Source organism: Streptomyces sp. NPDC102274, assembly GCF_044766385.1.
Taxonomy (GTDB): Bacteria; Actinomycetota; Actinomycetes; order Streptomycetales; family Streptomycetaceae; genus Streptomyces.
The window spans coordinates 1-187437 of record NZ_JBIWLW010000017.1 but is presented as its reverse complement, the minus strand read 5'-3'; the positions used below and the strand labels follow the sequence as shown (position 1 = coordinate 187437).

General features: G+C 70.4%; 164 protein-coding genes, 1 tRNA gene and 1 pseudogene. 95 read left to right on the top strand and 71 right to left on the bottom strand.

Features of this window, described 5'->3' with window-relative positions; translation table 11 throughout:
- Positions 1-239: 239 nt before the first annotated feature.
- The 3 genes from ACIRQP_RS23400 to ACIRQP_RS23390 are packed head-to-tail and all read left to right on the top strand — an operon-like array spanning position 240 to position 3347.
- Positions 240-1463, top strand: coding sequence for a sensor histidine kinase (locus ACIRQP_RS23400; protein ID WP_403893064.1), 1224 nt, complete (start codon positions 240-242; stop codon positions 1461-1463).
- Positions 1460-2149 (top strand): response regulator, encoded by a 690-nt coding sequence (locus ACIRQP_RS23395; protein WP_403893063.1) that lies wholly within the window; start codon positions 1460-1462, stop codon positions 2147-2149. Before ACIRQP_RS23400 ends, ACIRQP_RS23395 begins: the two co-directional genes overlap by 4 nt.
- A gap of 4 nt (positions 2150-2153) precedes the next feature.
- Positions 2154-3347, top strand: a complete 1194-nt coding sequence (locus ACIRQP_RS23390; protein WP_403893062.1) for a cytochrome P450 — start codon at positions 2154-2156, stop codon at positions 3345-3347.
- 204 nt (positions 3348-3551) lie between these two features.
- On the opposite strand, the gene ACIRQP_RS23385 is transcribed toward ACIRQP_RS23390, so the two are convergent.
- Positions 3552-4562 (bottom strand): Gfo/Idh/MocA family oxidoreductase, encoded by a 1011-nt coding sequence (locus ACIRQP_RS23385; RefSeq protein WP_403893061.1) that lies wholly within the window; start codon positions 4560-4562, stop codon positions 3552-3554.
- Positions 4563-4744: 182 nt separating this feature from the next.
- Between ACIRQP_RS23385 and ACIRQP_RS23380 the strand changes: the two genes are divergently transcribed.
- The 6 genes from ACIRQP_RS23380 to ACIRQP_RS23355 all read left to right on the top strand — a co-directional run bounded on the left by ACIRQP_RS23380 (position 4745) and on the right by ACIRQP_RS23355 (position 10862).
- Positions 4745-5482, top strand: coding sequence for a GntR family transcriptional regulator (locus tag ACIRQP_RS23380; protein ID WP_403893078.1), 738 nt, complete (start codon positions 4745-4747; stop codon positions 5480-5482).
- 346 nt (positions 5483-5828) lie between these two features.
- Positions 5829-6845 (top strand): sugar ABC transporter substrate-binding protein, encoded by a 1017-nt coding sequence (locus tag ACIRQP_RS23375; RefSeq protein ID WP_403893060.1) that lies wholly within the window; start codon positions 5829-5831, stop codon positions 6843-6845.
- On the top strand, positions 6842-7909 hold the full coding sequence (locus ACIRQP_RS23370) for an ABC transporter permease (RefSeq protein ID WP_403893059.1): 1068 nt from the start codon (positions 6842-6844) through the stop codon (positions 7907-7909). Before ACIRQP_RS23375 ends, ACIRQP_RS23370 begins: the two co-directional genes overlap by 4 nt.
- Positions 7910-7965: 56 nt before the next feature.
- Positions 7966-8877, top strand: coding sequence for an ATP-binding cassette domain-containing protein (locus ACIRQP_RS23365; protein ID WP_403893077.1), 912 nt, complete (start codon positions 7966-7968; stop codon positions 8875-8877).
- 231 nt (positions 8878-9108) lie between these two features.
- Positions 9109-10284: an ROK family glucokinase gene (locus ACIRQP_RS23360; RefSeq protein ID WP_403893058.1), complete on the top strand. Its 1176-nt coding sequence runs from the start codon at positions 9109-9111 to the stop codon at positions 10282-10284.
- A 2-nt stretch (positions 10285-10286) separates the two neighbouring features.
- A complete protein-coding gene (locus tag ACIRQP_RS23355) occupies positions 10287-10862 on the top strand; it encodes a hypothetical protein (protein WP_403893076.1) in 576 nt (191 codons plus the stop codon).
- A 138-nt stretch (positions 10863-11000) separates the two neighbouring features.
- On the opposite strand, the gene ACIRQP_RS23350 is transcribed toward ACIRQP_RS23355, so the two are convergent.
- From ACIRQP_RS23350 to ACIRQP_RS23335, 4 genes are all read right to left on the bottom strand, one after another.
- Positions 11001-11846, bottom strand: coding sequence for an IS5 family transposase (locus ACIRQP_RS23350; RefSeq protein WP_403893057.1), 846 nt, complete (start codon positions 11844-11846; stop codon positions 11001-11003).
- 235 nt (positions 11847-12081) lie between these two features.
- Positions 12082-12819, bottom strand: coding sequence for a 2OG-Fe(II) oxygenase (locus ACIRQP_RS23345; RefSeq protein WP_403893056.1), 738 nt, complete (start codon positions 12817-12819; stop codon positions 12082-12084).
- Positions 12820-12949: 130 nt separating this feature from the next.
- Positions 12950-13369: a tail fiber domain-containing protein gene (locus tag ACIRQP_RS23340; protein ID WP_403893055.1), complete on the bottom strand. Its 420-nt coding sequence runs from the start codon at positions 13367-13369 to the stop codon at positions 12950-12952.
- Positions 13370-13371: 2 nt separating this feature from the next.
- A complete protein-coding gene (locus ACIRQP_RS23335; protein WP_403893054.1) occupies positions 13372-13911 on the bottom strand; it encodes a hypothetical protein in 540 nt (179 codons plus the stop codon).
- 569 nt (positions 13912-14480) lie between these two features.
- Between ACIRQP_RS23335 and pcaC the strand changes: the two genes are divergently transcribed.
- The 8 genes from pcaC (at position 14481) to ACIRQP_RS23295 (ending at position 21198) form a co-directional block, all read left to right on the top strand.
- Positions 14481-15773, top strand: coding sequence for a 4-carboxymuconolactone decarboxylase (gene pcaC, locus ACIRQP_RS23330; RefSeq protein ID WP_403893053.1), 1293 nt, complete (start codon positions 14481-14483; stop codon positions 15771-15773).
- Between the two features lie 68 nt (positions 15774-15841).
- Positions 15842-16474, top strand: a complete 633-nt coding sequence (locus ACIRQP_RS23325; RefSeq protein WP_403893052.1) for an MBL fold metallo-hydrolase — start codon at positions 15842-15844, stop codon at positions 16472-16474.
- A 30-nt stretch (positions 16475-16504) separates the two neighbouring features.
- On the top strand, positions 16505-17290 hold the full coding sequence (locus tag ACIRQP_RS23320; RefSeq protein ID WP_403893051.1) for an exodeoxyribonuclease III: 786 nt from the start codon (positions 16505-16507) through the stop codon (positions 17288-17290).
- Positions 17291-17371: 81 nt separating this feature from the next.
- Positions 17372-17812: a DUF6278 family protein gene (locus tag ACIRQP_RS23315; protein WP_403893050.1), complete on the top strand. Its 441-nt coding sequence runs from the start codon at positions 17372-17374 to the stop codon at positions 17810-17812.
- 123 nt (positions 17813-17935) lie between these two features.
- Positions 17936-18679, top strand: a complete 744-nt coding sequence (locus ACIRQP_RS23310; protein ID WP_403893049.1) for an amino acid ABC transporter ATP-binding protein — start codon at positions 17936-17938, stop codon at positions 18677-18679.
- A gap of 14 nt (positions 18680-18693) precedes the next feature.
- On the top strand, positions 18694-19635 hold the full coding sequence (locus ACIRQP_RS23305) for a glutamate ABC transporter substrate-binding protein (RefSeq protein ID WP_403893048.1): 942 nt from the start codon (positions 18694-18696) through the stop codon (positions 19633-19635).
- 10 nt (positions 19636-19645) lie between these two features.
- Positions 19646-20290, top strand: a complete 645-nt coding sequence (locus tag ACIRQP_RS23300) for an amino acid ABC transporter permease (RefSeq protein ID WP_403893047.1) — start codon at positions 19646-19648, stop codon at positions 20288-20290.
- Positions 20287-21198: an amino acid ABC transporter permease gene (locus tag ACIRQP_RS23295; RefSeq protein WP_403893046.1), complete on the top strand. Its 912-nt coding sequence runs from the start codon at positions 20287-20289 to the stop codon at positions 21196-21198. Before ACIRQP_RS23300 ends, ACIRQP_RS23295 begins: the two co-directional genes overlap by 4 nt.
- Positions 21199-21347: 149 nt before the next feature.
- Here ACIRQP_RS23295 and ACIRQP_RS23290 read toward each other — a convergent pair whose 3' ends face one another.
- Positions 21348-22070: a hypothetical protein gene (locus tag ACIRQP_RS23290; protein WP_403893045.1), complete on the bottom strand. Its 723-nt coding sequence runs from the start codon at positions 22068-22070 to the stop codon at positions 21348-21350.
- Positions 22071-22175: 105 nt separating this feature from the next.
- On the opposite strand from ACIRQP_RS23290, the gene ggt reads away from it, so the two are divergent.
- Positions 22176-23993 carry a gamma-glutamyltransferase gene (gene ggt / locus ACIRQP_RS23285; RefSeq protein WP_403893044.1) on the top strand — a complete coding sequence of 606 codons (1818 nt, stop codon included), beginning with the start codon at positions 22176-22178 and terminating at the stop codon, positions 23991-23993.
- Positions 23994-24114: 121 nt separating this feature from the next.
- Here ggt and map read toward each other — a convergent pair whose 3' ends face one another.
- Positions 24115-24882 (bottom strand): type I methionyl aminopeptidase, encoded by a 768-nt coding sequence (map, locus tag ACIRQP_RS23280; RefSeq protein WP_403893043.1) that lies wholly within the window; start codon positions 24880-24882, stop codon positions 24115-24117.
- Positions 24883-24947: 65 nt separating this feature from the next.
- Here map and ACIRQP_RS23275 point away from each other — a divergent pair, with 65 nt between their 5' ends.
- The 9 genes from ACIRQP_RS23275 to ACIRQP_RS23235 all read left to right on the top strand — a co-directional run bounded on the left by ACIRQP_RS23275 (position 24948) and on the right by ACIRQP_RS23235 (position 34634).
- The gene (locus ACIRQP_RS23275; RefSeq protein WP_403893042.1) at positions 24948-25199 is read left to right on the top strand and encodes a helix-turn-helix domain-containing protein; all 252 of its coding nucleotides are present in this window, start codon (positions 24948-24950) and stop codon (positions 25197-25199) included.
- A 66-nt stretch (positions 25200-25265) separates the two neighbouring features.
- Entirely contained in the window at positions 25266-25652 is a 387-nt protein-coding gene (locus ACIRQP_RS23270) for a PPOX class F420-dependent oxidoreductase (protein WP_403893041.1), read from the top strand.
- A gap of 201 nt (positions 25653-25853) precedes the next feature.
- Positions 25854-27284, top strand: coding sequence for a hypothetical protein (locus tag ACIRQP_RS23265; protein ID WP_403893040.1), 1431 nt, complete (start codon positions 25854-25856; stop codon positions 27282-27284).
- Between the two features lie 275 nt (positions 27285-27559).
- Positions 27560-28402: a nitrilase-related carbon-nitrogen hydrolase gene (locus tag ACIRQP_RS23260; protein ID WP_403893039.1), complete on the top strand. Its 843-nt coding sequence runs from the start codon at positions 27560-27562 to the stop codon at positions 28400-28402.
- Positions 28399-29694 carry an aspartate aminotransferase family protein gene (locus ACIRQP_RS23255; protein WP_403893038.1) on the top strand — a complete coding sequence of 432 codons (1296 nt, stop codon included), beginning with the start codon at positions 28399-28401 and terminating at the stop codon, positions 29692-29694. Before ACIRQP_RS23260 ends, ACIRQP_RS23255 begins: the two co-directional genes overlap by 4 nt.
- A 178-nt stretch (positions 29695-29872) precedes the next feature.
- A complete protein-coding gene (gene hydA, locus ACIRQP_RS23250) occupies positions 29873-31276 on the top strand; it encodes a dihydropyrimidinase (protein WP_403893037.1) in 1404 nt (467 codons plus the stop codon).
- Between the two features lie 20 nt (positions 31277-31296).
- A complete protein-coding gene (locus ACIRQP_RS23245) occupies positions 31297-32298 on the top strand; it encodes a TIGR03842 family LLM class F420-dependent oxidoreductase (RefSeq protein ID WP_403893036.1) in 1002 nt (333 codons plus the stop codon).
- 92 nt (positions 32299-32390) lie between these two features.
- Positions 32391-33953 (top strand): NCS1 family nucleobase:cation symporter-1, encoded by a 1563-nt coding sequence (locus ACIRQP_RS23240; protein ID WP_403893035.1) that lies wholly within the window; start codon positions 32391-32393, stop codon positions 33951-33953.
- Positions 33954-34106: 153 nt separating this feature from the next.
- A complete protein-coding gene (locus ACIRQP_RS23235) occupies positions 34107-34634 on the top strand; it encodes a hypothetical protein (RefSeq protein ID WP_403893034.1) in 528 nt (175 codons plus the stop codon).
- A gap of 76 nt (positions 34635-34710) precedes the next feature.
- Here the strand turns inward: ACIRQP_RS23235 and ACIRQP_RS23230 are convergent.
- The 3 genes and pseudogenes from ACIRQP_RS23230 to ACIRQP_RS23220 form a co-directional block, all read right to left on the bottom strand.
- Positions 34711-35025, bottom strand: a pseudogene (locus ACIRQP_RS23230) (SRPBCC family protein); the annotation flags it as partial.
- Positions 35026-35049: 24 nt separating this feature from the next.
- Complete coding sequence (locus ACIRQP_RS23225) at positions 35050-35769, bottom strand: ABC transporter permease (RefSeq protein WP_403893033.1); 720 nt, start codon at positions 35767-35769, stop codon at positions 35050-35052.
- Between the two features lie 57 nt (positions 35770-35826).
- Entirely contained in the window at positions 35827-36720 is an 894-nt protein-coding gene (locus ACIRQP_RS23220) for an ABC transporter ATP-binding protein (RefSeq protein ID WP_403893032.1), read from the bottom strand.
- Positions 36721-36884: 164 nt separating this feature from the next.
- Between ACIRQP_RS23220 and ACIRQP_RS23215 the strand changes: the two genes are divergently transcribed.
- Both ACIRQP_RS23215 and ACIRQP_RS23210 read left to right on the top strand, forming a co-directional pair.
- Positions 36885-38165, top strand: coding sequence for a histidine kinase (locus ACIRQP_RS23215; RefSeq protein WP_403893031.1), 1281 nt, complete (start codon positions 36885-36887; stop codon positions 38163-38165).
- Positions 38162-38767 (top strand): DNA-binding response regulator, encoded by a 606-nt coding sequence (locus ACIRQP_RS23210; RefSeq protein WP_403893030.1) that lies wholly within the window; start codon positions 38162-38164, stop codon positions 38765-38767. The genes ACIRQP_RS23215 and ACIRQP_RS23210 overlap by 4 nt, the downstream gene beginning before the upstream one ends.
- Before the next feature lie 57 nt (positions 38768-38824).
- Here ACIRQP_RS23210 and ACIRQP_RS23205 read toward each other — a convergent pair whose 3' ends face one another.
- A complete protein-coding gene (locus ACIRQP_RS23205; RefSeq protein WP_403893029.1) occupies positions 38825-39718 on the bottom strand; it encodes a helix-turn-helix transcriptional regulator in 894 nt (297 codons plus the stop codon).
- A 165-nt stretch (positions 39719-39883) separates the two neighbouring features.
- Here ACIRQP_RS23205 and ACIRQP_RS23200 point away from each other — a divergent pair, with 165 nt between their 5' ends.
- The gene (locus ACIRQP_RS23200; RefSeq protein ID WP_403893075.1) at positions 39884-40495 is read left to right on the top strand and encodes an MFS transporter; all 612 of its coding nucleotides are present in this window, start codon (positions 39884-39886) and stop codon (positions 40493-40495) included.
- The gene (locus tag ACIRQP_RS23195; RefSeq protein WP_403893028.1) at positions 40492-40677 is read left to right on the top strand and encodes a hypothetical protein; all 186 of its coding nucleotides are present in this window, start codon (positions 40492-40494) and stop codon (positions 40675-40677) included. Before ACIRQP_RS23200 ends, ACIRQP_RS23195 begins: the two co-directional genes overlap by 4 nt.
- Before the next feature lie 8 nt (positions 40678-40685).
- On the opposite strand, the gene ACIRQP_RS23190 is transcribed toward ACIRQP_RS23195, so the two are convergent.
- Positions 40686-41513 carry a M55 family metallopeptidase gene (locus ACIRQP_RS23190; protein WP_403893027.1) on the bottom strand — a complete coding sequence of 276 codons (828 nt, stop codon included), beginning with the start codon at positions 41511-41513 and terminating at the stop codon, positions 40686-40688.
- 141 nt (positions 41514-41654) lie between these two features.
- Here ACIRQP_RS23190 and ACIRQP_RS23185 point away from each other — a divergent pair, with 141 nt between their 5' ends.
- Positions 41655-42026, top strand: a complete 372-nt coding sequence (locus ACIRQP_RS23185) for a hypothetical protein (protein ID WP_403893026.1) — start codon at positions 41655-41657, stop codon at positions 42024-42026.
- 23 nt (positions 42027-42049) lie between these two features.
- On the opposite strand, the gene ACIRQP_RS23180 is transcribed toward ACIRQP_RS23185, so the two are convergent.
- Positions 42050-43105, bottom strand: coding sequence for a lipoyl protein ligase domain-containing protein (locus tag ACIRQP_RS23180; RefSeq protein WP_403893074.1), 1056 nt, complete (start codon positions 43103-43105; stop codon positions 42050-42052).
- 171 nt (positions 43106-43276) lie between these two features.
- The gene (locus tag ACIRQP_RS23175; RefSeq protein WP_403893025.1) at positions 43277-44146 is read right to left on the bottom strand and encodes a winged helix-turn-helix transcriptional regulator; all 870 of its coding nucleotides are present in this window, start codon (positions 44144-44146) and stop codon (positions 43277-43279) included.
- Between the two features lie 82 nt (positions 44147-44228).
- On the opposite strand from ACIRQP_RS23175, the gene eno reads away from it, so the two are divergent.
- The 3 genes from eno to ACIRQP_RS23160 all read left to right on the top strand — a co-directional run bounded on the left by eno (position 44229) and on the right by ACIRQP_RS23160 (position 48640).
- Positions 44229-45512 carry a phosphopyruvate hydratase gene (gene eno / locus ACIRQP_RS23170; RefSeq protein WP_403893024.1) on the top strand — a complete coding sequence of 428 codons (1284 nt, stop codon included), beginning with the start codon at positions 44229-44231 and terminating at the stop codon, positions 45510-45512.
- Positions 45513-45825: 313 nt separating this feature from the next.
- Positions 45826-47640: a gamma-glutamyltransferase family protein gene (locus ACIRQP_RS23165; protein ID WP_403893023.1), complete on the top strand. Its 1815-nt coding sequence runs from the start codon at positions 45826-45828 to the stop codon at positions 47638-47640.
- Positions 47641-47779: 139 nt separating this feature from the next.
- Positions 47780-48640, top strand: a complete 861-nt coding sequence (locus ACIRQP_RS23160) for an inositol monophosphatase family protein (protein WP_403893022.1) — start codon at positions 47780-47782, stop codon at positions 48638-48640.
- A gap of 23 nt (positions 48641-48663) precedes the next feature.
- Here ACIRQP_RS23160 and ACIRQP_RS23155 read toward each other — a convergent pair whose 3' ends face one another.
- The gene (locus ACIRQP_RS23155) at positions 48664-49566 is read right to left on the bottom strand and encodes a nucleotidyltransferase family protein (protein ID WP_403893021.1); all 903 of its coding nucleotides are present in this window, start codon (positions 49564-49566) and stop codon (positions 48664-48666) included.
- An 86-nt stretch (positions 49567-49652) separates the two neighbouring features.
- Between ACIRQP_RS23155 and ACIRQP_RS23150 the strand changes: the two genes are divergently transcribed.
- The 4 genes from ACIRQP_RS23150 (at position 49653) to ACIRQP_RS23135 (ending at position 53890) form a co-directional block, all read left to right on the top strand.
- The gene (locus ACIRQP_RS23150) at positions 49653-51068 is read left to right on the top strand and encodes a phytoene desaturase family protein (protein ID WP_403893020.1); all 1416 of its coding nucleotides are present in this window, start codon (positions 49653-49655) and stop codon (positions 51066-51068) included.
- A gap of 115 nt (positions 51069-51183) precedes the next feature.
- A complete protein-coding gene (locus ACIRQP_RS23145; RefSeq protein WP_403893019.1) occupies positions 51184-51756 on the top strand; it encodes an O-acetyl-ADP-ribose deacetylase in 573 nt (190 codons plus the stop codon).
- Positions 51757-51821: 65 nt separating this feature from the next.
- Entirely contained in the window at positions 51822-53354 is a 1533-nt protein-coding gene (locus tag ACIRQP_RS23140) for an AlkA N-terminal domain-containing protein (RefSeq protein WP_403893018.1), read from the top strand.
- A gap of 11 nt (positions 53355-53365) precedes the next feature.
- The gene (locus tag ACIRQP_RS23135; protein ID WP_403893017.1) at positions 53366-53890 is read left to right on the top strand and encodes a methylated-DNA--[protein]-cysteine S-methyltransferase; all 525 of its coding nucleotides are present in this window, start codon (positions 53366-53368) and stop codon (positions 53888-53890) included.
- Positions 53891-53939: 49 nt separating this feature from the next.
- On the opposite strand, the gene ACIRQP_RS23130 is transcribed toward ACIRQP_RS23135, so the two are convergent.
- The 5 genes from ACIRQP_RS23130 to ACIRQP_RS23110 all read right to left on the bottom strand — a co-directional run bounded on the left by ACIRQP_RS23130 (position 53940) and on the right by ACIRQP_RS23110 (position 58713).
- Positions 53940-54662, bottom strand: a complete 723-nt coding sequence (locus tag ACIRQP_RS23130) for an SIR2 family NAD-dependent protein deacylase (protein ID WP_403893016.1) — start codon at positions 54660-54662, stop codon at positions 53940-53942.
- A 138-nt stretch (positions 54663-54800) separates the two neighbouring features.
- Positions 54801-56027, bottom strand: coding sequence for a hypothetical protein (locus ACIRQP_RS23125; protein WP_403893015.1), 1227 nt, complete (start codon positions 56025-56027; stop codon positions 54801-54803).
- A gap of 152 nt (positions 56028-56179) precedes the next feature.
- Positions 56180-56512, bottom strand: coding sequence for a hypothetical protein (locus ACIRQP_RS23120; RefSeq protein ID WP_403893014.1), 333 nt, complete (start codon positions 56510-56512; stop codon positions 56180-56182).
- 356 nt (positions 56513-56868) lie between these two features.
- A complete protein-coding gene (locus ACIRQP_RS23115) occupies positions 56869-58038 on the bottom strand; it encodes a MerR family transcriptional regulator (RefSeq protein ID WP_403893013.1) in 1170 nt (389 codons plus the stop codon).
- Positions 58039-58188: 150 nt separating this feature from the next.
- Entirely contained in the window at positions 58189-58713 is a 525-nt protein-coding gene (locus ACIRQP_RS23110) for an NUDIX domain-containing protein (protein ID WP_403893012.1), read from the bottom strand.
- Positions 58714-58866: 153 nt separating this feature from the next.
- On the opposite strand from ACIRQP_RS23110, the gene ACIRQP_RS23105 reads away from it, so the two are divergent.
- Positions 58867-60021, top strand: coding sequence for a glycerate kinase (locus ACIRQP_RS23105; RefSeq protein WP_403893011.1), 1155 nt, complete (start codon positions 58867-58869; stop codon positions 60019-60021).
- Positions 60022-60077: 56 nt separating this feature from the next.
- Positions 60078-62021, top strand: a complete 1944-nt coding sequence (locus ACIRQP_RS23100; protein WP_403893010.1) for a GNAT family N-acetyltransferase — start codon at positions 60078-60080, stop codon at positions 62019-62021.
- On the opposite strand, the gene ACIRQP_RS23095 is transcribed toward ACIRQP_RS23100, so the two are convergent.
- The 10 genes from ACIRQP_RS23095 to ACIRQP_RS23050 form a co-directional block, all read right to left on the bottom strand.
- Positions 62002-63912: an AMP-binding protein gene (locus ACIRQP_RS23095; protein ID WP_403893009.1), complete on the bottom strand. Its 1911-nt coding sequence runs from the start codon at positions 63910-63912 to the stop codon at positions 62002-62004. The two genes, ACIRQP_RS23100 and ACIRQP_RS23095, sit on opposite strands and share 20 nt — an antisense overlap.
- Positions 63913-64030: 118 nt before the next feature.
- Positions 64031-64906: a CDP-diacylglycerol--serine O-phosphatidyltransferase gene (gene pssA / locus ACIRQP_RS23090; RefSeq protein ID WP_403893073.1), complete on the bottom strand. Its 876-nt coding sequence runs from the start codon at positions 64904-64906 to the stop codon at positions 64031-64033.
- Positions 64899-65555 carry a phosphatidylserine decarboxylase gene (locus ACIRQP_RS23085; protein ID WP_403893008.1) on the bottom strand — a complete coding sequence of 219 codons (657 nt, stop codon included), beginning with the start codon at positions 65553-65555 and terminating at the stop codon, positions 64899-64901. The genes pssA and ACIRQP_RS23085 overlap by 8 nt, the downstream gene beginning before the upstream one ends.
- 184 nt (positions 65556-65739) lie before the next feature.
- Positions 65740-66945: an acyl-CoA dehydrogenase family protein gene (locus ACIRQP_RS23080; protein WP_403893007.1), complete on the bottom strand. Its 1206-nt coding sequence runs from the start codon at positions 66943-66945 to the stop codon at positions 65740-65742.
- Between the two features lie 7 nt (positions 66946-66952).
- Complete coding sequence (locus ACIRQP_RS23075; RefSeq protein ID WP_403893006.1) at positions 66953-67459, bottom strand: MaoC family dehydratase; 507 nt, start codon at positions 67457-67459, stop codon at positions 66953-66955.
- 2 nt (positions 67460-67461) lie between these two features.
- Positions 67462-68454, bottom strand: coding sequence for an HpcH/HpaI aldolase/citrate lyase family protein (locus ACIRQP_RS23070; protein ID WP_403893005.1), 993 nt, complete (start codon positions 68452-68454; stop codon positions 67462-67464).
- Positions 68451-70487 carry a protein meaA gene (locus tag ACIRQP_RS23065; protein WP_403893004.1) on the bottom strand — a complete coding sequence of 679 codons (2037 nt, stop codon included), beginning with the start codon at positions 70485-70487 and terminating at the stop codon, positions 68451-68453. Before ACIRQP_RS23065 ends, ACIRQP_RS23070 begins: the two co-directional genes overlap by 4 nt.
- Positions 70488-70499: 12 nt before the next feature.
- Complete coding sequence (ccrA, locus tag ACIRQP_RS23060; protein ID WP_403893003.1) at positions 70500-71873, bottom strand: crotonyl-CoA carboxylase/reductase; 1374 nt, start codon at positions 71871-71873, stop codon at positions 70500-70502.
- A gap of 447 nt (positions 71874-72320) precedes the next feature.
- Complete coding sequence (locus tag ACIRQP_RS23055) at positions 72321-73133, bottom strand: TetR family transcriptional regulator (RefSeq protein WP_403893072.1); 813 nt, start codon at positions 73131-73133, stop codon at positions 72321-72323.
- A 178-nt stretch (positions 73134-73311) separates the two neighbouring features.
- Positions 73312-75093: a 3-hydroxyacyl-CoA dehydrogenase family protein gene (locus ACIRQP_RS23050; protein ID WP_403893002.1), complete on the bottom strand. Its 1782-nt coding sequence runs from the start codon at positions 75091-75093 to the stop codon at positions 73312-73314.
- A gap of 408 nt (positions 75094-75501) precedes the next feature.
- On the opposite strand from ACIRQP_RS23050, the gene ACIRQP_RS23045 reads away from it, so the two are divergent.
- Positions 75502-76068, top strand: a complete 567-nt coding sequence (locus tag ACIRQP_RS23045) for an adenylosuccinate lyase (RefSeq protein ID WP_403893001.1) — start codon at positions 75502-75504, stop codon at positions 76066-76068.
- 24 nt (positions 76069-76092) lie between these two features.
- On the opposite strand, the gene ACIRQP_RS23040 is transcribed toward ACIRQP_RS23045, so the two are convergent.
- Positions 76093-77178, bottom strand: a complete 1086-nt coding sequence (locus tag ACIRQP_RS23040; RefSeq protein ID WP_403893000.1) for an Rv2578c family radical SAM protein — start codon at positions 77176-77178, stop codon at positions 76093-76095.
- Positions 77179-77315: 137 nt separating this feature from the next.
- Here ACIRQP_RS23040 and ACIRQP_RS23035 point away from each other — a divergent pair, with 137 nt between their 5' ends.
- The 9 genes from ACIRQP_RS23035 (at position 77316) to ACIRQP_RS22995 (ending at position 91514) form a co-directional block, all read left to right on the top strand.
- A complete protein-coding gene (locus ACIRQP_RS23035; protein ID WP_403892999.1) occupies positions 77316-77771 on the top strand; it encodes an SRPBCC family protein in 456 nt (151 codons plus the stop codon).
- Positions 77772-78087: 316 nt separating this feature from the next.
- Complete coding sequence (locus ACIRQP_RS23030) at positions 78088-80577, top strand: MFS transporter (RefSeq protein WP_403892998.1); 2490 nt, start codon at positions 78088-78090, stop codon at positions 80575-80577.
- Between the two features lie 157 nt (positions 80578-80734).
- A complete protein-coding gene (locus tag ACIRQP_RS23025) occupies positions 80735-83221 on the top strand; it encodes a SpoIIE family protein phosphatase (RefSeq protein ID WP_403892997.1) in 2487 nt (828 codons plus the stop codon).
- A 95-nt stretch (positions 83222-83316) separates the two neighbouring features.
- Positions 83317-84036, top strand: a complete 720-nt coding sequence (locus ACIRQP_RS23020) for a class I SAM-dependent methyltransferase (RefSeq protein ID WP_403892996.1) — start codon at positions 83317-83319, stop codon at positions 84034-84036.
- Between the two features lie 222 nt (positions 84037-84258).
- The gene (locus ACIRQP_RS23015; RefSeq protein WP_403892994.1) at positions 84259-86313 is read left to right on the top strand and encodes a GTP-binding protein; all 2055 of its coding nucleotides are present in this window, start codon (positions 84259-84261) and stop codon (positions 86311-86313) included.
- Positions 86314-86358: 45 nt separating this feature from the next.
- Positions 86359-87192 (top strand): M55 family metallopeptidase, encoded by an 834-nt coding sequence (locus ACIRQP_RS23010; protein ID WP_403892992.1) that lies wholly within the window; start codon positions 86359-86361, stop codon positions 87190-87192.
- Positions 87185-88534 (top strand): M20/M25/M40 family metallo-hydrolase, encoded by a 1350-nt coding sequence (locus ACIRQP_RS23005; RefSeq protein ID WP_403892990.1) that lies wholly within the window; start codon positions 87185-87187, stop codon positions 88532-88534. The genes ACIRQP_RS23010 and ACIRQP_RS23005 overlap by 8 nt, the downstream gene beginning before the upstream one ends.
- An 11-nt stretch (positions 88535-88545) precedes the next feature.
- On the top strand, positions 88546-90570 hold the full coding sequence (locus tag ACIRQP_RS23000) for a prolyl oligopeptidase family serine peptidase (protein WP_403892988.1): 2025 nt from the start codon (positions 88546-88548) through the stop codon (positions 90568-90570).
- Positions 90567-91514, top strand: a complete 948-nt coding sequence (locus ACIRQP_RS22995) for an LD-carboxypeptidase (RefSeq protein WP_403892986.1) — start codon at positions 90567-90569, stop codon at positions 91512-91514. Before ACIRQP_RS23000 ends, ACIRQP_RS22995 begins: the two co-directional genes overlap by 4 nt.
- 40 nt (positions 91515-91554) lie before the next feature.
- Here ACIRQP_RS22995 and ACIRQP_RS22990 read toward each other — a convergent pair whose 3' ends face one another.
- A complete protein-coding gene (locus ACIRQP_RS22990; protein WP_403893071.1) occupies positions 91555-93384 on the bottom strand; it encodes an acyl-CoA dehydrogenase in 1830 nt (609 codons plus the stop codon).
- 143 nt (positions 93385-93527) lie between these two features.
- On the opposite strand from ACIRQP_RS22990, the gene ACIRQP_RS22985 reads away from it, so the two are divergent.
- Positions 93528-94079: a GNAT family N-acetyltransferase gene (locus tag ACIRQP_RS22985; RefSeq protein WP_403892984.1), complete on the top strand. Its 552-nt coding sequence runs from the start codon at positions 93528-93530 to the stop codon at positions 94077-94079.
- 30 nt (positions 94080-94109) lie between these two features.
- Here ACIRQP_RS22985 and ACIRQP_RS22980 read toward each other — a convergent pair whose 3' ends face one another.
- On the bottom strand, positions 94110-94445 hold the full coding sequence (locus ACIRQP_RS22980) for a DUF6204 family protein (protein WP_403892982.1): 336 nt from the start codon (positions 94443-94445) through the stop codon (positions 94110-94112).
- 81 nt (positions 94446-94526) lie between these two features.
- On the opposite strand from ACIRQP_RS22980, the gene ACIRQP_RS22975 reads away from it, so the two are divergent.
- Positions 94527-95453, top strand: a complete 927-nt coding sequence (locus tag ACIRQP_RS22975) for an arginase family protein (protein WP_403892980.1) — start codon at positions 94527-94529, stop codon at positions 95451-95453.
- Positions 95454-95491: 38 nt separating this feature from the next.
- Here ACIRQP_RS22975 and ACIRQP_RS22970 read toward each other — a convergent pair whose 3' ends face one another.
- The 5 genes from ACIRQP_RS22970 to ACIRQP_RS22950 all read right to left on the bottom strand — a co-directional run bounded on the left by ACIRQP_RS22970 (position 95492) and on the right by ACIRQP_RS22950 (position 99809).
- Complete coding sequence (locus ACIRQP_RS22970; RefSeq protein WP_403892978.1) at positions 95492-95854, bottom strand: VOC family protein; 363 nt, start codon at positions 95852-95854, stop codon at positions 95492-95494.
- A 72-nt stretch (positions 95855-95926) separates the two neighbouring features.
- Positions 95927-96736, bottom strand: coding sequence for a methyltransferase domain-containing protein (locus ACIRQP_RS22965; protein WP_403892976.1), 810 nt, complete (start codon positions 96734-96736; stop codon positions 95927-95929).
- An 85-nt stretch (positions 96737-96821) separates the two neighbouring features.
- Positions 96822-97652 (bottom strand): VOC family protein, encoded by an 831-nt coding sequence (locus ACIRQP_RS22960; RefSeq protein WP_403892974.1) that lies wholly within the window; start codon positions 97650-97652, stop codon positions 96822-96824.
- A 27-nt stretch (positions 97653-97679) separates the two neighbouring features.
- A complete protein-coding gene (locus ACIRQP_RS22955) occupies positions 97680-98219 on the bottom strand; it encodes a GNAT family N-acetyltransferase (RefSeq protein WP_403892972.1) in 540 nt (179 codons plus the stop codon).
- Positions 98220-98300: 81 nt separating this feature from the next.
- Positions 98301-99809, bottom strand: coding sequence for a bifunctional phosphatase PAP2/diacylglycerol kinase family protein (locus ACIRQP_RS22950; RefSeq protein WP_403892970.1), 1509 nt, complete (start codon positions 99807-99809; stop codon positions 98301-98303).
- Positions 99810-99980: 171 nt separating this feature from the next.
- Here ACIRQP_RS22950 and ACIRQP_RS22945 point away from each other — a divergent pair, with 171 nt between their 5' ends.
- Positions 99981-101198 carry an aminotransferase class I/II-fold pyridoxal phosphate-dependent enzyme gene (locus ACIRQP_RS22945; protein ID WP_403892968.1) on the top strand — a complete coding sequence of 406 codons (1218 nt, stop codon included), beginning with the start codon at positions 99981-99983 and terminating at the stop codon, positions 101196-101198.
- 96 nt (positions 101199-101294) lie between these two features.
- On the opposite strand, the gene ACIRQP_RS22940 is transcribed toward ACIRQP_RS22945, so the two are convergent.
- Both ACIRQP_RS22940 and ACIRQP_RS22935 read right to left on the bottom strand, forming a co-directional pair.
- Positions 101295-101939 carry a DedA family protein gene (locus ACIRQP_RS22940; protein WP_403893070.1) on the bottom strand — a complete coding sequence of 215 codons (645 nt, stop codon included), beginning with the start codon at positions 101937-101939 and terminating at the stop codon, positions 101295-101297.
- Positions 101940-101950: 11 nt separating this feature from the next.
- On the bottom strand, positions 101951-102742 hold the full coding sequence (locus ACIRQP_RS22935) for an MBL fold metallo-hydrolase (RefSeq protein WP_403892966.1): 792 nt from the start codon (positions 102740-102742) through the stop codon (positions 101951-101953).
- A gap of 203 nt (positions 102743-102945) precedes the next feature.
- Here ACIRQP_RS22935 and ACIRQP_RS22930 point away from each other — a divergent pair, with 203 nt between their 5' ends.
- From ACIRQP_RS22930 to ACIRQP_RS22915, 4 genes are all read left to right on the top strand, one after another.
- Positions 102946-103350, top strand: a complete 405-nt coding sequence (locus tag ACIRQP_RS22930) for a hypothetical protein (protein WP_403892964.1) — start codon at positions 102946-102948, stop codon at positions 103348-103350.
- Positions 103351-103475: 125 nt separating this feature from the next.
- Positions 103476-105692 carry a phage holin family protein gene (locus ACIRQP_RS22925; RefSeq protein ID WP_403892962.1) on the top strand — a complete coding sequence of 739 codons (2217 nt, stop codon included), beginning with the start codon at positions 103476-103478 and terminating at the stop codon, positions 105690-105692.
- 91 nt (positions 105693-105783) lie between these two features.
- A complete protein-coding gene (locus tag ACIRQP_RS22920; RefSeq protein WP_403892960.1) occupies positions 105784-106164 on the top strand; it encodes a hypothetical protein in 381 nt (126 codons plus the stop codon).
- A 96-nt stretch (positions 106165-106260) separates the two neighbouring features.
- Positions 106261-106503 (top strand): hypothetical protein, encoded by a 243-nt coding sequence (locus tag ACIRQP_RS22915; RefSeq protein WP_403892958.1) that lies wholly within the window; start codon positions 106261-106263, stop codon positions 106501-106503.
- A 73-nt stretch (positions 106504-106576) separates the two neighbouring features.
- Here ACIRQP_RS22915 and ACIRQP_RS22910 read toward each other — a convergent pair whose 3' ends face one another.
- Positions 106577-107953 carry a sulfite oxidase gene (locus ACIRQP_RS22910; protein ID WP_403892956.1) on the bottom strand — a complete coding sequence of 459 codons (1377 nt, stop codon included), beginning with the start codon at positions 107951-107953 and terminating at the stop codon, positions 106577-106579.
- A gap of 197 nt (positions 107954-108150) precedes the next feature.
- On the opposite strand from ACIRQP_RS22910, the gene ACIRQP_RS22905 reads away from it, so the two are divergent.
- Entirely contained in the window at positions 108151-108351 is a 201-nt protein-coding gene (locus tag ACIRQP_RS22905; protein ID WP_403893069.1) for a hypothetical protein, read from the top strand.
- 117 nt (positions 108352-108468) lie between these two features.
- Here the strand turns inward: ACIRQP_RS22905 and ACIRQP_RS22900 are convergent, their stop codons facing one another.
- The 5 genes from ACIRQP_RS22900 to ACIRQP_RS22880 all read right to left on the bottom strand — a co-directional run bounded on the left by ACIRQP_RS22900 (position 108469) and on the right by ACIRQP_RS22880 (position 113982).
- Positions 108469-110046 (bottom strand): AbgT family transporter, encoded by a 1578-nt coding sequence (locus ACIRQP_RS22900; protein ID WP_403892954.1) that lies wholly within the window; start codon positions 110044-110046, stop codon positions 108469-108471.
- 50 nt (positions 110047-110096) lie between these two features.
- Positions 110097-111068: an alpha/beta hydrolase family esterase gene (locus ACIRQP_RS22895; protein ID WP_403892952.1), complete on the bottom strand. Its 972-nt coding sequence runs from the start codon at positions 111066-111068 to the stop codon at positions 110097-110099.
- A gap of 288 nt (positions 111069-111356) precedes the next feature.
- A complete protein-coding gene (locus tag ACIRQP_RS22890; protein ID WP_403892950.1) occupies positions 111357-112130 on the bottom strand; it encodes a creatininase family protein in 774 nt (257 codons plus the stop codon).
- Positions 112127-112900: a FadR/GntR family transcriptional regulator gene (locus ACIRQP_RS22885; RefSeq protein ID WP_403892948.1), complete on the bottom strand. Its 774-nt coding sequence runs from the start codon at positions 112898-112900 to the stop codon at positions 112127-112129. Before ACIRQP_RS22885 ends, ACIRQP_RS22890 begins: the two co-directional genes overlap by 4 nt.
- 65 nt (positions 112901-112965) lie before the next feature.
- Positions 112966-113982, bottom strand: coding sequence for a LacI family DNA-binding transcriptional regulator (locus ACIRQP_RS22880; protein WP_403892946.1), 1017 nt, complete (start codon positions 113980-113982; stop codon positions 112966-112968).
- Positions 113983-114391: 409 nt separating this feature from the next.
- Between ACIRQP_RS22880 and ACIRQP_RS22875 the strand changes: the two genes are divergently transcribed.
- The 5 genes from ACIRQP_RS22875 to ACIRQP_RS22855 all read left to right on the top strand — a co-directional run bounded on the left by ACIRQP_RS22875 (position 114392) and on the right by ACIRQP_RS22855 (position 122123).
- Positions 114392-115684: an ABC transporter substrate-binding protein gene (locus ACIRQP_RS22875; protein ID WP_403892944.1), complete on the top strand. Its 1293-nt coding sequence runs from the start codon at positions 114392-114394 to the stop codon at positions 115682-115684.
- 17 nt (positions 115685-115701) lie between these two features.
- Positions 115702-116679 (top strand): carbohydrate ABC transporter permease, encoded by a 978-nt coding sequence (locus ACIRQP_RS22870; protein WP_403892942.1) that lies wholly within the window; start codon positions 115702-115704, stop codon positions 116677-116679.
- Entirely contained in the window at positions 116676-117536 is an 861-nt protein-coding gene (locus tag ACIRQP_RS22865; RefSeq protein ID WP_403892940.1) for a carbohydrate ABC transporter permease, read from the top strand. Before ACIRQP_RS22870 ends, ACIRQP_RS22865 begins: the two co-directional genes overlap by 4 nt.
- Positions 117537-117633: 97 nt before the next feature.
- The gene (locus tag ACIRQP_RS22860; RefSeq protein ID WP_403892938.1) at positions 117634-118920 is read left to right on the top strand and encodes a glycosyl hydrolase; all 1287 of its coding nucleotides are present in this window, start codon (positions 117634-117636) and stop codon (positions 118918-118920) included.
- A gap of 146 nt (positions 118921-119066) precedes the next feature.
- On the top strand, positions 119067-122123 hold the full coding sequence (locus ACIRQP_RS22855; RefSeq protein ID WP_403892936.1) for an alpha-mannosidase: 3057 nt from the start codon (positions 119067-119069) through the stop codon (positions 122121-122123).
- A 53-nt stretch (positions 122124-122176) separates the two neighbouring features.
- Here the strand turns inward: ACIRQP_RS22855 and ACIRQP_RS22850 are convergent, their stop codons facing one another.
- Genes ACIRQP_RS22850 through ACIRQP_RS22840 form a run of 3 tightly spaced genes read right to left on the bottom strand, consistent with a single transcriptional unit; the run spans position 122177 to position 124303 of the window.
- Positions 122177-122428 carry a hypothetical protein gene (locus tag ACIRQP_RS22850; RefSeq protein ID WP_403892934.1) on the bottom strand — a complete coding sequence of 84 codons (252 nt, stop codon included), beginning with the start codon at positions 122426-122428 and terminating at the stop codon, positions 122177-122179.
- 43 nt (positions 122429-122471) lie between these two features.
- Positions 122472-123029, bottom strand: coding sequence for a hypothetical protein (locus ACIRQP_RS22845; RefSeq protein ID WP_403893068.1), 558 nt, complete (start codon positions 123027-123029; stop codon positions 122472-122474).
- The gene (locus ACIRQP_RS22840) at positions 123026-124303 is read right to left on the bottom strand and encodes a molybdopterin-dependent oxidoreductase (RefSeq protein WP_403892932.1); all 1278 of its coding nucleotides are present in this window, start codon (positions 124301-124303) and stop codon (positions 123026-123028) included. The genes ACIRQP_RS22845 and ACIRQP_RS22840 overlap by 4 nt, the downstream gene beginning before the upstream one ends.
- Before the next feature lie 375 nt (positions 124304-124678).
- Between ACIRQP_RS22840 and ACIRQP_RS22835 the strand changes: the two genes are divergently transcribed.
- A complete protein-coding gene (locus ACIRQP_RS22835) occupies positions 124679-126016 on the top strand; it encodes a hypothetical protein (protein ID WP_403892930.1) in 1338 nt (445 codons plus the stop codon).
- Positions 126017-126054: 38 nt separating this feature from the next.
- On the opposite strand, the gene ACIRQP_RS22830 is transcribed toward ACIRQP_RS22835, so the two are convergent.
- Positions 126055-127230 carry a serine hydrolase domain-containing protein gene (locus ACIRQP_RS22830; RefSeq protein WP_403892928.1) on the bottom strand — a complete coding sequence of 392 codons (1176 nt, stop codon included), beginning with the start codon at positions 127228-127230 and terminating at the stop codon, positions 126055-126057.
- A gap of 124 nt (positions 127231-127354) precedes the next feature.
- Entirely contained in the window at positions 127355-128227 is an 873-nt protein-coding gene (locus ACIRQP_RS22825) for a helix-turn-helix domain-containing protein (RefSeq protein WP_403892926.1), read from the bottom strand.
- Between the two features lie 129 nt (positions 128228-128356).
- Here ACIRQP_RS22825 and ACIRQP_RS22820 point away from each other — a divergent pair, with 129 nt between their 5' ends.
- Both ACIRQP_RS22820 and ACIRQP_RS22815 read left to right on the top strand, forming a co-directional pair.
- A complete protein-coding gene (locus ACIRQP_RS22820) occupies positions 128357-128662 on the top strand; it encodes a 4a-hydroxytetrahydrobiopterin dehydratase (RefSeq protein ID WP_403892924.1) in 306 nt (101 codons plus the stop codon).
- A 53-nt stretch (positions 128663-128715) separates the two neighbouring features.
- A complete protein-coding gene (locus ACIRQP_RS22815) occupies positions 128716-129666 on the top strand; it encodes a cupin domain-containing protein (protein ID WP_403892922.1) in 951 nt (316 codons plus the stop codon).
- Positions 129667-129730: 64 nt separating this feature from the next.
- Here ACIRQP_RS22815 and ACIRQP_RS22810 read toward each other — a convergent pair whose 3' ends face one another.
- From ACIRQP_RS22810 to ACIRQP_RS22800, 3 genes are all read right to left on the bottom strand, one after another.
- Positions 129731-130561 carry an aldo/keto reductase gene (locus tag ACIRQP_RS22810; protein WP_403892920.1) on the bottom strand — a complete coding sequence of 277 codons (831 nt, stop codon included), beginning with the start codon at positions 130559-130561 and terminating at the stop codon, positions 129731-129733.
- Between the two features lie 94 nt (positions 130562-130655).
- Entirely contained in the window at positions 130656-132455 is a 1800-nt protein-coding gene (locus ACIRQP_RS22805; protein ID WP_403893067.1) for an AMP-dependent synthetase/ligase, read from the bottom strand.
- A 381-nt stretch (positions 132456-132836) separates the two neighbouring features.
- Positions 132837-133718, bottom strand: a complete 882-nt coding sequence (locus ACIRQP_RS22800; RefSeq protein WP_403892918.1) for a LysR substrate-binding domain-containing protein — start codon at positions 133716-133718, stop codon at positions 132837-132839.
- A gap of 126 nt (positions 133719-133844) precedes the next feature.
- Here ACIRQP_RS22800 and ACIRQP_RS22795 point away from each other — a divergent pair, with 126 nt between their 5' ends.
- The gene (locus ACIRQP_RS22795) at positions 133845-134912 is read left to right on the top strand and encodes a bile acid:sodium symporter family protein (protein WP_403892916.1); all 1068 of its coding nucleotides are present in this window, start codon (positions 133845-133847) and stop codon (positions 134910-134912) included.
- Positions 134913-135115: 203 nt separating this feature from the next.
- Here ACIRQP_RS22795 and fdhD read toward each other — a convergent pair whose 3' ends face one another.
- The 5 genes from fdhD to ACIRQP_RS22770 all read right to left on the bottom strand — a co-directional run bounded on the left by fdhD (position 135116) and on the right by ACIRQP_RS22770 (position 141757).
- Positions 135116-135955 carry a formate dehydrogenase accessory sulfurtransferase FdhD gene (fdhD, locus tag ACIRQP_RS22790; RefSeq protein WP_403892914.1) on the bottom strand — a complete coding sequence of 280 codons (840 nt, stop codon included), beginning with the start codon at positions 135953-135955 and terminating at the stop codon, positions 135116-135118.
- 18 nt (positions 135956-135973) lie between these two features.
- On the bottom strand, positions 135974-136831 hold the full coding sequence (locus ACIRQP_RS22785; RefSeq protein ID WP_403892912.1) for a 2Fe-2S iron-sulfur cluster-binding protein: 858 nt from the start codon (positions 136829-136831) through the stop codon (positions 135974-135976).
- Complete coding sequence (locus tag ACIRQP_RS22780) at positions 136828-138717, bottom strand: NAD(P)H-dependent oxidoreductase subunit E (RefSeq protein WP_403892910.1); 1890 nt, start codon at positions 138715-138717, stop codon at positions 136828-136830. The genes ACIRQP_RS22785 and ACIRQP_RS22780 overlap by 4 nt, the downstream gene beginning before the upstream one ends.
- A 6-nt stretch (positions 138718-138723) precedes the next feature.
- Entirely contained in the window at positions 138724-140649 is a 1926-nt protein-coding gene (locus ACIRQP_RS22775) for a molybdopterin oxidoreductase family protein (protein ID WP_403892908.1), read from the bottom strand.
- A gap of 130 nt (positions 140650-140779) precedes the next feature.
- On the bottom strand, positions 140780-141757 hold the full coding sequence (locus tag ACIRQP_RS22770; RefSeq protein ID WP_403892906.1) for a 2-dehydropantoate 2-reductase: 978 nt from the start codon (positions 141755-141757) through the stop codon (positions 140780-140782).
- Between the two features lie 207 nt (positions 141758-141964).
- On the opposite strand from ACIRQP_RS22770, the gene ACIRQP_RS22765 reads away from it, so the two are divergent.
- The 19 genes from ACIRQP_RS22765 to ACIRQP_RS22675 all read left to right on the top strand — a co-directional run bounded on the left by ACIRQP_RS22765 (position 141965) and on the right by ACIRQP_RS22675 (position 165381).
- Complete coding sequence (locus ACIRQP_RS22765; protein ID WP_403892904.1) at positions 141965-143344, top strand: OFA family MFS transporter; 1380 nt, start codon at positions 141965-141967, stop codon at positions 143342-143344.
- Complete coding sequence (locus ACIRQP_RS22760; RefSeq protein ID WP_403892902.1) at positions 143307-143453, top strand: hypothetical protein; 147 nt, start codon at positions 143307-143309, stop codon at positions 143451-143453. The genes ACIRQP_RS22765 and ACIRQP_RS22760 overlap by 38 nt, the downstream gene beginning before the upstream one ends.
- Before the next feature lie 113 nt (positions 143454-143566).
- Positions 143567-144514 carry a beta-ketoacyl-ACP synthase III gene (locus tag ACIRQP_RS22755; RefSeq protein ID WP_403892900.1) on the top strand — a complete coding sequence of 316 codons (948 nt, stop codon included), beginning with the start codon at positions 143567-143569 and terminating at the stop codon, positions 144512-144514.
- A gap of 115 nt (positions 144515-144629) precedes the next feature.
- The gene (locus tag ACIRQP_RS22750; protein ID WP_030350461.1) at positions 144630-145307 is read left to right on the top strand and encodes a GntR family transcriptional regulator; all 678 of its coding nucleotides are present in this window, start codon (positions 144630-144632) and stop codon (positions 145305-145307) included.
- A gap of 207 nt (positions 145308-145514) precedes the next feature.
- Positions 145515-146696, top strand: a complete 1182-nt coding sequence (locus tag ACIRQP_RS22745; RefSeq protein WP_403892898.1) for an ROK family protein — start codon at positions 145515-145517, stop codon at positions 146694-146696.
- A 419-nt stretch (positions 146697-147115) separates the two neighbouring features.
- Positions 147116-148615, top strand: coding sequence for a sugar ABC transporter ATP-binding protein (locus ACIRQP_RS22740; protein WP_403893066.1), 1500 nt, complete (start codon positions 147116-147118; stop codon positions 148613-148615).
- Positions 148612-149688 carry an ABC transporter permease gene (locus ACIRQP_RS22735; protein WP_403892896.1) on the top strand — a complete coding sequence of 359 codons (1077 nt, stop codon included), beginning with the start codon at positions 148612-148614 and terminating at the stop codon, positions 149686-149688. The genes ACIRQP_RS22740 and ACIRQP_RS22735 overlap by 4 nt, the downstream gene beginning before the upstream one ends.
- Before the next feature lie 58 nt (positions 149689-149746).
- Positions 149747-150784: a substrate-binding domain-containing protein gene (locus tag ACIRQP_RS22730; RefSeq protein WP_403892894.1), complete on the top strand. Its 1038-nt coding sequence runs from the start codon at positions 149747-149749 to the stop codon at positions 150782-150784.
- A gap of 50 nt (positions 150785-150834) precedes the next feature.
- The gene (locus ACIRQP_RS22725; RefSeq protein ID WP_403892892.1) at positions 150835-152046 is read left to right on the top strand and encodes a Gfo/Idh/MocA family protein; all 1212 of its coding nucleotides are present in this window, start codon (positions 150835-150837) and stop codon (positions 152044-152046) included.
- A gap of 30 nt (positions 152047-152076) precedes the next feature.
- Entirely contained in the window at positions 152077-153081 is a 1005-nt protein-coding gene (locus ACIRQP_RS22720; RefSeq protein WP_365972047.1) for a sugar phosphate isomerase/epimerase family protein, read from the top strand.
- 366 nt (positions 153082-153447) lie between these two features.
- On the top strand, positions 153448-157128 hold the full coding sequence (locus ACIRQP_RS22715; protein WP_403892889.1) for a ThuA domain-containing protein: 3681 nt from the start codon (positions 153448-153450) through the stop codon (positions 157126-157128).
- A 123-nt stretch (positions 157129-157251) separates the two neighbouring features.
- Positions 157252-158403, top strand: a complete 1152-nt coding sequence (locus tag ACIRQP_RS22710; RefSeq protein ID WP_403892888.1) for an inositol-3-phosphate synthase — start codon at positions 157252-157254, stop codon at positions 158401-158403.
- The gene (locus tag ACIRQP_RS22705) at positions 158400-159452 is read left to right on the top strand and encodes an SCO3242 family prenyltransferase (protein WP_403892886.1); all 1053 of its coding nucleotides are present in this window, start codon (positions 158400-158402) and stop codon (positions 159450-159452) included. Before ACIRQP_RS22710 ends, ACIRQP_RS22705 begins: the two co-directional genes overlap by 4 nt.
- Positions 159449-160291 (top strand): sugar phosphate isomerase/epimerase family protein, encoded by an 843-nt coding sequence (locus tag ACIRQP_RS22700; protein WP_403892884.1) that lies wholly within the window; start codon positions 159449-159451, stop codon positions 160289-160291. The genes ACIRQP_RS22705 and ACIRQP_RS22700 overlap by 4 nt, the downstream gene beginning before the upstream one ends.
- Positions 160291-160896 (top strand): EboA domain-containing protein, encoded by a 606-nt coding sequence (locus tag ACIRQP_RS22695; RefSeq protein ID WP_403892882.1) that lies wholly within the window; start codon positions 160291-160293, stop codon positions 160894-160896. The genes ACIRQP_RS22700 and ACIRQP_RS22695 overlap by 1 nt, the downstream gene beginning before the upstream one ends.
- Entirely contained in the window at positions 160896-161744 is an 849-nt protein-coding gene (locus tag ACIRQP_RS22690; RefSeq protein ID WP_403892880.1) for a TatD family hydrolase, read from the top strand. The genes ACIRQP_RS22695 and ACIRQP_RS22690 overlap by 1 nt, the downstream gene beginning before the upstream one ends.
- A 4-nt stretch (positions 161745-161748) precedes the next feature.
- A complete protein-coding gene (gene eboE, locus ACIRQP_RS22685; protein WP_403893065.1) occupies positions 161749-162918 on the top strand; it encodes a metabolite traffic protein EboE in 1170 nt (389 codons plus the stop codon).
- Positions 162915-164315 (top strand): nucleotide pyrophosphatase/phosphodiesterase family protein, encoded by a 1401-nt coding sequence (locus tag ACIRQP_RS22680; protein WP_403892878.1) that lies wholly within the window; start codon positions 162915-162917, stop codon positions 164313-164315. Before eboE ends, ACIRQP_RS22680 begins: the two co-directional genes overlap by 4 nt.
- 16 nt (positions 164316-164331) lie before the next feature.
- The gene (locus ACIRQP_RS22675; protein ID WP_403892876.1) at positions 164332-165381 is read left to right on the top strand and encodes a sugar phosphate isomerase/epimerase family protein; all 1050 of its coding nucleotides are present in this window, start codon (positions 164332-164334) and stop codon (positions 165379-165381) included.
- Between the two features lie 164 nt (positions 165382-165545).
- On the opposite strand, the gene ACIRQP_RS22670 is transcribed toward ACIRQP_RS22675, so the two are convergent.
- From ACIRQP_RS22670 to frc, 4 genes are all read right to left on the bottom strand, one after another.
- Positions 165546-166946 (bottom strand): OFA family MFS transporter, encoded by a 1401-nt coding sequence (locus tag ACIRQP_RS22670; RefSeq protein WP_403892874.1) that lies wholly within the window; start codon positions 166944-166946, stop codon positions 165546-165548.
- A complete protein-coding gene (locus ACIRQP_RS22665) occupies positions 166946-168334 on the bottom strand; it encodes an OFA family MFS transporter (RefSeq protein WP_403892872.1) in 1389 nt (462 codons plus the stop codon). The genes ACIRQP_RS22670 and ACIRQP_RS22665 overlap by 1 nt, the downstream gene beginning before the upstream one ends.
- A 241-nt stretch (positions 168335-168575) precedes the next feature.
- Positions 168576-170714, bottom strand: coding sequence for an acetate--CoA ligase family protein (locus ACIRQP_RS22660; protein WP_403892870.1), 2139 nt, complete (start codon positions 170712-170714; stop codon positions 168576-168578).
- 2 nt (positions 170715-170716) lie between these two features.
- Positions 170717-171982 carry a formyl-CoA transferase gene (frc, locus tag ACIRQP_RS22655; protein ID WP_403892868.1) on the bottom strand — a complete coding sequence of 422 codons (1266 nt, stop codon included), beginning with the start codon at positions 171980-171982 and terminating at the stop codon, positions 170717-170719.
- Between the two features lie 218 nt (positions 171983-172200).
- Between frc and sucC the strand changes: the two genes are divergently transcribed.
- The 4 genes from sucC to ACIRQP_RS22635 all read left to right on the top strand — a co-directional run bounded on the left by sucC (position 172201) and on the right by ACIRQP_RS22635 (position 176271).
- Positions 172201-173334 carry an ADP-forming succinate--CoA ligase subunit beta gene (gene sucC / locus ACIRQP_RS22650; RefSeq protein ID WP_403892866.1) on the top strand — a complete coding sequence of 378 codons (1134 nt, stop codon included), beginning with the start codon at positions 172201-172203 and terminating at the stop codon, positions 173332-173334.
- A gap of 25 nt (positions 173335-173359) precedes the next feature.
- Positions 173360-174262, top strand: a complete 903-nt coding sequence (gene sucD / locus ACIRQP_RS22645; protein ID WP_403892864.1) for a succinate--CoA ligase subunit alpha — start codon at positions 173360-173362, stop codon at positions 174260-174262.
- A gap of 94 nt (positions 174263-174356) precedes the next feature.
- Entirely contained in the window at positions 174357-175913 is a 1557-nt protein-coding gene (locus ACIRQP_RS22640) for an aldehyde dehydrogenase family protein (RefSeq protein ID WP_403892863.1), read from the top strand.
- Positions 175914-176183: 270 nt separating this feature from the next.
- A tRNA-Leu gene (locus ACIRQP_RS22635) sits at positions 176184-176271 on the top strand.
- Positions 176272-176419: 148 nt separating this feature from the next.
- Here ACIRQP_RS22635 and ACIRQP_RS22630 read toward each other — a convergent pair.
- From ACIRQP_RS22630 to ACIRQP_RS22605, 6 genes are all read right to left on the bottom strand, one after another.
- Positions 176420-177121: a CDP-diacylglycerol diphosphatase gene (locus tag ACIRQP_RS22630; RefSeq protein ID WP_403892861.1), complete on the bottom strand. Its 702-nt coding sequence runs from the start codon at positions 177119-177121 to the stop codon at positions 176420-176422.
- Between the two features lie 799 nt (positions 177122-177920).
- Positions 177921-178838: an NPP1 family protein gene (locus ACIRQP_RS22625; protein ID WP_403892859.1), complete on the bottom strand. Its 918-nt coding sequence runs from the start codon at positions 178836-178838 to the stop codon at positions 177921-177923.
- 75 nt (positions 178839-178913) lie between these two features.
- On the bottom strand, positions 178914-179486 hold the full coding sequence (locus ACIRQP_RS22620; RefSeq protein WP_403892857.1) for an HD domain-containing protein: 573 nt from the start codon (positions 179484-179486) through the stop codon (positions 178914-178916).
- Between the two features lie 67 nt (positions 179487-179553).
- Positions 179554-180765 carry an alpha-D-ribose 1-methylphosphonate 5-triphosphate diphosphatase gene (locus ACIRQP_RS22615; protein WP_403892855.1) on the bottom strand — a complete coding sequence of 404 codons (1212 nt, stop codon included), beginning with the start codon at positions 180763-180765 and terminating at the stop codon, positions 179554-179556.
- A 109-nt stretch (positions 180766-180874) separates the two neighbouring features.
- Positions 180875-181024 (bottom strand): hypothetical protein, encoded by a 150-nt coding sequence (locus ACIRQP_RS22610; RefSeq protein ID WP_403892853.1) that lies wholly within the window; start codon positions 181022-181024, stop codon positions 180875-180877.
- Between the two features lie 404 nt (positions 181025-181428).
- Complete coding sequence (locus ACIRQP_RS22605; protein WP_403892851.1) at positions 181429-181908, bottom strand: SAV_915 family protein; 480 nt, start codon at positions 181906-181908, stop codon at positions 181429-181431.
- A gap of 361 nt (positions 181909-182269) precedes the next feature.
- Between ACIRQP_RS22605 and ACIRQP_RS22600 the strand changes: the two genes are divergently transcribed.
- The gene (locus ACIRQP_RS22600; protein WP_403892849.1) at positions 182270-182800 is read left to right on the top strand and encodes a universal stress protein; all 531 of its coding nucleotides are present in this window, start codon (positions 182270-182272) and stop codon (positions 182798-182800) included.
- A 114-nt stretch (positions 182801-182914) separates the two neighbouring features.
- On the opposite strand, the gene ACIRQP_RS22595 is transcribed toward ACIRQP_RS22600, so the two are convergent.
- Positions 182915-185467, bottom strand: a complete 2553-nt coding sequence (locus tag ACIRQP_RS22595; RefSeq protein ID WP_403892847.1) for an ATP-binding protein — start codon at positions 185465-185467, stop codon at positions 182915-182917.
- A 49-nt stretch (positions 185468-185516) separates the two neighbouring features.
- Positions 185517-186200: a response regulator transcription factor gene (locus ACIRQP_RS22590; protein ID WP_403892845.1), complete on the bottom strand. Its 684-nt coding sequence runs from the start codon at positions 186198-186200 to the stop codon at positions 185517-185519.
- A gap of 500 nt (positions 186201-186700) precedes the next feature.
- Here ACIRQP_RS22590 and ACIRQP_RS22585 point away from each other — a divergent pair, with 500 nt between their 5' ends.
- The 3 genes from ACIRQP_RS22585 to ACIRQP_RS22575 all read left to right on the top strand — a co-directional run.
- Positions 186701-186874, top strand: a complete 174-nt coding sequence (locus tag ACIRQP_RS22585; protein WP_403892843.1) for a hypothetical protein — start codon at positions 186701-186703, stop codon at positions 186872-186874.
- Positions 186871-186960, top strand: a complete 90-nt coding sequence (gene kdpF / locus ACIRQP_RS22580; RefSeq protein ID WP_078075662.1) for a K(+)-transporting ATPase subunit F — start codon at positions 186871-186873, stop codon at positions 186958-186960. The genes ACIRQP_RS22585 and kdpF overlap by 4 nt, the downstream gene beginning before the upstream one ends.
- Before the next feature lie 8 nt (positions 186961-186968).
- The coding region (locus tag ACIRQP_RS22575; RefSeq protein WP_403892840.1) for a potassium-transporting ATPase subunit KdpA at positions 186969-187437 on the top strand (469 nt) is incomplete at its 3' end.

Here is a 187437-nt window from a genome sequence, read left to right as displayed (position 1 = left end):
GTCAGCCCGAGGAAGCAGCGGCTCTATCCGCTCCCACGCCCCATCCGTCAACTCACCACGACCCGTCACAAGATCGATTATCAGACACGACCTAGGGCCTGTCTTCAAGGTCCCGCCTGCCCGACGCCCCCCGCCGGAAGGCGCACCGTCCGGAACCATCGTCGGCTCTCGCGTGACTTTGGTAGCTTCCGGCCCCTCCGGCCCGGTCGGCCCCGCCTCACCTGCGTAAATTGGTCAATATGACACGCACGGAATACCCCTGGCTGCTCCCCTCGGAGATGATGGACCCGCGAGGCCCCGAGCTGCCCGGTGACCGTGGCCGGGCCCGGCCACGGCGGACCGTGCGGGACTGGGTCATCGACACCCTGATGTTTCTCGCCGCCGCCGGCGTCGGACTGCTCGCCCTGTCGGCCAGCGAGAACGTCGGCAACGCGGACCACGTCGTCGTCATCGACACGATCGTGGGCGTGCTGGCCTGCTGCGCGCTGTGGACGCGGCGCCGCTGGCCCGTGGGGCTCACGCTCGTGCTCGTCGTGGTCAGCGCGGTGTCGCCGGTCTCCAGCGGGGCCGTGCTCGTGGCGCTCTTCTGCGTGGCCGTGCACCGGCCGTTCCGGATTGTCGCGGCCGTCGGCGGGCTCTCCCTCGTGGCCGGGTGCCTCTCGTCCGTGATCCGGCCCGATCCGTCGACGTCCCTGACGACCGGGCTCATCGCGACGGTCGTGGTGATCCTGCTGGTCACCGGCTGGGGCATGCTCGTACGGGCCAGGCGCCAGCTCGTCGTCGCGCTGCGCGAGCGGGCGACGCGCGCGGAGGCCGAGGCCGAGCTGCGGGCCGAGCAGGCGCAGCGCCTCGCGCGCGAGGCCATCGCGCGGGAGATGCACGATGTGCTCGCGCACCGGCTGACGCTGCTCAGCGTCCACGCGGGCGCTCTGGAGTTCCGGCCGGACGCCCCGGCGCCCGAGGTCGCCAGGGCCGCCGGGGTGATCCGGGACAGCGCGCACGAGGCGCTCCAGGATCTGCGCATGATCATCGGGGTACTGCGGGCGCCCGGTGACGAGGGCGACCGGCCGCAGCCCACGCTGGTCACCCTCGACGCACTGGTCGCCGAATCGCGCGAGGCCGGGATGAAGGTGACGCTGGACAGCCGGATCGACGATCCGGCGGCGGTGCCGGCCGCCACGGGCCGTACCGCCTACCGCGTCGCCCAGGAGGGCCTGACCAACGCCCGTAAGCACGCGCCGGGCACCGAGACCACCGTCGAGGTGAGCGGGGGGCCGGGAGACGGTCTCACCCTCGAAGTGCGCAACGCCGCGCCACTGGGCGAGGTCCCGAATGTGCCGGGTTCCGGCCAGGGGCTGATCGGGCTGACCGAGCGCGCGCTGCTGGCCGGCGGCCGGTTCGAGCACGGAGCCACCGGCGAGGGCGGATTCGCCGTCCGCGCTTGGCTACCGTGGGCCTCATGAGTATCCGGCTGATCATCGTCGACGACGACCCCCTTGTCCGCACCGGACTGACCTTCATGCTCGGCGGCGCCGACGACATCGAGATCGTGGGGGAGGCCGCCGACGGCGCCGAGGTTCCGGCGCTGATCGAGCGGACCGCACCCGATGTGGTGCTGATGGACATCCGGATGCCCGCGGTGGACGGTCTGACGGCCACGGAGGCGCTGCGCCGCCGCCCGGACGCCCCGGAGGTACTCGTTCTGACCACCTTCCACGCGGATGAACAGGTGCTGCGGGCACTGCGTGCCGGGGCGGCCGGATTCGTTCTCAAGGACACCCCGCCCGCCGAGATCGTCACGGCGGTACGGCGGGTGGCGGCAGGGGATCCGGTGCTCTCACCGGCCGTTACCCGCCAACTCATGACTCACGTGGCGGGGGCGCCCACCGAGGCCCGGAGGGACACCGCGGCGGACCGGCTCGGCTCCCTCGCCGAGCGCGAGCGGGAGGTCGCGCTCGCCGTGGGCCGCGGCCAGTCGAACGCCGAGATCGCCGCCGGGCTCTATATGAGCGTCCCCACCGTCAAGGCCCATGTCTCCCGCATTCTGGCCAAACTCGGCCTCAACAACCGTGTCCAGATCGCTCTGGTCGTGCATGACGCCGATCCGGCCAGGGGAGGGGACGCCGCCCGCGGCGGCGACGTACGCTGATCCAATGGCGGCTATCGAACTTGCGGACTACGGACCGGACTTCAACGTCAATCCCTATCCGTACTACGAGAAGATGCGCGAGACCGGCCCCGTCCACGAGATACGGACCCCGGACGGCAATCGCTTCTGGCTGGTCGTCGGATACGAGGAGGGGCGCCTCGCCCTCGCCGATCCACGGCTGTCGAAGTCGCTCGCCGTCATGGGCTACGAGTCGACCGACGAGGCGATCATGGGCCCGCACGTACTGACCCTCGACCCGCCGGACCACACCCGGCTGCGGAAGCTGGTCGCTCCCGAATTCACCCCGCGCCGAGTGGAGAAGCTGCGCCCGCGCGTCCAGCAGATCACCGATGACCTGCTGGACGCCATGGTCCCGGCCGGACAGGCCGATCTGGTCGACGCGTTCGCCTTCCCGCTGCCCATCACCGTCATCTCCGAACTGCTCGGTGTGCCGCACGCGGACCGTGACACCTTCCGGGCCTGGACGAACGAGATCGTCGCGCCGACCACATCCACCGGCGCGCGCGACAACACCATCGAACTCTGCGGGTATCTCGACGCGCTCATCGAGGACAAGCGCGCCTCCGCGCCCCGTGACGATCTGCTCTCCACCCTGCTGCGCACCCGCGCGGAGGACGGCGACCGGCTGTCCGCGGCCGAGCTGCGCGCCTGGGCCTACATCCTGCTGATCGCCGGTCATGAGACGACCGTCAACCTGATCGCGAACGCGGTGCGGACGCTGCTCGGCAACCCCGGCCAACTGGCCGCTCTGCGGGCCGACTTCGGTCTGCTCGACGGGGCGATCGAGGAGACGCTGCGGTTCGAGGGGCCGGTGGAGACCAGCACCGTACGGTTCAGCAGCGAGCCGGTCACCTACGGCGACACGGTGATTCCGGCCCGTGAGACGGTTCTGGTCTCCCTGGCCTCCGCCGACCGCGACCAGGCCCGCTTCCCCGATCCGGACACCTTCGACATCCGCCGCTCCAGCACTCCTGGCCGCGGCTCCGGCCATCTCGCCTTCGGCCATGGCATCCACTTCTGCCTGGGCGCACCGCTCGCCCGGCTGGAGGGCAGGATCGCCATCCGTACGCTGCTGGAGCGCTGCCCGGATCTGGCGTTCGACCCGGCGGCGGGCCCGTACGAGTGGCTGCCCGGAATGCTGATCCGCGGGGTGCGCGGGCTGCCGGTGCGCTGGTAGCGACGGAAGGGACAGCCGGCTCCCCGCCAGGGCGTGTTGCGAAAGTCCCGCCTGGCCCGCGACGCCCGGCACGCGCGCTCGCCGCGTTGTTGGGATCGCCCCAGTACGTCCAGCACTGGGGCGACCCTCCGCCTTGCGATCGCACGCACCGGACGCCGCGGGCCCCGCCCTGCGGGCGGACGGCGCTACTTTCACAACACGCCCTTAGCCGTCCTGGGCGGGGATCTCCGACAGCCGCACCGGGCGTCGCTCGCGCCGTGACCGCTCGCACGCCTCCGCGATCCGCAGCGCGTGCAGCGCCTCCCGGCCGTCGCACGGATTCTCCAGCTCGCCGGAGACGACCTTGAGGAAGGCGTCCAGCTCGGCCTCGTACGCCGGGGCGAACCGCTCCAGGAAGCCCGGCCACGGGTCGTTGGAGGGCGGCGGGCCCTTCGGCTCGGTCGAGGTGATCGGCGTACGGTCGTCCAGTCCGACCGCCACCTGGTCCAGTTCGCCCGCCAGTTCCATCCGTACGTCGTAGCCCGCGCCGTTGCAGCGCGTGGCCGTGGCGGTCGCGAGCGTCCCGTCGTCCAGGGTGAGGACCACGGCGGCGGTGTCCACGTCGCCGGCCTCCCGGAACATCGCGGGCCCCGCGTCCGAACCTGTCGCGTACACCTCCACCACCTCGCGTCCGGTCACCCAGCGCATGATGTCGAAGTCATGAACCAGACAGTCGCGGTACAGGCCGCCGGAGAGCGGCAGATACGCGGCCGGCGGCGGCGCCGGGTCGGAGGTGATCGCCCGTACGGTGTGCAGCCGGCCGAGCCGGCCCGACCGTACGAGCTCGCGCGCCGCGCCGTACCCCGCGTCGAAGCGGCGCATGAAGCCCAGCTGGAGCAGGGTGCCTGCCGACTCGACCTCGCGCAGCGCGCGGAGCGTCCCCGGCAGGTCCAGGGCGATCGGCTTCTCGCAGAAGGCGGGGAGCCCGGCCCGTGCGGCCCGGCTGATCAGATCGGCGTGGGAGGAGGTGGCCGAGGCGATCACCACGGCGTCCACACCCCCGGAGAAGATCTCGTCGACGGAGGGGGCGGCGGTCGATCCCGTACGGTGGGCGACCTGCGCCGCCCGGTCCGAGTCGGTGTCCGCGACCACCAGCGAGCCGACGTCGTGATGGCGGCTGAGCACGTCCGCGTGAAATGTGCCGATACGGCCGGTGCCGATAAGTCCGATGCGCATGGCCCCAAGGTGGCCCCAGGCCGCTCGTCATGTCAAGAGTTTGTCCTGACAATCGAACGTACCGACTTCCCGTCAACATGCCGTGCGGTTACGCTCGCCCCGTGCCCCATCAGCCGAGATCAGCCGCGCCCGGACCGGAGACGCCTGGACCGGAGAGGCCCGGACCGGAGACGGATCACGCCATACCGCTCCAGCTCGGCGTCGACCGCACCAGCCCGGTCCCGCTCTACTTCCAGCTCGCGCAGCAGCTGGAGGCGGCCATCGAGCGGGGCAGACTGGCGCCGGGCAGCCTGCTCGGCAATGAGATCGAACTGGCGGGCCGGCTCGGGCTGTCCCGTCCCACCGTCCGGCAGGCCATCCAGTCCCTGGTCGACAAGGGCCTGCTGGTGCGCCGCCGGGGCGTCGGCACCCAGGTCGTGCACAGCCAGGTCAAGCGCCCGCTGGAGCTGAGCAGCCTCTACGACGATCTGGAGGCGGCCGGTCAGCGCCCGGCCACCCGCGTACTGCGCAACATCGTCGAGCCGGCCGCGGCCGAGGTCGCCGCCGCGCTCGGGGTGGCGGAGGGCGCGGAGGTGCGGCTCGTCGAACGGCTGCGGTACGCGCACGAGGAGCCGATGGCGTATCTGCGCAACCATCTGCCGATCGGGCTGTTCGACTGCGACACCCCGCGGCTGGAGACGACCGGTCTCTACCGGATGATGCGCTCCGCCGGGATCACCCTGCACAGCGCCCGGCAGACGGTCGGGGCGCGGGCCGCCACCGCCGAGGAGGCCCAACGGCTCACCGAGCCCACCGGGGCCCCGCTGCTCACGATGGAGCGGACCACGTTCGACGACACCGGCCGGGCCGTGGAGTTCGGCTCGCACATCTACCGGGCCTCGCGCTACTCCTTCGAGTTCCAGCTGCTGGTGCGCCCGTAAGGGCCGCGGCGCCGCCCTCTCTTCGTCAGCATGTACGGACAAAGTATTGACGCGTCCGTGCGAGCCCGGCCAGTGCCGCGACGGGCAAACGTTGCCGGAAGGGGCACTAGACTCCCCCAGCCGCAACGGGGCGGCCGGGAGAGAAGGCGGATCCATGGCGCGAACCCCTCGCAGCACGCGAACCACCGGAAACGGAGGGCGGGAAGCGGGCCAGGCCCGCCCAGGCGTCCACCCGCGCCGGTACCCGCCGACCGGCCGCCGAACGGGCATGACCGATACTTGGGCGGCGCCGGGACCGAACGGGCCCCGGCCGCACCGAGGAGTACGGCAAGAAGGGCGCGGCGTCGTGGCAAAAGTTCGGACAGGGGTACGCGCGACGAGCGCCGTGCTGGCGGCGGTACTCGCGGCCTCGGTGCTCGCGGGGTGCAGCAGCACCGGCGGCAAGCGTGCGGAGGAGCGGGCCCAGCAGGCGGCGGCCCAGGGGCGGGCCGCGGTGGACACCCCCGAGTGGACCGTGGCCATGGTCACCCACTCGGGCAGCGGCGACACCTTCTGGGACATCGTCCAGAGCGGCGCCAAGCAGGCGGCCGTCAAGGACAACATCAAGTTCCTCTACGCCAACAGCGACGAGGGCCAGCAGCAGGCTCAGCTCGTGCAGTCCTACATCGACAAGAAGGTCGACGGACTGATCGTCACGCTCGCCAAGCCCGACGCCATGAAGGCCGTCGTGGAGAAGGCGGTCAAGGCCGGTATCCCGGTGATCACCGTCAACTCCGGCGCCGCGGAATCGGCGTCCTTCGGCGCGCTCAGCCATATCGGCCAGGACGAGACCATAGCGGGCGAGGCCGTCGGCGACGAACTGGACAAGCGCGGCAAGAAGAAGGCCCTCTGCGTCATCCACGAGCAGGGCAACGTCGGCCACGAGCAGCGCTGCGCCGGAGCGAAGAAGACCTTCGACGGGCAGATCCAGAACCTCTATGTCGACGGTACGAACATGCCGGACGTCCAGGCGTCCATCGAGGCCAAGCTCCAGACCGACAAGAGCATCGACGCCGTCGTCACCCTCGGCGCCCCCTTCGCGGACACCGCCGTCAAGGCCAAGGAGTCCGCGGGCAGCAAGGCCGAGATCGACACCTTCGACCTCAACGCCAAGGTCGCCTCCTCGCTCACCTCCGGCGCGCTCGGCTTCGCCGTCGACCAGCAGCCCTATCTCCAGGGGTACGAGGCCGTGGACCTGCTCTGGCTCTACCGGTACAACGCCGATGTCCTCGGCGGCGGACGTCCCGTCCTGACCGGGCCGCAGATCATCACGGAGAAGGACGCCGGCGCGCTCGCCGCGTACACGAAGCGGGGCACCCGATGACCACGACCGCCCCACCGGTCAAGGACCGCCCCGGCCTGCCGGTGGGCGTCGACGAGCGGCTGCTGCGGGCCTCCCCGCTGCGCAAACTGCTCGGCCGGCCCGAGCTGGGCTCGGTCGTCGGCGCGCTCGCCGTCTTCGTCTTCTTCTCGTTCGTGGCGGACTCGGTCCTCCAGCTGTCCAGCTTCGGCACCGTCCTCTACGCGGCCTCCACGATCGGGATCATGGCCGTCCCCGTGGCGCTGCTGATGATAGGCGGCGAGTTCGACCTCTCCGCCGGTGTGATGGTGACCAGCTCCGCGCTGGTCTCGTCGATGTTCAGCTTCCAGATGACCGCGAACGTCTGGGTCGGCGTCCTGGTGTCGCTGCTGGTCACGCTGGCCCTCGGGGCCTTCAACGGCGTCATGCTCACCCGTACGAAACTGCCGAGCTTCATCATCACGCTGGGCACGTTCCTGATGCTCACCGGGCTCAACCTCGGGCTGACGAAGCTGATCAGCGACACGGTCTCGACCAAGAGCATCGGCGACATGGAGGGCTTCCCCTCCGCCCAGAAGCTCTTCGCCTCCCAGCTCACCCTCGGCGGCGTCGAGCTGAAGGTCACCATTCTGTGGTGGGCCGGGCTGGTCGCGGTCGCCACCTGGATCCTGCTGCGCACCCGCTTCGGCAACTGGATCTTCGCGGTGGGCGGCAACAACGACGCCGCCCGCGCGGTCGGTGTCCCGGTTCTGAAGACTAAGATCGCGCTGTACATGGGCGTGGCCTTCTGTGCCTGGGTCTCGGGCCAGCATCTGCTGTTCTCGTTCGATGTCGTGCAGTCCGGCGAGGGCGTCGGCAACGAGCTGATCTACATCATCGCGGCCGTCATCGGCGGCTGTCTGATCACCGGCGGCTACGGCTCCGCGATCGGCTCCGCGGTCGGCGCGTTCATCTTCGGCATGACCAGCAAGGGCATCGTCTACGCCGAGTGGAACCCGGACTGGTTCAAGTTCTTCCTCGGAGCGATGCTCCTTCTGGCCACCCTGCTCAACGCGTGGGTGCGCAAGCGTGCGGAGGCGACACGATGACGGGCGACACGACGGCGGACGGTGCTATGACGGACGGTGCTATGACGGGCGGCGCCATGACGGACGGCGCTATGGCGGGCACCACGAGCGGCGCGCTGGTCGAACTCGACAACGTCAGTAAGTACTACGGCAATATCCGCGCCCTGGAAGGCGTCTCGCTGGAGGTCCACGCGGGCGGGATCAGCTGTGTGCTGGGCGACAACGGCGCGGGCAAGTCCACCCTGATCAAGATCATCGCCGGACTGCACCGGCATGACGCGGGCGACTTCCTGATCGAGGGCGAGAAGACCACCCTCGCCTCCCCGCGCGAGGCCCTGGACCGCGGGATCGCCACCGTCTATCAGGACCTCGCCGTCGTACCGCTGATGCCGGTCTGGCGGAACTTCTTCCTCGGCTCCGAGCCCACCCGGGGCAGCGGCCCCTTCAAACGGCTCGATGTCGCCCTGATGCGTGAGACGACCCGTGCCGAACTGCTGCGGATGGGCATCGATCTGCGCGATGTCGACCAGCCGATCGGCACGCTGTCCGGCGGTGAGCGCCAATGTGTGGCGATCGCCCGTGCCGTCTACTTCGGCGCGAAGGTCCTCGTCCTGGACGAGCCGACCGCGGCGCTCGGGGTGAAGCAGTCCGGTGTGGTGCTCAAGTACGTGGCCGCCGCACGTGACGCGGGACTTGGAGTGGTGCTCATCACCCACAACCCGCACCACGCGTATCTGGTCGGTGACCGTTTCGTCCTCCTCAAGCGGGGCGTCATGTCGGGCAGCCACACCAAGGACTCGATCACCCTGGATGAGCTGACGCGGCAGATGGCGGGCGGTTCCGAGCTGGAGGAGCTGAGCCATGAACTGGAGCGGGCCCCCGCGCCCACCCATCTCGGCGGACTCCCCGGCGTACGCCCCGAACACCCCGGCGTACCCTCCGGACGCCCCGGCGTACGCTCCGGTGACAGCCCGGCCGACAGGGACTGACCCGGGACGCGGCCGTCGCCGTACGGCCCCCGCCGGGCCGTGCGGCGACCACACCCGCCCCGGATGGCAGAATCTGGCACGGCGGACACCGTCCGCCGCCGCCACCCGTCCGGGCCAGGCGGCCCCCGACCCCGCAGGGACGACACGACTCGTGCGCGTACGCAGCCGCCCACTCACCCGGCACGGCGAACCGGAACCGCTCGCGCCGACGGACGAGACCGGGGCGGGCCGATGAGCACCTACCGCGACTTCGCACACCGCGGCACCGCCCGCGCCACCGTCCTGCGGACCGTCGGCACCCGTGAGCGCCGCTCCCTGCTCACCGCGCCCCGCGTCCCGACCGTCGGTATCGACATCGGCGGTACGAAGGTGATGGCCGGCGTCGTCGATCCCGACGGCAACATCCTGGAGAAGCTCAGGACCGAGACGCCGGACAAGTCCAAGAGCCCCCGGGTCGTCGAGGACACCATCGTCGAGCTGGTCCTCGACCTCTCCGACCGCCACGATGTCCACGCCGTCGGCATCGGCGCGGCCGGCTGGGTCGACGCCGACCGTTCCAAGGTGCTCTTCGCGCCGCACCTCGCCTGGCGCGACGAACCCCTCAGGGACGCGATCTCCTCACGGCTCGCCGTGCCGGTGATGGTCGACAACGACGCCAACACCGCGGCCTGGGCGGAGTGGCGCTTCGGCGCCGGACGCGGCGAGGACCATCTCGTCATGATCACGCTCGGCACCGGCATCGGCGGTGCCATCCTGGAGGACGGCCGGGTCAAGCGCGGCAAGTTCGGCGTCGCCGGCGAGTTCGGCCATATGCAGGTCGTGCCCGGTGGCCACCGCTGCCCGTGCGGCAACCGGGGCTGCTGGGAGCAGTACAGCTCGGGCAACGCCCTCGTACGGGAGGCCAGGGAGCTGGCCGCCGCCGACTCCCCGGTCGCGTACAACATCATCGACCGCGTCAAGGGCAACGTCCACGACATCACGGGACCGCTGATCACCGAACTCGCCCGCGAGGGCGACGCCATGTGCATCGAGCTGTTCCAGGACATCGGCCAGTGGCTCGGCGTCGGCATCGCCAATCTGGCCGCCGCGCTCGACCCGTCCTGCTTCGTCATCGGCGGCGGGGTCAGCGCCGCCGACGATCTGCTGATCGGCCCCGCCCGCGACGCCTTCCGCCGCCATCTCACCGGCCGTGGCTACCGCCCCGAGGCGCGGATCACCAAGGCGCAGCTCGGCCCCGAGGCGGGCATGGTCGGCGCCGCCGATCTCGCCCGGCTGGTGGCCAGGCGCTTCCGCCGCGCCAACCGCCGCAGGGTGGAGCGCCACGAGCGGTACGAGAGATACGCCCAGGCCATCCGCACCGCCCGCCCGACGCAGGAACCCCGTACGACCCAGGAGCCGCCCTCATGACCATGGAGCTCCCCGTGCCGGTGCGCGACGAGGACGGCATGCCGCCGCCCGAGGACCGCAGGCACCGCATCCGCCGCCGCTGGCTGACGGCCGTCGTCATCGTGCTGCTCATCGGCATCCCGGCCGGCTATCTGGTCATCTCGGCCGGACAGAGCCGCGAGAGCGGCCGGAACAAGGAGGCCGAGTCCGCGGCCACAGGCCTCCAGCCGCTGCGCCCCTCCAAGATGAAGCGCCGCATCTTCGAGGTGCCGATACCGCTGGGCGCCACCGGGGTGCGCTACTTCGAGACGAGCAACTGGAAGACCAGTCGGCTGTACGTCCAGTTCGACGTCACCTCGGGACGGCTCGACACCTTCCTGACCGAGATGGGCACCAACCGCTCCGCGCTCGAGGACGACGCGATCACGATCACGCCGCGCGACCGCCGTACCGTCGGCTGGAACTTCGACCTCCCCGGCCACGACTGGGTGGGCACCCGCCACCACCAGAAGGGCCCGCGCCCCAGCCAGGACGTGGTGGTGGACCTGACAGACCCCGGCTTCCCCCGGGTGTACGTCGTCTCCACCACGACCCCGTAACGGCCTCGAAGGCCCATGGCTTCTGCCGTACGGGCCGCCCGCGTCGCGGACGGGGCAGCGGCTCGTAGCCGCCCCCGGACGCGTGTGCCGGCGGGGACGACGAGTCTCAGAGGACGTCCTGCTTGATTGGGGGATAGTTCATGGATTGTGCCAGGTTATGGGCGTTTCGCCGGTTGCTCGCTTCGCGAGGTTCGAGATCACCGCGAGACGGATCATGCTCTCGGAGTGGGCAGGTTTGGCCTCATAGTCGCGAGCGAGGCGCCGGTGCATCATGATCCAACCGAAACTTCGCTCTACCACCCAGCGTCGCGGTACCACTGAGAAGCCCTTGACCTGGGTGTTTCGCGGGACGACGTCGACGTCGATGCCAAGGGTGGCACCGTGTTCGATGGCCTGGGTCTTGTAGCCGGTATCGCCCCACGCCTTGGTGATCGTGGGGTGGTCGGCGGCGATCTGACTGAGCAGCTGCTTGCCGGCCTCGTTGTCGGAGACGCTGGCCGCGGTCACCATGACCAGCAGTAATAAGCCGAGGGTGTCGACGACGATGCTGCGTTTACGGCCCACGATCTTCTTGCCGGCGTCGGTGCCCTGAGTGTCGGTGGGCACGCTGGGAGCGGTCTTGACGCTCTGCGCGTCGATGACGCAAGCCGTGGGCTCGGCAGCGCGTCCTTCCTGCTCACGGACCATTCGGTGCAGGCGGACGCCGAGCTTCTGGATGGTGCCGTCGGCGGTCCAGTCGCTGAAGTAGCTGAACACGGTGGTGTGTGGCGGGAAGTCGTGCGGAAGGTAGCGCCACGGGATCCCGGTCCGGTTGAGGAAGAGGATCGCGTCCATGATTTCCCGCAGGTCAGTGACCTTGCCGCCGAGGTTGAGCGAGGTCTTCTGCCGCTCGGCCCGCCAGGCCGTCAAGGTCGGCTCCATCAACGCCCAGCGGGCATCGGACAGGTCGCTCAGGTAGGGCTTGCGTTGCTTCGAAGAGGCCATGAGGATACTGACGCACGAGGTATCCAACCGGGCATATCGCTCGATCGGGTGAGGCAAAAGCGGCGTTCACTCCCATATTCGAACCGGACAGGAGCTCTTGGCGAGAATCGACGCAAACCGCAAGGTCACGGCCGTCTCGACTGGGGCGACATACTGCTCGTTCTGCCTTTATGCAGCTAATCCAGACTGGTGTTGAACCCTCCTAAACAGCCACAAAAGCAATGCGAACGTCCTCTCAGAGGCCTACATGATTCACGTGGTTCGCGTGGTTCGCGGGGTCGGGGCTGCACAGCCAGCCGTTGATGGCGAAGCGGCTGTCCGCGTGTCGCTTGCTCGGGCAGCCGACCGGCCGCACCTCGTGCCAGGCGGTGGGCCGGAAGAACACGATGCTGTCGTGCTCGGGCTCCCAGTCCCGCCAGGTGCGCTCCTGCCACTTTCCGGCTGTCTCGGTGTGCAGCGGCAGGGCGACGTCGAACACCCGCAGCTCGCCCCCTTCGAAAGGCCGGGGTGTGCGATGCAGGTAGTACACGAACGTGAGCAGACGCCGCGGGGCGAACGCGGCGCTGGTGTCCTGGTGCGGCCGGTAGAAGTCGCCGTCGTTGTGCGCGTTGAGGCTGTAGCTGGGTTCGGTGTGCCGGCAGGAGACTCCCAGCGTGTGTTCGACCGCGCCCAGTACCTCTTCGATGGCCGCAATCAACTCGGGCGCGGCGAAGTCCTGGCAGGACCGGGACCGGCGAAGGTCGGGGACCACCTCCCGGTCTCGGATCATGGAGGGCTTCAACGCGTCGCCGGTGGAGGCGATGGCGCGGTCCAGTAAGGCGCCGGACGTCTGCTCACCCAGGAACTGGGTGATGCGACAGACCGTCACCGGAAGCCGCCAGATCGCGTCCTTGCACACCGGCGACCGCTGATCCGTCGCCTCGGACGGTCCCGTCACGGTGTGGTGTCCCGCCGAGGCGTGGTGCCTTGTCATGGTGTCCTGCCTTCTGGATCGCGATGGGTGTGCCGCGAGGGCCGACTCCCCCGGGCCCTCCTGGGGGAGTCGGCGGTCGCTGGAGCGTCACAGCGGGCCGTGTGGCGTCGTCACGCGGCCTCGGGCGTGTTCACCCCGCGGCCTCTCGCAGACGTTCCACTTCGGCCGTGAGTTCCTCCACGCGGCGGTGCAGCGCCTGGACGCACACCAGGGCGACGCCGAGGCCGTCGACGACGGGGATGGTGGTGTCGTCCTGGTTGAAGCCGAAGGCGGCCTGCCAGTCCTGGGCCATCGGCCCGAGGTGACGCACGTCTTCGGGCTCCCAGAGGTAGCGCCAGGTACTGACGGGCAGCGCGGCCACCGTCTCCAGGACCGCGTAGCCGTTGACCGCACCGGCCGGGGCCACAGCGCCGGTCTCCCGCGCTCCGTGGCCCCGTTCACCGCGCTCCCGTTCACCGGTCTCCCGTTCACCGTGCTCCCACGCGCGGGCCGAACGGCGGGCCGGGACACCGTGGTCGGCCGCCCGGGACCGCCGGCGGAAGATCCGCATCCCTACCGGCTCCAGTCGACCGGGACCACGGCCTGCTTGAGCCCGCGGTCACTGCAGACGGCGCACGGGCCGTTCGGCACACCGGGGCCCTGGTCGATGCCGATCGTGATCGCTCCGTGGGCTCCGGCCGGGGCGTGGACGCCGTCGCCGATCATCGCGGCTTCGTAGCCGCCCAGCAGCTCCTGGAGGGTTCCGGGGCCCAGGTTCTCCGGGGCGGAGATCGCGGCGATGCCGTCGTAGTCGGTGTAGGACGCCCCCAGCGTCCGGCCGCCGATGGTGGCGAACACGATCTTCGCTCCGCGGATGGGCTCTCCGGTCACCGCGTCGACCGCCATCGCGTGGATGTTCTCCAGTTGCATCTGGGTGACATTCAGGGTGGCCTGGCTGGTCGTGAGCCTGGTCGGCTTCAGGCTGGGGCATTCCGCCCCGCTGCACGACGTGGCCGACGGGGTGGCCGCGGACGCGGTGACACCGCTCCCCGCGCCCAGCGACGCCAGAGCCGCGGCCATTACCGCGACGGTCTTACGGCCTACAGAACTCATGTCCACTCCCGTGGGAACTGGCCGAGCGTGATCCCTACCAGCGCATGACGGCCGTGACGGCCTGGGCGCGAGCGGCACGCGACGGGTGCCGCCCCCTTCGGACGACGCAGCCGAACGTATCCACGCCCATCCGGCCCGACCAGCTGACAACCGTGAGTTCGCGCGATCTGATGAACGGCAGGCAGGACGGTGACGAACGCGAGCGACGCGTACAAACCCCTGAGCGATGGCGTTGGTGGGATGGAGGGCGGTGGCCCTCACCCCGCGCCGCGGCGGCGTCGGACCGAGCGTGCTCGACGCCCTCCGACTCGGCGGAGCGCCATCGCGAGGTGATCGCCGAATCCCGTGAGGCGTACGACCGGGAGCACGGCAGGCCGGCCGGAACGGACACCGACCGCTGAACACCGCGCGCGGGCGGGGGCCCGCCCAAGACGCGTATAGACGTGGGCGAGGTCCGGCGCGCCAGCCTTGAGGGTTCCGGCACCGCGGGACCTGTCGTGGCGGGAGAGACGGGCCCTGGGTTCGCCCCGGCTATGTGAGATTTCGTGATACATGAGAGGGTCGGGCGGGTGAGCGAGACACCACCGAAGAGCCTGCAATACCGCATGGACGGGCCGGAAGACGCACCCATCCTGATCTTGGGCCCCTCTCTCGGTACCACATGGCACATGTGGGACCGCCAGGTGCCCGAGCTGACCCGCCACTGGCGGGTGCTCCGCTTCGATCTGCCCGGCCACGGCGGCGCCCCCGCGCACCCCGCGACCAGCGTGCCCGAGCTCGCGGAACGGCTGCTGGCCACGCTCGACGGGCTCGGGGTGCAGCGGTTCGGCTACGTGGGCTGCTCCATCTCCGGTGCCATCGGCGCCGAGCTGGCGCTGCGCCGCCCCGACCGGATCGCCTCCCTCGCGCTGGTGGCCGCCTCGCCCCGGTTCGGCACGGCCGACGAGTTCCGGCAGCGCGGGGTGATCGTCCGCGCGAACGGGCTGGACCCGATGGCCCGCAGCGCGCCCGAGCGCTGGTTCACCCAGGGCTTCGCCGCCGCCCAGCCGGCCATCGTCGAGTGGGCCGTCCAGATGGTCCGTACGACCGACCCCGGCTGCTACATCGCCTCCTGCGAGGCGCTGGCCGCCTTCGACATCCGGGCGGAGCTGGGCCGTATCGCCGTACCGACCCTCGTGCTGGTCGGCGCCGAGGACCATGTCACCGGGCCCGCCGAGGCGCGCACTTTGGTCGCGGGGATACCGGACGCCCGGCTCGCGCTGGTGCCCGGAGCCTCCCATCTGGCGCCCGTCGAACAGCCCGCGGCCGTCACGGATCTTCTCGTCCACCACTTCTCCACCGCCTGGTACAACCCGTCCGACACCTCCACCGGCCTCACCGTGCTGCCCGACCGCGGCCCCGTGCCCGCGCTCTCGGCGACGATCGGCCCGGTCGCCGAGATTGCCCCCGCGGAGCAGCCCGCGGCCGTGACCTCCGGGCGGCCCGACCCGTTCGAGGCGGGCATGCGAGTGCGCAGACAGGTCCTGGGCGACGCCCATGTGGACCGCGCCATGGCCGCCGCCGACGACTTCACCGGCGACTTCCAGGAACTGATCACCCGCTATGCCTGGGGCGAGGTATGGACCAGGGAGGGTCTGGACCGCCGCACGCGCAGCGCAGTCACCCTGACGGCCCTGGTCGCGGGCGGCCATCTGGAGGAGCTGGCCTTCCACACGAGAGCCGCGCTGCGCAATGGCCTCACGCCCGCCGAGATCAAGGAAGTGCTGATCCAGACGGCCGTGTACTGCGGCGTCCCGGCGGCGAACACGGCGTTCCGGGTGGCGCGGACCGTGATCCAGGAGGAGACCACGCCCGATGCGTAGCAGGATGGCAGTAGGCGCGTACGTGTACACACGGCACGCGACGCCGACAGCGAGGGAGGCGGTCCTCGATGAAGCTCACCAAGAAGACTCACGCCTGTGTCCGGCTGGAGAAGGACGGCCGTACGCTCGTCATCGACCCCGGCGGCTACACCGAGGACGATGCCACGAACGGCGCGGACGCCATCCTCGTCACCCACGAGCACCCCGACCACTTCGACGAGGCCCATCTGCGGGCCGGTCTTGAGGCCAACCCGGCGGCCGAGCTGTGGACGCTGCGCAGCGTCGCCGAGCAGATCTCCGCGGCCTTCCCGGGCCGTGTCCACACGGTCGGCCACGGCGACACGTTCTCCGCGGCCGGTTTCGACATCCGGGTCTACGGCGAGCTGCACGCGGTGATCCACCCGGACATTCCGCAGATCACCAATGTCGGCTATCTCGTGGACGGCTCGCTCTTCCACCCCGGCGACGCGCTGACCCTCCCCGACCATCGGGTCGAGACACTGCTGCTGCCCGTACAGGCGCCCTGGAGCAAGGTCTCCGAGGTGATCGAGTACGTACGCGAGGTCAAGCCGCAGCGCTCCTTCGACGTCCACGACGCCATGCTCACCGAGCTGGCCCGGCCCTTCTACGACAACCTGATCGGTGGCCTGGGCGGCGCGGAACACGGCCGGCTCGCCCCGGGCCGCTCGGTCGAGCTGTGACTGTCGGACCCCGCCGATAGGCTGTCGCGCATGCGCATCGCCACCTGGAACGTCAATTCGATCACTGCCCGGCTGCCCCGGCTGCTGGCCTGGCTGGAGAGCACCGGTACGGACGTGCTGTGCGTCCAGGAGACCAAGTGCACGGAGGAGCAGTTCCCCGCCGCGCAACTCCGTGAGCTGGGCTACGAGTCGGCGGTCAACGCCACCGGCCGGTGGAACGGAGTGGCGCTGATCTCCCGGGCCGGCCTGACGGACATCGTCAAGGGGCTTCCCGGCGGACCGGAGTACGAGGGCGTGACGGAGCCGCGCGCCATCGCCGCGACCTGCGGTCCGGTGCGGCTCTGGTCGGTCTATGTGCCCAATGGCCGCGAGGTCGGCCATGACCACTACGCGTACAAGCTGCGCTGGCTGGAGGCGCTGCGCAAGACGGTGGCCGACGACGCGACGGGCGCGCGGCCGTTCGCGGTCCTCGGTGACTTCAATGTGGCCCCGGCCGACGAGGACGTGTGGGACCTGTCCCGCTTCGAGGGTGCCACGCATGTCACCCCCGCCGAGCGCGCGGCGCTCGCGGCGCTGCGTGAGGAGGGGCTCTCCGATGTGGTGCCCCGCCCGCTCAAGTACGACCGCCCGTACACCTACTGGGACTACCGCGAGCTGGGCTTCCCGAAGAACAAGGGCATGCGTATCGACCTGGTCTACGGGAACGCGCCGTTCGAGGGCGCGGTCAAGGACGGCTATGTCGACCGCGAGGAGCGCAAGGGCAAGGGCGCGTCCGACCACGCCCCTGTCGTCGTAGATGTCGATGTCTCTTTTTAGGGCTCGGTTCGCCTCCGGGAGGGCTTGGCCGGTCCGCGCGTCCTATGGTGCCCCGGCGGGGCGAATGGCAGGCTGAGTGGTATGAACATCCCTTTCTTGGACAACTGGCGCAAGCGGCACGGTGGCGAGGACGGGACCTCGCTCGCCTCCGCCGTCGACGGCGACCCGGAGGGCGTGGCCGAGTTGCTCTCCGAGTGCGAGCTGCTGCGCGTCCGGGCAGGGCAGAACGGTCTTGAACTGGACGACTCCCCGGCCTCGTTGGAGGCACTCGACCAGCTGCCGCCGCGCTGGCGCGACGACCCCGAGGAGCTGCCCTGGCTGGGCAACGACGCGGGGCTGTATCTGGGCACGGTGATCGTCCGTACGGTGCCCGGCGCGGTCTGGCACATCTGGCCCGGCGGGCACCCCGTGGTGCGCCTGGTCTCCGGGCGCGAGATCCAGGTCGTCGAGTCCGGTCTCGACTGGGCGGCGACCGGAGCGCCCGAGCTGTACCAGGTCTACGCGGAGGCCGCCGAGGCCTGAGCCCGGCCTCTTGTGCAGTAAATACGGCTTATGCCCCATGTGTGCGTGTCGAACGCGAAGTCCCTTGTCCGGCTGGATAGTTTGCGCTGACTTCGACACAGCCGGGAGTGGGTGGGGCAGGGTATGGCCGTCGATTCATTGATCGAACTGCGGGGCGTCAACAAGTACTACGGACCGTTGCATGTCCTCCAGAACATCGATCTGACGGTCGCCCGCGGGGAAGTGGTCGTGGTCATCGGCCCTTCCGGCTCCGGGAAGTCCACGCTCTGCCGGACCATGAACCGGCTGGAGACGATCGAGTCGGGCCGGATCACCATCGAGGGAACGCCCCTGCCGGCCGAGGGCCGTGGACTCGCCCGGCTCCGCGCGGAAGTGGGCATGGTCTTCCAGTCGTTCAACCTCTTCGCGCACCGGACCGTGCTGGACAATGTCTCGCTCGCGCAGGTCAAGGTCCGCAAGCGCAAGAAGGGGGACGCCGACCGGCGTTCCCGGGAACTGCTCGACCGGGTGGGACTTCTCCCGCAGGCGGACAAGCTGCCCGCGCAGCTCTCTGGCGGCCAGCAGCAGCGCGTCGCCATCGCCCGCGCGCTCGCCATGGACCCCAAGGTCCTGCTCTTCGACGAACCCACCTCGGCGCTCGACCCGGAGATGATCAACGAGGTCCTCGAAGTCATGCGGCAGCTCGCCCGCGAGGGCATGACGATGGTCGTCGTCACCCATGAGATGGGCTTCGCGCGCTCCGCCGCCAACCGCGTGGTCTTCATGTCCGACGGCCGCATCGTCGAGGACCGCACCCCGGAGGACTTCTTCACCGCACCGGCGAGCGACCGGGCGAAGGACTTCCTCTCCAAGATCCTCAAGCACTGATGGGGGTGCGGTCGATGATCTCCGGTCGCGCACCGCTTACGAGGAGAGTCCTGACGGCACCACTCCTGCCCCTCCTGCTCGCCCTGCTGGCGGCGCTCGCCGCCGGCTGCGGAAAGCCGGGCAGCCCGCCCGTGAAGGGCCCGCGGGCCGACGCGCTGCCCCAGTACCGGGTGGACACGGCCTTCCGGCTGCCCGACTCACCGACCTGGACCAAGGCGAAGCGGCGCGGCTATCTGACCGTCGGCGCCAAGGAGGACCAGCCGTACATGGGGGAGAAGGACCCGGCCACCGGCGTCTACTCCGGCTTCGACATCGAGATCGCCAAGATGATGTCGGCGTCCCTGGGCTTCGATCCGAAGACCATCCGCTTCCGTACGATCGCCTCCGCGAACCGGGAAACCGCCCTGCAGAACGGGCAGATCGACTACTACGTCGGCACGTACACCATCAATGAGAACCGCAAGAAGCTCGTCGGATTCGCGGGCCCGTACTACATGGCCGGCCAGTCGCTGCTGGTGAGAACCGACGAGAACGACATCCACGGGCCGCAGGACCTCGACGGCAAGCGCGTCTGCTCGGCCGCCGGATCGACCCCGTACCAACGGATCCAGCTGGACTATCCGCGCATCCAACTCGTCGGCTACGACACGTACTCCGTCTGTGTGGACAATCTGCTGACCTACCAGGTCGACGCCGTCACCACCGATGACACGATCCTCCAGGGCTACGCGGCCAAGGTGCCCGACGAACTCAAGGTGGTCGGCGAACCCTTCTCGAAGGAGCCCTACGGCATCGGCGTCCCGCGCGGCGACACCGCGCTGCGTCTCGCCCTCGACGACGCCCTCGCGGTCAACGAACGGAACGGCAACTGGCAGAAGGCATACGACGCGACCCTCGGCCTCTCCGGGCGCCGGGCCACCCCGCCCCCGCCGATCGACCGCTACCCGGCGAGCTGAGGCAGGAGCCATGGACGTACTCACCAACAACCTCTCGCTCTACGGCAGGGGCTTCCTCGGTACGGTCGAGCTGACGGTCTACGCCTCACTGCTCGCGCTGGCCCTCGGGTTCGTGATGGCCTCCTTCCGGGTCGCGCCGGTCCGCGCCCTGCGGGCGCTGGGCACCGTATGGGTCACCGTCCTGCGCAACACCCCGCTGACGCTGCTCTTCTTCGCGGTCGTCCTCGGGCTGCCGCGCTTCGGTCTGGTCCTCCCCTTCCAGCTCTTCGCGGTCCTGGCGCTCGGCTGCTACACCTCCGCGTTCATCTGCGAGGCGCTGCGCTCCGGCATCAACACCGTGCCCAAGGGACAGGGCGAGGCGGCCCGCAGCCTCGGGATGACCTTCGGGCAGACGCTGAGCGGTGTCGTGCTGCCGCAGGCGTTCCGTTCGGTCATCCCGCCCATCGGGTCCACCCTGATCGCCCTCGCCAAGAACTCGGCGATCGCGGGGGCGTTCAGCGTCACCGAGCTGCTCGGCACGTACAAGAGCCTCAGCGAGATGGGCTACAGCATCATCTGGACCTTCGTCTGGATCGCCGTGGGCTATCTGATCATCACCCTGTCCATCAGTGCGCTGTTCCACGTCATGGAGAAGCGCTGGGGAGTCGCCCGATGACCTCGACGGCCTCGAAGACACCGAAGCCTCCGCGGACCACGAGGACGTCCCGGAGCGATTCGACCGCGCTGTACGACTTTCCCGGGCCCCGGACGGAGCGGCGGCACCGCTGGTACGGCATGCTGGCGACGGCCGCGGTCGCCGCGCTCTTCGGCTGGCTGCTCCATCTCCTCTTCGCCAGCGACCAGTTCACCGCCACCAAGTGGACACCCTTCGAGTACCAGGGCATCCAGGATCTGCTGCTGCGCGGCCTCGGCAACACCCTCAAGGCCTTCGCGTTCGCCGCGGTGTTCTCGCTCGTACTCGGCGCGGTCCTCGCCTGTGGCCGGCTCTCCGAGCACCGGCCGGTGCGCGGGCTGGCCACCGCGCTGGTCGAGTTCTTCCGCGCCATGCCCGTACTGGTGATGATCTTCTTCATCTTCGTGGCGCTGAAGGTGCAGGCGCTGCCCGCGCTGGTGGCAGGACTGACGCTCTACAACGGCTCCGTGCTCGCCGAGGTGTTCCGTACCGGAGTCAACTCGGTGGAGCGCGGTCAGCGGGAGGCGGCGTACGCGCTCGGCATGCGCAAGACGCAGGTCATGACGTACGTGCTGGTGCCGCAGGCGGTCCGCGCCATGCTGCCCACGATCATCAGCCAGCTGGTGGTCGCTCTCAAGGACACATCACTCGGCTATCTGATCACCTATGAGGAGTTCCTCCATGCCGGAAAGTTCATCGCCTCGAATCTCGACTACGATTTGCCGTTCATCCCTGTGGTGATGGTGATCTCACCGATCTACATCGGGATGTGCATGCTGCTCTCCTGGTTCGCCCACTGGCTGGCCGGGCGGCAGCGGCGCAACCCGAGAACAGAGGCCGTGGGCGTCGCCCCCGCCTCCCCAGGGACGCTGCTGCCGGGCGGGCAGTAGCTCAGGGGCAGTGGCCCGTCCGGCGGCAGCCGGAGATCACTTCTCGTACGGATCTCGTACGGACGGGAAGAAGGTCAGCTGCGCGCCGGTCGGGTTGTGCTCCACCGGGAGCGCGCCCGGCGGCCGGGCCACTTGGCACGCGGCGTCGCTCACGCGGCGGCAGGGACCGGCTCGTGGGCCGCCCGGGTCACATCCGCGACCAGCTCCACCACATCGGGGCCGTACGCCAGCGAGTTGACCACCTTCAGCAGCAGACAGAACGAGTTGCCGCCGTGCTTGCGCGCCAGCTTCTCGTGGTGGCGGAACAGATAGCGCGTGGCCGCCTGGTTGGTGATGGCCCGCTGGCCGCAGAAGAGGAAGACGGGCCGCGCCCCCTCCCCGACGGTGAGCCGCGCCAGCAGGACGTACTCGGTGACGCCCCCCTCCGCGCGGTAGCGCTCGGAGCCGATCTGGAACGAGCCCCGGTCCGGCCCGGGTTCGGTGCTTGTGTCGACTTTCACACCGGGCAGCAGCGAACTGAGATGGGCCGCCATCCGGCGATTCGAGTACGGACCACCCAGGCAGAACTCCGTACGCTCCCCGAAGCCCTGGCGCGCGGCGTCGTGCTGGACTATCTCGGCGTGCGCGCCGCAGTCCTTGATGAGCGCGGCCAGCTCCAGCAGCGCGGAGACGTCGTGGCGGTGGACCGCACCGTCGCCGCCCGCCTCGCGACTGACGACCAGCAGGCATTCGGAGTTCCCCGGCAGACCGAAGAACGCCTGCTTACGGCGGAGCCTGCGGCGCCAGAGATGGGTACGGGCCAGCCAGCCCAGGGAAGCGCTGATACCGGCGGCGACTACGCCGAGCACGATTATGCGTATCTCGTCAGTCATGGGCGCGCATCGTAGCGGCACGAGGCGAACACAGTTCGAGACGGTCCTGACGGAGCGGGGGCCTCGGCGCTACGCTGCGCGAACGGTTCTCGACTGGAGGTACGGATGCGTCGCTCCGCTGCGCGGAATGTGTCGTTGGCGGCCGTTACCACGGCCCTGCTCTCGGTGGGCGCCTGCGCGCCCCCCTCGGTCGCCGACGCGAGCACACAGACCCGTCCGCCGGCCAAGACGCCGGTGGCGACGGGGTACGGGGGAGCGGTGGCGAGCGTCGACGCCGACGCCTCGGCCGCCGGTATCGAGGTGCTCAGGAACGGCGGCAACGCCGTGGACGCGGCCGTGGCCACGGCCGCCGCGCTCGGCGTCACCGAGCCGTACTCCGCCGGTATCGGCGGTGGCGGCTACTTCGTCCACTACGACGCCAAGTCCCGTACGGTACAGACCATCGACGGCCGCGAGAGCGCGCCGAAGTCCGCCGACAGCTCGCTCTTCCTGGAGGACGGCAAGCCGCTCCCGTTCGCGGACGCCGTCACCAGCGGTCTGAGCGTCGGTACCCCCGGGACCGCCGCCACCTGGAACACCGCGCTCGACGCCTGGGGCAGCCGCTCGCTCTCCCAACTGCTCAAGCCGGCCGAACGGCTGGCGAAGGACGGCTTCGTCGTCGACGACACCTTCCGCGCGCAGACGCAGTCGAACCAGGCGCGGTTCGCGGACTTCCCGGCCAGCGCCGAACTCTTCCTGCCGGGGGGACAGCTCCCGGTCGTCGGCTCCACCTTCAAGAACGCCGATCTCGCCCGTACGTACAGCGAGTTGGGGCGCACCGGCGTCCGCTCGCTCTACGAGGGCGAGCTGGGCCGTGACATCGTCCGTACCGTACGCAAGCCTCCCGTGGCCCCGGACTCCGGCCGCAACGCGCGCCCCGGCGACCTGACCGAGCGTGATCTCTCCGCCTACCGCACGAAGAAGCAGGCGCCGACCAAGGTCTCCTACCGTGGACTCGATGTGTACGGCATGGCGCCGTCGTCCTCGGGCGGTACGTCCGTCGGTGAGGCACTCAACATCCTTGAACGCACGGACCTTTCGAAGGCGACACAGGCGCAGTATCTGCACCGGTTCATCGAGGCGAGCCGGATCGCCTTCGCGGACCGGGGCCGCTGGGTCGGTGACCCGGTCTTCGAGGACGTACCGACCAAGGGGCTGCTGTCCCAGCGCTTCGCGGACGCGCGCGGCTGCCTGATCAAGGACAACGCGGTCCTCAAGAGCCCGCTGGCGCCCGGTGATCCGAGCGATCCCACGCCGTGCGCGCCCGGCGGGACAGCGGCGCCGACCACCTTCGAGGGCGAGAACACCACGCATCTCACGGCGGCGGACAAGTGGGGCAATGTCGTCGCCTACACGCTGACCATCGAGTCGACGGGCGGCAGCGGGATCACCGTGCCCGGACGCGGTTTCCTGCTCAACAACGAGCTGACGGACTTCTCGTTCGTCCCGGCGAACCCGGCCGTCCACGACCCGAACCTGCCAGGACCGGGCAAGCGGCCGCGTTCGTCCATTTCCCCGACGATCGTGCTGGACTCCCAGGACCGGCCGGTCCTGGCGGTCGGCTCGCCGGGCGGCGCGACCATCATCACCACGGTGCTCCAGACGCTGACCGGCCGGCTGGACCGCGGTCTGCCACTGGTCGACGCGATCGCGGCGCCCCGGGCCAGCCAGCGCAACGGGGCGGCCACGGAACTGGAGCCCGGCCTCTGGAACAGCCCCGTGCGCCGGCAGCTGGAGGCGCTGGGACATGTGTTCAGCCAGAACCCGGAGATCGGCGCGGCGACCGGGGTGCAGCGGCTGCCGGACGGCCGCTGGCTGGCCGCGGCCGAGAAGGTCCGCAGGGGCGGCGGCTCGGCGATGGTGGTGCGCCCGGACGGCAAGTAGCAGGGCGTACGGAACGGCTTCTGGCGCCCGGGTCCCGTCCCGCCGGTCTTCCGGCCGGGACGGGACCCGGGCACCACGCGACGCGTGGGTGACCTGCCCGCACGAGGGAACCGGGCAACCGTCAGAGCGCCGTCAGGATCCGCGGCCCGTCGTCGGTGATCGCGACGGTGTGTTCCGCGTGGGACGCGCGGCTGGAGTCCAGGGTGCGGATCGTCCAGCCGTCATGCGCCGTGAAGTGCCGGTCGGTGCCGCTCCCGATCAGCATCGGCTCGATCGCCAGCACCATGCCGTGCCGCAGCGGCATCCCGCGCCCCCGGCGCCCCTCGTTGGGCACACCCGGGTCCTCGTGCATCGTCCGGCCCACCCCGTGGCCGCCGAAGCCGTCGGGGATGCCGTAGCCCGCACCGCGGCAGACGCGGCCGATCGCATGGGCGATGTCGCCTATGCGATTGCCGACGACGGCCGCCGCGATACCGGCCTCCAGCGCCTCGTTGGCCGTGTCTATCAGCCGTATGTCGTCCGGGCGAGCGCGGCCGACCGTGAAACTGATCGCCGCGTCGCCGACCCATCCGCCGAGCACCGCACCGCAGTCGACGCTGACGAGATCGCCGTCGTTCAGCCGGTAGCCGTCGGGGATGCCGTGCACGATCGCGTCGTTGACGGAGGCGCAGATGACGGCGGGGAACGGCGTGGGCGCCCAGTCGGGGTGATAGTCGAGGAAGGGCGAACCGGCCCCCGCCTCGCGCAGGACGGCGCGGGCGGTCTCGTCGAGGGCGCGCAGGGTGCTGCCCACGGCCGCCACTTCCCGTACCGCTGTCAGTGCCTGCGCGACAACCCGGCCCGCGGCGCGCATGGCGTCCAGGGACGCATCGGTTTTGATCTCCACCATTCCAATAACTATACCGGTCGCCGGAGACCCCGGGCACCCTTGTGCGGCGGTATTAGAATGACGGGATGGTACGTAGCCCTCTCACTCCCCAGGAACGCGAGCGCGGCGAGCGGCTCGGCAGGCTGCTCCGTGAGGCGCGCGGCGCGCGCAGCATGGTGGAGGTCGCCGCCGTCGCCGGGCTCTCCGCCGAGACCTTGCGCAAGATCGAGACCGGCCGGGCGCCGACGCCCGCCTTCTTCACCGTGGCGGCGCTGGCCGGGGCGCTGGGGCTGTCGATGGACGAGATCGCCACGAGCTGCGTGCTGGTGCCTGTCTGATCCCGGTCCGGATCGGACAGGGTCGCGGGCTGTCGGGGAGGGTGGGGACCGCGTAGTCTCCCGCCCGTGACCACCCTCGACTCACTCGGCCGAAGCCGCTATGTCAGCATCACCAGCTATCGCAAGGACGGCACGGCGGTCGCCACCCCCGTCTGGCACGCGGTGGCGGACGGTGAACTGTTCGTCTGGACCAGGTCCGACGCCTGGAAGGTCAAGCGGATCCGCGAGAACAGCCGGGTCGTGGTGACGGCGTGTGATGTGCGCGGGCGGATCGCACCGGGCGCGCCGAGCGCCGAGGGTACGGCGCGGCTTGTCGAGGAGCCGGCGGGGCTGGACCGGATCCGTAAGCTGCTCACCCGCAAGTACACCTGGCAGTTCTGGCTGGTCGACCGACCGGCCAGGGTCGTACGGCGCGGCAAGCGCGTGCACACCGGTATCGCCGTCACCTTCTGACCCCACCGTCACCCGCCGGCCCCGCCCTCACCCTCTGACTCCGTCATGCTCCGCCGACTCCGCCCTCCGGTGCGCCCGGCGAGACACCGAACCGTGCCGGAAAACTGTCCGTAGCCGCGCTGTAACACGGCTGAGGTCGAATGCCTGCGGACCGGAGGGCTCCCTTCGGCGGAGCACGGCGGGGCAGGAACGGGGCCGGCGATGGCGGTGCGTCAACTTCCAGCGGAGATCGGGGCGTTCGCGCGGTATTTAAGGGACTTGACGTTCCTCCTCGATCCGGAACGCGGCTGGTACGGAGTCTTCCGCCACCGCGACCCCGATGGTCTGCGCGCCTGCTTCGACGGCATCGAGGTGCCGCCCTGGGATGTGGTGGAATCGCTGCTCCAGGACTTCGCCGCCGGACGTGAGGACCGGGTGGTGGCGGCCGAGACCGAGCGGGCCGGTCGGCTCCACGCGGCGTCGGCCGCCGCGCACGACCGGCGCCCCGGCGGTTCGGAGGCGCTGTCCGACCGGCTGCGGCTGATGGGGCGCGAGCAGGCGCACGCGGCTGGCCGGGCCGAGGAGTTGGTCCGGCTGCTCAGTACCACCCCGGAGCGTTCGCCCCGGGCCGAACAACTCGCCCATGATCTCGCCTGGATCCGCGACGACCACGCCCGCGCCTCCGCGCGCTGCGCCGAACTCCGCTCCCGGCTGGCGTCTTTGGCGCCCCCGGCCCGCGCCGCCAGGCCCGCGAGCCCGCCGGCCCCGGAAGGCTGGTTCCGTGCGGAGGAGCCCTCGGTCTTCGACCGGCCGGGCGCGGAGCCGCCGGGCGAGATGTCCGACGAGGTGTCCGACGGGATGTCCGACGCTACGTCAACTGATCGCGGAGAGCCGCCCGGCCAGGAACCGGCGCCCGAGGAGAAGAAGAAACGCGCCCCAGCGCCCCGGCGCAAGCCCCGTGGCGCCCGCTTCGCCGGGCTCGAAGTCGACGACCTCGACGAGGCGGAGCCCGCGCCCGCGCTGTCCGTACCGCCGCCGTCCGCCCCCGCTTCCCCGCGCGGCGCCCGTTTCGGCGGCGCGCCCGCCGCGCCCGTCGAGCCGGCGGCGCCCCGGCACTCGGCCGAGGATCTGCGGGCGGTCGCCGAGATGGTCGCCACGCTGATGAGGCTGCGCGCCGACGGCCGGACCGGCGAGGCGCATGTCGTACTCTGCGAAGCCGCCGGCCGGCCCCCCGAGCAGTTCCCGTTGCTCGCCGCCGAACTGCACCGCGCCGGGCTCGGCGCCGACTGGGCCGAGCTGCTGTGGGAAGCGGCCTTCCTGCCGCCCGCACGGCTCGCCGCCGCGGCCGGGGCGCTCGCCGCCGCGGGCCGGGACGGCGACTGCGGCCAACTGCTGCGCCAGGGCGTCTCCCGTCCCGCCGAGGAGATCAGCGACGCCGTACTCGCCCTCGGCGAAGCGGGCCGCGCGCACGAGGGGCGCGCGCTGCTCAGCGCCTTCGTCCAGGCCCGTACGCCCGAGGACGCGGTGCTCATCGCCGCGGCCGATCCGCGCCGGCTGGTCCCGCAGCTGATCGACGCCGCCCGCGCGGTCTCGGTGGCCCGTGAGCGCGATCTCGTACACGCCCTGCGGGTGGCGGGGATCGTCAGCACCTGACCGGCCCCGGACGCGATCAGGACCAGCCCCGGACCTGATCAGGACCGGCCGCGGACGTGATCAGGACCGGCCCCCGGGCTTGATTGAGACCCGCCCCCGGCGTGATCGATTGATGCATCTTGCCCAATGTCGACCGCTCGGGTGTGAAACTTGATCGACTCTGCGGGTTAACGGCGATGGTCTTGCCCCAGTGTGAGACGGGGCTTACGTTCTCCTCCTACGCATCGAATCTACGTGCGTAGAGCTCATCGACGCACCCGCCGAAGGAGCAGCTCGTGGCCAGAGTCGTACGCGCCGCACTCGTCCAGGCGACCTGGACGGGCGACACCGAATCCATGATCGCCAAACATGAGGAGCACGCTCGCGAGGCGGCCCTGCAGGGCGCGCGGGTCATCGGGTTCCAGGAAGTCTTCAACGCGCCCTATTTCTGCCAGGTGCAGGAGCCTGAGCACTACCGGTGGGCCGAGCCCGTCCCCGACGGCCCGACCGTCACCAGGATGCGGGAGCTCGCCCGCGAGACCGGCATGGTGGTCGTCGTCCCGGTCTTCGAAGTCGAGCAGTCCGGTTTCTACTACAACACGGCGGCGGTCATCGACGCCGACGGCTCGTACCTCGGCAAGTACCGCAAGCACCACATCCCGCAGGTCAAGGGGTTCTGGGAGAAGTACTACTTCAAGCCCGGGAACGCCGGCTGGCCCGTCTTCGACACGGCCGTCGGCAAGGTCGGTGTCTATATCTGCTACGACCGCCACTTCCCCGAGGGCTGGCGCCAGCTCGGGCTGAACGGCGCGCAGCTGGTCTACAACCCCTCCGCCACCTCCCGTGGTCTCTCCAGCTACCTCTGGCAGCTGGAGCAGCCGGCCGCCGCCGTCGCCAACGAGTACTTCGTCGCCGCGATCAACCGCGTCGGACAGGAGGAGTACGGCGACAACGACTTCTACGGAACGAGCTACTTCGTCGACCCGCGCGGTCAGTTCGTCGGTGAGCCCGCCAGTGACAAGGCGGACGAACTGGTCGTACGGGACCTGGACTTCGGCCTGATCGACGAGGTGCGGCAGCAATGGGCGTTCTACCGGGATCGCCGCCCCGACGCCTACGAGGGGCTGGTGCAGCCGTGACACGTCCGCTCGCGAACGATCTGTACGGCCGCCACCGCGCCGTACTCCCCGACTGGCTCGCGCTCTACTACGACAAGCCCATCGAGATCACCCATGGCGAGGGCCGCCATGTCTGGGACGCGGCGGGCAACCGCTATCTCGACTTCTTCGGCGGCATCCTCACCACGATGACCGCCCACGCGCTCCCCGAGGTCACCAAGGCGGTGAGCGAGCAGGCCGGGCGCATCATCCACTCCTCCACGCTCTATCTCAACCGTCCGATGGTCGAACTCGCCGAACGGATCGCCGCCCTCTCCGGTATCCCGGACGCCCGGGTCTTCTTCACCACCTCGGGCACCGAGGCCAATGACACGGCGCTGATGCTGGCGACCGCGTACCGCGGGTCGAACCAGATCCTGGCGATGCGCAACAGCTACCACGGCCGGTCCTTCTCCACCGTCTCCGTCACCGGCAACCGCGGCTGGTCGCCGACCGGCCTCTCGCCGCTCCAGACGCTGTACGTGCACGGCGGCGTCCGCAACCGGGGTCCGTACGCCGGGCTCACCGACGAGCGGTTCATCGAGGCGTGCGTCGCCGATCTGGAGGATCTGCTCGGCCACACCCGCACGCCCGCCGCGCTGATCGCCGAACCGGTGCAGGGCGTCGGCGGGTTCACCGCCCCGCCGGACGGGCTGTACGCCGCGTTCCGCCAAGTCCTCGACCGGCACGGCATTCTGTGGATCAGCGACGAGGTGCAGACCGGCTGGGGCCGTACTGGCGAGCACTTCTGGGGCTGGCAGGCGCACGGGGAGAACGGCCCGCCGGACATCCTCACCTTCGCCAAGGGCATCGGCAACGGCATGTCCGTCGGTGGTGTCGTCGCCCGCGCCGACATCATGAACTGCCTTGACGCCAACTCGATTTCGACCTTCGGCGGCAGCCCCGTCACCATGGCCGCCGGTCTCGCCAATCTCTCGTATCTGCTGGAGCACGACCTCCAGGGCAACGCCCGCCGCGTCGGCGGACTGCTCATCGAGCGGCTGCGGGCCATCGGCGCCGGGGTCGACTCCGTACGCGAGGTACGCGGGCGCGGACTGATGATCGGCATCGAGCTGATCAAGCCGAGCACTGGCCAGGCGGCCCCCGAGATGGCGTCGGCCGTGCTCGAGGCGGCCCGCGAGGGCGGTCTGCTGGTCGGCAAGGGCGGTGGCCACAACACCAGCGTGCTGCGGATCGCCCCGCCGCTCTCGCTGACCGTCGCCGAGGCGGAAGAGGGCGCCGCGATCCTCGAACAGGCCCTGCTCGGGGCGTAGGGCCTGTCTTCGAAGTCCCGCCCGCCCGGCGACGGCCGGTACGCACGCTCGCCGGCCGTGTTGTCGGGCTCTCCGGGACCCGTAGCCGCGGCCTTCCACGGGTCCCGTGGCCGGGTCCGCGGCCGCCCGCCTTCCCGGACCGTAGCAAGCCGACCGTACGAAAGGGAGCGCCACCAGCATGAGCAGTACCCGCACCCTGATCCGCGGCGGACTCGTCATCACCGCCGCCGACGAGATCCACGCCGATGTCCTGATCGAGGACGGCAGGATCGTCGCCCTCGCCGCGCACGAGTCCGACGTGGCCGAGGGCTGGACCGGCCGGACGATCGACGCCACCGGCAAGTACGTCATCCCGGGCGGGGTCGACGCCCATACGCACATGGAGATGCCGTTCGGCGGCACCTTCGCCGCCGACACCTTCGGGACCGGTACCCGAGCGGCGGCCTGGGGCGGTACCACCACCATCGTGGACTTCGCCATCCAGGCCCCGGGACAGGCGCTGCGTGCCGGACTCGACGCCTGGTACGCCAAGGCCGACGGCAACTGCGCCATCGACTACGCGTTCCACATGATCATGGCCGACGTCAACGAGAGCTCCCTGAAGGAGATGGACCTCCTCGTCCAGGAGGGCATCACCTCCTTCAAGCTCTTCATGGCCTATCCCGGCGTCTTCTACAGCGACGACGGCCAGATCCTGCGGGCCATGCAGCGCGCCGCGCACAACGGCGGGCTGATCATGATGCACGCCGAGAACGGCATCGCGATCGACGTCCTCGTCGAACAGGCCCTGGCCGCCGGACACACCGACCCGCGCTACCACGGCGAGGTACGGAAGGTCCTGCTGGAGGCCGAGGCCACCCACCGGGCGATCCAGCTCGCGCGGGTCGCCGAGGCGCCTCTGTATGTCGTTCACGTCTCGGCCGAGGAGGCCGTCGCCGAACTCGCCGCCGCCCGGGACAAGGGACTGCCCGTCTTCGGAGAGACCTGTCCGCAGTACCTCTTCCTGTCCACCGACAATCTCGCCGAGCCGGACTTCGAGGGCTCCAAGTACGTCTGCTCCACCCCGCTACGGCCCAAGGAGCACCAGGCCGCGCTCTGGCGCGGACTGCGTACCAACGATCTCCAGGTGGTCTCCACCGACCACTGCCCGTTCTGCTTCGTGGGCCAGAAGGAGATGGGCCGCGGCGACTTCTCGAAGATCCCCAACGGGCTGCCGGGGGTGGAGAACCGGATGGATCTGCTCCATCAGGCGGTCGTCGAGGGGAAGTTGACCCGCCGCCGCTGGATCGAGATCGCCTGCGCCTCCCCGGCCAGGATGTTCGGTCTCTATCCGCGCAAGGGCACCATCGCGCCGGGCGCCGACGCCGATGTCGTCATCTACGACCCGCACACCGAGCAGACCGTCTCCGCCGAGACCCATCACATGGACGTGGACTACTCCGCCTACGAGGGCAAGCGGATCACCGGACAGGTGGAGACGGTCCTCTCGCGCGGTGAACTCGTCATCGACAAGCGGCAGTTCACCGGGCGGGCGGGACGCGGACAGTACACCCCCCGCTCCCTCTGCCAGTACCTCACCTGAGACCTAGGAGTGACCAGGCCATGGACTTCGGACTCGTCCTCCAGACCGACCCGCCCGCGTCGGCGGTCGTCGGCCTCATGCGGCGCGCGGAACGCAACGGCTTCACGTACGGCTGGACCTTCGACTCCGCCGTGCTCTGGCAGGAGCCCTTCGTCATCTACAGCCGCATTCTGGAGCACACCACCACACTGACCGTCGGCCCGATGGTGACCAACCCGGGCACCAGGACCTGGGAGGTGACCGCCTCCACGTTCGCCACGCTCAACGAGATGTACGGCAACCGCACCGTGTGCGGCATCGGGCGCGGCGACTCCGCCATGCGGGTCGTGGGCCGTAAACCCAACACGCTGGCCCGGCTCGGCGAGGCCATCGACGTCATCCGCGACCTGGGGGAGGGGCGCGAGGCCGTGGTCGACGGCCGGCCGCTGCGCCTGCCCTGGGTGCGCGACGGGAAACTGCCGGTGTGGATGGCCGCGTACGGGCCCAAGGCGCTGGCCATGGCGGGGGAGAAGGCGGACGGCTTCATCCTCCAGCTCGCCGATCCGTTCCTCACCGAGTGGATGGTCAAGGCGGTCCGTACGGCGGCGTCCGACGCCGGACGCGACCCGGACTCCGTCACCATCTGTGTGGCCGCGCCCGCGTATGTGAGTGACGACGTCGCGCACGCGCGCGAGCAGTGCCGGTGGTTCGGCGGGATGGTCGGCAATCATGTGGCCGATCTGGTGACCCGGTACGGAGACCACTCCGGGCTCGTACCGGACGCGCTGACCGACTACATCAAGCAGCGTGAGGGATACGACTACAGCCACCACGGCCGGGCCGGGAACCCGTCCACGGATTTCGTCCCCGACGAGATCGTGGACCGGTTCTGCCTGCTGGGGCCGGCCGGGGCACATATCGAGAAGCTGAGGGCGCTGCGCGACCTGGGCGTCGACCAGTTCGCCGTGTACGACATGCACGACGCGAAGGAAGCGACGATCGACGCGTACGGCGCCGAGATCATCCCCGCGCTCCGGAACTGACCCGCACGACCGCGCTCTTCCGTTCCACCACCGCCCGCACGGCCTCGTTCGACATCCCCGACACCCGCTCTCGAACGAAGGGTCCCACCGCCATGACCGCGACCGTACCGCCCGCCTCCCCCGGCCCCGGAGAACCGATAACCGCCGCGCCGACCGACGCCCAGGGCCGCGTCGAGCTGCCGCCCGGCGTGGTCCCCGACGACAGCCGCTTCGCCAACGCGGATCTGCTGCCCGTTCCGGTGGCCCGCCGCAGCTGGACGACGTACAACTTCGCTGCCCTCTGGGTCGGGATGGCGCACAACATCCCGTCCTGGCTGCTCGCCTCCGGTCTGGTCACCCTCGGCATGGACTGGAAGCAGGCGGTCTTCACGATCGCCCTGGCCAATGTGATCGTGCTCTTCCCGATGCTGCTGACCGGGCACGCGGGGCCGAAGTACGGCATCCCCTTCCCGGTGCTCGCGCGCGCCTCGTTCGGGCTGCGCGGTGCGAATCTGCCCGCGCTGATCAGGGCGGCGGTCGCCTGCGCGTGGTTCGGGATCCAGACCTGGATCGGCGGCCAGGGCATCTTCGTCCTGCTCGGCAAGATCTTCGGCGGCTGGGCGGAGGCGTCGAAGGTCGGCGGCCAGCCGTGGACCCTCTGGCTCTGCTTCGTTCTCTTCTGGGCGCTCGAACTCACCATCATCTACCGGGGGATGGACACCCTGCGGCGCTTCGAGAACTGGGCGGCGCCCTTCGTGATCGTCGGCGCGCTGGTGCTGCTGGGCTGGATCACCGTCAAGGCGGGCGGCCTCGGACCGCTGCTCGACCAGCCGTCCGAGCTGGGCTGGGGCGCGGACTTCTGGCCGGTCTTCTTCCCGTCCCTGATGGGGATGATCGCCTTCTGGTCGACGCTGTCCCTGAACATCCCCGACTTCACCCGCTTCGGCGCGGGCCAACGCGCCCAGATCCGGGGCCAGTCGCTCGGCCTGCCCACGACCATGACGCTCTTCGCGCTGCTGTCGGTCTTCGTCACCTCAGGCTCGCAGGCGGTGTACGGGGCGGCCGTCTGGGACCCGGTCGAACTCGCCGCGAAGACCGACAATGTCTTCGGCCTGCTCTTCGCGCTGGTGACCGTCCTGATCGCGACGATCTCCGTGAACATCGCCGCCAACGTCGTCTCGCCCGCCTACGACCTCGCCAATCTCGCGCCGAAGCTGATCAACTTCCGTACGGGCGCGCTGATCACGGGTGTGGTCGGGGTCGTCATCATGCCGTGGAAGCTCACCACCACCCCCGAGCTCTACATCTTCACCTGGCTCGGTCTGGTGGGCGGTCTGCTCGGTACCGTCGCCGGCATCCTGATCGCGGACTACTGGATCATCCGCCGCACCGTCCTCGACCTGGCGGACCTGTACCGCCCCGGCGGCCGCTACTGGTACCGCAACGGCTGGAACCCACGGGCGGTCCTCGCCTTCGCCGTCGGCGGCGTACTGGCCGTGGGAGGCTCCCACTCGGCCCCCGGCAAGGGCCCGTTCCCCGAGGACGGACTGATCCCCTTCCTCAAGCCGCTCGCGGACTACGGCTGGGCGGTGGGACTTGTGGCGTCACTGGCGCTGTACGTGGCGCTGACACTGCCACGCTCGGCTGGCCGGGCCCGCCCCGCCGGGAGTACGTGATCGCTGGGCCCGTATGCGGACATCTCGGACAGCGCTGTCGGTCGGCGTATGTAAGCATGTCAATGCAAATATGCTGAATATGCTGATACCAGTGCACCTGCGGTCCGCGGTGTCGGCCGACCCCTGTGCCTCGACGAACAGGAGCGACCCAGGATGCGCGACGCAAAGAGGATGAGCCCGCTCGGCGCGATCGCGACAGGCCTCGTGGCGGGCGCGGTCGGTACCGGCTGCATGGACACCGTCCGCTTTCTTCGGCAGCGTCGTACCGGCGGTGAGCACAACGTGTGGAAATGGGAGTTCGCGCCGGTGCGCGGCTGGCAGGACGCACCCTCCCCCGGACAGGTCGGCAAGCGCGTGATCGAGGGCTTCACGCGCCGTGAGCTGCCGGACAGCAGCGCCTGGCTGGTCAGTACGCTCATGCACTGGTCGTACGGATCCGCCTGGGGGGCGATGTACGGCGTACTGGTCGGGTCGTTGCGCACTTCCCGCGCCGACTACGGCGCGCCGTTCGGCGCAGTGGTATGGATCAGCGGCTACGCGCTCCTGTCCGAAGCAGGGCTCTACAAGCCGATCTGGGAGTACGACCGCAAGACCCTGGCCGAAGATCTGACCGGGCACCTCGCCTACGGCGTCGGAACCGGCGCCGCCTTCTGGGTGCTTCGCAATTTCGTGCATGAGTAAGCCGGCCGCCGGCGGCGTGCTCGGCGAGTCCGGTCGCCATGGCCCGCATGAAGCGCCGGAGGTGCCACTGGAAGACCCAGCGCATCCCGGGGCGAGCAAGGTACGTGCCGTGCCAGCGAATTCTTGTTCCGCCGCCGCGCAGCTCATGCAGTTCGACAGTGGCGTGATAGTCGGCCATTTGAGGGTTTTCCACACCCTCGTACCCGAACCGGCGTCCGGGTTCGAGGGCGGTGATCCGCTCCTTGGTGACGACCTTCCCCGTACGGAAGGCGCGGGTCGCTCCGACGCCGTCTCGTCCATCGGGTGAGAGGCCGTGCGACTGACCGGTTTCCAGCGCGTCGATACGTGACCATTCGGGCCAGCTCAGCGGATTGAGCAGCAGTGCCCACACCACCGTCGGCGGCGCCGCCGATTGTCACCGGCGCGGTTCCCAGCGGAAGAGCCGGGAGGCCAGCGCGACGGCGACGACGACCCAGCTCAGCGTGGGGACCAGCAGGATCAGGGAGTCCGTGACGGCAACGCCGCCGTTCCAGGCGTTGACGACGAGTTCGGTGGCTGAGCCGCCGGGAAGCAGCCGTTTGAGCAGGGTGAGATCCTCGGTACCGGAGATCCCCACCCAGCTGGCCACGGCGACGGTGCCGATGCTGATGGGCAGCGTGGTCACCTGGGCGTGTTCGGGGGAGTTGGTCAGTCCCGCCGTGGCCAGACCCAGCCCGAGCATCATGATCATCGTCGCGAGGACCGCCGCCGCCAGGAGGACGATGCTGGCCGGTTCGCCGGTGACCGTGCCCAGCACAGCCAGGATCGCGACCACTTGGATCAGCGTGATGACGGTGACCGGGAGCAGCAGTCCGGAGAGAATGCTGGTGTCGTCGGCCGCGGTGGAGCGCAGCCGCTTGAGGAAGAGGGTCTGCCGGCGGGCGGCCAGAGTGGTCACCGTGGTGGCGTAGAGCCCGAACGCCCCCACGGTGAACACCACGACCGCCGCGATGTATCCGAGGCTGCCCAAAGCCGCGAAGGTCTCGTGCTGGCGGATGAAGAATGCGCTGACTGCCACGGGCATGATGAAACTGCTGACCAGAACCAGCCGGTTCCGGAAGATTTGGATCAGCTCGCTGAGAGCGATCGAGAGCATGGCGGAGGTCCTTGTCTGGGAAAGTTCCTGGAGTGGGCTGCGGGGGCCGGACAGGCCCTAGTCGCTGCCGATGGAGCGGAAGACGTCGTCGAGCCGGGTCGGTCCGGCCTGGAGTTCTCCCAGCTGCACCGCGTGGCTCTCCGCCCAGCGGAGCAAGGTGGACAGGTCCTTCTGCAGGCTGAAGGTCTCAATGAGGAACGTCCCGTCACTCTCGCGCGTGGCCCGCAGCGGTAGTTCCGGTGCTGCGGCCGGGAAGGATGGAAGGGAGAAGCGGACGGCGGCCGGCAGGGTCCGCGTCAGTTCGGAGACGGTCCCCTCCCGGCTGAAGGTGCCCTTGTGCATGATCCCGATACGGTCGGCGCGCTGCTGCGCCTCTTCCAGGTAGTGCGTGGTGAGCACGATGGTGGAGCCGTCTTCGCGCAGCTTGTCCACGGTGTCCCACAAGTCGTCCCGGGACTGGATGTCCAAGCCGGTGGTGGGCTCGTCCAGGAAGATCAGCTCCGGCCCTCCGTACACAGCGGTGGCGAAGTCCAGGCGTCGTTTCTCGCCGCCGGAGAGCTGGGACACCTTGGTGCGGGCCTTGTGCGTGAGGCCGACGATGCCGAGAACGCGTTCGACCCGGTCCGCACGCTGGGTGAGTTTCCCGATCAGGCGGACCGATTCCTGCACTGTCAGATCCGCGGAGAACCCGCTCTCCTGCAGCATGATGCCCATCCTGGGCCGCACGGCGCGCCGGTCGCGCGGGCTCCGCCCGAAGACCCGCACGGTGCCCGAAGTAGGCGCACGGTGACCTCCGACAACCTCCAGGGTCGAGGTTTTTCCTGCCCCGTTCGTGCCGAGCAGGGCGTAGAACTCCCCCTGCTCGACCTGAAAAGACAGGTGCTTCACGGCGTGGAAGTCGCCGTATGTGACATTCAGACGTTCGACGTCGATGACTGGTGTCGAGGACATGGTGTCGATCTCAGCAGCCGCCGCGCTCGCCGGGCAGTGCGGCCATGTCATGACCTCACCATGACGTTCTTCGCGTGAAGACATGACGCGGTGTCACTGGCGGTGGCACGGCGCCGGAAGAATACTGGGGGCAGACTCTGCTGTTCGACCCCGGAGAGCCGCACATGGACACCAGCGCGCATCTGGCTGATGCGGACGGCCGCGGCCATCACCACGGTGAGCGCTCGGGCCGCCCCGCTGCCCGGCCGGACGGCTCGGCCGCCCGGCGCGGAGGGGCGAGGCCGTACCGGGCAGCGGCACACCCAGTGTCCGAGGACGCCGAACCGACGCAGGGTCGGCTGCGCAGACTGAACCTCACCTTGCTGCTCCCGCCGATCGCCCTCGGCGGGGTGGTGGTAGTGGCGATCGATTCCCGGACCTGGTGGGACGTCGCCGTCCTGGGCCTGGGTGTGGTGGCGGCCCTCATCGCCTTCGTACGGTGGGCAGCGGGCGACGTCTCCCGCGTCGCACTTCCCTGCCTGGTCGTCACCGCTGCGGTGTGGCTCTTCGGAGCACTGGTGGCCGGCACCGGGTCGGCGTTCTACGGCATCGGCGTCGTGGGCCCCCTCGCCATATCCCGGCTGCCGCGCCACCGGAGCGTGGCAGCCCTGGCACTGATCGTCTTCGTCGCCACGGCCGGAGCGGCACGAGTGCTGGTGACACAGGAAAGCGTCCCCAGCGTTCTGATCGGATACGTCATCATCCCCGCGGGCATCACAGCGGTGCTGACCGGACTCATGTTCCCCAACAAGCGCTTCTACGACCTCGTCGCGGAACTGGAGGAGTCACGGGACCGCGAGGCGGAACTGGCCGTCATCCGTGAGCGGATGCGGTTCGCCAGCGATCTGCACGACATCCAGGGCCACACCCTCCATGTGGTGAAGCTGAAGGCGGCCCTGGCCCAGAAACTGGTACACAGCGACACTCGGCGAGCGGAGGAAGAACTGCGCGAGATCCACGCCCTGGTCGCCGACACCATCACCCAGACCAAGGAGCTCGCCTACGCACAGCGACGGCTCAACCTCTCCGCGGAGCTGGAGAACGCGAAGAACCTCTTCGAAGCCGCGGGCATCCGCGTACGCGTCGACCGTGAGGCCGAGGTCGACGCCCGCGCGGGCGAGCTCCTCGGCCAGGTCCTCCGCGAGACGACGACCAACATCCTGCGACACGCACAGGCCGAACAGGTACGGATCACTCTCTCGCAAACGGGCATCACCATCGTCAACGACGGCGCGCAGGAGGCCCCGCTTCCCCAGCTCAGAGGACTCGCCACCCTTAAGGAACGAGTGGCCGACGGCGGAGGCGAACTCACCGTGGAACAGAAACAGGGCCGGTTCCTGACAGCCGCGACACTCCCGCACCCGCGTTCTGACACCCTCCCGAAAACGCGGAAGGACCGCCGATGACCACCGTCGTGCTGGCCGACGACGAGGCCCTCCTCCGCAAAGCACTGGCGTCGTTGCTCCCCCTCGAAGGCGAGATCACCGTGCTCGCCGAAGCGGCCGACGGCGAAACGGCCGTACAGGCCACACTGCGACATCAACCCGATGTCCTCGTCATCGACCTCGAAATGCCCCATCTGGACGGACTCGGCGCCATCACGGCGATCCGTCGGGCTCTGCCGCACCAGATCATCCTCATGCTGACCCGCCACGCCCGTCCGGGAGTACTCCGCAAGGCCCTCAAACTCGGAGTCCAGGGCTTCGTCAGCAAATCCGCCGAACCCGCCCACATCACGGCGGTCATCAAAACCCTGCACGAAGGCAAACGATGGATCGACCCCGACGTCTCCGCCCTCGCCGTCGTCGACGACTGTCCCCTCACCGACCGTGAGATCGATGTCCTACGGGCCACCAGCGAGGGATACTCGGCCGCCGACATCGCCACCCAACTCCACCTGGCGGAGGGCACGGTACGCAACTACCTCTCCCACGCGATGCGAAAAACCCAAACCCGTACCCGCCACGAAGCCGCACGATACGCACGCAACCACGACTGGCTCAGCTAGGGCCTGTCTTCGAGGCCCCGCGACGCCTGGCACGGCACCTGCACCGGCGCCGGTGGCTCACCGCTTCCGGGCCGGGAGGCCGTCGCGCCCGCCGACGCGCCCGGCCGCCCACCGCAGGAGAAAGTCCAGAGCCTCGCGGGAGGGCGAGTCGGGTGGCGCGGTGTAGGCGATGAGGAACTGGTCGGGGTGGGTGTCGACGGTGAACTGCTGGACGTCGAGGGTGATTCTGCCGACGACCGGATGCGCATAGGTCTTGGTGAGCTGTCGCGGCCCCCGCACCTGGTGGCCGGCCCACCAGGTGCGGAAATCCGGGTCCCGGACACTGAGTTCGCCGACCAGGGCGGCCAGCGCCGGGTCGTGCGGGGTACGGCCGGCTTCCATCCTCAGGACGGCGACGCACTCGCGGGCGGCAAGGGGCCAGTCCGCGTACAGAGCGCGGAAGGGGGCGTCGAGGAAGGTCAGCCGGATCAGGTTGCGCTCGGTCGGCGGCAGCGCGCCGAAGTCGGTCAGGAGCGCCGCGGCCGCCCGGTTCCAGGCCAGTACGTCTATGCCGCGGTGGAGCACCATGGCGGGAACGTCATGCATGGTCTCCAGCAACTGCCTCAGTCGGGGTGCGACGTCGCAGCGGCCGGAGCGCCGCTCCGGAGCGGCAGGGGCGACATCGGCCAGTGTGAAGAGGTAGGCGCGCTCGTCCGGAGCGAGGTGGAGGGCGTCGGCCAGGGCGTCCAGGACGGGACGGGAGACCCGGCGGGTGCGCCCCTGCTCCAGGCGGACGATGTAGTCGACGCTCACGTGCGCGAGCTGGGCCAGCTCCTCCCTGCGGAGACCCGGAACGCGCCGCAGCCGGCCGTCGTCCGGGAAACCCGCCTGATGCGGGTCGGAGTCCGCGCGGCGGGCGCGCAGGAAGTCGCCCAGCTCGTTGCCGGCGGAGGAAGCGCCACGGTCTGCCATGTCTCCAGTGTCGTCACGTTCGGGGCGGTGTGCCTGGTACTGGCCCGCATAGGCAGCGCGGTGACGGCGGCCGGCGGCCCACCGGTCGCGTGAAAGCCGCGGAAGACCGCGCCGTTCTTCGACTTCCGCGGGCTCGCCGCCAACGGCGCCCTCTCCCGCACCTACCTGCGGCAGGCACTCACCCTGCTCGGCGTCTACTCCGTGATGTACGGAGTGACCCAGTGGATGGAGGCCGCATACGGGTTGTCCACCGTGGCGGCGGGACTCCTGCTGCTGCCGATGGGGGCTGTCTCCGCACTGCTCTCACGCCCGCTCGCCAGCCGCAACCTGGTGCGCGGACCGCTGATCGTCTCGGCGGTGACCATGCTGCTCGGCTCGGTCGGCATCATGCTGCTCACCTCCGACAGTCCCGCGATCGCGATCGTGCTGTTGACCCTGGTCTTCGGTGTCACGTCCGCCACCACCACGGTCGGGAACCAGACAGCGCTCTATCTCGCGGCGCCGCCCGATCAGATCGGCACCGCCTCCGGGCTGTTCCGGACCTTCGGATACCTCGGAACCATCACCTCCGCCGTGATCGGCAGCCTCGTCTTCCACGACGGGGCGAGCGACCACGGCCTGCACACCCTCGGCCTCGTGCTGGTCGTGGCGGGCCTCGCGGCCCTGTCGCTGACCGTCCTCGACCGCCGGCTGATGGGCCGCGGGACGAGTCGGCACACCGACACCCCCAACACCCAGGGCGCCACCGAGAACCCCACCAAGGAGAACCCCGCATGAGCTCCCCCGCCCTGCCCACGACCGCCCCCGAGCGGACCGCCCTGCTGGCGATGGACTTCCAGAACTGGATCCTCTCCCTCGCGTCCGATGCCGACGCGCTCGTCGAGCGGGTCAAGGGCGCCATCGCCGACGTCCGCGCCGCCGGCGGCACCATTCGCTGCGGTATGCCCCGGGACTTCTGAAACAGGCCCTAGCCGGGTTTGACGCTGGAGAGTTGTACGAGCAGCAGGACCAGCCTGTACGCCTCGGCGTAGTCGGCGGCGGTGAAGGCGATCGTGCGGCCGCCCTCGGCGCGTGAGACACCCGGCACGAGTGTCGCCAGATCAACCATGTACGGGCCGCTCAGGTCGACCTCGACATCCAGCGGCCCGTCAAGGGCCAGCGGCGGAACCAGTTCACGTCGCGTCATGGCTTCGGCGGCCGCCCGGCGCAGGCGCTCCCGGGCTTCCTCGGGGTGCAGAGCGACAGCGGCGGCCTGACCGAGGGCATGTTTGACCGCGACGGTGCCGGCGGAGGGGACCAGATCGAGCAGTTCGGCGCAGGCGGCGTCGTCACCACTGAGCAGTACGACCGGCACGCCCAAGTGCCCCGCCATGGCCGCGTTGAGACCGACCTCGCCCATGGAACGCCCGGCCACGCGCACGTCGAGGATGCCGTCGCTCATGGTGTGCGCCAGCACGGCGGGCCCGCTGCCGGCACGGGCGTGGTAGCCGACGAACACGGCGGCGTCGGTGTGTTCGTCCAGCCCGCCGAGCATGCCCAGCGGGCGCGGCTTGCCCCGTACCAGACGCGCCCGCCGGTCGAGCTCCTCCGGCAGCAGGTTGCGGTAGGGCCCGTGCGAGTCGGCGACGAGAACCACTGCGGTGGGTTCGGCCTCCAGGACGCCGGCGATCGCGGCGTTCGCCTCGGCCGTCATCAATACCCGGCCACGCTCGTAGTCGTAGCGGTCCGGATTCGTCTCGGCGGGATGCACGACCCCCGAGATGCCCTCCATGTCAACTGAGATCAGCACCTTCATGACCGAGGGAGTCTACGCGCCGCGCTCACCGCGCCGGCCCGCCTTCGGACTTTCGAAGTGCGTGAACATCCGGGCGACCCTCATGGGCCGGTAGTCTCTCGCGAACAGGCCCTGAGCAGACTGCAGACTGCGAGCGACACGGTGATACGAGACCTCTACAACGTCCGGCCGCGGCGTGAGGAAGGCCTCACCACACCGCTGACCGACGAGGAAGAGCAGCGCTTCCGGGCTGTGCTGTTCAGCGAGCTGGGCAACAAGATCTCCGACCAGGGCTGGGCGCGTTTCCCGGCGTATACGCCGGAAGACCGCCGCCGGCTGGTCGAAGTCGCCCATCGCCTCAGCTCCTACTGGGGTCGGCGGGTGTTCGTGGAAGCCGAGGACCAGTGCGCTCTGAGGCTCTGCCTCGCCGGATACGAGACGCAGCCGCAGCCGTTGCCGTCCGGTTTCCAGCGCGTGCGGGTTCCTGGCGCATCGACGTGCGTGGACGGGCCGGGTCGGCAGACACCGCGGTAGGCGGGGCGGTGCCTCCTACGGCACTACGGCACGCGGGCCGTCCATTCCGGGGTGGAGAACTTCGTCGCGGCCAGCTTCCTGGCTCGCGCCATCTCCTCGTCGGTGACCTTGCCCGTGGTCAGTCCGTACCGGCCGCGGAAGGAGCCGATCATCCGCTCGATGACGGCCTCGCGCGACAGTCCGGTCTGGCGGCGCAGGGGGTCGACGCGCTTCTTCGCGCTCCGGGTGCCCTTGTCGGAGAGCTTCTCCCGGCCGACGCGGAGCACATCGAGCATCTTGTCGGCGTCGATGTCGTACGCCATGGTCACGTGGTGCAGCACAGCGCCCGTACCGCTCACGATCCGCTTCTGGGCGGCGCCCGCGATCTTGCCGGCGTCGGTGGCGATGTCGTTGAGGGGCTGGTACCAGGCGGTGATGCCCATGTCGCCGAGCGCGCCGAGCACCCAGTCGTCCAGATAGGCGTAACTGTCGGCGAAGGTGAGGCCCTTGACGAGGGAGTCGGGGACGGAGAGGGAGTACGTGATGGTGTTTCCCGGTTCGATGAACATCGCGCCGCCACCGGAGATCCGGCGGACCACGGTGATGCCATGACGTTCCGCGCCCTCGGGGTCGACCTCGTTGCGCAGTGACTGGAAGCTGCCGATCACCACGGCGGGCGCCGCCCACTCCCAGACCCGCAGGGTGGGCGGGCGCAGCCCGGCGGCGACCTCGGTGGTGATGACCTCGTCGAGCGCCATATGGAGGGCGGGGGACTCCGGGGCCGAGTGGATCAGCTGCCAGTCGTAGTCCGTCCAGTCCGTGGCGTGCGCCAGCGCGCGGCGTACGGCGATGGCGACGCCCTCGGGGCTGAGCCCGTACATCACGGTGCCCGGCGGCAGCGCCGCCTCGATACGGGCGGCGAGACCGGCGGCGTCGGTGTCGGCGGGGGCGCCCTTCAGCGCGTGGTCGATCGACTCGATCGCGTCGTCGGGCTCCAGGAAGAAGTCCCCGGCGACCCGGACATGGCGCAGCAGTCCGTCCTCCGTGTCGAGATCGACCACGACGAGCTTGCCGCCGGGGACCTTGTACTCACCGTGCACCGTCATGCCTCCAGATCCGGCCGGCCCGTCCATGAACCGGGGCCTGTTCCGCTCAGCGCAACGCTCGTGCCGAGGTCGTTCATTCCACGCCGTCCGGGGTACGCGCGCCGTCGGTCGCGCGTGCACGCGCCGACGGTCGCGAGGGAGCGGAGGAAGCCCCGGACGCGGTGCTCAGCCGTGACCGGCGGCGAGTGCTGTCGCGAGCCGCCGGGCCTCTTCCACCGCGTGAGGAATGTCGCCGACGGGGAAGAGCACGTGCCGTACGGTCCGCCGCGGATCGACGACGAGGACGCTGCGTTTGAGCCGTACCTGGCCGGCGCCGCGGAAGGTGGGCAGGCGCAGGGCGGCGGCCAGGCGCAGATGGGTGTCCGACAGAAGGGGGTACGGCACCGACTCGGCTCGGGCGAAAGCCGCCTGTTCGTGGGGCAGTTGGGTGCTGACGCCATGGACGGCGGCGCCCACGTCGCGGAAGGCGGGCCAGGAGTCGCGGAACAGCCGGTTCTCCAGAGTGCAGCCGGCCGCGCCGGGAAGCGGCTCCTCCCACTGGATTCCGGTGGCGGGGTAGGTGAACAGGACGGTGGCGGCGGCGTCCGGGGCGACGGCGTCGCGCGAGATCCCGTCAGTGCCGGGCAGCTCCAGATCCACGGGCAGCCTGGTGCCCGTCAGTGAGTGCATACGGGCGTGCTCCGCGCCGTCCTCCGTCGCGGTGGCGGTGACGCTGCCGTCGCCCAGTACCCAGCGGTCGCCCCAGTCCTGCATGGCCACCAGCAGCGGGAGCAGGCCGGCGCCCGCCTCCGTGAGCAGGTACTCGTAACGCACCGGGCGGCGCTGGTAGAGGCCGCGGTGCAGCACGCCGGCGGCGACGAGCCGTCCCAGCCGCTCGGTGAGGACCTTGCGGGACAGGCCCAGTTCGGCGGCGAGGGCGTCGAAGCGGACGTGGCCGCGGGCGATCTCGCGCAGGACCAGGACGTTCCACCAGTCACCCACGATCACGGCGGCCTGGGCGATACCGCAGGCCGCGTCGGCGTTGTGCATTCTCATCCCCCCATAGTAGGTTCCCTTTCGGAACTCACTTTGTTTCAAGAGGGAACTTACTGCGCGATGGAACGTGAGGAGCTGCACCATGACCGCCATCACCCGGGTCCTCGGCCGCGAGATCATCGACAGCCGGGGCAACCCCACCGTCGAGGTGGACGTCGAACTGTCGGACGGCTCGATCGGCCGTGCCGCCGTACCGTCCGGGGCGTCGACCGGCGCGCGGGAGGCGGTGGAGCTGCGCGATGAGGACCCCGACCGGTTCCACGGCAAGGGAGTCCGCCGTGCCGTCGACGCCGTCAACGAGAGCATCGCGGACACCGTGACGGGTCTCGACGCCGAGAACCAGGCCGCCGTCGACGCGGCGCTGATCGAGCTGGACGGCACCCCCAACAAGGCCCGGCTCGGCGCGAACGCCGCCCTCGGCGTCTCGCTCGCCGTGGCCAAGGCCGCCGCGGCCTCGCACCGGCTGCCGCTGTACCGGTACGTCGGCGGGGTCGACGCGCGGCTGCTGCCCGTACCGATGATGAACATCATCAACGGCGGCGCGCACGCGGACAACCCGCTGGACTTCCAGGAGTTCATGATCGCCCCGATCGGCGCGGCCACCTTCGCCGAAGCCGTACGCATGGGCTCAGAGGTCTTTCACACCCTGCGCCGGGACCTCATCGCCGGCGGTCACAGCACCGGTGTCGGTGACGAAGGAGGCTTCGCGCCCGACCTGCGCACGGCCGACGAGGCACTGGAATTCGTCGTACGGGCCGTCGAGCGCACCGGCTACAAGCCCGGCGAGGACATCACCGTCGTCATGGACCCCGCCACGTCGGAGTTCTTCCGGGACGGGGTCTACGACTACGCGGGCGAGGGCCGTCGCCGCACGCCCGAGGAGCACGTCGACTACCTCGCGGGACTCGTTGATCGCTACCCGGTGGCCTCGATCGAGGACCCGATGGCCGAGGACGATCTCGACGGCTGGCGGCTGCTCATGGCACGGCTCGGGGACCGGTGTCAGCTGACCGGCGACGACGTGTTCTGCACGAACGAGACGTTGCTGCGCGAGGGCATCGGCAACGGCGTGGCCAACTCCGTCCTCGTGAAGGTCAACCAGATCGGCACCCTCACCGAGACCCTGGCCACCGTCGGCACCGCCCACCGGGCGGGCTACACGGTGGTGATGTCGCACCGCTCCGGGGAGACCGAGGACACCACGATCGCCGACCTCGCCGTGGCCACCGGCTGCGGGCAGATCAAGACCGGGTCGATGTCACGCTCCGACCGGACCGCCAAGTACAACCAACTCATCCGCATCGAGGAGGAACTGGGCGCCCAGGCCCGGTACGCGGGCAGGGACGCCCTCGGTCTGCGCCGCTGAGCATCCGGCGTCACGCATCGGGTCGTACGACTCCGTAGGGGGAGGACATCCCCGTTGCCACGGGGACACGTGGCAAGCCCTGCCGCCGCGGGCCGGCAGGGCGGGCACCGAAGCGAGGGCGCATCCGATCGATAGCCTGTCCCCGATCAGGTCAACCAGAGCAGGGCTGGAACTCCCAGACTCTCCCCAGAGCGGACAGACTCTCCCCGGAGCGGACAGACTCTCCGGACAGATTCTCCCCGGAGCGGATCCGGAGTGCTGGCGGGGTCGTACTGGCGGGACCGGCCGACGCACGCGAACACCGAGGTGAGACATGCAGTTCACCACCCGACCGACGCTCCAAGGAACCTTCGGCATGGTCTCCTCCACCCACTGGCTCGCCTCGCAGTCCGCGATGGCTGTCCTGGAGGACGGCGGCAACGCCTACGACGCCGCCGTAGCCGCCGGCTTCGTCCTGCATGTCGTCGAACCCCATCTCAACGGGCCCGGCGGCGAGGTGCCGATCATCCTCGCGCCCGCCGGTGGTGACATACAGGTCCTCTGCGGCCAGGGCCCGGCACCCGCGGGCGCGACCATCGGCCACTACCGCTCGCTCGGCCTCGAACTCGTCCCCGGCACCGGACCGCTGGCCGCCGCCGTACCGGGCGCGTTCGACGCCTGGATGCTCCTGCTGCGCGACCACGGCACCAAGTCCCTCGCCCAGGTGCTGCGCTACGCCATCGGCTACGCGGAGGACGGCCACGCCCCCGTCGAACGGGTCGGCGAGACCGTCGAGACCGTCCGTGAACTCTTCGAGACGGAGTGGACCTCGTCCATGGACGTCTACCTTCCCGGCGGGAAGGCACCCGCGCCCGGCGAGCTGTTCCGCAACCCCGTGCTCGCCGCGACCTGGCGCCGGCTGATCGCGGAGGCCGAGGAGGCCGGCGGCGCGGACCGGGTGGCCCAGATCGAGGCCGCCAGAGCGGTCTGGCGTACGGGCTTCATCGCCGAGGCCCTGGTCGCGCACTCCGCCCGTCCCACCATGGACACCAGCGGCGAGCGCCACACCGGCACCCTCACCGCCGCCGATCTGGCGGGCTGGTCCGCGACGTACGAGGCGCCGGCCACCTACGACTGGAACGGCTGGACCCTGTGCAAGGCGGGCGGCTGGAGCCAGGGCCCCGCCTTTCTCCAGCAGCTCGCCCTGCTGCCCTCCCACGCGGCCGAACTGCCCCGGTACGGCTCAGCGGAGTATGTCCATCTCCTCATCGAGGGCTGCAAGCTCGCCATGGCGGACCGGGAGGCCTGGTACGGCGACGCCGCCGAGGGGGCCCCGCTCGCCGCGCTGCTGTCGGAGCCGTACAACACCGCGCGCCGCGCCCTCATCGGCGAGCGCGCCTCGTACGAGCTGCGCCCCGGCAGCCCGGAGGGACGCGCACCCGCGCTCAGCGGCCACGCCACCGCCGTCGCTTCGGGCGAGCCCGGCTTCGACGCGCTCGGGATCCCCGGCGCCGGGGAGCCGACCGTGGCCAAGGACGGCGCCACCCGGGGCGACACCTGCCACCTCGACATCGTCGACCGGTGGGGCAACATGATCGCCGCCACCCCCAGCGGCGGCTGGCTCCAGTCCAATCCGGTCGTGCCGGAGCTGGGCTTCCCGCTCGGTACGCGGCTCCAGATGGCCTGGCTCGACCCCGGTCTGCCGAACTCCCTGACCCCGGGCCGCAGGCCGCGTACCACCCTCACCCCGTCCCTCGCGCTGCGCGACGGCGTACCGGTCCTGGCCTTCGGCACGCCGGGCGGTGACCAGCAGGACCAGTGGCAGCTCCACTTCTTCCTGGCTCTCGCCCTGCGCCCGCCCGTGCGGGGCGGACTCGATCTCCAGGGCGCCGTCGACGCGCCCAACTGGCACAACGACAGCTTCCCCGGTTCCTTCTTCCCGCGCGGTATGCGCCCCGGCAGCGTGACCGTGGAGTCCCGGATGGACCCGGAGGTCATCGGGGAACTGCGCCGCCGGGGCCACGAGGTCACCGTCGGCGATCCCTGGTCGGAGGGGCGGCTCTGCGCGGTCGCCAGGGACCCGGAGACCGGCATCCTCTCGGCCGCGGCCAACCCCCGTGGCATGCAGGGGTACGCCGTGGGCCGCTGAGCGTCGCCCCCCGACCGTCGTCGGCCCCGCCCCCCATCGTCTCCCGATCATCGGCGCCCGACCATCGGCCCCGACCGTCCGCCGTCCCGTCATATGACCTGGCACGCGCCCGGCCCCCCGGGCGTGGTTGGCTGGGGGAATGATCGATGACTCGGTGTACGGAACGGTTCCCCTGCCGGGGGCGGCCCGCGGACCCCGCGTGTCCGCCGTCGAGGAGGCACTGCGGGCAGCCGCCGCCGCGGAGATCATGCCGCGTTTCCGTCAGCTCGCCGCGCACGAGATCGTCGAGAAGCACGGCCCGCACGATCTGGTGACGGTCGCGGACCGGGGCGCGGAGGAACATCTCACCGCCGCCCTCACCGCGCTGCTCCCGGGCTCCGTCGTGGTCGGTGAGGAGGCGGTGCACGCGGACCCGTCGGTGTACGAGGCGCTGCGCGGCGACGCGCCCGTATGGATCGTCGACCCGGTCGACGGCACCCGCCCGTTCGTCCGCGGCGAGCGGGGCTTCTGCACGCTCGTCGCCCTCGCGCAGGGTGGCGAGGTGCTGGCGTCCTGGACGTACGCGGCGGCGCTGGACGAGATGGCGATCGCCGTACGCGGCCGGGGCGCCACCCTCGACGGCGTCCCCCTGCACGCGGGAGCGCCCGCGCCCGGCGCGGTGCTCCATGTCGCGATGTCCCATCCCGACTACACCACGGACGAGCAGAAGCACGCGCTCCTGGGGCTGCGCACCGAGGGCGTCGAAACCCGCCCGTGCGGCTCGGCGGGGCTCGAATACCTGGGTGTGGCGCGCGGCGCGCTCGACGCCGTGGCCTTCAACTGGGAGCTGGCCTGGGACCACGCGGCGGGTCTCCTGCTGGTGGAGGAGGCGGGCGGCACCCAGATGACGCTCACGGGCGAGCGGTTCCGTATCACGGGCGACAACGCGCTTCCCTTCACGGCGGCCAGGGACACGGCGACGGCCCAGCGGGTACGGGAGCGGCTGCTCGCCGGAGGCTGAGCGTCGTCACGTCCGTACGCCCGTCAGGCGCGGCCGTCCAGCACCGCGCGTACGTCCCGCACCAGCGCGTCCGCGGCCTCCATCGCCGGCGCGTCCAGCCCCTGGAGCGCCGCCGCGACCCGGTGCGCGAAGTCCGGCGGCGTGTGCGGCAGGGCGGCGGCCGTCGCGAGCGCGCCCTTCTCGTTGAGGCACCAGACCCGGTGGTGGGCGAGGAGAGCCTGTACGAGGATCCCGAAGGCCCGGGACAGACAGAGCGACACATACAGCGCGTCGCCCCCGCCTCTAACTGCACCGCCGCCCCCGCCCCCGCTCCCGCTTCCGGTTCTGTTCCCCGCCACGCCCCCAGCAACAGCACCGGCCCCGGCCGCCCCGGTACCGCCCGTCGCCTTGCGGGCCGCCGCCACCGAGAAGTCCGCCTCCCAGACCGCCTCGGCAAGCGCGGTTCGCAGCGGCTCCGGATAGCCGCGCGCCGCCGCCCGCAGCGCCGTCAACTCGCCCTCCGTGTCCGCCAGTACGCGGCAGAGCGCGACCTCCCCCGCGTACGCGGGGGACCAGAAGCCGAGCGGATGGCCCGGCTGCGTGCCGATCTCGAACCGGCCTTCCCGGCACTCCGCCCAGACGCGTTCCACCCGGTCCAGATCCCGCAGGATCCAGTCCACCGCGACCCCGTCGACGGAGAGCCAGGCGCCACCGTTCACCCACGGACCCCAGCCGCCGGGGCCCGCGACCTCCACCGGGGAGCCGGTCATCTCGGCGGCCAGTGCCGCCAGCGCCCCGACGTCCGGCTCGCCGCGGTAGTAGACGCCCAGGTCCCAGTCGGAATCCGGGCGGTGCGTGCCCCGGGCGCGGCTGCCGCCGAGGGCCACGGCGCGTACGCCGCGTACGGCCATCAGGCGCGTCGCCATCGCTTCGATCGTCGTGTTCATCGTCGCGGACAGTACCGGGGTTCGGGCTGTCAGTGCTCGGGAATATCCTGGGGCTCCTTGCCATCGGCTGACGAAGGAGTCCGAAGGTGACCTCGATGCTCGATGCCGTCGTCGTGGGGGCGGGACCCAATGGGCTGACCGCCGCGGTCGAGCTGGCCAGGCGTGGATTCTCCGTGGCCGTGTTCGAGGCCAAGGACACCGTGGGGGGCGGCGCCAGGACGGAAGCGCTGACGCTCCCCGGATTCCGCCACGACCCCTGTTCCGCCGTCCATCCGCTGGGCGTGGGATCGCCGGTCTTCAAGACGATGCCGCTCGCCCGGTACGGCCTCGACTGGCTCCACCCCGAGCTGCCGATGGCGCATCCCTTCGACGACGGGACGGCGGCCGTGCTGTCGCGCTCCGTCGCCGAGACGGCCGCGTCGTTCGGGCCGCGCGACGCGGGTGCGTACCGCCGGCTCGTGGCTCCGTTCCTCGGCAAATGGGACAGCCTCGTCCAGGACTTCATGTCCCTGCCGCTGACCGCGCTGCCGCGCGACCCCGTCACCCTGGCGCGGTTCGGTCTCACCGGACTGCCGCCGTCGACCTGGCTGACCCGCCGGTTCCGCGACGAGAAGGCGAAGAGCCTGTTCGCCGGGCTCGTCGCGCATGTCATCGCCCCGCTGAACGGCTTCGCGACCGGCGCCGTAGGTCTGATCTTCGCGCTCGCCGCCCACGCGGTCGGCTGGCCGATGCCCCGCGGCGGTTCCCAGTCGATAGCCGACGCCCTCGCCGCGTACCTCCGCGACCTGGGGGGCACGGTCCACACCGGATACGAGGTCAAGCGGCTGGACGATCTGCCGCCGGCCCGCGCGTATGTCTTCGACACCTCACCGACCGCCCTGGCCAGGATCGCCGGCCTCGGCAGGGCGTACGACGGCTACCGGTACGGGGCGAGCGTCTTCAAGATCGACTACGCGCTGGACGGCCCCGTGCCCTGGACGGCCGAGGCGCCCAGACGGGCCGGCACGGTCCAGATCGGACCCACCAGCGGGGAGATCGGCACCGCGCTGCGCCAGGCCGCGGGCGGACAGGCGCCGCCGACACCGTTCCTGATCACCGCGCAGCCCAGCCTTGTCGACCCGTCCCGCGCGCCCGAGGGCAAGCATGTCTTCTGGACATACGGCCATGTCCCGAACGGCTGGCAGGGCGACCTCACGGACGCGGTCGAACGGCAGCTGGAACGCTTCGCGCCCGGCTTCCGCGACCTCGTCCTGGCCCGCGCCACCGCGGGCCCGCCCGAACTGGCCGTCCGTAACGTCAACTACGTGGGCGGGGACATCGCGTGCGGCGCCGCCTCGGGACTCCAGCTGCTGCTGCGGCCGAAGATCTCCTTCTTCCCGTACGCCACCCCGCACCCCGCGGTCTTCCTCTGCTCCTCCGCGACGCCGCCGGGGCCCGGGGTGCACGGGATGTCCGGGCACAACGCGGCGAAGGCGGTGTGGCGAAAGCTGCGCGCCGTCTGAGCCGCCCCGAACCGTCGGCCGCGCGCCGACATCCCCCGAACCGTCGGCCGACGCGCCGACATCCCCCGAGCCGCCGCTGAGCAGGGCCCGCGCCGGGCCCGAGGAGGCCATGCGCATGACGAACCTGACTCTCGTCCTCGGAGACCTCACCGACCAGCGCGCCGACGCGCTCGTCAACCCCGCGAACTCCGGACTGGTGGGCGGCAGCCCCGGCAGCGTCGACGGCACGATCCACGCCCGCGCCGGGCGGGCCCTCACGAAGGCCTGCCGTGAGCTGCGCGAAACCCGGTACAGCCACGGGCTGGCCACCGGACAGTCCGCCGCCACCACCGCGGGCCGCCTCCAGGCACTCTGGGTGATCCACACCGTAGGGCCGCACTGGGACAGATACGACGACCGGTCGAGCCTGCTCGCCTCCTGCTATCGCACCTCGCTGGAGGTCGCGGCCGAGCTGGGGGCGCGCACGGTCGCGCTGCCCGCGATCTCCACCGGCATCCACCAGTGGCCGCTGGACCACGCCGCCCGGATCGCCGTGCGTACGGTCAGGGAGACACTCGCGGCCTGGGAGACCGCGGAGAAACCGGAGAGACGGGCCGCGGCGGGGACCATCGAGGAAGTACGCTTCGTGCTCTTCAACAGGCGCACGTATACGGCGTTCCAGACGGCGACGGCGGCCCGGGAGCGGTAGGTCACCCGAAGGCTGATGTCGGATTCCCGCCAGCGGAGAGCCTCCGCCTCACGGATGCTGGAGCCATGTACTCCGATACCGAGCGCTGCGTGCGGGCCGTGCGGTCCAAGGACGCGCGGTTCGACGGCTGGTTCTTCACCGCGGTGCTGACCACGCGGATCTACTGCCGGCCCAGCTGTCCCGTCGTACCGCCCAAGGCCGAGAACATGACCTTCTACCCCAGCGCCGCCGCCTGCCAGCAGGCCGGGTTCCGCGCCTGCAAGCGGTGCCGGCCCGACACCAGCCCCGGTTCGCCGGAGTGGAACGCCCGCGCCGACACCGTCGCCCGCGCGGTACGGCTCATCCAGCACGGTGTCGTCGACCGCGAGGGTGTCCCCGGACTGGCCGGGCGGCTGGGCTACTCGGCGCGCCAGATCGAGCGGCAGCTCCTCGCCGAACTGGGCGCGGGGCCGCTCGCCCTGGCCCGCGCCCAGCGCGCGCAGACCGCCCGGCTGCTGATCGAGACGACCGGCCTCCCCATGGCGGACGTCGCCTTCGCGGCCGGCTTCTCCTCGATCCGGGCCTTCAACGACACCGTCCGCGAGGTGTTCGCGCTGTCACCGAGCGAACTGCGCGCACGCGGCGCGCGCGGTACACGCGGCATGGATCCGGCCGGTACGCGTGGTACGAGCGGTGCGAGCGCTACGGGTGGTACGGAGCCGGCCGGTACGCCCGGGGTGATCTCGCTGCGGCTGCCGTTCCGGGCACCCCTCACCCCGGACAACCTCTTCGGACATCTCGCCGCGACCGCCGTACCGGGTGTCGAGGAGTGGCGGGACGGTGCGTACCGACGCACACTCTCCCTGCCGTACGGACACGGCATCGTCGCCCTCACCCCGCGCCCCGACCACATCGCGTGCCGGCTCTCGCTCACCGATCCGCGCGATCTCACGCTCGCCATCAGCAGCTGCCGCCGGATGCTCGACCTGGACGCCGATCCGGTGGCCGTGGACGAACAACTGCGCGCCGACCCGCTGTTGACCCCGTTGGTCGACAAGGCGCCGGGGCGGCGTGTGCCCCGTACCGTGGACGCCGCCGAGTTCGCCGTGCGCGCCGTGCTCGGCCAGCAGGTCTCCACCGCCGCGGCCCGCACCCACGCGGCCCGGCTGGTCACGGCGCACGGCGTGCCGGTCGACGACCCCGAGGGCGGGCTCACCCATCTCTTCCCGGCCCCGGAGGCGCTGGCCGCGCTCGACCCCGAGGCGCTGGCCCTGCCGCGCAGCAGACGTACCACCCTCACCACGCTGGTCGCGGCCCTCGCCGACGGCTCGCTCCGGCTCGGCCCCGACAGCGACTGGGACCGGGCGCGGGAACAGCTCATCGCCCTGCCCGGATTCGGACCGTGGACGGTCGAGGTGATCGCCATGCGCGCGCTCGGCGACCCCGACGCGTTCCTGCCGACGGATCTCGGTATGCGGCGGGCCGCGGCGGGCCTCGGCCTGCCGTCCACACCCGCCGCGCTCACCGCGCGCGCCGCCGCGTGGCGGCCCTGGCGGGCGTATGCCGTGCAGTATCTGTGGGCCACCGAGGACCACGCCATCAACCACCTTCCCGCGTAAGGAAGTTCACCATGACTACAGAACGTGGACAGCACATCGTCCACACCGTGATCGACAGCCCCTACGGACCACTGACCCTGGTCGCCACCGACGGCGCGCTGAGCGGCCTCTATATGGTCGGGCAGCGGCATCGCCCGCCCGAGGAGACCTTCGGGGAGCCGGACCCGAGGCCCTTCCCCGAGGTGGTGCGCCAGCTCGGCGCGTACTTCGACGGTGAGCTGACCGAGTTCGATCTGCCTCTGCGGCTGAACGGCACCCCGTTCCAGCGCGAGGTCTGGGGCCGGCTCCAGCGGATCCCCTACGGCGAGACACGTTCGTACGGCGAACTGGCCGAGTTCCTCGGCAAGCCGGGCGCCTCGCGCGCGGTGGGGTTGGCCAACGGCAAGAACCCGGTCGGCATCATCGTGCCCTGCCACCGGGTGATCGGCTCGACCGGCGGACTCACCGGCTACGGCGGCGGTCTGGACCGCAAGCAGCGGCTGCTGGTCTTCGAAGGAGCGGCGGCCGAGACCCCGGCCACCGCCACGCTCTTCTGAGGGCGCGCACCCTGGTCGTCCGGTTGCCCCTGTCGGTCAGCCGGGTCGGTCAGCCGGGGTGGTACCTCTTCAGCAGCGCGGGCAGCGCCGTACCGATCGGCTCGCGGACGATCTCGTCGGCCCGGTCGTCGTACGGCGTCTGCTCGGCGTTGACCACGATCAGCCGGGCTCCATGGTCGGCGGCGATCCCCGCGAGCGAGGCGGCCGGCTGCACCTGAAGGGTCGTACCGACCGCGAGGAACACCTCGCACGCCTTGGCGATCGCCATCGACCGGGCCAGTACCTCGGGGTCGAGCCGCTCGCCGAACATCACCGTCGCCGACTTGAGGATCCCGCCGCACTCCCGGCAGGGCGGGTCCGTCTCACCCGCCGCCACGCGCGCGAGCGCCTCCTCCATCGACGAGCGCGCCCCGCACTCCGTACAGCTCACCGACCGTGCCGTGCCGTGGAGTTCGAGCACCTTGCGGGCGGGGAGACCGGCCAGCTGATGGAGCCCGTCCACATTCTGGGTGATCACCCGGACCGCCGTCCCCGCCCGCGCCAGCTCGGCCACCGCCCGGTGCGCGGCATTGGGCTCGGCGCGCGGCGTGGTGCTCTCGCTCCGCATCCGCCAGGAGCGGCGGCGGATGTCCGGGTCCGTCATGTACGAGTCGTATGTGACGAGCTTCTCGGCGCCGGGATCGCGCCGCCACAGGCCGTTGGGCCCGCGGTAGTCGGGGATGCCGGAGTCCGTGGAGATCCCGGCGCCGCTGAGGATCGCGACGAGAGTCATGCCGCGAGGGTACGCAGCGACGCCGGGGAGCGGCGAACGGATTCCCCCGCCGGTCAGGGGAGCCTCACCGGCCGCTCGGTCGTCCCGGCGTCTCCGGCGGCACCGGCGTCACCGGTCGCTGGGCCGGAGTCACGGTCGTCACGGCGTCACGGGCCGCACCCGCGGCGCCGGTGTCACGGGCGCGAAGGGGTTCGGGGTCAGCCCCGTCCAGCGGTGCAGGACCGCGCGGCCGGTCTGCCGGGTGACGCCGTCGACCTGGACCGTACCGGCCTCGGCGACGTAGTAGCGGCCACCGCCCAGCGAGATCAGCCCGTACTGTCCGGCCGACTCCCAGCCGTACACCCCGGACGCCGTGTCATGCAGCCCGCGCGGCAGGAGCGTCAGCAACTGCCCGCGCTCGGAAGGCAGCTGGCCCGGGACGGTGCCCCACACGGGTCGCTTCGAGCCGTCCAGGACGAAGAGCGAGTAGTTCGGGTACCCCGGCTTGGTGCCCTTGTACACGGCCATCAGCCAATCGCCGCTCTCCGCGTCGTACTCCAGGTTCTGCACGCCGTACGTGGTGTTCCCGGTGTATGCGAAGTACTTGCCGTCGGGGGAGGACGGGCCGCTCGTGTGCGGGGCGTCCTCCGTCAGCGGGCGCTCGTACCGCTCCCACCGCCGGACGTCGTACTGGAGCAGGACCTGATTGTCGTTGTCCTGGCGGCCGGTGTGGGCGTAGACCCCGTACGCGACGGTCAGTTTCGTACCGCCCTCGTGGTCGAAGGAGGGCCCGAACGCGACGCCGTCGATGCCACTGCACCCGTACCGGTGGTCGAGGGTGTTGGCGGTGTCTCCGTCGAAGACACCGTCGCCGTTCATGTCGGCCGTGTAGTCCTTCACGACCTCCTGGAGATGGACGGTGGAGACCACGCCGGTGGACGCGGCGTCCATGTTCATCCGGGTGATGCGGTCCCCGTCGAAGATCGCGATGTAGAAGGCCTTCGCGGCCTTGTACTCCAGCGAGCCGTAGACCCGTCCGTCCTCCTCGTTGAAGTCCAGGTCACCGAGGTGTCCGGTGAAGCCGGTGACGGAACCGAGGGGCTTGCCGGCCAGATCCGTCTTCACCAGGAGGTTGGTGAAGGAGAAGTACATGTGGCCCTCGCGGCGGTCGATGGCCATGCCCTGGAGATGGCCGGACTGCCATGTACCGCCGTCGACTCGGGCGGGCAGCGCGGCGGGACGGCTGGGCAGGGTGGCGGGCCGGGCGGGCGGCGCGGCCTCGGCGGGGGCCAGGGCCTGCGCCGCTCCGGCGCCGGCGACGACGGCCGACACGACGACCACGGACATGAACAGGGCCGCGAACCGGCCGCGCGGGTGCCTTCGCATGGTGCCTCCGAGTCCTGGGATGCCAGGATGATGCCGGGCCGCCGTGCACGCAGGACCAACGTGGAATGAACGTGGGGGAACCGGCCCTGACGGCCCCTCACCCCCCCCAGGGGGCCCTCACCCGGCCGGCGGTCACCCATCCGGGGCCGGTGTCAGGCGGAGCGCAGTGCGATGGCCTCGCTCAGCGAGGACTGCTCCGGGGCGGGCAGCCGCTTCTCGGCGTGGAGCATCCGCAGGGCGGTGGTGAGACGCTCCTCGTCCTCGGGCGCGCCCAGACCGCCCATGTAGGCGGGGAGGAGCAGGCTCAGCGCTTCGAGATCGGCGCGTGCGCACAGCCCGGTCAGCAGGGAACGGACGGGATCGTCCGCCGCGGGCGCGTCGTCGGTGGCCCGCAGCCCCCTGGCGACGCAGAGCCGGACCCACTCCCGGTACGGGGCCGGGCGGTACGCCGTCGAGACGCTCGGCCGCCGATCGGAAGTGCGCACGGGCCGTTTCCGGCCGGCCGAGCGCGAGCTGGGCCCGGCCCATGTTGCCGTGCAGCGAGGCGTAGAAGCCGCGGACGCGGTCGTCGCCGACCCGGTCGGTGCGGGTCAGACACTCCTGGTTCCAGCGCAGTGTCTCTTCCGGGGTCGGCTGATGGCGGGCGAGGTAGTGCGCGGCGACGCACGCCTCGTAGTCGTCCCCGGCCGCCTCCCAGGCCCGGAGGAACAGCCCGCGCGCGTCGGTCTCCCGGCCTTCGGTTCTCGGCCGTCATGCCCTGCGCGCAGAGCTGTACGACGGGGTTCTCGGGGTCCATGTAACTCCTCATTTCCTCATCGGAGCGGGGCGTCGGACGGCGGTGTCAGACGGCGTCGCCGCCGAGGGCGACGGGCATCACCAGGGTGGTGAAGCTGCCCTGGTCGGCCGAGCGCACCACCACCGGCTCGCTGACGGAGGCGATCTCCAGCAGCACGTCGGGGCCGACACTCGCTTCCAGGGCCGGGGCCAGTACGGCGGGGTCGAAGCCGATACACGGGGGCTGTTCGCCGGGGCAGACGGCCGGCAGAGCCGTGGCCCGGGAGTGATCGGGCAGGGAGACGGCCACCTCGTCCTCGCCCAGCCGCAGCACGACCGCCGGTGTCTCCCCGCAGTTGTTGACGGCGTCGAGCAGGGCCGGCCGGTCCACGATCAGCCGGTGCCGGGCCGGTGTCAGGGCCGACAGCATGTCCCGGTACGCGGGGAACAGGGCGGTCGAGACGGGGAGTTCACGGGACGCCGTGCCCGCCGTCTCCCGGAGCGTGGCCCCGTCCGGGCCCGCCTCGATCGTCACGGCGGCGCACCGCGACGCCCAGGCCCCGATCCCGGGGAGGGAGCCGGCCGCCACCAGCAGCCCGCGGGCGGGCCCCTCCACCGCCGCCACCGGCCTCAGGACCCGCATCGACAGCCGGTAGCGGTCGGTGGCCACCACCCGGACCTCGCCGTCGTCGATCTCGACGAGCACGCAGCCGAGTTCCGGGTGGACCGGGTCATGCCCGGCGGCCGGCACGACCTGGCGGAACGCGCTCGCCAGCTCCACGCCCCCGAGCCGTACGCGGGTGACGGCCCCGGTCTCGGCCCCTGCCCCGGAATCCGCGCGCGCTCCGTCGCCGGACAGGGACCGCAGCACCGCCTCGATCGTGGCGTCGGCCGTCCGCGTCCGGTCCCGTACGGTGTTCCGGTGCCGCTCCAGCACGGCGCGGGCCTCGTCCTCGTCGCCGTCGAGCACGACGGTGACCTCGGCCAGCGGCAGCCCCGCCGCCCGCAGGCTCCGCAGCATCCGGGCCCGGATGTCCTGGTCGGGGCGGTAGAAGCGGTAGCCCGTCGTCGTATCGACCCGGGCGGGCGGCAGCACACCGCAGTCGTTGTAGAAACGCAGTGCGCTCGGCGCGAGACCGACGCGCCGGGCGAAGGCGCTGATACCCAGCAGGTGAGCGGTGCCCCGCGAGATGCCTTCGGTGGTGCCGTCGGTGGTGCCGTCCGTGGTGAGGTCCATGGCGGTGATTGTCGACGTTCAGGCAACCTGAAGGTCAACTCTCCGCCCCAACCCCTCCCGGCCCCCCTCCCGCAACCCCTTCCCGGACCCCCTCCCGCAACCCCTTCCCGGAACCCCTCCCGGGCCGTCCTCGGGCCGTCCTCGGGCCGGTTACGACGAGCCGGGCCGGTGCCCGTTCTCCAGCTCCACCGCGCCCGCGCCGGAATCCAGCACATCGAGCGCGGCCAGTACCCGCGGTCCGAGCGTGCCCGGCAGAAACGCCGGGACCTCGGCACGGTCCACCAGCCGCCACGAGAGCAGCTCCTCCTCCTGGAGCCGGATCGCCGCCAGCCGCTCCTCGTCCAGCACCCCGCCGTCGTACAGATACGCGGCGATCGGCGGCCGGGCCCGCCCCTGCACCCAGTCGATCGCCAGCAGCCGCCCCGGCTCGATGTCGAGGCCGATCTCCTCCAGGGTCTCCCGCCGGGCGCCCTGGCGAGGAGTCTCGCCGTCGTCGGACTCGATGGTCCCGCCGGGCAGCGCCCAGCCGTCCCGGTAGTTCGGCTCGACGATCAGCACGCGCCCCGCGTCGTCCCTGAACAGCACGGCCGCGCCGGCGAGGACGCGGGGGAGGCCCGCGATGTACGTGGCGTAGTCGGTATCGGTACCGGTGTCTGCATCAGTGTGTGTTTTCACACGGGAAAGCCTAGGCGGTGTGTCGTCGGGCGAAGCCGGGCGTCGCAGGTGGGTGGACCTGGGCGCACAAGGGCGGCCTATGGGCACGGAGCTGCCGTCCGGATAGGGTCGGGGACGGCGCGACTGCCTGTTCGAAGAGCAAAGGGATGCATAGTGACGGACGGAGCAGCAACGGAGGCCGCGCGCGTGCTCATCGCGGCGGACAAGTTCAAGGGTTCGCTCACAGCCGTGCAGGTCGCGGAGCGGGTGACGGCGGGACTGCGTCGGATCGTCCCCGGGGTGACGGTGGAAACCCTGCCCGTCGCGGACGGCGGCGACGGTACGGTCGCGGCGGCCGTGGCCGCCGGATTCGAACGACGCGAGGTACGGGTCACCGGTCCGCTCGGTGACGAGCTGACCGCCGCCTTCGCGCTGCGCGACGGTACGGCCGTCGTCGAGATGGCGGAGGCCTCGGGCCTTCAGTGTCTGCCCGACGGGGTTTTCGCGCCGCTGACGGCGACCACCTTCGGCTCCGGCGAGCTGCTGCGCGCCGCGCTGGACGCGGGAGCGCGCGGCATCGTCTTCGGCGTCGGCGGCAGCGCCACGACCGACGGCGGCGCGGGGATGCTCGCGGCGCTGGGCGCCCGCTTCCTGGACGCGGCGGGGCAGCCGGTCGGACCCGGCGGCGGCGGGCTGCGCGACCTGGCCACCGCGGACCTCTCCGGTCTGGACGAACGTCTCGCCCGGACGGAGATCATTCTCGCCAGCGATGTCGACAATCCGCTGACCGGCCCCAAGGGCGCCCCCGCTGTCTACGGGCCGCAGAAGGGCGCGAGCCCCGAGGATGTCGCCATCCTCGACGCGGCCCTCGCCCGCTACGCCGCGGTCCTGGAGACGGCCATCGGCCCCCGTGCCGCCGATCTCGCGCTCTCGCCGGGCGCGGGCGCGGCCGGCGGTATCGGGTACGGCGCGCTGGTCGGACTCGGCGCGGGCTTCCGCCCCGGGATCGAGGTCATGCTCGACGTACTGGGCTTCGCCCACGCCCTGTCCCGGGCGACCCTCGTGATCACGGGCGAAGGTTCCCTGGACGAGCAGACCCTGCACGGCAAGGCCCCCGCGGGCGTCGCGGCGGCTGCCCGCGCGCGGGGCATCGAGGTCATCGCGGTCTGCGGCCGGCTGACGCTCCCGCCGGAGGCCCTGGGCAGGGCGGGCATCCGCCGCGCCTACGCCCTCAGCCGGCTGGAACCGGACCCGGCCGTCTCCATGGCGCAGGCGGGCCCGCTGCTGGAACGCCTCGCGGCGGAAATCGCGCGGGATTTCCTGCTCTGACCCCGGCCGGAAAGCCCAGGCCCCAGGCCGTGCCGGACACCGCCTAAAGTCGGGGCGTGCGAATACGGGAAGCGCGCCCCGAAGAGGCGCCGGTGCTGAGCGCGCTGGTGCTGCGCTCCAAGGCCCACTGGGGTTACGACGAAGCGTTCCTGGCCGCCTGCCGTGACGAACTGACCATCTCCAGCTGTGAGGTGACGGCCCGTCGGCTGACGGTCGCCGAGGACGAGACGTCCGGGGAGGCCCTGGGCGTCGCCTCGCTGGAGGGCCGGGCCCCGGACGGCACGCTCGGCCTGCTCTTCGTCGAACCCCGGGTGATCGGCCGGGGCATCGGTCGTGCCCTGTACGCCAATGTTCTGGACACGGCACGCGAGTTGGGCTTCGAGCGGCTGACCATCGACTCCGATCCGCACGCGGTTGACTTCTACCGGGCACTGGGCGCGCGGCCCGTCCCCGGTGGGGGCGCGCTGCCCCGTCTCCTGGTGGAACCGCCTCCGCGCAGGGCCTGGGTACGGGCCTGGACACGCGGTCTGCGCACCGTACAGCTCGGCAATGTCGCGGAGTTCCAGGCGCAGTTCGGTGAACTGACCCCGCTCGCGCGCCGGGCGAGCGGCCACTACTCCTGCCTGGCCGCGCTGGGCAGTCCGCACCCGGCCGCGGTCGTGCTGCCGGTGACCGTGCCGCCGGGCTGGGCCGAGCTGCTGTGCCGCCAACTGGCCTGGGATTCGCTGGAGGTGTACGACGGCCTTGGTGTTGCCCAGGCCGATGAGGCCGGCCAAGCCGTCCACACCCCCCAGGGGCTCCAGGCCGCCGAGGCCCTCCACACTCCCGATGCCGCCCGCTCCGGGCTCGCCGCCGCGATCCTCGCCCGCCCCGCCCTCACCCGCCGACTGCGCGGGCTCGGACTGCCCTTCGTACCGTGGGGCCACACCGGACCGTCCGGTGAGCTGTCGGGGGAGCCCCTCACGTCCGGGGCGCTGCGCTACGAGTCCAAGAGCGCGGCCAACGGCCTGTTCCAGCGGCTGGCCCCCGCGCATCCCGCCATCACCGTGCCCGTGCAGCGGACGGCGGCCAACCGTCGCGAGGCGGCCCGGCTGCTCCTCGCGCTGGTCCGCCCCGGCGCGGGCGGTGTCGTCAAGACCGAGCACGGTGTGGGGGGTTCGGGCACCCATGTGGTCAGATCCGTACGCGGTCTGCTGCCGGTCCTGCGCGCGCTGCCCCGGGGCCCGCTCCTCGTGGAGGAATACCTGACGGACGGGACGGACGCGGCGGACGTGACGGAAGGCTCCGAGCCCGGCCCGCCGCACGACGTCCCGCACGACGTTCCGCGCGACCTCACCTACGACGGCCTCGTGGACACGGCCGGCACGGTGCACGACGTCGGCGCCGCGCGGATGGACGTGGCGGGCACGGCGTACCGGGGAGCGACCGTCGGCCCCGGCGCCGTCCCGGACCGGGCCGCCTCGGTCGCCCTGCGGTTCGGTCACGCCGTCGGCCTCGAACTCGCCGCGAGCGGCTACCGTGGCTGGTACGACGTCGATTTCGTGACCGCCACGGCCGGCCGGCTCGCGCCGACGGAGATCAATCTGCGGCTGACGGGACCGTCCGTCGCCTTCATGGTGAAGGCACGCCTCGACGAGACCAGAGGCGGCGACCATCTCGTCCGCACCCTGGACCACATCCCGCTCGGCGCCCGGCTTCCGGACGGCGAACTTTTGGTGTGGCTGAGGGAACTGACGGGGCGTTGTGCGGAGATCGGGGCGGTGCTCGTGCCCTCGATCCCCTCGGCCGCCTTCGACCCGGCCCCGTTCCTGGGCGTCCTGCTCGCCGCCCGCACGCCGGACTGTCTCGACATGGCCGAGGCACTGGTCCGCGGCGCCGCTCGGGACCTCGGCCGGATCTTCGCCATCGTCGGCCGGACCAGCGGTCCCGCCGCTTCTACCGGATCCGCCGCTCCTGCCGATTCCGCCGCTCCCGCCGCTCCTACCGGTCCCGCTGCTTGACGTCGGGCAGTGACGCCACCACCCAGATCATCACGATCAGCGCCGCGATCATCAAGGGCACATTGAAGGTGTAGATGAGAGCCGCCTGCCGCGGCCAGTCGGTTTTGTCGGCCAGCCGGTAGAGGTTGTCCTGCGGCCACCAGGCCACCAGCAGATAGACGATCGCCAGATGGGCCGCGGTCGTCAGTCCACGCGACTCGCTCCGCTGCAGCATCAACCCCCGGCCCACCGCCAGGAACCCCATCCCGATGGCGAAGGCGAGCCACTCGGCCATGTAGAGCAGCACGAACAGCACGTTCCACGGCCCCGGCACCCCGGTCACATCCGTGGCGCCGGGGAAGATCACGGAGGTGAACACGGCGGCGAAGAAGCCGGCGCAGACCCCGACCAGGGCGGCGATCGCGCCCTCTTTCGTGTCGTCGCCCGCCCCGCTCTTGCCGCTCGCCCGCGCGGCGCCCGGGATCGGTGGCAGCGGCAGCTCCTCCCGGTCCACCTTCCCGGCCGCGTTCACCGGCAGCTTCCTGAGGCGCACCACAGCCTCGGGGATGTCGCCCGCCGGAACCACCCCGGTGAGCCTGGCCCGCAGGGAGGCGGCCTCCGGCGCGGCACCGAACGGAGCCCCGGCGCTCGGCACCACGAACGCGATCAGACGGCTCCCGGTGCGGCCCCGGTCTCCGGTGATGACCACGTCCTGGATGTGGGGGTGGTCGGCCAGCGCCGTCTCCACCCGGTAGGTGTCGACCGTCCTGCCGTCGATCGTGACCCGGTCGGCCATCCTGCCGCGGAACTCGATCGGCCCTTCGCCCTGCCGCCGCCCCGCGTCACCGGTGGGGACCGCGTCGCCGCCCTCCGGAGGGGTGAGCCAGATCTGCCCCTTGCGGATCTCGGCCGCGCCCCCCGGGAACGGCAGCCCCAGATACGCGGCCCGCTTCGGATGTGCCACGGGGCCGGGCAGTTGCTCGGGCTCGAACCAGGTACCGCAGCCGGCGACCTCCGTCGTCCCGTACACACTCAGCACGCGCGCCCCGATGGCCGGCAGCAGCGCCTGGAGCCGCAGCTGCTCATCGAGGCGCAGCGGTGCGCCGCCCACCGTGAGCAGTCGCAGGGACGGCAGCTCCTCGTCCAGCAGCTCGGCGGCGGTCGCGGGGCTCATCTCGGCGACCGTGACCTGCTCCGCCGCGATCCGGTCGGCCGTGATCGGCCGTTCGGAGAGCACCAGCGTCGCGCCCGAGCACAGGGCGCGTATCCAGCCGCCGGTGAACTCGGTGGTCGCGGGCGGCGCGGTCACCAGCAGCCGGTCCTCCGGCGACAGCCCGTAGACCTCGGACCAGGCGGCGTACGAGGCGACCAGCCGGTCGTGCCCGGTGCGGACGGCCGTGCGCCTGCCCGTCGTCCCCGCCGTGAACAGCACGGCGGCCGGTCCGCCAAGCGTATGTCCGCCAGGCGTATGGCCCGCCGAATCCCGGGGGGCGGGTCCCGCGTGGGCGATGTGCGCCGCGTCGGTGTCCAGACAGATGGCCGTCCTGCCGCGGCCGTCGTCGACCCGGGGCAGCAGCGATTCGTTCGTGATGACGGCCTTGGCGCGGGCGAGCCCCAGTAACCGGTGCAACTCCTGGGCCGGCGTTTTCGGGTCCACGACGGCGTACGCGTGGCCCGCCTTCAGTACGGCGAGGATCGACACCAGCACCTCGGCCGGGCGCTGCGTACAGATGGCGACGGTGGATCCGGCATCCGGCAGTCCGTCGGTCGCGGCGAGATACGCGGCCAGTCGTCCGGCGTCGGTGTTCAGCTGCTCGTAGCCGATCTGTTCACTGTCGGTGACGACGGCGACATGGTCGGGCGTCCGCTGCGCCCGTTCTTCGAAGAGCTGATGTATCGATCCCCCGGTCATGGCGGTCGATCATTCCAGAGGGGCAGGGCGCGGGGAAGAGGGAGTGCACGGGAAAGGGCCCGGACGCGTGCGCGCGTCCGGGCCCTTCACGTTCATTCGCCGTACGGCGACAGCCCGGCTATGGCAGCTGCGCCGCCCGTGCCTCGCGATGCGCCGCCCGTGCCTCGCGGCGATTGCCGCGGAACGTGTTCACGCGCCGGGCCGTGGCGAAGAGCGGGATCACCGCTGCCGCCACCACCTGGAGCGCACAGCCGGTCTGGAGCAGCAGCTGACCACCCGGCGCGTCGAACGCCCAGGCCGCCAGCAGCCCCATCGCGGCCACGATCCAGCTGAGCATCACCACCGCGAGAACGCCCCGCGGCTTGGGGTACTCGACCCGGCTCACCATCAGCCAGGCCACCCCGACGATCGCGAGCAGCGTCGGTACGAAGCGCAGCTCCAGCAGGACGATCGAGACGACCGTGAGGGCACCGAAGGGGCTCGGCATCCCCTGGAACATGCCGTCCTTCAGGGTCACACAGGAGAATCTCGCCAGCCGTAGCACGACGGCCAGCAGGACGACGATCGCCGCCAGTGCGGAGACCCGTTGATGCGCGTCGTCCGCGACCATTCCGTACACCAGTACGAAATATGCCGGGGCGAGGCCGAAGCTGATCAGATCGGAGAGGTTGTCCAGCTCCGCGCCCATCGGTGAGCTGCGCAGCTTGCGCGCGACGAGCCCGTCGAAGAGATCGAAGATCGCCGCCGCCAGCATCAGGATCACGGCCGTCGCGGCGGAGTGCCGCGCCATGCCGCTCTCGTCGCTGCCCGTGAGATGCGGGATCAGGATGCCGGTGGTGGTGAAGTAGACGGCCATGAAGCCGCAGGTGGCGTTACCGAGCGTGAGGGTGTCCGCTATCGACAGCCGCAGTGAGAGCGGCATGTCTTCCGCGTCGTCCTCCTCCTCGGCCTCGGCCTCCGCCGCCCAGCCGGCTTGCGTATCGGGATCAATCACGGTCAATTCGAGTCACCCCTGCGGTCGTGGTCTGACCGACCTCGACAGCGACATCGACACCTTCCGGAAGGTAGATGTCGACACGCGAGCCGAAACGGATCAGGCCGATGCGCTCGCCCTGTTCCACCTTGGTCCCCTGGGGCAGATACGGGACGATGCGGCGGGCTACCGCGCCGGCGATCTGCACCATCTCGATGTCGCCCAGTTCGGTGTCGAAGTGCCAGACAACGCGCTCGTTGTTCTCGCTCTCCTTGTTGAACGCCGGAACGAATCCGCCGGGAATATGCTCCACGGATGTCACGGTTCCCGCGAGGGGGGCGCGGTTGACATGGACGTTGAGCGGGCTCATGAAGATGGCGACACGAGTGCGCCCGTCCTTCCACGGCATGATGCTCTGCACCACACCGTCCGCCGGGGAGATGACCCGGCCCTGCGTGATCTCGCGCTCGGGGTCGCGGAAGAACCACAGCATGCCCGCCGCGAGCGCGGTGGCGGGCACAGCGAGGACCGCCGCGCGCTTGGAGTGACGTGCGCGGACAAGACCGATCGCCGCTGTGGCGACGGTGGGCAGGAGCCACGGCGATGCTCCGCGCGCGAGGCGTCCACCGAGCAAGCTGACGCGTGGTGCAGAGGTTTGGCTGTGGGGCATGGATGACCTTCGTAGCGGATGATGCCGCGCTGGCAACGGGGGGACGGCGGCGGCTTTCCAGCGATGGTACTGGTTTCGAGCTGCAACTGAGCAAGCCAGGACCCGAGTCGAGCGGCTTGAAGAAGGCGTCAGAGGGCGACAGGATGTGATCTTCTTCGCCATTAAATCCGAGCAAAAGCGACAATTATCCCTGGAACCGATACTCCTCCAGCAGTCGGCGGCCGATGATCATTTTCTGGATCTCGGCGGTACCCTCGCCGATCAGCAGCATCGGGGCCTCGCGGTAGAGGCGCTCGATCTCGTACTCCTTGGAGAAGCCGTAGCCGCCGTGGATACGGAAGGCGTCCTCGACGACTTCCTTGCAGTACTCGGAGGCGAGGTACTTCGCCATCCCTGCCTCCAGGTCGTTTCGTTCCCCGGAGTCCTTTTTGCGTGCCGCGTTGACCATCATGGCATGGGCGGCCTCGACTTTGGTGGCCATCTCCGCCAGCTTGAACTGGATCGCCTGGTGCTGGGCGATGGGTTTGCCGAAAGTGTGACGCTGCTGGGCATACGAGACACCGAGCTCGAAGGCGCGCTGTGCGACCCCGCAGCCACGCGCCGCGACATTCACCCGGCCGACCTCGACGCCGTCCATCATTTGGTAAAACCCTCGGCCGGTGGCCCCGCCGAGCACCCGATTGGCCGGAATGCGTAGTCCGTCCATGATCAGTTCGGTGGTGTCGACCCCCTTGTAGCCCATCTTGTCGATCTTCCCCGGGATGGTCAGGCCGGGCCGCACCTCGCCGAAGCCGGGCTCCTTCTCGACCAGGAACGTGGTCATCGACTTGTGCGGAGCCGTGCCTTCCGGATGCCCCTCGTCGCTGCGGCACAACACGGCGACGAGGTGGGACGTGCCGCCGTTGGTCAGCCACATCTTCTGGCCGTTCAGTACATATGAGTCGCCGTCCCTGATCCCCTTGGACGTGATCGCCGCGACGTCCGAACCGAGACCGGGCTCCGACATCGAGAACGCGCCACGCACCTCGCCGCCCGCCATCCGCGGCAGGAAGGCGGCCCGCTGCTCCTCGGTGCCGTGCTGCTTGAGCATGTACGCCACGATGAAGTGGGTGTTGATGATGCCGGAGACGGACATCCAGCCCCGGGCGATCTCCTCCACGCAGAGCGCGTAGGTGAGCAGGGACTCGCCCAGACCGCCGTACTCCTCGGGGATCATCAGCCCGAACAGGCCGAGCTCCTTGAGCCCCTCGACGATCTGGACCGGATACTCGTCGCGGTGCTCCAGCTCGGTGGCGACCGGGATGATCTCCTTGTCGACAAAGTCCCTGACGGTCGCCAGGATCTCGCGCTGGATGTCGGTCAGCCCGGCTGTCCGGGCGAGTCGGCTCATATCTCTGTCACTTCTCCCGCAGCTCGGGGCGGCCGGGCTGTTCGCCGCCGCGTTCCTTGATGTACGCCTCGGTGGGGACCATCACCTTGCGTCTGAACACGCAGACCAGCGTGCCGTCCTGTGTGTAGCCCCGGGTCTCCACGTACACGATTCCGCGGTCGCTCTTCGAGCGCGACGGCGTCTTCTCCAGCACGAGCGTCTCGCCGTAGAGCGTGTCCCCGTGGAAGGTCGGCGCGACGTGCTTGAGCGACTCCACCTCCAGATTGGCGATGGCCTTCCCGGAGACATCCGGCACCGACATACCCAGCAGCAGTGAGTAGATGTAGTTGCCCACGACGACGTTCTTCCCGAAGTCCGTCGTCTTCTCCGCGTAGTTGCTGTCCAGGTGCAGCGGGTGGTGGTTCATGGTGAGCAGACAGAACAGATGGTCGTCGTACTCCGTGACCGTCTTGCCCGGCCAGTGTTTGTAGACCGCGCCGACCTCGAACTCCTCGAAGGTGCGTCCGAACCGCATCGTCACGCCTCCGGGGCTTCGAACGAGGTGGTACGCCGCATCCCGGCGGCCCGGCCCTTGCCCGAGACGACCAGCGCCATCTTGCGGCTCGCCTCGTCGATCATCTCGTCGCCGAGCATCGCGGAGCCCTTCTTGCCGCCCGCCTCCGACGTGTAGTACTCGTACGCGTCGAGAATCAGCTCGGCGTGGTCGTAGTCCTCCTGGGAGGGCGAGAAGATCTCGTTCGACGCCTCGATCTGGCCCGGGTGGAGCACCCACTTGCCGTCGTAGCCCAGCGCCGCCGCCCGGCGTGCCACCTCGCGATAGCCGTCCACATCGCGGATCTGGAGGTAGGGGCCGTCGATCGCCTGGAGATCGTGGGTACGGGCCGCCATCAGAATGCGCATCAGAATGTAGTGGTACGCGTCCGCGCCATAGCCGGGCGGCTGCTGCCCGACGACGAGGGACTTCATATTGATGGACGCCATGAAGTCGGCGGGACCGAAGACGATCGTCTCAAGACGGGGCGAGGCGGCGGCGATCTTGTCGACGTTCACCAGGCCCTTCGCGTTCTCGATCTGCGCCTCGATCCCGATCCTGCCGACCTCGAAGCCCATCGTCTTCTCGATCTGGGTGAGCAGCAGATCGAGGGCGATGATCTGCTGGGCGTCCTGGACCTTCGGCAGCATGACGCAGTCGAGATTGTGTCCCGCGCCCTCCACCACCGTGATCACATCGCGGTAGGTCCAGTGCGTCGTCCAGTCATTGACCCGTACGACCCGGGTCTTGCCCGTCCAGTCGCCCTTGTTGAGCGCGTCGACGATGGTGTGCCGGGCGCCCTCCTTGGCGAGCGGCGCGCAGGCGTCCTCCAGATCCAGGAAGACCTGGTCGGCCGGCAGCCCCTGGGCCTTCTCCAGGAAGCGCGGGTTCGACCCCGGTACGGCGAGACACGAGCGGCGCGGACGCAGCCGGCGCGCGGCGGTTGCGGCTGTCTCGGTGGTAGCAGGCGCGGTCATGCGGGGACCTCCCATGGGTCGAGCTTGTTCGCTGTGCGGATCTCGTCGACGATACGGCCGATGATCTCCGTGATCCCGAAGTCCTTCGGGGTGAAGACGGCGGCCACTCCGGCCGCCCGCAGCTCCTCGGCGTCGGCGTTCGGGATGATCCCGCCGACGATCACCGGGATGTCGCCCGCGCCCGCCTCGCGCAGCCGCGCCAGGACCTCGGGCACCAGCGCGGCGTGCGAGCCCGAGAGGATCGACAGGCCCACGCAGTGCACGTCCTCGGCGAGCGCGGCACCGACGATCTGTTCGGGCGTCAGCCTGATGCCCTGGTAGACCACCTCGAAGCCGGCGTCGCGGGCGCGGACCGCGATCTGTTCGGCGCCGTTGGAGTGCCCGTCCAGACCGGGCTTGCCGACCAGCAGCCGCAGCCGCCCGGTGCCGCCCCGGGCGCCGGGCGCCGAGGTCAGCTCCTCGGCGGTACGGGCCACCTTCTCTCGTACGTCCGCGAGCGCGGTGCCCGCCTCCGCGGACACCGCGATCGGGGCGCCGCTGACGCCCGTGGGCGCGCGGAACTCGCCGAAGACGTCCCGCAGCGCCCAGGACCACTCGCCGGTCGTCACCCCGGCCCGCGCGCACTCCAGCGTGGCGGCCATCAGATTGTCGGTGCCCGCGGCGGCCTTCTTCAGGGCGGTCAGCGCGTCGGTGGCCCGCGCCTCCTCACGGTTGACCCGCCAGCTCTGGAGAGCGGCCACCACCCCGGCCTCGTTCGCCGGATCGACCGTCATGATGGCGGTGTCGAGATCGGCGGTGAGCGGGTTGGGCTCGGTGGACTCGAAACAGTTGACGCCGACGACCTTCTCCTCGCCCGACTCGATCCGCGCCCGCCGCTCGGCGTGCGAGGCGACGAGCCGCGACTTGAGATAGCCGGACTCGACGGCGGTCATCACCCCGCCCATCGCCTCGATCCGGTCGATCTCGGCGAAGGACTCGGTGACCAGGTCCGCCACCTTCGCCTCGACGACCCGCGAGCCCTCGAAGATGTCCGGGTACTCCAGCAGATCGCTCTCGTGCGCCAGTACCTGCTGGATACGGAGCGACCACTGCTGGTCCCAGGGGCGGGGCAGCCCCAGCGCCTCGTTCCAGGCGGGCAGCTGTACGGCGCGGGCGCGGGCGTCCTTGGAGAGTGTCACGGCGAGCATTTCGAGAACGATCCGCTGGACGTTGTTCTCCGGCTGCGCCTCGGTCAGCCCGAGGGAGTTGACCTGGACGCCATAGCGGAAGCGGCGCTGCCTGGCGTCCTCGACGCCGTACCGCTCCTGGGTGATCCGGTCCCAGATACGGGAGAAGGCCCGCATCTTGCACATCTCCTCGATGAACCGGACACCCGCGTTGACGAAGAACGAGATCCGGCCGACCACATCCCCCTTGCGCTCCTGGGGGATCCGGCCGGACGCGAACACCGCGTCCAGTACGGCGATCGCGGTGGACATCGCGTACGCGATCTCCTGGACCGGAGTGGCCCCCGCCTCCTGGAGGTGGTAGCTGCAGATGTTGATCGGATTCCACTTGGGGATGTGGTTCACCGTGTAGGTGATCATGTCCGTGGTCAGCCGCAGGCTCGGCCCCGGCGGGAAGACATGCGTCCCGCGCGAGAGGTACTCCTTGACGATGTCGTTCTGTGTCGTCCCCTGGAGCCGGCCGATGTCCGCGCCCTGCTCCTCCGCGACCACCTGATAGAGCGCCAGCAGCCACATGGCGGTGGCGTTGATGGTCATCGAGGTGTTCATACGCTCCAGCGGGATGTCCTGGAACAGCCGGCGCATGTCGCCGAGGTGCGAGACCGGCACCCCGACCCGGCCGACCTCGCCGCGGGCGAGGATGTGGTCGGGGTCGTAGCCGGTCTGCGTCGGGAGATCGAACGCGATGGACAGGCCCGTCTGCCCCTTGGCGAGATTGCGCCGGAACAGCTCGTTGGACGCCTCGGCGGTCGAGTGACCGGCGTACGTCCGCATGAGCCAGGGCCGGTCCTTCTGGCGGTCAGGCATATCAGGGAACCCTCAGCTGTCATGAGTGTGGGAAGCGGTCCGCTCCGCCGAAGCGTCGCGGAACAGATTGATGGCGTCGAGATGGCGTGCGCGCAGCTCCTCGTCGCGCACACCGAGGCCCTCGCGCGGCGCCAGCGCCAGCACGCCGACCTTGCCCTGGTGGCGGTTGCCGTGCACGTCGTACGCGGCCTGGCCGGTGTCCTCCAGCGCGTACACCTTCGACAGGGTGGGATGGATCTTCCCCTTGGCGACCAGCCGGTTGGCCTCCCATGCCTCACGGTAGTTGGCGAAGTGCGAGCCGACGATCCGCTTCAGCGACATCCACAGATAGCGGTTGTCGTACTCATGGGTGTAGCCGGAGGTGGAGGCGCAGGTCACGACCGTGCCACCCTTGCGGGTCACATAGACGCTCGCGCCGAAGGTCTCGCGCCCCGGGTGCTCGAAGACGATGTCGACGTCCTCGCCGCCGGTCAGCTCACGGATGTGCTTGCCGAACCGCTTCCACTCGCGCGGATCCTGGTGGTGCTCGTCCTTCCAGAACCGGTAGTCCTCGGCGCCGCGGTCGATGATCGCCTCGGCGCCCATCCGCCGGCACAGCTCCGCCTTCCGGTCGCTGGAGACCACACAGACCGGGTTCGCGCCGCCGACCAGCGCGAACTGTGTGGCGTACGAGCCCAGTCCGCCGGTCGCGCCCCAGATCAGCACGTTGTCGCCCTGCTTCATGTCGGCGCCGTTGCGGGACACCAGCTGGCGGTACGCGGTGGAGTTGACCAGCCCCGGGGCCGCGGCCTCCTCCCAGCTGAGGTGCCCGGCCTTGGGCATCAGCTGATTGGACTTCACCAGGGCCAGCTCCGCCAGACCGCCGAAGTTGGTCTCGAAGCCCCAGATCCGCTGCTCGGGGTCGAGCATCGTGTCGTTGTGGCCGTCGGACGACTCCAGTTCGACGGAGAGACAGTGCGCGACGACCTCGTCGCCCGGCCGCCAGGCGTTGACCCCGGGCCCGGTACGCAGCACTACGCCGGACAGGTCCGAGCCGATGACGTGGTACGGCAGATCGTGCCGCCTGGCGAGCTCGCTGAGCTTGCCGTACCGCTCCAGGAAGCCGAAGGTCGGCAGCGGCTCGAAGATCGAGGTCCAGACGGAGTTGTAATTCACCGAGCTGGCCATGACGGCCACCAGGGCCTCGCCGGGGCCGAGTTCGGGCACCGGCACCTCATCGAGATGGAGTGACTTGCGGGGGTCCTTCTCCCGGGCGGGGAGATCGGCGAACATCTCCGTCTCGTCCTTGTGGACGGTCACCGCGCGGTACGAACCGGGCAGCGGCAGTGCGGCGAAGTCGGCGGACGTAGTGTCCGGCGAAAGGATCGCGTCCAGGATTTCCTTCACGGTGTTGCCTCCGGCGAAGCTGAGGGTGCGAGATGCAAGGGGGCTGCTTGCTGGTGCGGTGGAGGTGTGCCGTCGGTTCGGCGGGTGCGGGTGCTGATCGAGCCGCTTCGTGCTGATCGGCGGCGCCGGGTGGGCGCGGAGGTGCCTGTGACGCAGGCGTCCTGGCGCACAAGCGAGACGGCTTGCGGGAACAGCCGGACAACTTCACGATATGGCACCCTGTGACAGCTGACAAGGCACTGGGTGCCAACAATTTCCCTCGTTTGTCACCTGCGGGGCACGCATGAGCAATGTCTACCGCTCATGCGGCGACAAATATCACCAAGCGCGGTCAAGCGAGCGCATGGCGTAGGCGAAGGCTTGCGTACGGAAGCGCATACCGACGCGCAGACGAAAACGCACCGGACCTCGCGGGGTCCGGTGCGCCGGGCGGTTACCGGGGGTCGCTCACGCGTTCCTGAGCGCCTGCCTGATGGTGCGCATGACCTCGTCCAGCGGGGCGTCGGTGTGGGCCACCGCCACCAGGACGTCCCCGGTGGTGCGCGCCGAGGCCGCCACATGCTCCGGCTTGCCGCCGATGGTCCGGCCCGCGCCGATGCCCGTACCGAACGTGTCGCGCACGATCGCGAAGGCGTGGTCGAGCTGCGCCTCCACATCGCCCTGGCCGCCGGCCCGCAGCCAGCGGCGCAGCACATGGTTGTGCGCGGTGACGACGGCGGACGCGGCCACCTCGGCCAGCAGTGGGTCGTCGTTGCCGTCGGTGTGGTCGCGCTCGTCGAAGTGGCCCAACAGATAACGGGTGAACAGCCGCTCGTAGCGGGCCACCGAGGCGATCTCGCGCTCCCGGAGCGTGGGGACCTCGCGGGTCAGCCGGTAGCGCTCCACGGAGACCGCGGGGGAGGCTGCGTACATCCGCATGACCTCCTTGATGCCCCGGCACACCGTGTCGAGCGGATGCTCATGGGCGGGGGCGGCGTTGAGGACCGCCTCCGCCCGTACGAGCGTGTCGTCGTGGTCGGGGAAGATCGCCTCTTCCTTGGAGCGGAAGTGCCGGAAGAAGGTACGGCGGGCCACCCCCGCCGCCGCGGCGATCTCGTCGACGGTCGTCGCCTCGTACCCCTTGGTCGCGAACAGCTCCATGGCCGCGGCCGCCAGCTCGCGGCGCATCTTGAGCCGCTGGGCGGCGGCGCGGGTACCGGCGGCACTTTCCGGAACGTCGGTCCTGGAGTGCGTACGGGAGGACTTGGCGGGCTGGGACATGAGGTGAACGTACTGCATCGGTGCAGGAGAGCGCGCCTGCGGGGCCGGGCCGCCCGCCGCACCGCCGGTCGCGCCGTACGCCGTACCGGACGCCGTCGTACCGGACGCCGGCGAGTCCGGCGTGCGGTCCGCCGGATCGAGCGGCCCGCCCCGGCCCGCGCCCCGGCCCGCGCCCGGGTCAGCGCCGGGCATACTCGCGGAAGCCGCGGCCCGTCTTGCGGCCGAGGCAGCCCGCGGCCACCAGATGTTCGAGCAGCGGCGCCGGGGCCAGCCCCGGGTCCCGGAACGCGCGGTGCAGGACGCGTTCGATGGCCAGGGAGACATCGAGGCCGACCACATCGAGAAGCTCGAAGGGCCCCATCGGATAGCCGCCGCCCAGCCGCATCGCGGCGTCGATGTCGTCCAGCGTCGCGTAGTGCTCCTCGACCATCTTGATCGCGTTGTTCAGATACGGGAAGAGCAGCGCGTTGACGATGAAACCGGCGCGGTCGCCGCAGTCCACCGGGTGCTTGCGGACGGCCGTGGACACGGCGTGGACGGTGGCCACGGTCTCGTCGGAGGTCAGCACCGTACGGACCACCTCGACGAGCTTCATCGCCGGGGCCGGATTGAAGAAGTGCATCCCGACGACATCCCACGGGCGCGAGGTCGCGCGGGCGCAGGCGATCACCGGGAGCGACGAGGTGGTGGTGGCCAGCACCGCGCCCGGCCGGCAGACCTTGTCGAGCGTGGCGAACAGCCGCTGCTTGACCTCCAGGTCCTCGGCCACCGCCTCGATGGCGAGGTCCACCTCGGACAGCGCGTCGAGCGAACCGGCCGGGGTGATCCGCGCCAGCGTGGCGGCACAGGCCTCGGCCGTCATCCGCCCCTTGCCGACCGAGCGGGCCAGGGACTTCGCGATACGGGACGTGGCGCCCTCGGCCTTCTCCGGCGTACGGGCGGCGAGCACGACGTCGTATCCCGCCTTGGCGAAGACCTCCGCGATACCGCTCGCCATCGTGCCGGAGCCCGCCACCCCCACCGAGCGGACGGGCCGTCCGGCGCCGCCTTCCCGGCCGGCCCCCGGGGTGAACGCGTCCGGCACGACCGTGCCGCTGCCGACCGCCTCGTACGTATAGAAACCGCGCCCGGACTTACGGCCGGTCAGCCCGGCCTCGCTGAGCTGGCCGAGGACCGGCGCGGGGGCGTGCAGCCGGTCGTGCGACGCCGCGTACATCGCCTCCAGCACGGTACGGGCGGTGTCGACCCCGATCAGATCGAGCAGGGCGAGCGGCCCCATCGGCAGCCCGCAGCCCAGCCGCATCGCGGCGTCGATGTCCTCACGGGAGGCGTATTTCGCCTCGAACATGGCGGCGGCCTGATTGAGATAGCCGAAGAGCAGCCCGTCCGCCACGAAACCGGGCCGGTCGCCCACCGGGACCGGCTCCTTGCCGAGCTCCCGGGCGAGCGCCGTGACGGCCGCGACCGCCTGCGGCGAGGTGAGGACCGACGAGACCACCTCGACCAGCTTCATCGCCGGCGCGGGGTTGAAGAAGTGCAGGCCGAGCACGCGCTCGGGGTGCGCGGAGTCGGCGGCCAGCCGGGTCACCGACAGCGCGTTGGTGCCGGTCGCCAGGATCGTGGTGGGGCTGACGATGGTGTCCAGCGCGCGGAAGACCCGCTGCTTCGTCTCGTACGACTCCGGCACGACCTCGATCACCAGCTCGGCGTCGGCGGCGGCGCGCAGATCGGAGAAGGTGCGGAAGCGCGCGAGCACGGTCCGCCGCTCCTCCTCGCCGATCCGCCCCCGACGCACGGCCCGCGCGGTGGACGCGTCGAGCGCCTCGGCGGCCCGGACGGCGGCGGCGTCGCTGATGTCGATACCGATGACCTCGTGCCCGGCCCGGGTGAGGATCTCGGCGATACCGGTGCCCATCGTGCCGAGACCGACGACGGCGATGGTGGAGAGAGGGATGTCCATCACGGGACTCCAGGGGATGAGAGTGACGACTGAGGGCGCGCGGCGAGCGCCGGGCGCGCGAGAACGTGCGGGTCGCGAAGGAGCGGCGGCGATGCGGTGGCGGCCTCTGTTCCGGAGTCGCGCCGTACATCGCCGTTGAAGGCCGTACACGGCACGAAAGCCCTACATGGCCGTACACAGCCGTGCTGAACCGACAGCACCACCCACGACGGCTGCGTCACCAGGCCGTCGAAAGCCGCGGAGGTTATCCGCTCATCTGAGGCTAACCGACGAGTAACGAGCGCGCCATAGCGGGGGCGCTGTGCGCCGTGTCACGGACGGCCGGAATTGCTCGTCCAGGCGTGAAGTGGCCGGTGGGGCACGCTACTTGGTGCCGACAGCGATCCGCCGGATCGATACGCTGGGCGGATGGACGAGGACTTCCGCTCGCTCGCGGACCGGGTGCGGGACGAGTCCCGGGGCTCCGACGCCTGCGAGCGGCTGATCGCCACCGAGGATCCCGAGATGCTGGCCGACGTTCTCGTCGCGCCGGGACAGCCCCTGTGGGCACGGGAGATCGCGGCGTTCCGGCTCGGCTGCGCGGGGGACCGGCGGGCCTTCGAGGCGCTGGTGCTGCTCCTCAACCACCGGGATCCGGAGCGCTGTGTCTCCGCCTCGTACGCCCTGGCACGGCTCGGCGACCCGCGCACTCCCAGAGCCGCCGCCGCGCTCGCCACCAACGGGCTGCGCACGGCCTACGCGCTCCACCCCGTACGGCTGCTCACCGAACTGCGCGCGCCCGAGTCCGTACCGGCGCTGATCAGCACGCTGGAACGGCTGCTGGCGCCCGACGAACCGTACTGGCGGGTGGCGCTCGCCTGCGTCGAGGGGCTGGGCCGGCTCGCCGACGACCGGGCGCGCCCCGCCCTGGAGGCCGCCCGGCGTCACCCGAGGCTGGGCGCCGCCGCGGCCGAGGCGCTCAGCCGTCTCGCGTAGGCGCACCTCCGGCACGGAGACGCGCTACAGCAGCGTGAGCTGGGTGGCGCCCGGCGCCGGGTCCGCCGCCACCGGCCTGACCGGCAGGCCCGGGAGGTCCGGATCCCGTGGCACGGCGATCCGCCGGGCCCCGCCCCGGCTCGCCGGACCGATGCCGAACTCGTCGGCCAGTTCATGCACCTGCCGGGTGATCCGCCGCTGGTACCACTTGGGCGCGTACGCCCCCTCCGCGTACAGCCGCTCGTACCGCGCCACCAGATGGGGATGGTGCCGCGTCAGCCAGGCCATGAACCACTCGCGCGCGCCCGGCCGCAGATGCAGGACGAGCGGGGTCACGGAGGTGGCGCCGGCCGCGGCGATCGCGCGTACCGTCGCCCGCAGCTGGTCGGGGCCGTCGCCCAGGAAGGGGATCACGGGCGCCATCAGCACCCCGCAGCCGATGCCGTTGTCACTCATCGCGCGTACGACGTCGAGGCGGCGCTCGGGCGAGGGCGTGCCCGGTTCGACCGTGCGCCACAGTTCCTTGTCGACAAAGCCGACGGAGACGGAGACACCCACGTCCGTGACGGCCGCGGCCTCCCGCAGCAGTTCGAGGTCGCGCAGGATCAGGGTGCCCTTGGTGAGGATGGAGAAGGGGTTCGCGTGGTCGCGCAGGGCCGTGATGATGCCCGGCATCAACCGGTAGCGGCCCTCAGCCCGCTGGTAGCAGTCGACATTCGTACCCATCGCGATATGGGCCCCCTGCCACTGCCGGGAGCCCAGCTGGCGGCGTACCAGCTCCGGCGCGTTGATCTTGACCACGATCTGGGAGTCGAAGCCGAGCCCCGTGTCGAGGTCCAGATAGCTGTGGGTCTTGCGGGCGAAGCAGTAGACGCAGGCGTGCGTACAGCCGCGGTACGGGTTCACCGTCCATTCGAACGGCATACGGGACGCGCCCGGCACCCGGTTCACGATCGAACGGGCACGGATCTCATGGAAGGTGATGCCGCGGAATTCGGGCGTGTCGAAGGTACGGGTGGTCACGGCGTCCGTGCCGAAGAGCGCGATGTCCCCGGTAGGCCCGGTAGGCCCGGTCGTCGAGGCGTTCTCGACCAGATTGTCCCAGCGCATGGGTGCCTCCTCGGTAGCACTGACCACAGAATAGAACACTTGTTCCCTTGATCGCCGCAACCACGATTTGGGCGGGCGTACCGGAGGGTGGTTGGCTGGCCGCACCCCACCGGAAAACGAGTGCTGGAGGAAGAGCCATGGCGCAGGTCGAGGCCACGACGGAGCGAATCATCGCGGCGGACCCGGAGACGGTGTTCGATGCTCTGGCCGACTACGAGAACACCCGCGCGAAGCTTCTGCCCGGACACTTCAGCGAGTACGAGGTGCGGGAGGGCGGCGACGGCGAGGGCACCCTCGTCCACTGGAGGCTCCAGGCCACCAGCAAGCGCGTCCGCGACTGTCTGCTGGAGGTGACCGAGCCCAGCGACGGCCTGCTCGTGGAGAAGGACCGCAACTCCTCCATGGTCACGACCTGGACCGTCACCCCGGCCGGTGAGGGCAGCTCGAAGGCCGTCGTCACCACCGTCTGGGACGGCGCGGGCGGCATCGGCGGCTTCTTCGAGCGGACCTTCGCCCCCAAGGGCCTGAGCCGCATCTACGACGAGCTGCTCGAGCGGCTCGCCAAGGAGACCGAGAAGGGCAGCACGGACTGACACCCGTCCGGTCGGACAGGATCGGACAGGAACCGACCGAGTCCCCCTGCCTTCCGGCAGGTTGAGGGCGCCTCCCGGCGGATAGCCGCCGGGGTCACCGTTTCGAGTGGTTTTCCCCGCGGCGCCGTAGCGTGCCCCCGCACGACGCGTCGCGGGAAAGCCCCTGATGAGCGCCTCGGCGTCAGCTCCACCGGTCAACCCGCCCTCGTCGCAACCCCGTTCAGGGGAGAGCGGCCCGCTTGCTCCTGCTTGGCGCGCAATGCGAACAATGACGCCGCGCAGGTGTGCCGCGCAGGTGTGACGAGGGGAGCAGTACGTGGGCGGGACCACTCTGGTGAACGACGTCGGGAACGGCCTGGGGAAAGGCGCCGACGGCGTCGGGAACGATGCCGAGGAGGCCGCACAGGCCCCGTCAGCGCCCGTACCCGCCGCGGCCGGTTCTCCGCCGCCCCCGCCCGCCGGCGGCGCGGCCCCCGCCGAGGCCCTCAGCCCCCGCCGGGTGCGGCTGGTCTTCGTCGGGCTGATGCTCGCCCTGCTGCTGGCCGCGCTGGAACAGATGATCGTGGCCACCGCGCTGCCGAAGATCGTCGGTGAACTCCAGGGCCTGGACCGGATGTCGTGGGCGATCACCGCGTATCTGCTCACCGCCACGGTCGGACTGCCGATCTACGGCAAGCTCGGCGACCTCTTCGGCCGCAAGGGCGTCTTCCAGTTCGCCATCGTCGTCTTCGTCATCGGCTCCGCGCTGGCCGGCTGGTCGCGCACCATGGACGAACTCATCGCCTTCCGCGCCATCCAGGGCATCGGCGCGGGCGGGCTCATGATCGGCGTCCAGGCGATCATCGCGGACATCGTGCCGCCCCGGGAGCGCGGGCGCTTCATGGGGCTGATCGGCGCGGCCTTCGGTCTCGCGTCCGTGGCCGGCCCGCTGCTCGGCGGATTCTTCACCGACCATGTCTCCTGGCGCTGGTGCTTCTACATCAATGTGCCCTTCGGTCTGGTCACGCTCGCCGTCGTCGCCGTCGTCCTCAAGCTCCCCAAACCGACCGCCCGCGCCCGGCTCGACGTCCTGGGCGCGCTGCTGCTCGCCGCCTCGTCCACCTGCCTGGTGCTGCTGACCAGTTGGGGCGGTACGGAGTACGCCTGGGGCTCACGCGTCATCCTCGGGCTGACCGCGGGCGCCGTCGGAACGGCCCTGCTCTTCCTGGTCGTTGAGCACTTCGCCGCCGAACCGATCATCCCGCTGCGGCTGTTCCGCGACTCCGTCTTCAATGTCACCGGTCTGATCGGGGCGGTGGTCGGCGTGGCGCTGTTCGGCGCCGCCAGCTATCTGCCGACCTATCTCCAGATGGTCGACGGGGTCAGCGCCACCGAGTCCGGTCTGCTGATGCTGCCCATGATGGGCGGCGTCGTCATCGCCTCCATCGTCTCCGGCCATCTCATCAGCCGTACCGGCCGCTACAAGATCTATCCGGTGCTCGGCGGGGCGCTCTCGGCGGCCGGGATGTTGCTGCTGTCCCGGCTGGACACGGGCACGTCCCCACTGGAGTACGGCATCGCTCAGGCGATCCTCGGTCTCGGGATGGGGCTGGTGATGCCCGTACTGATCCTCGCCGTGCAGAACTCCGTACCGCCCGCCGACCTCGGCACCGCCACCAGCGCCAACAACTACTTCCGGCAGATCGGCGGCAGTGTCGGCGCCGCCATCTTCGGCACGCTCTTCGCCAACCGGCTCGCCGACGCACTCGCCGACCGCGTCCCCGCGGGCACCGGCCTCCCCGACGTCGAGTCCATCACCCCGCAGGCGGTCCACGCGCTGCCGCCCGCGCTGCGCGACGGCTATATCCAGGCGTACGCGGACGCCATGCCGCGGATCTTCCTCTATCTCGTGCCGGTGCTCGTCCTCGGCCTGTTGATCGCCTTCTTCCTCAAGGAGAAACCGCTGGTGTCCCAGAACGTCTCGGCCGCCGAGTCCGGCATCGTCCCCGCCGCGCGCAGCGCCTCCACCCCTGGCATCCCCGCCGCGCCGGCCCCGGCCCCGTACATCTCGGGCGTCGCGGTCTGCGGCACGGTGCAGCACTACGACGGCTCCACCGTCCCCCGCGCCGCCCTCACCCTCATCGACGTCCACGGCACGCAGATCGGGCGCGGTGCGAGCGGCGAGGACGGGCGGTACGCGCTGAGCGTGCCCGGCTCCGGCTCGTATGTGATGATCGCGGCGGCCGGCGGGCATCAGCCCCAGGCCGTCACGGTCACCGTCGGCGAACGCCCCGTCGAGCTGGACGTGGTCCTCGGCGGCGCCGGGCGGCTCGCCGGGGCCGTACTCACCGCGGACGGCACGCCGGTGCGGGACGCCGCCGTGACCCTCACGGATGTGCGGGGCGAGGTGGTGGCGAGTACCCGCAGCGGACGCGAGGGCGCGTATGTGATCTCGGAGCTGGTGGCGGGCGAGTACACCCTGGCCGCCAGTGCCCCCGCCTTCCGGCCCGCCGCGCTGCCGGTGAGTGTCCAGGCGTCCCGGGAGACCCGGCAGGACATCGAACTGGCCGGCGGGGCGGTGCTGCGCGGCACCGTACGCGCCGGGGGCGGCCGTCCCGTCGAGGACGCGCGGGTCACCCTGCTCGACGCGGCGGGCAATGTGGTGGACACCCTCACCACCAACGCCGACGGCACCTTCCGGTTCGTGGATCTCTCCTCCGGTGAGTACACGGTGATCGCCGCGGGCTATCCGCCGGTCGCCACGGTGCTCCAGGTGGCGGGCGGCGGACGCACCGAACGCGATCTCCAACTCGGCCACGAGGACTGACCGACACGGCCATGAGAACTGACTGAATTTCAGTCAATAGGGGGTTGTGCGCGGGCGCGCTACTGATTGGTTCATTGCCCGGCGCATCCCCCGCGCCGGGCCGTACCGTGGAGGGCGGAGCCGCGGATCCTGGCGGCAGGGAAGGAGCCTCCCACCCATGGACAGTGGTGTTCCGCCGGGAGTGTCGCGGCAGCGGCTCGCCGCGGCCGGCCGGATTCCGCTCGCCGTGGCCGTTGTGGACGGGGACGGCCTGGTTTCGCACTGGTCGGCCGGAGCACGGAGACTTTTCGGCCATGCGAAGGACGAGGCGCTGGGTCGGCCGGCCACCGATCTGATGCCGGTCGCCGGTGCCCTCGCCGCGGAGGAACGCGGCGTGGCGCACGGCCCGTACGACACCGACACCGCCACCGGCGTCGAGGGCGGACCGGAGCTGCACAGCCGCGGCTCCTATCCGACCGCGGGGTACGCGACGCTCTCCGAGCGGGGCGCCCGGCTCGATGTCGTGTGGTGGGCGTATCCGCTGATCGGCCCGGGACCCGGGCGCCATCTCGTACTCGCCGCGGAAGCGACCCCGTTCAAGCGGGACAGTGTGGACGGCCAGGACGGCGCGGACGACCGGGACGGCGCGGACCGACGGGCCGACAACCGGCGGATCTCCCCGGCCTTCGCCCTGCACACCGAGTTCCCCGACGCCGAGGCGCTGGCCGGGCGGCTGCCGGACATCCTGCCGAACATGAGTCCGGCCGAGTCCGGTCGCATCGTCGCGCAGGTCCTCGAACTCGGCTATCCGGTCCTGGAGTTCAGCTACCACGACCGGGTGCCCGTCACCCCCGACTGGGGTGTGCCGAGGCGGCCCGCGGGCCGGAGCGGCGTGACGGAACCGGTGGACGGGGACGAGGATCCCCGGCGGCGGGCGGCGCCCCGTCCCGAGCTGGACCTCGAATACGCGGCGGTGCGCGAGCGGCTGGAGTTCCTGAACGAGGTCAGCGGCCGGATCGGTTCGTCCCTCGATCTGGCGCATACCATCCGCGAGGTCACCAGCGCGGCCGTGCCCCGCTTCACCGACTTCGCGGGCACGCATCTGCGCGCCGCCGTACTCGCCGGGGAAGGGTTCCCCGACGGACCGCCCGATGTGACCACCATCTGGCACCGGGTCTGGGTCGAGCACAACGACGAACCGGGCCGCTGGGACGACACCGTGCCCATCGGTGAGGCCATGGCCTTCCCCGAACACACCCCGTTCTTCCAGTGCATGAGCTCCGGAGAGCCGGTGCTCATCCCGCGCCTCGGCGAGGAGGCCGGCGACCGGATCTCGGGCGAGTTCGAGAAGCGCGATCTGCGCCCCCTCATCAACCACCGGTCGATGCTCCTCGTCCCACTGAAGGCACGTGACGTGGTGCTCGGATTCATGGTGCTGATGCGGCGGCCCGACCGGCAGCCGTTCGACGACATGGACCGTACGACCGGCGCGGAACTCGCCGCCCGCGCCGGGCTCGTACTCGACAACGCCCGGATGTACACGTACCAGGAGAATGTCGCCGAGACCCTCCAGGACAGCATGCTGCCGCGGGTCCCGCCGCGCATGGCGGGGTGTGACATCGCCACCCGCTATCTGCCCGGCGCCCGGCTCGGCAGGGTCGGCGGCGACTGGTTCGACGCCGTCAAACTGCCCGGTTCGCGCACCGCGCTGGTCGTCGGCGATGTGATGGGTCACGGGCTCAACTCGGCGGCGATGATGGGCCAGTTGCGCACCGCCGTACAGACCATGGCGACCATGGAGCTGCCGCCCGCCCAACTGCTCCGCAATCTTGACGACTTGGCGCAGCGGCTCGGCGAACTGTATCTGGCGACCTGTCTGTACGTGGTGTACGACCCGATCAGGTCCGAGCTCCAGATCGCCAACGCCGGGCACATCCCGCCGGTGCTCGTCCGCGCGGAGGACGGCAGGGCCGAGGTACTCGATCTGCCGACCGGCGCCCCCATAGGGGTGGGCGGAGTGGCCTTCGAGACCGCGACCGTGAAGGTGGGGCCCGGCGACCGGCTGGTGCTCTGCACCGACGGTCTCGTCGAGGTGCGCGGGGCGGACATCGGGGACGGTCTGGCCGCGCTCTGCGCCTCCGCCGCGCACCCCGCCGCCTCGATGGACGACGCCTGCGACACCATCATCCGCGCCCTCAACACCCGTGAGGGGCGCAAGGACGATGTGGCGTTGCTGATGGCCAGGCTGAACGGCATCCCGGACAGGGACGTGGCGGAGTTCCATCTCGCCCCGGACCCGCGCGAGGTGGCCAGGGCCAGACGACTGGTGCGCGGGCAGCTGCTCCACTGGGAGCTGCCGGCCGCGGTCGAGACGGCCCAGCTGATGGTCAGCGAACTGGTCACCAACGCCATGAAGCACGCACGGTCCGGGCAGGTCGGGTTGCGGCTGGTCCGTACGGACGCGCTGCTGTGCGAGGTCATCGACGACGAACCGGCCCCCGCCGCCCTGCTGGACGCGGGCCGGGACGACGAGTTCGGCCGCGGACTGCGGGTGGTGAGCACCCTGGCCCGGGAGTGGGGCACCAGCAGCTCGGCGCGCGGCAAGACGGTCTGGTTCGAACAGGCTCTGGCGCGAAAGGTACGCGCGCGTTCGAACGGAAGCTGAAAGAAGCATCCTTCCCCTTGCCCGCCGACCTGCGCGGACGGTAGTCCGGTCCTCTACCGCCCGCCTTCGGCGGGCCGGAACAGGGGAGGCCGTAAATGGACGTGTCGCAGCGTTACCGCGAGGCATGGGAAGGATTCTGGGCGAAGACCTCCGACACGCCGGGCGAGGCGATCTGGGACTCGGACCCGTCGTTCACCTCCGTACCGGACACCGAACTACTGCTGCCGTACGCCGACACCACCCTGCCCGTGGTCGACCTCGGCTGCGGCAACGGCACCCAGACCCGCTATCTGGCCACCCGCTTCGCACGGGCGATCGGGGTGGACCTCTCGTACGTGGCGATCGAACACGCGCGGCGCGCCGACAGCGCGGGGGCCGCGGAGTTCGAGCAGCTCGATCTGGTCGATCACGACGCGGTGCGTGCGCTGCGGGAGCGTACGGGCGACGCCAATGTCTATATGCGCGCGGTCATCCACCAGAGCGAGCCCCAGGACCGGCCGGCGGTGGCGGGCGCGGTCGCGGAGCTGCTGGGGGAGCGCGGCCGGGCGTTCGTCGCCGAGCTGACCACCGCTTCCAGGGCGGTGCTCCAGCGCGCCGCGGCGGGACCGGACGGCCCGCCCGCCAAGCTGCGGCGGGTCTTCGACCACGGGCTCAAGCCGGCCGGCGCCGGGGACGAGGAAGTGCCCGATCTGCTGCGCGCGGCGGGGCTGCGGATCATGGCGGACGGGGACACCGCGCTGGTCCAGACGGAGCGGTTGCCGGACGGCACCCGTATCGATCTGCCGGCCCGGTGGTACGTCCTCGCTCGCGAGTGAAGCGCCGCGGTCCCTGAGCCCCGATCCCCGAGCCGCGGTCCCCGAGCCGCGGTCCCGCCGAGTCACCCGAGTCAGCCGAGCCGCCCCGGAAATGAGTTGCTCTCCGGGGCGGCTTTTGCTGTACTCCCCGCGACAGCCGATCGATCAAGGAGAAGATTATGTGCCGAGCGTCTATGCCCATCCAGAAGGTCACCACCACCTATCTAGAGGACATGACGCTCCATGAGTACGTTGAACCTGGGAATTCTGGCGCATGTCGACGCCGGTAAGACAAGTCTGACCGAGCGGCTGCTCTTCACCGCCGGTGTCATCGACGAGATCGGAAGTGTCGATGACGGCAGCACCCAGACGGATTCCCTGACGCTGGAACGACAGCGCGGCATCACCATCAAATCCGCGGTGGTCTCCTTCGTCGTCGGAGACACCACGGTCAATCTGATCGATACCCCCGGCCACCCGGATTTCATCGCCGAAGTGGAACGGGTCCTCGGTGTGCTCGACGGCGCCGTGCTGGTCGTCTCCGCCGTCGAAGGCGTTCAGGCGCAGACCCGGGTGCTCATGCGGACGCTGCGGCGGCTGCGCATTCCCACCCTGATCTTCGTCAATAAGATCGACCGCGCCGGCGCGCGATACGAGGAGGTACTGCGTGTCGTTTCGGAGAAGCTCTCCCCGTCGGTGATCGCGATGGGGGCGGCCACCGGCCTGGGCACACGCGACGCCCTGCCCGTGCCGTACGGCGCCGGTGACGCCGCGTTCACCTCCGGCCTCGCCGAACTGCTCGCCGACCACGACGACGGGCTGCTGGCCGCGTACGTGGACGACGCGACGGAGCTCCCCTACCACCGGCTCCGCGATGAGCTGGCCAGCCAGACCGGACGGGCGCTCGTCCACCCGGTCTACTTCGGATCGGCGATCACCGGCGCGGGCGTGGACGCGCTCATCGCCGGGATCGGAGAGCTGCTGCCCAGGGCCGGGGACGATCACGAAGGGCCCGTCTCCGGCACGGTCTTCAAGATGGAACGGGGGCCGGCCGGGGAGAAGATCGCATACGTACGGATGTTCTCGGGCACGGTAAGAACGCGAGATCTCGTGCGATTCCACCGTGATACGGAGAGCGACACGGCGAGCGATACGGCCGGCAAGGCGAGCGATACCGTGAACGAGGTACGGGACGAGGAGGACAAGGTCACCGCGATCAGCGTGTTCGACCGCGGATCCGCTGTCCGCCGCGCGTCGCTCTCCGCCGGGCGGATCGGAAAACTCCGGGGCCTCGGCGGCATCCGCGTCGGCGACGAGATCGGAATTCCGCGCGCCACTCCTTCGGAGCGCCGGTTCTTCTCCCCGCCGACACTGGAAACAGTCGTCGTACCCCGCCGTGCCGCCGACAAGGGCGCCCTGCACTCCGCGCTCACCCAACTCGCCGAACAGGACCCCCTGATCAATCTGCGGCAGGACCGGATCCGGCGGGAAATCTCCGTCTCGCTCTACGGCGAGGTGCAGAAAGAGGTCATTCAGGCGACGCTGCTGGACGAATTCGGGGTCGACGTCACATTCCGTGAGACCACGACGATCTGCGTGGAACGGCCCGCCGGAAGCGGAGCGGCCGTCGAGATCATGGGAAAGGACCCCAATCCCTTTCTCGCGACCGTCGGGCTGCGCGTCGATCCCGCCCCCGTCGGCGCGGGCGTGGAATTCCGGCTGGAGGTCGAGCTGGGGTCGATGCCGTACGCGTTCATGAAAGCCGTGGAGGACACCGTGCGGGAGTCGCTGCGGCAGGGGATCCACGGCTGGCAGGTCATCGACTGCGTGGTCACCATGACGCACTCCGGCTACGCGCCCCGGCAGAGCCACTCCCACGGCGTCTTCGACAAGAGCATGTCGAGCACCGGCGGCGACTTCCGCCATCTCACCCCGCTGGTGCTGATGAGCGCGCTGGAGCGGGCGGGCACCACGGTGTACGAGCCGATGCACCGCTTCCGGCTCGACCTCCCGGCGGACGCGCTCGGCGCCGTACTGCCCGTCCTGGCACGGCTGCGCGCCGTGCCGCGCACCTCGGCGGCGAACGACCACTCGTATCTGCTGGAAGGGGAGATTCCGGCGGCCCGGGTACATGAACTGGAACAGCGGCTGCCTACGCTGACCAGTGGCGAAGGTGTGCTCGAAGCATCCTTCGACCACTATGAGGCTGTCCGCGACACCATCCCGGTCCGGCCCAGAACGGACCACAATCCGCGCAACCGCAAGGAGTATCTGCTGCATGTCGTGCGCCGGGTGTAACGTCCCGCCGACGACCGCCCCCTCCCCATGGAGAACGGAGTACCTGTGAAGATCCTGATCAGCGCCGACATGGAGGGCGCCACGGGGGTGACCTGGCCGGGCGATGTCCTGCCCGGCACACCGCAGTGGGAACGCTGCCGCTCCCTGTTCACCTCCGATGTCAACGCCGCCGTGCTCGGCTTCCTCGACGGCGGGGCCGATGAGGTGCTGATCAACGAGGCGCACTGGTCCATGCGCAATCTGCTGCTGGAACGGCTCGACGAGCGCGCCGAGATGCTGACCGGCCGCCATAAGTCGCTGTCCATGGTCGAGGGGATCCAGCACGGGGACGTCGACGGAATCGCCTTCGTCGGCTACCACACCGGCGCAGGTACGGAAGGGGTGCTCGCGCACACCTATCTCGCCAACTCCCTCACCGGCGTATGGCTGAACGGCACCCGGGCCAGCGAGGGGCTGCTGAACGCGCGGGTGGTCGCGGAGTACGGGGTCCCGGTGGTGCTGGTCACCGGTGACGACCTGACCTGCGTGGACGCGGAGGGCTACGCGCCGGACGCGCGCAAGGTCGCCGTCAAGGACCATGTGTCGCGGTACGCGGCGGTCTGCCGGACCCCGGCCCGTACCGCCGCCGACATCCGCGCGGCCGCCCAGGAGGCCGTGGCCCTCGCCGGACGGTACGAACCGGCCGTCCGCGGGCCGTTCACCGTGGAGATGGAGTTCGACGCCGCGCATCTCTCCGACGTCGCCACGGTCGTACCGGGCGTGGCCCCCAGCGGGGAGCGTCGGGCCGCCTACACCAGCGGGACGATGTATGAGGCCATTCGTACCTTCAAAGCGGTCACGACGATCGTTTCGGCCGCCGTGGAGGAGCAATATGGCTGACATGACACCCAGCGACACGAGTGGTGCCCCTGACGCGGCCGCGCTCGACGAGGTGGTCGCGTTCACCTCGGACCTCATCCGTATCGACACCACCAACCGGGGGAGCGGGGACTGCCGCGAGCGGCCGGCGGCCGAATATGTCGCGGAGCGGCTCGCGGACGCGGGGATCGAACCCACGCTGCTGGAGCGGACCCCCGGGCGCACCAATGTGGTGGCCAGGATCGAGGGGACCGACCCCTCGGCCGACGCGCTCCTCGTCCACGGCCATCTGGACGTGGTGCCCGCCGAGCCCGCCGACTGGACCGTGCCCCCCTTCTCCGGCGAGGTCCGCGACGGCGTGGTGTGGGGCCGGGGCGCGGTCGACATGAAGAACATGGACGCGATGGTGCTGTCGGTCGTCCGCGCCTGGGCCAGGAACGGCATCCGGCCACGCCGGGACATCGTGCTCGCCTACACCGCCGACGAGGAGGCCAGCGCCGAGGACGGCTCGGGATTCCTCGCCGACCGGCACCCGGAGCTGTTCGCGGGGTGCACGGAAGGCATCAGCGAATCCGGGGCCTTCACCTTCCACGCCGGGCACGGCATGGCGCTCTACCCGATCGCCGCCGGAGAGCGCGGCACCGGCTGGCTGAAGCTCACCGCCCACGGCAGGGCCGGGCACGGCTCCAAGGTGAACCGCGCCAACGCGGTCAGCCGGCTCGCCGAAGCCGTCGCCAGGATCGGCAGCCACCCCTGGCCGGTCCGGCTCACCCCGACCGTACGGGCCGCCCTCGCCGAACTCGCCGCGCTCCACGGCATCGACACGGATCCCTACGCCGAGGACTTCGACACGGACGGACTGCTCGGCAAGCTCGGCCCGGCCGCCGCGCTGGTCGAGCCGACCATAAGGAACAGCGCCAACCCGACCGTCCTGGAGGCCGGTTACAAGGTCAATGTCATCCCGGGCCAGGCCACCGCCTATGTCGACGGGCGCATGGTGCCCGGCGGCGAGGAGGAGTTCCGTACCACCCTGGACCAGCTCACCGGACCGGATGTGGAGTGGGAGTTCCACCACCGGGAGGTGGCCCTCCAAGCGCCGGTCGACTCGCCGACGTTCGCCAAGCTGCGCGCCGCCGTCGAGCGCTTCGACCCGGCCGGGCATGTCGTGCCGTACTGCATGTCGGGCGGGACGGACGCCAAGCAGTTCTCCCGGCTCGGCATCACCGGCTACGGCTTCTCGCCGCTCAAGCTGCCCCCCGGCTTCGACTACCAGGCGCTCTTCCACGGCGTGGACGAGCGGGTGCCCGTCTCGGCGCTGCGCTTCGGCGTCCGTGTCCTCGACCACTATCTGAAGTCCGCTTAGGAGCGTGGCTCATGCTGTCCATGGGGGCCTACGGAACGTGGGCGTCACCGATCGACGCCCCGCTGGCCGCCTCGCACGACGGGCGCCCCGAGTATGTGGGGGTGGTCGGCGACGAGGTGTGGTGGACGGAGCCGCGTCCCGCCGAGGCCGGCCGGCGCGCGCTCGTACGGCGCCGGGCGGACGGCCGCGAGGAGTCGCCGCTGCCGGCCCCGTGGAACGTCCGCAGCCGGGTCATCGAGTACGGCGGGGTGCCCTGGGCCGGCGCCACCCGCCCCGACGGCGGCCCGCTCGTCGTCTTCGTCCACTTCCCCGACCAGCGGCTGTACGCGTACGAGCCGGACGGCGGCGGTGAACCCCGGCCGCTCACCCCGGTGTCCGCGACCGGCGGCGGACTGCGCTGGGCCGATCCGGGGCTCCTCCTCGACCGCGGCGAAGTCTGGTGCGTGCTGGAGGAGTTCACCGGCGAGGCGCCCACCGACGTACGGCGGGTGATCGCGGCCGTCCCGCTCGACGGCTCGGCCGCCGAGGACCGTACGGCCGTACGGGAGCTCTCCGACGACCGGCATCGCTTCGTCACCGGGCCCCGGCTCTCGCCCGACGGGCGCCGGGCCGCCTGGATCGCCTGGGACCACCCCCGGATGCCCTGGGACGGCACGGTCGTGATGCTCGGTGAGGTGGCGGAGAGCGGTCCCTTCACCGATGTCGGGGCCGTCGTCGGGGACACCGGCGAATCGGTCGCGCAGGTCGACTGGGCGCCGGACGGCTCGCTGCTCTTCGTCTCCGACCCCAACGGCTGGTGGGAGATCCAGCGCGTCCGCCCCCACGCTCTGGAAGAGGCCATAGGCCCGGACCGGGCCCCCGGCCCCATCCGGAGCACCGGGCTCTGCCCCGGCCGCGGGGAGGAGTTCGGCGGACCGCTCTGGAAGGTCGGCCTCCAGTGGTTCCACCCCATGGACAACGGGCTGATCGCCGTCATCCACGGCAAGGGCTCCACCGCGCTCGGCGTACTCGACCCGGCGACCGGTGAAGTCGTGGACGCCGCCGGGCCCTGGACCGAATGGGCCGCCACCCTCGCCGTCCAGGGCGACCGCGTGATCGGCGTCGCGGCCAGTCCGCGCAGCGCGTACGAGATCGTGGAGCTGGACACCGTCACCGGACACGCCCGGGTGATCGGCGCGGCGCACCGGGATCCGGTGGACCCCGCCTACTACCCCGAGCCCCGGATCCGTACCTTCACCGGGCCCGACAACCGCGAGATCCACGCCCATATCTATCCCCCGCACAGCCCTGATCACAGCGCGCCCCACGAAGAACTACCGCCCTATGTGGTGTGGGCCCATGGCGGACCCACCAGCCATGCCCCGCTCGTACTCGACCTGGAGATCGCCTACTTCACCTCGCGCGGCATCGGCGTCGCCGAGGTCAACTACGGCGGTTCCACCGGCTACGGCCGGGCCTACCGCGACCGGCTGCGCGGGCAGTGGGGCGTGGTCGATGTGGAGGACTGCGCGGCCGTCGCCTCCGCGCTCGCCGCCGAGGGCACCGCCGACCCGGCCAGACTCGCCGTACGCGGCGGCAGCGCGGGCGGCTGGACCACCGCCGCCTCCCTCACCACCACCGATGTCTACGCCTGCGGCACCATCAGCTATCCGATCCTCGATCTGCTGGGCTGGGCCACCGACGAGACCCATGACTTCGAGTCCCAGTACCTCGAATCGCTCGTCGGCCCGCTCGTCGAGGTCCCCGGCCGCTACCGGGACCGCTCGCCGCTGCACCACACCGACCGTGTCAGCGCGCCGTTCCTGCTGTTGCAGGGGCTCGACGATGTGGTCTGTCCGCCCGCGCAGTGCGAACGGTTCCTGGAGCGGATGGCCGGAAGAGGCGTGCCGCACGCGTACCTCGCCTTCGAGGGTGAGGGCCATGGCTTCCGCATGGCCGACACGATGGTCCGCGCGCTGGAGGCCGAACTGTCCCTGTACGCACAGACCTTCGGCATCGACCGCACCGACATCCCCCGGCTGGAGTTCCGCGGATGACGCTCACCCCACTGACCCGGCCCGCGCGACTGCGGCCCGGGGCCCGCGTCGCCGTCGTGGCGCCCAGCGGGCCCGTGCCCGCCGATCGGCTCGAAGCCGGTCTGGACATCCTGCGCGGCTGGGACCTCGATCCCGTCGTCGCGCCCCATGTCCTGGACGTCCATCCCCGGCTCGGCCATCTCGCGGGAACGGACGAGAACCGCGCCCGCGACCTCCAGGACGCCTGGTGCGACCCGGCCGTCTCGGCGGTGCTCTGCGCCCGGGGTGGTTATGGCGCTCAGCGCATGGCCGACCTGCTCGACTGGACCGCGATGCGGGCCGCGCGCCCCAAGGTCCTCGTCGGCTACAGCGACATCACGGCGCTGCACGAGGCGTTCGCCCGGCGTCTCGGCCTGGTCACCCTGCACGGTCCGATGACCGCCGCGATGACCTTCCTCAAGGACACCGGGACACAGGAGTCGCTGCGCGCCACGCTCTTCGAACCCGAGTCGGTGCGCACCCTCGGCCAGGACACCGCCCAGGGCCTTTCGCGACGCGCCCTGGTCCCCGGGCGGGCCGCGGGCGTCACGCTCGGCGGCTGCGTCAGCCTGCTCGCCGCCGAACTCGGCACCCCGTACGCGCGCCCCTCGGCGGCGGGTGGGCTGCTGCTGATCGAGGACGTCGGCGAGGAGTTGTACCGTCTCGACCGTATCCTCACCCAACTGCTCCGCTCCGGCTGGCTGGACGGCGTCGCGGGGATCGGCCTCGGCTCCTGGGCGGAGTGCGGACCGTACGAGGAGGTCAGGACGCTGCTGCTGGACCGGCTCGGCGGCCTGGGCGTACCGGTGGTGGAGGAACTGGGCTTCGGCCACGGCGAGTCGAACCTGACCGTGCCGCTGGGCGTGTCCGCCGTACTGGACGCGGAGAGCGCCACCCTCACCCTGGACGTGCCCGCCCTCGTGTGACGTGGAAGGGCCGGCCGGTCCGGGGTGAGGGTGGCGGCGCTCAGTCCGTGTGGTCTTCGGGACCGTGGCCCATGGCCTCCGGATGGCTGATGGGGTGGTCGAGAAGGATCTCGTCGGAGATGGCGAAACCATGTGTGAGGGCCTGGGCATGGGGAGCCAGCGCGATGACGGTGTCCTCCGCCGCGTCCGGGAGCAGCCTCACCTGATTGGCGGTCAGCCGGCCTTCGGCGAGCAGATCCCCGCTGTGGGCGGCGATACGGCGCAGCGCGAAGAGCCGGTGCAGGGTGTGCAGGAGATGTCGCGCCCCGGGCGCCGCGGCCTTGTCGGCGGCGGTCAGCAGGGCCTCGGCGGCCCGGCGGTGGGCGTACGCGTCGACCAGTTCGAGTGCGGGCGTGACCGTCGCGTTCCACCGGTTGAGCGGGTTGCCGGCCTTGCCGGCGCGCAGCCGGGTCCGGGCCCGCTGGTGCCAGACGCCTTCGATGTCCGCCAGAAGGTCCTGGAGGAAGGCCGGATCGGTGAGATCCCGGTCCCCGGGCGCGGTCGCGCTCGGCTGCCTCGGCGTGAAGTGTCCGAGAAGCATCTCCCCGGCCGCCTTGACCCAGATGACAAGGTTGTCGCCCTCCGCGGTGATGGTGCCCTCATTGGCCGTCAGCTGGCCGGCGATGCCGTTGGCGAGGAACAGCCCCTGGGCGCCGCACCGTTCGCGGCACTCCGTCATGACGGCGCGGGCCCGCCAGGTGATCCAGCCCTTGGCGACCGCTGCCAGACGCTCGCCGTCCTCGCGCTCCGCCTCCGTCGCCTCGGCCCACTGCCGCACGGCGGTGCGGTGCAGCAGGGTCGCGGCATAGGTGGTGGCGAGGGCGTCGAGGAGCGGGGTGTGGTGGCTGCGATGCGCGAACAGCGGCACGCTCCCCCCGGCGGTGACGCCGGAGGTGTGCCGGGTGTGGGCGTGGCGTACGGCGACCGCCAGGGCGTGGCGGGTGACCCCGAGGCTGTAGGCGCTCATGCAGAGCTTGCCGGCGGTGACCCGGCCTATGGAGTGCAGGAAACGCTTGCGGGAGCTGCCGATCGTGCTGGTGAAGACGCCGTCCGGGGTGAGCCGTCCATGGTCGGACTGGAGGAGCGCCTCATGGGGCAGCCGGACGTTCTCGAAGGACGTGACGCAGTGGTCCACCGGGCTGGTGGCCGTCTGCGGCAGCCTGCGTATCTCCACCCCCGGCAGCGGGCCTCCGGTGTCGTCGCTGAGCGGGGTGAGGAACAGGAAGACGCCCCGGTCCGTGCCGTCCGTGATCAGCCGGGCCGCCACGACACCGGTCTTGGGGCCGCCGGTGGAGCTGGTGTTGGGCATGAACTTGCCCGCGGCCGGTGACGGCGTGTGCAGGACGAAGCCGCCGGTCGCCGGGTCGAAGGTGGCGGTCGTCTCCAACTGGGAGGCGCTGTTGCCGTGTCCGGCCTCGGTACACAGGAACGTACCCGTACGCCGCAGTTCGGTGAAGGCGCGGAGGTCCCGTTCCCCATCGGGTCTGTGATCCAGGAGGCTGCCGAGGAAGAGGTTGTAGTGAATGCTCGCGACTGTCGCTAATCCCGCGTCCACCGGCCCGGCCCACTCGTGGAGCGCGCTGAGGCGTTCCACATCGACCACGAGGTCCTCGGGGCTGTCGAGCGCGTCATTGACCAGTCGCAGCCGCTCGTAGGACAGCGCGGCACGTTCCTGCGGTGTCAGCCCCTCGCGATAGCGGAACGGCCCGGTACTGAACAGTTTCCGCCAGGGCTGATGGATCTCTTCGAACCGTTCGCCGAAGAGGGCCCTGGTCAGCGCGGCGGCCGGGGAGTCCTGGACAGGAGGAAGCGGAGAAGGGGAAGTCACCATAGTCACAGGGCGGAACGCTAACCCAACGAACAGTCACGCTAAGTGTGATGATCGACACCCCTCATGAGGGCGCCGGGAACGTTTGACGGAACCGATCCCGAGACACCATGACCGGTCGGCTCAAGATCACGTAGGCTGGCGCGATGCCCGACCTTCCCGAACGGCTCGCCGAAGGCTCTCGCACGTTCGTACGCGCCTACCGCCACGAGGACGCCGACGAGTTCACGGCGCGTGTCCGTGAGAGCGAGGCGCTGCACAGGCCCTGGCTGTTCGCGCCCGCCGACGCGGAGGCGTACGCCGGCTACGCGGGCCGGTTCGGCGAGGACCCCACCAGGGAGGGCTATCTCGTCTGTGCCCGCGAGGACGGCGGGATCGAGGGCTTCGTCAATATCAACAACATCGTCCACGGCGCCTTCCGGTGCGGCGCGATCGGATACGGCGCCTTCGCGCACGCCGCGGGCCGGGGCCTGATGACGGAGGGGCTCGGGCTGGTCGTACGGCACGCGTTCGGCCCGCTGGGGCTGCACCGGCTGGAGGCCAATGTGCGGCCCACGAACACCGCGTCCCTCGCGCTCGTCCGGCGCGTGGGCTTCCGGCTGGAGGGGTACTCGCCGGACTTCCTCCATATCGACGGCGCGTGGCGTGACCACGAACGCTGGGCGATCACCGCGGAGATGGTGGACCGGGACAGCTGAGTGCCTCGGTCCTTCGCGACGGCGCGCCGCTCAGCGGCCCTTGCGGTTGATCTTCATGGTGTCCATGTCGGTCACCGTGGAGCGCAGCTCGCCATGGCCGCGGCCCAGCGCCTTCAGCGCCATCTCCGCGCGGTCCTCGGCGAGCGCGCCCGCCATCTCCTCGCCGTCCGCCGCGTCGGAGACCACCACGAAGCGGTAGCTGAAGTGCTTCAGCGTCGCGTCATAGGTGAGCGAGCCTTCCGGGGTGAACCGCATCTGTGCCAGACCGTGCTGGTCGACCTCCGCGAGCAGCCGGGCGCGGTCGTCGTCCGTCAGCCCGTCCCATGTGCCGCGCACGATCACCCGGTAGGTGTGCTGAGTGGTCATCCCACTGCCCGTCCATTTCCGTGCTCGCTGTCCGCGAACCCATGTTGAGGGTCACACCCTACGGCGGTGAGGATGGCTCACATGCGGAATATTGTGGTGATCGACGCACCCTCCAACCTGGGGCTCCGGCCCCCCGCCCCCGGTGTCGTGCCGGGGTGCTACAAACTCGCCGGCGCTCTGCGCGAGCAGCGGATCGTCCAGCGGCTCGGCGCGTTCGAGGGCGGGGTGGTCGTCCCGCCGCGCTACGACCGCGGCGACTGGAAAGAGGGCGACGGGGTCTTCAACGCGGCGGCGATCGCCGCGTACACGCCCCGGCTCGCCGACCGGATCGAACACCATGTCAGGGCCGGGGACTTCCCGCTCGTGCTGGGCGGTGACTGTTCCATCCAGCTCGGCGCCTCGCTCGCGCTGCGCCGCATGGGACGGTACGGGCTGGCCGCCATCGACGGCTCGGCCGACTTCCGGCACGCGGGCAACTCCGAGAACATCGGCGCGGCCGGCGGTGAGGAACTGGCGATCGGTACCGGCCGGGGCCAGCGGGATCTGAGTGACCTGGAGGGACTGCGTCCGTATCTGCGGGACGAGGACCTACGGCTCTTCGGGATCCGGGACCACGACGAGGACCGCGAGGAGCTCGCCCGGCTGAGAATCCCCACCGCGACAGTCGGCGAGTTGCGCGAATGGGGCGTGGCGGAGCTGGCGGGAGCCGTGCTCCAGACGCTGGAGGTGCCGGTCACCAACGGGTTCTGGGTCCATCTGGACGCGGATGTGCTCGACCCGGAGGTGATGCCCGCGGTCGACAGCCCGGACGCGGGCGGCCTGCTGCCGGACGAACTCGCCGTACTGCTGCGGACCTTGGTGCGCTCCGAGCGCTGCATCGGTCTCAACGTGACCATCTACGACCCGGACCTCGACCCGGACGGGACGGCCGGGGCGCTGCTCGCCGATCTGGTGGTGGGGGCCTTCACCGACGAAGGGCCCCCGGCCACCGGCCGACCGGTCCGGTGATCAGCACCGGCCGACCGGTCCGGTGACCGGTCCGGTGATCAGCCCGGTGTCGGGGCGGCTTTGCGGTCCACGTACTCGAAGACCGAACCGTCGGGGTGCAGGGCGATCACATTGCGCCCTACCGGCGTCGGCACCGGGCCCGCGACGATATGCGCCCCGACACCGGTGAGGACGGTGACCGCCTCGTCGACGTCCTTGACGGCGATCGTCGCCGTGACCTTGCGCAGGACATCGATTTCCGACGCGGGGCCGCTCATGAGGAGGAAGCAGCCGACGGCGGCGACGGAGACCCCACCGCGCTCGAAGCGGAGCGCGGGGCTTCCGGTGAGGCGTTCGTAGAACACCACCGAGGTCTCCAGGTCGTCGACGCAGATGCGCAACGTGGTTCCCAGGATTTCCATGCGCACCAGGTTAGTTGGCCGCGCCGGGACGCGTGATCGATTCGGGCGGCCGGGGCCGGGTACGAGCCCGGTTCATACCCGGCAGAGGATCTCCCCGTGCGGGACCATGAACCAGCCGTCCTCGGCGCCGCCCCACTCCCGCCACGCCCCGGCGATCTCGTCCAGCCGTTCCGGTGTCGTATGACCGCCGCCGACCGCCAGACCGGCGTAGTCCGACGCGGTCGTGCGGTCCGCCCACAGACCGCTCCACCAGGCGCGCTCGTCGGGGGTGGCGAAGCACCAGGTGGTGGCGGTCGAGGTGATGTCGGTGAAGCCGGCCCGCCGTGCCCAGGACAGCAGCCGCCGGCCGGCGTCCGGCTCCCCGCCGTTGGCGCGCGCCACCCGGCGGTACAGCTCCTGCCAGCTGTCCAGCACCGGTACGTCGGGGAACCAGGCGAACGAGCCGTAGTCCGCGTCGCGCGCCGCCACGACCCCGCCGGGCCGGCAGACCCGGCGCAGCTCGCTCAGGGCCTGTACCGGATCGCCCACGTGCTGGAGGACCTGATGGGCGTGGACGATGTCGAAGGAGTCGTCGGGGAAGTCCAGTGCGTGGACATCGGCGACCGCGAAGCGGACATTGTCCGCACCGGCGGCGGCCACCGCCTCCCGCGCCTTGTCCAGGACGTCCTCGGCGGCGTCGACGGCCGTGACCGTGCCCGGGGCGACGGGCGCGGCCAGGTCGGCGGTGATGGTCCCGGGGCCACAGCCGACGTCCAGCAGGTCCTGGCCCGGCCGCAGTTCGGCGAGGAGGTACGCCGCGGAGTTGGCGGCGGTGCGCCAGCGGTGTGAGCGCAGCACCGACTCGTGGTGTCCGTGGGTGTAGACCGCGGTCTCCTTCGGCATGGCGGGACTCCCTCTCGTGACGTGGTCCGGCCACGGTACGCCGCCATGTCGCATCATGAGACCTGCGTCTTGCTATGTGGAGATCTCAGGTCTGTGCGGGTCCGGTGACCGACTCCACCGGCCGCACCGCGAGTCCGTTGATCACCGTCGTCGGCGGGCCGCCCCCGGAGAGCAGCAGAGCGGTGATCGCGTCGGCGGGTCCCTCGGTGAAGTGCACCTGTCCGAGCGGCAGCGGCACCACCGTGGGCGACGCCCCGAGCGGGATGCCGAGCAGCTCGCCCAGCCAGTCCGCCGAGGCGCGCGGATCGGGGGTCTCGATCAGGATCCCGGCGAGGTCGTGCGGGCCCCGGTTGACCCGGCCCGCGCTGTACTTGGCCAGAATCGTCTGCCGGTCGGGCTCGTAGGTCACGAAGAACGGTGCCCACGGCGGGCCGTCCGTCAGTATCGCCTCGCGGAACGAGACGGGGGAGCCCTCGCGGGCGAAGGTCAGCAGCTCCACCCCGTGCCCCCGTGCGCGCAGCCGCTCCGCCGTGGCGCCCGCGTCGGTGACATGGACGCAGAAGACGAGCGCTCCGCCGCCTCGCGCGACGAGTTCGTCGGCCCGGGGCTGCCAGTCCCTCATGGCCCTGCCGTAGGGCGAGTCGAGGAAGACCAGGCGGTTGACGATGCTCGACAGCTCGATATACCGGGCGTCCAGCCGCCAGGCGCCATTGCGGTACCCCAGATACTCCGGGTTGGCGTGGGCGGGCAGGCCCGCTTCGGTGTAGCCGCGTACGGCTGACTCGACGTCCGGTACGCAGTGCACCAGGTGGTCGAACTCCGGTTGCCCGAATTCCTGTTGTCCCAAATCCGGTTGTTCGAACTTTGGTTGTTCGATCTCGAACTCCGGTGATTCCGTGGCGGGTTGTGCGCTCAAGGTGCCTCCCAGGTCGGTAAGGCGAGCCTAACCTTTCCATGCCTCCCGGGTGAGCTCATAGGCCACATCGCCCTGTTCCGACCCCTTGATCGTCTCGGGCCACTCCTCGAAGAAGGTACGGACGTATGTCAGCCCCGCCTTCTCCAGTACGCGCCGCGAGGCCGTGTTGACTGTCATGGTCTGCGCGGTCACCCGCTCCGCGCCGAGTTCGGTGAACGCCGCGCGGACCAGGGCGCGGGCGCCCTCGGTGGCGTACCCCCTGCCCCAGGCCGCCCGACGCAGCCGGTACCCCAACTCGACGACCCGCCAGCCCTGTTCGCTCTCCGGCTCCAGACAGAACCAACCCAGCCACGCGCCCGTGGCGCTCTCCTCGGCGGCCCAGAAGCCCCGCCCGAGCAGTCGCGGCAGCGTCTCGGTCCGTACCGTGTCACGGGAGACCGGCCGGCCGCCGTCGATGAACCGCCGTACGCCGGGGTCGTTGTCGAGGGCGACCACCCGGTCGAGGTCGCTCTCGGTGAACGAACGCAGCCGCAGCCGCGCGGTCTCCAGGAAGTAGCGCGTGTCCATGGCGTGATCCTCGGCCGCGCCGTTCCCGTCCGTCCACCGGGATTCCGGGGGAGTCGCCGGCGGCAGCGCCCGGAGCACTGCCTAGACAAGCGCCTTCGGCCGGTAGACCGTCAGCGCCTCCTCCGCCTTGTCCAGTACCAATTCCCCGGGGGCCTCGGCCACTTCACCGTCGAACGCGAGCGGCGTACCCGGCGCGATCCGGGAGATCCGCACCCGCCGCATCCGCTCCGCCGCGTGCACCGGCGAACGGCTCAGCGGCCCGGCGAGCGCGGCAGCGAGCAGCCGCAGCCCCGGAGCCCGGCCGCCGTGCACGATCCGTACGTCCAGCAGGCCGTCGGCCAGATCGAGCCGGTGGCCCGGGGTGGGCCCCATCGGCTGGTAGATGCCGTTCCCCGCGAACAGCAGCCACAGCGCCCGGTGCCGGCCCTTGAACTCGGCTTGCAGCTGGTGTCCGTCGCGCAGCACCTGCAGTGCGGCCAGTACCCCGGCGGGCCAGTCGCCGATGCGCGGCGCCCAGTGCTCACGCACCCGTACCAGCTCCGGATAGACGCCCAGGCTGAAGGTGTTGAGGAAATGTCCCGTCGCCGCCCCGCCGGGCCCGGGGGTGAAGCGCCCCAGGTCGACCCGTACGGCGTCACCCGCCGTCAGCGCCCGGCAGGTGTCGTGGACGCTCTCGATGCCCAGGTCGTACGCGAAGTGGTTGAGGGTGCCGCCGGGGAAGACGGCCAGCGGCAGACCGTGCCGTATGGCGACGGTCGCCGCCCGGTTGACCGTTCCGTCGCCGCCGAGGACACCGAGGGCCACACATCGGCCCGCCGCCTTCGCCAGCTCGGCGTCCACCTCCTCCGGCGCGCACTCCACGACATCGACGGCCGGCAGCGCGTCCCGTACCAGCGCGGCGGTGTCCGACGATCCGGAGGCCAGGTTGACGACGACCACCAGCCCGTGGCCGCCGGGCAGCGCGGGGGCCTCGGCGTACGGCCGTCCCGGTGAGGGAAGTTGGGAACGGGTCGGTACGATCCCGCGTACCGCGAAGGCGGCCCCCACCCCCAGCGCGGCGCCCACCAGCACATCGCTCGGATAGTGCACCCCCGTATAGACCCGGGAGAGGGCCACGGCGGCGGCCACCGGCGCCACGACGGCGCCCCAGCCCTTCGACTCCAGCGCGACCCCGGTCGCGAAGGCGGCGGCCGAGGCCGCGTGCCCGGACGGGAACGACGTCGTGACCGGCTGGTGCTTCAGCCGCCGTATCACCGGTACGGCGTCGAGCAGGGGCCGCTGCCGGCGTATCGCCCGCTTGCCCACGGTGTTGATGGCGGCCGAGGCGAGTCCCAGCGATACCGCGCCCCGCAGGGCGGCCCGGCGCGAGCGCGCCCCGCGTCCCAGCACGGCGATGCCCGCGGCGGCGCCGAACCAGAGCAGTCCATGGTTGGCGGACCGGCTCAGCCGGGGCAGTACGGGCCCCGCGCCCGGCCAGCGCCGAACGGCTACGGAGCGGAAGGCCCGCTCGTCCCAGCCGTCGAGCAATGCCGCGATCCGGGCGCGGGTGCCCGGGGCCGCCTGACGATACGGAGCAAAGGTGTCCGACATGGAACGCGGGTACCCCGCGTGGGGTCGCCCCAAGCGGGCCGTCCGGGGGAGCGGGCCGAACGGACCCCGAGCGTGTGGCCGGACAGAGCCCGGGGGGCGATGTGTGTCAAACCTCCGTATAAATGGTCCAAACGAGAGACCGGGCGGACGGCGGCCGGGGGAGGTGACGGTATGCGGCGGACGGTTCCCGAGGGCCGGGGCCCCGTGCGGTTCGGCCCGGCCGCCCCCGACGCCGGGCTGCCCGCGCTGCCCGAGCTGGTCGGCGAGTGCGCGGGTGCGGCCGGGCACACCTCGCCGCAGCCGCCCGGCGGTGACGCGGTCCTGCGGGAGGCGGCCGCCGGCTACTGGTCGCGGCGCGGCCTGCGCACCGGTCCCGACGGTGTGGCCGCCGCGCCCGGCGCGCAGCCGCTGCTGTTCGCGCTGCTCGCCGCGTACGACGGGGACGTTCTGATGCCCCGGCCGTGCCCCGCCTCCTGGACCCCGCAGGCCCGGCTGCTCGGCCGGCCCGCCTACCATGTGCCGGCCCCGGCGGACGCGGGCGGCGTGCCCGATCCGTTCGCCCTGCTGGAGACGGTACGGCGGATACGGGCCGAGGGCGGCCGGCCGCGGGTGCTGCTGCTCTCCGTCGCCGACGACCCGACCGCCGCGGTCGCCCCGCCGGAACTGGTCCGCGAGGCCTGCGAGGCCGCGGTCGGCGAAGGACTGCACATCGTCAGCGACGAGACCTGGCGCGACACCCTGCACCGGCCGCACGAGACGGTGCTGCTCAGCCCGGCCGAGATGTGGCCCGACGAGGTCGTCGTCCTCTCCGACCTGGCGGGCGCGCTGCTTCCGGCCGCCTGGCCGATGGCCGTCGCCCGCTACCCGGCCACCGACGCCGGAAGAGCGCTGCGGGCCACGACGCTCGACATCCTCACCGCGCTGGGCGCGATGGTCGCGGGACCGGTCGCCGCTGCCGCCGCCCACGCGCTCGACGAGCCGGACGCCGTCATCGCCAGGGCGCGGGCCACCGCCGCGCTGCACGGGCAACTGGCCACAGCCGCCCACCACGTGGTGCTCGCCGCCGGCGCCCTCGCGGTCGTGCCGCTGGCCGGCCGCCATCTCTACGCCGACCTCGGGCCGCTGCGCGGACAACTGGCCCGGCTGGGCGTCACCGACTCCATGGAGCTGGAGAACCATCTGAGCCGACGCCTGGAGGTGCCCGTACCGGGCGGTCACCGGTTCGGGGACGAACTGGGCGCGCTGCGTGTACGGCTGTCGACGGGACCGCTGCTCGGGGCGACCCCGGAGCAGCGGCTGAAGTCCCTCACCGCGACGGCGCCGCTGGAACTGCCGCATGTCGCGCGGGCGCTGGGCCGTTTCGGAGCGGTCTTCGACGAACTGCGATGAGCGGACCCGGCCGGAACGGATCCCGAACAGACGGATCCCGGCCCGAACGGACGGCGGCCGGAGCGGAACCCGGCGGCCGGAGCGGAAACGCGGACACTACGTCGGCCGGCCCTCCGAGCCCGGACTCTCCGGGCGGCCCGGCCGGCGCAGTCTGCGCCAGAGCGCCGGGGCGCCGCTGACCACCAGCGTCAGCACCACCGCGGCGAGCACCCCCTCCCAGGCCTCGTCGAAGAGCGAGCCGCCGAGCACGCCGATCAGCTGGTACGTCGCCGCCCAGGCCAGACAGGCAGGCACATCGCCCCGGGCGAACCGGCGCAGCGGCCAGTCGCCGAGCAGACAGGCCAGCATCACCGGTATCCGCCCGGCGGGCACCAGGCGGGAGAGCACCAGCACCGACACCCTGTGCTCGCGCAGCTTCGTCTGCGCCTGCTCAAGCCGGTCCGGCGGGGCGTGCCTGCGTATCGCCGCCAGCCAGCGCGAGCCGTTTTTGGAGCCGACACCGCGCCGCCCCAGCCAGTAGAGGGATATGTCACCGAGGAAGGCCGCGAACGACGCCACCAGGAAGACATAGAGCATGGAGAGCGGCGCGGTCTGGTGGAAGGCCACCACCGCCGCCGAGCTCACCACCGCCCCCGTCGGCACCACCGGCACCAGCGAGCCCAGAGTCACCAGCAGGAAGACGGACGGATAGCCGACGGCCTGCTGCGTCGACTCGGGTGGCAGCTCCGCGAGCTGCGCCATGAGCCGGTCGATCACAGGCCGGCCTCCGGCCGCACGCTCTCGCCGTGCCGCAGCAGATGGACGGTCACCTTCGGCGCGAGCCGCGCCGCGTGCCGTACGAACTCGTCGCCCGGGGCGTAGAACTCGTGGGGGCGGACCCCGTCCAGACCGATCGGCCAGTAGGTGCCGAAATGCACCGGTACCGCCGCGCTCGGTGCCAGCTCGGCCAGCGCCCGCGCCGCCCGCCCGGCGTCCAGATGCTCGGGCCCCAGATGAGGCCCCCAGCCGCCCACCGGCAGCAGCGCCACATCGACCGGGCCCACGGCGTCCGCCATCCCGTCGAAGAGTCCGGTGTCCCCGGCGAAGTAGGTCCGCGACGCACCGCTGATCACAAAGCCCAGGGCGGGGGAGCGGTGCGGTCCGACCGGCAGCCGCCGTCCGTCGTGGCGCGCGGGCACGGCCCGTACCCGCAGAGCCCCGATCTCCACCTCGTCGCCCGGCTCGACCTCGGTGATCCGCAGGCCCGAGGGGTTTCTGCGGGCGTCCAGCCTGCGCAGCCCCGGCACCGACCGCTCGGCGGCGCGCGGCACGATCAGCAGGGTGCCGGGCGCGAGCCGGGTCAGCGACCGCAGATGGAGGTGGTCGGAGTGCAGATGCGAGACGAGCACGGCATCGGCGACGGACGCCTCGGGCGGCGGCACCTGACCGCGCCGGCGGCGCAGATGCGCCAGTCGGCGGACGAAGACCGGGTCCGTCAGCACCCGTACCCCGGAGTCCTCGACCGTGCAGGTGGCATGGCCCCACCACGTGATGACAGTTCCCAACCCGACCTCAGCTCCGTCCGCCCGTGGACCGCGCTCCCGCCCCGGGACCCTCTCCGCACTCAGCGTACGGCGGATGCCCGCGCGGGCGGAGCCGGATGCGCTGGTCGCGCGCCGTTGACCGCCCGGCACGCGCCTGCCTCGCGGGGGCGTGCGCCGAGTAGGGTCTGCGGACGGAGACGAGAGCCGGGGGAGCGGGGGCAGGGATGCGTGAGGTACGAGTGGCCGTGATCGCCAGCCTGACACCGCTGGAGGAGCTGGACCGCGATCCCTTCCTCGTGGACACCCGCGGCCAGCACACGATGTGCGCGCGCTGGGCCGAGGACAAGGGGTATCTCGTGACCCGGCAGCTGCTCCTCTACGGGCTGCGCCCCGATCACTGCGGACTGTGGGGGGATGTCGAGGCGGGGCTGGTGGATCTCTTCGTCGCGGCGAACGAGCGCGTTCTCGAACGGGCGTTCAGTTCGGTGTCCGTCTTCTCCGCGGAGTGCGCGCGCAGAGGCGTACCGCTGGAGACCGTCGGACTGGACGAACCGCTGTACGACGCCGCCATGAAGGCCGACGTGCACCGCAGGCTCTCGATGCCCACGGCCGGGTACGACGGCTGCTGACCCGCCTGTGTCCCCGGACCCCGGGGGACTCGACGTCGCTCTGTGCGAGGCTGGGCCGAGCCCGTGAGTGCGTACGGGCCAGGACGTGAGTGCGTACGGGCCAGGACGTGAGGTGACGGAGCGACGTGTTCAAGGGGCGGTGGCGTACGACAGGCGGAGCCCTGCTGCGGGTGGTCGTCGTATGGGCGGTTTCCACGCTGACGATGCTGGCGCTGGCAGGGCTCCTGCCGGACTTCAAGCTTCAGTCGGACAACCGGGACAGCATCACCAGGATCGCGATCACCGCGGCCTGGGGGGCGGGCGCGTTCGGCCTGCTCAGCGCGCTGGTCTGGCCCCTGCTCGTACGCGCGCTGCTGCTCGTTCCCGCGCTGGTCCTCGGTCTGCTGGTGTTCTTCCTGAACGGCTCGCTGCTGCTGATCGCGCTCTGGCTCATCCCCAACGGGCGCGGGGCGGCCAATCCGGAGACCGCCGTGGTGGTCGCGGCCGTGATGTCCGCCGTCGCCTCCGCGACCTCGACGGCGCTCGCGGTCGGTGACGACGACGCCTACCGGCGCCGGCTCTCCCGCCTCGCGGACCGGCGGCGGCGCAGGAGCGGTGAGGACGGCGGGCACGGTGGACCGCCCGGCACGGTGTTCCTGCAACTCGACGGGGTCGGGCACCAGGTGCTGCTGGACGCGGTCGCCGCCGGGGTGATGCCGTATGTCGCCGGCTGGCTGGGCGTGCGCCCACCGGACCCGGACGGCGGGTGCGGTACGGCCGACGACCCGGCGCGCGTCTCTCCGGGGGGCCCGGCGGACAGCGCGCCGGGCGCCCCGCGGCCGACCCACCGGCTCACGCCCTGGCGCACCGACTGGTCCAGCCAGACGGGCGCCAGCCAGCTCGGCATCCTGCACGGCTCCAACCACGACGTCCCCGCCTTCCGCTGGTACGAGAAGGACACCGGCCGGATCATGGTCAGCAACCGGCCCGCCAGCGCCGCCGAACTCCAGCGCCGCGCCATCGCCCGTACCAGCGACGGGGGTCTGCTCACCCTCGACGGCGCCAGCCGCGGCAATCTCTTCAGCGGCGGCGCCGACCAGCTCGCGCTGGTGCTGTCGATCGCCGCGCGGCGCGGCCGGGCCAACCGCTCCCGCGCCGGCTACTTCGCCTACTTCTCCGACCCGGCCAACGCCGTCCGTACGGTGGTCTCGTTCGTCGCCGACGTCGGCCGCGAGATCGCCGAATCGACCCGCGCGCGGATACGCGACGACCGGCCGCGGGTCGGCCGGGGCGGGCTCTATCCGTTCATCCGGGCCTTCGCGACCGTCGTCGAGCGTGATGTGGTGGTCACGGCCGTGATCGGCGACATGCTGGCCGGACGTACCGCCGTCTACGCCGACCTCGTCGCGTACGACGAGGTCGCCCACCACTCGGGACCGCACAGCCGGGACGCCGAGCGGGTCCTCGCCCGGCTCGACCGCGCGGTCGGACTGATCGCCAGGGCCGCCGAGCACGCACCCCGTACGTACCGGATCGTGCTGCTCTCCGACCACGGACAGAGCCCCGGCGAGACCTTCGAGGGGGCGTACGGGCTCAGCCTCAAGGACCTGGTCAGGGCCGGCTGCGGACTGCCCGTGCCGCGCCGGGCCGAGCGTACGAAGAGCGGCGCGGAGGCCCGCGACGCGGCCCGGCACGCCGTCCTCGGCGCGCTGCACCGGCCCGAGCCCGAGGGTGCCGACGAGAAGCCGGCGCTCGGCTCGGACCCGGTTGTCCTCGCTTCCGGCAATCTCGCCCTGATCTCCTTCCCCGATGTGCCGGAGCGGATGAGCCGCGAGCAGATCGACCGGCGCCATCCCGCGCTGCTGCGGACCCTCGCCGGCCATCCGGGGATCGGCTTCCTGCTGGTACGGAGCGAGGAACACGGCTCGGTGGTGCTCGGCCCCGGCGGGGCGGAGGTGCCGCTCGACGCGCTCGACGACAGCGGTCCGCTCGCCGGTATGGGCCCCGGCGCGGCCGACGCCGTACGGCGCACGGACTCCTTCCCACATGTCGCGGACATCATGGTCAACTCGATGTACGACCCGGCGACGGGCCGCGTGCACGCCTTCGAGGAACAGATCGGCTCGCACGGCGGACTCGGCGGCGAACAGGCGCGGCCCTTCCTGCTGTCGCCGCTGGCGCTCTCCGCGCCGGTCCCCGACAACGGTGAACTCGTGGGCGCCGAGCGGGTGCATCATGTGCTCAGACGGTGGCTGAGGGAGGGCAGCGGACCACAGGTGCCGTTGGGAACGGTGTCCGTTCCCGTGGCGAATACGCGCTCTGACGAAGCACGAACCGCCGAGGAGGAGAAGGACCGGGCGTAGGCCGCGTACCCCGTGTGAGCGGTTTCCGCCGGTAGCAGGACCGCGTGGGTGTGTTTCTGGGCAGAGGTGCGTTGTCCAGGAGGTCGTGCCCATGAAGCGTGCCACGTCCGTTCCCACCCGCGCCGCGGTTGTCCGCGCCGCCACGCGCCCGGCCGCCCTGGTGGCGCTGTTGGTGCTGATCGCCTTCCTGGCCATGTCGATCGCGCCGTCCTCCGCGGCGATGCGGGACCCCGAATCCCTGCCGCCCGCGTCCGGTTCGCGCGACCCGGCCGGCGAGGGACACCAGGACACCGCCGAGACCGAGCAGTCCGCCCCGGCCAGGACCGAGCGGACGGGCAGGGAGCCCCAACAGCCCCTGCCCCGGACCGGACTGTTCGGCGAGCGGGTACGGGTTCCGTACGTCGGACGGTGCGCTCCGGTCTGGCCGCCGCGCGCGCCGGTCACGCCGCGCTGTGTGGTGCTGCGCTGCTGACAGGTCCCGCCCTTCAGTGCCTCGCCCGGCTCTGAAGTGCCTTTCGGACCACAGCAGTCGCGTTCTTCAGCACCTTCTCACCGTGAGGACACAGCCATGCCCATTGACCCCTTCGCCGCGCTCAACGCCATGATCCGCGCCGAGGCCGCACGCTCCGACGCGTCGAACCTCCGTCGCCGGGCCCCGAGTCCGGGCGGTGGCTCGGACGACTCCGGGTGGGACTCCGAACCCATCGCCGCCGCCGACCGGCGCCTCGCCGAGCGGCGGTCCCTCGACCGACGTTCCGTCGACCGTCGCTCGAAGGGCGAGGAACGAGGTGAGCGCGGTACCGTCAAGTAACATCCCCCGCGCCCTCGGGCGCTGTTGAGGACGGCCGGCCGCGTGGGCGCGACCGGCCGTCCGGCGCTCCCGGTCAGACGACGGTCACCCGGTGACGTACCACGGCGTCGAAGAGATAACCCTGCGTGTTGTGGACGGCCACCTCGGGCTGGACGCGGCCCGAGTCGTCCGTCGCGCGCGCCAGCAGTACGGCGGGGCCAGGACCGCCCGGTGTCCAGTCGGCGGACCAGCGGACCCAACTGCCGCGCCGGGGCGCGTCGTGGAGCCGCGCGCGCCGCCAGCGCGTCCCGCCGTCGGTACTGATCTCCACCGACCGCACCGGCGCCCCGCCCGACCAGGAGCGCCCGGTCAGCACCCGCGGCCGATGAGCGGCCACGGTGGCGCCGTCCGCCAGCTCGAAGGCGCTCTTCAGGGTCTGCCGGGTCAGCGGCGCACTGCCCTCGGGCGGATACCCGGCGCCGAACAACCGGTAGAGCGTGGTGTTCCAGGGGCTGTACAGCGGCTCGGTGCTCACCTCGATGTCACCGAGCCACTTGATGTTCGCGATGCCCACCCAGGACGGGACGATCAGCCGCACCGGATATCCGTGGTCGGGCGGCAGCGGCTCGCCGTTCAGCTCGTACGCGAGCAGTACGTCGTCCAGCGCCTTCGCCACCGGCAGCGGCCGGCGCACCCGGCCCAGATTCGTTCCCTCGCTGATGACCTCGTCGTCGAGGCCGCGCGGCAGGATGTCGACGGCGTCGGGGCTCAGGCCCGCGCGGCGCAGCACCTCGGCGAGCCGCACCCCGCGCCACCGTCCGACCCCGATGGCGCCCAGGGTCCAGGCCGTACCGGACACCTGCTGGTTCTGCTGGGTGGCGTAGTAACTGCGGCCGTTGCCCGCGCACTCGATGAACGCGGTGCGGGTCACGGACGGGAGCGCGCGCAGCTCGTCGTAGCCGAAGTCCACGGGGCCGCCGCGCAGTCCGCTGCCCCAGATCGTCAATGTCCAGGCGGCGGCGTCGATCCGGGGGGTGACGGTGTGGTTGCGGACGAAGAAGTGGCCGGCCGGCGTGTACGGGCCGGTGGTGCGCAGCGCCGCGAAGTTGGTCTCGGCGTTGGTGCCCCGGATGCTGAACACCTCGGACGGCAGCGGCTTCACGATGCCGGGGGCCGCCACGGGTACCGCCGGAGCCGCCGGGCTCGGGGTCGTCGGCGAGGCGGCCCGCGCGTTGCCCGGCGCCGCCGCGGTGAGCGGTCCGGCGGTGGACGCCGCCGCGAACAGCCGTAGCAGATCGCGGCGTTCGATCCCGGCGGAGCGGGCCCGACCGCGCCGCCACTGGCGCAGCCGCGTCCGGTCGTACACGGATTCAGCGGACTCCGCGGACTCCGCGGATTCAGCGGACTCTGTGGAGTGGGCGGAGTGGGCGGAGTGGGCGGATTCGGCCGGAGGAACGGGTGCCACGGACATGCCCGGAGAGTCGCAGCGGCCTGATCGCTCCGTCAACCGCCATGCGGGGTTCTTCACACCGCCGCAATACGGGGCGGGAAATTCTCCGATGATCCGCGTGACCTTTTGGTCCGCCCAACAGATAAACGGAATGAAAGGTACCGCTGTCCGAGGGGCATGAGCGTGAGGAGCGAACAGTGAAGGGCACGACAAGGACCATCTCCCGGTGGGCGGTCGGGATCGCGGCGACGGCGGTGGTGACCGGGGGGCCGGCCGGCGCGGCGAGCGCGGACGAGACGCACCGCGACTCCCACAACGGTTCGCGGTTCGCGCTGATCCATACCGGCCAGATCGACGACCCGATGGAGGATGTGCTGGAGCACACGCTCCTGTTCGGTGACGGCTACGCCTGGGACTGACCCACAGCACAGCCGACGGTCACAGTACAGCCGACGGTCGCGACACAGCCGACAGCCCCAGCACGGCCGTTGAGAGGGGAGGGCCTCCCCGGCCCTCCCCTCTTCCCGAGTGCCGGCTCAGCGCACCGGAGCCCCCGGGCCGAGCGGAATGCCCACCGCCCACCAGACGAGGAACAGCGCGGTCCACGCGACCGTCATGGCCACGGCCAGCGGCAGCGTGTAGGAGGCCAGCGTGCCGATTCCCGCGCTCTTGCGGTAGCGCTGGAGGAAGCCCAGAGCCATCACGAAGTACGGGCTCATCGGGGTGATCGCGGTCGACCCCGAGTCGGCGATCCGGAACAGCGCCTGGGTCGTCTCGGCGGGCACGCTCACCAGCATCAGCATCGGCACCAGAACGGGCGCGCACATCGCCCACATCGCCGACCCGCTGGTGACCATGACATTGACGAGCGTCAGCAGGACGAGGATCAGCAGGAACACCAGGACGATCGGCATCCCGCTCTGCTCCAGCGCCTCCGCCGCCCTGACCGCGAGCACATCACCGATATGGGTCCAGTCGAAGTACGCCAGGAACTGGGCGATCGCGAAGAACAGCACCAGCACCGGCGCCATCTGCATGATGCCGCGGCCCATCAGCTTCGGTATGTCGGCGGCCGAGGTGACGGAGCCCGAGCGGTACCCGTACACGATGCCCACCAGCCCGAAGACCAGCGCCACGACCGCCGCGATGCCGTCCAGGAACGGCGACTCCACGATGCTGCCGCCCTCACCGCGCAGCGGCGACGACTCGGGCACCATGACCGCGACGAGCACCACGAGCGCCGCCAGCAGGGCGAGTACGGCCACACGCAGCGCCGAGCGTTCCCGGGCGCTGAGGCCGAGTGTGCCGAGGTCCTCCAGATCGGCGTCGGGGTCCGCGTCGAGATCGGGCCGCTTGCTCAGGACGAACTTCGTCACCAGCGTGATGACGAGGGCCAGCAGCAGCGACGAGGCGATATTGAAGAACCAGTTGCTCAGCGGCGACACATACGCGTCGTCGCCGCCCACGATCCGCGCCGCGGCGGTGGTGATCCCGGCGAAGATGGCGTCGTTGGGCGTGGGGACCGGGCTCGCGTCGTACCCCGAGGCGATGGAGGTGTACGCGACGACGATGCCGAGGATCGGGGAGCGCCCCACGGCCCGGAAGGCCAGCCCGCCCAGTGGTACGAGGATGATGTAGGCGGCGGCCGAGGCGACATGGGAGACGGTGCCGGCGAAGGCGACGGCGAACACCACCCACGAGGCCGGTACCCGCGAGACGCCGACCCGCATCAGCGCCGCGAGGAAGCCGGTGCGCTCGGCCACGGCGACACCCATGATCACCACCACGATGGTGGCCATCGGCGGGAAGGTGGCGAAGTTCTCGATCATCGTCGAGACGGCCATGGCCAGCCCGTCACCACTGAGCAGATTCTGCACCGTGACGGTCTTGTGGTCGCTGGGGGAGACGACGGAGACATCGGCCGCGGCGAGTATCGCGCTGATGACCGCGAGCAGCGCGGAGAGGATCCAGAAGAGCCAGAACGGGTGCGGCAGCGCGTTGCCCGCCCGCTCGATGACGGCCATCGCGCGGACGATGAGCGGGAGCCGGGTCCCGTCGTCGGTCGCGGGTGGTGGGGCGGGTCTGCCGGGTGGCGCGGGTGGCGGCGTGGACATGGGAGCGGGCTCCTTGCTCGGTTCCTGCGGTCGGCGGGGGGGGGCGGGTCTCAGTGACGGGGGGACGCGGGGGTACGGAACGTGCGCAGGAACTGCCACATGACCTCGTGCGCCTCGATGGTCTGCGTGGTGTAGCCGCCGCCGCTGTAGATGTCGGCGCCGGGCCAGGTGTGTCCGCCGCCGGTGACCGCGACATGCCGTACCTCGGCCCCCCGGTCGCAGCCGCGCCAGCGGGAGACGGTGATGTCGGGCTCGGTCACCCGGTCACGGGCGCGGGAGGAGCAGCCGTCGCGCTCGGCCCACTGCGCCACCCAGTCCGGGATGGCGGGGAGTCCGCGGTCGGCGTCCCCGGCGTACGGGATGGTGACGTCACCGGTGCCGTGGAACTCGATGACGGGCACCGGACGGGACGGCTCGCACGGCTCACCGGTGGGATAGAGGGCGGCGGCCACGGGCGCGATGGCGGCGATCCGGTCCGCCAGGCGGCACGCGAGCAGGGTGGAGACGAACCCCGCCCCGTTGGACTTCCCGGTGGCGTACACCCGCCGCTCGTCCACGCACAGCGTGGACTCCAACTGGTCGAGCAGGTCTTCGGTGAACCGGACGTCGTCCACCCCGGCCGCCGCGTACGGAGCGCCCTGCCACGCCTGGCGGTCCCCGTCACCGGTGCCGATGACCCCGTCGGGATAGACCACGACGGCCGGCAGGGTGGAGAGCTTGGAGAACTCCTCCGTCCCGGCACCGGTGTTGCCCCGGCCGTGGAAGGCGAGGACGACCGGCCAGTCACGCTTCTTGGCGTAGTCGGCCGGGAGATGGAGCTGATACGCACGGTCCCGGCCGCCGCTGCTGATCGTGTGCGACGCGCTGGTGCCGGGCTCCTGCGGGGCGGGCGGCCGGCAGACGGTCTTCGACGAGCCCCGCGATTCGGGGGCGGCGGTAGCGGTCCCGGTCGTCGCTCCGGTCGCCGTGAGGCACAGGACGAGGCCCACGGCGGCTGTGGCCATCCGCTGGAGGGAGTTCATGGCAGGCTCCTTCTGCCGGACGCCTGGGGCGGCGGACGGCTCATTGGATTTCAACGGGGGTGCCCCATGCGGCGGGGCGGGATCGCGGCTCGGAGGCGCGATGCGTGAGGACCGATGCGGGGGGGGGGGGGCTCACGCGCGGGTGGTGCGCGCGGGGTGGTGCGCGAGGGGTGTCGTACGGACCCGGCGGGTGCGGGCGGGTGCTGCCTACGGCACCACGCACGCCGTCGCCGCGGCGTGGGCGGCGCGGTGCCGTCTGCGGGGAAGTGGCGGGCGCGGGCGCCCGGTTCAGACGTCCAGCCACTCCTTGACGAAGGCGACCATACGGACCACGACGGCGTCGACGACCGCCTGTCCGTCCTCGGTGGTCGCCCGGCGCGGGTCACCGAGGATGCCATTGGGGCTGAGCCGGTCGTAGCGCACGGCGAGCGCGGGGTGGGCGCCGTGGCGCGAGAGCCGGGAGAGCGGATCGAGTTGGGCGGTGGAGGTCGTACCGGCGGTGAGGCGGTCGGTGCGCACCAGTCCGGGCGCGAGATGGAGCATCTGCGCGGTCTCGGCCTCGCCGCTGTGACCGTGCACCTCGCTGACCCCCATCCCGGACACGACATCGGCCGCGAGCGCGGTGACGGGGGTCCAGGCGAACTGGAGATCGGGGTGGGTGGTGAGCAGATCCTGCGCCACGGTGGACAGCGTGGCGTTGTTGCCGCCGTGGCCGGTGATGACGAGCACCTTCCGCCAGCCGTGCCGGTACAGGCTCTCCACGTACTCACGGACCACCGCGGCCAGGGTCGTGGTGGTGAGCGTGACCGTACCGGCGAAGGCGAGATGGTGCGGGGAGACCCCGACCGGCAGCGGGGGGCCGATCACCGCGCGGCCGGCCAGTGCGGCGGCCACGCGTTCGGCCACGCCCTCGGCCCGGATCGTGTCCGTGGCCAGGGGCATTGCCGGACCGTGCTGTTCGAACGCGCCCGCCGGGATGATCACCACGGGGCTCGCCGTGACGGCGGTGGCAGCCTCTTCGGTGGTCATCTCGGCGAGTCGCACCGGCTGTGCGGGGTTCATCGGCGGATCTCCGTATCTGTTTCCGCGCTGTCTTCCAGGGGCGCCGTCGTGCCGGTGTCCGCTGCCGAGGTGTTCGCCGTCGCCGTCCCGGTGTCCGGGAAATCGGCGGCGAGGACCGCCTCGCGGATGGAGCCCAGATGTTCCCGGGTCAGCCGCTCGGCCGCGTCCGCGTCCCCGTCCCGTACCGCCTCGAAGATCTCCACATGCTCCGCGTGGTCCCGTGGGCGGTCGTTGTAGCGATGCCGGATCTCGACCTGCTCCAACGCTCTGACCTGGAGCAGCGCCTCGACGGTCTCGCGCAGCAGCGCGTTGCCGCTCGCGGCGGCCAGCGCCACGTGGAAGTGCACCGACGCCCGCAGGGACTCGCGCGGCGGATGCAGCGCGTTGGCCGCCGCGGTCCGCAACCGCTCCACCGCCTCCGGTACGCGGGTACGCGCCGCGGCGGCGGCCACGGCGGGTTCCAGGACCAGTCGCGCCTCGACGAGTTCGAGCACCGACTCGCGACTGCCGCGCGGAAGGTGCGGGTTGGCGAGCAGACGTCGCTCACTGCCCGCTCCCACATACGTTCCCGAGCCGTGCCGGAACTCCACCACACCGGTGGCCTCAAGCCTGCGCAGGGCCTCACGGACCGTGGGCGTGGTGACGTCGAACCGGCGGGCGAGATCACGCGAGGACGCCAGGGCGTCCCCGGGGACCAGCCGTTCGGTACGGATGATCTCGACGATGCTGTCCGCCAGATGCTCGGACAGTGACAGTTCACTGCGACTCATGAAGTGAATAGATCACTTGATCTCTTCGGGTGTCAATGGTCGTGCGCCGGTGTATTTCCGGCGCGTTACGCCCGCGCCCGGTCCAGACTCTCCCGCTCGATCAGCCGGGGGAGCGGCACTTGTACGGTGCGCGCCCCGCCGCCGTCGAGCAGCGCGGCCAGCTCCGTCGCGGCGATCCGGCCGAAGGCGACCGAGTCACGGGAGAGCGCGGTGAGCCAGGGGCGCACCAGCCGGCACAGGGCCGAGTCCTCCCAGGAGATGACCGAGACATCGCCGGGTACGGAGAGACCGAGCCCCGTCGTCACGGCCGCCCCGGCCGCGGCCATCACATCGTTGTCGTAGATCAGGGCCGTCGGCGGGCGGTCCTCCTCCAGCACCCGGCGGGTCACCGCCGCGCCCTGGGTGTCGGAGTAGTCCGTGGTCAGCGAGCGCGCCTCGGGCAGCCCGCGCCGGTCGGCCTCGATCCGCAGCGAACGGATGCGCCGCTCGGTGTGGGCGAGCGAGGACAGCCCCGCGATATGGACGATGCGCCGGTGCCCCAACTCGTGCAGCCGGCCCACGATGGCGGCCATCGCGCCCGCGTCGTCGGCCCGTACCTGCGACAGGCCGGGGTGGCGGCCCGTATCACCCGCGGGCAGCGCGCCGATGACGACACCGGGGAGTCCCAGCTCGTCCAGGAGATCGGGCCGGGGGTCGTCGGTCCTGGGGTCCACGACCAGTACGCCGTCGACGCGGTGCTCCGCCCACCAGCGCCGGTAGACCGCGCACTCGGCGTGCACATCCTCCACCACCTGGAAAAGCAGGCCGAGTTGACGTTCTGACAGGATCTCCTGGATGCCGGAGATCAGCTGGAGGAAGAACGAGTCGACACCGAGGGTCGCCGCCGGACGGGCCAGCACCAGGCCGACCGTCGCCGAGCCCTCGCCCGACAGCGCGCGGGCGGCGGTACTGGGCCGCCAGCCCAGTTGTTCGGCGACCCGGCGCACCCGGTCGCGGGTCACCTCGGAGACGCCGGGGCGGTCGTTGAGCGCGAAGGAGACCGCGCTCTCCGAGACACCGGCGCGCTGGGCGATGTCCTTCATGGTCGGACGGCGCGGGGGAGTACGTCTGGGCGTGGGCGTGCCCCTGTCCGACGGCGGGTTCGCTGCCACCCGTGTGCCTCTCTTCTCGCGTTCCCCGTCGCGTCCGCGCTCCCGGTCCCGGGTGTGCAACGGGGGCATCGCAGGGTTTTCCGGCCGTACCGGACGAGCCATGTGGACCCCGTACTAATGCGCTTGAGTCCGAGCATCCTAAAGCGCATTAGTGTCATATCGCAAGGAAAGCAAAAGAACGGATCTGACCTGCTGTGATGTCAGGATGACAGGCCTTTGTCGCCCGAATGTGTTGACTTTCACCCGAACGCATTGCAAGGTCTGCTTGAAATTCGCAGCCGTGGCCCGAAGCTCCGGCTGGCCGTACGCACGCCTGGTCCGAGCAAAGGAGCCGTTCTCCGTGCGCATCTCCCGAAGAGCAGTCGCTGTCGCCGCTGTTCTCGCCACCGTTCTGCCGCTCAGCGCCTGCAGTGGAGGTTCCGGTGACGACTCCTCCGACGCCTCGGGCCCGGTCAAGGGCAAGATCACCTTCCAGACCTGGAACCTCCAGGCCAACTTCAAGGACTACTTCAACGGAGTCATCAAGGACTTCGAGAAGAAGTACCCCGACACCGAGGTGAAGTGGGTCGACCGGCCCGCCGAGGGCTACGCCGACAAGCTGAGCGCCGACGCCGCCGGCGGCACGCTGCCGGACGTCGTCAATGTCTCGCCCGACCTGGTGACCCCGTTGGCGAAGGCCGGGCTCGCGCTGGACCTCGACAAGGACGAGACGGCGGCCTCGTTCCGCGACGAGTATCTGCCGGGCGCGTGGCAGAGCCACCAGATTCCGGGCATGGACGGGACGTACGGCTTCCCCTGGTACCTGAACACCGGCCCGATGTTCTACAACAAGCGGCTCTTCGAGGAGGCGGGACTCGACCCCGAGAAGCCGCCGACGACCTACGACGAGGTCTTCGACCAGGGGCTGAAGCTGGCCGAGCAGAGCGACGGCGAGATCGCCACGCTCGCACAGGTGCCCACCATCGAGGACTTCGGCCGCTACGGCGTCCAGCTGATGAACAAGGAAGGCACCGGCTTCGCCTTCAACGACGCCAAGGGGGTGGAAATGCTCACCCGCTACAAGGAGTTGTTCGACAAGAAGGCGCTCGACCCGCAGGCGCTCACCGCCACCCCCGAGTCCTCCGGGACCAAGTTCCTCACCGAGTCCGTGGCCATGAACCCGGGCAGCGCGCTGGACCTGGAGAACTTCAAGACCAAGGCCCCGACGCTCTACAAGAACATCGGGATCACCGACCAGGTCACCAGCACCGGCAAGGTCAACATGTACGTCATGGGCGTCATGGTGAACGCGAAGACCGAGCAGAAGCCCGCCGCCGTGGCGTTCGCCCACTTCGTGACCGACGCGACCCGCCAGATGTCGTTCGCCAAGCAGGTCGCCATCTTCCCGAGCACCAAGGGCTCCCTGGACGACCCGTACTTCACCAAGGAGGACGGCACCGACGAGACACGTGTACGCGTCGCCGCCGCCAAGTCCCTGAAGACGGCCGTCAATTACACGCCCGTCCTGTTCAGCGAGCAGATGAAGACCGAGCTGCGCAACCAGGTCGCCAAGGCGCTCCAGGGCAAGCAGAGCCCCCAGGAGGCGCTCGACCGCGCGGTCGAGGCCTGCGACACCCTGCTCAAACAGAGCTGAGAGCCGAGCCCCGCACCATGAAAAGCACCACCGCCCCCAGGGCGCTCTCCGCGGACGCGGCCGCGGTGGGGACCGCGCTCCGGAGCCCCGGCTCCGGGCGTGGGCCCCGCGGCCCCGCGACCCGCATCAGACGCCAACTGCCCTTCAGCCCCTGGCTGTTCGCGGCGCCGGGACTGCTGATCGTCGGCGCCTTCAGCCTCTACCCGTTCTTCAGCACACTGGTCAACTCCTTCACCGACCGGCGGGCCCTGGTCCCCGGCGAGTTCGTGGGGCTGGCCAACTTCCGGGAACTGATCCAGGACGAGATGTTCTGGATCGGCCTGCGCAACAGCGCGCTGTATGTCGTCGGGGTCGTCCCGGCACTGATCATCCTGCCCCTGCTGCTCGCGCTGCTCGTGCAGCGCGACATCCCCGGCATCACCTTCTTCCGCTCCGCCTTCTACACCCCCGTGGTCGCCTCGATCGTGGTGGTCGGGCTGATCTGGGTGTGGATGCTGGACGACCGGGGGCTGATCAACGCGGTGCTGGAGGCGGTGGGCGTCGGCAGGATCGGTTTCCTCAGCGACCAGTGGCTGCTGCTGTTCAGCGCGATGGCCGTCACGGTCTGGAAGGGCCTCGGCTACTACATGATCATTTACCTGGCCGCGCTGGCCAACGTACCGCGCGAGCTGCACGAGGCCGCCGCCGTCGACGGGGCGGGCGCCATCCGCCGCTTCATCACCGTCACCGTACCGGCGGTCCGTTCCACCATGGTCCTCGTCGGGGCGCTGTCCTCGGTCGCCGCCTTCAAGGTGTTCTCCGAGGTCTATCTGATGGCCGGGCCCAGCGGCGGCCCGGCGGGCGAGGACACCACGCTGGTGATGCTCGTCCAGCGCGTGGGGACCGGGCTGAGCGGCCGGGTCGGTTACGCCTCCGCCATCTCCGTGGTGGTCTTCGTCGTCACGGTCGCCCTGATGCTGCTGGTGCTCCGCGCCGACCGCAAGGAGGACGCGTGAGCTTTCCGAGGACCGTCGAGGCCGACGGCCGGCGCATCGCGCCCTGGCAGCTCGCCCTGCGGTACGCCCTGCTGCTCGTGATGCTGGCCGTGATGATCGGGCCGTTCGTGTGGCAGCTGTCCACCTCGCTCAAGGGCATGCACGAGGACATCTACAGCTCCCCGCCGAAGTTCCTCCCGAGCGAGCCGACGCTGGACAACTTCGGACGGGTCGCCGAGATCATCCCGGTATGGGACTACGCGTTCAACTCCCTCAAGGTCGCCTCCGCCAATGTGATCACCAACTGCGTCGGCGCCGCGCTGGCGGGCTACGCGCTGGCCCGGATGCGCTACCGAGGCCGCCGCGCGGCGACCCTCGCGTTCATCCTCGCCATGCTCGTGCCCGTCGAGGGCATCATCATCGCCCAGTTCACCACCATGCGTGATCTCGGTCTGAACAACACCCTGCTCGGGGTGCTGCTGCCCGGATCCATCGGCGCGATGAACGTCCTGCTGATGCGCAACGCCTTCCTCAATCTGCCGCACGAGGTGGAGGAAGCGGCCTTCGTCGACGGGGCCAACACCTGGCAGCGGTTCCTGCGGATCGCGCTGCCGTCGGTCAAGGGCACCCTCGCGGTGGTGGCGATCTTCGCCTTCATGGGCGCCTGGGACGACTTCCTCTGGCCGCTGATCGTCCTCAGCGACCCGGAGAACTTCACCCTGACCATCGGACTGAACTATCTGCACGGCACCTTCGCCCAGGATCCACGGCTGGTCGCCGCGGGTACGGTCATCGCCGTGGTGCCGCTCATCGTGCTCTTCGCCTGTCTCCAGCGATACTTTTTCCGAGGCGTCGGCGAAGGCGCCGTGAAAGGCTGACAACAGGCCCGGCCGCAGATCCCGTACAACCGCCCGCTCCCCCCGTACGCCCGCCCGCTGTCCAACGCACCACAGAAACCAGGACGACGTCGCCAGTATGAGTACTCCCGCGCCGCGCTTCGGCGCCAACTACACGCCCAGCCAGGGCTGGTTCCACCACTGGCTGGACTTCGATCTCGACGAGGTACGCGCCGACCTGGACTCGATCGCGGGACTCGGCCTGGACCACATCCGGGTCTTTCCGCTCTGGCCGCTCTTCCAGCCCAACCGCACGCTGATCAGGCCCCGCGCCGTCGAACAGCTCGTCCAGCTCGCCGACGCCGCCGCCGAACGCGGTCTGGACGTCAATGTCGACGGACTCCAGGGCCATCTGTCGAGCTTCGACTTCCTGCCCGCCTGGACCCAGACCTGGCACCGGCGGAACATCTTCACTGACAACGATGTCGTCGCCGGTCAGGTGGAGTATCTCCGTACGCTCGCCGCCGCGCTCGCCGACCGGCCGAACTTCATCGGCATGACCATCGGCAACGAGATCAACCAGTTCTCCGGGCCGCCGCACCCCGATCCCGACCCCATCACCCCGGCGCAGGCCGCCGACTGGCTCCGCCGGCTGCTGGACGCCTGCGAGGAGGGGGCGCCCGGCAAGCTGCATCTGCACGCCGAGTACGACGCCGCCTGGTACCAGGACAAGCACGCCTTCACCCCCGCGCACGCGGCCAGGATCGGCGCCGTCACCGCCGTACACTCCTGGGTCTTCAACGGCACCGCGCAGCGGCACGGCCGGACCGGCACCGCCACCGAGCACCACGCCGCCTATCTGATCGAGCTGTCCAAGGCGTGGGCGCTGGAACCGCACCGGCCGGTCTGGCTCCAGGAGGTCGGTGCCCCGGCGCCGCTGATCCCGGCCGAGCACGCCGCCGCGTTCACCGAGGCGACCGTGGCCAACGCGCTGGACTGCCCCGATGTCTGGGGCGTCACCTGGTGGTGTTCGCACGATGTGTCGCGCTCGCTCGCCGACTTCCCCGAACTGGAGTACAGCCTCGGCCTGCTGACGAACGACCGGAAGGTCAAGCCGGCCGGGGAGTCCATCGCCCGGATCGTCGAGGAGTGGCGCGGCAGAACGTACAGCCCGGCCCCCCGCACCACCGCGCTCGTGGTCGACATCGGAGACGACGAGACCGCGGACCACTCGACCGGAGACGGCGAGCACGCGCCGTCGGCCCGGAGCACTTGCCGGCCCGGAGGGGCGTTCTTCGAGGCCTTCGCGCGGCTCACCGAGGCCGGCGTCCGCCCCACCGCCGTCCTGGCGAGCCGCGCCGAGGACACGGAACATCTGGCGGGCCGCCACATCACCGAGGTCGTCCATCCGGACCAGGTCCGGTGAGACCAGTGAGTCCGGTGAGTCCGGGGCCGGGGGAAACGGACAGGACCCAGTCCCTCCCCATGGCCAGTATCCCGTGATCCGTGTACGTGTAGTCCCTGACCCTTCCCGGTAGCCCGCACCCACACGCACCTCAGGAGCACCCCTTCATGCACGACGACCGCAGCTTGGTGGAGGCCCGCCTCAAGCGCGTCCTCGACGAGCGCATCCGGCCCGCCGTATACCCCGAATCGATACCTCTGGACGTCGCCGTCTGGAACGCGCCGGGCGAACCCGTACCCGTCGAAGAGGGCCTCGCAGGCCCGGCCGAGCCGGTCAAGACCGGTGACCGGTGGGGCGCCCCCTGGGGCACCAGCTGGTTCCGGGTCTCCGGCACCGTCCCCGAGAAGTGGGCGGGCCGTACGGTCGAGGCGATCCTCGACCTCGGCTTCGACGAGAACATGCCCGGCTTCCAGTGCGAGGGCCTGGTCTACCGGCCCGACGGCACCCCGGTGAAGGGCCTCAACCCGCGCAACCAGTGGGTACGGATCGGAGCGCCCGTCGCGGGCGGCGAAGAGGTGCTCCTCCATGTCGAGGCCGCGTCCAACCCGGTGATCCTCGACTACCACCCCTTCCTGCCGACCCGGCTCGGTGACAAGGAGACCGCGGGCAGCGACCCGCAGTACACCCTGGCCCGGATGGATCTCGCGGTCTTCGACGAGACCGTCTGGCAGCTGATCCAGGACCTGGAGGTGCTGGGGGAGCTGATGGCCGAGCTGCCCGTCGACGGCGCCCGCCGCTGGGAGATCCTGCGCGCGATCAGCCGTGCGCTCGACGCGGTCGACCTCCAGGACGTGAACGGCACCGCGGCTGCCGCCAGGGAACGGCTCGCCGAGGTCCTGGCGATCCCCGCGCCGTCGACCGCCCACCGTCTCAGCGCGGTCGGCCACGCCCATATCGACTCCGCCTGGCTGTGGCCGCTGCGCGAGACGGTACGCAAGGTCGCCCGTACGACCGCCAATATGACCGCGCTGCTGGAGGACGAGCCGGAGTTCGTCTTCGCGATGTCGCAGGCGCAGCAGTTCGCCTGGATCAAGGAGCACAGGCCCGAGGTCTACGCCAAGGTCAAGCGGGCGGTGGCCGACGGCAGGTTCGTACCGGCCGGCGGTATGTGGGTGGAGTCCGACACCAATATGCCCGGCTCGGAGGCGATGGCCCGGCAGTTCGTGCACGGCAAGCGCTTCTTCCTCGACGAGTTCGGCATCGAGAACGACGAGGCGTGGCTGCCGGACACCTTCGGCTTCGCGGCGGGACTGCCGCAGATCATCAAGGCCGCCGGGTCCAAGTGGCTGCTCACCCAGAAGATCAGCTGGTCCAAGATCAACAAATTCCCGCACCACACCTTCCGCTGGGAGGGCATCGACGGCACCCGCATCTTCACCCACTTCCCGCCCGTCGACACCTACAACTGCTCGATGACGGGCCAGCAGATCGCCCACGCCGCGAAGAACTTCAAGGAGAAGGGCGTCGCCAGGCACTCCCTCGCGCCGACCGGCTGGGGCGACGGTGGTGGCGGCACCACCCGCGAGATGATCGCCAAGGCGGCCCGGCTGCGCAGTCTCGAAGGCTCCGCGACGGTCGAGTGGGAGACGCCCGGGGAGTTCTTCGCCAAGGCGGAGGCGGAGTACCCCAACCCGCCCGTCTGGGTCGGCGAGCTGTATCTGGAGCTGCACCGCGCCACCCTCACCAGTCAGGCGAAGACCAAGCAGGGCAACCGGCGCAGCGAGCATCTGCTGCGGGAGGCCGAGCTGTGGGCCGCGACCGCCGCCGTACGCACCGGCGCGCCGTACCCGTACGAGCAGCTGGACCGGATCTGGAAGACCGTACTGCTCCACCAGTTCCATGACATCCTGCCCGGCTCGTCGATCGCCTGGGTGCACCGCGAGGCGGCGAAGACGTACGCGGCCGTCGCGGCCGAGCTGAACGGGATCGTGGACACGGCGCAGCGCGCCCTCGCCGGGGACGCCTCCGGCGGAACGACCCTGCTCTTCAACTCCGCGCCGCACGCGCGCGGCGGCGTCCCGGCGGGTGCGGCGGGACCGGTCGGCGGGAACCGCAGCGCGCAGCTGTCGCCGCGCGAGGGCGGCGGACATGTGCTCAGCAACGGGCTCCTCGAGGTGGAGATCGACGACCGCGGTCTGGTGGTGTCGGTCTACGACGTCAGCGCGGAGCGCGAGGCCGTCGCCCCGGGCGAGGCGGCCAACCTCCTCCAGATCCACCCCGACTTCCCGAACCAGTGGGACGCGTGGGACGTGGACGAGTTCTACCGGAACACCGTCACCGATCTGACCGACCTCGACGAACTCACCCCGGTCGAGGGCGGTGACCCCTCGGCCGACGCGCTGCCGGCCGGCGCGGTCGGTGTCCGGGTCGTGCGCGGCTTCGGCTCCTCGAAGGTCACGCAGCTGCTGACGCTCGCCCCCGGGGTCAAGCGGCTCGACATCGACACCGAGGTGGACTGGCACGAGACCGAGAAGTTCCTCAAGGCGGCCTTCCCGCTGGATGTCCACGCCGAGCGGTACGCGTCGGAGACACAGTTCGGCCATGTGTACCGGGCCACCCACACCAACACCAGCTGGGAGGCGGCCAAGTTCGAGGCGTGCAACCATCGCTTCGTGCATCTGGAGGAGCCGGGGTGGGGCGTCGCGCTGGTCAACGACTCGACGTACGGACATGACGTGACCCGTACGGTCCGCGCCTCGGACGCCGGTACGACCACGACCGTCCGGGTCTCGCTGCTGCGCGCCCCGCGTTTCCCCGACCCCGAGACCGACCAGGGCGTCCACCGCTTCCGGCACGCCCTGGCGCCCGGCGCGTCGATCGGTGACGCGGTCCGCGAGGGCTACCGCGTGAACCTGCCGGAGCGCCGGATCCCGGGCGACGCCGAGGTGGCCCCGCTGGTGAGCGTCGACAACGATGCCGTCGTCGTCAGCGCCGTCAAGCTGGCCGACGACGAGAGCGGCGATCTGGTCGTACGGCTCTACGAGTCGACCGGCGGACGGGCCAAGGTACGGGTCGATGTCGGCTTCGCGACCACCGCACTGGCCGTGACCGATCTGCTGGAGCGTCCGCTGGCGGATGTGGAGCCGCCCGAGCCGGCCGACGGATCGGTCCAGCTGGCGCTGCGCCCGTTCGAACTGGTCACACTGCGGCTGACGCGCGGCTGACTGCAGGCGGGCACACGCGGCGGGCGCCCGGGAGAGCGTCCGCCGCCGTGCCGTCATGTGTGGGGCCGGTGATCCAGTGCCTGCGCGGCCACCAGATGGAGGAACTCCCGTTCGTTGCCCGCCAGGCCCGCCGCGTCGAGCGCTTCGTCCGCCTCGGCGATCGGGGCGGCGAGCAGCGGCGCCGCGAGGGATGTCTGGAGCGGGTCGTCCAGCACGGCGCGCACGGCCGCGAGGAGGCGCAGATAGGCCCGCGCGGCGGTGCACTCACCCGACGTGCTCGATGTGAGGGACGTGGTGGTGGTCATCCGGGCTTCCTCTCGATGGATCTGTCGGGCCCTCAAGTCTGGGTCATGGGTCTGACAACCGGCCCGTCCGCGGCCGCCGCCACGGCAGGTTCGGGCGGCGGGACCACAGATCCGGCCACGTCCGGACCAGCAGCCAGCCCGCGGACAGCGCGAACAGCACCGCGGTGATCAGCAGCCAACGGCCGAGGAAGACATCGATATCGAGCCGTGTGGCCGGCTCGTACGGCTCCGGGGTCCGCAGCACCAGCGGCCAGTACACCAGCAGCAACAGCAGCGAGAGGAAGGCCGGAACACGTACGTAGTTGACGCCCACGCGCGGCACCGGCCGCCGACGCCGTCCCACGGCCGCCCTGACGGCCCGGTCGCCGAGCGTGTACAGCGGCACCAGCACGAGATCGTGCAGTACCGCCGCGCCCACGAACCAGAGCAGGATCAGTGGCCAGTCGCCCCCCAGCAGCCGGATCCCGGCGTATCCGCAGAGCGCGAACGAGGCCAGCAGAAGGAGCAGTTGGCCCGGCGATTCGCCGTACAGCCGGCGGAAGCGCCGACGCACGTCCAGATGACGGCGCAGCTTCCACCAGTTCGGCCGCGGCTTTCTCATACGGGCCATGACGACTCCCCGAAACTCAGCCGGCGGACCCACTTGGTGTTCATCACACCCGGCGCGCCCGGCACTATGATCCGTGCCGGATAACCGTGATCCGCCGACAACTCCGCGCCGTTGACCCGGAGCGCGAGCAGCGAGCGCGGATCCCGTACCTGGTTGTCCCGCAGTGCCACCGAGCGGAAGGAGCCGTGCGACTGCACCGACTCCACGAACACGCTCGGCGGCGCGTCCCCCAGCCCCACCAGGGCGGCGAGATCGGTCAGCCGGACCCCGTCCCACCGCTGGTCCGAGGTGGACCAGCCCTCCACACAGGCGATCGGCAGCGCGGAGCCGTGCCGGGGTAGCCGTTCCAGCTCGGCCCGGGACAGTACGGTCTCCCGGCCGCCGCCCCGTACGGTCAGCCGCCAGTCGGGACCGATGTCCCGCGCCCGGATCCCCACCGCCGCCACCCCCTTGTTGATCTGGAAGCCGTTCGGACCAGGACCGGGCTCGCGGCCGTGCGGGGCGAGCAGCGCAGTACCGCGCAGCGAGCCACCGATACTCTGACCGGCCGTCACCACGAACAGCGCGAGCGAACCCAGCCCGACCATCCCGAGCGCGCCGCGCCGCGAGAGGGTGGGCGGCGCCGGATCGCGGGAGACAAGACCGGTCTCGTCCAGCGGCTCGGGTACGGTCCGCGCCACCGGAGTACGCAGCTCGGCGCGGAGATTCCGGCCGCGCAGCGCCCGCACCGTACGCGGCAGCCGCAGGGCCACATGGGCGATGAACGCCCCGATGAACACCCACGCGCCGTAGAAGTGCAGCGGATAGAACGAGCCCGGGAAGATGTACTCCAACTGGACGTTGAGCACGCCGGTGACGAACTCGAAGAGCCCGCCACCGACGAGGAGCAGCAGCGACAGCCGGTCCAGCGCGTGGCCCAGTGAGCGCACCGGCGGCATCACGAACAGCTTCGGCACGACCGACCACAGCTTCGCGAGCAGCACCGGTACGAGCACGATCCCGAGCGTCACATGCACGCCCTGCGTGACGCGGTAGAGCCAGTAGGGGTCGGTCGGCCAGTCGAAGAGATAGAAGCCGAGCAGCCCCTTGTCCGGGGTCTTGTCATTGACCGGGGACAGGTCGGGGTTGTAGGCGAGATAGGACACCAGCCCCGTCAGGAAGAGGACGGGGATACCGATCAGCAGGACTACGGCGAAGACGGAGGTCAGCCAGGGCCCACGCAACGGGCTTCGCCACGGCGGGGTGAGGCGGGCGGGGACTTTCATACCGGCGACCGTAGGGCGCGGAACGCGCGGGAGGCTGTTTCGACTCATGACGAAACCCTGACGTCGGCCCGGCCGACCCGGACGGCGGAGATCTGACGGTTTGATGACGTGGCCTGTCGCTCGCACCCTGACGGGGGACCGCGTGCCTAACGTGACGCCGTGACCCTGCTACCCCGCCCCGGCGCAAGCTCAGAAACCCCGGAAACGCCGGCACCGCCAGAGACGCCGGTAGCGCCGGCACCGCCAGAGACGCCGGTAGCGCCGGTAGCGCCGGAAACGCCGGAAACGCCGGAGACTCCGGAAGCCCTGGAAGCCCTGGAAGCCGCGTGCGCCCCGCCCGCCCCCGCGGAGCGCTCCGGCCGTCGCCCCGACCTGATGGCGGCCGCGGCGGGCGCGCTGCTCTTCGCCGTCGCCGCCGTGGCCGGCACCCTGATCGAGCACTACGACGGGACGCTGCATGTCAGCTGGCCGCCCCTGCTGGCCCAGTGGATGCCGCACCTCGGACCCGGGACGCTCCCGGCGCTGCTGACCGCCGTCGCGGTGATCGTTTACGGCCCGTCCCTCGCCGCGCGGCTGTCCTGGCGCCGGCTGACCTGGGCCAGTTGGGCCGCCGCGCTGGCCTGGACCTGGTCACTGGCGCTGGTGGACGGCTGGCAGCGCGGCGTGGCCGGCCGGCTGACCACCCGGCACGAGTATCTGAGCGGTGTCGACCGGTTCGACGACATCCCCGCCACCCTGCGCGACTTCACCCGGCACATCCTGATCGGCCCGCCGGACAACTGGCCGACCCACATCGCGGGCCATCCGCCGGGCGCCGTCCTGACCTTCGTCGGACTCGACCGGATCGGGCTCGGCGGCGGCGCGTGGGCGGGCGCGTTCTGCGTGGTCACCGGCGCCTCGACGGCCGCCGCCGTCCTCGTCACGCTGCGCGCGCTGGGCGCCGGACGCGCGGCACGCGCCGCGGCCCCCTTCCTGGTCCTCGCCCCGGGCGCCGTATGGGTCGGCGCCTCCGCCGACGGCTACTTCGCGGCCGTCGCCGCCTGGGCGCTCGCCCTGCTGGCGCTCGCGGCCACCCGAACCGTCCGCGCACCCTGGGCGGCGGCGCTCGGCTCCGGCCTGCTGTTCGGGGTGACGGTCCATCTGTCGTACGGGCTGACGCTGATGGTCTTCCCGGCCGTGGCGGTGCTCGTCCTCGCCCGTACGGCACGGCCGCTGCCGGTGGTGGGGTGCGCGGTGCTGGGGTTCGCGGCGGTGGCGATGGTGTTCCTGCTGGCCGGGTTCCACTGGTGGGAGGCGTACGGACTGCTGGTGGAGCGCTACTACCAGGGCGTGGCCAGGGAGCGCCCCTACGGCTACTGGGTATGGGCCAATGGAGCCGGTGTGGTGATCGCGGCGGGACTCGCCGCGGTCGCCGGGATCCGGCGCCTGCCGGCCGCCGTCCGCGGTGCCCGGGGCTCCCGCCGGGGCCACCGGACAGGGCCCAGGAGCACCGACCGGACGGTCGCCCTGCTGGTGGCCGCCATGCTCCTGGCGCTGCTGGTCGCGGATCTCTCCGGAATGAGCAAGGCCGAGACGGAGCGCATCTGGCTGCCGTTCACGCTCTGGCTGCCGGCCGCGGCCGCGCTGCTGCCCGCCCGCGACCACCGCGGCTGGCTCGCGGCCCAGGCCGGCCTGGCTCTCCTCGTCAACCATCTGCTGCTGACGTTCTGGTGACCGCGGCGCGGGCCCGGGAGCTGCTCGTCCCCCGGGACCTACTCGTCCGGGGTGGCGGCGCGGGCTCGGGCGCCGGCCGCGTACCGCCAGAAGTCACGCATCAGCGGAGGCGGGGTCGGGCCGGTCATCGCCAGTTGGCTGAGCAGGATCGTGACCGTCCCGGTGGACGGGACGAGATGCCCCGCCGTGCCCGTACCGCCGACCCAGCCGTACCGGCCCGGCACATTCCAGGGATCGGTCTCCGCGACATCGACCGAGCCGCCGAAACCCCAGCCCTGGCCCTCCAGGAACAGCGTGCTCGCCGCCCGCTGGGCCGGGGTGAGATGGTCGGTGGTCATCCGCCGGACCGACGCGGGCGACAAAATCCGGTGGCCGCCGAACGTCCCTTCGGCGAGCAGCATCCGGGCGAAGGCGTACCAGTCGTCGGCGGTCGAGACCAGTCCGCCGCCGCCGGACGGGAAGGCGGGCGGGCTGCTCCACTGACCGCCGGGGGCGTCGATCAGCTCGGGGCCGCCCGTCGGCCCCGTCCCGTAGTAGCCGGTGAACCGGTCGAGCTTGCCGGCCGGTACCTCGAATCCCGTGTCGGCCATGGCGAGCGGTTCGAACAGCCGCTCCGCCAGGAACTCGGGCAGCGGACGGCGCGCGACCCTGGCGATCAGCACGCCCAGGATGTCGGAGCAGGTGTTGTACAGCCAGACGTCTCCCGGCTGGTGCAGCAGCGGAATGCGGGACAGCGCCGCCATCCACGCCCGGGGCGCCGGCACGCGCTCCGGCTGCGGCGATCCCTGCCGCAACTCGCTGAACAGCAGTCCGACCGCGGGCAGCGAGAAATCGGACGGGAACCCGTACCCGGCACGGAAGGTGAGCAGATCGGCCACGGTGATCGCCCGTACGGCCGGGACCACATCGTCGACCGGGCCGGCCGGCGTACGGACGACGCTCGGCGACGCCAGCTCGGGGAGCCAGGGCCCGACCGGGTCGTCCAGCGCGATCAGGCCGTCATCGACCAGCATCATGACCGCCGCGGCGGTGACGGGCTTGGTCATCGAGGCGATCCGGAAGATCGAGTCCCTGGCCATCGGGGACGTGCCCTCGACATCGGTGGAGCCGGCGGCCGCCACCTCGACGCGGTCGTCATGGGCCACCAGGCCCACGGCTCCCGGCATCGAGCCGTTGCCGACATGCTTCTCCAGGGTGCTGTGCAGAGTGGTCATCGGTCCACCTTCGGCGAGTGTGCGGTTCGGAGGGGAGACTCCCTCCACCGGGCGAACTCATCGGACCGCGCGTTCATCGGACCGCGCACGCATCGGACCGACCCCCTGCCCCCGACGCGGTGCGTTACGCGCCGCGCGAGGTCAGATAGGCGACCGTGGCCGGATCCGCCGGGACGAACGTCTCGATGGCCAGTTCGGCGACGGTCACGTCCATCGGGGTGTTGAAGGTGGAGATGGACGACAGGAAGGAGAGCTCCCGCCCGTCCCGCTCGATGATCATCGGCAGCGCGAAGCTCGGCCCCGCGCCGGACCGGAGCGCACTCGCGTCCACGGCCGGTGAACCGTCCTCTTCCGCCGCGGACTCCGGCAGCGGATACGCCGCGACCTCGTCGTACACCGCGCGCAGCGCCGGGGAGCGGTCCAGCGCGAGCTGCCGCTCCATCTGGTCGAGCAGATGTCCGCGCCACTCCCGCAGATTGCGGATGCGTGGAGCGAGTCCTTCCGGGTGGAGGGTGAGCCGCATCGCGTTGAGCGGCGGCGCGAGCAGCTTCGCGGGCAGCCCCTCCATCAGCATGGCGACGCCCCGGTTGGCGGCCACCACGGTATACGCCCCGTCCACCACGACCGCCGGATACGGCTCGTACCCCCGGAGCAGCTGGTCCAGACCCTCGCGCACGGCGTCCATGGCCGGGTCGTCCAGCGCCGTCTCGGTGAACCGGGGCGCGTAACCCGCCGCCAGCAGCAGGGTGTTGCGCTCCCGTACCGGTACGTCGAGCCGCTCGGCGAGCCGCAGCACCATCTCCTCGCTGGGGCGCGCCCGGCCCGTCTCGATGAAGCTGATGTGCCGGGCGGACGAATCCGCCCGGATCGCCAGCTCCAGCTGGCTGACCCGACGCCGCTTGCGCCAGTCGCGCAGCAGGGGACCGACGGCCGGCTCGGCGGCACGAGCCGCCGTGACGCCGGGCGCCGCGATCCGAGCCGTACCGGAAGCCGCCATACGAGGACCGTAATGCACCGGTCCGGGCAGGCGGCGTACGGGGTGCGCGCGGCACGGCGGGCCCGGCGGCGCGCGGGGACGACGTATCGTCGGCCGCGTCGCTGCCCGTTCCCGTAAGGAGCCCCGGCCATGGCCACCGAGCCGCTGTCGCAGAACGAGATCGAGGACGGGCTGCGGGAGCTTCCCGGCTGGTCCGTGGAGAACGGCCGGCTGGCCCGTACCTTCCGGCTGGGCACGCACTTCGCGGCGACCGCGATGGTCGTCCATATCGCCCAGACCCAGGAGGAGTTGAACCACCACTCCGCTCTGACCCTGGGCTACAACACCGTTTCCCTGGCGGTCAGTACGCATGACGCGGGCGGCGCCCTCACCGCGCGCGACATCGAACTGGCGCGGCGCGTCGAGGCGTTCGCCCCCGCGCACGGCGCCGCCTGACAGCCGCAGGTCCCGCGGCCGGCCCCTCGGCCGGTCCATTTACGCTGGTGACCGTGGACGTACTGGCGGGACTCCTCGATGGACCGCGGGCGCGCGGGGCCTTTCTGCTGCGCATGGTGATGGAGCCGCCGTGGTCCGTCCGTATCGAGGACCGGGCCCCGCTCTGTCTGATGTGCGTCACCCGTGGTGAGGTCTGGATCGTCCCCGACGGGGGCGGCGATCCGGTGCTGCTGCGCCCCGGGGATGTCGCGATCGCCCGCGGCCCCGAGCCGTACACCACCGCAGACAGCCCCGGCACCGCACCGCGCGCGCTGATCGGCCCCGGCGGTGTCTGCCACACCCTGGCGGGCGAGCCGCTCGCCCAGTCCATGCGTCTGGGCGTACGGACCTGGGGCAACGCCCCCGACGGCGGGACGACCGTCCTCATCGGTACGTACCAGATGGACGGCGAGGTGAGCAGACGGCTGCTGGACGCGCTGCCGCCGCTGCTCCAGCTGCCGGCCGATGTCTGGAGCCACCCGCTGATGCCCGTGCTCGACGACGAGATCTCCCGGGACGAGCCGGGCCAGAGCGTGGTGCTCGACCGGGTGCTCGATCTGATGCTGATCGCCGTGCTCAGGGCGTGGTTCTCCCGGCCCGGCGCGGAGGCACCCGGGTGGTACCGCGCCATGGCCGATCCGGCGGTCGGCAACGCCCTGCGGCTGCTCCAGAACGAGCCGGCCCGTCCCTGGACGGTCGCCTCGCTCGCCATCGCGTGCGGTGTCTCACGGGCCGGGCTCGCCCGCCGCTTCACGGAACTGGTCGGGGAGCCCCCGATGGCCTATCTCACCGGCTGGCGGCTCGCGCTCGCCGGGGATCTGCTGCGCGGCACGGACGCGACGGTCGAGTCGGTGGCCAGGAAGGTCGGCTACAGCGGTTCGTTCGCGCTGAGCGCGGCCTTCAAACGGGTACGCGGCGTCAGCCCCCAGGAGTACCGGTCGGGCGCGCTGCCCGTCGGGTCGTAGCCCACGCCCCGGGGACCGTGGCGCGGCCTGCCGGAACCGGCCGGCGGCGCCACGGTGTCCGGGGTCAGCCGTTGACCTCCGCCGGGTGGGAACCGAGGCGCTTGCCCTCGTCCAGCGCGGCGAACGCCGCCAGATCGTCGGCGTCCAGCTCGAAGCCGAAGACGTCGATGTTCTCCTGGATCCGGGACGGGGTCACGGACTTGGGGATCACCACGTTCCCCAGCTGGAGGTGCCAGCGCAGGACCACCTGCGCCGGGGTCCTGCCGTGCTTGTGCGCGATGGCGACCACTGTCGGGACGTCGAGCAGCCCCTTGCCCTGGCCGAGCGGCGACCACGCCTCGGTGGCGACGGAGTGCTTCGCGTGCCAGGCCCGGGACTCGGTCTGCTGGAGCTGCGGGTGCAGCTCGATCTGGTTGACGGCGGGGACCACGGAGGTCTCGCCGAGCAGCCGCTCCAGGTGCTCGGGGAGGAAGTTCGAGACACCGATGGCCTTGGCGCGGCCATCGCTCAGGATCTTCTCGAACGCCTTGTACGTGTCGACATAGGCGTCGACGGCCGGCCTCGGCCAGTGGATCAGATACAGGTCGAGGTACTCCAGGCCGAGCCTCTTCAGCGAGGCGTCGAAGGCGCGCAGCGTCGAGTCGTACCCGTGGTCGTCGTTCCGCAGCTTGGTGGTGACGAAGAGTTCCTCACGGGCGATGCCGGAGGCTTTGATGGCGTTGCCCGTGCCCTCTTCGTTGCCGTAGGCGGCGGCGGTGTCGATGCTGCGGTAGCCGGCCTCCAGAGCGGTGCCGACGACCCGCGCCGCATCGTCGTCCGGGACCTGCCAGACGCCGAGACCGAGCTGGGGCATCTCGATGCCGTTGTTGAGAGTGAGGGTGGGGACCTTGCTCACGAGCGGTCGATCCTAACGTCGTCGGTTGCTTCTCCGGACCACAACGATCACGGCGGCGGGCGGATTCCCGTGGGCGTGGACGTCGGTGGGCACCTCAACGGTAGAGCGCGTCCACTTCGACCGCGTAGGCGGCCTCGATCGCCTTGCGCTTGAGCTTCAGCGACGGTGTCAGCAGTCCCAGTTCCTCGCTGAACGGATGCGCGAGGATCCGGAACGTACGGATCGACTCGGCCTGCGACACCGCCGTGTTCGCGGCCACCACCGCGCGCCGGATCTCCATCTCCAGATCCTTGTCCCGCACCAGATCGGTGGGTTTGAGCGGTGGCCTGCCCTGGATATCCAGCCAGTGGTCGACGGCCTCCCGGTCCACGGTCACCAGCGCCGCGATGTAGGGCCGGTCATTGCCGACCACGATGCACTGGGACACCAGCGGATGCGCCCGTACCCGGTCCTCCAGGACGCCGGGCGAGACGCTCTTGCCGCCGGAGGTGACCAGGATCTCCTTCTTCCGGCCGGTGATGGTCAGATAGCCGTCCTCGTCGAGCGACCCGAGATCGCCGGTGGCCAGCCACCCGTCGTGCAGTGCGGCGTCGGTGGCCTTGGGGTCGTTGAGATAGCCCGAGAAGATCTGGCCGCCGCTCAGCCACACCTCGCCGTCCGCCGCGATATGCACCGAGGTGCCGGGGATCGGCTGGCCGACCGTGCCGTAGCGGGTGCGTTCCGGCGGGTTGGCGGTGGCCGCCGCGCAGGACTCGGTGAGCCCGTACCCCTCGTAGACGGTGACACCCGCGCCCGCGAAGAACAGCCCAAGCCGCCGGTCCATCGCCGAACCGCCCGACATAGCGTGCCGTACCCGGCCGCCCATCGCGTCACGGACCTTGCTGTAGACGGCCTTCTCGAAGAACTGGTGCTGCACCCGCAGCGTCGCCGAGGGGCCGGGACCGAGGCCGAAGGCCCGGTGCTCCAGCGCCTCCGCGTAACGCACCGCCACCTCCACGGCCTTGTCGAAGGGCCCGGCCCTGCCGTCCCTCTCCGCCACGCGGCGCGCCGCGTGGTAGACCTTCTCGAAGATGTACGGCACGGCCAGGATGAAGGACGGCCGGAACGCCACCAGATCCGGCAGCAGCGCGCTCGCCTGGAGGGCGGGCTGATGGCCCAGCTTCACCCGGCCGCGGATCGCAGCGATCTCGATCATCCGCCCGAAGACATGGGCGAGCGGCAGGAAGAGCAGGGTCGACGCCTCGTCACCGGCCTTGGTGTGGAAGACGGGCTCCCAGCGGTCGAGGACCGTGTCCGCCTCGAACATGAAGCAGGCGTGGGTGATCACACACCCCTTGGGGCGTCCGGTGGTGCCCGAGGTGTAGATGACGGTGGCCACGGAGTCCGGTGTCACCGCCTTGCGGTGCCGGTGCACCATCTCGTCGTCGATGTCGGCGCCCGCCGCGAACAGTTCGTTCACCGCGTCGGCGTCCAGCTGCCAGAGCCGTTTGAGCCTGGGCAGCCGGTCGATGACCGAACCGATGGTCATGGCGTGGTCCTCGTGCTCGACCATGCAGGCCGAGACCTCGGCGTCGTACAGCATCCAGTAGACCTGCTCGGCCGAGGAGGTGGGATAGACCGGCACCGACTGCGCGCCGACCGCCCAGAGCGCGAAGTCGAACAGCGTCCACTCGTAGCGGGTACGGGACATGATCGCGACCCGGTCGCCGAACCGTACGCCGTGCGCCAGCAGGCCCTTGGCCAGCCCCAGCACCTCGTCGCGGAACGCGGCCGAGGTCATGTCCCACCACTGGCCCTGCTCGTCCTTACGGCCGAGCGCGACCCGTTGCGGATCATCGACGGCATGATCGAACACGGCGTCCGCGAGCCCACCGACGTGGGGGGCGGCCGGCAGAGGGGGGACGGTGAACTCGCGCAATGACCTGCTCCTTGTGGCGCTCCGCACAGCGCGGGTGACGGTACCCCAACGGGCGTGACGGGGCGAGAGCGTCCACGGAACCGGAACGAAGCCGTATCACCACAGGTCAGCGCCCGATTCGCGCCCGCTTCCGCAGGTCCGTGACAGACATCTGACCCTGGAGTAAGTGGCCGGCGGGGGAATCTCCACCGAATCCGTACGCCGCGGTCACGCGCGCTCTACCGGGCCGGGGTCATTGGTCTGTACCTGTGGCCCTGTCCGTGCGCTCTCCGCCGCGGGTCAGCGACTGTCAGCCATCCGCCGCCGGTTGTACGCCCGGCTGTCCGCTCTCAGCTGTACGTGCTCAGCTGTACGTTCTCAGCCGTCCGCCGCCGGACGGTGCAGCCGGTCGCCGCCCGCCAGGATCGCCGCCGCCAGCGCGTCCGCCGCCTCTTGGGTCTCCGAGCGGCCACGGCGCCGGCCGTGCAGCAGGACGAAGTCCACCCCGCCCAGCTCGGGCAGCCCCGCCTTCGCCGGGACCGGCACCAGGCCCTGGGGTATCAGCCCCCTTGTATGCGCCATGACGCCGAGCCCCGCGCGGGCCGCCGCGATCAGTCCGCTCAGGCTGCCGCTCGTACACGCGATGCGCCAGCGCCGGTCGTGCGCCTCCAGCACTTCCAGCGCGCGGGCACGGGTGAGGGCGGGCGGCGGAAAGGCGATCAGCGGGACGGGACGTTCCGGGTCGAGGCGCAGCCGCGGCGCCCCGATCCAGGCCAGGGTGGACTGCCAGACCAGCTCGCCGTGCCGGTCGCCCGTGCGGCGTTTGGCCAGCACCAGATCGAGCCGGCCGTCCGCCAGCTGTTCGTGCAGGATGCCGGAGAGCTCCACGGTCAGCTCCAGGTCGACCTCGGGATGGTCGAGCCGGAAGGTCTCCAGGATCTCCGGGAGCCGGGTGAGGACGAAGTCCTCCGAGGCGCCGAATCTGAGCCGGCCGCGCAGCCGGGTGCCGGTGAAGTAGGCCGCCGCCCGGTCGTGGGCCGCCAGGATCGTCCGGGCGAAGCCGAGCATGGCCTCGCCGTCCTCGGTCAGCTCCACGCTGTGGGTGTCCCGGGTGAACAGGACCCGCCCCGTCGCCTCCTCAAGACGGCGGATGTGCTGGCTCACCGTGGACTGGCGCAGTCCGAGCCGGTGCGCGGCCCGCGTGAAACTCAGGGTCTGGGCCACGGCCAGGAAGGTGCGCAGCTGTCGTGGGTCGTACATACGGCCAGGTTAGAGCGTTATCACGGAGCACGATGACAGTCAGAGTGGTATGCGGGATTCCCGATCATGGAGAACCAGGGGAACATGGGGAGGCACGTACTGCACCGACAGCCAGTAGTGGAGCACATGAACCGCCGCCTTTCCCCGCGCATCCGGATCCCGTCCTGGCTGCCTGTCGACCCCTACATCCTGGCGCTCATCGGAACCGTCGCCCTCGCCGCGCTGCTGCCGGCCTCCGGCACGGCCGCCGATGTCGCGGGCGGGGCCTCGACGGGCGCGGTGGCGCTGCTGTTCTTCCTCTACGGGGCGCGGCTCTCCACTCGCGAGATGGTCGACGGGCTGAGGCACTGGCGGCTCCATCTCACCGTCCTCGCCTGTACGTTCCTGCTCTTCCCGCTGCTGGGGCTGGCCGCGCGGGGGCTCGTACCGTTCGTTCTGACCCCCGAGCTCTACAGCGGACTGCTCTTCCTCTGTCTGGTGCCCTCCACGGTCCAGTCGTCCATCGCCTTCACCTCCATGGCCCGTGGCAATGTGGCCGCCGCGATCTGCGCCGGATCGTTCTCCAGCCTCGTCGGCATCGTGATCACCCCCCTGCTCGCGGCGCTGCTGATCGGCGGCGGGGCGGCCGGCTTCTCCGCCGACTCGCTGTTCAAGATCGTCGCGCAACTGCTGCTGCCCTTCCTCGCGGGCCAGTTGCTGCGCCGCTGGGTCGTCGGCTTCCTCACCCGGCACCGCACGCTGCTCGGCCTGGTCGACCGCGGCTCGGTGCTGCTGGTCGTCTACACCGCCTTCAGCCAGGGCATGGGCGCGGGCGTCTGGCACCAGGTGACCCCCGCCAGGCTGGTGGTGCTGCTGGGAGTCGAGGCGGTGCTGCTCGCCGCGATGCTCTCGCTGAGCTGGTACGGCGGCAAGCGCCTGGGCTTCGGCCGTGCGGACCGGATCGCGATCCAGTTCGCCGGATCGAAGAAGAGCCTGGCGGCGGGGCTGCCCATGGCGAGCGTGCTGTTCGGCGCGCAGGCCAGCCTGGCCGTACTGCCGCTGATGCTGTTCCACCAGATGCAGTTGATGGTGTGCGCGGTGATCGCGAAGCGCCGCGCGGAGGCCGCCCGGCCGCCGGAGCAGCCGGGCGGCCCGGGGCCATCGGAGCAGCCCGCGGCCAGGCCGCGGACTCACACGGTGACGGTGAACACGTAGTACAGCGCGTAGAGGATGGCAGGCAGCACCCCTACAAGCCCCGCGATGGCGGTGATCAGCCCCGGCACAACCCGACTCGATCCGTACGCCCGTCTCCACGCCCCGGAGGCGAACCGAGCCCCAAAAGTAGAGAGAAGAAAGGGCCCGGCCGACGCAGGGGGCGCTCCCCGCCGGCCGAGCCCTGTTCCGTGCAGCGGGGGTGGTCAGACCCCGGTATGAAGGGCGATCCTCCCGTCCCCCGCGTACACGTTCATGGAGGTGCCGCGGAGGAATCCCACGAGCGTCAGCCCGGACTCCGCGGCGAGATCGACGGCGAGCGACGAAGGCGCCGACACCGCCGCCAGCACAGGAATGCCCGCCATCACGGCCTTCTGTGCGAGTTCGAAGGAAGCACGGCCCGAGACGAGCAGGATCGCCCGGGAGAGCGGCAGCAGGTCCTGCCGCAGCGCCCGGCCGACGAGCTTGTCGACCGCGTTGTGGCGGCCGACGTCCTCCCGGATGTCGAGCATCTCGCCGTCCTCGGAGAACAGCGCGGCCGCGTGGAGTCCCCCGGTCCGGTCGAAGACCTGCTGTGCCGCTCGCAGCCGGTCGGGCAGGCCGGAGAGCAGCGCGGGTTCGACGCGGACCGGGGGAGTGTCACTGATCGGGAACCGGGCCGTGGTCCGAACGGCGTCCAGACTGGCCTTGCCGCACAGTCCGCACGACGAGGTCGTGTAGACATTGCGCTCCAGCGTGATGTCCGGCACGGGCACCCCCGGCGCCAGCCGTACGTCGACCACGTTGTACGTGTTCGAGCCGTCGTCCTTCGCTCCGGCGCAGTACACGATGGACTGGACGTCGGACCCCGCCGCGAGCACCCCTTCGCTGACCAGGAAGCCCGCCGCGAGCGCGAAGTCGTCGCCCGGCGTGCGCATGGTGATGGCGAGGGGCTTGCCGTTCAGCCGGATTTCCAGTGGCTCTTCCGCCACCAGGGTGTCGGGGCGGGTCGAGATGGCTCCGTCCCGGATACGGATGGTGCGGCGGCGCTCGGTGACCCGTCCCATGTGATCCAGTCCTACTCGTCAGTGCTGCTGTACGTGCTGGTAGCCGAAACGGCCCTTGATGCAGAGGTTTCCGTGTGTCACCGGGTTGTCGTGCGGCGACGTCACCTTCACGATCTCATTGTCCTGCACGTGCAGTGTCAGATTGCAGCCAACGCCACAGTAGGCGCAGATCGTGGTCGTCTCCGTCTGGGCCGGTTCGTTCCAGGTACCGGCCTCCCGCATGTCGAATTCCGACTTGAAGCTGAGTGCTCCGGTCGGGCAGACCTCGATGCAGTTACCGCAGTAGACACAGGCCGAATCGGTGAGCGGTGTGTCGTGCTCGGTGGAGATACGTGCGTCGAAGCCGCGGCCCGCAACGGAGATCGCGAATGAATTCTGCCACTGCTCACCGCATGCGTCGACACACTTGTAGCACTGGATGCACTTGTCATAGTCGCGGACGTACAGATCGTTGTCGATCTTCGGTTCCTCGTTCAGCCGGGCCGCGTCGGGGCCGAAGCGCGCGGGCTTCGCGTCGTACTCCTTGATCCACTCGGCGGCCCTCGGGGTGGTCGAGAGATCGGTCGACGAGGCGAGGAGTTCGAGGACGATCTTCCGGCTGTGCCGGGCGCGTTCGGTGTCCGTACGGACGTCCATGCCCGCCTCCGCGCGGCGCGAGCAGGCGGGCGCCAGCGTACGGGCGCCCTCGACCTCGACGACACACACCCGGCAGGCGTTCTTCGGGGTGAGTGTGTCGCCCTCGCAGAGCGTCGGGATGTCCTTGCCGGCGGCCCGGCAGGCGTCCAGGAGTGTCGACCCCTCCGGCACCCGGGTCTCCTGGCCGTCCAGTGTGAACTCGATCAGCCGGCGCGGTGGCTGAAGCGGTATCGCGGTCACTTGGCACCCCTTGACTCGAAGACGTCCAGACGGTCGATGGCGGACTCGACGGCGCTCCACGCGGTCTGCCCGAGACCGCAGATCGACGCGTCCTTCATGGCGCGGCCGACCTCGCGCAGCAGCGCGATGTCCCCGGCGGCCTCGGCGCCCGTGCGGTCCAGGATCCGGTGCAGGGCTTCCTCCTGCCGTACCGTGCCGACCCGGCAGGGCACGCACTGCCCGCAGGACTCGTCGCGGAAGAACTCCGCGATACGGAGCAGCATCCGCGGCAGTTGCACGGTGTCGTCCATCACCAGCACCACGCCGGATCCGAGGGTGGTACCGGCCGCTCTGGTCCCCTCGAAGGTGAGGGGGATGTCGCGCTCGTCGGGCCGTACGAACCCGCCCGCGGCGCCGCCGAGCAGGATCGCGCGCACCTCGCCCGGTGTGCCCGCCAGATCGAGCAGCTCGCCCAGCGTGGCACCGAAGGGCAGTTCGTAGATGCCGGGGCGCGACACATTGCCGGAGACACAGAACAGCTTGGGCCCGGTGGACTGGGCGGTGCCGATCGCCGCGTACGCCTGGGCGCCGCCGGTCAGGATCGGCAGCACATTGATCAGTGTCTCGACGTTGTTCTCGGCGGTCGGCTTGCCGAACAGGCCCTGTTCCACCGGGAAGGGCGGCTTGGAGCGCGGCTCGCCCCGGTAGCCCTCGATGGAGTTGAACAGCGCGGTCTCCTCGCCGCAGATGTACGCGCCCGCACCGCGCCGGATCTCGATGTCGAAGGCGTACCCCTGGCCGAGGATGTCGTCCCCGAGCAGTCCGCGGGCGCGCGCCTGGTCGATCGCGTTCTGGAGGAGGCGCAGGGCGCGCGGATACTCGCCGCGCAGATAGAGATAACCGTGATGCGCGCCGACCGCGTAACCGGCGATGGTCATCGACTCGATCAGGGAGTACGGATCGCCCTCCATGACCACGCGGTCCTTGAAGGTGCCGGGCTCCGACTCGTCGGCGTTGCAGACCAGATAGTGCGGGTGGGCCGGCTGCGAGGCGGTGGCCTGCCACTTGCGGCCGGTGGGGAAGGCCGCGCCGCCGCGGCCGACCAGACCGGCGTCGGTGACCTCCCTGATGACACCGGCGGCCCCGATGTCGAAGGCCCGCCGCAGGGCCGCGTAGCCGCCGTGCGCCCGGTAGTCGTCGAGGCTGTACGGATCGACGACCCCGACGCGGCCGAGCAGCGTCAGCCCCGGCTGCCCGGCCTGCGGTACGGCCATCGCGGCGCTGGGCTCCGCGGGCGCCGCCTCGGGCGCGGCCGTGGCCAGCACGAGCGCCTCGGCGGTGGCGGGGGCGACAACGGCCGTGGCGTACGGCCGGGACGGCGGCTCCGTCGCCTCGGCGCCCTCCGCCGCGCCCGCCTGGATGAGCAGCGCCGCCGGGGCCCGCTCGCAGAGGCCGAGACAGGGGCTCGGCTGCCAGACGGCGCCGGCCACGGGCGCGCCCGCGGCTCCCAGCCGCTCTTCCAGGCTCGCGCAGAGCGCCTGGGAGCCCTGGGCGGCGCAGGCCAGGTCGGTGCAGACGTGCAGTACTTTCGCGGGGCGTGGTTTGACCGCGAACATCGCGTAGAAGGTGGCGACGCCGTAGGCCTCCGCCGGCGGTACCGTGAGCCGCCGGCAGAGGTAGTCCAGCGCGCCCTCGCTGATCCAGCCGATGCGGTCGTTGACCGCGTGCAGCCCCGGCAACAGCAGGTCTCGACGCGCCCGCGCCTCGCGACCGCCCCGTGCCCAGCGCAGATCCGTGTCCGTACGGTCGTCCGCGCCTTCCCAGGCCGAGGCCGGCGGGCCGAGCAGAGCGTCGACCGCCGCCCGTTCCTCGTCGGTCGGCTTGGTGTCACCGAAGTGCAGATCCACTGATTCTCAGCTCCTTGACGCCGCTGCGGGCAGCTTCTCGATCCGGATCGCCGACGCCTTGAACTCGGCGGTGCCCGCGATCGGGCAATTGGCCTCGATGGTCAGCTGGTTGGTGTCCACCTCGTCCGGGAAGTGCATGGTCATGAAGGCCAGACCGGGACGGAGCCCCGGGTCGACCCAGACCGGCGCCTGTACGGTGCCGCGCCGCGAGGAGATACGGACCTCCTCGCCCACCGTCACCCCGTACCGCTCGGCGTCCTCCGGGCACAGCTCGACATACTCGCCGCGCCGCAGCGGTGAGGCGAAACTCCCGCTCTGCACGCCGGTGTTGTACGAGTCGAGCCGGCGGCCGGTGGTGAGCCTGATCGGATACTGATCATCCGTCAGATCGACCGGGGGGTCGTGCTTGACGATGCCGAAGGGCGCGAGCCGGCCGCGCCTGGCCGGGTCCGCCTCCCACAACCTGCCGTGCAGATAGGTCGGTTCGAGCTTCTCCGTGTCCGGGCAGGGCCACTGGATGCCCTGATGCTCCGCCAGCCGCTCATAGGTCATGCCGTAGTGGTCGGGGGATACCGACCGCAGCTCGTTCCACACCGATTCCGCGTCCGCGTACTTCCAGGCGTGCCCGAGCCGGCCCGCCAGATCGCAGATGATGTCGATGTCCTCGCGCGCCTCGCCCGGCGGCTCGACGGCCTTGCGCACCCGCTGCACCCGGCGCTCGCTGTTGGTGGTGGTGCCGTCCGTCTCCGCCCAGGCGGCGGTGGCGGGCAGCACCACATCGGCGAGTTCGGCGGTCTTGGTGAGGAAGATGTCCTGCACCACGAGACAGTCGAGCCGCTTCATCCGCTCCACGGCCTGCTCGCTGTCGGCCTCGGACTGGGCGGGGTTCTCACCGATGCAGTAGACGGCCTTGAGCTCGCCGGTCTCCATCGCCTCGAACATGTCCGTCAGGTTCAGTCCGTAGTGCGGCTGGATGACGGTGTCCCACGCGGTCTCGAACTTCCGCCGGACACCGGCCTCCAGGATGTCCTGGAAGCCGGGCAGCCGGTTGGGGATGGCGCCCATGTCGCCGCCGCCCTGCACGTTGTTCTGGCCGCGCAGCGGCTGCACGCCCGAGCCGTACCGCCCGACATGCCCGGTGAGGAGGGAGAGATTGATCAGCGCGCGTACGTTGTCGGTGCCGTTGTGGTGCTCGGTGATGCCCAGCGTCCAGCACAACTGGGCCCGCTCGGCGCGGGCGTAGGCGTGTGCGAGCTCGCGGATCGCCTCGGCCGGTACGCCGGTCACCTGCTCGGCCACCGCGAGCGTCCACGGCTCGACCTCGGCGGCGTACTCCTCGAACCCGGTGGTGGCACGCTCGATGAACGAGCGGTTGTGCAGCCCCGCGTGGATGATCTCGCGGCCGACCGCGTGGGCCAGCGGGATGTCCGTACCGACGTTCAGTCCGAGCCAGCTCTCGGCCCATTCGGCGGTGGAGGTACGGCGGGGGTCGACGGCGTACATACGCGCGCCGTTCCTGATACCCCGCAGCACATGCTGGAAGAAGATCGGGTGGGCGAAGCGGGCGTTGGAGCCCCACATCACGATCAGATCCGTGTGGTCGACCTCCCCGTACGAGGAGGTGCCACCGCCGGATCCGAAGACGGCGGAGAGACCGGCCACACTCGGCGCATGACAGGTCCTGTTGCAGGAGTCCACGTTGTTGGTGCCCATCACCACACGGGCGAACTTCTGGGCCACATAGTTCATCTCATTGGTGGCGCGGGCGCAGGAGAACATCCCGAACGCGCCGCGTGCGGCGCCCAGGCCCTCGGCCGCGCGGTCCAGCGCCTCGTCCCAGGTCGCCCTGCGGAGGGGGCCGCCCTTCTCGTCCCGCACCAGTGGGTGGGTGATACGGGCGTATGTTTTCGGCGTTCGGTCTCGCTTCTTCACGCTGCGCTCTCCTTTGGGAGTGATGGCCGCGCCCCATTGCATACAGTATCCAGGAGGCGGGTACGCGAGGGAACCCCGGTGCAGGGATTTGACGCGTACCCGCCTCTCCAGAGGGATCGGTGACGGACGGTCAGGCGGCCGCGGTCACACCGCGGGCCAGCAGATCGGAGATCGCGTCCACCGTGCGGAGCGTCGGCACCTGAACATCCGTGATCGCGGCGAGTTCCACGACAGCGGCGAGCAGGACATCCAGCTCCAGGGGCTTGCCCTTCTCCAGGTCCTGGAGAGTGGAAGTCCGGTGGTCACCGACCCGCTCCGCGCCCGCCAGCCGCCGTTCGACGGATATGTCGGGGCGGCAGCCCAGCGCCTCGGCGACCCGTAGGGCCTCCGACATCATCAGTTCGATGACCTCGCGGGTGGAGCGGTGCAGACACATCTCCCGCATGGTGGCGCGGGTGAGGGCGCTGATCGGGTTGAACGAGATATTGCCGAGGAGCTTGATCCAGATGTCCTCGCGCAACTCGGCCTCAACAGGACACTTGAGACCTCCGGTACGCATGGCATCGCTGAATTCCAGACACCTCGCGGACACCGAACGGTCGGGTTCACCGATCGAGAACCGGGTGCCTTCGAGATGCCGGACGATGCCCGGACCTTCCAGCTCCGTCGCCGCGTACACCACACACCCGATCGCACGTTCGGGTGGGAGTACGGCGCTGACCGAGCCCTCCGGATCGACACTCTCGACCCGCCGGCCGTCATGCGGGCCGCCGTGGCCGTGGAAGTACCACCAGGGAATGCCGTTCTGCGCGGCGATGACCGCCGTGCTGTCCTTCAGCAGAGGCGTTACCAGCGGCCCGCACGCCGCGTAGGAATTGGCCTTCAGTCCGAGGAACACATAGTCGACCGGACCGATGTCCTCCGGCCGGTCGGTGGCGTGCACCCGCGCGGTGAAATCGCCGCGTGGGCTGAGCACCCGGACTCCGTGCTGCCGCATGGCCGACAAATGCGGTCCACGGGCGATGAGGTGGACGTCGGCACCCGCTCGGTCGAGAGCGGCTCCGACATAGGCGCCGATCGCTCCGGCGCCGACAACTGCGACTTTCACTGTGGGGCTCTCCGTTCGGTTTGAGGGAGACCGAGGGAAGGGTCACACTCCTCTTGCTACTTTCTGTGCTGTTGATCACACGTCACGTTGACGATATATTGTCTACAGTATGGAGTTCTGGTCGACAAGGCTCCGGAAAGGTATGCAGTCGGCAAACTCCTCTGTGGATCTTCCCAATCGGGCCTATGGGTTTCTAAAGTCGCGAGCATGACGCCACCACTCGCGCCCGCCGGCTGGAGCCGCTGGCTGGTGCCCCCCGCCGCGCTGTCGGTGCACCTCTCGATCGGCCAGGCCTATGCCTGGAGCGTGTTCAAGCCACCGCTCGAATCGGCGCTCGGTCTCTCCGGCACCGCCAGCGCACTCCCCTTCCAGCTGGGCATCGTGATGCTCGGCCTGTCCGCGGCCTTCGGCGGCACACTCGTCGAACGCAAGGGTCCGCGCTGGGCGATGACAGTCGCTCTCTGCTGCTTCTCGTCGGGCTTCCTGCTCGCCGCGCTCGGCGCGGCCACCGAGCAGTACTGGCTGATCGTCTTCGGCTATGGCTTCGTCGGCGGCATAGGCCTGGGCATCGGCTATATCTCGCCCGTCTCCACCCTGATGAAGTGGTTCCCCGACCGGCCCGGCATGGCCACCGGCATCGCCATCATGGGCTTCGGCGGCGGTGCGCTCATCGCCTCGCCGTGGTCCGCGCAGATGCTGGACTCGTTCGGCGCGGGGAGCAAGGGGATCGCCCTCGCCTTCCTGGTGCACGGGCTGGTGTACGCGGTGTTCATGGCCCTGGGCGTCCTGCTCATCCGCGTAGCCCCGCCCGGCTACCGGCAGGGTGGGGACAACGGGACGCGGCCGGCCTCCGGCGCCGCGAAGCCGGCGGCGGCCTCGCTGATCTCCACCGCGCAGGTGTCCGCCAAGTCCGCCGTGCGCACCCCGCAGTTCTGGTGTCTGTGGGTCGTCCTGTGCATGAACGTGACCGCGGGCATCGGCATCCTGGAGAAGGCCGCCCCGATGATCAGCGACTTCTTCGCGAAGACCGACGCGCCCGTCAGTGTCTCGGCCGCCGCCGGCTTCGTGGCGCTGCTCTCGGCGGCCAATATGGCGGGCCGGATCGGCTGGTCCACCACCTCGGACCTGATAGGCCGGAAGAACATGTACCGCGTCTATCTCGGCGTCGGTGCGGTGATGTATCTGCTGATCTCACTGTTCGGCGACTCCTCCAAGCCGCTGTTCGTCCTCTGCGCGCTGGTGATCCTCTCCTTCTACGGGGGCGGTTTCGCCACGATCCCCGCCTATCTCAAGGATCTCTTCGGCACCTATCAGGTGGGCGCCATCCACGGACGGCTGCTCACCGCCTGGTCCGTCGCCGGTGTGCTCGGCCCGCTGATCGTCAACCGGGTCGCGGACAGCCAGGAAGCGGCGGGCCGGAGCGGATCCGGACTCTATGGTCTGTCGTTCACCATCATGATCGGGCTGCTGGTCATCGGCTTCGTCGCCAATGAACTGGTCAGGCCCGTCCACCCGCGCCACCACGTCCCCGCCCCCAAGGAGGCCGCAGATGAGCACGTCACCAGCGAACAGCACCACGCGGCCTGAGCCCCGGCGTACCGGTCTGATCGTCTTCGCCTGGCTTTGGGTCGGGATCCCCCTCGCGTACGGTGTGTACGAGCTGGTACTGAAGGCGGCCCAGCTTTTCACCGGATGAGATGGAGTCTCCAAGCGGCGCGGCTGAATCCTGTTGGTTTACCTGCACCCCTACCGGTGAGTCGCTGACGAGACTGGAGCACTCCTGACGTCGAACCAGAGGGGGTCCCGGGCATGACCGGCACTCGTATCGCCGCGCTCGGGCACTATCAGCCCGCCAAGGTGCTCACCAATCACGACTTGGCGGGCATGGTCGACACCACCGACGCATGGATCAGCAGCCGGGTGGGGATCAAAACCCGCCATATGGCGGGGCCCGATGAGCCGGTGGACGAACTGGCCGCGCACGCCGGCGCCAAGGCCCTGGCCTCGGCCGGGCTCACCCCGGCGGACATCGATCTGGTGCTGGTCGCCACCTCCACGGCCATCGACCGCTCCCCGAACACCGCGGCCCGGGTCGCCGCCCGGCTCGCCATGGGTTCGCCCGCCGTCATGGACCTCAATGTCGTGTGCGCGGGCTTCACCCACGCGCTCGCCACCGCTGACCACGCCGTGCGGGCGGGCTCCGCCTCCCGCGTGCTGGTGATCGGGGCGGACAAGATGACCGCGATCACCGACTGGACCGATCGCTCGACCTGCGTATTGGTCGGTGACGGCGCGGGCGCGGCGGTCGTGGTGGCGGCCGACGGAGACGAGGAGCCGGGGATCGGCCCGGTGCTCTGGGGCTCGGTGCCGGAGATGGGTCACGCGGTTCGGATCGAGGGCAGCCCGCCGGTCTTCGCCCAGGAGGGGCAGTCCGTGTACCGCTGGGCGACCACGCAGTTGCCGCCGATCGCCCGCCGGGTCTGCGAACGGGCGGGTGTCACCCCCGAGGAACTGGCCGCGGTCGTACTGCATCAGGCCAATCTGCGAATCATCGAGCCCGTCGCCCAGAAGATCGGTGCGGTCAACGCGGTTATCGCCCGTGATGTGGTGGATTCCGGCAATACGTCCGCGGCGTCGATCCCGATGGCGCTGTCCAAACTCGTGGACCGCGGAGAGGTCTCGTCGGGTGCGCCGGCACTGCTCTTCGGCTTCGGGGGGAACCTCTCCTACGCGGGTCAAGTGATCCGCTGCCCCTGATTCCCGGTGTTCTCGGTAGACTGTAGACGATAGCCAATGTCTTGATGCTCATCACCCCTGGTGACATCGGTCCATCGCTACAGTCAATGACACTGCCGGCCAGGAGGGGGACGCGATGTTGTCCGCGAAGTTGGCGCAAGGTGCCGTGCCTAAACTCGAACGACCGGGACCACTACGAGAACGTGTGTACGAGGCCCTGCTCGAACTCATCACGACGCGGGCACTCCAGCCCGGCCAGCACCTCGTCGAGAGCGAACTCGCGCGTCACCTGGGGGTGTCCAGGCAGCCGGTGCGCGAGGCTCTCCAACGCCTCAACACCGAGGGCTGGGTCGATCTGCGCCCGGCGCAGGGCGCCTTCGTCCATGAGCCGACCGAGGACGAGGCGGACCAGCTCCTGTCGGTCCGTACGCTCCTGGAGGCCGAGGCCGCCCGGCTGGCCGCGGCCAACTCCGGCGCGGCGGGGATCGCCGAGCTGGAGGCGCTGTGCGCCAAGGGCGAGCAGTCCGTGGCCGATGACGACAGGGATCTGACCGTCGCCACCAACGCCGCCTTCCACGCCAAGGTCATGGAGCTGGCGGGCAATGTCGTGCTGGCCGAGCTGGCCGCGCAGGTGGACCGCCGGGTGCGCTGGTACTACACGCCGGTCGCCCGGCAGCGCGGCAAGCAGTCCTGGATCGAGCACCGGGAGCTCATCGCCGCGATTTCCACGCGCGACGAGCGGCGCGCGACGGAAGTCATGAAGGCTCACACGGAGCACACGCGCAACACGTACCACCACAGGCAAGAGTCCTAATTATCCCAAGCCCCGCCATTTCCCGCCAACACGAAAAGTAGGTGTGAAGGGCCACGAAAGCGACGCCTCGAAGCGGCTTTGTCCTCGGTGTGGAGAAAGTTGGGACTGATTCCCGCTCAACTTCTTCCCCCTGCGGGCAAGCGCTGCTACGTTCCCTCGAAAGCCCGACGCAAAGGCCGAGAAGGCGGGGAGGGGCGCGTGAGACGTATGACCGCACGACCCGCGAACGCGCATCAGGCGCGACTGCTCAGGCTGTTGCGCGACGGTGGCCCCAACTCCCGTGCGCAATTGGGTGACCAGGTCGATCTCTCGCGCTCCAAGCTCGCTGTCGAGGTGGACCGGCTGCTGGAGACCGGCCTGGTGGTCGCCGACGGACTCGCCGCCTCGCGCGGCGGCCGGCGCTCCCACAACATCCGGCTGGCACCCGCCCTGCGCTTCCTGGGCGTCGACATCGGCGCCACCTCCATCGATGTCGCCGTGACCAACGCGGAGCTGGAGGTGCTGGGACATCTCAACCACCCCATGGACGTCCGTGAGGGCCCCGTCGCCGTCTTCGAGCAGGTGCTCGTCATGGCGGCCAAGCTCAAGGTCTCCGGACTCGCCGACGAGTTCGACGGCGCCGGGATCGGTGTGCCGGGACCCGTCCGCTTCCCCGAGGGTGTCCCGGTCGCGCCGCCGATCATGCCGGGCTGGGACGGCTTCCCCGTACGGGAGGCGCTCAGCCAGGAGCTCGGCTGCCCGGTCATGGTCGACAACGATGTGAACCTGATGGCGATGGGGGAGCAGCACGCGGGCGTCGCACGCTCGGTCGGTGACTTCCTCTGCGTCAAGATCGGTACCGGTATCGGCTGCGGGATCGTCGTCGGCGGCGAGGTCTACCGCGGTACGACCGGCAGCGCCGGCGACATCGGACATATCCAGGTCGAGTCGGACGGCCGCGCCTGTGCCTGTGGCAACAAGGGTTGTCTGGAGGCCTACTTCAGCGGCGCCGCCCTCGCCCGGGACGCGGAGGAAGCCGCGCGCTCCGGCCGCTCGCCCGAGCTGGCCGCCCGGCTGGAGGCCGCGGACCGGCTCTCCGCCGTGGATGTCGCCGCGGCCGCCGCCGCCGGTGACCCCGCCGCGCTCGATCTCATCCGGACCGGCGGCAACCGCGTCGGCCAGGTCATCGCCGGGCTCGTCAGCTTCTTCAACCCGGGCCTCGTGGTGATCGGCGGCGGGGTGACCGGTCTCGGTCACACGCTGCTGGCCAGCGTACGTACCCAGGTCTACCGGCAGTCCCTGCCGCTGGCCACCGGCAATCTCCCCATAGTCCTGGGGGAGTTGGGCCCGACCGCCGGAGTCACCGGCGCGGCCCGGCTCATCAGCGACCACTTGTTCTCGCCGGCCTGACGCCCCTCCGGGGCCGGCGGCGCACCACCGGACACCAACGCGACACCACCGCTCCATCCGCGACAACAGCACCACGTACGAGCCGCACCACCCGTAACAGCACCTGTAACGCCAGCAGTACGTACGAGCCGCACCACCCGTAACAGCACCTGTAACGCCAGCAGTACGCACGAGCCGCACCACCCGTCACCACCGCGGCGGACGCGAGCCGCAGTACCTGTACGAGCCGCGTCAGCCGCACGAGCCGTATCCGTAACACGTACCAACACCGCTCCGCCGCACCTGGTTCAGCCGTGCCCAACTCCGTTCCGCCTTACTCCTTTTGCCCATTTTCTGCCCTGCCCGCTCTACGGCCGCATCCGCCGAGGGGATACGCCATGGCACCAACACCCGCACCACCGGAAAACCTTCTGCTCACCATGTCCGGCATCACCAAGCTGTTCCCCGGTGTCCGCGCCCTCGACGGTGTGGACCTGGAGGTCGAGGCGGGCGAGGTCCACTGCCTGCTCGGCCAGAACGGCGCCGGCAAGTCCACCCTCATCAAGGTGCTCGCCGGGGCCCATCAGCCCGACGGCGGTGTGATCACCTGGCGCGGCGAGGCCGTCACACTGAAATCGCCCATCGCCGCCATGCGGCTCGGCATCGCGACCATTTACCAGGAACTCGACCTGGTCGAGGGGCTGACGGTCGCCGAGAACATCTTCCTCGGTCACGAGCCCACCACCGCCGGCTTCGTGGTCAGGGGCGGGGAGGCGAGGACCCGCGCGACCGCGCTGCTCAAGCGGCTCGGCCACCCCGAGATCCAGGCGCACCGGCCCGTCGGCTCGCTCTCCGCCGCCCAGCAGCAGATCGTGTCGATGGCCCGCGCCCTCTCGCACGACGTACGGCTCATCGTGATGGACGAGCCGTCCGCGGCCCTCGACCCCGACGAGGTCGACAACCTCTTCCGGATCGTCTCCACCCTCACCGCCGACGGTGTGGCCGTCATCTACATCTCCCACCGGCTGGAGGAGATCCGGCGCATCGGCGACCGTGTCACCGTCATCAAGGACGGCCGGACCGTGGCCGTCGCCCTGCCCGCGAAGGAGACCCCGACCAGCGAGGTCGTCGCGCTGATGACCGGCAGGAACGTCGAGTACGTCTTCCCCGAGCGGCCCTCGGTCACGGCCGGAGCGTCGCGCGCCGAGCCCGTACTGAAGGTCGAAGGGCTGGCCAGGGAAGGGGAGTTCGCCCCGGTCGACCTCGAACTGCGGCCCGGTGAGATCGTCGGACTCGCGGGGCTCGTCGGCTCGGGCCGCTCCGAGATCCTGGAGACGATCTACGGGGCGCGCAAGGCCACCGCGGGCCGGGTGCTCGTGGACGGCACCCCGCTGCGGCCCGGCAGCGTAGGCGCCGCCGTCCGCGCGGGAATCGGCCTCGCCCCCGAGGAGCGCAAGGCCCAGGCCCTGCTGATGCTCGAATCCGTCACCCGCAATGTGTCGGTGTCATCGCTGTCCCGCTTCTCCCGGGCCGGCTGGCTCGACCGCGTGGCGGAGCGGACCGCGGCCAGGGAGGCCACCAGGGAACTCTCCCTGCGCCCCGACAACCCGGACGCCCGCATCCGTACCCTCTCCGGCGGCAACCAGCAGAAGGCGGTCCTCGCCCGCTGGCTGCTGCGCGGCTGCCGGGTGCTGCTGCTCGACGAGCCGACGCGCGGAGTCGACGTCGGCGCCCGCGCCGAGCTGTACGCCGTGATCCGCCGGCTGGCCGACGAGGGCCTCGCCGTACTGCTCGTCTCCAGCGAGGTCCCCGAAGTCCTGGGCCTCGCCGACCGGGTGCTGGTGCTCCGGGAGGGCCAGGTCGTCCACCGGGCGCCCGCCCAGGAGCTCGACGAGCACCGTGTACTCGACCTTGTGATGGAAGGGAGCCCGACATCATGAAACAGCCTGCCTCCGAGGCGCGGCAGGGCGGGCCCGACGCGGCGGCCACGCCCGAGCCGCCCACGCCGCCCGCCATGTCCCGCGTGTCCGACAAGTCCACGGAGGAGAAGGGTGGTTGGCGCGCCCTCGGGCTGCGTCTCGATGTCCGTAACCTCTCCCTGCTCGGGGTGCTCGCCGCACTGATCATCGTCGGCGGTATCACCAAGCCCGATCAGTTCCTGGACACCAACAACCTCCAACTGGTCCTCACCCAGGCGTCCGTCATCGGTGTGGTCACGGTCGGTATGACGTTCGTGATCACCAGCGGCGGGATCGATCTGTCGGTCGGTGCGATCGTGGCGCTGGCGTCGGTCTGGGCGACCACTCTGGCCACCCAGGAATACGGGTTCGCCGGCATCCTGTTCACCGCGGTGATCGTGGGTCTGGCCTGCGGACTGGTCAACGGCGTGCTGATCGCCTACGGCGGGATGGTGCCGTTCATCGCCACCCTCGCGATGCTCGCCTCCGCCCGCGGTCTGGCCCTCCAGATCACCGACGGCAAGACCCAGATCGTCACCGTGGACTCGGTCCTCGATCTCGGGGTCCGTGACTCGTACATCCTGGGCATCCCGCCGCTCGTGCTGGTCTTCGCGGCCGTCACGGTCGTCGGCTGGCTGATCCTCAACCGGACGACCTTCGGCCGGCGCACCGTCGCCGTCGGCGGCAACGCGGAAGCCGCGCGGCTCGCCGGTATCGACGTACGCAGGCAGCGGCTCTATCTGTATCTGCTCTCCGGCCTCTGCTGCGGTATCGCGGCGTTCCTGCTGATCGTCCTGGCCGGCTCGGGACAGAACACCAACGGGAATCTGTACGAGCTGGACGCCATCGCCGCAGCGATCATCGGCGGCACTCTGCTCAGCGGCGGCCGCGGCACGATCGTCGGCTCCGTACTCGGTGTTCTGGTCTTCACCACGATCACCAACATCTTCGCCCTCAACAACCTGCAGAGCGACGTCCAGCAGATCGCCAAGGGCGCGATCATCGTCGCCGCCGTACTGGTCCAGCGCCGCACCGTGCGCAATGGCGAGTCCTGACTTCCGGTCTCGCACCCGCTTCCTGTCGTAACCGCCCTACCTGAAGGGTTGAACCGTCATGCCAGAAACCAGCCGCAGAGGAATGCTCTTCGGCACCGCCGCCATCGGCGCGGGTGCTTTCCTCACCGCCTGTACCAGCAACGAGCCGGCGACGAAGGAGACCGCGGCCAACGACCAGCCCGCCTCCGACGACAAGCCGGGCAAGCCCGTCACCATCGGCTTCGCCGGCCCCCAGGCCGACCACGGCTGGCTCAACGCCATCAACGAGAACGCCAAGTCGCGGGCGGAGACGTACTCCGATGTGACGCTCGACATCACCGAGGGCTCCAACGACACCGCCGCCCAGATCGGCCAGGTCGAGACCCTCATCAACAAGAAGGTCGACGTCCTGGTGATCCTGCCGGCCGACGGCAAGGCGCTCACCCAGGTCGGGCTGAAGGCCATGCGCGCCGGGATCCCGGTCATCAACCTGGACCGGATCTTCGCCTCCCCGCAGGCGTACCGCTGCTGGGTCGGCGGTGACAACTACGGCATGGGCCTCAACGCCGGCAACTACATCGGCGAGAAGCTCAAGGACAAGCCCGACGCGAAGGTCATCGAGCTGTCCGGGCCCGACAGCCTGGAGCTGACCCAGCAGCGCACCCAGGGCTTCGACGACGCCCTCAAGAACTACCCGAACATCAAGAAGGTCGCGCGCCAGGCCGCCGACTTCACCGTGGAGTCCGGCCAGGCCAAGATGGCCCAGCTGCTCCAGGCGCAGTCCAGCTTCGACGCCCTCTGGAACCACGACGACGACCAGGGCGTGGGCGCCCTGCGCGCCATCGACCAGGCGGGCCGGGACGGCTTCCTGATGGTCGGCGGGGCCGGTGCCAAGGCCGCGATGGACGCGATCAAGGCGGACAACGGTGTGCTCAAGGCCACCGTCCTCTACCCGCCGATCATGGCCGCGTCCGCCATCGACCTGGCCCGCGCTCTCGGACAGAGCAAGGGCATCAGCGGCCTGTCCGGGCTGGAGATCCCGGCCCAGGTCACTCTCTTCTCGGCCGTGGTCGACAAGACGAACATCGACGACTACCTGCCTCAGGGCTTCAGCTGACCGGTCCAGTCATGGCCGCCCCCACCAGCGAGAGACGAGGAGTACTCCGTATGACCCTCAGGGAAGCGTCGGAGAAAGAAGCCGGTGCACCACCGACACTCGGCATCGGCATGGTCGGATACGCGTTCATGGGCGCCGCACACTCACAGGGGTGGCGCACGGCGGGACACGTCTTCGACCTGCCGATGCGCCCCGTGCTCGCCGCCGTCTGCGGCCGTGACGCGGACGCGGTCCGCGCCGCGGCGGACCGACACGGCTGGGCCGCGGCCGAGACCGACTGGCGGCGGCTCATCGCGCGCGACGACGTGCAGGTGGTGGACATCTGCACCCCCGGGGACAGTCACGCGGAGATCGCCATCGCCGCGCTGGAGGCGGGCAAGCACGTCCTGTGCGAGAAGCCCCTCGCCAACTCGGTGGCCGAGGCCGAGGCCATGGTCAGGGCCGCGGCCGACGCCAGGTCGCGCGGTCAGCTGGCCATGGTCGGCTTCAACTACCGCCGGGTGCCCGCCATTTCGTACGCCAGGAAGCTGATCGCGGAGGGCCGGCTCGGCACCCTGCGGCATGTCCGGGTCACCTATCTCCAGGACTGGCTGGCCGATCCGGCGGCCCCGCTCACCTGGCGGCTCAAGCGCGAGCACGCCGGGTCCGGGGCGCTCGGCGACCTGGGAGCGCACATCATCGACCTGGCGCAGTTCCTGACGGGAGAGCCGCTGGTCGGGGTCTCGGCGCTCGCGGAGACCTTCGTCAAGGAACGGCCCGTACTCAGCGGGTCGACCGCCGGCCTCTCGGGGACCGCGGGCGCCGAGACGGGCCCGGTGACCGTGGACGACGCGGCGCTGTTCACCGGACGGCTCGCCTCGGGCGCCCTGGCCTCCTTCGAGGCCACCCGGATGGCCTCGGGGCGGAAGAACGCGCTCCATCTGGAGATCAACGGCGAGCACGGCTCGCTCGCCTTCGATCTGGAGCGCCTCAACGAGCTGTCGTTCCATGACCACACCGAGCCCGCTCCCTCCTCCGGCTTCCGCCGGATCCTGGTCACGGAGCCGGAGCATCCCTATCTGGAGGCGTGGTGGCCGCCCGGTCACGCGCTCGGCTACGAGCACACCTTCGTCCACCAGGCCCGCGATCTGGTCGAGGCGATCGCCGCCGGGACCGATCCGGTGCCGTCCTTCGCGGACGGGCTCCAGGTGCAGCGGGTGCTCGCCGCGGTGGAGGACAGCGTGGCGAAGAACGCCGTGTACACGCCCGTGCCGCAGCCATAGGTCCATCACAAGAAGGAGGAGGAGGTCCGAATGCCACGTCCGTTCACCCTGTTCACCGGCCAGTGGGCCGATCTGCCCCTGGAGGAGGTGTGCCGGCTCGCCCGTGACTTCGGTTACGACGGGCTGGAACTCGCCTGCTGGGGAGATCACTTCGAAGTAGACAAAGCACTCGCGGATCCGGGCTATCTGGACGGCCGCCACCAGCTGCTCGACAAGTACGGGCTCAAGTGCTGGGCGATCTCCAACCACTTGGTGAGCCAGGCCGTCTGCGACAGCATCATCGACGAACGCCACCAGGGCATCCTGCCATCCCGGATCTTCGGCGACGGCGATCCCGAGGGCGTCAGGCAGCGCGCCGCCGCCGAGATCAAGGACACCGCGCGGGCCGCGGCGGCCTTCGGGGTCAATACGGTCATCGGTTTCACCGGCTCGTCCATCTGGCATCTGCTGGCGATGTTCCCGCCGGTCCCGCCCGGCATGATCGAGCGCGGGTACGAGGACTTCGCGGAGCGCTGGAACCCGATCCTCGACGTCTTCGACGCCGAGGGCGTGCGCTACGCCCACGAGGTGCACCCGGGCGAGATCGCGTACGACTACTGGACCACGCACCAGGCGCTGGAAGCGGTCGGCCACCGGCCCGCGTTCGGGCTGAACTTCGACCCGAGCCACTTCGTCTGGCAGGACCTGGACCCGGTCAACTTCCTGTACGACTTCCGGGACCGGATATACCACGTCGACTGCAAGGAGGCCCGCAAGCGCCTCGACGGCCGTAACGGCCGGCTCGGGTCGCATCTGCCCTGGGGCGATCCGCGGCGCGGCTGGGACTTCGTCTCGGCGGGCCACGGTGATGTCCCGTGGGAGGACGTCTTCCGGATGCTGCGGTCGATCCAGTACGAGGGCCCCATCTCGGTCGAGTGGGAGGACGCGGGTATGGACCGGCTGGCCGGCGCTCCCGAGGCCCTCGCCGACCTGAAGCGCTTCGACTTCGACCCGCCGACCGCGTCCTTCGACGCGGCCTTCGGGGGCGGGGAGTAGCGGCTTCTCCCCGGATCGGGCTCCGGGGAGAGGGCGGGCAGCCCGGTGGCGGAAAGCGCCACCGGGCGGTCAGTCCTGCCCGGAAAGTGCTTTGTCCTGAGGCAGGAAAAAGGCAACTTCTCTTCTGCGCAAGGTCTTTCGGACGCGGACGAACACAGCTACGGTCCACTGAGATGTACAGGACATAGGTACAGCGCATAAGTACAGGACACAGGTGGTCTCCGATGTGACGGCGCACGTCGGTGACAGAGCCACATCCCCCCGGGGATCCGGTGCAGGACGAGCACCGCCCCCGGGAGGCGAGAGCGCTCCTCCGCGCTCCCTTGGCAACCCGCACGTACGAACAGCCCATTGTGGAGGACTTTCGTGCACAGAAAACGCCCCAGAGCCAGAACCCTCCTCGCACTCCTGACGGGCGCCCTGCTCGCGGGATCGAGCCTCAGCGCCGTACCCGCCGCCGCGCACCCGGACGAGCCGGTCGCGGAGGAGAGCTTCCAGCAGGTGACCCTCGCGAAGGGCGCCGACGCGGTCGGTGAGCCCATGTCGCTCGCGGTCCTGCCGGACCGCCGGGTGCTGCACACCTCGCGTGATGGCACCCTGCGCATCACCGACGCCGGTGGCGACACCACGGTCTCCGGCACGCTGGATGTGTACAACCATGACGAGGAGGGTCTCCAGGGCGTCGGGGTCGACCCCGACTTCGCCGAGAACCGGGCGATCTACCTCTTCTACGCGCCCAAGCTGGACACTCCGGAGGGCGACGCCCCGGAGAACGGAACGGCGGCCGACTTCGCCCCGTTCGACGGATACAACCGTCTCTCCCGGTTCACGCTGAACGAGGACGGCACGCTCAACAAGGCGAGCGAGAAGAAGGTCCTCGACGTCACCACCTCGCGCGGCACCTGCTGCCATGTGGGCGGCGACATCGCCTTCGACGCGGACGGCAACCTGTATCTGTCGACCGGCGACGACACCAACCCGTTCGCCTCCGACGGCTACACGCCGATCGACGAACGGTCCGACCGCAACCCGGCGTTCGACGCCCAGCGTTCCTCCGGCAACACCAACGACCTGCGCGGCAAGGTGCTGCGCGTCAAGGTCGCCGAGGACGGCTCGTACACCATCCCCGAGGGCAACCTCTTCGCCCCGGGCACCGAGAAGACCCGGCCCGAGATCTACGCCATGGGGTTCCGCAACCCCTTCCGTATCTCCGTCGACAAGAAGACGGGCATCGTCTACGTCGGTGACTACGGCCCCGACGCCGGCGCCGCGTCCCCGACCCGCGGTCCGGCCGGCCAGGTGGAGTTCGCCCGGGTCACCGAGGCGGGCAACTTCGGATGGCCGTACTGCACGGGCGACAACGACCCGTTCATCGACTACGACTTCGCCACCAAGGCGTCCGGCGCGGCCTTCGACTGCGCGGCACCCAAGAACACCTCGCCGCACAACACCGGTCTGTCCGACCTCCCGCCGGCGCAGGCCGCCTGGATCCCGTACGACGGCGGCAGCGTGCCCGAGTTCGGCAGCGGCTCCGAATCCCCGATGGGGGGACCGGTCTACCGCTACGACGCCGACCTCGACTCCCCGGTCAAGTTCCCCGAGGCGTACGACGGGGACTTCTTCGCCGGTGAGTTCGGCCGCCAGTGGATCAAGCGGATCGAGCAGGGCGAGGACGGCACCGTCAGCACGATCAACCCGTTCCCGTGGACCGGCACCCAGCCCATGGACATGGAGTTCGGCCCCGACGGCGCGCTCTACGTACTCGACTACGGCCTGTCCTGGTTCGGCGGCGACGAGCACTCCGCGCTCTACCGCATCGAGAACTCCACGGGCGGCAAGTCACCGATCGCCGAGGCGGCCGCGACCAAGACGTCCGGCAAGTCCCCGCTGAACGTCACCTTCTCCTCCGCGGGCACCGCGGACCCCGACGGCGACGCCCTCGCCTACGCGTGGGACTTCGGCGACGGCGGCACCTCGACCGAGGCCAACCCCTCGTACACGTACAAGACGAACGGCACCTACACCGCGCGGCTCACCGTCACCGATCCGACCGAGCGCACCGCCACCGCGTCCGTCCGGATCGTCGTCGGCAACACCGCGCCCAAGGTGACGCTCGAACTCCCCAATGACGGGCACCTCTTCAACTTCGGGGACACCGTCCCCTTCAAGGTCAAGGTCACCGACCCGGAGGACGGGACGATCGACTGCTCCAAGGTCGTCGTCCGCTACGTCCTCGGCCACGACAGCCACGGCCACCCGATCACCTCGGCCAACGGCTGTGAGGGCACCATCACCGCGCCCGCCGACACCGAGCACGATCCCAACGCCAATATCTTCGGTGTGATCGACGCCGAGTACACCGACGCCGGAGGCGGCGGCCAGGAGGCGCTCACCACGCACGACCAGGCGCAGCTCCAGCCGCGCCACCGGCAGGCCGAGCACTTCAACAACTCCTCCGGCATCACGGTCTACGACAAGGCGTCCGCCAACGGTGGCAAGACCGTCGGTGACATCGACAACGGCGACTGGATCTCCTTCAAGCCGTACAACCTGACCGGGTCCAAGACGCTCACCGCCCGGATCTCCTCCGGCGGCGCCGGCGGATTCCTGGAGGTACGTACCGGCTCGGCCAAGGGCAACCTGCTCGGCTCCGCGCCGATCCCGGTCACCGGCAGCTGGGACACCTTCCAGGACATCGACGTACCGCTCCGTTCCGTACCCAAGCAGACCACCGAGCTGTTCCTGGTCTTCAAGGGCGGCGCCGGCGCGCTGTACGACCTGGACGACTTCCAGCTCTCCACGGCCGTGGCCGGCAGGACCGAGAAGCGGGTCCTGGTCTTCTCCAGGACCGGCGGCTTCCGCCACGACTCGATCCCCGAGGGCATCGCCGCGCTCAAGGAGCTCGGCAAGACCACCGGGATCACCGTCGACGCCACCGAGGCGCCCGGCCAGTTCACCACCAACAACCTGGCCAGGTACGACGCGGTGGTCTTCCTCTCCACCACCGGTGACGTCCTCAACGCCGACCAGCAGAAGGCGTTCGAGAACTATGTCGCCACCGGCGGCGGCTACATGGGTGTCCACGCCGCGGCCGACACCGAGTACGACTGGTCCTTCTACGGCGGTCTGGTGGGGGCCTACTTCGACTCCCACCCGCAGATCCAGCCGGCCACCGTACGCGTCGAGGACCACGACAACCCGTCGACCGCCCACCTGGGCGACGAGTGGCAGCGCACCGACGAGTGGTACAACTACCGCACCAACCCCCGGGATCAGGCCCGCGTCCTCGCCACCCTGGACGAGACCACCTACCAGGGCGGCAACATGAAGGGCGACCACCCGATCGCCTGGTGCCAGACCTACGAGGGCGGCCGTGCCTTCTACACCGGCGGCGGCCACACCAAGGAGTCGTACGCGGACGACGCCTTCCGGCAGCACCTGCTCGGCGGACTGCGCTACGCGGCCGGCCAGGTGAAGGCGGACTGCAAGCCGCGGACCGGCTACCGGGACCTTTTCAACGGCAAGACACTGGAGGGCTGGAAGCAGGCCGGACCGGGCAAGTTCAACGTCGTGGACGGTGAACTGCGCTCCGAGGGCGGCATGGGCCTGCTGTGGTACCAGGCCAAGGAGCTGGAGTCCTACTCCCTGAAGCTGGACTGGAAGATGGACGGGGACGACAACTCCGGTGTCTTCGTGGGCTTCCCGGCCTCCGACGACCCGTGGTCCGCGGTCGACAAGGGGTACGAGATCCAGATCGACGCCACCGACGCCGCCGACCGCACCACCGGCGCCGTCTACACCTTCAAGTCGGCCGACATCAAGGCCAGGGACCAGGTTCTGCGGCCCCCGGGCCAGTGGAACAACTACGAGATCAAGGTCCAGGGTGAACGTCTGCAGATCTTCCTCAACGGCGTGAAGATCAACGACTTCACCAACACCGACCCGGAGCGCAGTCTGAAGGACGGCTACATCGGCCTGCAGAACCACGGCGCCGACGACCAGGTGTCCTTCCGTGATGTCCAGCTCAAGGAACTGCCCTCCGCCTAGAGACCTCTCGTAGCCAGAGGTCTCCGGGACGGGGCGGCCCGTCAGCCGGCGGCGGGCGGGGAGGCGCCGTACCCCCCGCCCGCCGTCCACCAACCACCACACCACCGGCAGGGAGGCAGCCCCGTGACGACGACCAGTCCCGCGACGACGACCCGCACAGAATCGACTGCAGTACGCACCGGAGTCTGGTTCGTCGGAGCGCGCGGCTCCGTCGCCACGACGGCCGTCGCGGGATGCGCTGCGGTCACCGCCGGGCTCCATCCCGCGACGGGCATGGTCACCGAGACCGCGCCCTTCGCGGACGCGGGCCTCCCCGCGCTCTCCTCGCTCGTCTTCGGCGGACACGACACGGCGAGCTGTCCGCTGCCCAAACGCGCGGAGGCGCTGACCGTGGCGGGCGTGCTGCCGCACGGCCTGCCCGCCGCGATCCACGCCGAACTGGCCGCCGCCGACCAGGAGATACGGGCCGGCGGCCCCCAGCCGGGCGACGCCAGGAGCGACGAGGAGCTCATCGCCTCGTTCGCCGACGACCTCAGGGACTTCGCGCGCCGCACCGGCGTCGCCCGCACCGTCGTCGTCAATGTCTCGTCCACCGAACCCCAGCCCGCACCGGGCGATCCGCGCCTGCCCGCCAGCTCGCTCTACGCGGCGGCCGCGATCCGGGCCGGCTGCTCGTACGTCAACTTCACGCCCTCCACCGGGCTGCGCACCGAAGCCCTCACGGCGGCCGCCGAGGCCGGCGGACTTCCCCACGCCGGCCGCGACGGCAAGACAGGCCAGACGCTGCTCCGTTCCGTGCTCGCCCCCATGTTCGTCCAGCGCGCCCTGACCGTACGGGCCTGGTCGGGCACGAACCTGCTGGGCGGCGGGGACGGAGCGGCGCTGGCCGACCCGGCCGCGGCGGCGGCCAAGAACGCGGGCAAGGAGCGCGTACTGGCCGACACCCTCGGCGCGGCCCCGGAGGGCGAGGTCCATATCGACGACGTCCCGGCGCTCGGCGACTGGAAGACCGCCTGGGACCACATCGCGTTCGACGGTTTCCTCGGCTCGCGGATGATCCTCCAGACCATCTGGCAGGGGTGCGACTCGGCGCTCGCCGCGCCGCTCGTACTCGACCTGGCCCGGCTGGTGGCCCGCGCGCACGAGGCCGGGCTGAGCGGGCCCCTGCCCGGCCTCGGCTTCTACTTCAAGGATCCGGACGGCGGCCCCGCCGCGCTCGCCGAACAGTTCGACGCGCTCCTCGCCTTCGCCGAGCGGCTGAAGGAGACCAGGTGAGCCTGCGCGGACGTATCCGGGCCTGGTCCGAACTGCTCCGCGTCTCGGCCCTGTTCACGGTCCCCGGCGACGCGCTGGCCGGGGCCGCGGCCCTCGGCGTACGCCCCAACCGCTCCACCGCGCTCGCCGTGGGCGCCTCGCTCTGCCTGTACGAGGCGGGCATGGCGCTCAACGACTGGGCGGACCGGGAGGAGGACGCGATCGACCGCCCGCACCGCCCCATCCCGTCGGGCCGGATCTCCCCGGCGGCGGCCCTCACGGCGGCGGGCGCACTGACGGCCGCCGGCCTCGCCCTCGCGGCCCGCGCGGGACGGCCGTCCCTGGTCGTGGGCACGGCCCTGGCGGCCGCGGCCTGGTCGTACGACCTGCGCCTGAAACACACCGCGGCGGGCCCGGCGGCGATGGGCGCGGCCAGGGCGCTGGACGTGCTGCTGGGCGCGACGGCGACGGCGGGCCGGGACGGCGGCGGCGCCGCGCACAAGTCGCCCCGCACGGGCGGCCGTTCGCTGACCGCGGGCACGAGTGCGGGCGCGAGTCCGGGCGCGGGCGCGGGAGTCGTGCGCGCCGGAGTCGCGGGCGCCACCGGTCGCTGGGCCGGTCTGCGTACCGCGCTGCCCTCGGCCACACTCCTCGGCGCGCACACCGTCGCCGTCACCACCGTCTCGCGCCACGAGGCGCAGGGCGGTTCGACGGGCGCGCCGCTCGCCGCGCTCGTGGCCACCGGCGTGCTGGGCGCGCTGGTGGGCCGGCGGACCGACCCCGCTCCCGCTTCCGCCCCCGCATCCGCGGCCGCCGGGCCGCAGGCCGGCCCCGCGCTCGCCGGGGCGCTCGCCCTCGTCTACGCGGGGACCGCGGGGCGGCCTCTGCTGCACGCCGCGCTCAATCCGTCGCCGCCGCTCACCCAGCGCGCCGTCGGCGGCGGCATCCGGGCGATGATCCCGCTCCAGGCGGCGCTGGCCGCGCGCGGCGGGTCCGCCGGGGTCGCGCTCGGCGTCATGGGGCTCATACCGCTGGCCCGCACGTTCGCACGGAAAGTGAGCCCCACATGAGTCTGCGTTTCGGTTACGGCACCAACGGGCTCACCGATCTGCGCCTCGACGACGCCCTCGGGCTGCTCGCCGATCTCGGCTACGACGGCGTCGGGCTGACCCTCGACCATATGCATCTCGACCCGATGGCCCCCGATCTCGCCGCCCGTACCCAGCGGGTCGCCCGCCGGCTGGCCGAGCTGGGCCTCGGGGTCACCATCGAGACCGGTGCCCGTTACGTACTGGACCCGCGCCGCAAGCACGGCCCCACGCTGGTCGACCCGGACCCCGAAGGCCGCGCCGCCCGTACGCGGCTGCTGGTCACGGCCGTCCAGGTCGCCGCCGACCTCGGCGCGCACGCCGTCCACTGCTTCAGCGGCATCGTCCCCGGACCCACCGACACCGACACCGCCTGGAAGCGGCTCGAAGAGGCGATGGGCCCGGTCCTCGACGCGGCGGAGGCCGCCGACATCCCCCTCGCCGTCGAGCCCGAACCCGGCCATCTCGTCTCGGACATCTCGGGATTCCACCGGCTCAGACATCTGCTCGGCGACCCGGACCCGCTCGGGCTCACCCTCGACATCGGCCACTGCCAGTGCCTGGAGCCCGCGTCGCCCGCCGACTGCGTACGGGACGCCGCCCCCTGGCTGCGGCATGTGCAGATCGAGGACATGCGGCGCGGTGTCCATGAGCATCTCCCGTTCGGGGACGGCGAGATCGACTTCCCGCCCGTGCTCGCCGCGCTGGCCGCGACCGGGTACGAGGGTCTGACCGTCGTGGAGCTGCCCCGCCACTCCCACGCCGGGCCCGAACTGGCCCGCACCTCACTGGAGTTCCTCCGCGCGCAGGGAGTGTCCTGATGACCCCGACCCGCGAGGAACTGCTCCTCAGGCTCGACGAGCTCGCCGGATCCTGGCTCGACGACGCCCTCGCCGAGGCCACCGCCGCCCGTGCCGACGACAACGTTGCCGCCGCGCCCTGGGAGCTGCGCTTCGCCGCCGCGGGCCGGCACTGCGGCCCGTCCACGGACACCGTCGACGCCGTACGTACCCTGCTGCTCCAGGAAGCCGGCGCCGGGCTCGCCACCCTGACCCGGCTCTACCAGCGGGGCACCGCCGCCGAGCGGCGCGCCGTCCTGCTCGCCCTGCCCCACCGCGTCCCGGGACCCGGCGCGCTGCCCCTGGTCGAGGACGCCCTGCGGACCAATGACACCCGGCTGGTCGCCGCCGCCGTCGGTCCGTACGCCGCCGCCCATCTCGACCCCCACTCCTGGCGGCACGCCATCCTCAAGTGCCTGTTCACCGACGTGCCCGTCGACGCCGTCGACAGCCTGGCCGGACGCGCCCACGGAGACACCGAACTGGCCAGGATGCTCGCCGACTTCGCGGCTGAGCGCACCGCCGCCGGCCGTTCCGTACCCGCCGACCTGCACCGTGCGTTGACCCTGACCGGCGAGGAGTCCTGATGCGCATCTTCGACCCCCACATCCATATGACCTCCCGCACCACGGACGACTACCGGGCGATGTACGAATCCGGTGTCCGCGCCCTGGTCGAGCCGTCCTTCTGGCTCGGCCAGCCCCGTACCTCACCCGAGAGCTTCTTCGACTACTTCGACGCGCTCCTCGGCTGGGAGCCGTTCCGCGCCTCCCAGTACGGCATCGCCCACCACTGCACGCTCGCCCTCAACCCCAAAGAGGCGAACGACCCGCGCTGCGCCCCCGTCCTGGACGAACTGCCGCGCTATCTGGTCAAGGACGGTGTCGTCGCCGTCGGCGAGATCGGTTACGACTCGATGACCCCGGCCGAGGACACCGCCCTGGCCGCGCAGCTCCAGCTCGCCGCCGACCACGGCCTGCCCGCGCTCGTCCACACTCCCCACCGTGACAAGCTGTCGGGGCTGCGCCGCACCATCGACGTCGTACGGGAGTCCGCGCTCGCCCCGGACCGGGTGCTGCTCGACCATCTCAACGAGACGACTGTCAAGGACGCGGCGCAGAGCGGCAGTTGGCTCGGCTTCTCGATCTATCCGGACACCAAGATGGACGAGGACCGGATGGTCGCCGTCCTCAAGGAGCACGGCACCGAGAAGGTGCTCGTCAACTCGGCCGCGGACTGGGGCAACAGCGATCCGCTCAAGACGCGCAAGGTCGGCGACGCGATGCTCGCCGCCGGGTTCGGCGAGGACGACGTCGACCAGGTCCTGTGGCGCAACCCCGTCGCCTTCTACGGGCTCAGCGGCAGACTCCAGCTGGACGTTCCCGCGCCGGAGGCCCTGCACGAGGGCAACTCCATTCTGCGCGGGGGTGAGTGAGCCCATGCGCTTCCGCCACCCCGACGGCTCCACCGTCCACCTCTCGTACTGCACCAACGTCCACCCCGCCGAGACCCTCGACGGCGTACTGGCCCAGCTGCGCGACCACTGCGAGCCGGTACGCAAGCGCCTCGGCCGGGACCGCCTCGGCATCGGCCTCTGGCTCGCCAAGGACGCCGCTCAAGCCCTGATCAACGACCCCGCGGTGCTGCGCGGGCTCCGCGCCGAACTGGACCGGCGCGGTCTTGAGGTCGTCACGCTCAACGGCTTCCCGTACGAGGGCTTCGGCGCCGAAGAGGTCAAGTACCGCGTGTACAAACCGGACTGGACCGACCCCGAGCGGCTCGCCCACACCAGCGATCTGGCCCGCCTGCTGGCCGCGCTGCTGCCCGACGATGTCACCGAGGGTTCCGTCTCCACCCTCCCGCTCGGCTGGCGCACCCCCTGGGACGCCGCCGCGGCCCGCACCGCGCACCAGGCGCTGTCCGCGCTCGCCGAGCGGCTGGACGCGCTGGAGGAGCTGACCGGCAAGTCCATCAGGATCGCGCTCGAACCGGAGCCCGGCTGCACCGTCGAAACCACCGCCGACGCGATCGGCCCGCTCACCGAGATCGCCGGCGACCGGATCGGCATCTGTATCGACACCTGCCATCTCGCCACCTCCTTCGAGGACCCGGCCGGAGCGCTCGGCGCGCTGGAGGCCGCGCACATCCCCATCCCCAAGGCCCAGCTCTCCGCGGCCCTGCACGCCGAGCACCCGCATCTGCCGGAGGTGCGGGACGCGCTCGCCTCCTTCGCCGAACCCCGCTTCCTGCACCAGACCCGTACCCGCACCGCCGCCGGGCTGCGCGGCACGGACGATCTGGAAGAGGCCCTGGCAGGGGATGTGCTGCCCGACGGAGCACCCTGGCGCGCGCACTTCCATGTCCCGCTGCACGCTCCGCCCGCCCCGCCGCTCACCTCCACCCTCCCGGTGCTCCGGGACACCCTGGCCCGGCTCGTCGGCGTCGCGCGGCCGCGCACCCGCCATCTGGAGGTCGAGACGTACACCTGGCAGGCGCTCCCGCCCGAGCTCCGTCCCCGTTCACGCGGACAGCTCGCCGATGGAATCGCCGCCGAACTCACCCTGGCCCGAGATCTGTTGACGGACCTCGGCCTGAAGGAGCTGCCGTGACCGAGACCCCGGCCGGGACCCCGGCCCCGACCCCGCTGCTGGTCCTCGACGTCGTCGGGCTCACGCCCCAGCTGCTCGCCCATATGCCGAACCTGCGCAAGCTGGCGGCGTCCGGCTCGCAGGCCCCGCTCTCCACGGTGCTGCCCGCCGTCACCTGTAGCGCGCAGTCCACCTTCCTCACCGGCACACTCCCCGCCGAGCACGGCATCGTCGGCAACGGCTGGTACTTCCGCGAGCTCGGCGACGTGCTGCTCTGGCGCCAGCACAACGGACTCGTCTCCGGCGACAAACTGTGGGACGCCGCCCGGCGCGCGTACCCCGGCTACACCGTGGCCAACATCTGCTGGTGGTACGCGATGGGCGCGGACACCGACTACACGGTCACTCCGCGCCCCGTCTACTACGCGGACGGCCGCAAGGAACCCGACTGCTACACCCGTCCGCCCGCGCTGCACGACGAACTCACCGAGAAACTCGGCACGTTCCCCCTCTTCCACTTCTGGGGCCCCGGCGCCGACCTCGTCTCCTCGCAGTGGATCGTGGACGCCACCCGCCATATCGTCCGCACCCGTCGGCCCGATCTGGCGCTCTGCTATCTGCCGCATCTCGACTACGACCTCCAGCGCTACGGCCCCGACGACCCGCGCTCGCACCGGGCGGCGACCGATCTCGACGCCGCCATGGCCCCGCTGCTGGACGACGCCAGGGCGGAGGGCCGTACGGTCGTCGCGCTCTCCGAGTACGGCATCACCCGTGTCTCGCGGCCCGTCGACATCAACCGGGCGCTGCGCCGTGCCGGGCTGCTGGAGGTGCACACCCAGGACGGCATGGAGTATCTCGACCCGATGGCCTCCCGGGCGTTCGCCGTCTCGGACCATCAGCTCGCCCATGTCTACGTACGCCGCCCCGAGGACCTTGACGCCACGCGCGAGGCCCTGAAGGATCTCCCCGGCATCGACGAAATCCTGGACGACGAGGGCAAGAAGGCGCACGGCCTGAACCACTCCCGCTCCGGTGAGCTGGTGGCCATCGCCGAGCCCGACGCGTGGTTCACGTACTACTACTGGCTCGACGACGAACGGGCCCCCGACTTCGCCCAGCTGGTCGAGATCCACCGCAAGCCGGGCTACGACCCCGTCGAGCTGTTCATGGACCCCCTCGATCCGTATGTACGCCTCAAGGCGGCCAAGGCGATCGCCCGCAAGAAGCTCGGTATGCGCTACCGCCTCGCGGTCGTCCCGCTGGACGCCTCACCCATCCGCGGCAGCCATGGCCGGCTGCCGCAGAGCGACCAGGAAGGTCCGCTCATCCTGTGCTCCACCCCCCGCGCTGTCGGTGACCGGGTCGCGGCCACCGACGTCAAATCCCTGCTACTCCAGCTTGCCGGACTGCACTGACAGAAGGAGTTCCGCAATGAGCCGCAAGAAGTCAGCCGACCCAGAGCTCGCCCAGAAGCTGAGTCGACGCAATATGCTCGGCGTCGCCGCGGGCGCGACCGCCGCCGCCGTCCTCGGCGCCTCGGCGACCCCGGCCGCCGCTCAGGGCAAGGGACACGGACACGGCCACGGCCATGGAAACGGCCAGCCCGTGCTGCCCTCCGGCCGGCTCGGCGTCCAGCTCTACTCACTGCGTGACAAGGTCTCCACGATCGGCTTCGCCAAGGTCTTCGAGGAGCTGGAGCGCTTCGGCTACGACGAGGTCGAGTACGCCGGCTACACCCAGGGGTCCGCGGGCGCGATCACCCTGCCCCAGCTCAAGCGGCTGGCCAAGGACCATGGCCTCAAGGGCATCGGCAGCCACGTCAACTACGCCGACGACAACAACCCCAACGCCTACAGCTTCGCCCAGAACCTCACCCAGGTCCTGGACGACGCCGAGGAACTGGGCCTGGACCACATCGGTACGGCATCGGGCCCGTTCCGCTACGGATCGACCGTGGACGCCTGGAAGCGGGCCGCCGCGGACTTCAACGCCTATGGCGCCGCGGCCAAGCGGCGCGGCATGAAGTTCTACCAGCACAACCACGCGGAGGAGTTCTCCTTCGCCACCGACCAGCCGGACGTCCGGCTCTACGACGTCCTGCTGGCCGAGACCGACCCCAGCCTGGTCTATCTGGAGATGGACATCTACTGGGCGTTCGCGGGGCAGTTCCGGTTCAGCAAGACCCCCGAGGGCAAGCCCGCGCCCTTCGACCCGCTGCGCTATGTGCTCAAGCAGCCCCACCGGTACCCGCTCTTCCATGTGAAGGACGGCATCGAGGACATCGCCGAGCGCGACGGCTACCGGATGGTGGACGTCGGTGACGGCGACATCGACTACCAGCGCTTCATATCGGCGGTGAACAAGACCCGCGGCGGCCGCCGTGATCACCACTGGCAGGTGGAGCACGACCAGCCGGTGGACTCCATCCTGTTCGCCAAGAAGTCGGCGGCGCATCTGCACTCGCTGCGCGAACGCCGGTAATGCCGCGACCGGCGATGTCCGCCCGACGGGGCGGACATCGCCGGGAGGGGTACTGATTCATGGGCAACGTGTGTCGGTGTGACGGCACAGCGGTGTGATCACACGACGGCGGCCCTCCCCGCGGCTCGGAAGAGCCGTGGAGAGGGCCGCCCGTCTGTGATCGGTCACCCGCCGACCGGCTGTGGAACAGGGGGTGTACTCCCGTTCCGCGGCTGTCCGGGGTTACGCAACAGCATGGCCATGGCCGCCGCTACGAGGGAGAGTCCACCGGCGAGGATGTACGCGCCGTTGTATCCCCACGAGTGGACCGCCATCGCCCCGAGCCCGCCACCGAACAGCCCGCTGATCAGCTTGCCGCTGTAGGCGAGACCGTAGTTGGTGGCGTTGTAGTTCTCCCCGAAGTAGTCCGGCGTGAGCGCCGCGAACAGCGGGAAGAACGCCCCGCCGCCGAAGCCGGAGATGAAGGCGAACACCAGGAACAGGATCTCGTTCTTCGTGTTGCCCGCCCACAGGACGCCGAACTGCGCCAGCCCCAGCACCGTGATCACGAAGATCAGTGTGATCTTGCGGCCCCAGAGGTCGGAGAGCCAGCCGACAACTCCTCGACCGACGCCGTTGACAACGGACAGCACACCGGCCGAAGAGGCGGCGACGAGCGGTCCGAACCCGACGTCCTTGGCGAACGGCACCTGGAAGGAGATACCGAAGATGGACACACCGGCGGTGATCACCAGCAGCACCCAGATCAGCGGGAGCATGCCCGTCCTGATGGCCTCCATGGGCCGGTACTGCTTCGACGCCGGCGGGTTCTTGGCCAGGGTCGCCGCGGTCTTGCTGCCCGCCGCGATCTTCAGCGGATCGACATCGGCCGGCCACCAGTTCTTCGGTGGATCCCTGAAGAACAGGGCGCAGATGACGACGATGACCAGAACGTAGACGCCGATCAGGTCCAGCACCGTCTGGTAGTTACCGATGTTGAACGCGTAGTTGAAGATGAAGATGAACGGCACCGCGCCATAGGCGAATCCGCCGTTGACGAATCCCGTCTTTCCACCACGACGTTCCGGGAACCACTTGCCCACCATATTGATGCAGGTGGCGTAGATGAGGCCGGATCCGACACCGCCGAGCAGGCCGAACCCGAGGACCGCGGCCGACACGTTGTTGAAGTGTGAGATGGAGAGGAATCCCGCGAAGGAGAGAACGGCGCCGATCAACGTGGCGGCGCGCGCCGTAAGAATCCCCTTCTCCCGCAACCAGCCTGCCGGGAAGGCGACACCCGCCTGGAAGAACACCCAGATACTGAGGATCCAGAAGGTGTTGCTCTGGGACCAGCCATGAGCCGCCGAGAGGACACTTTCGGCTGATCCGAAGGCGTACTCGAAGACGCTGATGGCCATCATGGCCGCCCATGGCAGGTACACCATGAACTTCCGGGAGTGGCCCAGTATCTGTCGGTCGGTCTCGCCGATGCGGTAGATACGGCCACGTGCATCTGTGACTTCGCGGTAGCCCGCGTCGGCCGTAGCCGACGCGGACTTACCGGAAAGAGGTTCTGCTGACATTAAGCGATTTCACGGCCAATCGGGTTCGGGTTTGGTTCGATTTTCTTGCTGTCCGGCCTTCCTGGCGCCTTGAGGAACAGGGCCAGTACCGCTGATGCGATTCCGATACTGCCGGCGATGATGAACGCGCCCTCGTAGTCCCAGGCGGCCACCACGACGGCTCCCATACCGGATCCGACCAGACCGGAAATGAGCTTGGAGCTGTAGACCATTCCGTAGTTGGAGGCGTTGTTGTTCTCCCCGAAGTAGTCCGCCGTCATCGCCGCGAACAGCGGGAAGATCGCGCCACCGCCGAAGCCGGAGACCATCGAGCAGAAGAGGAAGAACGGCATGCTGCCCATGGAGCCGGAGACGAGCACACCGAACTGCGCGCTGCCCAGGACCAGACAGACGAAGATCAGGGTGTTACGGCGTCCGTACTTGTCGGAGATCCAGCCGATGACACCGCGTCCCGTACCGTTCACGATGGCCTTGAGCGACATCGCGGTGGCCACGATCCCGCCCGCGAAGCCCATGTCCTTGCCGAAGGGCACCTGGAAAGCGATGCCGAAGATGTTGATGCCGGCCGTGCAGAGCAGGCAGAACCACATCATCCACAGCACGGGTGTGCGTGCCGCTTCCCTCGGGGTGTACTGCTTGACCGCCGGCGGGTTCTTCTCCAGCGCACGCCGGATCCTCGGGTCGTCCGACGTCTTCAGCGGGTCGACGTCGGCAGGCCACCAGTACTTCGGCGGGTCCTTGAAGAACCAGCCGGAGATCGCGACCACGGCACAGCAGATGACACCGACCGCCACCAGAACCGTCTGGTAGTTGCTCAGGTCCATGTACGAGGTGAACAGGAAGACGAAGGGCACCGAGCCGTAGGCGAAACCGCCGTTGACGAGGCCGGTCTTGCCTCCCTTGCGCTCCGGATACCACTTGCCGACCATGTTCACACACGTGGCATAGACCAGACCCGCGCCGATGCCGCTGAACATGCCGAAGCCGATGTACGCCACGATCACATGCGGCGCGTAGGCCAGTGAGACATAACCGAGGAGAGTACCCAGCGCGCCGAGCATCATGGCGTACCGGGCGGGCAGCTTGCCGCTCTCACGGAGCTGCCCAGCGGGGAAGGCCACGGCCGCCTGGAAGAATATCCAGACGCCCATCAGCCAGAATATGTGCCCGCTGCTCCATAGATGGGCCTCGTGCAGAGTGTCCTCCGCCGAGGTGAACGCGTACTCGGACGAGCTGATGCCCATCATCCCGATCCACGGGAAGAGCACCATCGTCCATCGTGCACGGCCCATGATGTCCCGGTCGGTCTCGCCGATCCGGAACACACGGCCGTTACCATCCGTCACCTCCTTGAAGGGGACGGTGCTGGAAAGCTGAGTGGTTGTCATGCGGTGTAGACACCCCTTGCATCGAAAGAACTGGCCAGCGCCCCCTGTCCGAACTTTCGTGCCACCCGACTTGGTCAGGTCATCGACTTTCCTCCCAACGGGATTAACGCCGCATCATTCTGACGATGCGTCACTAATATCTGCTGAGCTGCGGTCAACTGCCCCGCCGCTCGTGTCCACACGGCGGTGTCACTTCCGGGGTGCAGCCCCCGGACCGTCCGGTGGAAGTCTGGTGAGTGAGTCACAGCAGCCCCGCCGCCCGTGCCCACGTGTACTTCGCGCCGAGCGCCGCGACCGGCTTCTCGGTGGTGTACGGATAGGCCACCACTCCGCGCTCGAAGAGGTACTGACACGCCTCTTCGACCTCGATGTCGCCCGCGAGGGACGCCACCACCGGCTTGTGGATGCCCTTCGCCCGGAACTCCGCGACCACCCGGGCCGTCACTTCCGCGAAGGCCATCGGCGGCGTGACGATCGTGTGCCAGTAGCCCAGCACCAGCGCGTGGATCCGCGGGTCCTGAAGGCCGAGCCTGATCGCCGCCTCGTACGTGGCCGGTGGCTCGCCCCCGGTGATGTCCACCGGGTTGCCCGCCGCGCCGAAGGGCGGGATGAACGCCCGGAACGCCTTGTCCAGATCCGGCGGGATCTCCATCAGCGACATGCCGTTGTCGATGACGGCGTCGGAGAGCAGTACGCCCGAGCCGCCCGCGCCCGTGATGATGACGATGTTGTCGCCCCGCGGAGTGGGGAGCACGGGCAGCGCCCGCGCGTACTCCAGCATCTCGTTCAGGCCCGGCGCCCGGATGACGCCCGCCTGCCGCAGCACATCGTCGTATACGGCGTCGTCACCGGCGAGCGCGCCGGTGTGCGAGCCCGCCGCCCTGGCGCCGGCCGCCGTGCGCCCGGCCTTGAGGACCACGACCGGCTTCTTCGGCACCGTCGCGCGCGCCGCCGCCACGAAGGCCCGGCCGTCCTTCAGGTCCTCCAGGTGCATGGCGACGCACTCGGTGTTCGGGTCCTCGCCGAACCAGGTCAGCAGATCGTCCTCGTCGAGGTCCGACTTGTTGCCCAGTCCGACGATCGCCGAGACACCCGTCCTGGTGCTCCTGGCGAAGCCCAGGATCGCCATCCCGATGCCGCCGGACTGCGAGGTCAGTGCCACGCCGCCGCGGACGTCGTACGGGGTGCAGAAGGTGGCGCAGAGGTCCTGCCAGGTGGAGTAGTAGCCGTAGATGTTCGGCCCCAGCAGCCGTACGCCGTACTCCTCGCCGATCGCCACGATCCGCGCCTGGAGTTCGTTCTCGCCGGTCTCGGCGAAGCCGGAGGGGATCAGGACGGCGTTCGGGATGCCCCGGCGGCCGACCTCTTCCAGGGCCGCCGGGACCGACTCCGCGGGGATCGCGAAGACCGCCACGTCGGGCTGGCCCGGAACGTCCATCACGCTCTTGTACGCCTTACGGCCGAGAATGTCATCGGCCTTGGGGTTCACCGGATGGATCTCTCCCGGAAATCCCCCGTCGATCAGGTTCCGCATGACCGCGTTACCGATCTTGCCCGGCTCGCCGGAGGCTCCGATCACCGTCACCGAGGCGGGCTTCATCAGTCGCCGCATCGAGACGAGGATCTCCTCGCGGGTGTACGTACGACGCCTGACCGGCTTCTCGGTCGCCAGCAGGATCCGCACGTCCGCGGCCATCACCCCGCTCGCGGAGGCGAACACCGGATTGAGGTCGACCTCCGCGATCTCCGGGAAGTCGGCCGCGAGCCGCGACACCTTGACCACCAGATCGGCGAGCGCGTCCCGGTCCACGGCCGCGCCGCCGCGCACCCCGCGCAGGATCTCCGCCGCGCGGATCCCGTCGAGCATCGACAGCGCGTCGTCCCTGGTCGCCGGCGCGAGCCGGAACGTGACGTCCTTGAGGACCTCCACCAGGACGCCGCCGAGACCGAACGCCACGATCGGACCGAAGGTCGGGTCGGTGACGGTGCCGACGAGTACCTCGGTGCCGGACGGAACCATCTGCTGCACCTGTACGCCGAGGATCCGCGCCTGCGGGTCGTACGCCCGCACGTTGGAGACGATCCCGGTGAACGCCCCGCGCACCTCCGCGGTCGAGCGCAGACCGGTCCGTACGCCGCCCGCCTCCGTCTTGTGCGTGATCTGCGGCGAGACGATCTTCAGCGCGACCGGGAAACCGATCCGGTCGGCGAGGGCCACCGCCTCGTCGGCGCACTCGGCCAGGCCCTCCACCGGGGTGGGGATGGCGTAGGCGTCGGTGATGGTCTTGCCCTCGGGCGCGGTCAGGGCCGTGCGTCCCTCGGCCAGCGCGGCGTCCAGGACGACACGTACGGCCTTCTGGCACTCCTCAGTGGTGTCCACCGCTAGATGACTCCGTTCGTTTTGAGCAGGCGCAGTTCCTCGTCGCCGATTCCCAGCTCGCCGACGTAGACCTCCTCGTTGTGCTCACCGAGCAGCGGTGAGGTGACCACGTCGACGGGGGAGTCGGAGAGCTTCAGCGGATTGCCGACCGTGGTGAACGTGCCGCGCTGAGGATGCGGGACCTCGACGACCATCTCGTTGGCCGCCAGGGAGGCGTCCTCGATGATCTCCTTGGTGGAGAGGATCGGGCCGCACGGGATGTTGTGGGCGTTGAGCTTCTCCAGCACCTCCCACTTGGGGATCGTGCTCGTCCACTCCTCGATGAGCTGGAACATCTTGCCGAGCTTGGGCAGCCGGGCCTCCGGGGTCGACCACTCGGGGTCGTCCGCCAGCTCGGGGCGGCCCATCAGCTCCGTGACCGGCCGCCAGCCGACCGGCTGGACGATCACATACACATAGTCGTTGGGGCCGCCCGGCGCGCATCTGACGGCCCATCCGGGCTGTCCGCCGCCGCTCGCGTTGCCGCTGCGCGGCACGTCGTCGCCGAAGTCCTCGTTGGGGTACTCGGCGAGCGGTCCGTGCGCCAGCCGCTGCTGGTCGCGGAGTTTGACCCGGCAGAGGTTGAGCACGGCGTGCTGCATCGCGACATTGACACGCTGACCGCGACCGGTGTGCTCACGCTGGAAGAGCGCGGCGAGTATGCCGGCGACGGCGTGGATGCCGGTGCCGGAGTCGCCTATCTGCGCGCCGGTGGCGAGCGGGGGCCCGTCCTCGAAACCCGTGGTGGACATCGAGCCGCCCATGGCCTGCGCGACGACCTCGTACGCCTTGAAGTTGGTGTACGGACCCTCGCCGAAGCCCTTGATGGAGGCGTAGATGATCCGCGGGTTGATCTCCTGGATGCGCTCCCAGGTGAACCCCATCCGGTCCACGGCGCCGGGGCCGAAGTTCTCCACCATGACGTCGGAGCGGCGGATCAACTCGGTGAGGATCTCCTTGCCGCGCTCGGTCTTGGTGTTGAGGGTGACGGAGCGCTTGTTGCAGTTGAGCATCGTGAAGTACAGCGAGTCGACATCGGGGATGTCGCGCAGCTGCTTACGGGTGATGTCGCCGGTGGGAGCCTCCACCTTCAGCACGTCCGCACCGAGCCAGCCGAGCAGCTGGGTCGCGGAGGGGCCGGACTGAACATGCGTCATGTCCAGTACCCGTACGCCGGACAGTGCCTTGGCGGACGCGGGGGTCTGAGGGGTCTCAAGAGCCTGGGGCATGGAGGGGCTCCTCTACTTGTACCTGGTCTGGTCCTTGGGTACGGGGGCGTGCGTTTCGGTCCGGCATGAGGAGGCCCCTGTCCCTTCGCATAGGGGAGGGCTGTCGCCCTCTCGGTACATTGCATACAGTCGACGAATACTGTATGAAGCTTGTTATCCCGCATCCAGTGGATGGTGTCCAGGGGGCGTGCGGCACTTTCGTCAAAAAGGAAGCCGACATGGATCTGTTCGAGCACCAAGCAAGGGAACTCTTCGCGGACCATGGCATCGCGGTGCCGGAGGCCGAGGTGGTGGAGCTGGCCAGGGAGGCCCGGTTCGCCGCGGAACGGCTCGGCGGCCGGGTCGTCGTCAAGGCGCAGGTGAAGACCGGAGGCCGGGGCAAGGCGGGCGGGGTGAAGCTCGCGGTCGACCCGGCGGCAGCCGAATTGACAGCCCGTCAGATCCTCAGTATGACGATCAAGGGCCACACCGTCAGGAAGGTGATGCTCGCTCAACCAGTGGATATCGAAGCGGAGTTCTACGTCTCCTACGTCCTCGACCGGGCCGCGGGCACCTTCCTCGCGATCGCCTCCGCCGAGGGCGGCATGGACATCGAGGAGATCGCCGCGAGCCGCCCGGAGGCGGTGGCGCGGGTCCCCGTCGACCCCGCGGAAGGGGTCACGGAAGCAAAGGCGGCGGAGATCGCGCAGGCCGCTCAGCTACCGCCCGAGACCGTCCCCGTACTCCAGGCCCTCTGGCAGGTGGTGGTCCGGGAGGATGCCCTTCTGGTCGAAGTCAACCCATTGGTCCGTACCGAAGATGGGCTGATTCTCGCCCTCGACGGCAAAATCACACTTGACGACAACGCTCGCTTCCGACAATCACGTTGGGGCGACCGGGAGAACGACGAACACGGCGAGCCGCTGGAAGCCGCCGCGGCGGCCAAGGGGCTCAACTACGTGAAGCTCGACGGCGAGGTCGGCATCATCGGCAACGGCGCCGGCCTCGTCATGTCCACCCTCGACGTGGTCGCCGGCTGCGGCGCACGCCCCGCCAACTTCCTCGACATCGGGGGAGGGGCGTCCGCCCAGGTGATGGCGGACGGCCTGTCCGTCATCCTCTCCGACCCGGCGGTCAAGTCCGTGTTCGTGAACGTCTTCGGCGGCATCACGGCCTGCGACGCCGTCGCCGAGGGCATCGTCCAGGCCCTGGACTCGGTACGGCTGACCAAGCCGCTCGTGGTGCGCCTCGACGGCAACAACGCGGCGCGTGGCCGCAGGATCCTCGCGGACCGTGCGCATCCACTCGTGGAACAGGTCACCACCATGGACGGGGCGGCCCGGCAGGCCGCCGTACTCGCGAACGTCGGATAGACGTCGGACAAGGGAGCGACAGACCATGGCGATCTTCCTGACCAAGGAGAGCAAGGTCCTCGTCCAGGGCATGACCGGCGGCGAGGGCATGAAACACACCCGGCGGATGCTCGCCGCCGGGACCGACATCGTCGGCGGCGTCAACCCGCGCAAGGCGGGCCGCACCGTCGACTTCGACGACCGGGTCGTGCCCGTCTTCGGCTCGGTGAGCGAGGGCATGGCGGCGACGGGCGCGGACGTCACCGTCGTCTTCGTACCGCCGCCGTTCGCCAAGGCCGCGGTCATCGAGGCCGCGGACGCCGGGATCGGGCTCGCGGTCGTGATCACCGAGGGCATCCCCGTCCATGACGCCGTCGCCTTCCAGGCGTACGCCAGGGAGCGGGGCACCAGGATCGTCGGCCCCAACTGTCCCGGACTGATCAGCCCCGGGCAGTCCAACGCCGGCATCATCCCGGCGGACATCGCCGCCAAGCCCGGCCGGATCGGACTCGTCTCCAAGTCCGGCACCCTGACCTACCAGCTCATGTACGAGCTGCGGGAGACCGGCTTCTCCTCGGCGGTCGGCATCGGCGGCGATCCCGTCGTGGGCACCACCCATATCGACTGCCTCGCCGCCTTCGAGGACGACCCGGACACAGAACTGATCGTTCTCATCGGGGAGATCGGCGGCGACGCGGAGGAACGCGCGGCGGCCTACATAGCCGAGCGCGTCACCAAGCCGGTCATCGGCTACATCGCCGGATTCACCGCGCCGGAAGGCAAGACGATGGGACACGCCGGCGCGATCGTCTCCGGTTCCTCCGGCACCGCGGAGGCCAAGAAGAAGGCATTGGAGGCGGTCGGCGTGCGGGTCGGCTCGACCCCCTCGGAGACCGCGCGACTGGTACTCGACCGCCTCGCGGCTTCGCGCGACGTCACTCATAATTAGAGGGAGTGTGTGCCTCTTCCCATCCGGTCCACGATTCACTTCGGACGAGATCCGAGCCATGCAACCCCCGCCCCCCTAGAGCGGAGACCCTCGAATGGCACCCACCCTCACGAATCCCCACCTGATACTCAAGCCGGGAACTGCCTGGTCGGACGCCTGGGAGCGCTGCCTCGCCGTGGCGCCCGAGGCATTCCAGGACGACCGTGTGCGCAACCTCTGGGCCGCCTCCTGGCAGTCCGACGGCCGCGCGCTGCCCGCCACCAGCCCGGTCGACGGCAGCCCCATCGCCGGCCCGCCCCGGCTGGACTCGGAAACCGCCCAGCAGGCGGTGCGCGCCTGCCTGGACTCCCACCGGGCCTGGCGGGATGTCCCACTGGCCGAGCGCAAGGCCCGCGTCACGGCCACGCTCGACGCGCTCACCGAACACCGCGAACTGCTCGCACTCCTCCTTGTCTGGGAGATCGGCAAGCCGTGGCGGCTCGCCCAGGCCGACGTCGACCGTGCGATCGACGGCGTGCGCTGGTACGTGGACGGAATCGAACCGATGCTGGCGGACCGGACCCCGCTGGCGGGCCCCGTCTCCAACATCGCGAGCTGGAACTACCCGATGTCCGTCCTGATCCACGCGATGCTGGTGCAGGCCCTGGCCGGCAACGCGGTGATCGCCAAGGCGCCGACCGACGGGGGAGTGGCCTGTCTGACCCTGGCCTGCGCGCTCGCCGTCCGTGAGGGCATCCCCCTCACTCTGGTCAGCGGCAGCGGCGGCGAACTCTCCGAGGCGCTCGTGCGTGCGCCGGAGATCGGCTGCGTCTCCTTCGTCGGAGGCCGCGACACCGGTGCCAGGATCGCCACCGCAGTAGCTGACCTGGGCAAACGGCATATCCTCGAACAGGAGGGGCTGAACACCTGGGGCATCTGGAACTTCAGCGACTGGCCCTCACTGACCGGAGTCATCCCCAAACTCTTCGACTACGGCAAGCAGCGCTGCACGGCGTACCCGCGCTTCGTGGTCCAGCGCTCGCTCTTCGCGGACTTCCTGGCCGCCTATCTTCCCGCCGTACGCTCCATCCGCCTGGGGCACCCCCTCGCGGTCGAGCAGCCCGGCGACCCGCTGCCGGAACTGGACTTCGGACCGCTCATCAACGCGGCCAAGGCCAAGGAGCTGAACGACCAGGTCTCCGAGGCGATCAGCCGCGGCGCCGTCCCGCTGCACCAGGGAACACTGGAGGACGGACTGTTCCTGCCCGGCCAGGACACCAGCGCCTACCTCCCGCCCGTCACGCTGCTCAACCCGCCCCCGTCCTCCCCGCTGCACCACGCAGAACCCTTCGGCCCGGTCGACACGATCGTCCTGGTCGATACGGAGGCGGAACTGCTGGCCGCGATGAACGCCTCGAACGGCGCCCTCGTCGCGACCCTCTCCACCGACGACCCGGCCACCTACGCGCGGCTCTCCCCCCAGATCCGTGCCTTCAAGACCGGCCACTGCAAACCCCGCTCCCGCGGGGACCGCGACGAGCTCTTCGGCGGCTTCGGCCACTCCTGGCGCGGCGCGTTCGTCGGCGGTGAACTCCTCGTACGAGCGGTGACGGACGGCCCGTCGGGAGAGCGCCCGCCGGGCAACTTCCCGGACTACCACCTGATGCCATAACCCCTACGGTGCCGAGCGCTCCCTGTCCCCCCGGAGGAGAGCGCTCGGCACCCCCTTCCTCACGTATTTTCTTACGGTGCGGCGACGGTCCGTGCCGGTCTCGCGACGTTCCGTACCGGAGGCTTTCCGGGCACCCCGCGCGGGGGTCCGGGACGCCGGAGAGCGGGCGGCCGTGGACCCCTGACCACGGGATATGCGGGTGAGGGCCACCTCCATCCCCTGGTATCGTTGTCCCTGTCGCCGCGGGCACGGACCGCGGCTCGACCACTCGTCCGGGTGGCGGAATGGCAGACGCGCTAGCTTGAGGTGCTAGTGCCCTTTATCGGGCGTGGGGGTTCAAGTCCCCCCTCGGACACCAACCAAAACCCCACACTCTCTCTGAGAGTGTGGGGTTTTGTCGTGCGGGTCCGGAAGGATCTCAGCCCGTGCGGTGAACGCGCCCGAACTGCCTCGCCGGACCATCAGGCCCACGTCGTCTCCGGCGCCCTTCACGAGCCACGCTCGCGTCAGCTGTCGATGAGGAGGTGGTCACAGGTGCTGGTGCCATTGCGGAGGGAAGGGAGATCGGCCTCGCTGTTCAGGACGTAGAACCCGGTTTCCTTCAGCCGGGGGATCAGAATCATTGTCTGGAGTGACATACGATCTGCCGGCACCACATGTTTTCTCAGTTGCGCGAAGAGATTGGTGGTGAGCTGACTGGTTTTCATCACGCGGTAGTTGTGGGGGGCTGTTTCGTCGCGCCCCCTCACCAGCATGGTCTCGCCTTTCCACCCGTCCCACCCGTACGGGATGCTGTCTTTCTTGAGTTCGAGGTCTGCCTGGGCCTGGGGTACGAACAGGGCCATGTGGATGTGCAGTTGTTCCTCCTGGCGGGCGGACTGCGAGTTGATGCCCAGTCCTACGCCGTTCGTCGCTTTGAAGAAGTTGTGGATCTCATTCGCCGCGGCCAGCCAGTAGTCCGTGCCGGACGTCACCTTCTCGCACTCGATACCTTTCACCCGGTCGCGGGCGACCAGCAGGTAGTGATCCGGGCTCCCGCCGTTCATCACAGCTGTTCTCTGGTCGCATGAGACACAGGGGTTGGGCGACGACGGACTGCACTTCTGAACCTGCAGCCAGAGATAGAAACCCTTGCCGTCGTCCGGACTGCCGCAGTTGTCCGCGGCGGGCACAGTTGCGGTGGTGTCTTCTCGATGCTGTACGGACATGGTGGAACGCCTCCGTTGGGATCGTGTCGCCCCGGGTACTTCGGATGCTTGGCCTGTCGCGGGCCCCGCTCGTGTGTCACTTGCGGCCGGTCGGCGGACCGCGGCGGATTTTCCTGTCCTGGTCAACCACTACCGAACGATGCCGAATGGTGCCCTCGGCGGAAGCCTTCCCCATGCCTGTGCGGCATGCGGTGGTACCGCCGCTACGGGGGCCGGTCTGGTCGACCAACGGTGCGAACAGGCAGGCTACGCGGAGCAGGATTCATTCCCTCCAGCGTCGCTCAGCACCGAAAGGCTCGCAATTTGAGCTCTCCCACCCCCAACACACCGACGCCCCGGTGCTCCGGCCTCCGGACTGAAGGCTCAGGGCGTCTCCTTTTCGCGAGCCGTGGTCGTCCCGGCCGGTGTGTACGCGGCCTCCGAGGACCGGGGTGCCGAAGGGCTGCGGGAGCACATCGAGATCACCGCGGCACGTCCTCGACTTCGCCGTCAACAGGGCGTGTTGCGGAAGTCCCGCCCGGCCCGCGACGCCCGGCACGCACACGTGCCGCGTCGGGGGAGTCGGCCAGGTATGGCCGGTCCGTCCACAAGGCTGGTCCTCCGCCTTGCGATCGCACGCACCGGGCGCCGCGGGTCCCGCGCTGGGCGCGGGCGGCGCTACTTTCGCAACACGCCCTGGGCAACCGGCGCGCCGGTGATCTGCCCGGCTCTCCGGCTGCACTCATCTCACACCGCACCATGCGCGGCGTCGTCGTACCTCACGCTGTCCGGCGGCCTCCGTAGTTCCGGAGTCCTACTGTCAGGCCCAGGGATCGAAGGGGGTACCAGACGGCTTGGAGGCATTCAGGAGGTTCCGGAAGCGGTCGTCCTTGTCTGTGGTCTTGATGGTGGCCGACCCGAAGTCCGCGTTCATCAGACGGTCCCGCAGAGCGGTGCTGGGCCACCCGTTCCAGTCCACGATGGGGGGCTGGCGCCAGTTGTGATAATGGTTCTCCGCCGGCTCGTCGTTACCGTTGGCAAGCCGGAAGAAGTGGGTGCCGAGACCGTCCTTGTGGTACACGACCTTGGGGTGGGAACCGTCGAAGAGTACCTGCGAACGCGGGTAGGTCTGCTGGCTGGAATGCTGTGTGGTCGTGACGTATTCAACCTGGTTGGACGCCTGGTTGATCCATGAGATCACGTGCTCGAAGTCGTGGCGGTGACCACCGAGTCCGCTGCCGGGGAGGGCCTGGTCCTTCTCGAAGTAGCTGGCGTATACGACTGCACACCATCCGTTGTTGCACTTCGAGCGGGCGTAGGTCTGGGTCCGGTCCAAGTCGGACTGATCGCGGCAGCTGCCATTGACCGCGCCCGAGGTGTTCAGACCGGGATTCAGCGCTCCGTCGGGTGCGATGGCGGCAACGGGGTAGCAGCCATCGCCGTCGTAGTCATACGCGGGCGAGAACGACGCCTCATAACCCCCGGCGTTCTGGGGCAGGTTCGGCAGATTCTCGGCGTGAGCCACTGACGCCGGCAACACCACAGTCAGGACCGCGGCGCCGACCAGCGCCCCCAGCCAGGACTGCTTCTGCTTGAAATACGCCAGAGCCGACCTACCCGCTCCGCGCGATGGCAGATTATCCATGTGCGTCCTCTCGGATGACTCGGCGAGCTGTCGACGCGGTGCCGACACGGCCGAGTGATGGCTGCCGACAGCATCCCCGACGGGAGTGTCCATGACAGGTTCTCCTGAATACCACTCCGGTGAACCGCTCCTGAACAAGATCGATCCCTCCTGCGGCGGCCACAATTCTCATTCCGTACAGGTCGGGCAGCCTTCTGCGCCGGGAACCGGCGCAACGCACCGCTCGTGGGCCGCGAGCAGGTCCGCCATCTTGAGCACGGGTCCGTCCGGGTCCTTGGCCTCGTCGTCCCACCGGCGCAGGGCGATGGCCGCGGCAGCCATCGGGTGTGCGCTGAACTCCGCCGCTTCCCGTTCGTCCATCGGGCCGCCCTGCCGCTTCAGTGACGCGACCGACGCCGGGCTGAGCTGGTCGTGATAGACCGGGTCCGTGGCCACCAGATAACGCTTGGCCGGCACATGCTGAGCGATGATCCAGGCGGCCCGCTCGCTGATGTGCTGCCTCGCGAAGGCGGCGCCGGCCAACTCGTGGGGCAGGTCGGGATATACCGCCCGTACCGACGTGGCCCTGCCGATGTCATGCAGCGCGGCGGCCACCACCAATTCGTCGTCGGAGCCGGCTTCGGCCGCGAGCCACGCGGCCTGCAAGGCGTGCGTGCGCTGGTCGACAGCCTCCCCGCCATAGGGCAGGCCGGCGAGGCTGTCGATCAGTTCGGCCAGTTGACGGCCGGTCAATGGGTTCATGAATCCTCCTTCAGCGTGGGCACCGGGGGCAGTGCGGGATCGGGAACAGGCCACAAGATCGTGGCGCTCACGAGGCCTCACCCGCCGAACGCGCCCGCAGTACCGCGGCGGCGACCGGCCACGGACGCCCGGGAGCGGCGAGGACGAGATCCGCCCGCTGCCCCGGCGCGAGCCGGCCCCGGTCCGGCAACCCGGCCACGTCGGCGGCTCCGGCGGTCACCAGTCCGATCGCGGCCGGCAGCGTGGCCATCCCTTCCTCGGCGAGCAGCAGCGCTGCCGCCAGCAACCCCGACGGCAGGTAGTCCGAGGCCAATGCGGTCACGAGACCTCGGGACACCAGTTCCCGGCCGGAAGCGTTGCCGTTGTGGGAGTTTCCGCGAAGGACGTTCGGGGCGCCCATGACCGTGGGCATGCCGCGTTCCCGTGCGGCTTCGGCGGCGTCCAACGTGGTGGGAAACTCGGCCACCTGACCACCGCGTGCCTCCAGAGCCGCTATCTCACGGGCCGAGCCGGGGTCATGGCCCAGTAGTCGTATCCGGCCGGCTCGGGCCTGCTCGCCGAGGTACTCGAACGCCTCCTCCCGCACATCCAACCGGCCGTTCCGGTCCTCGATGAGCTGGTCGACGTGTCGGCGAGCCTCTTCCGGGGACATCCCCCGCGTCCCCTGCAGATACCGCTCGTAGTAGCCGCGGTCGGCGTACTGGCCCTGTCCTGGCGTGTGGTCCTCGTGTGACACCAGGGCGACGCCGCTGACGGTGTCGATCCTGCGGCGCAGCGCGGCCAGTCCCTCCGGGCAGCGCACGTCGAGCCGGTGCAGGATCCGATGGTCCACCATGTCTGCCGGGTGGTCTTCGACCACCCGGCAGATCTGCTCCGCGGTGTCCACACTGCGGGAGAGCTCGCGGCCGTGACTCTGCTCGAAGGCCGCGCCGTGGAACACCGTCGTGACACCGGCCGCGCGCAGTTTGCCCTCAAAGGACAAGAGGGCGAACTCGATGGGCAGTTCGGCTCCCGGGCGAGGCAGCCTCTCCTTCTCCAGGCCGTCGCTGTGCACGTCCACCAAACCCGGCAGGCAGAGCAATCCCTGGCCGTCGACATCGACGTCCATTCCGGCGGGATGCGGTTCCACCGCGGCGATCACGCCATCCCTGACGGCAACCAGCGCGTTCTCCAGCACCCGGTCCTCAAGGACCGCGCGCACGTGCCCCAACACGTAGTTGTCCGGGGGAGTGCCCAGCCTCCAACCGCTTGCGGACGGTTCGACCAGTCCCGTACTCATATCGCTTCCTCCAGGATCTCCTCGGGAGTGCCCTGCCGAACGATCCGGCCATCCCGTACCAACACCACCCGGGACGCCTGCCGGCTGCTCTCGATACCCAGCCCTCGCATCACGTCGGAAGGGGAATCCCGCGAACCGACTTGACCAGCGCACGCGGCACGGCTCCCGCCGCGGTGACCGTCGTGGACGTTCCATGGGCGTAGTCGGCAGGTTCGGCCGCCAATTCGTGGGCTATCTCCGGATACCGGGACGAACTCATAGGAAGTATGATCCGCGTTCGGCTTGTCCGGACAACCGCCTGCCAGCCAACCGGTCCGACCGTCGAAGTGAACATTCGCGACAGTTGTTTCCGGACCGTCGGTGCGGGGCGGAGTACGAGGCGGTTGTGCGACGGTGGCCATGAGTTCACGGGGGCGGGCTCGGCAGCCGTACAGGCCGGGCTCCGCGTCGGAACGCGAAGCACCAGCCTGTGCGCCTGCCTACGCGGCCAACCCGGAGCCACCCCGGGCGCCAGGGCGTGTGGCCGCCCGATCGATCAGAGCTGGACCGACAGGCTCTATGGCCCGACGACCCACGGCGAGGGCTTGATCAGCGGACGGCGCGACGAAGCCAAAGGGCCGGTTTTCCGGCGCGGCTTCGATGGGGACGCCGTGTCTGTCCCCCTCAACCGATCCACAGAGCGAGCGCTTCCACGACAGCCGCGGCTCCGGTGACGCGCATGACTCCGACGGTCCGCGCATCCCATACGCGCCAGGCGGCCGCGCCCTCACGTCGCCCGGACGCCGCAGACGCCGCAGACGCCGCAGACGCCGCAGACGCCGCGGACGCTGCGGACACCTCGGGTGCTTCCCGGGTGGCGGCGGGTGCGCAGAGCCCGGGGTCCACCGTGACGGTGGTGACCCCCAGCGGCGCGATGAGTGCCCGCAGCGCGGGCTCGGCGAGTCTGATCCAGGGCTGCTCCGCGCCGAGCGTGGTGGTCAGCCGGAGTTCGCTGGTGAAGCCGACGGCGGTACGGCCGCCGAGAGGAGTGCGGAACAGACGGGTCGCACATCCCGTGGGCCCCGGCCGGACAGGAACGTAGAGCGGTCCGGCCGGGAGACGTTGGGAAGGATCCGGGTCTTCACCGCACACGGGTTCTGTCATGGGATTCCTCCTGGAGGATCCTGGAAAAGGACGTGAAGCCGCGGCTCGGCCGGGTCGGCCGGGGCGCGGCGTTCACGCTATGCCCGCGGAGCGCACCCCGCCGATACCTCATGACGCGACGCTGACGGCGAGCGGGCAGGCGCTGACGGAACACTGACGCGGTACGAGGCCGTTCCGGTACTCCGGTCCGGGGCGCCGCGGCCGTCCGCGTCGCCCAGGTCCGCGCGGACGTCATGCCGCCGTCAGGGTTCCACGCTCAGGCATCAGTGAGACGACAAAGAGTCCTGCCCGCCGGGGCGTCCGGGCTTTCCATGACAGGAGGAAACGGATTCGACGTACGGCTGGACGGAGTGATGGCGTCATGGACGGAACCGGTGGACGGCGCGTCGTGGTCGGGGTGAGCGGGACGCCGGGCAGCCTCACCGCGCTGCACCGGGCGGCGGCGGAGGCACGGCGCGCCGATGGCGAACTGTGGGCCGTGCTGGCCTGGGCACCACCCAGCGGTGGGCTGGGGCACCGGGGTCCGTCGGTCTCCTCGATGCTCGTCGAGTGCCGGCGGCTGGCCGTCGAGCGGCTGCTGCGGACGCTCGACGAGGCCTTCGGCACGGCCGGTCCCGGAGTCCCGTTGGAGTGCCTCGCCGTACGGAGTACACCGGGTGCCGCCCTGGTGGAAACAGCGTGCGACCCCGATGACCTGCTGGTGGTCGGGGCCGGGGTGCGTGGGCGGCTGCGGCGGGCACTGTGGCCCTCGGTCCCCCGTTACGTCGTCGCCCACGCCTGCTGCCCCGTACTGGCCGTACCGCCCTCGCCGCTGCAGGACGGGCTCGACGCCATACAGCGCAGTATCACCCGGCGAATGCCGCTGGACACACGGGAGTTGGCGGACGACTGAGGGCCGCGTTCCCGGCCGTCGCCCGAGGAGTCCCCTTCCGAGGCCGTCTCTCCGAGCCGTCTCTCGGACGTCTCTCCGGGAAGTCTCTCCAGGCCGTCTCGCTGGGTCGTCTCGCTAGGACGTCTCGGACGTCGCCGTGGCTGCGCGGCCGGGGCGTTTCGGCGTGTGGCCGGGCGCCGCTCTCACAGTGAGGACCATGGTCATGCCGCCGCCCGGGGTGTCCTCGGCCTCAAGGGTGCCTCCTATCGCCTCGGTGAATCCGCGGGCCACCGCGAGGCCGAGCCCCACTCCGGCGCCGCGGGGGGTGTCTCCGTACCGCTGGAACGGTGCGAAGATCCGGCCCTTGGCCTCGTCCGGGACGCCCGGTCCCCGGTCGGCCACCCGCACCTCGACGCGGTCGGCGATGGCGCTGGCCGACACCAGTACCCGTTCACCGGCCGGGCTGTACTTGACCGCGTTCTCCACGATGTTCGCGACCGCGCGTTCCAGGAGTCCCGGGTCGACGGAGACCACCGGCAGGTCCTCCGGGATGTCGAGGACGACGCTGTCCTCGGGTACACCGCCGAGCGCCATCGGAATCACCTCGTCCAGATCGATCTCGCGGATGAGGGGTGTGACCGTGCCCGTCTGGAGCCGGGAGATGTCGAGCAGGTTGCCCACCAGGTGGTCGAGGCGGTCGGCGCCGTGTTCGATACCTGCCAGCAGCTCCGCCTCGTCCTCCTCCGACCAGTCCACGTCGTTGGAGCGAAGCGATGTGACGGACGCCTTGATGCCGGCGAGCGGCGTCCGCAGGTCATGGCTGACGGCGGCCATCAGCGCGGTACGGATACGGTCGCCCTCGGTGTACTGGCGTGCCTGTTCCGCCTCGCCCAGGAGGCGCTGGCGGTCGAGTACGACGGCTGCCTGAGTGGCGAAGGCGGCGAGCACCCGGCGGTCCTCGGCCGGCAGCACTCGCCCGGTGAGCGCGAGTGTCATGTGGTCGCCGATCGGCATGTCGACGTCCGCGTCCTCGGGACGGCCCGCCGGCCGTGGGCCGACGCTCCCCGCGAGGGTCCAGGGCTCGACGTCGCTCGCCCGTTCCAGAAGCGCCACCGATCGCATGGCGAAGGTCTCGCGGACCCGTTCGAGGAGGGCGTCCAGGGCCGTCTCACCGCGCAGCACACTGCCCGCGAGGAAGGAGAGGATCTCGGACTCCGCCCGCAGGCGTGCCGCCTGCTGGGTGCGGCGGGCGGCCAGGTCCACCATCGAGGCCACCGCGACCGCCACCAGCGCGAAGATCGCGATGGCGAGGATGTTCCTCGGGTCGGCGATCGTGAGGCGGTGGATCGGCGGAGTGAAGAACCAGTTGATGACGACCGAGCTCAGAGCTGCGGAGGCGAGCGCCGGGAGGAGTCCGCCGAGCAGGGCCGCGGCGACCGTCAGCGACAGATACAGGAGCATGTCGTTGGCGAGACCGAGGTCCGTGTCGATGTTCGTCAGCAGCGTCGACAGCAGGACCGGGCCGGCCAGGCCGACCAGCCAGGCCCAGACGATCCGGGCCCTGCCGAGTCGCGCTCCGCGTGCCACCGGCAGACCGCGGCCCCGGGCGGCCTCCTCGTGGGTGACGATGTGGACGTCCAGGTCCGGCCCGGAGTCGCGGGTGGTGGTCGCCCCCACGCCGGGGCCGAAGACGTACTGCCATGCCTTGCGGCGGCTTGAACCGAGCACGATCTGAGTGGCGTTGACGCCCCGGGCGAAGGCCAGGAGCGACGCCGGCACGTCTTCGCCGACGACATGGTGGAAGGTGCCGCCGAGTTCCTCGACCAGGGTGCGTTGAGCGGTCAGTTCCCGTGGCGAGGCGGAACTCAGACCGTCGCTTCTCGCCACGTACACCGCGAGCACTTCGCCGCCGGCGCCCTTCTCGGCCAGCCGGGCGGCGCGGCGGATCAGCGTACGCCCCTCCGGCCCGCCGGTCAGTCCGACGACGATGCGCTCACGCGAGCCCCAGATTCTGGAGACACCGTGCTCGCTCCGGTATTCCTGGAGATACTCGTCGACCCGGTCGGCGACCCAGAGCAGGGCCAGCTCGCGCAGGGCGGTGAGGTTTCCGGGGCGGAAGTAGCGCGAGAGCGCCGCGTCGACCTTGTCCGGCTTGTAGATGTTGCCGTGGGCCATCCGGCGGCGCAGGGCCTGGGGCGACATGTCGACCAGCTCGATCTCGTCGGCCCGCCGGACGACCTCGTCGGGGACGGTCTCGCGCTGCCGTACCCCGGTGATCGACTCGACGATGTTCCCGAGCGACTCCAGGTGCTGGATGTTGATGTTCGAGATGACATCTATGCCCGCGTCGAGCAGTTCCTCGACGTCCTGCCAGCGCTTGGTGTTGCGCGAGCCGGGGACGTTGGTGTGGGCCAGTTCGTCCACAAGGGCGATGGCCGGGCGGCGCTCCAGGACCGCGTCCACGTCCAGCTCGGTGAAGACGGTGCCCCGGTATCCGATCTCGCGGCGCCGGATCTGTTCCAGACCGTGCAGCAGCACTTCCGTACGTGGCCGGCTGTGATGCTCGACGTACGCGACGACGCAGTCGGTGCCCCGTTCGGTACGCCGGTGCGCCTCGGACAGCATCGCGTAGGTCTTGCCGACGCCCGGCGCGGCGCCGAGATAGATGCGGAGCTTGCCTCGGGCCATGGTTCCGATCTCTGTCGTCTGTGGTGAAGTCGTCTGTGGTCGAGGGCGATCACACCTCGAACCGGTAGCCCATGCCCGGCACGGTGATGAGACACCGGGGGTGCGACGGATCCGCTTCGAGCTTGCGCCTCAAGTGCGCCATGTAGACACGGAGGTAGTTGCTCTGTGTCCGACAGGTGGGTCCCCAGACCTCCTGGAGTAACTGACGCCGGCTGACAAGCCGCCCGCGGTTGCGGATCAGGACTTCCAGCAGATGCCATTCGGTCGGTGTGAAGCGGATGTCGTTCCCGTCGCGTCGCGCCTTCTTCGTCAGCAGATCGAGGGTGAATCCGTTCGCGGTGACGACCGCGGTGCCGTCGGAGCGCGAGGGGGGATTCGCTCGCCGTGTCGCGGCCCGGAGGCGGGCGAGGAGTTCCTCCATGCCGAAGGGTTTGGTGATGTAGTCGTCCGCGCCCGCGTCGAGCGCGGCCACCTTCTCGTCGGACGTGCTGCGGGCCGAGACCACCAGGACCGGGGCCTGGGACCAGGTGCGCAGTCCTTTCAGCACCTCGATACCGGACATGTCGGGCAGTCCGAGGTCCAGCAGGACGGCGTCGGGCGGGGTCGCCGAGACGAGCCGTAACGCGGTTCTTCCGTCCGGTGCGACCGTCACTTCGTATCCCCGTGCTCTCAGATTGATCTCAAGAGCCCGTGCGAGCTGTGGTTCGTCCTCTACCACCACCACCCGGGGCATCCGTGCACCGCCTTGCCCGGGTGCACCGCCTTGCTCGGATGCTCGACTGTCCTCGGGTGCACGGGAGTTGTGCGCTTTCGAAGCCTGGGCGGGAGCCGGTGGTACGGGGACCTGCCCCGGACGGTCGGCTGCTGCCCCCTGCGGTAACACGGTCACTTGGCTGTGAGTTCCTTGAGTGCGATGTTCGCGATGTTGAGGACGGGACCCATATCGGGGCTCGGAACGCAACGGACGTCCTGAGGAAACTCCGTTGTTCGAGGTTCCCGTCTCTCGTTGACGGTGCTCTTACGGTCGGTGCCGCGTACTTGACGCTTTCCTTACGCCGCCGACTTCACGTGGCTCTCAGGGGTGGGGCGACGGCCGAAGAGATCGCCAGGACCCGCCCGTGGACGTTCTTGTCGACGACGTGGGGCTCAGCCGGGCCCGAGCGGTACATGCCGACGACGACGGGCGTCCGGCCTCAGCCATAAGAGGCGCGTAAAAGGCGGGTCTGTGGCCGTATGGGACGCGTCAACGATGTGTTCATCCGACTGCGAACAGGCTCTCCTCTAGAGGTCCGTTCATTCCCGAACCTCTTTCAGGAGCTCACGATGGCCGACCTGGCCTTCGTCGTCATCACGGTCGCGATCTTCGCGCTGGTGGCGCTTGTCGCCAAGGGGGTGGCAAAGCTGTGACCGCCGAGAACATCGTCGGCCTTGTCGTGGCCGTCGCTCTGCTGGGCTATCTCGTCCTCGCCCTTCTGTACCCGGAGAGGTTCTGAGCCCCGATATGAGCCCCGTACTCGCTGGTGTGCTCCAGCTGCTCGCGCTGATAGGAGCGCTTGCTCTGGTGTACCGCCCACTGGGCGACTTCATGGCCCACACCTACTCCTCGACGAAGCATCTGCGGGTCGAGAAGTGGATCTACAAGGCCATCGGTGCCAATCCGAACGCGGAGATGCGCTGGCCGGCGTATCTCCGCGGGGTGCTCGCCTTCTCAGCGGCGAGCGTTCTCTTTCTCTACCTGCTGCAGCGCGTGCAGGGCGGCCTGCCCGGTTCACTGGGCTTCGCGTCGATCGATCCGGATCAGGCGTTCAACACCGCGGCGTCGTTCGTCGCCAACACCAACTGGCAGTCGTACTACGGCGAGCAGGCCATGGGCCATGTGGTGCAGACCGGTGGTCTGGCGGTCCAGAACTTCGTCTCGGCGGCGGTCGGTATGGCCGTCGCGGTGGCGCTCGTACGCGGCTTCTCCCGCT

Excerpts from the sequence above, each read along its gene's own strand:
- ACIRQP_RS22975 (WP_403892980.1), top strand. The coding sequence starts at position 94,527 with ATGCGGAATATTGTGGTGATCGACGCACCCTCCAACCTGGGGCTCCGG.
- ACIRQP_RS23340 (WP_403893055.1), bottom strand. The coding sequence starts at position 13,369 with ATGCGGATCTTCCGCCGGCGGTCCCGGGCGGCCGACCACGGTGTCCCG.
- ACIRQP_RS23095 (WP_403893009.1), bottom strand. The coding sequence starts at position 63,912 with ATGACCGGGGGATCGATACATCAGCTCTTCGAAGAACGGGCGCAGCGG.
- ACIRQP_RS22725 (WP_403892892.1), top strand. The coding sequence starts at position 150,835 with ATGACCCTCAGGGAAGCGTCGGAGAAAGAAGCCGGTGCACCACCGACA.
- ACIRQP_RS22825 (WP_403892926.1), bottom strand. The coding sequence starts at position 128,227 with ATGGCGGCTTCCGGTACGGCTCGGATCGCGGCGCCCGGCGTCACGGCG.
- ACIRQP_RS23070 (WP_403893005.1), bottom strand. The coding sequence starts at position 68,454 with ATGACCGCGCCTGCTACCACCGAGACAGCCGCAACCGCCGCGCGCCGG.
- ACIRQP_RS22595 (WP_403892847.1), bottom strand. The coding sequence starts at position 185,467 with ATGGCCCGAGGCAAGCTCCGCATCTATCTCGGCGCCGCGCCGGGCGTC.
- ACIRQP_RS22755 (WP_403892900.1), top strand. The coding sequence starts at position 143,567 with ATGACCGGCACTCGTATCGCCGCGCTCGGGCACTATCAGCCCGCCAAG.
- hydA (WP_403893037.1), top strand. The coding sequence starts at position 29,873 with ATGAGCAGTACCCGCACCCTGATCCGCGGCGGACTCGTCATCACCGCC.
- ACIRQP_RS22880 (WP_403892946.1), bottom strand. The coding sequence starts at position 113,982 with ATGAAGGACATCGCCCAGCGCGCCGGTGTCTCGGAGAGCGCGGTCTCC.
- ACIRQP_RS23245 (WP_403893036.1), top strand. The coding sequence starts at position 31,297 with ATGGACTTCGGACTCGTCCTCCAGACCGACCCGCCCGCGTCGGCGGTC.
- ACIRQP_RS23155 (WP_403893021.1), bottom strand. The coding sequence starts at position 49,566 with ATGAACACGACGATCGAAGCGATGGCGACGCGCCTGATGGCCGTACGC.
- ACIRQP_RS22735 (WP_403892896.1), top strand. The coding sequence starts at position 148,612 with ATGAAACAGCCTGCCTCCGAGGCGCGGCAGGGCGGGCCCGACGCGGCG.
- ACIRQP_RS22945 (WP_403892968.1), top strand. The coding sequence starts at position 99,981 with ATGCGGCGGACGGTTCCCGAGGGCCGGGGCCCCGTGCGGTTCGGCCCG.
- ACIRQP_RS23335 (WP_403893054.1), bottom strand. The coding sequence starts at position 13,911 with ATGAGTTCTGTAGGCCGTAAGACCGTCGCGGTAATGGCCGCGGCTCTG.
- eboE (WP_403893065.1), top strand. The coding sequence starts at position 161,749 with ATGCGCTTCCGCCACCCCGACGGCTCCACCGTCCACCTCTCGTACTGC.
- ACIRQP_RS23000 (WP_403892988.1), top strand. The coding sequence starts at position 88,546 with ATGCTGTCCATGGGGGCCTACGGAACGTGGGCGTCACCGATCGACGCC.
- ACIRQP_RS23305 (WP_403893048.1), top strand. The coding sequence starts at position 18,694 with ATGATCTCCGGTCGCGCACCGCTTACGAGGAGAGTCCTGACGGCACCA.
- ACIRQP_RS23085 (WP_403893008.1), bottom strand. The coding sequence starts at position 65,555 with ATGCCCCACAGCCAAACCTCTGCACCACGCGTCAGCTTGCTCGGTGGA.
- ACIRQP_RS22910 (WP_403892956.1), bottom strand. The coding sequence starts at position 107,953 with ATGTCCGTGGCACCCGTTCCTCCGGCCGAATCCGCCCACTCCGCCCAC.
- ACIRQP_RS22820 (WP_403892924.1), top strand. The coding sequence starts at position 128,357 with ATGGCCACCGAGCCGCTGTCGCAGAACGAGATCGAGGACGGGCTGCGG.
- ACIRQP_RS23045 (WP_403893001.1), top strand. The coding sequence starts at position 75,502 with ATGGACGAGGACTTCCGCTCGCTCGCGGACCGGGTGCGGGACGAGTCC.
- ACIRQP_RS22830 (WP_403892928.1), bottom strand. The coding sequence starts at position 127,230 with ATGACCACTCTGCACAGCACCCTGGAGAAGCATGTCGGCAACGGCTCG.
- ACIRQP_RS22840 (WP_403892932.1), bottom strand. The coding sequence starts at position 124,303 with ATGAAAGTCCCCGCCCGCCTCACCCCGCCGTGGCGAAGCCCGTTGCGT.
- ACIRQP_RS23115 (WP_403893013.1), bottom strand. The coding sequence starts at position 58,038 with ATGGACCTCACCACGGACGGCACCACCGACGGCACCACCGAAGGCATC.
- ggt (WP_403893044.1), top strand. The coding sequence starts at position 22,176 with ATGCGTCGCTCCGCTGCGCGGAATGTGTCGTTGGCGGCCGTTACCACG.
- ACIRQP_RS22605 (WP_403892851.1), bottom strand. The coding sequence starts at position 181,908 with ATGACAGAACCCGTGTGCGGTGAAGACCCGGATCCTTCCCAACGTCTC.
- ACIRQP_RS22670 (WP_403892874.1), bottom strand. The coding sequence starts at position 166,946 with ATGTCAGCAGAACCTCTTTCCGGTAAGTCCGCGTCGGCTACGGCCGAC.
- ACIRQP_RS22985 (WP_403892984.1), top strand. The coding sequence starts at position 93,528 with ATGCCCGACCTTCCCGAACGGCTCGCCGAAGGCTCTCGCACGTTCGTA.
- ACIRQP_RS22885 (WP_403892948.1), bottom strand. The coding sequence starts at position 112,900 with ATGAGTCGCAGTGAACTGTCACTGTCCGAGCATCTGGCGGACAGCATC.
- ACIRQP_RS23275 (WP_403893042.1), top strand. The coding sequence starts at position 24,948 with ATGGTACGTAGCCCTCTCACTCCCCAGGAACGCGAGCGCGGCGAGCGG.
- sucC (WP_403892866.1), top strand. The coding sequence starts at position 172,201 with ATGGATCTGTTCGAGCACCAAGCAAGGGAACTCTTCGCGGACCATGGC.
- ACIRQP_RS23325 (WP_403893052.1), top strand. The coding sequence starts at position 15,842 with ATGAAGCTCACCAAGAAGACTCACGCCTGTGTCCGGCTGGAGAAGGAC.
- ACIRQP_RS22615 (WP_403892855.1), bottom strand. The coding sequence starts at position 180,765 with ATGAGTACGGGACTGGTCGAACCGTCCGCAAGCGGTTGGAGGCTGGGC.
- ACIRQP_RS23390 (WP_403893062.1), top strand. The coding sequence starts at position 2,154 with ATGGCGGCTATCGAACTTGCGGACTACGGACCGGACTTCAACGTCAAT.
- eno (WP_403893024.1), top strand. The coding sequence starts at position 44,229 with ATGACCGCCATCACCCGGGTCCTCGGCCGCGAGATCATCGACAGCCGG.
- ACIRQP_RS23065 (WP_403893004.1), bottom strand. The coding sequence starts at position 70,487 with ATGCCTGACCGCCAGAAGGACCGGCCCTGGCTCATGCGGACGTACGCC.
- ACIRQP_RS23400 (WP_403893064.1), top strand. The coding sequence starts at position 240 with ATGACACGCACGGAATACCCCTGGCTGCTCCCCTCGGAGATGATGGAC.
- ACIRQP_RS23215 (WP_403893031.1), top strand. The coding sequence starts at position 36,885 with ATGGACACCAGCGCGCATCTGGCTGATGCGGACGGCCGCGGCCATCAC.
- ACIRQP_RS22850 (WP_403892934.1), bottom strand. The coding sequence starts at position 122,428 with ATGACCACCACCACGTCCCTCACATCGAGCACGTCGGGTGAGTGCACC.
- ACIRQP_RS23160 (WP_403893022.1), top strand. The coding sequence starts at position 47,780 with ATGATCGATGACTCGGTGTACGGAACGGTTCCCCTGCCGGGGGCGGCC.
- ACIRQP_RS23365 (WP_403893077.1), top strand. The coding sequence starts at position 7,966 with ATGACGGACGGCGCTATGGCGGGCACCACGAGCGGCGCGCTGGTCGAA.
- ACIRQP_RS23055 (WP_403893072.1), bottom strand. The coding sequence starts at position 73,133 with ATGTCCCAGCCCGCCAAGTCCTCCCGTACGCACTCCAGGACCGACGTT.
- ACIRQP_RS23210 (WP_403893030.1), top strand. The coding sequence starts at position 38,162 with ATGACCACCGTCGTGCTGGCCGACGACGAGGCCCTCCTCCGCAAAGCA.
- ACIRQP_RS23040 (WP_403893000.1), bottom strand. The coding sequence starts at position 77,178 with ATGCGCTGGGACAATCTGGTCGAGAACGCCTCGACGACCGGGCCTACC.
- ACIRQP_RS22940 (WP_403893070.1), bottom strand. The coding sequence starts at position 101,939 with ATGGCGCAGCTCGCGGAGCTGCCACCCGAGTCGACGCAGCAGGCCGTC.
- ACIRQP_RS22690 (WP_403892880.1), top strand. The coding sequence starts at position 160,896 with ATGCGCATCTTCGACCCCCACATCCATATGACCTCCCGCACCACGGAC.
- ACIRQP_RS23385 (WP_403893061.1), bottom strand. The coding sequence starts at position 4,562 with ATGCGCATCGGACTTATCGGCACCGGCCGTATCGGCACATTTCACGCG.
- ACIRQP_RS22920 (WP_403892960.1), top strand. The coding sequence starts at position 105,784 with ATGAAGCGTGCCACGTCCGTTCCCACCCGCGCCGCGGTTGTCCGCGCC.
- fdhD (WP_403892914.1), bottom strand. The coding sequence starts at position 135,955 with ATGGGACGGGTCACCGAGCGCCGCCGCACCATCCGTATCCGGGACGGA.
- ACIRQP_RS23205 (WP_403893029.1), bottom strand. The coding sequence starts at position 39,718 with ATGGCAGACCGTGGCGCTTCCTCCGCCGGCAACGAGCTGGGCGACTTC.
- ACIRQP_RS23165 (WP_403893023.1), top strand. The coding sequence starts at position 45,826 with ATGCAGTTCACCACCCGACCGACGCTCCAAGGAACCTTCGGCATGGTC.
- ACIRQP_RS23145 (WP_403893019.1), top strand. The coding sequence starts at position 51,184 with ATGACGAACCTGACTCTCGTCCTCGGAGACCTCACCGACCAGCGCGCC.
- ACIRQP_RS22855 (WP_403892936.1), top strand. The coding sequence starts at position 119,067 with ATGCACGACGACCGCAGCTTGGTGGAGGCCCGCCTCAAGCGCGTCCTC.
- ACIRQP_RS23345 (WP_403893056.1), bottom strand. The coding sequence starts at position 12,819 with ATGACAAGGCACCACGCCTCGGCGGGACACCACACCGTGACGGGACCG.
- ACIRQP_RS23075 (WP_403893006.1), bottom strand. The coding sequence starts at position 67,459 with ATGCGGTTCGGACGCACCTTCGAGGAGTTCGAGGTCGGCGCGGTCTAC.
- ACIRQP_RS23025 (WP_403892997.1), top strand. The coding sequence starts at position 80,735 with ATGGACAGTGGTGTTCCGCCGGGAGTGTCGCGGCAGCGGCTCGCCGCG.
- ACIRQP_RS22795 (WP_403892916.1), top strand. The coding sequence starts at position 133,845 with ATGAACCGCCGCCTTTCCCCGCGCATCCGGATCCCGTCCTGGCTGCCT.
- ACIRQP_RS23015 (WP_403892994.1), top strand. The coding sequence starts at position 84,259 with ATGAGTACGTTGAACCTGGGAATTCTGGCGCATGTCGACGCCGGTAAG.
- ACIRQP_RS22895 (WP_403892952.1), bottom strand. The coding sequence starts at position 111,068 with ATGAACTCCCTCCAGCGGATGGCCACAGCCGCCGTGGGCCTCGTCCTG.
- ACIRQP_RS22620 (WP_403892857.1), bottom strand. The coding sequence starts at position 179,486 with ATGAACCCATTGACCGGCCGTCAACTGGCCGAACTGATCGACAGCCTC.
- ACIRQP_RS22930 (WP_403892964.1), top strand. The coding sequence starts at position 102,946 with ATGCGTGAGGTACGAGTGGCCGTGATCGCCAGCCTGACACCGCTGGAG.
- ACIRQP_RS22720 (WP_365972047.1), top strand. The coding sequence starts at position 152,077 with ATGCCACGTCCGTTCACCCTGTTCACCGGCCAGTGGGCCGATCTGCCC.
- ACIRQP_RS22740 (WP_403893066.1), top strand. The coding sequence starts at position 147,116 with ATGTCCGGCATCACCAAGCTGTTCCCCGGTGTCCGCGCCCTCGACGGT.
- ACIRQP_RS22760 (WP_403892902.1), top strand. The coding sequence starts at position 143,307 with ATGAGCACGTCACCAGCGAACAGCACCACGCGGCCTGAGCCCCGGCGT.
- ACIRQP_RS23265 (WP_403893040.1), top strand. The coding sequence starts at position 25,854 with ATGGCGGTGCGTCAACTTCCAGCGGAGATCGGGGCGTTCGCGCGGTAT.
- ACIRQP_RS22700 (WP_403892884.1), top strand. The coding sequence starts at position 159,449 with ATGAGTCTGCGTTTCGGTTACGGCACCAACGGGCTCACCGATCTGCGC.
- ACIRQP_RS22585 (WP_403892843.1), top strand. The coding sequence starts at position 186,701 with ATGGGACGCGTCAACGATGTGTTCATCCGACTGCGAACAGGCTCTCCT.
- ACIRQP_RS22800 (WP_403892918.1), bottom strand. The coding sequence starts at position 133,718 with ATGTACGACCCACGACAGCTGCGCACCTTCCTGGCCGTGGCCCAGACC.
- ACIRQP_RS22900 (WP_403892954.1), bottom strand. The coding sequence starts at position 110,046 with ATGTCCACGCCGCCACCCGCGCCACCCGGCAGACCCGCCCCACCACCC.
- ACIRQP_RS22695 (WP_403892882.1), top strand. The coding sequence starts at position 160,291 with ATGACCCCGACCCGCGAGGAACTGCTCCTCAGGCTCGACGAGCTCGCC.
- ACIRQP_RS22600 (WP_403892849.1), top strand. The coding sequence starts at position 182,270 with ATGGACGGAACCGGTGGACGGCGCGTCGTGGTCGGGGTGAGCGGGACG.
- ACIRQP_RS23370 (WP_403893059.1), top strand. The coding sequence starts at position 6,842 with ATGACCACGACCGCCCCACCGGTCAAGGACCGCCCCGGCCTGCCGGTG.
- ACIRQP_RS23175 (WP_403893025.1), bottom strand. The coding sequence starts at position 44,146 with ATGAGAATGCACAACGCCGACGCGGCCTGCGGTATCGCCCAGGCCGCC.
- ACIRQP_RS23350 (WP_403893057.1), bottom strand. The coding sequence starts at position 11,846 with ATGGCCTCTTCGAAGCAACGCAAGCCCTACCTGAGCGACCTGTCCGAT.
- ACIRQP_RS23320 (WP_403893051.1), top strand. The coding sequence starts at position 16,505 with ATGCGCATCGCCACCTGGAACGTCAATTCGATCACTGCCCGGCTGCCC.
- ACIRQP_RS22665 (WP_403892872.1), bottom strand. The coding sequence starts at position 168,334 with ATGACAACCACTCAGCTTTCCAGCACCGTCCCCTTCAAGGAGGTGACG.
- ACIRQP_RS23310 (WP_403893049.1), top strand. The coding sequence starts at position 17,936 with ATGGCCGTCGATTCATTGATCGAACTGCGGGGCGTCAACAAGTACTAC.
- ACIRQP_RS22955 (WP_403892972.1), bottom strand. The coding sequence starts at position 98,219 with ATGGACACGCGCTACTTCCTGGAGACCGCGCGGCTGCGGCTGCGTTCG.
- ACIRQP_RS23360 (WP_403893058.1), top strand. The coding sequence starts at position 9,109 with ATGAGCACCTACCGCGACTTCGCACACCGCGGCACCGCCCGCGCCACC.
- ACIRQP_RS23140 (WP_403893018.1), top strand. The coding sequence starts at position 51,822 with ATGTACTCCGATACCGAGCGCTGCGTGCGGGCCGTGCGGTCCAAGGAC.
- map (WP_403893043.1), bottom strand. The coding sequence starts at position 24,882 with ATGGTGGAGATCAAAACCGATGCGTCCCTGGACGCCATGCGCGCCGCG.
- ACIRQP_RS23290 (WP_403893045.1), bottom strand. The coding sequence starts at position 22,070 with ATGACTGACGAGATACGCATAATCGTGCTCGGCGTAGTCGCCGCCGGT.
- ACIRQP_RS22590 (WP_403892845.1), bottom strand. The coding sequence starts at position 186,200 with ATGCCCCGGGTGGTGGTGGTAGAGGACGAACCACAGCTCGCACGGGCT.
- ACIRQP_RS22845 (WP_403893068.1), bottom strand. The coding sequence starts at position 123,029 with ATGAGAAAGCCGCGGCCGAACTGGTGGAAGCTGCGCCGTCATCTGGAC.
- ACIRQP_RS23300 (WP_403893047.1), top strand. The coding sequence starts at position 19,646 with ATGGACGTACTCACCAACAACCTCTCGCTCTACGGCAGGGGCTTCCTC.
- ACIRQP_RS22980 (WP_403892982.1), bottom strand. The coding sequence starts at position 94,445 with ATGACCACTCAGCACACCTACCGGGTGATCGTGCGCGGCACATGGGAC.
- ACIRQP_RS23355 (WP_403893076.1), top strand. The coding sequence starts at position 10,287 with ATGGAGCTCCCCGTGCCGGTGCGCGACGAGGACGGCATGCCGCCGCCC.
- ACIRQP_RS22745 (WP_403892898.1), top strand. The coding sequence starts at position 145,515 with ATGACCGCACGACCCGCGAACGCGCATCAGGCGCGACTGCTCAGGCTG.
- ACIRQP_RS23235 (WP_403893034.1), top strand. The coding sequence starts at position 34,107 with ATGCGCGACGCAAAGAGGATGAGCCCGCTCGGCGCGATCGCGACAGGC.
- ACIRQP_RS22995 (WP_403892986.1), top strand. The coding sequence starts at position 90,567 with ATGACGCTCACCCCACTGACCCGGCCCGCGCGACTGCGGCCCGGGGCC.
- ACIRQP_RS22965 (WP_403892976.1), bottom strand. The coding sequence starts at position 96,736 with ATGCCGAAGGAGACCGCGGTCTACACCCACGGACACCACGAGTCGGTG.
- frc (WP_403892868.1), bottom strand. The coding sequence starts at position 171,982 with ATGCCCCAGGCTCTTGAGACCCCTCAGACCCCCGCGTCCGCCAAGGCA.
- ACIRQP_RS23135 (WP_403893017.1), top strand. The coding sequence starts at position 53,366 with ATGACTACAGAACGTGGACAGCACATCGTCCACACCGTGATCGACAGC.
- ACIRQP_RS22625 (WP_403892859.1), bottom strand. The coding sequence starts at position 178,838 with ATGGACACTCCCGTCGGGGATGCTGTCGGCAGCCATCACTCGGCCGTG.
- ACIRQP_RS23190 (WP_403893027.1), bottom strand. The coding sequence starts at position 41,513 with ATGAAGGTGCTGATCTCAGTTGACATGGAGGGCATCTCGGGGGTCGTG.
- ACIRQP_RS22765 (WP_403892904.1), top strand. The coding sequence starts at position 141,965 with ATGACGCCACCACTCGCGCCCGCCGGCTGGAGCCGCTGGCTGGTGCCC.
- sucD (WP_403892864.1), top strand. The coding sequence starts at position 173,360 with ATGGCGATCTTCCTGACCAAGGAGAGCAAGGTCCTCGTCCAGGGCATG.
- ACIRQP_RS23125 (WP_403893015.1), bottom strand. The coding sequence starts at position 56,027 with ATGCGAAGGCACCCGCGCGGCCGGTTCGCGGCCCTGTTCATGTCCGTG.
- ACIRQP_RS22750 (WP_030350461.1), top strand. The coding sequence starts at position 144,630 with ATGTTGTCCGCGAAGTTGGCGCAAGGTGCCGTGCCTAAACTCGAACGA.
- ACIRQP_RS22950 (WP_403892970.1), bottom strand. The coding sequence starts at position 99,809 with ATGTCGGACACCTTTGCTCCGTATCGTCAGGCGGCCCCGGGCACCCGC.
- ACIRQP_RS23020 (WP_403892996.1), top strand. The coding sequence starts at position 83,317 with ATGGACGTGTCGCAGCGTTACCGCGAGGCATGGGAAGGATTCTGGGCG.
- ACIRQP_RS22630 (WP_403892861.1), bottom strand. The coding sequence starts at position 177,121 with ATGTCCGTACAGCATCGAGAAGACACCACCGCAACTGTGCCCGCCGCG.
- ACIRQP_RS23295 (WP_403893046.1), top strand. The coding sequence starts at position 20,287 with ATGACCTCGACGGCCTCGAAGACACCGAAGCCTCCGCGGACCACGAGG.
- ACIRQP_RS23130 (WP_403893016.1), bottom strand. The coding sequence starts at position 54,662 with ATGACTCTCGTCGCGATCCTCAGCGGCGCCGGGATCTCCACGGACTCC.
- ACIRQP_RS23005 (WP_403892990.1), top strand. The coding sequence starts at position 87,185 with ATGGCTGACATGACACCCAGCGACACGAGTGGTGCCCCTGACGCGGCC.
- ACIRQP_RS23050 (WP_403893002.1), bottom strand. The coding sequence starts at position 75,093 with ATGGACATCCCTCTCTCCACCATCGCCGTCGTCGGTCTCGGCACGATG.
- ACIRQP_RS23195 (WP_403893028.1), top strand. The coding sequence starts at position 40,492 with ATGAGCTCCCCCGCCCTGCCCACGACCGCCCCCGAGCGGACCGCCCTG.
- ACIRQP_RS22835 (WP_403892930.1), top strand. The coding sequence starts at position 124,679 with ATGGCGGCCGCGGCGGGCGCGCTGCTCTTCGCCGTCGCCGCCGTGGCC.
- ACIRQP_RS23395 (WP_403893063.1), top strand. The coding sequence starts at position 1,460 with ATGAGTATCCGGCTGATCATCGTCGACGACGACCCCCTTGTCCGCACC.
- ACIRQP_RS23315 (WP_403893050.1), top strand. The coding sequence starts at position 17,372 with ATGAACATCCCTTTCTTGGACAACTGGCGCAAGCGGCACGGTGGCGAG.
- ACIRQP_RS22675 (WP_403892876.1), top strand. The coding sequence starts at position 164,332 with ATGAGCCGCAAGAAGTCAGCCGACCCAGAGCTCGCCCAGAAGCTGAGT.
- ACIRQP_RS23225 (WP_403893033.1), bottom strand. The coding sequence starts at position 35,769 with ATGCTCTCGATCGCTCTCAGCGAGCTGATCCAAATCTTCCGGAACCGG.
- ACIRQP_RS22890 (WP_403892950.1), bottom strand. The coding sequence starts at position 112,130 with ATGAACCCCGCACAGCCGGTGCGACTCGCCGAGATGACCACCGAAGAG.
- ACIRQP_RS22610 (WP_403892853.1), bottom strand. The coding sequence starts at position 181,024 with ATGAGTTCGTCCCGGTATCCGGAGATAGCCCACGAATTGGCGGCCGAA.
- ACIRQP_RS23240 (WP_403893035.1), top strand. The coding sequence starts at position 32,391 with ATGACCGCGACCGTACCGCCCGCCTCCCCCGGCCCCGGAGAACCGATA.
- ACIRQP_RS23080 (WP_403893007.1), bottom strand. The coding sequence starts at position 66,945 with ATGAGCCGACTCGCCCGGACAGCCGGGCTGACCGACATCCAGCGCGAG.
- ACIRQP_RS22970 (WP_403892978.1), bottom strand. The coding sequence starts at position 95,854 with ATGGAAATCCTGGGAACCACGTTGCGCATCTGCGTCGACGACCTGGAG.
- ACIRQP_RS22915 (WP_403892958.1), top strand. The coding sequence starts at position 106,261 with ATGCCCATTGACCCCTTCGCCGCGCTCAACGCCATGATCCGCGCCGAG.
- ACIRQP_RS23220 (WP_403893032.1), bottom strand. The coding sequence starts at position 36,720 with ATGTCCTCGACACCAGTCATCGACGTCGAACGTCTGAATGTCACATAC.
- ACIRQP_RS22870 (WP_403892942.1), top strand. The coding sequence starts at position 115,702 with ATGAAAAGCACCACCGCCCCCAGGGCGCTCTCCGCGGACGCGGCCGCG.
- ACIRQP_RS22730 (WP_403892894.1), top strand. The coding sequence starts at position 149,747 with ATGCCAGAAACCAGCCGCAGAGGAATGCTCTTCGGCACCGCCGCCATC.
- ACIRQP_RS22990 (WP_403893071.1), bottom strand. The coding sequence starts at position 93,384 with ATGGTGACTTCCCCTTCTCCGCTTCCTCCTGTCCAGGACTCCCCGGCC.
- ACIRQP_RS23035 (WP_403892999.1), top strand. The coding sequence starts at position 77,316 with ATGGCGCAGGTCGAGGCCACGACGGAGCGAATCATCGCGGCGGACCCG.
- ACIRQP_RS22860 (WP_403892938.1), top strand. The coding sequence starts at position 117,634 with ATGAGTACTCCCGCGCCGCGCTTCGGCGCCAACTACACGCCCAGCCAG.
- ACIRQP_RS22640 (WP_403892863.1), top strand. The coding sequence starts at position 174,357 with ATGGCACCCACCCTCACGAATCCCCACCTGATACTCAAGCCGGGAACT.